198 protein-coding genes and 5 pseudogenes are annotated in these 193,983 nt (G+C 42.1%); 30 read left to right on the top strand and 173 right to left on the bottom strand.

The window, feature by feature from the left end; genetic code table 11:
- Positions 1-242: 242 nt before the first annotated feature.
- The 3 genes from IEW82_RS08580 (at position 243) to IEW82_RS08570 (ending at position 2,473) form a co-directional block, all read left to right on the top strand.
- On the top strand, positions 243-680 hold the full coding sequence (locus tag IEW82_RS08580; RefSeq protein ID WP_188692311.1) for a hypothetical protein: 438 nt from the start codon (positions 243-245) through the stop codon (positions 678-680).
- A 294-nt stretch (positions 681-974) separates the two neighbouring features.
- Positions 975-1,286, top strand: coding sequence for a hydrolase (locus IEW82_RS08575; protein ID WP_188692308.1), 312 nt, complete (start codon positions 975-977; stop codon positions 1,284-1,286).
- A gap of 197 nt (positions 1,287-1,483) precedes the next feature.
- Entirely contained in the window at positions 1,484-2,473 is a 990-nt protein-coding gene (locus IEW82_RS08570) for a CgeB family protein (RefSeq protein ID WP_188692304.1), read from the top strand.
- Here IEW82_RS08570 and IEW82_RS08565 read toward each other — a convergent pair.
- The 11 genes from IEW82_RS08565 to IEW82_RS08515 all read right to left on the bottom strand — a co-directional run bounded on the left by IEW82_RS08565 (position 2,461) and on the right by IEW82_RS08515 (position 15,880).
- Positions 2,461-3,735 carry a glycosyltransferase family 2 protein gene (locus IEW82_RS08565; protein ID WP_188692301.1) on the bottom strand — a complete coding sequence of 425 codons (1,275 nt, stop codon included), beginning with the start codon at positions 3,733-3,735 and terminating at the stop codon, positions 2,461-2,463. The two genes, IEW82_RS08570 and IEW82_RS08565, sit on opposite strands and share 13 nt — an antisense overlap.
- Positions 3,736-3,795: 60 nt before the next feature.
- Entirely contained in the window at positions 3,796-5,157 is a 1,362-nt protein-coding gene (locus IEW82_RS08560; protein ID WP_229672448.1) for a glycosyltransferase family 2 protein, read from the bottom strand.
- Positions 5,158-5,814: 657 nt separating this feature from the next.
- Positions 5,815-6,270 (bottom strand): dTDP-4-dehydrorhamnose 3,5-epimerase family protein, encoded by a 456-nt coding sequence (locus IEW82_RS08555; protein ID WP_188692294.1) that lies wholly within the window; start codon positions 6,268-6,270, stop codon positions 5,815-5,817.
- On the bottom strand, positions 6,267-9,731 hold the full coding sequence (locus tag IEW82_RS08550) for a methyltransferase domain-containing protein (protein WP_188692289.1): 3,465 nt from the start codon (positions 9,729-9,731) through the stop codon (positions 6,267-6,269). Before IEW82_RS08550 ends, IEW82_RS08555 begins: the two co-directional genes overlap by 4 nt.
- 15 nt (positions 9,732-9,746) lie before the next feature.
- Positions 9,747-10,511 carry a sugar phosphate nucleotidyltransferase gene (locus IEW82_RS08545; protein ID WP_188692284.1) on the bottom strand — a complete coding sequence of 255 codons (765 nt, stop codon included), beginning with the start codon at positions 10,509-10,511 and terminating at the stop codon, positions 9,747-9,749.
- 202 nt (positions 10,512-10,713) lie between these two features.
- Positions 10,714-11,667, bottom strand: a complete 954-nt coding sequence (locus tag IEW82_RS08540) for an LCP family protein (RefSeq protein WP_188692280.1) — start codon at positions 11,665-11,667, stop codon at positions 10,714-10,716.
- A gap of 27 nt (positions 11,668-11,694) precedes the next feature.
- Complete coding sequence (locus IEW82_RS08535) at positions 11,695-12,339, bottom strand: DUF1232 domain-containing protein (protein WP_188692276.1); 645 nt, start codon at positions 12,337-12,339, stop codon at positions 11,695-11,697.
- A gap of 1,256 nt (positions 12,340-13,595) precedes the next feature.
- A complete protein-coding gene (locus IEW82_RS08530) occupies positions 13,596-13,889 on the bottom strand; it encodes a ribosome small subunit-dependent GTPase A (RefSeq protein WP_188692273.1) in 294 nt (97 codons plus the stop codon).
- Between the two features lie 113 nt (positions 13,890-14,002).
- The gene (locus IEW82_RS08525; protein WP_188692270.1) at positions 14,003-14,170 is read right to left on the bottom strand and encodes a hypothetical protein; all 168 of its coding nucleotides are present in this window, start codon (positions 14,168-14,170) and stop codon (positions 14,003-14,005) included.
- A 173-nt stretch (positions 14,171-14,343) separates the two neighbouring features.
- Entirely contained in the window at positions 14,344-14,961 is a 618-nt protein-coding gene (gene wrbA / locus IEW82_RS08520; RefSeq protein ID WP_188692267.1) for an NAD(P)H:quinone oxidoreductase, read from the bottom strand.
- A 475-nt stretch (positions 14,962-15,436) separates the two neighbouring features.
- The gene (locus IEW82_RS08515; protein ID WP_188692263.1) at positions 15,437-15,880 is read right to left on the bottom strand and encodes a MarR family winged helix-turn-helix transcriptional regulator; all 444 of its coding nucleotides are present in this window, start codon (positions 15,878-15,880) and stop codon (positions 15,437-15,439) included.
- A gap of 129 nt (positions 15,881-16,009) precedes the next feature.
- On the opposite strand from IEW82_RS08515, the gene IEW82_RS08510 reads away from it, so the two are divergent.
- The 7 genes from IEW82_RS08510 (at position 16,010) to IEW82_RS08480 (ending at position 18,328) form a co-directional block, all read left to right on the top strand.
- Positions 16,010-16,264, top strand: a complete 255-nt coding sequence (locus IEW82_RS08510) for a DNA alkylation repair protein (protein ID WP_188692260.1) — start codon at positions 16,010-16,012, stop codon at positions 16,262-16,264.
- Between the two features lie 91 nt (positions 16,265-16,355).
- Entirely contained in the window at positions 16,356-16,577 is a 222-nt protein-coding gene (locus IEW82_RS08505) for a spore germination protein (RefSeq protein ID WP_188692257.1), read from the top strand.
- A 71-nt stretch (positions 16,578-16,648) separates the two neighbouring features.
- Positions 16,649-17,293 (top strand): spore germination protein GerPC, encoded by a 645-nt coding sequence (gene gerPC, locus IEW82_RS08500; protein WP_188692254.1) that lies wholly within the window; start codon positions 16,649-16,651, stop codon positions 17,291-17,293.
- A complete protein-coding gene (locus tag IEW82_RS08495) occupies positions 17,290-17,478 on the top strand; it encodes a spore germination protein GerPD (protein ID WP_188692251.1) in 189 nt (62 codons plus the stop codon). The genes gerPC and IEW82_RS08495 overlap by 4 nt, the downstream gene beginning before the upstream one ends.
- Complete coding sequence (locus tag IEW82_RS08490; protein ID WP_188692249.1) at positions 17,478-17,855, top strand: spore germination protein GerPE; 378 nt, start codon at positions 17,478-17,480, stop codon at positions 17,853-17,855. The genes IEW82_RS08495 and IEW82_RS08490 overlap by 1 nt, the downstream gene beginning before the upstream one ends.
- Positions 17,856-17,884: 29 nt before the next feature.
- Positions 17,885-18,106: a spore germination protein gene (locus IEW82_RS08485; protein ID WP_188692246.1), complete on the top strand. Its 222-nt coding sequence runs from the start codon at positions 17,885-17,887 to the stop codon at positions 18,104-18,106.
- 15 nt (positions 18,107-18,121) lie between these two features.
- Entirely contained in the window at positions 18,122-18,328 is a 207-nt protein-coding gene (locus tag IEW82_RS08480) for a spore germination protein GerPB (protein WP_188692244.1), read from the top strand.
- Positions 18,329-18,338: 10 nt separating this feature from the next.
- On the opposite strand, the gene IEW82_RS08475 is transcribed toward IEW82_RS08480, so the two are convergent.
- Together IEW82_RS08475 and IEW82_RS08470 are read right to left on the bottom strand one after the other, a co-directional pair.
- Positions 18,339-18,542: a hypothetical protein gene (locus IEW82_RS08475; protein ID WP_188692242.1), complete on the bottom strand. Its 204-nt coding sequence runs from the start codon at positions 18,540-18,542 to the stop codon at positions 18,339-18,341.
- A 111-nt stretch (positions 18,543-18,653) separates the two neighbouring features.
- Complete coding sequence (locus IEW82_RS08470; protein ID WP_188692240.1) at positions 18,654-19,514, bottom strand: DUF421 domain-containing protein; 861 nt, start codon at positions 19,512-19,514, stop codon at positions 18,654-18,656.
- 97 nt (positions 19,515-19,611) lie between these two features.
- Here IEW82_RS08470 and IEW82_RS08465 point away from each other — a divergent pair, with 97 nt between their 5' ends.
- Complete coding sequence (locus tag IEW82_RS08465; protein ID WP_188692238.1) at positions 19,612-19,971, top strand: DUF4363 family protein; 360 nt, start codon at positions 19,612-19,614, stop codon at positions 19,969-19,971.
- A 65-nt stretch (positions 19,972-20,036) separates the two neighbouring features.
- Here the strand turns inward: IEW82_RS08465 and IEW82_RS08460 are convergent, their stop codons facing one another.
- The 4 genes from IEW82_RS08460 to IEW82_RS08445 all read right to left on the bottom strand — a co-directional run bounded on the left by IEW82_RS08460 (position 20,037) and on the right by IEW82_RS08445 (position 22,520).
- A complete protein-coding gene (locus IEW82_RS08460; protein WP_188692236.1) occupies positions 20,037-20,267 on the bottom strand; it encodes a DUF1657 domain-containing protein in 231 nt (76 codons plus the stop codon).
- Positions 20,268-20,324: 57 nt separating this feature from the next.
- Positions 20,325-20,699, bottom strand: a complete 375-nt coding sequence (locus tag IEW82_RS08455; RefSeq protein ID WP_188692234.1) for a YppE family protein — start codon at positions 20,697-20,699, stop codon at positions 20,325-20,327.
- 355 nt (positions 20,700-21,054) lie between these two features.
- Positions 21,055-21,390, bottom strand: coding sequence for a hypothetical protein (locus IEW82_RS08450; RefSeq protein ID WP_188692231.1), 336 nt, complete (start codon positions 21,388-21,390; stop codon positions 21,055-21,057).
- Positions 21,391-21,503: 113 nt separating this feature from the next.
- Positions 21,504-22,520: a DUF2515 family protein gene (locus IEW82_RS08445; RefSeq protein WP_188692228.1), complete on the bottom strand. Its 1,017-nt coding sequence runs from the start codon at positions 22,518-22,520 to the stop codon at positions 21,504-21,506.
- Between the two features lie 131 nt (positions 22,521-22,651).
- Here IEW82_RS08445 and recU point away from each other — a divergent pair, with 131 nt between their 5' ends.
- Positions 22,652-23,257 (top strand): Holliday junction resolvase RecU, encoded by a 606-nt coding sequence (gene recU, locus IEW82_RS08440; RefSeq protein ID WP_188692226.1) that lies wholly within the window; start codon positions 22,652-22,654, stop codon positions 23,255-23,257.
- A 210-nt stretch (positions 23,258-23,467) separates the two neighbouring features.
- Positions 23,468-26,194 carry a penicillin-binding protein 1A gene (locus IEW82_RS08435; protein WP_188692223.1) on the top strand — a complete coding sequence of 909 codons (2,727 nt, stop codon included), beginning with the start codon at positions 23,468-23,470 and terminating at the stop codon, positions 26,192-26,194.
- A 123-nt stretch (positions 26,195-26,317) separates the two neighbouring features.
- Here IEW82_RS08435 and IEW82_RS08430 read toward each other — a convergent pair whose 3' ends face one another.
- The 15 genes and pseudogenes from IEW82_RS08430 to IEW82_RS08360 all read right to left on the bottom strand — a co-directional run bounded on the left by IEW82_RS08430 (position 26,318) and on the right by IEW82_RS08360 (position 41,413).
- Entirely contained in the window at positions 26,318-27,130 is an 813-nt protein-coding gene (locus tag IEW82_RS08430) for a DODA-type extradiol aromatic ring-opening family dioxygenase (RefSeq protein WP_188692219.1), read from the bottom strand.
- A gap of 285 nt (positions 27,131-27,415) precedes the next feature.
- Positions 27,416-28,687, bottom strand: a complete 1,272-nt coding sequence (locus IEW82_RS08425) for a glycoside hydrolase family 18 protein (protein ID WP_188692216.1) — start codon at positions 28,685-28,687, stop codon at positions 27,416-27,418.
- Between the two features lie 75 nt (positions 28,688-28,762).
- Complete coding sequence (nth, locus tag IEW82_RS08420) at positions 28,763-29,416, bottom strand: endonuclease III (RefSeq protein ID WP_188692213.1); 654 nt, start codon at positions 29,414-29,416, stop codon at positions 28,763-28,765.
- A gap of 204 nt (positions 29,417-29,620) precedes the next feature.
- The gene (locus IEW82_RS08415) at positions 29,621-30,322 is read right to left on the bottom strand and encodes a DnaD domain-containing protein (RefSeq protein WP_188692211.1); all 702 of its coding nucleotides are present in this window, start codon (positions 30,320-30,322) and stop codon (positions 29,621-29,623) included.
- A gap of 504 nt (positions 30,323-30,826) precedes the next feature.
- Entirely contained in the window at positions 30,827-32,122 is a 1,296-nt protein-coding gene (gene asnS, locus IEW82_RS08410) for an asparagine--tRNA ligase (protein ID WP_188692209.1), read from the bottom strand.
- 189 nt (positions 32,123-32,311) lie between these two features.
- Positions 32,312-33,496, bottom strand: a complete 1,185-nt coding sequence (locus IEW82_RS08405) for a pyridoxal phosphate-dependent aminotransferase (RefSeq protein ID WP_188692205.1) — start codon at positions 33,494-33,496, stop codon at positions 32,312-32,314.
- Between the two features lie 34 nt (positions 33,497-33,530).
- A complete protein-coding gene (locus IEW82_RS08400) occupies positions 33,531-34,016 on the bottom strand; it encodes a cell wall elongation regulator TseB-like domain-containing protein (protein ID WP_188692203.1) in 486 nt (161 codons plus the stop codon).
- A gap of 427 nt (positions 34,017-34,443) precedes the next feature.
- Positions 34,444-35,274 carry a ComEC/Rec2 family competence protein gene (locus IEW82_RS08395; protein WP_188692201.1) on the bottom strand — a complete coding sequence of 277 codons (831 nt, stop codon included), beginning with the start codon at positions 35,272-35,274 and terminating at the stop codon, positions 34,444-34,446.
- A 504-nt stretch (positions 35,275-35,778) separates the two neighbouring features.
- Positions 35,779-36,756 (bottom strand): biotin--[acetyl-CoA-carboxylase] ligase, encoded by a 978-nt coding sequence (locus IEW82_RS08390; protein ID WP_229672446.1) that lies wholly within the window; start codon positions 36,754-36,756, stop codon positions 35,779-35,781.
- A complete protein-coding gene (locus tag IEW82_RS08385) occupies positions 36,729-37,937 on the bottom strand; it encodes a CCA tRNA nucleotidyltransferase (protein ID WP_188692196.1) in 1,209 nt (402 codons plus the stop codon). The genes IEW82_RS08390 and IEW82_RS08385 overlap by 28 nt, the downstream gene beginning before the upstream one ends.
- A gap of 30 nt (positions 37,938-37,967) precedes the next feature.
- Entirely contained in the window at positions 37,968-39,098 is a 1,131-nt protein-coding gene (gene bshA, locus IEW82_RS08380; RefSeq protein WP_188692193.1) for an N-acetyl-alpha-D-glucosaminyl L-malate synthase BshA, read from the bottom strand.
- A gap of 21 nt (positions 39,099-39,119) precedes the next feature.
- Positions 39,120-39,826 (bottom strand): annotated as a pseudogene (bshB1, locus tag IEW82_RS08375) (bacillithiol biosynthesis deacetylase BshB1).
- Positions 39,823-40,251, bottom strand: coding sequence for a methylglyoxal synthase (mgsA, locus tag IEW82_RS08370; RefSeq protein ID WP_188692191.1), 429 nt, complete (start codon positions 40,249-40,251; stop codon positions 39,823-39,825). Before mgsA ends, bshB1 begins: the two are co-directional and overlap by 4 nt.
- 15 nt (positions 40,252-40,266) lie before the next feature.
- Complete coding sequence (dapB, locus tag IEW82_RS08365; protein ID WP_188692188.1) at positions 40,267-41,076, bottom strand: 4-hydroxy-tetrahydrodipicolinate reductase; 810 nt, start codon at positions 41,074-41,076, stop codon at positions 40,267-40,269.
- Complete coding sequence (locus IEW82_RS08360) at positions 41,069-41,413, bottom strand: nucleotide pyrophosphohydrolase (RefSeq protein WP_188692185.1); 345 nt, start codon at positions 41,411-41,413, stop codon at positions 41,069-41,071. Before IEW82_RS08360 ends, dapB begins: the two co-directional genes overlap by 8 nt.
- Positions 41,414-41,627: 214 nt before the next feature.
- On the opposite strand from IEW82_RS08360, the gene IEW82_RS08355 reads away from it, so the two are divergent.
- A complete protein-coding gene (locus IEW82_RS08355; protein WP_188692182.1) occupies positions 41,628-42,503 on the top strand; it encodes a YitT family protein in 876 nt (291 codons plus the stop codon).
- A 565-nt stretch (positions 42,504-43,068) separates the two neighbouring features.
- Here the strand turns inward: IEW82_RS08355 and IEW82_RS08350 are convergent.
- The 48 genes from IEW82_RS08350 to IEW82_RS08115 form a co-directional block, all read right to left on the bottom strand.
- On the bottom strand, positions 43,069-43,758 hold the full coding sequence (locus tag IEW82_RS08350; protein ID WP_188692179.1) for a zinc metallopeptidase: 690 nt from the start codon (positions 43,756-43,758) through the stop codon (positions 43,069-43,071).
- Between the two features lie 163 nt (positions 43,759-43,921).
- The gene (locus IEW82_RS08345) at positions 43,922-44,713 is read right to left on the bottom strand and encodes a sporulation protein YpjB (RefSeq protein ID WP_188692176.1); all 792 of its coding nucleotides are present in this window, start codon (positions 44,711-44,713) and stop codon (positions 43,922-43,924) included.
- A gap of 76 nt (positions 44,714-44,789) precedes the next feature.
- Positions 44,790-45,383, bottom strand: a complete 594-nt coding sequence (gene lhaT / locus IEW82_RS08340) for a lipoprotein heptaprenylglyceryl N-acetyltransferase LhaT (RefSeq protein WP_188692173.1) — start codon at positions 45,381-45,383, stop codon at positions 44,790-44,792.
- 148 nt (positions 45,384-45,531) lie between these two features.
- Positions 45,532-46,299 (bottom strand): menaquinol-cytochrome c reductase cytochrome b/c subunit, encoded by a 768-nt coding sequence (locus IEW82_RS08335; RefSeq protein ID WP_188692170.1) that lies wholly within the window; start codon positions 46,297-46,299, stop codon positions 45,532-45,534.
- A 143-nt stretch (positions 46,300-46,442) separates the two neighbouring features.
- Positions 46,443-47,114 carry a menaquinol-cytochrome c reductase cytochrome b subunit gene (gene qcrB, locus IEW82_RS08330; protein WP_188692167.1) on the bottom strand — a complete coding sequence of 224 codons (672 nt, stop codon included), beginning with the start codon at positions 47,112-47,114 and terminating at the stop codon, positions 46,443-46,445.
- 3 nt (positions 47,115-47,117) lie between these two features.
- Positions 47,118-47,627: a QcrA and Rieske domain-containing protein gene (locus IEW82_RS08325; protein WP_188692164.1), complete on the bottom strand. Its 510-nt coding sequence runs from the start codon at positions 47,625-47,627 to the stop codon at positions 47,118-47,120.
- Positions 47,628-47,748: 121 nt separating this feature from the next.
- Positions 47,749-48,204, bottom strand: coding sequence for a YpiF family protein (locus tag IEW82_RS08320; protein WP_188692162.1), 456 nt, complete (start codon positions 48,202-48,204; stop codon positions 47,749-47,751).
- Between the two features lie 215 nt (positions 48,205-48,419).
- Positions 48,420-48,962, bottom strand: coding sequence for a ReoY family proteolytic degradation factor (locus IEW82_RS08315; RefSeq protein WP_188692159.1), 543 nt, complete (start codon positions 48,960-48,962; stop codon positions 48,420-48,422).
- A gap of 117 nt (positions 48,963-49,079) precedes the next feature.
- Positions 49,080-50,321, bottom strand: a complete 1,242-nt coding sequence (locus IEW82_RS08310; RefSeq protein WP_188692156.1) for a tetratricopeptide repeat protein — start codon at positions 50,319-50,321, stop codon at positions 49,080-49,082.
- Positions 50,322-50,665: 344 nt separating this feature from the next.
- A complete protein-coding gene (locus IEW82_RS08305; RefSeq protein WP_188692154.1) occupies positions 50,666-51,772 on the bottom strand; it encodes a prephenate dehydrogenase in 1,107 nt (368 codons plus the stop codon).
- Positions 51,759-52,850 (bottom strand): histidinol-phosphate transaminase, encoded by a 1,092-nt coding sequence (gene hisC, locus IEW82_RS08300; protein ID WP_188692373.1) that lies wholly within the window; start codon positions 52,848-52,850, stop codon positions 51,759-51,761. The genes IEW82_RS08305 and hisC overlap by 14 nt, the downstream gene beginning before the upstream one ends.
- On the bottom strand, positions 52,819-53,664 hold the full coding sequence (gene trpA / locus IEW82_RS08295; protein WP_188692151.1) for a tryptophan synthase subunit alpha: 846 nt from the start codon (positions 53,662-53,664) through the stop codon (positions 52,819-52,821). Before trpA ends, hisC begins: the two co-directional genes overlap by 32 nt.
- The gene (gene trpB / locus IEW82_RS08290; RefSeq protein ID WP_188692148.1) at positions 53,657-54,856 is read right to left on the bottom strand and encodes a tryptophan synthase subunit beta; all 1,200 of its coding nucleotides are present in this window, start codon (positions 54,854-54,856) and stop codon (positions 53,657-53,659) included. The genes trpA and trpB overlap by 8 nt, the downstream gene beginning before the upstream one ends.
- Positions 54,853-55,500, bottom strand: coding sequence for a phosphoribosylanthranilate isomerase (locus IEW82_RS08285; protein ID WP_188692145.1), 648 nt, complete (start codon positions 55,498-55,500; stop codon positions 54,853-54,855). The genes trpB and IEW82_RS08285 overlap by 4 nt, the downstream gene beginning before the upstream one ends.
- Complete coding sequence (gene trpC, locus IEW82_RS08280; protein ID WP_188692141.1) at positions 55,497-56,261, bottom strand: indole-3-glycerol phosphate synthase TrpC; 765 nt, start codon at positions 56,259-56,261, stop codon at positions 55,497-55,499. The genes IEW82_RS08285 and trpC overlap by 4 nt, the downstream gene beginning before the upstream one ends.
- Positions 56,254-57,303: an anthranilate phosphoribosyltransferase gene (trpD, locus tag IEW82_RS08275; protein ID WP_229672444.1), complete on the bottom strand. Its 1,050-nt coding sequence runs from the start codon at positions 57,301-57,303 to the stop codon at positions 56,254-56,256. Before trpD ends, trpC begins: the two co-directional genes overlap by 8 nt.
- 267 nt (positions 57,304-57,570) lie before the next feature.
- Positions 57,571-58,644 carry a 3-dehydroquinate synthase gene (aroB, locus tag IEW82_RS08270; protein WP_188692135.1) on the bottom strand — a complete coding sequence of 358 codons (1,074 nt, stop codon included), beginning with the start codon at positions 58,642-58,644 and terminating at the stop codon, positions 57,571-57,573.
- Positions 58,644-59,810: a chorismate synthase gene (gene aroC / locus IEW82_RS08265; RefSeq protein ID WP_188692132.1), complete on the bottom strand. Its 1,167-nt coding sequence runs from the start codon at positions 59,808-59,810 to the stop codon at positions 58,644-58,646. Before aroC ends, aroB begins: the two co-directional genes overlap by 1 nt.
- Before the next feature lie 11 nt (positions 59,811-59,821).
- Positions 59,822-60,604 carry a CheR family methyltransferase gene (locus IEW82_RS08260; RefSeq protein WP_188692129.1) on the bottom strand — a complete coding sequence of 261 codons (783 nt, stop codon included), beginning with the start codon at positions 60,602-60,604 and terminating at the stop codon, positions 59,822-59,824.
- Positions 60,605-61,203: 599 nt separating this feature from the next.
- Positions 61,204-61,650, bottom strand: coding sequence for a nucleoside-diphosphate kinase (gene ndk / locus IEW82_RS08255; RefSeq protein WP_188692125.1), 447 nt, complete (start codon positions 61,648-61,650; stop codon positions 61,204-61,206).
- Between the two features lie 106 nt (positions 61,651-61,756).
- A complete protein-coding gene (locus IEW82_RS08250) occupies positions 61,757-62,725 on the bottom strand; it encodes a polyprenyl synthetase family protein (RefSeq protein WP_188692122.1) in 969 nt (322 codons plus the stop codon).
- Positions 62,726-62,766: 41 nt separating this feature from the next.
- Positions 62,767-63,489, bottom strand: coding sequence for a demethylmenaquinone methyltransferase (locus IEW82_RS08245; protein ID WP_188692117.1), 723 nt, complete (start codon positions 63,487-63,489; stop codon positions 62,767-62,769).
- Positions 63,486-64,253 carry a heptaprenyl diphosphate synthase component 1 gene (locus IEW82_RS08240; RefSeq protein ID WP_188692114.1) on the bottom strand — a complete coding sequence of 256 codons (768 nt, stop codon included), beginning with the start codon at positions 64,251-64,253 and terminating at the stop codon, positions 63,486-63,488. The genes IEW82_RS08245 and IEW82_RS08240 overlap by 4 nt, the downstream gene beginning before the upstream one ends.
- A 332-nt stretch (positions 64,254-64,585) precedes the next feature.
- On the bottom strand, positions 64,586-64,813 hold the full coding sequence (gene mtrB, locus IEW82_RS08235; protein ID WP_188692110.1) for a trp RNA-binding attenuation protein MtrB: 228 nt from the start codon (positions 64,811-64,813) through the stop codon (positions 64,586-64,588).
- An 11-nt stretch (positions 64,814-64,824) separates the two neighbouring features.
- Positions 64,825-65,388, bottom strand: coding sequence for a GTP cyclohydrolase I FolE (gene folE / locus IEW82_RS08230; RefSeq protein ID WP_268237346.1), 564 nt, complete (start codon positions 65,386-65,388; stop codon positions 64,825-64,827).
- Positions 65,389-65,930: 542 nt separating this feature from the next.
- Entirely contained in the window at positions 65,931-66,203 is a 273-nt protein-coding gene (hbs, locus tag IEW82_RS08225; protein WP_188496617.1) for a non-specific DNA-binding protein Hbs, read from the bottom strand.
- Positions 66,204-66,710: 507 nt separating this feature from the next.
- A complete protein-coding gene (gene spoIVA, locus IEW82_RS08220) occupies positions 66,711-68,189 on the bottom strand; it encodes a stage IV sporulation protein A (RefSeq protein ID WP_188692106.1) in 1,479 nt (492 codons plus the stop codon).
- 218 nt (positions 68,190-68,407) lie between these two features.
- Positions 68,408-69,139, bottom strand: a complete 732-nt coding sequence (locus IEW82_RS08215) for a YphF family lipoprotein (RefSeq protein WP_188692102.1) — start codon at positions 69,137-69,139, stop codon at positions 68,408-68,410.
- A gap of 36 nt (positions 69,140-69,175) precedes the next feature.
- The gene (locus IEW82_RS08210; protein WP_188692098.1) at positions 69,176-69,370 is read right to left on the bottom strand and encodes a DUF2768 domain-containing protein; all 195 of its coding nucleotides are present in this window, start codon (positions 69,368-69,370) and stop codon (positions 69,176-69,178) included.
- Positions 69,371-70,383: 1,013 nt separating this feature from the next.
- On the bottom strand, positions 70,384-70,644 hold the full coding sequence (locus IEW82_RS08205) for a stage VI sporulation protein F (RefSeq protein ID WP_188692095.1): 261 nt from the start codon (positions 70,642-70,644) through the stop codon (positions 70,384-70,386).
- Between the two features lie 97 nt (positions 70,645-70,741).
- Complete coding sequence (locus IEW82_RS08200) at positions 70,742-71,788, bottom strand: NAD(P)H-dependent glycerol-3-phosphate dehydrogenase (protein WP_188692092.1); 1,047 nt, start codon at positions 71,786-71,788, stop codon at positions 70,742-70,744.
- 11 nt (positions 71,789-71,799) lie between these two features.
- Entirely contained in the window at positions 71,800-72,405 is a 606-nt protein-coding gene (gene plsY / locus IEW82_RS08195) for a glycerol-3-phosphate 1-O-acyltransferase PlsY (RefSeq protein WP_229672442.1), read from the bottom strand.
- A 10-nt stretch (positions 72,406-72,415) separates the two neighbouring features.
- Positions 72,416-73,729 carry a ribosome biogenesis GTPase Der gene (gene der, locus IEW82_RS08190; protein WP_188692087.1) on the bottom strand — a complete coding sequence of 438 codons (1,314 nt, stop codon included), beginning with the start codon at positions 73,727-73,729 and terminating at the stop codon, positions 72,416-72,418.
- Between the two features lie 271 nt (positions 73,730-74,000).
- Positions 74,001-74,702 carry a YphA family membrane protein gene (locus IEW82_RS08185; RefSeq protein WP_188692084.1) on the bottom strand — a complete coding sequence of 234 codons (702 nt, stop codon included), beginning with the start codon at positions 74,700-74,702 and terminating at the stop codon, positions 74,001-74,003.
- 49 nt (positions 74,703-74,751) lie between these two features.
- The gene (gene rpsA, locus IEW82_RS08180; RefSeq protein WP_188692081.1) at positions 74,752-75,900 is read right to left on the bottom strand and encodes a 30S ribosomal protein S1; all 1,149 of its coding nucleotides are present in this window, start codon (positions 75,898-75,900) and stop codon (positions 74,752-74,754) included.
- A gap of 102 nt (positions 75,901-76,002) precedes the next feature.
- Positions 76,003-76,617, bottom strand: coding sequence for a lysophospholipid acyltransferase family protein (locus IEW82_RS08175; protein WP_308422141.1), 615 nt, complete (start codon positions 76,615-76,617; stop codon positions 76,003-76,005).
- Positions 76,604-77,269 (bottom strand): (d)CMP kinase, encoded by a 666-nt coding sequence (gene cmk / locus IEW82_RS08170; protein WP_188692078.1) that lies wholly within the window; start codon positions 77,267-77,269, stop codon positions 76,604-76,606. The genes IEW82_RS08175 and cmk overlap by 14 nt, the downstream gene beginning before the upstream one ends.
- Positions 77,270-77,289: 20 nt before the next feature.
- Positions 77,290-77,523, bottom strand: coding sequence for a DUF5359 family protein (locus tag IEW82_RS08165; RefSeq protein ID WP_188692075.1), 234 nt, complete (start codon positions 77,521-77,523; stop codon positions 77,290-77,292).
- A complete protein-coding gene (locus tag IEW82_RS08160) occupies positions 77,520-78,188 on the bottom strand; it encodes a flagellar brake protein (protein ID WP_188692072.1) in 669 nt (222 codons plus the stop codon). The genes IEW82_RS08165 and IEW82_RS08160 overlap by 4 nt, the downstream gene beginning before the upstream one ends.
- A gap of 806 nt (positions 78,189-78,994) precedes the next feature.
- On the bottom strand, positions 78,995-80,314 hold the full coding sequence (gene ypeB / locus IEW82_RS08155) for a germination protein YpeB (protein ID WP_188692069.1): 1,320 nt from the start codon (positions 80,312-80,314) through the stop codon (positions 78,995-78,997).
- A gap of 15 nt (positions 80,315-80,329) precedes the next feature.
- Complete coding sequence (gene sleB / locus IEW82_RS08150) at positions 80,330-81,154, bottom strand: spore cortex-lytic enzyme (protein ID WP_188692066.1); 825 nt, start codon at positions 81,152-81,154, stop codon at positions 80,330-80,332.
- 302 nt (positions 81,155-81,456) lie between these two features.
- The gene (prsW, locus tag IEW82_RS08145; protein WP_188692063.1) at positions 81,457-82,146 is read right to left on the bottom strand and encodes a glutamic-type intramembrane protease PrsW; all 690 of its coding nucleotides are present in this window, start codon (positions 82,144-82,146) and stop codon (positions 81,457-81,459) included.
- A 137-nt stretch (positions 82,147-82,283) separates the two neighbouring features.
- On the bottom strand, positions 82,284-83,273 hold the full coding sequence (locus IEW82_RS08140; RefSeq protein WP_188692060.1) for a YpdA family putative bacillithiol disulfide reductase: 990 nt from the start codon (positions 83,271-83,273) through the stop codon (positions 82,284-82,286).
- Between the two features lie 117 nt (positions 83,274-83,390).
- Complete coding sequence (locus IEW82_RS08135; protein ID WP_188692057.1) at positions 83,391-84,671, bottom strand: Glu/Leu/Phe/Val family dehydrogenase; 1,281 nt, start codon at positions 84,669-84,671, stop codon at positions 83,391-83,393.
- Between the two features lie 733 nt (positions 84,672-85,404).
- A complete protein-coding gene (locus IEW82_RS08130) occupies positions 85,405-85,986 on the bottom strand; it encodes a genetic competence negative regulator (protein WP_188692053.1) in 582 nt (193 codons plus the stop codon).
- Positions 85,987-86,125: 139 nt separating this feature from the next.
- Positions 86,126-86,890 (bottom strand): metallophosphoesterase, encoded by a 765-nt coding sequence (locus tag IEW82_RS08125; protein ID WP_229672453.1) that lies wholly within the window; start codon positions 86,888-86,890, stop codon positions 86,126-86,128.
- Between the two features lie 21 nt (positions 86,891-86,911).
- A complete protein-coding gene (locus tag IEW82_RS08120; protein WP_188692047.1) occupies positions 86,912-87,289 on the bottom strand; it encodes a hypothetical protein in 378 nt (125 codons plus the stop codon).
- A gap of 51 nt (positions 87,290-87,340) precedes the next feature.
- Positions 87,341-87,976 (bottom strand): CBS domain-containing protein, encoded by a 636-nt coding sequence (locus IEW82_RS08115; protein WP_188692044.1) that lies wholly within the window; start codon positions 87,974-87,976, stop codon positions 87,341-87,343.
- 367 nt (positions 87,977-88,343) lie between these two features.
- On the opposite strand from IEW82_RS08115, the gene IEW82_RS08110 reads away from it, so the two are divergent.
- The 3 genes from IEW82_RS08110 to IEW82_RS08100 are packed head-to-tail and all read left to right on the top strand — an operon-like array spanning position 88,344 to position 89,441.
- Positions 88,344-88,559 carry a spore coat associated protein CotJA gene (locus IEW82_RS08110; RefSeq protein ID WP_229672451.1) on the top strand — a complete coding sequence of 72 codons (216 nt, stop codon included), beginning with the start codon at positions 88,344-88,346 and terminating at the stop codon, positions 88,557-88,559.
- 15 nt (positions 88,560-88,574) lie between these two features.
- A complete protein-coding gene (locus IEW82_RS08105; protein ID WP_188692037.1) occupies positions 88,575-88,841 on the top strand; it encodes a spore coat protein CotJB in 267 nt (88 codons plus the stop codon).
- Between the two features lie 30 nt (positions 88,842-88,871).
- The gene (locus IEW82_RS08100; RefSeq protein WP_188692034.1) at positions 88,872-89,441 is read left to right on the top strand and encodes a manganese catalase family protein; all 570 of its coding nucleotides are present in this window, start codon (positions 88,872-88,874) and stop codon (positions 89,439-89,441) included.
- A 128-nt stretch (positions 89,442-89,569) separates the two neighbouring features.
- On the opposite strand, the gene IEW82_RS08095 is transcribed toward IEW82_RS08100, so the two are convergent.
- The 14 genes from IEW82_RS08095 to IEW82_RS08030 all read right to left on the bottom strand — a co-directional run bounded on the left by IEW82_RS08095 (position 89,570) and on the right by IEW82_RS08030 (position 103,122).
- On the bottom strand, positions 89,570-90,022 hold the full coding sequence (locus IEW82_RS08095) for a DUF2663 family protein (protein WP_188692030.1): 453 nt from the start codon (positions 90,020-90,022) through the stop codon (positions 89,570-89,572).
- A gap of 55 nt (positions 90,023-90,077) precedes the next feature.
- Positions 90,078-90,407: a hypothetical protein gene (locus IEW82_RS08090; RefSeq protein ID WP_188692027.1), complete on the bottom strand. Its 330-nt coding sequence runs from the start codon at positions 90,405-90,407 to the stop codon at positions 90,078-90,080.
- Entirely contained in the window at positions 90,400-91,008 is a 609-nt protein-coding gene (locus IEW82_RS08085; protein ID WP_188692024.1) for a CPBP family intramembrane glutamic endopeptidase, read from the bottom strand. The genes IEW82_RS08090 and IEW82_RS08085 overlap by 8 nt, the downstream gene beginning before the upstream one ends.
- A complete protein-coding gene (locus IEW82_RS08080; RefSeq protein WP_188692022.1) occupies positions 90,992-92,488 on the bottom strand; it encodes a RecQ family ATP-dependent DNA helicase in 1,497 nt (498 codons plus the stop codon). The genes IEW82_RS08085 and IEW82_RS08080 overlap by 17 nt, the downstream gene beginning before the upstream one ends.
- Positions 92,489-93,535 carry a YpbB family protein gene (locus IEW82_RS08075; protein WP_188692019.1) on the bottom strand — a complete coding sequence of 349 codons (1,047 nt, stop codon included), beginning with the start codon at positions 93,533-93,535 and terminating at the stop codon, positions 92,489-92,491.
- A gap of 155 nt (positions 93,536-93,690) precedes the next feature.
- Positions 93,691-95,448 carry an ATP-binding protein gene (locus IEW82_RS08070; protein ID WP_373285707.1) on the bottom strand — a complete coding sequence of 586 codons (1,758 nt, stop codon included), beginning with the start codon at positions 95,446-95,448 and terminating at the stop codon, positions 93,691-93,693.
- Between the two features lie 50 nt (positions 95,449-95,498).
- The gene (locus IEW82_RS08065; protein ID WP_188692011.1) at positions 95,499-96,218 is read right to left on the bottom strand and encodes a response regulator transcription factor; all 720 of its coding nucleotides are present in this window, start codon (positions 96,216-96,218) and stop codon (positions 95,499-95,501) included.
- 150 nt (positions 96,219-96,368) lie between these two features.
- Positions 96,369-97,568 (bottom strand): c-type cytochrome biogenesis protein CcsB, encoded by a 1,200-nt coding sequence (gene ccsB / locus IEW82_RS08060; RefSeq protein WP_188692358.1) that lies wholly within the window; start codon positions 97,566-97,568, stop codon positions 96,369-96,371.
- Positions 97,569-97,570: 2 nt separating this feature from the next.
- On the bottom strand, positions 97,571-99,211 hold the full coding sequence (locus IEW82_RS08055; protein ID WP_188692008.1) for a cytochrome c biogenesis ResB family protein: 1,641 nt from the start codon (positions 99,209-99,211) through the stop codon (positions 97,571-97,573).
- Between the two features lie 18 nt (positions 99,212-99,229).
- Positions 99,230-99,760 (bottom strand): thiol-disulfide oxidoreductase ResA, encoded by a 531-nt coding sequence (resA, locus tag IEW82_RS08050; RefSeq protein ID WP_188692005.1) that lies wholly within the window; start codon positions 99,758-99,760, stop codon positions 99,230-99,232.
- A 77-nt stretch (positions 99,761-99,837) separates the two neighbouring features.
- The gene (locus tag IEW82_RS08045) at positions 99,838-100,557 is read right to left on the bottom strand and encodes a pseudouridine synthase (protein ID WP_188692002.1); all 720 of its coding nucleotides are present in this window, start codon (positions 100,555-100,557) and stop codon (positions 99,838-99,840) included.
- Positions 100,558-100,829: 272 nt separating this feature from the next.
- Complete coding sequence (locus IEW82_RS08040) at positions 100,830-101,360, bottom strand: spore maturation protein (RefSeq protein ID WP_188691999.1); 531 nt, start codon at positions 101,358-101,360, stop codon at positions 100,830-100,832.
- 18 nt (positions 101,361-101,378) lie between these two features.
- Complete coding sequence (locus IEW82_RS08035; RefSeq protein WP_188691996.1) at positions 101,379-101,975, bottom strand: nucleoside recognition domain-containing protein; 597 nt, start codon at positions 101,973-101,975, stop codon at positions 101,379-101,381.
- Positions 101,968-103,122 carry a D-alanyl-D-alanine carboxypeptidase family protein gene (locus IEW82_RS08030; RefSeq protein ID WP_229672440.1) on the bottom strand — a complete coding sequence of 385 codons (1,155 nt, stop codon included), beginning with the start codon at positions 103,120-103,122 and terminating at the stop codon, positions 101,968-101,970. The genes IEW82_RS08035 and IEW82_RS08030 overlap by 8 nt, the downstream gene beginning before the upstream one ends.
- Positions 103,123-104,612: 1,490 nt before the next feature.
- Here IEW82_RS08030 and IEW82_RS19990 point away from each other — a divergent pair.
- Positions 104,613-105,023 (top strand): annotated as a pseudogene (locus IEW82_RS19990) (transposase).
- Between the two features lie 551 nt (positions 105,024-105,574).
- On the opposite strand, the gene scpB reads toward IEW82_RS19990, so the two are convergent.
- From scpB to IEW82_RS07945, 16 genes are all read right to left on the bottom strand, one after another.
- Positions 105,575-106,153: an SMC-Scp complex subunit ScpB gene (gene scpB, locus IEW82_RS08020; protein WP_188691992.1), complete on the bottom strand. Its 579-nt coding sequence runs from the start codon at positions 106,151-106,153 to the stop codon at positions 105,575-105,577.
- Entirely contained in the window at positions 106,128-106,910 is a 783-nt protein-coding gene (locus IEW82_RS08015; RefSeq protein WP_188691989.1) for a segregation/condensation protein A, read from the bottom strand. The genes scpB and IEW82_RS08015 overlap by 26 nt, the downstream gene beginning before the upstream one ends.
- 119 nt (positions 106,911-107,029) lie before the next feature.
- Positions 107,030-107,284: a hypothetical protein gene (locus IEW82_RS08010; protein WP_188691985.1), complete on the bottom strand. Its 255-nt coding sequence runs from the start codon at positions 107,282-107,284 to the stop codon at positions 107,030-107,032.
- Positions 107,285-107,524: 240 nt separating this feature from the next.
- A complete protein-coding gene (locus IEW82_RS08005; RefSeq protein ID WP_188691982.1) occupies positions 107,525-107,887 on the bottom strand; it encodes a GNAT family N-acetyltransferase in 363 nt (120 codons plus the stop codon).
- Between the two features lie 249 nt (positions 107,888-108,136).
- Positions 108,137-109,447 (bottom strand): diaminopimelate decarboxylase, encoded by a 1,311-nt coding sequence (gene lysA, locus IEW82_RS08000; protein WP_188691979.1) that lies wholly within the window; start codon positions 109,445-109,447, stop codon positions 108,137-108,139.
- 218 nt (positions 109,448-109,665) lie between these two features.
- Positions 109,666-111,156: a spore germination protein gene (locus IEW82_RS07995; protein WP_308422140.1), complete on the bottom strand. Its 1,491-nt coding sequence runs from the start codon at positions 111,154-111,156 to the stop codon at positions 109,666-109,668.
- Entirely contained in the window at positions 111,128-111,721 is a 594-nt protein-coding gene (gene spoVAEA, locus IEW82_RS07990) for a stage V sporulation protein SpoVABEA (RefSeq protein WP_373285706.1), read from the bottom strand. Before spoVAEA ends, IEW82_RS07995 begins: the two co-directional genes overlap by 29 nt.
- Positions 111,718-112,068 carry a stage V sporulation protein AE gene (spoVAE, locus tag IEW82_RS07985; RefSeq protein WP_188691970.1) on the bottom strand — a complete coding sequence of 117 codons (351 nt, stop codon included), beginning with the start codon at positions 112,066-112,068 and terminating at the stop codon, positions 111,718-111,720. Before spoVAE ends, spoVAEA begins: the two co-directional genes overlap by 4 nt.
- Position 112,069: 1 nt before the next feature.
- Positions 112,070-113,080 (bottom strand): stage V sporulation protein AD, encoded by a 1,011-nt coding sequence (gene spoVAD, locus IEW82_RS07980; RefSeq protein WP_188691967.1) that lies wholly within the window; start codon positions 113,078-113,080, stop codon positions 112,070-112,072.
- A 13-nt stretch (positions 113,081-113,093) separates the two neighbouring features.
- Entirely contained in the window at positions 113,094-113,552 is a 459-nt protein-coding gene (gene spoVAC / locus IEW82_RS07975; RefSeq protein ID WP_188691963.1) for a stage V sporulation protein AC, read from the bottom strand.
- Positions 113,553-113,582: 30 nt separating this feature from the next.
- A complete protein-coding gene (locus IEW82_RS07970) occupies positions 113,583-114,005 on the bottom strand; it encodes a stage V sporulation protein AB (protein ID WP_188691960.1) in 423 nt (140 codons plus the stop codon).
- On the bottom strand, positions 113,992-114,624 hold the full coding sequence (locus IEW82_RS07965; protein WP_188691956.1) for a stage V sporulation protein AA: 633 nt from the start codon (positions 114,622-114,624) through the stop codon (positions 113,992-113,994). Before IEW82_RS07965 ends, IEW82_RS07970 begins: the two co-directional genes overlap by 14 nt.
- A 975-nt stretch (positions 114,625-115,599) precedes the next feature.
- Positions 115,600-116,358: an RNA polymerase sporulation sigma factor SigF gene (sigF, locus tag IEW82_RS07960; protein ID WP_188691953.1), complete on the bottom strand. Its 759-nt coding sequence runs from the start codon at positions 116,356-116,358 to the stop codon at positions 115,600-115,602.
- Between the two features lie 16 nt (positions 116,359-116,374).
- Complete coding sequence (gene spoIIAB / locus IEW82_RS07955; RefSeq protein ID WP_188691950.1) at positions 116,375-116,815, bottom strand: anti-sigma F factor; 441 nt, start codon at positions 116,813-116,815, stop codon at positions 116,375-116,377.
- Between the two features lies 1 nt (position 116,816).
- Positions 116,817-117,167 (bottom strand): anti-sigma F factor antagonist, encoded by a 351-nt coding sequence (spoIIAA, locus tag IEW82_RS07950; RefSeq protein WP_188691947.1) that lies wholly within the window; start codon positions 117,165-117,167, stop codon positions 116,817-116,819.
- A 158-nt stretch (positions 117,168-117,325) separates the two neighbouring features.
- Positions 117,326-118,504: a D-alanyl-D-alanine carboxypeptidase family protein gene (locus IEW82_RS07945; protein ID WP_229672438.1), complete on the bottom strand. Its 1,179-nt coding sequence runs from the start codon at positions 118,502-118,504 to the stop codon at positions 117,326-117,328.
- A gap of 279 nt (positions 118,505-118,783) precedes the next feature.
- Between IEW82_RS07945 and IEW82_RS07940 the strand changes: the two genes are divergently transcribed.
- Positions 118,784-119,755, top strand: coding sequence for a S8 family peptidase (locus IEW82_RS07940; RefSeq protein WP_373285705.1), 972 nt, complete (start codon positions 118,784-118,786; stop codon positions 119,753-119,755).
- A 107-nt stretch (positions 119,756-119,862) separates the two neighbouring features.
- On the opposite strand, the gene IEW82_RS07935 is transcribed toward IEW82_RS07940, so the two are convergent.
- The 15 genes from IEW82_RS07935 to proG all read right to left on the bottom strand — a co-directional run bounded on the left by IEW82_RS07935 (position 119,863) and on the right by proG (position 133,916).
- Positions 119,863-120,168, bottom strand: a complete 306-nt coding sequence (locus tag IEW82_RS07935) for a VOC family protein (RefSeq protein WP_308422139.1) — start codon at positions 120,166-120,168, stop codon at positions 119,863-119,865.
- Positions 120,169-120,646: 478 nt separating this feature from the next.
- The gene (locus IEW82_RS07930; RefSeq protein WP_188691941.1) at positions 120,647-120,835 is read right to left on the bottom strand and encodes an alpha/beta-type small acid-soluble spore protein; all 189 of its coding nucleotides are present in this window, start codon (positions 120,833-120,835) and stop codon (positions 120,647-120,649) included.
- A gap of 103 nt (positions 120,836-120,938) precedes the next feature.
- Complete coding sequence (gene yidC / locus IEW82_RS07925) at positions 120,939-121,706, bottom strand: membrane protein insertase YidC (RefSeq protein WP_188691938.1); 768 nt, start codon at positions 121,704-121,706, stop codon at positions 120,939-120,941.
- 30 nt (positions 121,707-121,736) lie between these two features.
- The gene (locus tag IEW82_RS07920) at positions 121,737-122,021 is read right to left on the bottom strand and encodes a hypothetical protein (protein WP_188691934.1); all 285 of its coding nucleotides are present in this window, start codon (positions 122,019-122,021) and stop codon (positions 121,737-121,739) included.
- 346 nt (positions 122,022-122,367) lie between these two features.
- A complete protein-coding gene (locus tag IEW82_RS07915) occupies positions 122,368-123,444 on the bottom strand; it encodes a Gfo/Idh/MocA family protein (protein ID WP_188691931.1) in 1,077 nt (358 codons plus the stop codon).
- Positions 123,445-123,465: 21 nt separating this feature from the next.
- Positions 123,466-124,557: a GNAT family N-acetyltransferase gene (locus IEW82_RS07910; protein WP_188691926.1), complete on the bottom strand. Its 1,092-nt coding sequence runs from the start codon at positions 124,555-124,557 to the stop codon at positions 123,466-123,468.
- 141 nt (positions 124,558-124,698) lie between these two features.
- Positions 124,699-125,577 (bottom strand): sugar phosphate isomerase/epimerase family protein, encoded by an 879-nt coding sequence (locus tag IEW82_RS07905; RefSeq protein ID WP_188691924.1) that lies wholly within the window; start codon positions 125,575-125,577, stop codon positions 124,699-124,701.
- A gap of 150 nt (positions 125,578-125,727) precedes the next feature.
- The gene (locus IEW82_RS07900; RefSeq protein ID WP_188691920.1) at positions 125,728-126,714 is read right to left on the bottom strand and encodes a Gfo/Idh/MocA family protein; all 987 of its coding nucleotides are present in this window, start codon (positions 126,712-126,714) and stop codon (positions 125,728-125,730) included.
- A gap of 19 nt (positions 126,715-126,733) precedes the next feature.
- Entirely contained in the window at positions 126,734-127,561 is an 828-nt protein-coding gene (locus IEW82_RS07895) for a sugar phosphate isomerase/epimerase family protein (protein ID WP_188691918.1), read from the bottom strand.
- Between the two features lie 50 nt (positions 127,562-127,611).
- Complete coding sequence (locus IEW82_RS07890; protein ID WP_188692344.1) at positions 127,612-128,985, bottom strand: ABC transporter substrate-binding protein; 1,374 nt, start codon at positions 128,983-128,985, stop codon at positions 127,612-127,614.
- An 81-nt stretch (positions 128,986-129,066) separates the two neighbouring features.
- Positions 129,067-129,930: a carbohydrate ABC transporter permease gene (locus IEW82_RS07885; protein ID WP_188692339.1), complete on the bottom strand. Its 864-nt coding sequence runs from the start codon at positions 129,928-129,930 to the stop codon at positions 129,067-129,069.
- A gap of 45 nt (positions 129,931-129,975) precedes the next feature.
- A complete protein-coding gene (locus IEW82_RS07880) occupies positions 129,976-130,923 on the bottom strand; it encodes a carbohydrate ABC transporter permease (RefSeq protein WP_188691913.1) in 948 nt (315 codons plus the stop codon).
- 75 nt (positions 130,924-130,998) lie between these two features.
- Positions 130,999-132,207, bottom strand: a complete 1,209-nt coding sequence (locus tag IEW82_RS07875) for an ROK family transcriptional regulator (RefSeq protein WP_188691911.1) — start codon at positions 132,205-132,207, stop codon at positions 130,999-131,001.
- A 348-nt stretch (positions 132,208-132,555) separates the two neighbouring features.
- A complete protein-coding gene (locus IEW82_RS07870; RefSeq protein WP_188691908.1) occupies positions 132,556-132,882 on the bottom strand; it encodes a hypothetical protein in 327 nt (108 codons plus the stop codon).
- A 215-nt stretch (positions 132,883-133,097) separates the two neighbouring features.
- On the bottom strand, positions 133,098-133,916 hold the full coding sequence (gene proG / locus IEW82_RS07865; protein WP_188691905.1) for a pyrroline-5-carboxylate reductase ProG: 819 nt from the start codon (positions 133,914-133,916) through the stop codon (positions 133,098-133,100).
- A 79-nt stretch (positions 133,917-133,995) separates the two neighbouring features.
- Here proG and IEW82_RS07860 point away from each other — a divergent pair.
- Positions 133,996-134,326, top strand: a pseudogene (locus IEW82_RS07860) (transposase); the annotation flags it as partial.
- A 1,018-nt stretch (positions 134,327-135,344) separates the two neighbouring features.
- Here the strand turns inward: IEW82_RS07860 and IEW82_RS07855 are convergent.
- Both IEW82_RS07855 and IEW82_RS07850 read right to left on the bottom strand, forming a co-directional pair.
- Positions 135,345-135,959 carry a YdcF family protein gene (locus IEW82_RS07855; RefSeq protein WP_188691900.1) on the bottom strand — a complete coding sequence of 205 codons (615 nt, stop codon included), beginning with the start codon at positions 135,957-135,959 and terminating at the stop codon, positions 135,345-135,347.
- A 214-nt stretch (positions 135,960-136,173) separates the two neighbouring features.
- Positions 136,174-137,139, bottom strand: a complete 966-nt coding sequence (locus tag IEW82_RS07850) for a quinone oxidoreductase family protein (protein WP_188692336.1) — start codon at positions 137,137-137,139, stop codon at positions 136,174-136,176.
- Positions 137,140-137,347: 208 nt separating this feature from the next.
- Here IEW82_RS07850 and IEW82_RS07845 point away from each other — a divergent pair, with 208 nt between their 5' ends.
- Positions 137,348-137,857: a GNAT family N-acetyltransferase gene (locus IEW82_RS07845; RefSeq protein WP_188691898.1), complete on the top strand. Its 510-nt coding sequence runs from the start codon at positions 137,348-137,350 to the stop codon at positions 137,855-137,857.
- Positions 137,858-139,057: 1,200 nt separating this feature from the next.
- Here the strand turns inward: IEW82_RS07845 and IEW82_RS07835 are convergent.
- From IEW82_RS07835 to IEW82_RS07790, 10 genes and pseudogenes are all read right to left on the bottom strand, one after another.
- The gene (locus tag IEW82_RS07835; protein WP_188691895.1) at positions 139,058-139,882 is read right to left on the bottom strand and encodes a purine-nucleoside phosphorylase; all 825 of its coding nucleotides are present in this window, start codon (positions 139,880-139,882) and stop codon (positions 139,058-139,060) included.
- Positions 139,883-139,889: 7 nt separating this feature from the next.
- Entirely contained in the window at positions 139,890-141,080 is a 1,191-nt protein-coding gene (deoB, locus tag IEW82_RS07830; RefSeq protein WP_188691892.1) for a phosphopentomutase, read from the bottom strand.
- 55 nt (positions 141,081-141,135) lie between these two features.
- On the bottom strand, positions 141,136-142,026 hold the full coding sequence (xerD, locus tag IEW82_RS07825) for a site-specific tyrosine recombinase XerD (RefSeq protein WP_188691888.1): 891 nt from the start codon (positions 142,024-142,026) through the stop codon (positions 141,136-141,138).
- Between the two features lies 1 nt (position 142,027).
- Complete coding sequence (locus IEW82_RS07820) at positions 142,028-142,267, bottom strand: DUF4227 family protein (protein ID WP_229672437.1); 240 nt, start codon at positions 142,265-142,267, stop codon at positions 142,028-142,030.
- Between the two features lie 239 nt (positions 142,268-142,506).
- Positions 142,507-142,950 (bottom strand): ferric iron uptake transcriptional regulator, encoded by a 444-nt coding sequence (fur, locus tag IEW82_RS07815; RefSeq protein WP_188692329.1) that lies wholly within the window; start codon positions 142,948-142,950, stop codon positions 142,507-142,509.
- Positions 142,951-143,059: 109 nt separating this feature from the next.
- Positions 143,060-143,698, bottom strand: coding sequence for a stage II sporulation protein M (spoIIM, locus tag IEW82_RS07810; RefSeq protein WP_308422138.1), 639 nt, complete (start codon positions 143,696-143,698; stop codon positions 143,060-143,062).
- A gap of 108 nt (positions 143,699-143,806) precedes the next feature.
- Positions 143,807-144,981, bottom strand: a pseudogene (locus IEW82_RS07805) (endonuclease Q family protein).
- A 40-nt stretch (positions 144,982-145,021) separates the two neighbouring features.
- Positions 145,022-145,564 (bottom strand): NUDIX domain-containing protein, encoded by a 543-nt coding sequence (locus tag IEW82_RS07800; protein WP_188691884.1) that lies wholly within the window; start codon positions 145,562-145,564, stop codon positions 145,022-145,024.
- Positions 145,565-145,682: 118 nt separating this feature from the next.
- On the bottom strand, positions 145,683-146,306 hold the full coding sequence (locus IEW82_RS07795; RefSeq protein WP_188691883.1) for a cysteine hydrolase family protein: 624 nt from the start codon (positions 146,304-146,306) through the stop codon (positions 145,683-145,685).
- Between the two features lie 194 nt (positions 146,307-146,500).
- Positions 146,501-147,046 (bottom strand): cysteine hydrolase family protein, encoded by a 546-nt coding sequence (locus IEW82_RS07790; protein ID WP_188692321.1) that lies wholly within the window; start codon positions 147,044-147,046, stop codon positions 146,501-146,503.
- Between the two features lie 131 nt (positions 147,047-147,177).
- Here IEW82_RS07790 and IEW82_RS07785 point away from each other — a divergent pair, with 131 nt between their 5' ends.
- Positions 147,178-148,092, top strand: coding sequence for an aldo/keto reductase (locus tag IEW82_RS07785; RefSeq protein ID WP_188691880.1), 915 nt, complete (start codon positions 147,178-147,180; stop codon positions 148,090-148,092).
- A gap of 224 nt (positions 148,093-148,316) precedes the next feature.
- On the opposite strand, the gene IEW82_RS07780 is transcribed toward IEW82_RS07785, so the two are convergent.
- Both IEW82_RS07780 and aroA read right to left on the bottom strand, forming a co-directional pair.
- Complete coding sequence (locus IEW82_RS07780) at positions 148,317-148,679, bottom strand: nuclear transport factor 2 family protein (RefSeq protein WP_188691877.1); 363 nt, start codon at positions 148,677-148,679, stop codon at positions 148,317-148,319.
- A 28-nt stretch (positions 148,680-148,707) separates the two neighbouring features.
- Complete coding sequence (aroA, locus tag IEW82_RS07775; RefSeq protein ID WP_188691874.1) at positions 148,708-150,060, bottom strand: 3-phosphoshikimate 1-carboxyvinyltransferase; 1,353 nt, start codon at positions 150,058-150,060, stop codon at positions 148,708-148,710.
- A gap of 181 nt (positions 150,061-150,241) precedes the next feature.
- Between aroA and IEW82_RS07770 the strand changes: the two genes are divergently transcribed.
- Positions 150,242-151,135, top strand: a complete 894-nt coding sequence (locus tag IEW82_RS07770) for a hydroxymethylglutaryl-CoA lyase (RefSeq protein ID WP_188691871.1) — start codon at positions 150,242-150,244, stop codon at positions 151,133-151,135.
- Between the two features lie 17 nt (positions 151,136-151,152).
- Here the strand turns inward: IEW82_RS07770 and IEW82_RS07765 are convergent, their stop codons facing one another.
- Entirely contained in the window at positions 151,153-151,425 is a 273-nt protein-coding gene (locus tag IEW82_RS07765) for an MFS transporter (protein WP_188691867.1), read from the bottom strand.
- Between the two features lie 88 nt (positions 151,426-151,513).
- Complete coding sequence (locus tag IEW82_RS07760) at positions 151,514-151,699, bottom strand: hypothetical protein (RefSeq protein WP_188691865.1); 186 nt, start codon at positions 151,697-151,699, stop codon at positions 151,514-151,516.
- 345 nt (positions 151,700-152,044) lie between these two features.
- Between IEW82_RS07760 and IEW82_RS07755 the strand changes: the two genes are divergently transcribed.
- The gene (locus IEW82_RS07755) at positions 152,045-152,368 is read left to right on the top strand and encodes a thioredoxin family protein (RefSeq protein ID WP_188691833.1); all 324 of its coding nucleotides are present in this window, start codon (positions 152,045-152,047) and stop codon (positions 152,366-152,368) included.
- Between the two features lie 142 nt (positions 152,369-152,510).
- Here the strand turns inward: IEW82_RS07755 and IEW82_RS20195 are convergent, their stop codons facing one another.
- From IEW82_RS20195 to IEW82_RS07725, 7 genes are all read right to left on the bottom strand, one after another.
- Positions 152,511-152,636, bottom strand: coding sequence for a hypothetical protein (locus tag IEW82_RS20195; RefSeq protein ID WP_268237345.1), 126 nt, complete (start codon positions 152,634-152,636; stop codon positions 152,511-152,513).
- Between the two features lie 137 nt (positions 152,637-152,773).
- Positions 152,774-153,334 (bottom strand): hypothetical protein, encoded by a 561-nt coding sequence (locus tag IEW82_RS07750; RefSeq protein WP_188691830.1) that lies wholly within the window; start codon positions 153,332-153,334, stop codon positions 152,774-152,776.
- A gap of 1,073 nt (positions 153,335-154,407) precedes the next feature.
- Entirely contained in the window at positions 154,408-155,412 is a 1,005-nt protein-coding gene (locus IEW82_RS07745; RefSeq protein ID WP_188691827.1) for a hypothetical protein, read from the bottom strand.
- Positions 155,405-155,962 carry a sigma-70 family RNA polymerase sigma factor gene (locus IEW82_RS07740; RefSeq protein ID WP_188691824.1) on the bottom strand — a complete coding sequence of 186 codons (558 nt, stop codon included), beginning with the start codon at positions 155,960-155,962 and terminating at the stop codon, positions 155,405-155,407. The genes IEW82_RS07745 and IEW82_RS07740 overlap by 8 nt, the downstream gene beginning before the upstream one ends.
- Positions 155,963-156,112: 150 nt before the next feature.
- Positions 156,113-156,913, bottom strand: coding sequence for an SDR family NAD(P)-dependent oxidoreductase (locus tag IEW82_RS07735; RefSeq protein ID WP_188691821.1), 801 nt, complete (start codon positions 156,911-156,913; stop codon positions 156,113-156,115).
- A gap of 13 nt (positions 156,914-156,926) precedes the next feature.
- Entirely contained in the window at positions 156,927-157,898 is a 972-nt protein-coding gene (locus tag IEW82_RS07730; protein ID WP_188691817.1) for an MBL fold metallo-hydrolase, read from the bottom strand.
- A 343-nt stretch (positions 157,899-158,241) separates the two neighbouring features.
- Positions 158,242-158,436: a hypothetical protein gene (locus tag IEW82_RS07725; RefSeq protein ID WP_188691814.1), complete on the bottom strand. Its 195-nt coding sequence runs from the start codon at positions 158,434-158,436 to the stop codon at positions 158,242-158,244.
- Between the two features lie 369 nt (positions 158,437-158,805).
- On the opposite strand from IEW82_RS07725, the gene IEW82_RS07720 reads away from it, so the two are divergent.
- The gene (locus IEW82_RS07720) at positions 158,806-159,540 is read left to right on the top strand and encodes a glycerophosphodiester phosphodiesterase (RefSeq protein ID WP_188691811.1); all 735 of its coding nucleotides are present in this window, start codon (positions 158,806-158,808) and stop codon (positions 159,538-159,540) included.
- Positions 159,541-159,797: 257 nt separating this feature from the next.
- Entirely contained in the window at positions 159,798-160,820 is a 1,023-nt protein-coding gene (gene namA, locus IEW82_RS07715; RefSeq protein WP_188691809.1) for an NADPH dehydrogenase NamA, read from the top strand.
- 214 nt (positions 160,821-161,034) lie between these two features.
- Here the strand turns inward: namA and rnz are convergent, their stop codons facing one another.
- Positions 161,035-161,952 (bottom strand): ribonuclease Z, encoded by a 918-nt coding sequence (gene rnz / locus IEW82_RS07710; protein WP_188691806.1) that lies wholly within the window; start codon positions 161,950-161,952, stop codon positions 161,035-161,037.
- A gap of 325 nt (positions 161,953-162,277) precedes the next feature.
- Here rnz and pssA point away from each other — a divergent pair, with 325 nt between their 5' ends.
- The gene (pssA, locus tag IEW82_RS07705; RefSeq protein ID WP_188691803.1) at positions 162,278-162,817 is read left to right on the top strand and encodes a CDP-diacylglycerol--serine O-phosphatidyltransferase; all 540 of its coding nucleotides are present in this window, start codon (positions 162,278-162,280) and stop codon (positions 162,815-162,817) included.
- Between the two features lie 99 nt (positions 162,818-162,916).
- On the opposite strand, the pseudogene IEW82_RS07700 reads toward pssA, so the two are convergent.
- From IEW82_RS07700 to IEW82_RS07675, 6 genes and pseudogenes are all read right to left on the bottom strand, one after another.
- Positions 162,917-163,926, bottom strand: a pseudogene (locus tag IEW82_RS07700) (IS3 family transposase).
- Between the two features lie 197 nt (positions 163,927-164,123).
- A complete protein-coding gene (locus IEW82_RS07695; RefSeq protein ID WP_188691800.1) occupies positions 164,124-165,365 on the bottom strand; it encodes a hypothetical protein in 1,242 nt (413 codons plus the stop codon).
- Positions 165,337-166,533: a DUF58 domain-containing protein gene (locus IEW82_RS07690; RefSeq protein WP_188691797.1), complete on the bottom strand. Its 1,197-nt coding sequence runs from the start codon at positions 166,531-166,533 to the stop codon at positions 165,337-165,339. Before IEW82_RS07690 ends, IEW82_RS07695 begins: the two co-directional genes overlap by 29 nt.
- Complete coding sequence (locus tag IEW82_RS07685; RefSeq protein WP_188691794.1) at positions 166,533-167,474, bottom strand: AAA family ATPase; 942 nt, start codon at positions 167,472-167,474, stop codon at positions 166,533-166,535. The genes IEW82_RS07690 and IEW82_RS07685 overlap by 1 nt, the downstream gene beginning before the upstream one ends.
- Positions 167,475-167,596: 122 nt before the next feature.
- Positions 167,597-168,790: a DNA polymerase IV gene (locus IEW82_RS07680; protein ID WP_188692318.1), complete on the bottom strand. Its 1,194-nt coding sequence runs from the start codon at positions 168,788-168,790 to the stop codon at positions 167,597-167,599.
- A 473-nt stretch (positions 168,791-169,263) separates the two neighbouring features.
- Positions 169,264-170,382 (bottom strand): M20/M25/M40 family metallo-hydrolase, encoded by a 1,119-nt coding sequence (locus IEW82_RS07675; RefSeq protein ID WP_188691791.1) that lies wholly within the window; start codon positions 170,380-170,382, stop codon positions 169,264-169,266.
- A gap of 280 nt (positions 170,383-170,662) precedes the next feature.
- On the opposite strand from IEW82_RS07675, the gene prli42 reads away from it, so the two are divergent.
- Positions 170,663-170,761, top strand: coding sequence for a stressosome-associated protein Prli42 (gene prli42 / locus IEW82_RS07670; protein ID WP_188691789.1), 99 nt, complete (start codon positions 170,663-170,665; stop codon positions 170,759-170,761).
- 1 nt (position 170,762) lies between these two features.
- Here the strand turns inward: prli42 and IEW82_RS07665 are convergent, their stop codons facing one another.
- The 8 genes from IEW82_RS07665 to IEW82_RS07630 form a co-directional block, all read right to left on the bottom strand.
- Entirely contained in the window at positions 170,763-171,284 is a 522-nt protein-coding gene (locus tag IEW82_RS07665; protein ID WP_188691776.1) for a L,D-transpeptidase, read from the bottom strand.
- Positions 171,285-171,635: 351 nt separating this feature from the next.
- Complete coding sequence (locus tag IEW82_RS07660; protein ID WP_188691773.1) at positions 171,636-172,076, bottom strand: BrxA/BrxB family bacilliredoxin; 441 nt, start codon at positions 172,074-172,076, stop codon at positions 171,636-171,638.
- 163 nt (positions 172,077-172,239) lie between these two features.
- Positions 172,240-173,505, bottom strand: coding sequence for a dihydrolipoamide acetyltransferase family protein (locus IEW82_RS07655; protein WP_188691770.1), 1,266 nt, complete (start codon positions 173,503-173,505; stop codon positions 172,240-172,242).
- Between the two features lie 18 nt (positions 173,506-173,523).
- Positions 173,524-174,507 carry an alpha-ketoacid dehydrogenase subunit beta gene (locus IEW82_RS07650; RefSeq protein WP_188691767.1) on the bottom strand — a complete coding sequence of 328 codons (984 nt, stop codon included), beginning with the start codon at positions 174,505-174,507 and terminating at the stop codon, positions 173,524-173,526.
- Between the two features lie 12 nt (positions 174,508-174,519).
- Complete coding sequence (locus IEW82_RS07645) at positions 174,520-175,512, bottom strand: thiamine pyrophosphate-dependent dehydrogenase E1 component subunit alpha (protein ID WP_188691764.1); 993 nt, start codon at positions 175,510-175,512, stop codon at positions 174,520-174,522.
- A 23-nt stretch (positions 175,513-175,535) separates the two neighbouring features.
- Positions 175,536-176,957, bottom strand: a complete 1,422-nt coding sequence (gene lpdA / locus IEW82_RS07640; RefSeq protein WP_188691761.1) for a dihydrolipoyl dehydrogenase — start codon at positions 176,955-176,957, stop codon at positions 175,536-175,538.
- A gap of 180 nt (positions 176,958-177,137) precedes the next feature.
- Entirely contained in the window at positions 177,138-178,232 is a 1,095-nt protein-coding gene (locus IEW82_RS07635; RefSeq protein ID WP_188691758.1) for a Leu/Phe/Val dehydrogenase, read from the bottom strand.
- A 196-nt stretch (positions 178,233-178,428) separates the two neighbouring features.
- The gene (locus IEW82_RS07630) at positions 178,429-180,498 is read right to left on the bottom strand and encodes a sigma-54 interaction domain-containing protein (RefSeq protein WP_229672435.1); all 2,070 of its coding nucleotides are present in this window, start codon (positions 180,496-180,498) and stop codon (positions 178,429-178,431) included.
- A 250-nt stretch (positions 180,499-180,748) separates the two neighbouring features.
- Here IEW82_RS07630 and IEW82_RS07625 point away from each other — a divergent pair, with 250 nt between their 5' ends.
- Positions 180,749-181,003 (top strand): DUF2627 domain-containing protein, encoded by a 255-nt coding sequence (locus IEW82_RS07625; protein WP_188691752.1) that lies wholly within the window; start codon positions 180,749-180,751, stop codon positions 181,001-181,003.
- A gap of 24 nt (positions 181,004-181,027) precedes the next feature.
- Positions 181,028-182,125 (top strand): mechanosensitive ion channel family protein, encoded by a 1,098-nt coding sequence (locus tag IEW82_RS07620; protein WP_188691749.1) that lies wholly within the window; start codon positions 181,028-181,030, stop codon positions 182,123-182,125.
- 527 nt (positions 182,126-182,652) lie between these two features.
- On the opposite strand, the gene IEW82_RS07615 is transcribed toward IEW82_RS07620, so the two are convergent.
- The 10 genes from IEW82_RS07615 to IEW82_RS07570 form a co-directional block, all read right to left on the bottom strand.
- A complete protein-coding gene (locus IEW82_RS07615) occupies positions 182,653-183,855 on the bottom strand; it encodes an MFS transporter (protein WP_188691746.1) in 1,203 nt (400 codons plus the stop codon).
- 22 nt (positions 183,856-183,877) lie between these two features.
- On the bottom strand, positions 183,878-184,327 hold the full coding sequence (locus IEW82_RS07610) for a MarR family winged helix-turn-helix transcriptional regulator (protein WP_188691742.1): 450 nt from the start codon (positions 184,325-184,327) through the stop codon (positions 183,878-183,880).
- 135 nt (positions 184,328-184,462) lie between these two features.
- Positions 184,463-184,714 carry a hypothetical protein gene (locus IEW82_RS07605; RefSeq protein ID WP_188691739.1) on the bottom strand — a complete coding sequence of 84 codons (252 nt, stop codon included), beginning with the start codon at positions 184,712-184,714 and terminating at the stop codon, positions 184,463-184,465.
- Between the two features lie 599 nt (positions 184,715-185,313).
- A complete protein-coding gene (spo0A, locus tag IEW82_RS07600; RefSeq protein WP_229672429.1) occupies positions 185,314-186,108 on the bottom strand; it encodes a sporulation transcription factor Spo0A in 795 nt (264 codons plus the stop codon).
- A 579-nt stretch (positions 186,109-186,687) separates the two neighbouring features.
- Positions 186,688-187,977: a SpoIVB peptidase gene (gene spoIVB / locus IEW82_RS07595; RefSeq protein WP_188692314.1), complete on the bottom strand. Its 1,290-nt coding sequence runs from the start codon at positions 187,975-187,977 to the stop codon at positions 186,688-186,690.
- A 124-nt stretch (positions 187,978-188,101) separates the two neighbouring features.
- Entirely contained in the window at positions 188,102-189,802 is a 1,701-nt protein-coding gene (recN, locus tag IEW82_RS07590; RefSeq protein ID WP_188691732.1) for a DNA repair protein RecN, read from the bottom strand.
- Positions 189,803-189,848: 46 nt separating this feature from the next.
- A complete protein-coding gene (locus IEW82_RS07585; protein WP_188691730.1) occupies positions 189,849-190,673 on the bottom strand; it encodes a TlyA family RNA methyltransferase in 825 nt (274 codons plus the stop codon).
- Positions 190,673-192,574, bottom strand: a complete 1,902-nt coding sequence (dxs, locus tag IEW82_RS07580) for a 1-deoxy-D-xylulose-5-phosphate synthase (RefSeq protein WP_188691727.1) — start codon at positions 192,572-192,574, stop codon at positions 190,673-190,675. Before dxs ends, IEW82_RS07585 begins: the two co-directional genes overlap by 1 nt.
- A 10-nt stretch (positions 192,575-192,584) precedes the next feature.
- Positions 192,585-193,202 (bottom strand): hypothetical protein, encoded by a 618-nt coding sequence (locus IEW82_RS07575; RefSeq protein ID WP_188691724.1) that lies wholly within the window; start codon positions 193,200-193,202, stop codon positions 192,585-192,587.
- 359 nt (positions 193,203-193,561) lie between these two features.
- Positions 193,562-193,813, bottom strand: coding sequence for a hypothetical protein (locus tag IEW82_RS07570; RefSeq protein ID WP_188692376.1), 252 nt, complete (start codon positions 193,811-193,813; stop codon positions 193,562-193,564).
- Positions 193,814-193,983: the final 170 nt, after the last annotated feature.

Raw genomic sequence — 193,983 nt, 5'->3', positions numbered from 1 at the left:
CTACGATGTATTTGCTCTGGTAGGCATACATTTATGATAGAGTGCCTCTTCTTTTTTGGCTAGGATTTTGTAGAAATACCACCGAGAACTATTTTACACATACATTTATTTCTAAAAATATCCATAATGATTGTATGGTGATCATAGGAACAACCTGTTTTTCACACTCTGTTACTATTCTTTCAAGAATAAAGTATGACACACGTCATTTTTCGTCTATAATCATAAATGGAGGTGTTGTCATGCCTACTTTAATCGACACGATCACTCACCATTGGCTATTATGTATCATCGCTATCATACTTATTATTCTGATTGCGCGGGCTGTATTTCGTACAGCAATAAAATTGGCTTTAATTCTTCTTATTATTGGGATATTATGCCTACTTTTTGTTGGACATTCGCCAACAGATCTCTTAAAAAAAGGAACGTCACCTATGACTGATCCAACGCATTTCTATGAACATACACTGCAGCCGCTTCTTGAAGACCAGCTCAATCACGCGCATTACAAGAAGGAAGCCAACGGGGATTATGTCATATCAGCTAATCATCTCAAAATTACAGGACAGCCTAAAGCCAAAACCATTGTTATTCATTATAAAGGGAAAGCCTACACCATTGATACAAAAGAAATCAGTAATGATATTAAGAGCAAAATTGCAGCATTAACCAATTGATACATTTAGGCCTTTTACAGGTACATACCTACCCGTACATTCCTCTATTTTTTATCCTTTTGAACACATTTAATCTCTTACATGAATACTATAAGATACACCTACTCAGGGTTGCACATCTCTTTGATGGCAACCTTCCTCATTGTTCATTTTTTTCGGCCTTCCTATCGATTATTCCTATGACAAATATCTATTTTACTCTCTTATAGGTATCAATCTATACATTCAAACGTCCAAAGTAATATAGTATAGTACCCTAACTTTTCAGGGATTTCAACGAAGGAGGAGTTATTCATGGGACTATTTGACGATAAATCGTGCGGATGTGACCACTTCGAACATGACCCTAAATTTGATCATAAGCATAAGAAACATCACTGTAAAGGCTGCGCATGTGAACAATTAAGAGCACTCGATCCAGGTCGACTCGTATTTGTCATGTTATTAGGTAGTGATGTTCGATTAGGACCTTTAACCTTCGCATGCTTTGATGATCACAATTGCTGCGCTACCTTTATCGACAACTCTGGTGTCACACCTACGGGTAGTGTCATCATCATTAATTGCCAAGAAATCGCAGCAATTACCCTAGCCCCTCTCGGTTAATAAGCAAAGGTCAGATTGACTATCAATCTGACCTATTCTTTTTACAAGAACACCCTTCATTCAAACGCCTAAAGAAAAGTATAGACCTAAAACACTATTAAACTACTTTACGAAAATGATCGCGAGCATGCCATCAACGACTACAACACTCAATGTGTGAGTCAAGCAACCCTCATCTATTCTAAAAAAGGAGTGTCATGATGAATATTCTTCTCATTTCTTCTGGGTTTGGAGGTATTTATGATTACTTCGAACGTTCAATTAAGGAAGCAATCGAGCAACAAGGTTATTCCTGTTGTCTCTTTACTATCTATAAAGGGACAGAGGCACTTAAGGGAACAATTGAAGAGAATAAACCAGACATCATGCTGACATTAACCGGCTTTGTCCTACAGGAGGAAATGCAGCAGGTTTTGCGCGAACATGCAATCCCACAAGTGGTTTGGTTTACGGAAGACCCCTTTTATATGGATCAGACCCTTCCGTTAAGCCAGCGCTACGATCACATTTTTACCATTGAACAAAATGCCTTAAGCCGCTATACCGAAGCCGGTCATCCGCACGTTACCTATCTGCCTCTCGCCACCAATCCGAGTATATTTTTTGAGAGAGAGATCGATAGACAGAAGCGTTTCGATATCAATATGGTAGGTTTCCCCTATCCTGAGAGGCTAGCCCTGATCGCTTATTTCTTAGAGCATTGCCCCTATTCTATTGTCGTTGTCGGAAAAAAATGGGCTGAACTTCTGACAGATTGGTCTGAGGATCCAAGACTAACGATCATCGATCATTGGATAACCCCTACAGAAGCCGCCGCTCTCTATAATGAAAGTAAAATTTCTCTTAATCCTCATCGCCCCTATGATCTGAAGGAAAATAAAAATAGGATGCGCGTCATCAATAAAAGTTTAAATAATCGCACATGGGATATCGCCGCTTGTGGTGCTTTTCAGCTAACTTCCAATATGGAGGAAGTCTCTCGCTTCTTTGAAAAAGACAAAGAGATCGTGACCTATAACTCCATGAAAGAATGCGTTCAATTCGTAGAAAAATATTGTCATGAAGAGGATGAAAGACGGACCATCGCAGCTCATGCCAAGCAAAAAGTCTTGCAGGCGCATACCTTTTCACATCGCATGAGCGACATGCTAGAGTCCATCGCTTCTCTAAAGAGTCACATCAATTGAGAGACTGGAAGCTTCCATTCATAACCTTTGCCTTGTTTAAATAAATGAAATTCTCTATCGGTCAGTGACACCGCTTGAGCCAGAGATAATTTTAATTTTAAAACGACTTCAATTTGCATCTCATGTAGCAGATGATCATGATAGAGAAAATAGCGGTCATCATAAACATATAAAAGCTCTGGGGCATCTTCTATCGTTTTAATGCATGCGCGAATCATCGAGCCGTCTGGTAAATCGATCACTTGCTTTTCCGATAACTGGATAGCAGGCATATCTTGAAAGTGGTATCTGCTAAAAGCGGCTTCATTTTCAATGAGACACTTGCATCCCTGCTGCAAATAGTAATAATGGATGTTATCCGCTGTCACCAAGCGTTTATTAGGTAATGGAGAATCTTCAGCAATCTTTATTCCTTCTGAATATCTAAAGAGGAAGGGATCAGGAATCATCACGATTTTAGAGCTTTCGTATTGTAACGCACGAAACATCTGTTCTGAAATGGGTCTCCGCTTTTGATTCTCAATTAAAAAGAGTTCATCCTTCAATCCTTTAACAAGTGTACCATCAGGAATATCCTCAGGGAGATTGGCATAAAGATATTGGAAGCAATTGGTGGCCTTCAGTGTATACTCTAATGGTTCTGGAAGTGGATAAAAGCAAGCAAAATCATTTAATCGTGACCAAAATACAGCATCTGCACAATGCCAATACTTCGGATCATCGTCCCAATACTCACCGTACTTTTGACGTACTTTTTGTGCGAGGGTTCTGGTGTGCATAACAGAGCAATGATCCACCTTAAACGCAGCTTTCTCTAATATCGTCTCAGCCTTGATTTCACTTTCGTAAAAAACGTGATACGCTGGATCAGTATGCTTAACGCACTGACTGGAATAGACAACATCGACCTGTGGGTGATCCTGTAAAAAAGTGACCATTTTGCTCAGCTTGTCAGGATAATAGAATGTATCATCGGTCAGATAACAAATGTAGTCCCCCTCTGACAAACGGATGGCTTCATTTATCAGTGTTGCATAGCGTGTCGTTTTATACCTGTCTTTATCTTCAATTTTACTGTTATAAAAATGCACACGCGGATCACTTATAAATGGCGCAATCGCCTGAACCGTTTCTTCTTGTGAATGATCGTCCATGATCCATAGCTCCCACTCCTCATACGTTTGATCAATCACTGATTGTATGACTGAACCAATTAAGCGTGGGCGGTTATAGCTCGTCAAAATAATCGATACTTTTGGCATACAAGCACTCCTCTCTTCATGCGGGTTAAGACTAGAAATAGCAGAAAAACAGCAACAGGATCACAGGGGAATAAACACCGCTCTCCCTTCTAACTTTTTTAACCAAGAGTCTATTGTGTCGCTATCCTCGATAGGATACCTTAATAAAGCCTCGCGCTTCATCATCACACCATCATAATCATGGGGAACCGTATTAGAAATCACTTCAGGATAAAAGGAATAGTCAGGATGATACACTTTGCAGTATACTGAATGAATCGCCGGGCGCAGACAATAACCAGCGAGATCCTTTAGCCAGTCAGATCGAGGCATTTTAAAGGGCCGTTTAATAAAAAAACAGCACGTGCCCATACTCCCCCTATCCAAACGTCGCTGTAAATCCTTTAAAGAAAAATCAGAGGGCAAGTGAACAGCTTGGCACCGAGGATGCTTATTCACCCGTTGAACACTATCAGCCTTTACATCATTTGAGGTGAAGAGCATTAAGAAGGAAACATTTTTATAATCGGTATGGTCTAGGAGCTGATCGACCCAGTCTACCCAATCATAACGCGATACATTGACTTGCAAAATAATGGAGATGCTCTGATCTGTCGGACAAGGATATCTCACCCGATATTGTCCTGGATAATAATAACTGCTTTCAACCCATCCTCCTTCACCACGACGCTGTAGCGCCTCCTGAAGCGCTCGTTTCCCAGCAGCAAATGCATATGTCTTGGCATTAACATTAACCGCTGTGGATTTCTCATGCATACGCCAATGATATAAGATTTTAGGAATATGGATGACTCTGTCAGTTATCTCTGTGAATCTTAGAACAAAGTCATAATCCTGAGCTCCCTCAAACCCTTTTCTAAATCCACCAATCTTTCGAGCAATGGTCGTGCGATAAACACCCAGATGACAGGTGTACATATGGGATAAAAAAGTCTCTGGTGACCAATCCGGCTTCAAAAATGGATAACATCTCTTCCCCTCATGATCGAGCTTATCTTCATCACTATAGAGCATATCAGCATTTGGAAAGCGATTAAGCGCGTTAGCTACATCATAAAGGGCATCTTCTGATAATTCATCATCATGATCAAGCAAGAGAATAAATTCCCCCGTCGCCAGCCTTAACGCTGTGTTCGAGGCTTCTGAGATATGGCCATTGATCTGACGATAATGCACCTTAATCCGTTCATCCATTGCTTCATAATCTCGCAGGATACGCTGAACATGTGGATGATCCGAAGCATCATCAGCAATGCATAGCTCCCAATAAGGATACTGTTGTTGTCGAACGGATTGAATACACCTCGTTAGCCATTCCGCCTTCGTATTATAGACAGGCAACAGAATCGATAATAACGGCTTTCTCTGAAAGGCGTCTATTAATTGATCCACTCTCGGCATGTTTTGATCACTTGCCGCCATTTCACCTTCCTCCCCTCTCATTTGAAAATAACGTTATATGTATATTCGGATAGCGGATTTGATGTCACCCTGAATTTTTGCTTGCCATTTCGTAGCTGTATTTTGTTAAAACGGCACCTTCCTTTGCTATGGTCACAACAGCATCAAGAACTCTTAGAAAACTTGGCTTGCACCACTTCGCTGGTACTCCTGACGTGATTTATGCAAATCACACACTTAGGGTGCCCGCAAGCCTCAGGTGGAGAAAATCAAAGCCCGCCTTATACTCTCTTCCTTTATGCGCGTCAGCGAAGTTATACATTCTGATAGTATAAGAAAAACCGGACGAAAAGCATGCCCGGTCCTTGTCCTTAGTATAGAGCATCAGCCAATATGAAAGAGGCTTCATTGCCTGATCAAATGGATGGGAGCGCAAGGCGCGAGATTCGTAACACTCTAAAATCATGTAGTCCACGGGCGACGTTAACTCATGATGCGATACTAGAGTCCAGCGGGAAGTGGGAGATCGGTAAGACCTCAGCAGCACGAGGAGGCTTACCACTCCCCGGCGGAAAGCGAGTGGCCTGGAACGGAATCGCGTACCGTCCTTCATGATCAGAAATTTTATACTTTCTGATCTTTTAAAAAAGAAAGTGCAGGCTTTCCCACACTTTCCTGTTAGCGATATACCGTTTTCCAACTAAAGCCAATCTGTTCACTATCATACGGCAGACGTTTTTCATCTGGAGCCTCTGGATCATAAGATTCCGTTGTGAAATAAAGAATAGTTGCCGGCTTTTCACCTAAAACGCGATAGCCATGTGCCACGCCTTTGGGAATGAGTAACAAAATGGGATTTTCCTCTCCCATATAATAAACATCCGTTTGCCCTGTTGTTGGTGATGACGGTCTTAGATCATGGAGAACAACCTGGGCATTTCCTGATGGAAAAAACCATAAGTCATCCTGTTTTTCATGATAATGAAAGGCTTTAATCACACCTGGATAACTCATCGATAACGAAGCCTGACCGAATTGGGCAAGTAAATTCTCATCGTTTCTAACGAGCTCCGCAAAGTAGCCTCTGTCGTCACAATGCTTTGTGAGACGTTTTATTCGTACCTGGTCAATCATTGCTTGTCATCTCCTTTCTCTTCATCTGCCTTCTCATCATTTTCGAACGCTGGCAAGGATTGTAGCTGTAGACGTTTCTTTTCATCTAAATCTTGAAACTTGGGAAGCTTCTCCAAAATGACGATAAATTCTAGTGTGTAAGGTTCGGGCTTATAAAACTTCGCCACTCTAAAATTCAGTAAATTCAATTGGAACAATTGCCTTAATAAGCGACAAAAAGACTCTGCTGTAAAAACGGAGCAGTGGACATCAACATATGCCCCTTCCTCCATCCCTTTTTTACAATAATCCCAAGCGATTTCATCTGAGCCAAACTTCTCACATTGTTCAAGATTCACCTGGCTCTCCCATGCCTCTTTAACATCAATGTGGACAGCATGTGCGTAAAAATCAAAGATTTGTCGTGGACTTGGGCGTCTAATCTGATGCAAATAGGCATCAATCCATTCAGCCGCCGTTGTCAGTCTTCGAGCATAATCAAAGGTATATCGCTTATCTGGGATCGCTAGACAGACCTTCCCCCCTACCTTTAAGATGTCATCCATTTCATTTAACCAGCCGATCACATCAGGGACATGCTCAATGACATGCGAGGCAATCACATAATCAAATTGATAGTGAGAAGGAATAGCTTCACGGAGTGTTTTTTCTCCCCAGACAAAATCTACTGTCTCAATCATAGATACATCGACATTCGGATCATCCGCATACTTTTTCATCAACTCATCTGTTGTCGTATGATCCACGTAAAACACTCGGCCCTCTTCTTTCGTCACAATCGGGCGCATCAAAGGGCCGATTTCTACACCCATTGCTTGCGAGACATCCACTTTACTTAACAATTTCTTTTTGCGATCCATCACATTATTTTTTAATACATCGCTATTCCAATCCCAAACTGCTGGATGATAATAGGGGTCAGCTCCTTGCAGTTCCCTAGTCACAGTCTTGAGAGGTGGGAGAGGAGGTGCCTCAACTAAGATAAAAGGATCATAAACCATACTCGTCTCATAGGCTTGACAGATGAAATGCTGTAACCCTAGAAGGCTTTCTCTATTAAATGCTTGAATGGACCAATTGAATAATGCTTGCTGAACATGCTCACGGTTAACCATAAAACAGCATTCAGAAACCGCCAGATATTGCCGATACCAGTTGGCGCTTCCATATGTTGTCCCTGAGCCTGGAAGCAATTTTTTATAGGGTTCAATGAGCTCTTTTTGTGGCGTCATCACGTAGCCGGCGTTTTGAATCAACCCGTTATGATCAAGTATTTTACCCGAAGCGCCACTATATCCTGCTTCCTCTAGCCAGGCGATAAAATCATGACTGACTTTACGATCATCAAAAACAACGCCTGCTTTAAGGATGAAAAGATAGTTAACGTTGGAATCACTAAGAATCTCTAGATTCGTTAGCGCAATCTTTTCAGCGGCAGGGCTTACCCAACTTATATTTAAATGGTCGTATTTATCTCGTAAAGCTTGCGGCATAGCCTCCGCCTTTGAAGAGAGGATGACCACCTGTGAGGGTTTGCAATATTGACGCGTTAAAGCATCTAGTGTTTCCCCAACACGTGCGACATCATCTCCATCATCCATATAAATTATGGCGTGGTATCGCCGTCTAGCCTTTAACTGCCACTGTACTTGAATCTCTCCATCCTTGTTCCGCTTTATGGTGCAGTTGAGACCACGTCTACTCTTATAGGCATTTAAAATGGCAAGCTGTCTGTCTAAAACGTAGGGCTTAGCTTCAATACCTGAAGCTGCAGAGCTGGGCACCTTCCGCCAATGATATAAAACCTTTGGCACATGAATAATATTCGCGGTTGCCTCTGACACTCTTAAAAATAGGTCTAGATCTTGAGCGCCATCGTACTTGGAACGAAGCTCACCAATCGTTTCAAAGAGCTTGCGCTTAATAACACTAAAATGAATGGCATAGTTACCAGAAAGCATTGTGACCCATGACCAAGCGTGTTTAAATAGAGGGGCTTCTCGTTCTTTTGAATCCTGATCAATGATATCGCGGTCAGAATAAATAAAATCGACCTCAGGATAGCGATTCATTACTTTAACCATTTCAAAAAGCGCATTTTGGGTGATGAGATCGTCATGGTCAAGAAACGCGATAAAATCCCCTTCTGCCATCTTTAGACACGCATTTGTATTGTCAGAAATGCCTTGATTCGTGTGAAGTCTTTGACATTTAAATCGCGGATCCCGTTTGCCAAGCTCTTCGAGAAAATGAATATTTTCTTCTGTCTCATCAGCGGTATAAGTCACACACATTTCCCAGCGATCATAGGATTGCCCTTGAACACTTTCAATCGTTTCTTTTAAAATTCTATGGTCGATTTTGTATACGGGTGTGAGAATACTGATGAGGGGCCGATAGCTGAATTGTTGGCTCTCCTGCTTTTGCACCATAAAGGCAACAGGATCATGATCCTCGGTTTCACTTAACCAATGATTCTTTCCTTCTTCCCAAAGATATTGCGCCGTATCCATCATCCGTCGACACTCTATAAGCTTGCTATTCACGGCATTTAGAATATGATGAAGATGATCAATCTCTTTTAATAGCTGATCATCCCGCTTTTGCAAATTTTGTTTGAGCGGAGTATAGACATCCTGCTCTGAATGCTCCGTCTCCGCCTTCCATGTTTCAAGAAGAGCAGATTGCTTTTTATAAAAGTCACGTTCTTTATTGAGTTGTTCTTTTTTCTTTAATAAACTGATCAACTCTTGAGTCAGCTGCATGTTCACTACAGGTATTTGCTTTTCTTGCCCTTTAATGGGATAGATATCCTGAAGGCGTCTAAGCGCTCCCTCTAAATCAATCGTCGCTTTGCGCTCGTCTTCCATCTGATCAGCGCGTTCATACAATACGGTATGGCCTGCTACCGCCTCACTGGGCCAGGAAGAAAAGGAACGTAAAAAGCCCTGCGTCGCAAAAAGGCGATCCCAATAGTTTGGCGGGTGTACATTAATGTGTGTGGCCTCCTCAAAATCATCAGGAGACGAAGAAAAAAGGATCCGCGCGCTATGCCGGCACATTAATTCAATCGCACGTTTTGCCATGTCTGCAGTCACATGCTCTAAAACCTCAATACAAATAATGAGGTCGTAGGTTCCGTGATATTGGTCAGGATCGTCTGCTGATCCCACTTTACAAAAAGGCTCGATATCCTCCCTAACTTCTGAAATGGCATACTCTGAGATGTCAAAACCGTTTGCCTCGATCCCTCTATCACGCAAGCTTTCCACTAAAAAGCCCTTTGCACAGCCAACTTCAAGAGTGCGCTTGACCTCCAGTTCTTTTATAATGCGATCAGCGACATTCGAAAAAAAATGGAGCCAATGGCCTTCCCCAGCCTTTCGATCGTAGGGGATAGGCCCTAAGCCTGTTTCGTAATACGACGCATTAAACGATGCTTGATTATAATTTTTGTTCATGCCATCACCATCCTTTCAATTCCCTTCAATGTGTTCATTCATCTTCTCGCAAGACGCTTTCACTTTCTCCTCATATACGAGACAATTTGCTCGAAATAAGGCATCATGCGTCCCCGCATCAATCCACCACTCATGTAAAAGCTGATAAGTCAACTCATTTTTAGCAATATACAGATTATTCACATCCGTTATCTCCAGTTCACCTCTCGATGAAGGGATCACCTCTTCAATTAAATCAAAGACCTGATGATCATAAAGGTATGCCCCGGTCACACAATAACGAGATAAGGGACGCTGTGGTTTTTCCACGATTTTCTTAATCCTACGCTGTGCTTCATCTACTTCAGCCACACCATACCTCCGAGGATCACTGACCTCTTTTAAAAGGACCATGGCACCTGCCTCTTGTTGTTTAAACGTTTTGATCATTTGGGTGAGCGGCTCTTTAAAAATATTGTCCCCTAGTAAAACAACACACCGCTCTTGATTGACAAAATCCTTGCCCAAATAAACGGCCTCTGCAATGCCGCCTGCCTCTCTTTGGAAGGCATAGGTGATATGCACACCTAACGCGTCACCTTTACCTAATATCTGATAAAAGTCATCATAATCCTTGCGATTGGTCACTATTAATAGCTCCGTCATACCCGCTTCCCTCAGTTTTTGGATTGACCAAAAAATCATCGGCTGAGGACCAACTGGCAGGAGATGTTTATTAATAATTTTTGTAAAGGGTGCAAGGCGTGTTCCCTTACCTCCGGCTAAAATAATGCCCTTCAAACACGACACTCCTTTAATTACTTGAATCACCATGCACTCTTATCCTATGCATAGGGCTTTTGTATGGCATAGGCAGCTGTTTAAACTAAAGTGTCACTTCAAAGTCAATCATCCAAATTGCAAAAATAAACCAAGAATGGCCGACTCAAACCGTAGTATTTCATCGGTTGAATCGGCCACTAGCCAAAGGGCAGATATCAGATTATTTTTGACTCCTACCCTCTTCTTCACTTGAATTTAAAAAGTCATTTAGGGCTTGCTTATTTTTTTCCAAATCAATATTCAAGACATCTCCAACATTAACCCTTTCATTCTCATAAGAATTTTGAACAGGGATGCGAAGGGTATCAATCTTTTTGCTCTTCTCAGTGATCAGCCCTTTACCAATAGACAGCAATGTTGGAGTGTCTATATTCGTTTCTATATATGGAGTCGCTGTGCCAAGAAGCTTAGGCAATTTGACAATATTTTGTACCCGAACAGCTTGATCCTTAATTTTTTGTAAAACCTCCTGCTGCCGCTCCACACGACCAAAATCAGATAAACGATCATGACGAAAACGCACATAACCCAATAATTTATCACCGTGCAAAACTTGTTTTCCTGGTTCAAGCGTCATGCCAATGCCATAGGACATTTTGTAAGGAATATTGACTGCGATTCCTTTTGGTGCAATAATATCCACCAATTTTGAAAAACCTTCAAAATCAACAATGGCATAATAATTAATGTCAACACCAAAGTTTTCCTTAAGCGTCTGTCGGACGAGCTCAGGTCCCCCAAAGGCAAACGCAGCATTAATTTTTTGTTTTCCATGCCCCGGAACATCCACATATGTATCTCTCATAATAGAAGCCAGCTTTAATTGATGCGATTTTTGATCGTAATGTGCGATCATTAGTGTATCCGAACGGGCGTGCGCTTCTCCTCTAGAATCACTCCCCAGTAAGAGAACATTTAGCTCTCCATAGTGTGGTTCACTCCCTTTAAAATCTCCGAAAACCTTTTGGTTGATTTGTCCACTACTTGCTTCAGATACACCATTTTTATATTGATAAATACAAAAGACAGCGATGAGTATAAAAAATGTGAATAGACTTAATAAGGATAGTCTAAGCCATCGCCGCTTCTTCTTTGCCCTTACTCTGCTTCCCATCTGTTATCCCCTAACCTCACTCTTTTTTTACAGCTTTGTTTCTAATACATTTAAGACAAGCTTGACCGCTATGGCATCATCTAAATAACCAATCGGAAAAATATAATCAGGAACGACATCAACTGGGAAAATAAAGTAGAGAAGCGCTCCCCCAATGACAGACAGTTCAATAGAGGTTCCCCTTTTTAACCGAAAACGCTGAAACATGTTCTTTAATTGGTTGATAAATGGTCCGATACTGCCGACCTTTTTGAGCTTTGCCTCAAACCCATTAAGTATTGTCTCCTGCCCTTCATCAGTATTGGCATATTGCTGATACTTCTCCAGCTCGCGCTCAACATGCTGAATCGTAAATGGCTTATCATATGTACCGGAAGATTCTAAGACACTTTGAATCATGTTAATAGAAGATAACATTTCAGAATCCTGCTGTTGTGATTTTGAGTCAATAGCATAACCTGCAGCCGCGAATAACTCTGTTATCGCTATACCGAGACGATCTGCAAAAGTCTGCAAATGCATTGGCGTAGCCTTTCTTTTCCCATTAATAATGCGTGAAATCGTTGCCACATCAATATTTGTTAATTCACTAAACTTTCTCAGTGATAAAGACCGTTCGTTTAACGCGGCCTTTAAAAGCATACCCAGTGAATTTTCTTGTTCCTTATTCATATCTTCTTTTTCCCCTTAAATTAAATATGTATGGTCAAAGTGATAAAAGGTCCTAGTAAACTATAACAAGTGTATTGACATTTTGTCAACACACTTGTTATCAAGCATAGCCAATATATAAAAAAGTAAAGATTAATTATTGTCATTTCGTCAACGTTTTAAGAAAAACTGAGCAACACCTGATCCTTTTGGAATAGGGGATTTGTATCCTTTCCGGTCTTTTAACGAGAAAACAAAAAAGTCGTCCGAAGACGACTTTTTTAATCTATTGAGTTGACAGCTGTCTCCGCTTAGGAGCTACAGCCGTCCCGCAGCAACGTTATATACCACACATTGCTCTTCTTCTAAGGTTATAAAATTCGTCACTTTTAATAGCACTTTATGACCAAAGACACCATTACCCTCTTTAATTTTGATAAACCGAATTTCCTTCGGTATCCAACCATTTGACAATACCTATTTGCAGCTAAGCAAAATCTCACGAAAAACCAATATGTTGCACTATTTACCGGGTAAATAACTTTCACATATTATGAAGAGTATCCACAGCTGGCGTCGATAAGCTTAATAAGATGTGAATCGACCATCCATACTCCTTTCAATTGTAATGCCAAAAGGCGATATTAATTTTGACTGACCAACACAACGAAAGCCCTACCTCTCTTTCGTCTTTACGGCTCCGATGACCGTGCCAAACGAATTGTCCAACAAAACTTTACTGTTCAAAATGTCTCATCTTCATTTCAATTGACTTAATCTAGGATAGAAATAAGTGTCGAAAGGAAAATCTATTTTGAGGGGAGAGATGACCTTAGAAGATAGTATTGAGTATTAATCAACCCCCATTATATACCATGATAGCTGCCACGTCAAATCAGCTCCTGTCCGAGTACAAGGCCTATCAACCTCCATTTGAAATCTTGAGAAAAAGCACATGATCAAAGGATTAAACAGGTTCTGATGCTCTAGGAACACCCACACTAGCTTCTGGCTTCTTCCCTTCACTCCCACAACGTCTGATAGCTGTCACCATTCGCATTGACCTGATCCATTGTAATCGGCTTCAATGAAATAGCGCACCCCTCTTGCCTGACATGCTTTAGTACTTGATTTAAGACAATTTGTGTGGTGTGCTTTAGAGGCCGTGCCCACAGAAAGCGAGCCGTTTGCAGCTGAAGCAGGCACTTTTTACTCCATTTGCACCCAAAATTTTATACTTTTTATCCTTTAAAAAAGGCTCTCTTCATCAGAGAACCTCATCCATGCTTTTTTCTTTGATTACTGGTGATTTTTTTAAAGCGCCTCTTCTCTTCAAGCCTTACTTTTTGATTCGTCTTTCTTTCCATATAAGCGATTTCCTTACGAAGCTTAATATAATTCGCATAACGTCCTTCATCTAAAGTCCCATCAGCGAGCGCCTTTTGAACGGCACAATCTGGTTCGGTTTGATGCTGACAGTCTCTGAACTTGCATTGTGCGGCAAGAACTGCAATCTCTGTAAATTCCTGATCCGCAATCACCGACAGCTGGTCGAGAATGTCCGCTTTCAATAGCCGCCATCATCTTCCCAGATAGCATGCCAAGCAGCTCCCCATGAAGGGTATATAAGCGGTACATCCCTTTATAAGCAAAATCCTTTTTGTAAACCCTTACCTCACACCATTTAGTGCTCACTCTCTTCCATTTCATCTTCATCTCTTGGCTCAGTGACCTCTGTCACCAAACTCTCAGGATGATGCTCTGGGAAACTCTCGACATAAAAATAATTTCCAAAGTTCACAAGCTTGAGCGCATCATTATCACTATCGTGCGTTTTATCACGCGATGTCATCTTTTGGACCTCCAGTTAAATAAATTTCAATGGCTTGCCTTTATTATGGAAGGTAACATCGGTAATTATTCACTTGAGTCATTTTGAGCAAATTGAAGTCCGTTGAATCATCTCTTTAAAACGTTAAAAGGAGAGGCTATTCGCCTCTCCTTTTAGTATAACTAAAGTATTATTTAGCCTTCTAATCCAGCTTTTACCCAACTTGCCACTTGAACTGTGCGTTTAGCTTGATGTTTAACAGCTGCTTCAACATCCTCTTGGAATTGGCCTTCACCATTGATCGTCACGCTTGTACCGTATGGATTACCGCCAGCTGCGAAGATGGAGTTATCTGTGTATCCTGGAGCTGCAATGATCGCTCCCCAGTGGAACATCGTTGTGTAAATGGCTTGGATCGTTTTTTCTTGACCGCCATGAGCGTTTTGAGCAGAAGACATTGCACTAACCACTTTATTAGCAAGCTTACCTTGTGCCCACAAACCGCCGGCCATATCTACAAATTGTTTGAATTGTGCAGGAACATTACCAAAACGTGTTGGAACACTGAAAATGTAAGCATCTGCCCACTCTAAATCCTCTAAAGTTGCATCTGGAACAGTGTTTTTTGTTTCATCATAGTGCTTTTTCCAAGCGGGATTTGAAGCAATAGCTGCTTCTGGAGCAAGTTCAGGTACTTTGACAACTTTGACATCCGCACCTGCCTCCTTAGCGGCTTCCGCTGCAAAATTAGCAAGTTTGTAGTTGCCACCAGTTGAGCTATAATAAATTACTGCAAGTTTGACTTGTGCCATGAATGAATGCACTCCTTTTAAAAATTTTTTATATAAACTATTTTGGAAAGAATAGTTATACACCCAATAGAATTGCCCTGAATGATCTTTTTTTTACTAATAAAAAGTAAAAACTTTTACGAAAAGGGAATCGTATGCTGCAGACAAAGCCCTTTTCATCCCAGATATCCAGATATTATTATCTTCAGTTCAGTTAGTATGAATTCGAGATATATAAGTTAAAGAAGTTTGGCTTTCGCCCGTACCGCTCGCCGGCACTCCATCACACACTACTGCAGAGGCACGCAAGCTTCAAATAGGGAAGGTCAAAGTCTGAACTCTAAGGTCTTCCACAAAGTAACAAATTCTAATGTCTAATTAGAAAACTCAACTTATCGCCTTATCGCCAAGCCTTAATGAGAAAGTCAAAGTTACACTTATACTCTCTTCCTCCATGAGCGTCAGCGAAGTTATACATTCTGATAGTATAAAAAACTCATTCGAGTTTTTGCGCATAGAAGCTCATCTTTTTCAGCAGTTCCATGCATGTCCTTTTCTCATCTTCATCTAAACCAGCCAAAAGTTTTGCAAGTGCTTCTTGATGGGAAGGAAAAATAGTATCCATCAATGCGGTTCCTTTTTCCGTTAAAACAGCGTAGATCACGCGCCGATCCTTGGGGCAAGGCTGACGACGGATCAACTCCTTCTTCTCAAGCTTATCGATGACATACGTCATGCTTCCACTTGCAAGCAAAACTCTGCCACCAATTTGTTGAATGGGCTGTTCACCTTTATGATACAGCAACTCGATGACACCAAATTCAGTTGGATTTAATCCATGACTCCGGATATCTTTGGCCACCCGATCAGCTATTGTGCGATATGTCCGTGACAATATAACAAATAATTTCAGTGAAAGAGCTTCGTTTTCCAGGGTCATGTGATTCAGTCCTTTATTTATCTTGAATTCAAGATAATCTTAGCAGATTTTAGTCGTGATGTCAACACTTAGTCTTACAAACATATTTCACGAAATCAAGGGAAAAATAATGAAGAGGAGGTGACGACAATGGCCAGTCCATATTTATGTCCAAGCTGTAAAACCAACAAAACACGATTTAATATTATTGAGCAAAAGCCGAAAAGCGTAAAGCTTGATCCGCAATCAGGTGAGATCATGGAGGAATTTGCCGCCGACCAAGCAGGCCCCCTTCATCTGCCCTATCGGGGTCCCGATAAAAAAATCCAATGCGGTGTATGTGGACTCATTGAAAATGAGGAAGCCTTCGTTAAACGTGCACAATATATGAACAAACAAAGTTAATTTAACTTGCCAAGTGGCAAGTTTTTTTCCCGTTTTAGGCTTTACCAACATACCTTAATACATAGATTCCAAACCCAAAGGATGTTTTCTTATGCCCGCAATTGTTGGTGCTGTTCAAGTCGTCAATATTTCAAGCAGTGGCACCTTTAATATTGGCGATGTCTATCGCATTGAACCTTATTCAGCAACGAAAACCTATGCCGGTGCAGGTTCATTCAACACAGGAGATTTTATTCGAACAACCACTACAAACAACCAAACGCAGGTCCTTGATAGTGATGTAGCGGATATGAACCAATTGTTAAATGTTTAAGAGTGATAATTGGAAGGTTATAGGTAAACACCTATATGCGCTGCTGCATATAATATGATTGAGGTGAGCTTATGGTATACCAACAGCCTGGTAATTTTAATGACTTTATGCATTATACCGATGGACTGCTGCGTCATTATCACGAGCGCTTGCATGCTTTGGAAGAAACAGTTGATCAGCTAGCGAACAAAATCGATGCTCTTAATACAAGAGAACCCATTCAGATTCACTATTCATTTGATCAGTTAAAGATTGAAAAACTTGATGGCACGTTAAATATTGGAATTAAACCTGGAGAAGGAGAAAACGAGCTTAATGAGTTTTTGGTGAGCCATAACGCTGTGTCTGCACCAGGAGATGTTGCCTATACATCACCGCATCAAATGACTGAACAAAAACAAAAAGGCATGGATATTGCCGAAGATATTCAACACTATTTCGATGATTATTTCAGAGAAGACGTTTTTCAGGACCTCTTACAACTCGAAGAAAAACATCGCTACCCACTTGACCAGCCCTATCGCCAGTTTATTGTTCAAGATGTAAGACGCCAACTTCTCCCCCGCATCGACTATTATATAAAAAATGCACCACTTGAACGCATGCCGAAAGAAGCGGTAATCACAGAAGTCATCCAGCGGGTCAGGGCGGATGTTTTAAAGGCATTTGATAACTTTATTTCACATATTCCAAAAGGAAAGGGAGATTCATCTTGAATTTTACCGTCGTCAACAAAGAGCTTAATGTCGAACAAATTCGCATTATTGGTGTCGCCTCCGCTTCAGTAGTGCTTATAGGTGATGCCGAGACCGTCGGTACGTCCTCTGTCTTCGATACACCTCCTGAAGCCGCTGTAACTACCCAACCATTGGTTCCCCTATCACCAGAAGGAAGTCACTAGTGGAACCAAGAACAAGTAAGGTGGATCGCTTGTTCATCAGAAATATTTCACTCTCTTCCTGCTGTGAGATTGGTGACACCCATACCCTGGCACCGGAAAACGATGCCTACGCCATCCAGCGGCAGCTCCCAATTTTTTTAGGAAGTGAAGGAAAGTTTTCTGATTATGATACATTTTATACACCGCTTCTCGTTACTAACGTATATGAACCTATTCAAACAGCTTTCGTTAATGATGAACCTATTATCAATGTCTCAACAGTAAAAATTACCTCGGTTTCCGCCGCCTCTATTATACAAGTCGGTTCAACCGCGACAATTGATGCACAGTTTCGCGGGATAAATATCCGCAACTATCTTCGAACACCTAATGAATAAGAGAGATTGATGTACAGAGGATGTTGATTATGCCTGGAATTACCGGACCCATTAAAATAGATGCTATCGCCAGTGGTGGAGTATTTAATGTTGGGGACACATTAAATGTCGCTCCAAAAACCACGAACAAAAACTATTCAGGAGCAGGTGCTGCAAATACAGGTGATTTTATCCAAACCAATAATATTGTCAGCAATACAAATTCTTTGGACAACGATATCCTGGATAGCAGCAATGCTGCGAATAATTAAAAAGGATGACGGCTTATGAATTTCTTCATTCAACAAGACATTCATATCCAGACGTTAAACATAGAAGGAATTACGAACTCGTCAGTTCTACAAATTGGGAGCGCCGGTATGATTAAACCCATTTCCACCCTTTATAACACAGGGCACTATACGGGTCCTGTTTCAGAGCTGCCAGCCGAATTAACAGAAGTCAGCCAAGTGCCTCTTCCCGCACCGTCGTAAGCTTTTAATTTTAATTCATTGTCAAAAATTTTATAAGGATATAAATAAAGTAAGGGACAGCAAAAAAGAGCACACCCTTAAATAACAATGAAGAAAGGTGATCAACAAGTTTTTCTGGGTCCCATTCTTCTGTAGATTGCTTGACATGTTCAAGCTTAGCAAGCACTTTTTTATACGATGAGGCGGGTTTGGCTGCTAATTTATTTTCAATCATTGGTTCGTCCTCCTATAAATCAGATCTAATAGAGTCTATGCTTGTCCTAAGCTTCCTATGAGTAAAAGATCTATTAAATCTGACTTTAGGCCTAATAGAAGACTATCCAAGCTATTTTAAATAAGGGGCAAGCGCCTCATTAAGTGATTGAACTTTCTCAGCTTGCTGCATGAATAATTGGGTGGCTTCTTGATTTTCAGTATCCAAGGCGTACATGTCTAAATCTGCTTTCACTTTTTTTATTTGAGCTGCTACTACCTGTCTTGCATTTGAGGCGGGTTCAAGCTTCTTGTCATTTTTTAAATCCACATACAAGTTCCCTTTAGAATCCATTTGTGCCACATAAACATCCTTAAAATTACTTGCCCCCTGCTTTTGAATTTCACCGTACAGCCACTCTTTACTATAACCTGCTGATTCTAAGCTTTGCTCTTGAACCACACCATCGCGAATAAAGATATAAGGTCGTTTTTCTTGTTCAACAGCCATTCCAAGCAGCTTCGGAGTAATGGGCTCATTATCAGATTTTTTCATGACACTCACCTGTCCATTTGTCTCAAAGACCGCAAGCTCAACATCCGCTAATTTAAAAGCATTCTTTTCTCTTAGATTGAGCATGAGCTGTTCTACAGATAGCTTAGCCTTTTGCAAATTTTTCTCCTGTATTTTTCCATTTTCAATGATTACTGTCGGTTTTCCACCAACCAGTATTTCAAAAATACGCGATTTCAGGGCTAACAATGCAATAAGCAATGAGACACCACCCCAGATGCCTAAAGAGATAACACCATTAAGAATCTTGACATTTTGATCTACCGACAAGGTTGCCGCAATCGATCCAATAGTAATGCCAACAACATAGTCAAAAAATGTAAGCTGCGAGACTTGTTGCTTACCAAGAATCCGACATATGATGAGTAAAAAGACGAAAGAAAATAGTGAGCGCATGAGTATAAGCAGATATTCTGGCATGTCTGTTCCTCCATCAAAAGTTTGTTTATTATTATTCCTTATTATTTGGATAATATAAGAAAAAGATACTTCAATAAATGACATCAGGAGGTTGCTTATGTATCGCCAAAAACTTTATGTATGCTTTAGTCTGCTTCTCTTCCTTTGTGTAGCATTCACGCCTATCCATGGAGCTTCTGCTAAATCACAAAAACCTATTTATCAAATCATAACCGAACTTCAAGATAATCTTACGACGAAAAATTGGGATGCAGCTGATCAATACGCCCAAAAATTAAAGCGATATTATCATAAACACCTGTGGAAATATCAATTGATGGGTGATGAAGCCGAATACGAAAGTGTCGCAAACGCTATTTCTCAAGTGCAAGCTGCTATCGCAGTCAAGGATAACAAGCAAGCATTGCTCATCCTCACCGATCTTAAAGCAACTTTAAAACAGATTTATTCTCTTTAACCCCATTGTCAGTCAAATTAAAAAATCCCGTCACCTTTAACCGTGATCGGGATTTTTTTCAAGGATTATGAGGACTGTCCCTGAGAGGAGGGAGAACTGACGAATTGAGGCTCCTCTTTTTGCACTTGTAATAAACGCGTCTCAAGGGATGCAATCACCTCATCAGATTCTTGGCTCGCTTGTTTGAACAAGCTTTGCGTATTTTTATCCTTTGTTTCATACGAAAAAAGCTCTAAGCTTGCTTGAACACTCTTTAATGTCGCTATGGTTTGTTTCAACTGTTGCGAGACCGTCATGTCAACACATCCTTTCTCATCTTTAATATGTGTCAAACATGACGAATTTAAAACCCATTAATTGTAAGAAAATTGTTGTTGAATAGCATTAAGAACATAATCAATGGATTTAATTGTTTCTAAAAATCGCCTGCGACGTGTGTCCTTTTGAAAACAAGTCACTGAGACAATCGTCAAATTATCATAAGTATCGTTGATCTGCTTGGCATAAATATACTTGGGATGATCACTTTTAATCCACTCATCCACCAATGGACGCCACTCATCGACAAGTGCCAAAACCTTATCGGCAAAGGGCTTCACTTCACCATAAAAATCCATCTCATACCCTTCAGAGCGGGTTTTTTGAACAAATTGCTGATGAGCGCGTTGATTGACTTGAATTAATTGCTCATTCAGTTGCAGCAACTGGCGTTTTTGGTCATGATCCACGACCGTCACCTCCACTCTTATCCTACCAAAAGTGAAGAGAAACAGCCACTCCCTGAGATTTAAGGAAAATCAGTGGAAAAGCATGCTTTAGTCCTTGTCTTGACCTAGAGCAACATATGGAAGATGCTTCGTTGCCAGGTCAAGGGGAGTGGAGCACAAGGTGCGAGATTCGAAATACTCTAAAATCGTGTGTTCCCGAATCTCCACTGACTCATGATGCGGATACTAGAGTTCAACAGAAAGTGGAAGATCCGTAAGACCCCGTAGGGCACAGTGCGAGGAGGCTCACCACTCTCCCGGAGGCAGGTGCCTGCCATTGCAATTAGCATCAGACCCTCCTTCTACATGATAAAATTTAAGAAAAAAGCGGACTCATAGATTTTGACCCTTTTATTTCTTTCCGATTCTTGCGACTTAAGGGCAGCGTCTCCTGATGTTCGCTAATCTGCTGCTTCCTTTCTTCAAAAAGCCTGAGCTGGGCCTCAATGGACTCAATATGGACATCAATATCCTGAATGATGCGATAGATCTCTTCCAATTCTCGGCGATGCTCTAATATTTGTACGGTGACAATTTCATCCGCTTTATTAGCGACCTTCCGTTCAATTTGATCCACCTTTACCTCCAGCATATCAAGTTTATGGGTAAAGGTCTCAACAGAAATTCCAGAGGACTTTTTTGATTTTGCCATGATTATCTCCCTCTCCTTTTGCATTTAAACACTATATTCGTGACATCTTATGAAGTCCCTTCATGCCTGACAAAAGAAGTGCCCATTCTGCAAAGAAAGTGCTTATTCCATCTTTATTTCATTGTCTTTTCACGTTTTTCTACAATCTTTACAACCGCATCGAGCAAGCGCCTTTTTCTTCTAAAGGCGACAAGCTGGTAGTCCTTTTTTTGCGGATCAGCTAACCAACGCCCATAGATTGCCCCTTGAAACCAATCCTTTCGATTCAGCTTCTTATGCCGGATAACTTGGATCACATCCCTTAATGAATGATTAGGTGAAGTCGAAAGGGACATGCTTGATGACAATCGCTCATAATCCTGGCGATTTCCTGTATGTAGCACCTTTAAAGCAAAGGCTTGAATTTTTGAAGAATCAGCAGTATAAAAAAGCAATTCATGAAGGCTTTTCCCCATTTCAATGCGCTTATCAACATGCTGGAACTGGCGGACGGGTAAACCTAGTAGCCTTCCTTCCATCGTTGGAAAGATGACGGCATTCAGCTGAAAGCATTCTTGTAAACTGAAGGTGAAGCTATCAAACACCTTGGCCTGAAAATACATCTGGCGGATGACGGGTTCTTCAATAACATGCTGTTCATTAATAATTTGACATTTATACAATCGTTGGGTATCGCGCTCTTTCCAAAAGCGCTCCCATTCTGCTTCCATAAAGACAGAAACATCAAAAGCCTTCAAAAGGTAAAAAAGCGGTTTATTGTACTTCAATGAGTAAGCATAGATAAGGAGCTGTGGAAAAGCATCGTCAAATATCAGCCAATTAGGCCTTTCATAAGCATGAAATAACACCTGTCGAAAGTGCTTTGATAACAAGCGTAAAAAGGGTTCAGTCCACAAATCGTTCATATTCCACCCCGCGTTTCTAGACACCATGCTCGCCAGCAAGGCCCAAGAAATTTCCGAATGGCGCTGATAAAAGGACAGATAAGCCTGTGTCCGTGAAAGATTATCACAATTATATACATGGGTCAGTCGCCTAATCGCTCGTATCATCAGCTGGTCACTTGTCGAAAAGGCTGTCGCCCTCCTCCTATCTGAACATCTAGAAGCCGTCAACGTGTGCTGTATCATCACTATCCCCCTATTTGTTAATATGTGATTTTCACAATAAATGAAACCTTATTCAAATAAAATGCGTTATAATAAGAGAATACCGTTTAGGTGCTTGTCCGTTCATCATGTCTAAAGAAGGGGATTAATACATGATCAACTATCCTAATGGAAAATCGTTTCATGCTTCAAACCCACCCAACCTCCACTCCTCACACCCAACCCGTAGAGTGGACTATGGGAACCGTGGAATGACATTGGAGGATGATTTGAATACAACCAATCGCTATTATCGTGAACAACATATTGCGTTGATTCATAAAAAACCGACACCGTTACAAATTGTGAATGTTGATTATCCAAAACGAAGCGCAGCAAGAATCACTGAAGCCTATTTCAAAAAGCCTTCAACAACAGATTACAATGGTGTCTATAAAGGGAAGTATATTGACTTTGAGGCAAAAGAAACGCAAAATAAAACTGCATTACCCTTGCAAAATTTTCATGAGCATCAGATTCAGCACATGCAACAGGTAAAAGAACATGGAGGGATTGCTTTTATTATTGTCAAATTTTCGAGCAATAATGAGGTTTATTTGCTGGATGCCCAATTTCTCTTCAAGTTTTGGCAAGAGCAGCAGGATGGCGGAAGAAAATCCATTCCGAAACATACTTTCGTTTCCAATGGCTTTCTCATTCCCCAAAGTTATCGGCCAAGAATTGATTACTTAAAGGCCATTGACCAATACTATTTATAAAGCAAGTGACAATTAAGTGTCTTTTTCTGAGGTAACGGACAAAAACAGATATAAAACACGAAGATTATCACTTGATCAGTTTAGTAAAAACGACTTTAATATAGAGATCAGGAATTTTTCTAGAAGGACCTGATAGGTTCCCTTTTTCACAGCAGGTATATTCTTAATTGAAAATGGTTTGTGACCTATCGGAAAGGTTGGAGAAACGTAATGGCAGACTATACTTCAAGACAAGAACGCAGAAAAGCAATGCAGAACAACAAAGGAAAAAACAAAAAGAATAATAAAAAGAAAAAAAGTCTTTTTAAACGCATTTTATTAACACTTGTGCTCGTCGTCCTGTTTATGGCGCTAGCAGGATCGATTGCCGTTGCAATCATCATCCATAACGCCCCGACACTTGATGAATCGAAACTAAAAATCGCTTCAACGAACGAGATTTATGGTGTTAACGAAAATGGAAAGAATGTGGTTCTAGCAACCACGGGGTCACAAAATCGCATCTATGCCCCGATCGATAAGATTCCTCAGGTAGTCAAGGATGCTGTCGTTTCAGTAGAAGATGCGCGATTTTATCACCATTTTGGTATTGATCCCGTCCGCATTGGGGGGTCGGTTGTGGCCAACGTTAAAAACGGTTTTGGTTCGCAAGGGGCCAGCACAATTGACCAACAGCTTATTAAGCTCAGTTATCTCACACCGAAGAAAACCTTAACGCGGAAAATTCAAGAGGCCTATCTTGCGGTAAAGTTAGACCGGGAGTACACCAAGGATCAAATTCTAGAAATGTATCTCAATAAGATCAATTATAACGAAGGTGCATACGGTGTGGCGACGGCTGCTAAAACCTATTTTGGTTTATCATTAAATCAGCTTAATGATATCAGCTTGGCACAAGCCGCTATGCTAGCTGGGATTCCGAACCTCCCTGCTTATTATGATCCGATCACTCATCCGGATAATGCTAAAAAACGCCGTGATCTTGTCCTTGATATGATGGTGAAAAACCACAAAATCACACAGGCACAAGCTGACAAAGCGAAAAAAGTGACGATCAAAGAAATGCTTAAAAATCGTCCAAAGGGCAATGAAAAAACGAATCAAAAGCAAGACTATGAAGTCATTGACTATATTAAAGATAAATATGTTGGTAAAGGTAAAGAAATCAGTGACAAAACCTGGGCACAAGGCGGGCTTAAAATTTATACCACCTTCAGTGAACTCGCCCAAAATAAAGTCACCGAGCTGCTCAATGACGATAGTAATTTCGCTAATACTAAAAAAAATATGCAAGCAGGTATCGCCATTGTCGATACCAAAACAGGGGGTATTCTAGCCCTTGGTGGCCGGCGCCACTATAATCCAACAGATTATAGCTTTGCCACACACGGTGGCAACCAAATTGGTTCTACCGCAAAACCGATTTTTGCATACGGTCCAGCGATTGAATATATGAAATGGCCGACCACTCAGATGACGGATGATTCTCCACTCAAATATTCAAGCGGCCAAGACATCCATGACTGGGATGGCAGGTACTTAGGCAAAATGACCATTGAACGCGCGTTGTACATGTCCAGGAACGTCCCTGCCGTACGCACACTGCAAGAGGTAAGCGATCAGGAAGGCGATAAAAAGATTATTGACTTTGCTAACAAACTAGGCATGGGCATCAAGTCACTGAATGAATCCTATGCTATCGGCTCTTATAGTGGTGTTAGCCCATTACAAATGGCAACAGCTTACGCCGCCTTTGGCAATGGAGGAATTTATAACGAGGCCCACGCACTCAAATCCATTGTTTATCCAGATGGACGCAAAGTCAGCTTTGACCATGACCAGCATCCGGCCATGAAGGACTATACTGCTTTTATGATTACGCAAATGCTAAAGCAAGTCATCAGTAATCCAGAAGGGACCTATGGCGGTCCAAGTTTAGCAGGCTACACAGTCGCTGGTAAATCGGGATCTTCAAACGCTGGTCCTGAACTCCAAAAGCAATACAATATCTCTGATTCTGATCTTAACTCAGGCTACCTTGATTCTTGGTTTGATGCTTATACGCCGGATATTTCCTTATCGGTTTGGAATGGGTATGATTTAGGAGGAGTCGACCCGAATAGTAGCAGTGATATGCAAAAGGATGGTGTCCTGTTACTCACTCCAGCTGAAAAGCATATTTCCAACGTACTAGCTGGAAAGCTCATCTTAGCGTTGGCTTCAAGAAGTACACCTGACTGGAAGCAGCCGAGTTCTGTTGCGAAGGTTTCTGTTGAAAAAGACACCGGCCTTGTCGCCAGCTCTAATACACCAAGCAGCGATATTATAACAGGCTATTATGTCAAAGGCACAGAACCAACCAAACAGTCGACAAAATATCAAAAAATTGATGCGCCGACAAGCCTTAAAGCCACATATAATGAGGACGATCAATCGGTCACCTTAACTTGGAAATACGGAAAAACAAGCAATATCAGCTTTGAGGTATCACAAAAGTTTAATGGTGATTATCAAACCTTGGATAATACCGATGATAAAAGCATTACAGTGCACCATCTAGAACCTGGACAGACGTATGATTTTTCTGTCAAAGCGATCTATACGGACAGCGATGAGGCGAATACCAAGGAAAGTGATGCGGCAACGGTAACGATCAAAATTCCGAGTGACGACGATCTAGACGCTAATAAAGAAGATTCGGATACGCATTCATCAGATTCACAAAACGACAACAACAACCAACAGCAAAATAATAATGATAATTCCGATCAAAACTCTGGCGATCAGCAGAATAACAATGACAAAGATCAAGGGAATAACCAAGGCGATAATGATTCTGATCAATCACAACCTGATCAAAATTCCTCCTCATCGGATGATAACAGTAACGCGCCAGCGAATGGCCATTCGCAACAGCAAAATTCAGACGACCATTAATGGACTGCACACAAAGCCCCCTCTTAAGCTTACGAAGCCTTTGAGGGGACTTTTTATACTTTAAGAAGCTTAAATGGTCCCAAAGTGATAATATCAAGATATAAAAACTAAGATTTGCAGGGATTAATTCCGACTCACTTCTGCGCATATTAAACCAAAATATGTAGGGACTTCATAAGAGAGCCATTCAATAGATCGATCATTTTGCGGAACTGCGCCAGCCAATATCAGAGTTTGCCAAATCCCATCTGGTTTGGCGCTTTCAATATCCTCTTGAGAAATGTTTCCGCACTCCTCCAAAGCTCCACTTTTAATAATGGATACAATCCGTTCATCCACAATTTTAGCAGATGGATGATAGCCGTACGGACCTGCTTCATCATGTGTATGGCACCAATCGCAACTCGCAATAATACCCACGCTTTTGTCAGATTGTTCAATGCTCTTTCTTAAGATTTCCCCAAAAAGAAGCATTTCCTGATTGCTATTTAACCGTGAAGGCGTAATGATAACGACAGGTAAGTCCGGCATAAAAGCTAAAGGAACAACCGCTCCCCAATCCAGGGGTAACACGGATAAAGGACCTTCAGTGGTCCCAAAATTAAGCAAGCTTACAGGCAAACCTGATTCCTGCGCTTCTTTAGCAATGGATTGCGCTAAAGGACGCTCTACTTCCCGTCTCATAGTATATGTGCGATTATTTTCTTGCTCACTGCCCACTACTGATTCACTATTGATAATCGAAAATTGGCCATCACTACGAATGCCATGTGGTGTAATAACAACCAGTGCATCTGGCCGTTGTTCTCTCATCCTCTTTCCAAGTGTTTCCATGCTTCTTCTTGTTGTTTGCATTCGTTCAACATGCTGTCCAGCTAATTCAAGTATAATTTCGCCACCATGAGGTGTAATGCACGAATAAACAATTTGTCCCATTCCAATCCCCTTCCATTCGACACTATTTTAATAATAATCTGCAAAGACAGAAAGTACAAGAAGTAAAAATATAGAGGTCCTTTATAGAGAGATGTGAAATCACTTAAAAAGCTTTAGCAGCATTTTTCCTCTTTTTATCATGCACTAGATAGGTTCAGGTGCTGATTGCAATCGAAGACACTCGCTTTTTTCGCAGGAGTGTACCGATCTCCCACTTCCCGCAGGCGTCTCGCATATTTTAAAAAACAACCGCAGTTTTTTTACTGTGGTTGCTGTAAAAATATATTAAGAGTGTTTTGTAATGTTGAATTTATCTTCAAGCAAAGGCCAAACCTGGGGAAAGCTAAAGGCAAGATTCCAGAAGCTAATCCCCAGCAGATTGTCATCATCTGCTATCTGAAACATTGCAGCCATTGATCTTAAATCTTGAAAATAGACGATATGCTGCTTATTGTCTGCAGCTGTATATCTAAAATAAGCCGCTTCTTGGGTTTGATCATATTGAATATTTGTGTTGTGCTGACGAGCTAAATTAATGGCCTGTTGGTACGTAATCGCACGGGCAAATTCCCCGCCTGGTTCATAAGGCAGCGTCCAATCATAGCCATATAACGGAACGCTCATCACAATTTTGTTGGCTGGCATTTCACTTAAAGCATAATCAACAACCCGTCTGACCTGAGTTATTGGTGATACAGGCATCGGTGGCCCACCACTCCAGCCCCATTCGTACGTCATCAGTATGACAAAATCAACGGTTCGACCATGAAACGCATAATCATGGGCCTCATACCAGGCACCCACTTGCTCTGCACTCGTCTTAGGAGCCAACGCGGTACTGACAATATAACCATTTTGATGCATACGCGTTGTTAGCTTCTCGATGAATTGATTATAATCAGAGCGCATATTGCTCCCCAGATATTCAAAATCTACATTAACACCACGAAAGCCCTTACTGCTTAAGACATTGAGGATATTTGTAAAGAGTTTCTCTTGGATCGCGTTGCTAGCAAAGATCGCTGCAGCAACATCACGATTAAAGGCCCCCTCTACTAAATTGGTAATACTCATTATCGGTGCCACATCTGTATTTTTCACTGCTTGCAAAACCTCTGCATCATCCGGAGCAGTAAGCTCTCCACTGGCATTCACTTGATAACTAAATACGGACAAGTATGTCAACGCTGATGCTGCAGCAGTGAACCGATTAGCATTGCCCGTATGCGGCTCCAAATACCCATTGACAACGAGTGAAGGTTTATGGCGTGTTGGGAGTCTTAATGACTGACCAGGATAAAGAGATTCAGGCCTAACCCCTGGATTTATCTGCTGAAGCTCCTGCAGGCTAACATTCAACCTGCGTGAAATGCTCCAAAGTGTATCGCCTGGCTGAACGACATAACGATTGGTCACAGGAATAAGTAAGGTTTCACCCACAACCAGCGTTGTCGAAGCATCCAGTCCATTAATATCAATAATCGATTGGGGACTCACTCCAAAGGTTTCGGCCAAATCATTAATGGTATCCCCTTGGCTTACAACATGAATTTGCATGATTTTCCTCCTCAAAAGAATGCTCATGCTCTATCCTATGCCTAGTAAACACTTTGGGTGCAGTTCCCACTTATTCTAATTCGCCACCTTCACTCTTTTTTGCCCTTCTCGACAAATATCAAGCAAGGGACATTCCGAACATTTGGGATTTCGTGCCGTGCAATGGTAACGGCCGAAAAAAATGAGCCGATGATGGGTAATGGTCCATTCATCTTTAGGGATTAAATGCTGCAAGCTTTTTTCAACTTCTAACACGCTATCCTTCCATCGTGCGATGCCGAGCCGCTTAGACACCCGTTCTACATGAGTATCTACCGCTATCGCCGGCACTCCAAACGCATTGGAGACCACCACATTCGCTGTCTTCCGACCCACACCAGCTAATTCAACTAACTGTTCATGTGTCCGTGGCACTTCACCACCATAATTTTCAATCAGTGACTCACATAGTTTACGAATGTTTTTAGCTTTATTTCGGTAGAGCCCAATCCTTTTAATATCGTGCTCCAATTCTTCAAGGGGGACATTGAGATAATCCCAAGGGCTCTTATATTTTTTAAAGAGATCCTTAGTCACTTCATTGACCTTTTTATCGGTACACTGCGCGCTTAATAAAACGGCAATGGTCAGCTCAAAAGCATTGGAGTGCGTCAGTTCACACTGCGCATCTGGAAACATTTCCTGTAATGTATCTAATATATAGCGCATGCGTTTTTTTGTAATCGCCATGATATCCCCCCTACTGGCAAAGTGCTCACTGCAATCCATTTTCTTTCCAAATATAATAGCGAGTGCCGCTCCACCATTTAAAAAATATCCCCAAAAATCCTGTTCTTGTTTTTTGGATGCATTCAAGGGCGCATCTATTTCCCTACTCTCAAACGGATAAGTCCATATAAAATCAGGGCTTCAACAAAAGAAGCCCTCACCCTTTTAATTATCTAACCAGTTATACATTGGGAACGGCGCGGTCTTACGCTGCTGTTCATTGCCTTGACGTGCAGGCGTCTTCACATTAAACCGACCTCTTACCTTTTCTCCATGTGATTTGGCTTGATCTAAGGTTTGAATCCCGTTCTTCTTCCAATCAAAAAGAATACGATCGATATACCGAAAATTAAGCTTTCCAGATATAACCGCCTCTCGTAGTGCCGCCTTTATGATCTCTGGGGGATGTCCATCATCATCCATCCACATCGTTAAGGATTCACATTCCATTGGTGAAAGCGGTCTGCCAAATTCCTTTTCGAAAATGGTATAAAGCGCATCCTCCTGCTCGATCTTCTGATGCTGCGTGCGAGAAAGCATATGCACACTCATCAACCGATTCCATAAAGGTTCCAATGAATAGCTTTCTGAATAGACACTGCCATCCTTCTCTTGAACAATGTCCAAAAATCCTCTCTGAACGAGTTCCCGCAGATGATTGGAGCACTGAGAAGCATCACAGCTCATCTTACCTGCTAACTCATTTGGTGTCGGAAAGGCGTTACCTTCTTTAATATATTTAAAAATCTGTAAGATCATCATGCATTGGGCTTCATCTAACCCGATTTCAGCATAGGAATCCAACAGTAGCTTCGGTATAGCAAGCGCTCCATCAGTCATCATTTCAATCATTATTGCTTTCTCCATATTTCGACACCTCTTAGCTTCATTATACCATAAATCACCGATACGCTTAAACCAACACGGACTAGACAGAGAGTGATTGAAGCCTGTTTGACTTTACTTTTCCGCATTAGACTGATAAGAAAAATCGGGCTTAAAAGCTTTCCCTGTCCTTGTCTAGCTATAAGAGCATCATCAGATATGGAAGAGGCTTCGTTGCCTGGTCAAGTGGAATGGAGCGCCGCTGACTCATGATGTGGAGACTAGACTCCTGCGGGAAGTGGGAGATCGGTAAAACCTCAGCAGTGCGCAGCACGAGGAGGCTTACCACTCTCTGCGAAAGTGAAGGCCTTCCACACCTGCACCTTCTTGTCCATGATAAAAATAAGATAAGGGAACTTGTTTCAGTGGATACAACAAGAGCGAGCATGACTTCCCGAATAGGCAGCCGAGTTGTTCCAAGCAAGTTGACAACGAGGCCTGTCTGGTAAAAAAGCATCCCTGAATCAACAGAGATGCTTGACCTAATCATGGGTATAAGCGATTTAATAAGCGTGGGAAAGGAATCGTTTCACGCACATGTTCAATTCCAGTAATCCATGCGACGGTGCGTTCGAGTCCAAGACCAAATCCAGAATGAGGCACGCTGCCATACTTCCGAAGCTGCAGATACCATTCATAGGCAGGATCAGTAAGCTGATGCTCTTGATAGCGTTGTTCTAATAAGGCTAAATCATCAATTCTTTGACTTCCACCAATGATTTCCCCATAGCCCTCTGGAGCGATTAAGTCCGCGCAAAGAACGACATCTTCACGCTCAGGATCAGGCTTCATATAAAACGCTTTGATTTGCGTTGGATAATGTGTGATAAAAACTGGTTTATCAAAGCTTTCAGCGATTGCTGTTTCATGCGGTGCACCAAAATCTTCTCCCCACTCAATATCATCAAAGCCCTTGTTCTTCAGTAATTGAATGGCTTCATCATATGTGATTCTTGGGAAGGGCGCTGTCACCTTCTCTAGCTTAGATAGATCCCGATCTAAAGCCTTCAGCTCTGGCTGACAACGTTCAAGAACGGATTGAACGATAAAGCTCACATACTGTTCCTGAATTTCCAAGCTTTCTTCGTGTTCAATAAAAGCCATTTCAGGCTCGATCATCCAAAACTCAATAAGATGGCGGCGGGTTTTTGACTTTTCAGCACGAAAGGTTGGTCCAAAAGAAAATACTTTACCAAAGGCTAAAGCCGCAGCTTCCATGTAGAGCTGACCGCTTTGTGATAGATAGGCATCACGATCAAAATACTCTGTATGGAAAAGATCTGTCGTTCCCTCTGCGGAGCTCCCTGTTAAAATCGGTGGGTCAATCTTAATAAACCCTTGATCGTTAAAAAAGGCATAAGTCGCACGAATAATTTCATTTCGAATGCGCAAAATCGCATGTTGGCGACTCGATCTCAACCAAAGATGGCGATGATCCATTAAAAATTCGGTACCATGTTCCTTTGGGGTGATCGGATAATCCTGAGCGATCTGAAGGATAGAGACATCTTGAATCGTTAGCTCATAGCCAGACGGTGCACGACTATCCTCTCTCACTGTGCCGATAATGTATAGTGAGCTTTCTTGCGTTAATGTACTCGCTGCTTCCCAGATCGCTTCTGACACTTCATTCTTGACAAGGACACCTTGAATAAAACCGGTGCCATCACGAAGCTGTAAAAATTGGATTTTTCCGCTCGAGCGTTTATTCGCGATCCATGCACCAATTTTAACTTCTTGTCCAACAAAATGGGACACATTTGAAATGGTTGTTTTTTTCATGTTGTTATTAAGTCATTCCTTTCATTAGAGAAAACCTTGACATCACTTATAGTCGCTTTCACGTACTCTATTTGGTCAAGCTCTATTGACGAAAAGTAAAAGCAAAGCAATCAAGGGATTACGTACACGATCTGCCTAAACGGCGGCAAAAGGCTTAGGCTTACTTATCATACTAAAAGCGATTTGGAGCTACTTAATATGATTTTCCATAAAAGTGTTCAAGCGCTCTAACGCTTTGTTTAAATTGTCAAGAGAGGTAGCATAGGATAACCGGACATTGTCAGGAGAACCAAACCCTTCTCCCGGCACCATTGCAATTTTGGCTTCCTCGACCAAAGCTGCCACAAATGCTGTCACAGAAGTAAAACCGGTCATCTCCGCTGCCCATTTAGCATTTGGAAATAAATAAAAGGCCCCTTGTGGTTTAATACACTTAAAGCCAGGGATGGAGACCAGCTTTTCATACGTTTGATTCAAGCGATCTTCAAAGGCTTGTCGCATCGTTTCTACTGGCTCTTGTGACCCGTTAAAGGCTGCTAAAGCTGCGTACTGGGCAACCGAGGTAGGATTGGATGTACTGTGACTGGCAACATTGGTCATCGCTTTAATAAAGCTAGCCTCCGCAACAGCATAACCAATCCGCCACCCTGTCATTGCATAGGACTTAGAAACCCCATTAATAATGACTGACTGATTTTTAAGGTCAGGCACTACTGAAACAATAGACTCAGCTTTCGCCCCATCATAAACGAGTTTTTCGTAAATTTCATCGGAAACGACGACAATATCATTTTTGAGACAATACTGACCGATTTCTCTGAGTTCATCTGCCGTGTAAATCATCCCTGTTGGATTGCTTGGTGAATTCAGAATAAGCGCCTTCGTCTTTGCCGTAGTCGCTTCCTTAATACGCTCAACAGTCACCTTAAAATCATTTTCTTCTAATCCTTCAACAATGACAGGAACACCATCAGCCAATTTGACCTGTTCGGTATAGCTCACCCAATAAGGAGAGGGGATGATCACCTCATCTCCAGGATTTAACAAGGCTTGAAAGGTTAGATATAGCGCATGTTTAGCTCCCGTTGTAATAATGATTTCTTCAGGACTAATGGTCAAATGTGAATCCCTCGCCATTTTTTGAACAATTGCCGCTTTGAGCTCTGAAATTCCTGATGTAGCGGTATACTTTGTTTGTCCTTCCTTTGCTGCTTTAAAAGCTGCTTCAATAATTGGCTCCGGTGTATTAAAATCAGGCTCCCCTGCAGCAAGACCGATCACATCAATGCCGCTCGCTTTAAGTTCTTTTGCTTTAGCAGTAATTGCTAAGGTGCTTGAAGGGGAAATATTTTTTACTCTTTGCGACAATTCCATCACTCACGTCTCCCTTACTTCCCATTTCTTGTTTTTATTCAATGGCAATTGGATCAGATAAGCTATCACCATTATTAAAATTATAATAACTGAAAACAAAGTGATTTTCATCATCTTTATAAACAATTTCCCAAGCTGGTGTATTACTGACCATCCCAAGGCTGGCTGAAATAATTTGCTTATATCTTACATGCGTTCTAAACGCCTTTAAAATCTCATCCTTTGTATAGCCATCCTCTACAGGTACGAGGGTCACATTGTTTTTTTTCTTATCATCAGGAATAAAAATATAAACAGGTTTCTTCTTACTGTTTAAATAAGCTTTGACAACGTGATAGGATGTTTTTCCATGAAAATCACTGACGGAAACGATTCGCTTCACGTTGTAATGCTCCCGCGCATATTGCTTGGCATGATCAGCATCCGCACGTTTAGGGGACATCGCTGCATGATAAAGGAAGCCCAATCCACAGCCAAGGAAAATAATAACGGCCACAACGACCCACAACCACTTATACATTTGACATTCACTCGCTTATGTACGATATATTTTAAACACCATTTTGTGTTCATTCCTCTAAAGCTTTAGCTATCAAAACATGAAGGCCTCTTTTTTCATCCATCGCCTTTGTAAATTCCCCGCCTTAGAAATCAGCGGACCTCGAAAACAATACAGATAGCTTTATATCCTTGCTTAAGGCAAGTATGCTTTTTGAAAACAAAGGATTGAAGGTGTTTTGTGCAAAAACTGCTAGTCATAGTTCAATCGCTCAAGGTCAAACTATTACTACCCTTACAAAAGCAAATGCTTTAGATCTCTTAAAGGGAAAAAACTCACCTAACCCACACCTCATACCTCACACTTTAAAAAACGAAACCTTCCTGGTTTCGTTTTTTCTTCATGTTCTATCCTAATCATTTTTGGTTGGAAATGCAACAATTGTCGATCAATAATACGTTTTAATATCATAGCTATCTGGCTTTAATAAAAGCGTGATTGTTCCTAATGCCTCCAGAGGATATACCTTGACCCAATCATGTTCCAATTGATTGATTAAGGCTCTATTCGGTTTCACCATCGGATGATGGAACAAAATGGCCATATCTAAGTCCATATGGGTGAGAAAATCCTCATCAAATCGCTCACTTGCCCCGTAATGACTTATTTTCAGTATCCTTGCTTCAAAAGGATGCTGCTTATGAAGCTCCATTTGATTTTCTCGATTAAAAAAGCCCATGTAGTATAAGGTAGTGTCTTTGAATTGAAATAAAATATTCAGCTCCCCTTGCTTTGATGCGGCCATAACCTCTGCTTTAAGATGCGGTAAGGGGGAATACTTCCTTTTGCGCCACGTATTGAATAAAAAACAATAAGAAAGGTCCTTTTCCTGACAAAAGTGCGCTTTTATGGTCCGAGATGTATAAATCTTATTCACATCAAATGCTCTGACAACAGATGTCAAATTGCCAAGGTAAGAAGCCCCAGGGTTAGTAAGAATCAGCTTATCAATATGCTCTACATTAAAAACCTTAAGCGTATTAAACAGCTCGTGACGCGCGGATTTGCTTCCGGTATTAATAAGCATATTATCGTGATGCGTCTGCACCAATGTGGCTTCACCAGATGACAGCCTAAAAAAAGTAACTGCTATCTCACCAGCTTCCAAGTGCAATTTAATTTTTTTAATAGCACCAAATTCAACCGCCCTTGCCTGATGAATAAGGCCGAGACTCCACATCAAAATAAAAGCTGTTAAACCAGTAACCACTCTCTGCATAAAACCCCTCCCATTCCACTAGTGTGCTGTGGATGAAGAGGGATTATCCATATAATAAGAAAAACTGGGCGAAAAGCGTGCGCGGTCCTTGTCTAGCTATAAGAGTATCCTCATATACGGAAGAGGCTTCATGGCTGGGAGCGCAAGGCGCGAGATTCGGAACACTCTAAAATCGTATGTTCCTCGAGCGCCGCTGACTCATGATGCGGAGACTCGAGTCCTGCGGGAAGTGGGAGATCGGTAAGACCTTAGCAGTGCGAAGGTGCGAGAGGCTTACCACTCCCCCCGCGGAAAAAACGAACTGCCTGGAGCGGAAATCCGCACCGTCCTCATGACCAGAAATTTTATACTTTCTTTTTAGAAAACTTGGCTTGCACCACTTCGCTGTTGCAAATCACACACTTAGATTGCCCGCAAGCCTCAAGTGGCGAAAGTCAAAGTGACACTTATACTCTCCTCCCTTGAGAGCGTCAGCGAAATTATAAATTTTGATAGTACAAAAAATCATAAATTTATATCAGCAGAATAGATATGATGCGTTTCGCCCTGATCGTCCTGAAGCAACAGCACGCCTTTGTCATTAATGCCCTGTGCAATGCCGTGTATGACATCACCGTTTGCAAGGCGGGCATGAATGTGCTGACCAATGTTCAAGGCATGCGCTTCCCACATCTGTTTGATGATCGAGAAGCCCTCTTCTAAATACATATGATACAGCCCTTCAAACTCGGACATAATCGCTGCGATCAATTGCTCTCTAGATTGCCTCACACCAGAAATCATTTTCAATGATGTCGCAATAGGCTTGAGAGCTTCAGGAATCGCGTCTGCATCAACGTTAACATTAATGCCCATGCCAATAATCACAGCTCTTACGCTTTCAATTTCAGCTTGAAGCTCCGTTAAAATTCCAACAAGCTTCTTTCCATTAAAAAGAATATCATTCGGCCATTTGATCCCACATTGTACCCCTGAGATTTTCTTAATCGCTCTAACAATTGAAACGGCAGCAATTAATGTTAATTGTGGGATACGTTCTAAACTCAATGTTGGTCGCAAAATACAGCTCATCCAAATGCCTGTCCCTTTTGGAGAATGCCACGCCCTTCCTAGGCGGCCTCTCCCATCTGTTTGTTCATCTGCAACCACCAAAGTCCCCTCTGCTGCGCCATCCTCAGCCAGATGGTGGGCTAGCTTTTGTGTTGAAGGTACTTCTTCATAGTAAATAAGATGCCTGCCAAAGGTGTCCGTCGTCAAATGCAGATCAATTTCTTCTTTAATCAGCTTATTAGGCTTGGCCAGGAGCTTGTACCCCTTTTTTTGGACAGAATCAATCGTATAGCCTTCTTTTCTTAACTCATTGATTTGCTTCCATATAGCTGTTCGTGAACAGCCTAATTGCTCGCATAAGGCCTGCCCAGAAATATAGTGCTGTTGATGTCGCAAAAGTATTTTTAAGGTTTCTTCTTTTGTTCGTGACACGCCTTTACCCACCTCTTTATCGCAGCTCTTTCGTTTGGCAGCTGCTTCTCAACCACTGCCTGTTCAATATTGGCTAACGTCCCCTTAATCCATGGTCCCGGTGGCTGGTCAAGCCATGCCTGCAGATCATGTCCATCTATAACCAAATCCGCTCTCGTCTGAATCGGTAAGGCTTGAGCCATTGCCTGTAAATGCTCCATCACGCTTTCAACGGCTTCATGTCTAGCGGCTCGGAGACGTTGAATGGCCAATGCTTGGTGCAGCCCTACTCTATAAAGATTCCATGCTGTCCACTCAGCTTCCTTGTAGCAATGGTAATTTTGCATCAACAAGAGGATTTGATTTTTCAACGCGTTCGAAAAACGCCATTTTTTTAAAAAAGCAGCGGGTGCAGCTCGTTCAAGAGCAAGTAAAAAGGTCGCCCAGCGCTCTGCTAGAGACGCACACCGATTGAAATCAACAGATAAGAGATGCTGCCTTTCTTGTGGCGTAACATTGGAAAGCATTGGCAGCTCAAATAGCACATTGGTAGCCATCAAAAGCTCTAAACCATAAAGAACCCAGTGTCCCTGTAAAAGCTTCGACATTTCTTGAAGCACTCTTTCAATAGAGAGCCGCTGAATATAACACTTTTGTTTTTGCATGGCTTCGATCACTTCTGAATCGGCCTTCACATTCAATTGTGACACAAAGCGTGCAGCTCTAAGCATCCGTAAGGGGTCCTCTAGGAATCGCGCTTCTGCCTGACCAACTGTTCTTAGCAGGCGCTTCTTAAGATGTTGTCTCCCGTGAAAGGGGTCAATGATCACCCCGGATATATCCCTAGCCATCGCATTCATCGTAAAATCACGGCGAGCAAGATCCTCTTCTAAGGACCCAATAAAGGTGACATGCTGCGGATGCCTAAAGTCAGAATAAGTCCCTTCTGTTCGAAACGTGGTAACTTCATAATCGACATGGTCATGGCGTACGAGGACTGTTCCATGCTCAATACCGACAGGAAAGGTGCTAGGAAACAGAGCAATAACCTCTTCAGGCTTGGCAGAGGTTGCAATATCAATATCATGAATAGAGAGGCCAAGGAGCCAATTGCGCACAGCACCACCAACAATATAGGCTTCATACCCGTGATCAATGAATCGTTTTAATACACGTTCTGCCAGCTCAAAGGGCGCCTTCATAATATGTGCCTCTCCTTCAACTATTTTTTGTTACCTTCGCTCTAATACTTGATAATAGACCTTTTCATATTGTGAAACGATTTCACCGGAATGGAAGGCTTGAGTAGCAGTTTCCATGGCAGCCTGCCCCATTCGCTTTTGACGCTCAGGATGTTGCAGGATATCAAGAGCTCTCGCCACAAATTGGTCGATGGCACCAACAGGACATAAATAGCCTGTTTCACCATCACGAATCACTTCCGGTATTCCTCCAATATTGGTCCCAATCGATGGTACACCACAGGCCGCAGCTTCCAGTAAAATAAGTCCAAAGCTTTCTTTGGACGATGGCAAAAGTGCCAGATCACTGATCGATAACAGCTCAGCGACATTTTCTTGTTTTCCTAAAAACAGCACCCGATCCTTCAGTCCATAATCATTGACCATCCGCGTAACAACAGGAAGATCAGGCCCCTCACCAATAAGCAACAGCTTGGATGCCACTTTTTCCTGCACACGCGCAAACGTTCTAATCACATCTGGAACCCTTTTAACATCCCGAAAATTAGAAATATGAATCAATACTTTTTCATTTGGCTGTATCCCGTAAGCCAATTTTAAGTGTTCTGAATCATGACGATAATAAATCGTTTCATCCACAAAATTATAGATGGGGGTGATCGGCGTCTCTGTTTCTAGGAGTTCGCGGGTCTCTTTGATTAAGTCCTTGGATACCGCCGTAACATGATCTGAATGCTCTATCCCGAATTGAATCAACTGCCGAAGCGAAGGATCGTATCCCAATACAGTAATGTCTGTTCCATGCAAGGTCGTGACAATCTTCAAATGCTCACCAACCATCTGTTTAGCCAAAATCGCACAAACAGCATGAGGAACAGCATAATGCACGTGTAAAAGGTCTAATTGTTCGCGTTGCGCAACCTCAGCCATCTTGCTGGCTAGCGTCAGATCATATGGCGGGTAGCGAAATACTGAATACTGATTAACTTCAACTTCATGGTAAAAGATGTTACATGAAAATTGATCTAGCCTGAAAGGAATACTTGAGGTGATAAAATGAACTTCATGTCCTCTTTCAGCAAGCTTCTTTCCTAATTCAGTGGCCACTACACCTGAACCGCCAATGGTCGGATAACATGTGATTCCAATCTTTAATGACATAGGCTTTCTCCTTATTCTTCTCTATCTTACTACCGATTTAACCCGTAACGGTCTTTTTGATTTGAATCCCTCTGCAAAGCGCACTCCAACTTCTTTACCAAATAGTCGATCTCGACTCTCAACCGTTTCTAAGTAGTCAGATGTCAGCGGTGTTGCCACTGTCTTCTCCGTCATGGCAAATTGACTTTTATAAGCACTTAACGCGCACATCTTTTGTTCATGAACAGCGGTCACATCGACGCAAAAGTCTGGTGTATGAAACCCATTTATAAAGTAAAAATAAAGTTCTTCAGCCTTATGGCTCGGTAAAGCTTGCTGTCCTTGAAATTTATGAATTCCTGCTGAAAAAACGGCTTCTTCAACCAGCTTACTGCAGTGTCCGTGATCCGGATGTCGATCTATAAAATAAGGTGCAAAAACGACCCTAGGTTGATAAGTTCGAATAACATCAACAAGTGTAGCTATTGTCTCTGGGCTAATCGTCAATCCCCGATCAGGAAGCTTGACATTCAACCGTTCAGTCACATTTAAAAGCTCAGAAGCTAAAGCCGCCTCTCGCTGTCTTAGCGCAACAGTGCCATTTGAAGATAGTTCAGCCATGGTCAAATCACAAATACCTACCTTGTAGCCTTGGGAAGCATGCAAGGCAAGCGTCCCCCCATTCCGATTTCAACATCATCAGGATGAGCTCCAAAAGCTAGAATATCCAGAGTTCGCTGAGCGGTCATAGCGAAGGGCCTTTGTCAAGATTACGACGTTCACGAATCACACTGCGCCATTCTAATTCATTGCGTTCCAGAGCATGAATGATGAGCTCAGCCGTTGCCATGTTGGTCGCGAGAGGAATCTCATAAACATCGCTTAAACGAATGAGCGCCGAAATATCTGGTTCATGAGGCTGAGCGGTAAGCGGATCGCGGAAAAAGATCACCACATCCATATCATCATTGGCAATCATGGCCCCAATCTGTTGGTCACCGCCAAGCGGGCCTGATTGGAAGCGATGGACATCAAGACCTGTCGCCTCCATAATCCGTTTTCCAGTTGTTCCGGTTGCAAACAATTGATGATCTTGAAGAATCGGCTTATAGGCTAATGTGAATTGCACCAAATCTTGTTTCTTTTTATCATGGGCGATTAAAGCGATTTTCATCAGTGGTCTCCCCTTCTACTCCAGAATATTTTCTAATCCATAAACCAATGTCTTTAAATCCATGACCGTTTCGACAGCAACTCGAACGCCATGCATAAAAGATTCACGATTCATTGAATCATGACGAAGAGTCAACAGCTCTCCTTCTCCGCCGAAAAGCACTTGCTGATGAGCAATGAGTCCGGGTAGCCGCACACTATGTATTCTGAATCCATCAAAGTCTGCACCACGTGCGCCCTTGATTAATTCTTTTTCTTCAGGATGTCCTTGTTTTTTCTCTTTTCGCGTTTGCTGGATCATTTCCGCTGTTTTAACCGCTGTTCCTGAAGGGGCATCACGCTTTTGATCGTGATGGAGTTCAATGATTTCCACATCAGGAAAATGACGGGCAGCCATCTGACTAAATTTCATCATCAGTACAGCACCAATTGCAAAGTTTGGGGCAATGATGGTACCCACACCTTTCTCCTCTGCTAAAGAGCTCAAATGTTCAACATCAGCTTCACTAAAGCCTGAAGTACCGACGACAGGACGAACACCATAGGCGATCGCCTTCTCCACATGATATTTTCCTGCTTCAGGGTGTGTAAAATCAATCAGGACATCGACAGGATGTTCCGAAAAGCACTGATCAATATCCGTATAAATCGGGGTGTCCAAATCTGGAAAGCCCTCTAGCTCTTTGATCCGTTTTCCCTCATTTTTTCTATCAATAGCCGCCACGCACCGAAAGTGCCCTGTTTTGGCTATCATTTGCAGGGCTTCCTTCCCCATTTTCCCTCTAGGTCCTGCCACCGCTATGTTGATTGTTTCCTGATTACTCATGACTCGCTGCCTCCTCTTCATCTTTGCGTGTCCAACGGTCTTTATCACGCGTATTAAATTTATGCATCACTTGATCAAATGCATCTTCTAAATCAATATGTAATGAATTGGCCAAACAAATCACCACAAAAAGCAAGTCACCCAGTTCCTCATCAACCGTCTTCGGTTTTTCTGTTGCCTTTTTTGGCTTTTCACCATAATAATGATTGACTTCCCTTGCCAATTCACCGAGCTCCTCAGTCAGACGAGCGATCAATGCCAATGGAGAGAAATAGCCTTCTTTAAATTGACTAATATAATGATCTACTTCTTGCTGAAGTTCTGCCATTGTTTTCATCGGTAGTCTCTCCTCTTTGTTTTTCTGTTTCTAAATTACTCTAAACATTTAGCTATGTCTATATTAGCGAAAAATGAACGATATTGCCAAATTATAACCTTTGATTATTGAACAAGACCTGTGGTTTGTCTATACTAGCTAAGGGAGCATGTAAACAGGTATAGGGACGCCGTTTGAATCCTATACTACTTGGAATGGCTAAGGAGGTTCGCCTATGATTTTTTCACTCAAAGCTAAAAATATATTTTTCATGCTATTAGGAGCAGCGATCTTCGCATTTGGACTGGTTAATTTTAATATCAAAAATCATTTAGCCGAAGGTGGCGTGACAGGGATAACCTTAATACTCTACAATCTTTTTCACATCGACCCCGGCATAAGTAACCTTGTCATTAATATTCCGTTATTTATCATTGGCTGGCGGTTGCTCGGTCGCAGTGTTTTTATATACAGCGTCATTGGTACAGTATCGTTATCGCTTTTTTTATGGGTTTTTCAATATCTCATTACTTTCCACTTTACATTAGAGAATGACATGACCTTAGCTGCCCTGTTTGCTGGTGTGACAATTGGAACTGGGCTTGGAATCATCTTTCGGTATGGTGGGACGACAGGTGGAACTGATATTATCGCGCGTTTAACCTTTAGATACTGGGGATGGCCAATAGGAAGGACGATGTTTGCCATTGACGCCGTCGTCATTACCCTCTCTTTGATTTATCTCGATTATCGGCAGGCCATGTACACTTTAGTCGCTGTATTTGTAGCTTCTCGAGTGATTGACTTCATACAAAAAGGGGCATATGCTGCCAACGCCGCTATGATTATGTCTAAGCATAATGATAAGATTGCTAAAGAAATCATCGAAAAGCTTGATCGGACCGTTACATTACTTTCGGGTAAGGGAGGCTATACCGGTGCAGAGATTGATGCTTTATACTGTGTCGTTAGTCGAAGCGAAATCTTTCGCTTAAAAAGCATTATCAAAAGCGTCGATCCACATGCATTTGTTGCAGTCAATGATATTCATGATGTTCTAGGTGAAGGCTTTACCTTGGATGAAAACAAAAAACCACTTTTTGAAGAATAGCAAATGTAAAGAGACTTCCTCTTTCTAGTGCTCACACCTAAAATTGCCATGAGCTTTTAGAAAATGGTGGGCCTTTTGTTAATTTGCACTTCTCTTTTTTTGTTGTTTTCATGCCGTGATTTGAACACTTCACCCCTTCCTAGGTCAAATGGATTGGAGTGAAAGACAAGGTGCGAGAAATTCGGAACGTTATTAAAATCATGTGTTTCCAAGTGACACGCTAGCTCACGATGTGATACTAGAGTCCTACGGGAAGTGAGCAGCCTAGAGCGAAAATCAACAGTGCCCATACAATAATTTTATCTTTTCTTACTAAGAAAAACCGGGAGAAATGCATGCCCGGTCCTTGTCCTTCGTATAGGGCATCATCCAATATGAAAGAGGCTCCATTGCCTGGTCAAGTGGAATGGAGCGCAAGGCGCCAGGAGGCTTACCACTCCCCCTCGGAAAGCGAGCGGCCTGGGGCGAAATCCACACCGTCCTCATGAACAGAAATTTTATACTTTTGTATCCTTTCAAAAAAACCGGTCCCCATCGGGACCGATCCTTCACGCCATTTATTTTATTAATCATCATCATTATTCATACCGACAAACATGAGTACAAAACGCAACAATTCCAAGACCGCAACTAAAGCGGCAGCAACATATGTCAAGGCGGCTGCACTTAAAACCTTTCGGGCATTGCGCTTTTCTCCACTATGAATCAGTCCTAAGGTTTCCAGTTGTACCAACGCTCGTCTTGAAGCATTAAATTCAACGGGCAAGGTGACGACTTGGAACAAAACAGCTGCAGCGAAGAAAATAACGCCTATTAACAATAAATTTAAGCTGTGCAAGAACATTCCAGCCAAAATAAATAACCATGAAGCCCCTGATCCAAAATTAGCTACCGGAACAAGGGAATGACGAAATCGAAGTGGCACGTAGTTTTCTTTATCCTGTATCGCATGGCCAACTTCATGCGCAGCAACGGCTGTACCAGCAACTGAATTCCCGTGATAAATGGACGAAGAAAGACGCAAAACCTTTTTCCTTGGATCATAATGGTCTGTTAATTGTCCCCCAACTTCTTCAATATCGACATTATACAAACCGTGTTCATCCAAGATACGGCGTGCGACTTGTGCCCCTGTCAGCCCCGTTTCATTAGGCACACGCACATATTTGTTAAATGTATTCCTGACCTTACTTTGCGCCCAAATCGGGATTATCATGATGATGACAAAATAAATTAAGTAAGCACCTATACCCATGATGCAACCCTCCGATGTTTTATTAAGGTCAATTTTAGTCAAACTCATGAAGGTTGTCAACAAGAAGCCACTATATATAAATATTTATTTATATAAGTTTTCATAAAAACGTCAAATTTTCTGTATTTATTACATATTCTTCTTAAATTTAGCCATTCACTTGTTAACTCTCTCGAATCGTATGATCATTCTTCCAGCCTGTGCCATTATATTTTCTCCAAAAAACGTAAATTAATGTGAGCAAAACAACGCCACCCATAATAAGGATCAAACTTCTAACAGATTGGGACGGATGTGTTGTCAACAGATTTTTTTGAAAGACGTGATCCAAGCTCGTTTTTAACTGTTTAATATGAGATAAGCTTTCATTATTTTCGTTTTGAATAAATGTTGCTCTATCATTAGTCAAATGACTGACTTGTTGATCGATAGGTTCAAGCTCGTGAGGTGATACACTAATGACTAGAGCAGGATAAATTATTTGATAAATATCCATAAATTGATTTAAATCATATTGGAAAGTTTGATCATTCTTCTGCTTCACGTCTGCTTGAACTTTATTAAAAGCAGTAAATAACGGATCTTTCAGACTCTTCCATAGTGGCGAATGATCGTCATCCAGCGCATCCACAACGAGGCGAAATTGAACAGCCGCTTCTCTCAAAGCTTTCTGATCGGCCTTCGCCTTAATTAACTGCTTAAGATGATCCTCACTCGCCATCAGCGTGCGTTGATTAAGATCGTCAAGTCCTAAAGGGTGCTTCTTTAATTCCTGATCGAATCGGTCTAAATACTGACGCGCGACATCAGGCTTGCTATCATCGATAAATTCATAAGCCTTGTTCGAATACGAGACTAACGTCTGAATGGGTTTCGTTTTTTCTTGTGCATGTCCCAGTGCGGGGAGTCCCAATATTAACGCACTGACAATGAGGCTGACAATGTACCTTTTCATCCCTCATCCCCCTCTCACTTACCACTAGTTTATGATGTGGTGGACAAGAGTAGACCTCTGCAGCCCCACTTACACATTAATTTTTGAGCGATATGCTTTGACGTTTGATACAGAGAAAATAAACCAGAAAAATGGTAAGCACACTTAGCCAGAAGGTTAAATAGCCGATGACATGCTGATAATTTGCCAATGGATCGTATCTTGGCATCATCCCAAAAACGTAATCAATAATATCATTATGCAGCAGGATCACACCGGCAACGACCAAATGCCACATTTTAATTCTATAAAATGGGATATAAAGCAGCCCTTCGATCGCCATACATGCATGTGAAACAATTAACATGTAATTCGGAAAAGTGAGCTCAAAGCCTGTAAAACCTGAAGCAATATTCATCCCGACAGCCCATATCCCATATTTAAATAACGAAGTGACGGCTAGTGCTTCTATTAAAGGCGCGCGTTTTTTTATTAAAAAGGCAAAAAGAACGACACAGAAAAAGAGACTAGCGGTTGGACTATCCGGAACAAATGGTAAAAAAATCGGCGGTGTTTCTGCGAGCTGCACGCCATACCAATAATATCCATAAATAGTTCCGACGGTATTAATGATCAATAATACGAGCATGACATTTCTCTGCTGAAGAAAATAATACCAAACGGCTGACATGAATAGCCTCCTATTTCGAACGTATGATTGAGCCTGTCCACATAGTTAAGATACGCTCTCTAAACATTTCCATTTTATCATAGTTATCCTAAACCTTTATGCAAGTTAACCTGTAAATCCCACGAAAAAAATAAGCTGGAATCCCAGCTTATTTTTTACTCACATCTGAAACAAATTTTGCTAACGCATCTAAATCCTTGTCTGAACCTTTGAAGATCCCTGAAGGCATCTGACCTCCACCCTTTGTTGCCATGGTTTTTACTGTAGCTGGATCAAGCCCCTTACCGACAAGCGCGGGGGCCAATGAAGACCCTTCGAGGTTATCCCCATGACATTTTGCGCAATTTTGGCTAAATATTTTATATCCAGGGTCCGATTTATCAAAGTCCACTGTCTGAACGATCTTTCCTTGTTGTTCCGCCTGCTCCCAGTTGTGCGAAACCGTCGATTCCCATGTAAGGTAAACCATTGCCACAAAGGTGAGCAACATGATTAACGTAGCAATCGGGCGTTTTATGGGCCGGCGTTCAAATCCACGGTCAAGCCACGGAGCCAGCAACAAGGCAAGCGCTGCAATGGCAGGTATGAGCACCGTACCAATCACCTTATATTCTCCAGAAGCGTATGGATACTTTAACAATTGATACAAGAATAAGAAATACCAGTCAGGAAGCGGAATGTAGCCTGAACTCGTTGGATCGGCTTCTTTTTCCAAGGGCGAAGGATCTGAGATGGTTAAAATGAGGAAGCCAACAAGGAATACAGCTCCTACCATCCACTCCTTTAAAAGGAAGTTTGGTAAGAAAGCTTCTGTTTTCCCAGGATATTCGGAATAATCCTTAGGCGGAATAAACTTCGCTTGTTTCGCCGGAACCCTCGAGTCCCCAACGAATTTCATCCCTTTTCCACGATGCATGTTTTTCCCTCCTTCTAAATGAAAGTGAGGCATAAAAAATTGTAACTCTTTTCAGGGGAGATGCTCTCCACTTCGCTTTTTACAACTAAGCCGAGAAACACTTCCCACTATAACTGCTTCGAAACCATGTCCACTCTATCACCTTATAGCGGACCAGAAATCCCTTGTCTTCGAATCATTAAGAAGTGGGCAGCTAATAATCCCATTAAAGCAGCTGGTAGGAAAAAGACATGAATAGCAAAGAACCGCGCTAGCGTCTGAGCACCAACAATGTCACTTCCTTGCAGCAGCAGTTTGATCCAGTCCCCAATAAACGGGAAGGAGGCTGCAATCTGCAAACCAACTTTTGTCGCGAATAACGCTTTCATATCCCAGGGTAATAAATAACCGGTAAATCCAAGACCTAGAATAACGAAAAAGAGCAGCACACCGACAATCCAATTCAATTCACGTGGTTTTTTATAGGCGCCTGTAAAGAAAACCCTTAAAGTATGTAAAAATACCATAACAATTGTCACACTGGCACCCCAATGGTGCATGCCTCTTACAATCACACCATAAGCGACTTGGTTCTGTAAATAATAAACGGAATCCCAAGCGTTGTTAATATCTGGAACATAATACATCGTGAGAAACATTCCAGAAAGAATTTGAATGACAATTGTGAAAAATGTAAGTCCACCAAAGCAATAAACAAAGGCCGAAAAATGGTAAGCAGGGTTAACATGTTCAGGGACTTCATGATCCGCAACATCGCGCCAAAGCGGCGTGATATCCAGGCGTTCATCCACCCAATCGTATATCCTCTGTAGCATTGTTTAGGACCCCCCTCGTGATATAACTTCCCCAAGGTATAACTTACCATCTTTAACTTGTGTCTTATAAACACCTAGAGGTGCTGGCGGGGGTGTACCAGGAATATTAATTCCTGTTTTCGTGTAACGTCCACCATGACACGGACAATGGAATTGATTGGGATGGGAAGGATCGTCATTCCAAGCCACTGTACAGCCAAGATGAGTACAGATTGGAGATAATGCTAAAATATCGCCATTTTTCTTTTTGAAAATATAGGCGATTTGCTGTTCGTCAAACTTATGCCATCCGTCAACCTTTTTCACTGTAAACTTCTTATTTTGCGGCTCATTTGTGATGTCTTTAACATCCATCACAGGCACCATTTTCGCGCCTTCTTTTCCCTTTAGGAGTGGGTCAACGGCGAAACGGACTAATGGTGACATTATACCAGCTGCCATGAAGCCACCTACACCCATAAGCGTGTAGTTTAGGAACTGACGTCTGCTGACATCATGCTCTTTCTTGCTCATAATTCCCCCCCTATTCTACTTGGAAGTTCCGAACAATGATAGCACACAATATTACTAAGACATACCAATGATAGCGCAACCACTCTTATACTGTCAATAAACAGTGACAACTTTGGCACAATTATAATTTCCACTGAGAAGTTATTATTTTCATAATAGAGCCAACATTCTCTTCAATAAAATCCCCACGGTGACGGTCATTCATATGCTCTAATGGCACAGCAGGCATCCAGATCAACTGCTCAATACGATCTTCAATCGTCTTCCACTGAACATCAGATGTCACAAAATAGACAAATTTAAATCCATTATTTATCAATTGTTGTTTCCACTTTTCAAGTCTTTTGCAATGTTCTTCCAACGGTTCCGCTTTTAAGTAAGTAAAAGCAGGGTGCAAAATCACTCTTCCTGTGAGTTGTCTTTCCGCTTCTGCCGACACGATTTGAATAAATTCCCCTTCTCTAACAGTGTGAAGCATTGCCTCTTCCCATTGAATCGGAATTAAAGGGAGTAATACAGTATCGATGAAACTCTTTTCAGTTAGATAACGTTCTATATCCTTTGCTCGCCACTTCATTATCAGACTCTCCTTTTTAAGCGCTGCATCTTAGAAGCCTGTCTCCTATATAATCTATGAAACCATTGGACGAATGATGAAGTCACAGTCGCTATCTCGTATCTGTGCCTGTCACACTATAAAGAATAACCCTTATAAATCACAAGGGTTATTCCTACAAACTATTCACTTAAACCCTTCACGGCTATTTTAAGGTCATCAGTAACCGACTTTGGTCAGCGTCCTTCTCTGATTTGTTTTAGCTGAGCAGCAAGCTCAACAAAGCGCTTTTTGTCATGGGTTACCAATGCCTTATCAATTTCACTTTCCAAAAAGGCTACCATGAATTGACTCTCCGCTTGTTCAATAAGTCGGCTAACCTCATCACCATAACGCGCATTGATAAAATGCCGATCATGAGGATTTTCCTCCAAAATAGATACGTATTCTGAAGACAGCGAAGAAGATGGAAAAACGAGATGAACGTAAATAATCTCGTCCTGGTCCATTCTTATATCATGAAAAGCTTTTTCAGGCTCATTGGTTTCCACATCATGCTTGCGATAAACAAAAGCTGTGTGCGAAGCATTTTTTTCAGAAATAATCATAGCTCTTGGACAGCCACTCGTATTATCAACAAACTTGAGCAAACTAATTAAATGTTCATCGCTTAAAACATAGTTTAACAGCCAAATGCATTCGCGACTTTTCAACTGATACCGCCGGAGGAACCACTTTAAAAATGAACGCTTCTCTTCAATGGATATCAATTGCTCCATCGGTATTCTCTCCCTTCATTCCACCCCTATTACATGGGCCCCCTGTTCGTATCACTAGCTCCTCACAAGCTTAAAATTCTCCTAAATATATATTCTTCATTTTCTAAAAAACTCCTGCTATATTCTTTCGAGAAATGCGCGCAGATCATCATTTTCCGGATCCAAACGCAACGATTGTTCGAAAAGTGCAGCTGCCTCATCTGGGGCACCAAGCTGCCATTGTACTTCTCCATACTCCTTAAGAAAGACAGCATTTTCATTGAAATGTGAGACAATCTGTTGATAAATATCACGCGCCTTTTCCAAGGCGTCATCTTCAACATAAGCACTGGCTAAATACCACAGAAGTTCAGGGTCAGTGGTTTGTTCATCATTAAGCAAGGAAATGATTTCGTCAAAAGCTTCTTGTTCACGCTTAATTTCAACAAGCTTTTTTAGAGCGTCGGTATTTTCAGGGTCAATATTTAACAGCTCTTTCAAATAGTGCTCAGCCTTAGGGCTATCCTTGACCTTCATCGACAAATCAGCTGCTTCCAATAAAAGCTGCTCATTAAATTCATCCACCTTAATACCCGATTCAATGGTCTCTAAGGCCTCATCTATTGCTCCTTCTTCTTCATAAGCAGAAGCCAATAATGGATAGAGGGTGCTGTATTGGGGGTCGATGTCTTTCAGCTCCTCTAGAGCCTGAATAGCTGTTCGGTGTTGACCCACACGCATTGCTGTGACGGCATAACCAAAAAGGCTATCAATAGATGTTGTCTCTTCAAGTCCTTTTTTATAATAAATAAGTGCCTCTTCGAATTTCCCACTATAACTCAACGCTTCAGCAAGCTTTAACTCGATATTCTCATGCTCTAAAGCCGGTTCATGAATGAGAGTCTTATACAGTTCAACAGCATGAGCCGCTTGTCCTGTCGTCGCATAAAATTCGGCCAGAGCGAAAGTAAGCACGGGTTCATGCGGAGCAAGTTTATGCGCATCCGTTAAACGCCTTTCTGCCGCCTCTTCTAATCCCTGAGCCTGATACAAGTCTGCTAGCAAAACTTGCGCACTTAAGTAGTTTTCATCCAATTGATGAATATTTAAAAGCCAATCGATGGCTTGATCCTCTTTATCAAGATCAATTTCAATTTCTGCGAGTGCCATAAGAATGTGAGAATCGTTGGGATGACGCTTCTGCAAGCGGACTAAGATTTTGTGTGCCTCTTGGGCCATTCCCCATTCCTGATAGAGCGTAGCAATCTCAAAAGCGGTTTCTTCATCCGCATCCTGTAATAATCGCTTGATGTGTTCGAGCCCTTGTTCATACTGCCCATTTTCTACTAAATCTATCGCCCATTTTAACTGCTCATTCATCGTCATTAACACTCCTATTTCAATGTCAACACACAGAGACCTTTCCACCTCATTGAACTGGTGATAGGCTTAACTTAATCTACGTTGACACAAACTCACAGGTTCCAGCCTATAAATTTTTTTGAAAGACTTTTATTAGGCAAGAAACATCTTATTCCATCATAACCTGAGAGACGTAATGGATTCAAGCCATTCGGATTCGGTGGATAATTGTCAAGCCTCTTACTAGAAGCCAACTTTCTATAATGGCTATTCCAGCAATGAAAAAACTGCCTCGAATTTGGAGTTAAGCTCCTCTTCAAAAGCAGTCAAAAAACACTATTAACTCTACTGACTCAGAGCGCTCATTCATCCACATATGTGTTGTAATGATGCGCTTTAAGCAGGGCCATAGCCTCATCACGACTTTTATCCGATTGAAAGAATATCCGCAGCACACCTGAAACATTCTCTCTTAATTCGATAACATTAATATTAATGATGGTGATGCCGGCTTGGCCAATAATTCCCGTCACTCTTGAGATTTCATTAGGACGGTCGGTAATGTCTAAGTAAAGATCGTATGAAGGCGGCAAAACGCCCCTTTTCTTAATTGGAAATTGATCGCGTGCCATCTTCGCTTTTTGAAAGAATTGAAAGATCGCCTCGACATCCTGTGCCAATAAGCTGTCCTTCACATGGGTCATGACCTTATCCCAATCCTCAAATAGCTTAATTAAGACAGCTTTATTGTTCATGATAATATCTTGCCACAGCGTGGGATCTGATGAGGCAATCCGCGTGATATCTCTAAAACCACCTGCCGCAAGCCGAGGTAAATCAAGTGCTTGATTCATCGGATTCAAGTGTAGCTGATGGACAAGGCCAGCAGCCACAATATGTGGGAAGTGACTGATCACCCCTACCACCTCATCATGCGACTCAGGGTCAATTGCCATCACTTTGGCCCGTGTTGGCACGAGCCATCCCTTTAAACGCTCAACTTGTTCAGAAGGTGTGTTCTTTTCCGGTGTAATAAAGTAAAAGGCATTTTCAAACAGATCCGCCTTCGCCGCCATCACTCCACTTTTATGGGAGCCTGCCATCGGATGACCACCGATATAACATACCTCGGGACCAAGCACGTGTCGAGCTTGATCCCGAATCCCCTTTTTGGTGCTTCCTGTATCCGTTACAATAACATCAGGCTTGAGTGTTATTGCAGCAAGCTCATCAAGGAGTTTAATTATGCCTGATACTGGCGCTGCTAAAAGAATGAGGTCAGCCTCTGCCGCTCCCTCGCCGACGCTCCGTTCAATGGTATCAACAACTCCGAGCTCCAATGCCTTCTTGCAGGTGGCCTGATCTGGATCAAAGCCTGTGATCGTCGTATTGCTATGCTCGTGAAATGCCTTTGCCAAAGAACCACCAATCAATCCTAATCCAACGACAAATATTTTATTTTTTCTCATTTAAAATACCCTTCAAGCATTCGATAATGGCTGCATTCTGTTCTTTGGAACCGATAGTGATCCGAACCGTATTTGGCATCCCAGGCGCAACACCCACACGAACAATAAATCCTTTAGGCAGCAAGGCATTAAAAATCTCTTCTCCAGGCCGATCAAACTCAATCAAAATGAAATTAGCATAGGATTTAAAATACTTTAGTCCGTATGCCTCGCAAAAAGCATAATACTGCTCCAAGCCCTGATGCGTTTGCTCAATAGAATAATTGATAAATTCGTGATCATCCAAGGCTTTAATGGCCGCCTTTTGCGCAATGCGAGAAGCGTTAAAAGGCTGTCTGACCGGTTCCAAATCACGTATAAGCTGGGCATTCGCAATGCCATAGCCGATGCGTAAGCCAGCTAAGCCATATACCTTAGAAAACGTCCGCATCACGATGAGATTAGGATAACGCTCAACATAATCAACAGTACGCGGATACTCAGGGTGATCGGCATATTCGTGATACGCTTCATCAGCAACAACTAGGACATGCTCAGGTACTTTTTCTAAAAAGTCCTCTAACTCATGCTTCTTAATGATTTCCCCTGTAGGATTATTCGGATTACATAACCAGACAATTCCGGTATGTTCATCCATTCGGTCAAGCATTCCCGGCAAGTCATGACGGCCATCCACTAATGGGACCTCGCGAAGCTCGGCTCCTTCTATTAGTGCACTGATTTTATAGCTTGAAAATGTAATATCCGCTAATACTGTATTCATTCCAGGCTCCAAAATACTATGACTAAGCATGTGCACGAGCTCATCAAGCCCATTGCTAAAGACAAATTGCTCCTCTGAAACATGATGCTTTTGGGCGAGTGCCTGACGCAGCGCCGTCGCATGGCCGTCGGGGTAGACGGCCATATCATGAATCGCTTCCTTCATCGCTTCAATGGCTTTCGGTGAGCTGCCAAAAGGATTTTCATTCGAGGCAAGCTTAATCACTTCATTTAGGCCATATTCTGCCTTTACTTCTTCAATCGGTTTACCTGGTTGGTAAGGATTAATTGTTTTGAGCTGCTTCTTCAACGTTATCGGCTCCTTCAATATTTAAAAGCAACTTTTGAGATAACGTTTCTTTAATGTCTGCGATTGCCTTTTCACGATTAGAAGCCAAGGTCACTTCTCTTTTCTCTATTTCCCTGACAATGGCGCTACCAACAACAAAACCATCGCAATAAGGGGCGATTTCTTGTACTTGTTCATGTGAGGAAATACCAAATCCTACAGCCACAGGCAGTGTTGTGGACGCTCTAACACGCTCAAGAAACGCCAGTACATTGGGATGAAAGGTTTTCCTAACGCCTGTTACACCAAGAGATGAAACGCAATACAAGAACCCATCTGACTCGCGTCCAATCACTTCTAAACGCTGAGGTGACGTTGTTGGTGCAACAAGAGAAATCAGGGCAAGCTCATTCGCCCGACAAGCGGCTCGCAAAGCTTCACTTTCCTCAAAAGGCAAATCGGGAACTAAAAGACCATCAATCTCGTATTCTTTTGCTTTTTCCATAAACTGATTTTGTCCTAATTGTAGCAGAAGATTGTAATAAGTAAAGATGATAACAGGAATTTTTAATCCTCTCTTGCGCATTTCTGGCACGATTTCCATCGCTTTTGCTAACGTCATGCCTCCCTTTAATGCTCGTAGCGAAGCGCGCTGAATAACCGGTCCATCGGCGAGAGGATCAGAAAAGGGAATTCCCAGCTCTAGCACACTGGCACCAAGCTCTTGTAACAGTAACGCTAGATCAATGGTAACCTCAGGATTGGGGTCGCCAGCAGTGACAAAAGGGACAAAATGCATGGTCCCTTTATCCTTCGTCATATAGTCCGTTAATCTACTCATCCTTTTCACCTACTTTTAAAGCATTTTGTATGGTGTGAACATCCTTATCCCCTCGTCCTGATAAGCAAATTAAGATAGAGTGTTCCTTCGGCATCGTCTTTGCCTCCTTTAAGGCTAAGGCAAGAGCGTGGGCGCTTTCTAAGGCAGGTAATATCCCTTCGTATTGACATAATAGCTCTAGAGCTGCTAATGCTTCACGATCCGTAATGCTCTCGTAATGGACACGCCCAACAGAAGAAAGGTAGGCGTGCTCCGGTCCTATCCCTGGGTAATCAAGACCTGCAGAGATTGAATAAGGTTCAATGATCTGCCCATTTTCATCTTGAATAAGATAGGTTAATGAGCCATGAATGACACCTTTTCTTCCTTTAGCTAAAGTGGCGGCATGATAAGCTGTCTCTTCCCCTTGGCCCCCCGCTTCTGCTGCGTATAAGGCCACATCGTCATCTAAGAAAGGGTAAAACATGCCAATCGAATTGCTGCCGCCGCCAACGCAGGCCGTAATCGCATTTGGAAGCTTCCCTTTCAGATCAAGAAATTGCTGGCGAGATTCGTCTCCAATAACACGCTGGAAATCTCTGACCATTTTTGGATAGGGATGAGGACCAACAACTGAACCAATTAAGTAAAACGTGTCCTCCACATGCTCCACCCAATAACGTAACGCTTCATTTGTAGCGTCCTTCAGTGTTTGGCTGCCGCTCTCTACTGGAATGACCTCCGCCCCTAATAATTGCATGCGGAAGACATTAAGACTTTGTCGCTCCACATCTTTTTTCCCCATAAATACCTTACAGGATAAACCGAGATAAGCCGCAATGGTCGCTGTCGCCACCCCATGCTGACCAGCACCTGTTTCGGCAACCAGCTTCTCTTTGCCCATTCGTTTGGCTAGCAATCCTTGTCCAATTGCATTATTGATTTTATGGGCACCAGTATGATTTAAATCCTCACGTTTTAAATAGATAGATGCGCCGCCCACTTTTTCGGATAGCCGTCTAGCGTGCGTGATCGGTGTCGGCCGTCCAGAATAATCCTGTAAAGTTGCCTGATATAAAGCCATAAATTCAGGGTCAGCCATTGCTTGGGTTAACGCTTCCTCTAATTCTTCTAGTGCATACATTAATGTCTCAGGGACAAACTTTCCGCCAAATTCACCAAAACGCCCACGCGCATCTGGGAGATTAATCATGACATTTGCACAACCTTTCCTTCTAATTCCGTGATTAAATCCTTTGATTTTCTACCATTGGCCTCAATACCAGAAGCGAGATCAATGCCTTGTGGCTGATAGCCGAGAAGCTCTTCAACATTACTAGGAGTAATGCCACCGGCAATCAAACAAGGAACGCTTTGCTTGATTGCTTCCTTTGTATAACGGGGGATCGCCCGCCAATCAAAGGATTGACCTGTCCCCCCCCACGCCTCTTTCGTTTTTACGTCAACGATAAAGCCATCCACCTCTCCATGAAAGAGCTGCATGATTTGCAAAGCCTCTTGTTCATGATGGATAGCCTTCCAAACTGGGCATTGCGTACTTAACTTGACCCTCTGCACAAAAGGCAACGACTCTGTTCCATGCAACTGCACGACATCAAGAGGCACATGATTGAGTGTATTCTCTATGGTTTCTAATGTAGGATTGACGAAGACCCCGACGAGCTGTTGCTGTTTTTTCTTAGGCGTTTTATCAACCCACGAAGCGACGGTCTCAGGCGCGACATAACGGGGGCTCCCCTCATAAAAGATAAACCCAATAAACTGTGCATGTGATGAAACAGCCAGCTTGTAATCTTCATAAAAGTGATTTCCACAATATTTTAATAGCAAGGTCACTGCATCTCGACCTCAAACAAGCCTTGAATCCCTTTCTCTGGTGTCTCAGCCTTCATCAAGGCTTCACCAACTAATGCACCATGAATGCCATTTTTGGATAGCCGCTCGATATCCTGAGCAGTTAAAATACCCGATTCACTCACGACGACACTATCCTTTGGCACATAGGGAAGCACAGCTTCTGTAGTATCTAATGTCGTATTGAAGGTTTTGAGGTCACGATTATTAATGCCAATAATTTCAGGCTGAAAGACGGAAAGCACCCCAGCCAATTCTTCCTTGTTATGAACCTCTACCAAGCATTCCAGGCCGTTCTCATAAGCCCTTTGATAAAATTCATAAAGTTTTTTTGGAGAAAGGGCCGCAGCGATTAATAACATCGCATCCGCCCCCATTGAAAGCGTCTCAGCAATTTGCCGTTCATCAATGATAAAATCCTTTCTTAATACAGGAAGAGTAACCGTCGCCTTGACCTGTTTTAGATACATGGGCGATCCCTTAAAAAATTTCTTATCCGTAAGTACTGAGATGGCATCTGCTCCAGCGTCTTCATAGCTCTTAGCAATGGCAATGGGATCAAAGGAATGGGTAAAGGTTCCCTTAGACGGAGAAGCCTGTTTGACCTCAGCGATGAGCCCCACCTCATGATGGGGGGTTAACAAGGCCGCTTTAAGTGATACGCGCTCACCGGTAAATGGGGTTTGGTCAAACACATAGTTTTCTAGTTCTTCTTTTTTGTGTTGAATAATCTCTTTAAGCATGACGTTCCACCTTCTCTACTGTTTTTAATCGCTCTAACTGTCTCAGGGCCTTTCCTGAATCGATGGCTTCCTGGGCAAGGGCTATCCCCTCTTTAATAGTGGCGACTCTGTCGGCAACGAAAAGGGCTGCTCCAGCATTTAACAGGACAATATGAGCCGGTGTAGACCGATTCTTACCGTCAAAAATCGCTTGAATCAGCTCAGCGCTTTCTCGAGCCGTCTTCACTTGAATCTCTTCCAGTCTACCAAGCGGCAATCCAAAGTCCTCAGGAGAAAGGGTGAGCTCTTGAATCGTGTCCTTTTCCACAAGCAAAGCCCAGGAAGGTCCTGTAATAGCGAGCTCATCTAGACCACGATCACCAGTCACGACTAAAGCACGTTGCGTGCCCAAGGCTCTCAAGGACTCAGCCATCTTTTTCGCATGATCAAGATCAAAAACGCCTAATAGCTGTCTCTGACTCTGCGCGGGGTTGACCAACGGTCCAAGAACATTGAATATGGTTCGAAAGCCTAATTCCTTCCTTGGCGCCGAAGCAAAACGCATCGAGGCATGATACAGAGGGGCAAACAAAAAGCACATATGCTTGGTTTTTAAGGAGGCCACTGCTTCATCTGCTGTGGATTGAACGGGAATACCTAGAATTTCCAGAACATCCGCGCTTCCACTTTTGGAAGAGACAGCGCGATTGCCATGCTTTGCCACCTTTACTCCTAGAGAAGAGATAAGGATAGCAACGGCTGTAGAAATGTTAAAGGTGGAAAGGCCATCTCCTCCTGTACCACACGTATCCAACACGTCTTCGTCATGTTCAAGTCTTAAAGCATGCGCGCGCATCGATTCTACAAAGCCCGTTAGCTCCTCTGCGGTTTCGCCACGGAAGCGTAAGATCGATAAAAAGGCTGAAATCTGACTGGAGGTTGCGGCACCACTCATAATGGCATCCATCATGCCTTTAGCCTCTTGCCTATTGAAGTGTTCACCATTAATTAATCGGGATAATCCATCTTTGAAATTACTTTTGACATGCAAGTCAGTGGTCAAAATACTCTCTCCTCCTTTTGAATGGAAGAGAATGAGCATGAGGTATTAGGGGGATAAAAAATACGATGATAAACTAAAAAACCCATAGGCGAACAGCCTATGGGGGAATGATCACATTACGACTACCCTAAGCTCTCCTCAGCTAAACTCATTCTCTAACTCTACTCATCTCATCTAAAATTCTTCTAGATAAACTTTCTCAATTCATTACTCACTATTCTATAATTCAGAGTAACGAATTTTTATCAGGGTGTCAATCTTTTTCTTTTACCCATTAATAAATTCCGCTAATAAGTTGGAGATAACCGCATCTTCTACGGGGGTCACTTCTGGCTCACCAATCGCTTTGAGTAAAACGAAAACAATATGGCCATCGGCACGCTTTTTATCATACTTCATCCGCTCCAAAAGCTGCTGGCTTGTTAGGCCTTTAGGAATGGCGATGGGCAGACTTAAGCGTTTAAACCACGCAATGATTTCAGCTACTGGCAAAGCAATGTGATAGATCCGCTCGCTTAACCGAAGCGCAAAAATCATTCCGATAGCAACAGCCTCTCCATGACTAAGCACACCATAGCCTGACTCTTTCTCGATGGCATGTCCCAAGGTATGACCAAAATTGAGAAACTTGCGCATGCCAGCTTCCAGTTCATCATTGGCCACCACATTAGCCTTTACTGCCATAGCCGCCTTTAGTAGCGGTGCAAACGTGTGTAAGTCAATGGCATCAAAGGTGGGAATCTCCTGCCGCATTCTATGATAAAGCTCTGGAGAATCAATGATGGCATGCTTCACCACTTCAGCAAGTCCGGAGCGCCATTCACTAGCAGGTAATGTTTTTAGACACTCTGTATCATATAAAACAGCCTCTGGGTGGTAAAATGCACCGATCAAATTTTTACCATGTTCATGATTGATGCCCACCTTTCCTCCAATGCTACTATCATGTGAGAGAAGTGTCGTTGGCATTTGAATAAAGGCAACGCCTCTTAAAAAAGTGGCTGCGACAAATCCAGCTAAGTCACCAATAACGCCACCACCAAGTGCAATCACACAGCTCTTCCGATCAAGATTAAGGGCGACAATATCATCGATTAAGCGCTTATAGGTGGCGAAGCTTTTGGCCGTTTCACCAGCCGGTACAACAAAATCAAATACATTAGTGCTAAAGCTCAATGCTGTCTTAACGTCTTCTAAGTATAATGGTGCTACGTGATCATCGGTGATGATCACGTAAGCAGAATATGATTTTGATAGAAACTCGGTGAGCTTAAAACGCAGGCCATCCCCAATAATCACAGGATAATTTTTATGTGGAGTCTGGATATCTAATCGCTCCATTAAAAAGCCACCGATCGTTTGTGGTGCGCCTCAACCGCTTGGATGACATCCTCCATACGATCGCCACCAAATTTTTCTTTGACCGCCACAGCAAGCTCCCAAGCCACCATATGCTCACACACGACACTCGCTGCCGGTACGGCGCAATTATCTGTGCGCTCAATACTAGCTGCGAAGGGCTCTTTGGTTTTGATATCGACACTTTGCAATGGCTTATAAAGTGTTGGAATAGGCTTCATGACCCCGCGAACTACAACAGGCATTCCTGTGGTCATCCCACCTTCAAAGCCTCCGAGACGATTGGTTTTACGAGTATACCCCGTTTCCTTAGACCATTGGATTTCATCATGCACTTGGCTCCCGGGAAGACTGGCCATGGCAAACCCTTCTCCAAACTCTACACCTTTAAAGGCGTTAATGCTCATCACAGCCATTGCGATTTTCGCATCAAGCTTTGTATCATAATGAACATGACTGCCAAGACCTACAGGAAGCCCTGTCGCAATCGTTTCAACCACACCGCCAACAGAGTCCCCATTTTCCTTCGCTTCATCAATTACTTTTTTCATCGCCTCTTCTGCCTCTTTGTCTAGACATCTTACTTCAGAGGCTTCAGTGATCGTGCGGATCGCATCGATGCTTTCTGGTCGCTCAGATTCATCTCGCGCGCCACCAATTTCCACAACACGACCAGCAATTTCAATGCCTAAGGCCTTCAAATACAGCTTAGCAATGGTCCCTACAGCGACGCGGGCTGCTGTTTCGCGGGCTGATGAGCGCTCTAGGACATTACGCATATCTGTATGTCCATATTTTATAGCCCCATTCAAATCGGCATGTCCTGGACGTGGACGCGTCACTTGCTTTTTGACGGATTCTGGATCATCAATAGGTTCTGGCCCCATGATTTCCGTCCAGTTTTTCCAGTCCTTATTTTCAATCACAAGAGCGATCGGCGCTCCTGTTGTATAGCCATGTCTGATTCCACCAACTATTTTAACCTGATCTTTTTCGATCACCATGCGGCGACCACGACCGTAGCCCCCCTGACGACGGCGCAATTCCTCATTTATGTCAGCAGCATTTACAGCCAACCCAGCTGGAAAGCCTTCAATAATTAGTGTAAGTTGTGGTCCATGAGATTCTCCTGCAGTTAAAAATCGCATAATAACGCTCCTTAATATGGTATTTTTTTATAAAAAAAGGTCTCAATTGGTTCGAGACCATATTGCTTAGGATTAAAAATTTGCTCTGTACTGCCTACAAACAAAACGCCACCCTCATTTAAGGCATTGGCGAGTTTGCCATAAAGTTCATGCTTAGCCGCATCTGTAAAATAAATCACGACATTACGGCATAATATAAGATCAAAATTTCTCTCAAAACGATCGGCGAGTAAATTTAAAGAGCGAAAGCGCACAGACTGTTTCACTCGATCGTTAACTGCCCAGCTTCCTGCCCTCTCAATAAAAAAAGCCTTTCGTTCTGCGTCTGATACCTCTTTTAAAGCGCGATCAGGGTACACACCACGCTTCGCAAGGTCTAATACCTTTTGATCTATATCTGTCGCTAGAATATCATAGTCTACATCGCTGAGATGCTTGGATAGCAGAATAGATAATGAATAAGGTTCTTCACCCGTTGAGCAGGCAGAACTCCAAACCTTAAACTTGTCCTTTTTGCCCGAAATCAGGCTTGGTAAAATCGTCTGTTCAAGAACATCCCACCGCTGTTTATTACGAAAAAATTCAGTGACGTTGATCGTTATTTTATCAAGGCATTCTTCCAGTAATTTTGGTGAGTGCTTTAATTGCTCATGATATTCTACAAATGACGCTGCACCATGCTTGCTTTTCAAGCTTGATAACCGCCGCCTCATCTGATCTTCTTTATACAGGGCGAGATTAATCCCTGTCATCTTAAAGATTTCACTTTGAAACCAGTGATAATCATCTTGCATTCATGCTGGCCCCCCCAACACCCTCAATTCGTAAAATCCTGCTAGATTCTCAATGAACGTTTCACTACCAGAAGGCCAACAGCTTTAGACTTTTTGCCTTTTATCATCGTGCAGTGACGCCATCATAACTCATTTTATATATACTAGCATATTCTTGCGTTTTATGTAGAATTTTTTAAAAGTCCCCTTTAACACTATCTAAAATAAAAAGGAACCAAGAATCTCTCAGCATCATAATAACTCGTGGCAGTTTTTCTTAAATCATTTTATAGAAACATGCATAAATGCGCAAGTCCTTAATCATCAGATATTACGCTTTCACTCGAGATTCTGTGTGCTATTCTTACTTCCAATCACCGCACCTAGTATATCTTCAGGCACTAGAAAAGTGCTGCTCCTAGTCTCCTATTCCTTTTTTATATATAAAATCTAATCATTCCCCCATGTGTTATAAGGAAACTTGGCTACTTGGCTTGTCGCCAACCCTGAAGATGGCGACAAGCCAAGCTGTACTTTAGTCTCATCCTTGGAGAGCATCAGCGAAGTTATATATTCTGATTGTAAAACAAAAGAACCAGCCACTTGCTGGTTCTTTCAAACTAATAAACCCATTGATTAACAGCCTTATCATAAGTAAGCGCTTCATCTTCAGAGAAGAAAAGAGCAATCTCCCTCTTAGCGCTTTCAGGGGAATCTGAGCCATGAATAATATTGCGACTCATTTCAACGCCATAATCACCACGAATGGTTCCAGGAGCCGCCTCAGCAGGATTCGTTGTCCCCATCATCTTTCTAGCGGTAGCGATCACATCTTCCCCTTCCCAAACCATTGCAAAAACAGGGCTGGATGTGATGAAGCTAACAAGCTCTCCAAAAAATGGTCGTTCCTTATGCTCCGCATAATGCTGTTCTGCCAGTTCCCGAGAAACATGCATCAGCTTAGCACCTACCAACTGGAAGCCTTTCCTTTCAAAGCGAGAAACAATCTCACCTACCAGGTTGCGTTGCACGCCATCAGGCTTGACCATTAAAAAGGTTCTTTCCATAGTATGTATCCTCCACTCTCTGCTATTTCATTAAAGGAAATACACCTATCACTTCCTTTAAATAGGTGACGATTATAGTCTATCAAAACAGAGAAGCCTTGACAAATCAATATTTTCTTTTACTCATGTAATCAGCAATCCGTTCCATTTGCTTTGTCACCTTTGCATGAGGCATCCGTTCAAGTATCCGATAAGCCTTATTAATAAAACGCGTACTGATGGCTTCTGCTTCAGCAATACTGCCTGACTCCTTAATCAGCTGAATGACCTTGCTCCAATCCTCAGGTGTTTTTTCTGGAATTTCCAGCAGTCTAATTAATTGCTCAGCAACCCGATGATTTTGAAAAGCCATCAATGTTGGCAGTGTGACGTTTCCCTGGCGAATATCACTCGCTACCGGCTTACCTAACTCTTCTTCGGTGCTCACAAAATCTAAAACATCATCAATGATCTGGTAGGACATGCCCATGTAATATCCAAAATAGTAGAGGTCGCGACAGATCGCAACGCTGGCCCCTGCGGCCAGTGCCCCTAATTGACAGCTCACCGCGAGTAACAACGCCGTTTTTCTTTTGATTCTCAATAAGTAGTTGCGAATATTTTGATTCCAATTATATTGGTCCTCAATTTGTTTGATTTCACCTAAGCTGATCTCCTTCATCGTATACGAGAGAATCTGATGGATTTGTGGATGCTCGATTTCCGCAGCTACTTTCAAGGCCTTGGAAAACATAAAATCACCTGTGTACATGGCAATGCGATTATTCCAACGGGCTTTAACGGTCTGCTCGCCACGCCGAATATCGGAATCATCAATGACATCATCATGAACAAGCGACGCCATATGTATCAGTTCAAGTGTTACGGCGGTCTTTTGCACATCCTCATGATAGCGATCGCCATATCTCGAAGCGAGCAAGACTAGGATCGGACGCATGCGCTTACCTCCAGCATTCAACAGCTGCGAGGATGCCTCAGTCAAAATGGGTTGGTCCGCTGTAATCACCTGTCCGAGTCTATTTTCGATTCCCTTAATATCTGATCTAATCTCTCTATAAATTGTTGCTAAGCTCATCGACTTTTCACCTTTATATTATATTTAAAATCTCGTCGTTACTACACGCTTTGAGTCTTTTGCCCTTGATGAATGGCAGCGATGCCTCCGGTTAGTGAAGTGATGTGAACAGAGCGGAAACCCGCCTCTTCAAATAAATCGGCGAGCTCTGCCTTGCCAGGAAAATTTCTTGTTGATTCCTGTAGCCATGCGTATTCATCATAGCTGTTGGCAAAAATCTTCCCTAGCGCAGGCATAACAAAACGAAAATAAAAGAAATATAATTGTGTATATACAGGTAATTTTGGTTGAGAGGTTTCAAGACAAGTGATCGTCCCCCCCGGCTTTAGGACACGATACATTTCCTTTAGAACTGTTAAATAATCAGGTACATTCCGCAGTCCAAAACCGATCGTCACATAATCGAATGTGTCATCGGCGTAGGGAAGCTGCATGGCGTCACCATGATCTAATTGCACGTTATCGAGATGAGCCTCCTCAAGCTTATGACGAGCAACGGATAGCATGTTTTGACTAAAATCTAATCCATTCACCTGTCCTTCTGGACCAACGGCTTTGCTAAGGGCTATTGTCCAATCCCCTGTGCCGCAACAGACATCAAGCGCATGTGTTCCAGCTTGAATATCCATAAGCCGCATCGCTTTTTTCCGCCATACTTTGTGCTGATTAAAGCTAATTAATGAATTCATGAAATCATATTTCTTATAAATACTCTCAAAAACGTGATGAACCTTTTCTCTTTTTACTTCTTTTACCTCGTTCATGATAAACCTTCTTCCGCCACTCTATTCGTTGGGGTATTCCAGTGTGCCGTCATAAGACTAAGTTGTGACAAAAATGGCGGACCCTCTTGTAAATCCTTTTCAACTTTTACTACTAATTTTTCTATAAAAGACTCAGCAGCCTGAAGAAATTGTTTTTTCTTTTCCGGTCTTTTTTGAAAGATTGGCTGCAGTACTTGGGTTGGTGACCCTTGACGGCATTGCTTGGCTTCATGCAGGATGCGTTTCAAGGTGAAATAACGGGTAATCATCGGCATCCACTGGCGGAGGTCAAGAATATTAGCCACCTTAGACAAAATTGTCGATTCAATATCTCGAAAAAAATCAAAAACTCGCTGCCAATGAAACTCCCCACTGATTCCCTCGGTTTTATACTCGTTCAGCTCTCTTATCGCATCTGATAAATGTCCGATCATTTGAAAATCCTCAAGTTCAGCTAACAAGCGATAGTACTGAGCACTATAATAGTCCCCTGCAAGTACCATAAGTTGTCTTGCTTTAATATCGCTTGGATTCTGCAATACATCTAGCGTGATAGAATCATGAATTTCAAGAGCCATTTGGACAATCATGATGGAGGCAATATATTTTTCAGTATGATCAAAGGAAGAAGTGGTACTGAACATCCTAGTGAGAACCAAGAGCTTATCATCGTCAATTTCTGGTCGTTGTATGTATTGATCAAGAACTGGATGTTGAGTGGATTGTTGTATCAATTTTTTTATGCTTTTTAGCTCATTATTCACGATATCACACGTCCCTCATTTACTGGGAAATCAATGTTTTTATGTACAGCAATGGTTGACATAAGCTGCGCACCGCCCTCAGGTTAAACCTACTTGACCATTATAGCATAAGACTAAACCAGGCATAAAGGGAAGTGTCAAAGCTTGGGCGAAAAGAAAACTTGCCATTTGGCAAGCTCTTGAAGTGCAAGCAGAAGCATGTGTAGCCTTCTTAACTCTATCTGACAAAGACAGCCGTCAACCTGCATTCTCTCTTTCTATGCCCACATTTCACATTTCTCAAACATTTCTTATCAGTATTTTTAACCAAAAGTTTTAAGATATGTATGTTCTTATTCCATTCCAGAGCTCATTTCTCCATGTTGGGTTTGAATCAATGCTCTTCCTCTTACTTTAACAGCAGAAGTATGCTCTGTAAACTGGGCAATCATGACCTCGCCCTTATCAAGTTTTTCAGAATGGTGGAAGCGTGTATCCGCTCCACGGGTCAAACCAATGACATTCACTCCATCTTCCAATGCCTTTATAACAAAAAAATCTTCGGATTGCTTAGTCGCCAAGACAATCCCTCCTATCCTTTGATAAGCATCATCGCTTCTGAACGGGCAGAAGCATTATGCTCAAACACCCCTCTAACAGCTGATGTGACGGTTTTTGAGCCTGGCTTTTTGACGCCACGCATGGTCATGCATAAATGCTCTGCCTCTACGACAACAATGACACCATGTGGATCAAGTGTTTCAACAATAGAATTTGCGATCGTCGAGGTGATCCGCTCTTGCAATTGTGGGCGTTTGGCAACGGCTTCGACTGCTCTTGCCAACTTGCTTAAACCCGTTACCTTACCACCTCTGGGAATATAGCCAACATGGGCCATTCCATAAAACGGTACAAGATGATGTTCACACATCGAATAAAAAGGAATATCCTTAACCAAAACAAGTTCCTCGTGATCTTCTCCAAAAACTGTCGCAAAATAGTCTTTAGGATCTTGGTTTAATCCTTGAAACACTTCTTCATACATACGGGCAACGCGCTTCGGCGTCTCTAATAACCCTTCACGATTAGGATCTTCTCCTATTGCTTCCAAAATCATTGTGACTGCTTTTTCTATTTTATCGTGATCAACACTCACGGTGATCCTCCATTCACTGGGTACAGTATTATATTTCTTCAAATTCTATCATATTGCTTGTTATAAATAAAGTCGGGTGAAAGTGATGATCATACATGCATGATTTATAAAAACAGAGACATACTAATGTTACCTTTGCTTCATTTGCGAAAAGCAGATAATTTTTCATGAAAGTCTCTGCATTGTCTACATAACCCCGTTTAAAATGCATATTCTTCTTGGAATACGTCATTTTACTAGTATACGTGCGCAGCACATCCATACATCCGAATCGAGTAGAGGGAAAAGGTAAATAGCTAATCCGCCCCTCTCACACCACCGTACGTACGGTTTCGTATACGACGGTTCAATTTATAGCACAGTGTGTACTTTTAGATAGTAATCTAAGACAAGGCTCTATGAACACCCCTACCTCGCCATAAGTACCTTACAATTCTCTAGTGGCTAGTTGATAGTGGACTTTCATCACCTAGATCATCGCCATGCCTGGCACATGAAAAAAGAGCCACCGAAGTGACTCTTTCATGCCCTATGTATAAAACTTACTTCACAGCATCCTTAAGGGCTTTTCCTGGTTTAAATGCTGGTACCTTGCTAGCAGCGATTTCGATTTCTTCACCCGTTTGAGGATTGCGTCCTTTACGAGCGGAACGTTCGCGTACTTCGAAATTACCAAAACCGATAAGTTGAACTTTAGAGCCTTCTTTCAAGGCATCAGTGATCGTATTAAATACAGCATCAACAGCTTGAGTTGCATCTTTTTTGGAAAGCTGAGTTGATTCAACAACAGCATTTACGAGTTCCGTCTTATTCAATGCCTTCACCTCCTCTCAAGGCTTCAGCTTTGTCTTTCTGACAAAAAACTGTTTTCAACGCTATATTAAAGGAACTCAAACAATAATTCAACAACTTTTTAAGATTATCACCGAATTTCATTAAAAAAAAACACAAAATATGACTTTTTATTCATGAAAACAAAAAAATAAGCCCCAAAATGGGCCAATGTGCGTAATTTCTTAATTTTAAGTCAAATAAAACAAAGTGTCGCGTCTAAAAAAATATAATGGTCCATACCTTTTTTTATTAAAAATTACGAAAAGACTGACGGGATAAGACCACTGGAAAATTACTGAAAGCTAAACTTGCAGATCGTCATCTAGCAGAATGGAATGAAACTATTCACTCCACTGGCACCCAACTTATCATTAAGAAAAACAGGGCGGAAAGCGAGCTGCCTGAGAGCAGAATCGCGCATCGTCCTCGTGACCAGAAATTTTATACTTTCTTTTAAAAAAAGACCCCTTTCACAAGGAGTCTTAATGCTATAAAATGATGGCAATTAATCCACCGGATCCTTCATTAATGATACGCTCTAACGTTTCTTTTAGCTTATAGCGAGCGTTTTCAGGCATAAGAGATAATTTTGCTGAGATCCCTTCACGAACAATAGAGTTCAACGAGCGACCAAAGATATCGGAATTCCAAATGGACAATGGGTCATCTTCAAAATCCTGCATGAGATAACGCACAAGCTCTTCACTCTGCTTTTCAGTGCCTATGATCGGCGCAAATTCTGATTCCACATCGACTTTAATCATATGGATAGAAGGCGCAACCGCACGTAGTCTGACACCAAAACGCGAGCCCTGGCGAATGATTTCTGGTTCGTCTAAGCTCATATCAGAGAGGGCTGGTGAGGCAATTCCATAGCCCGTTTGTTTGACCATTTTCAAGCCTTCAGCGACCTGATCATACTCTCTTTTAGCGTCTGCAAATTCCTGCATCAATTGGAGTAGATGGTCTTTACCTCGGATTTCGACGCCTACGACTTCCTTAAGGACTTGATCATAGAGATCATCTGGTGCATATAAATCAATTTCAGCAACCCCACGTCCCATCTCCATCCCAGCAAGCTGAGCGTCTTCAATGAACTCAAATTCATTAAAATGACCAACCACGCGATCTACATCGCGCAAACGTTTGATATCCTTAACCGTTTCTTTGACCGCTTCTTCATAGCTTTGTCTCAACCAATGATCTTCACGGAGAACCATCACCCAGCTCGGAAGATTGACATTGACCTCTAGAACTGGAAATTCATATAATGCTTCCCGAAGGATATTATTGATATCATGCTCAGTCATATTTTCAACACTTTGCGCCAATACTGGAATATCATACTTTTCAATCAATTCATTGCGCAATGCCAGTGTCTCAGCATGCTGCGGATGCGCTGAGTTAACAATCATGATAAAGGGTTTACCAACCTCTTTCAGTTCTTCAACAACGCGTTCTTCAGCTTCTAGATAGTCGTGACGTCCCAAATCCCCTATGCTGCCATCCGTTGTCACAACGACCCCAAGTGTCGAATGCTCCTGTATGACTTTTCTTGTACCAATTTCTGCTGCTTCCTGAAAGGGAATCGGTTCATCATACCAGGGTGTATGCACCATCCTTGGACCATTTTCATCTTCAAATCCTTTGGCACCTTGGACGGCATAGCCTACACAATCGACTACACGAATGTTGACCTCTAACCCATCATCAACTTGAACCGCCACAGCATTATTTGGAATAAATTTAGGCTCAGTCGTCATGATTTGGCGGCCCGCTCCACTTTGTGGCAGCTCATCCTGAGCCCTCGCCCTTTCAGCATCATCCTCAATATTGGGGAGAACAACTAGCTCCATAAATTTTTTAATAAAAGTGGATTTTCCGGTACGAACAGCCCCCACGACACCTAAATAGATGTCTCCTCCTGTTCTCTCGGCGATATCCTTAAAAATATCGACTCTTTCCAATTTAAACCCTCCCGATCAACTTAATCATCAAAAGCCATATGCGCGTATTATATACCTATGACTTTGTCCATCAAATATGCTAATTCGTTTGGCAAATCACAAAATATAAGTTCAAAAAATACAAAAATAACCCTCTCCCAATATAGAATATTGTTAAAGAGGGTAAATCATGCCTATTTATTTTATTTCATTTGAAACTTGTACTAAAAAAACATTGTTTATTTTTTCTTGTCCTCAATTAAAAATTCAACCTGTCCTTTTTTCATGGTATAAGGAACAGAATAGATAGGGACATATGGGTATTTGTCAACCAAAAGCGCCCGCAAATCCACCCCTTCCTTATAGGTCTTCCCGGACTTTTTCACCACATCCTCAATATCAGGCAAATAATCAATTTCAACTTTTGCATGTTCATCAAGAAAAAAGCTCAAGTGCCTACCGCTATAAGGACTGATCACCGTCGGCGCGTTCTTATAGCCCAATGCTTTAAAATCAATGCTGTAACGTCCATCAGCTAGTATGTCCTTAAGTGGAGCAAATTTGTGATGCGCATAATAAATTTGAATTTGCTGATTCAAGTCTTGAACTTCGCTGACCAATTCCATGTCGATAACTTTGACTGTTGGATGCGTCTCAGGATCAACTAACACATATTCAAAGTCTCCACCTTCTTCATAGGCATCGGAGGGTGGATTTGGTAAATAAGCCTTGAGCTTATTAAAATCGATGCGATATTTTCTATAAATGGGTGTGCTTTCAGTACTATTCTTTATCGGAAGGACACCTGTTTTCTTTTTATAAGAATCAATAGCGTCCTGAACGGCCGCGATTTGCGCCTTATAAGCGACACGCCTTGCCCCTTCATCCGTGCTGTGGTTTGCACAACCTGTAAAGAGCAGTGAGAGCCCACCAAGAATTATGTATAAATAAAAGCGTTTGACATATGGCATGGCATAACACATCCTATCATTCTTACACACAAGGATTTACTCAGGCCATGTCATGACAACAAGCATCATGAGCAAGGCACCAAACACTAACAGAATGTAAGCAATTACAGAAATGAATCCTCTAATAATCCCTTTTAATCTTGTTCTAGATAAAAGAATCAGCAGAGCTGCGACAATCATCATGCCCATCGCTACGAAGGAAAGCCACATTCCAGCCATTCCTGCCGACATACAACCCCCTCCTTGGTTTGTCTAAGCTATTTTAACATAAAAATGTGAGCGACTTCACTATTTTTATAGATTAGCAGCATACCATGGTTCGGAGCGGTTTTGCACGGCTAAAGACCTCCCAAAGCACATGTCACACCTTCAAGCCACATAACAGGCTAATAAGAACGTTCCTTTCGCTTTCTATGTCAAGCTACCGTATTCCAATCAGCACTCATCAAGAGTGCGACTCAATATTATGCAATAAGGGCGAAATCCAGCAAAATAACCACATAAAGTCCCTTTGGAATCCAATAAATTACATTTAAATTATAATAAAATGTAATAAAAGGAAATACAAGGAGCGAAATGACCTTTTATTTGGTGCGAATCTCCCTAGTATTTTATGTGCGCTTCACTTTCGCACCACTTTCCTAAAGCTAGTATAGCATGCCAAGCTTTATGGCAAGCAAGAAAGCAAGTATTCATTTCTTTCTAGTGTTTTGAGTTGGATGCTTTATTATTTTACACAGAGCTTTTGTCAAAAACAGACATCCCTTTTGTTCTTTTTAAATCTCATTTTGTTAAGTTGTTCACACCACATTTGTTACACTTGTCCTTGATTGGGAAACTGACAGACATCCCTGATTTGCTCTCTATTTGTTCACTTCGGCTTTTATTTGTTATTTTGCGAGGCACTTTTTTTAAAATGACCTGGTCACTGGTTAATGTGAAGGGAACTTTTGTTCACTTACTCACGCCACTTGTTGCGCTTGGCCCTGGATTCGGAAGCTTGTCTCTCCTCTATAAGTCATATCTGAGGAAAGCGAGCGAAGCTGGATTGCTGGCCCACACATCCACTGCAAATAAGTGATGCTGTCTCAAAATAAAATTAAAAACCGAAAGAAAGCAATTGCCCTCTTTCGGTCAGTGACTAAAACCTTCCGTAAAATAACAGCCCTTCATTAGGATATTTTTGCGTATACACTATACCGTATGCCATAAGACATCTTCTTGTAGATGACGATGGCCTAGTTTTACTTTTGATTAAACATGTTTGCTAAGGAAGAAATATTTAGAGGCATGTTATTGCTTGTTACTGCTTTGACAATCTTGTCTTCTTTTTCTTTAGAGACGTCGACATTAGCCAATCTTGCGACACGTTTCACGATATCTCGGACTGTTTTTTCGTCTCGAAAGTCAGCGTTAGCCACAGACTGGGCCAAAGCAAAAATATCTTCTTTTTTGACATTGGTTTTCTTTTCTATTTGATCAAATAATGGATGTTTGGGATCCATGAAAGCCCTCCTTTTCCCACGCTTTCAAGACATTATATGGTCTGAGGACTTTCATTGTGAATGTCGCGCGCCCAAAACTTTAAGAAAAAAGGCGACTCTATTCTTTATGGATCTTTGAAGAATACATTTCGTGAATATCACGATATTCATGGCGCTTATCTCTGTTCATTAATTCATCAACGGCTACTTTCGGGTTTTTATGATTAAACAGCACATCATAGATCGATTCAGAAATCGGCATTTCAATGCCTTCTTTTTCTGATAAATAGTGAACCGCCTCTGCCGTTCGCACCCCTTCTACAGCCATGCCCATTTGCTCTAACGTTTCATCCAGAGTATGCCCTTTACCAAGAAGATTGCCGGCTCGCCAATTACGGCTATGTACACTTGTGCAGGTCACGATCAGATCACCCATTCCGGCAAGTCCTGTAAAAGTCAATGGATGGGCACCAAGCGATACCCCTAATCGAGTGATTTCCGCTAATCCCCGCGTAATTAAAGCCGCCTTCGCATTATCTCCATAACCCAAGCCGTCCGAAATACCCGCACCTAATGCGATAATATTCTTTAGTGCTCCAGCAATTTCCACACCGACGAGATCATCATTAGTATACACCCTGAAGTATTGATTGATAAACAGATCCTGCACACACGCTGCTGCCTCGCTGTCTTTTGAAGAGACGGTAACCGTTGTTGGCTGTCTTAAAGAGACCTCTTCAGCATGGCTCGGTCCTGATAACACAACCACAGCCTCACGAAGCGATTCTGGGATTTCCTCTTCAATAATTTCTGAAATCCGCTTGGATGTCCGCGGCTCAATCCCCTTTGAAGCGTGAACAATGGTAACCGGTTCTGTTAAATGAACTCTTAATTGTGATAAGACGTCACGCATGCTTTTAGTCGGCGTGACTAAGAGTATCGTCTTTACACCGTTGATCGCTTCAGCCAACTGATTCACAGCATGGATGTGTTCCGAAAGCTTGACATCCGGGAGATAACGACGATTGACATGGGTCGCATTGATCTCATCGACCTGCTCCTTTCTCCGCCCCCACAATCGCACCGAATGGCCATTATCAGTGAGAACAATCGAAAGCGCCGTCCCCCAACTTCCTGAACCAAGAACCGCTATCGTTGATTTCATGTAAAACCCTCCTAAAGCTCTTTCGCTTTTGAACCGAATTTGTTTTCATTTCCTTGAACAAGGCGCTTAATATTACTTCGATGCTTCCAAATGATTAATAGGGCTATAACTGCAGAAACGATGATATGACTCATCGGATAGCCTCCCAAAAATAAGGCAATAATCGGGGTGAGGATAAAAGCTAGTGACCCTAAAGAAATGTAGCGCGTCAAAGCGATCAAAAGAAGGGCAATAATGGCAGCAATAAGTGTTGGCAACCACATGAGCATTAGAAATACAGCGATGGTGGTCGCCACTCCTTTTCCACCTTTAAATCCAAAATAGATCGGCCACACATGACCTAAAATGGCACATAATCCTGATAGAGCGACTCCCCAATCTGATAAATGAAAAGCTAAGGCAATCAAGACTGCTACTATACCTTTTAAAATATCTAAAATTAATACAAATATCGCTGGACCCGTACCTAATACACGCGCTGTGTTTGTCGCTCCAGCATTTCCACTCCCATACTGGCGGATATCCACTTTCTTAATCAGCCTTGTCAGGATATAACTAAAGCTTACTGACCCCAATAAATAAGCGATCACACATGACACAATGCTCAGCACCACCACTCATCTCCCCCTATTCTCTCTTATTTCTTGGACTGATTTTTATCGGTGTTCCAACAAAACCAAAGGTTTCACGGATTTTATTTTCTAAGTAGCGCTCATAGCTAAAATGAAGTAATTCGGTATCATTGACAAAAAAGACAAAATTTGGTGGTTTCACAGCCACTTGTGTCCCGTAATAAATCTTTAAACGACGCCCCTTGTCACTCGGTGGCGGCGTTAAAGCGATCGCATCCATGAGCACATCATTTAACATGCTTGTCTGCACGCGAAAGCTATGATTTTCAGCTACCTGATTAATCATCGGCAGCAATTGGTGCAGCTTTTGCTTCGTTTTCGCAGAAACAAAAACGATCGGCGCATAGCTTAAGAAGCGAAATTGCTCCCTTATATTGCGTCTAAAGGCCTCCATGGTTTTATCATCTTTTTTTACAGCATCCCATTTGTTCACTACAATAACAATGGCTCGTCCTGCTTGATGGGCGTAACCAGCGATTTTCTTATCCTGTTCTATGATCCCTTCCTCACCATCGAGAACAACAAGGACCACATCTGAGCGTTCAATGGCACGCTGTGCTCTTAGAACACTATATTTTTCGGTTTTTTCATAGACTTTTCCTCTCTTGCGCATCCCCGCCGTATCAATAATGACGTATTCCTGATCGTCCTTTGCAAAAGACGTATCAATCGCATCTCTTGTAGTCCCAGGAATGTTGCTGACAATCACCCGTTCACGTCCTAAGATCGCATTCACCAAGGACGATTTTCCAACATTTGGTCGTCCAATTAAAGAGAATTTTATGGTGGATTCATCATATTCCTCTTCCTCTTCATCCGGGAAATGAGCAACGCAGGCATCTAATAAATCACCAATTCCTATGCCGTGAGCACCGGAAATTCCAATAGGCTCTCCCAATCCTAAAGAATAAAATTCGTAAAGACTCTGGGAACGCTCTGGGTTGTCAAGCTTATTCACCCCAAGAATCACTGGTTTTTTTGAGCGGTAGAGGAGCTGAGCCACTTCTTCATCTGCTCCTGTGAGACCATCGGTACCATCGACGATAAATAAAATGACATCAGCTTCCTCAATCGCTAAGTGCGCCTGTTCTCGCATCTGTTCAAGAAGTGGCTCGTCGCCGATATCTATGCCTCCTGTATCGATCACGTGAAAGCGGCGGCCAAGCCAATCCCCTTCTCCGTATATCCGATCACGCGTAACGCCTGGTGTATCTTCAACAATCGCCATCCTTTCCCCAACAATCCGATTAAAAATGGTCGATTTTCCCACATTTGGGCGACCAACGATTGCAACTACTGCTTGAGCCATAACGGACATCCTTTCTATAACGGTACATCTCTTTCTATACAATCAATCAAGATATAGCCTGCTTTATTGCCATTATTGTTTTTTTATTTTAGGAATTATGTATCTATACCCCTGATCAGTTGACTTCAAGGCGTTTTAATCTTATCAAAAAACCTTATAAGAAACAATTTAATTTCGAGGAGATCGATAAATTCATTAAACCTTTTTGGCCATTATTTTCCCATTGCGACTACGCAAAACACTCTTCTAACACAGAATAAAACGCATTTCGTTATTTGGAAATACGTTTCTGTGCCTGCAGTGTATATTGTGCTTTTAAGCGAAATAGAGCGTGCTGTAAGGAGTGATACACGGCGATTAACGCCACTGTCAACGCGAAGTGATCTAGAAACTCCGGTCCACCAATACGGTGTTCCAAAGGCTCCAAAGCAAGTGCATAGAGTAATTCGCCTAAGCACATCCCAATGATAGCAGCGGATACTCTTTGTCTGAACCCCTTTGCAAGAAACTGGCAGATAAAGAAAAGCGGAATGCACAACATCCAAGGAGAAATCAGGAGTAAAATAGCCGGGTCAATTAATAAATACAGATTTTCAAGAAAATAGGCCATGCCAATAATCATAAAACACATCATCTGATAGAGTAACACCATCACGGTAAGTCTTTTTAAAAAAAAGAAAGCTAGAAGCAGCACATATAAAAAAGCAATGTTGATTTGCTCATGAAAGATAGTGATATGCTGTTGTGACAAGCTGATGACCATTAGTAGATTGATCGCTAAAAACGTTCGCTCGCGTCCCTTTTTCATTAAGAAAAATACCGTGACCCACCCACACCAGCTCAACCAATAAAATAGAATTCCATCCAACCGTCTCACCTCTGTAACAGTATGGAAAGAATTCTTAAAAAATAAACACCCTAGGATCGCTTTCTTCGTCTTAGAAGAATGAAAGAGGGCACCCTCTAAAGTCATTGAGGGCACCCTCTTTATTAGATTGCATGTCGGATTTTAAATTATCAACTTATTGTCTGTAATTCTTCAATTGGTCGCCGATGACATCGCCAAGTGAAAAACCTGTTGATTCTTCTTGTTCAATAGGTCCACTTTCCTTGGTGGGCTGTTCAGGCTGCTCCTCTAAAGCGCGAATGCTCAGGGATACCCGTTTTTGCTCAAGGTTGACATCAAGTACCTTGACCTTCACTTGATCCCCTTCAGCCAACACTTCATTTGGTGTCCCAATATGCTGATGAGAAATTTCAGAAATGTGAACAAGACCTTCTACACCTGGAAACAGCTCTACAAATGCACCAAAGGGAACCAGTCGTTTAACAGTCCCTTCCAACACGTCATTCACTTTAAGCTTTTCAGTGGCTTCTTCCCAAGGTCCTGGCTGTGTATCTTTAATTGACAGTGAGATGCGTTCATTGTCTCGATCGATAGAAAGAATACGGACTTTAACCTTATCCCCTTCATTGACCACATCGGACGGGGTTTCCACACGATAATGGGCCAATTGTGAAATATGGACAAGACCATCCACACCACCTATATCAACAAACGCACCAAAATCCGTTAAACGTTGAACGGTTCCCTCGACAACATCCCCTGCTGACAAGTGATTCAAGGTCTGTTGTTTTAATTCATCCGCTTGTTCATCAAGCACCGCGCGATGTGACAGAATCACTTTACGTTTGCTACGATCGAGCTCAACAATTTTGACCTCTAGTTCTTTTCCCTTATAATCATCGAAGCTTTCAACAAAATGCCGTTCGACTAAAGAAGCAGGCATAAATCCACGCACACCGAGATCGATGACAAGTCCACCTTTGACGACATCTGCAATCTCGACGGTAAATGTCTCCTTGTTATTAAATTTTCTTTCGAGATCGTCCCAGGCTTGATCGGCATCGACTTCTTTTTTTGATAAGACGAGTTCTTCTTCATTGATTTTAGTAACCTTCAGCGTTAACTCATCACCAACGGAGATGGCATCACTTACTTTTTCAATATGTAAACTGGACAATTCGCTGATAGGTAATATCCCATCGATTTTATAGTTTACATCAACAAGCGCATGCTTTTCTTCAACTTTTGTAACTGTGCCAGTCACCACATCTCCGACTTCTATTGGATCAAAAGTTGTCATTTCATTATTCATTTCATCAACCATAGACAGTGACCTCCTTAAAAATTAACAAAAAAGACAGGATAAATAAAAAACCTTTATTTTAACTTCTTACAAACGCGACCTTTTGTCAAGTAGAACCCCTTATCATGCCCTCATATGGGAAGTTTTCTTACTCTCTTGATCAATTAATTGCTGGATGTGTCCCATGACAACCTCTGTCATTTCTACTGCCTTTAAACGTTGCTCGCGCTCTCGAGACAGATCCACCGGCTTGCCAAAAACGACTTTTGTTTTCCGAAAAAGCCTATACCTTCCAATGACGGCAACCGGAACGATAACAGCCTCAGACTTCAAGGCCAGAAAGCCTACCCCTGGCTGACCTTTGCCTAATTTTCCATTCTTCATGCGGTGCCCTTCTGGAAACATCATTAAAGTTCCGCCTTCATTAATGATGCGAATCGCTAGCTTCAAGGCTTGACGATCCCCTGCACCTCTATTTATTGGGAAAGCGTTTAAAGCTGTAATCAGTTGCTTTAAACCAGGGACCTTAAATAGCTCCGCCTTCGCCATAAAGCTCAGCTTACGAGGACAAGCCGCACCAACAGCCGGCGGATCAAAATTACTGACATGATTACTGCAAAGTAAAACACCTTTATCAGGATCAATGCTTGCAACATTCTCTATCCCGATATACTCCAACCGAAAACATAGTTTAAAAAACAGTTTTACCGGTCCTTTCGCTACATCATAAAGACTCACTTTGATAAGCCCTCTCCTTAATAATCTTCATGATCGCTTCTACAACGCCTTCAATTGAAAGATTTGTAGTATCGATTTCTACAGCATCCGCAGCTTTGCCAAGCTGTCGGCTATCTCTCTCATCGCGTAATGCAATCTCTTTTTTTAATGCTTCCAAAGGGGTTTCAATTCCCTTTTTTATTTGCTCTTTATAGCGACGGGCCGCTCTTTCATCAACAGATGCTCTTAAAAAGATTTTAACATGTGCTTTAGGGAGCACCTTAGTGCCTATATCTCGGCCATCCATCACGACGCTTTTTTGAGATGCCATCTCTTGCTGGCGAGCGACCATTTCCTCACGCACTTTAGGATGCTTAGAGACAAAAGAGACATGATTCGTCACTTCTGGCAAGCGAATCGCCTCAGTAATATCTTGACCTTCTAACAGCACTGCTTGCCCATCGCCATCAGGAACTAATTCGATGTGGGTATGTTGCAGCATATTGGCTAAAGCTGCACCATCTTCAACATCCACATGTTCTTTCAGTGCTTTATAAGTGGCCGCACGATACATGGCTCCAGTATCTATGTAAATGTAATTCATCCTATCTGCGATCATTTTCGCAACAGTACTCTTTCCGGCCGCTGCCGGTCCATCAATAGCAATCTGCAACGTGAAAAATCCTCCTCTAGCTATTCCTCCTGTTTGTCCTTCTCATCATACCACATGTATGGCGTTTGTTGAATGGTGTCCGTTGCCTTTGATTGCTTGGTTTTATAGACTCCCTCGTAGCGCACCGCCTTGTTCAAATAGGGGGAGACGGTTAGGTGACTCATCATCACCTGTGCAATAATTAAGGCGAGCAATTGAACGAAGACGAGCCGTAAAATCCACTTTTCAACGGATTTCGCTGTTGTTTCCTTCATTGCGTTATCCCTTCTTTTTTTAATAATTTTCTTAAATAAAGATCTCTTTGCAAGGTAAAGCGAACAATATGCTGGCGATCACCATCTTTAATGTTATAAAACTTAAAGATCGCACGTGAATAGTGCCCAACCTCGTATTGACGTACAAAAAGACCCTTTACCTTAACATAAACGTATTGATTCCCTGATAGGGGCAGGACAATCCACAATCCCACTTCCTGATTTGTAGTGAAACTATAGCCTTTAGGAAGGTGAACCGAAACACCACCTCCGCTAATGTCGATCGTAACGGTTGTAAACCTTCTAAATTCATTATGTAATGGAGAAATGGCAGCATCTAAAGCCGCTTGCACACGCAGATGCTTTCGATTTTGAATCGTTCTGAGATGCTCATTACCTGGAAAAGAGACCACAAGCAGTGGGATGTTCCTTTCATAAAATCGCTGTCTCAATTCAGTCTCAAAGTGATACACCTTTTCTTCCATAATGAAATGCGCTTGGAAAAGGGTGCCTAAATCAAAATAGCCAAATTGTTTGGACTCAACATGAATGGGCAATTCGATCGTAAGCTCTCGTTCGCCAATAGAAGCAATTTTCGTTTTATATTTTTCAAGTTTCCCCTCAGTCATTTGCTCTAAATATAAGGTTGTCCCGATTTTCAACAATTCATCCATCTCCCCTGTGATTTAACAGATTTTATTGGCATTTTTGTATAACAAAGAGACATTGCTTTTTACGGTTCATTTGGTACCCTGATGTTTTTATATAACGTTCATCCATTAAGAGTGTCCTAGTAAAAGCATTTTCTTTAAAACCATTTGATAATGATATAAAAGTATATTCGAAAAATTCCATATATAAAAATCACAAGACACGCTTGATCTCTTTCTATTATCCCACGCATTAATCATTGTTAGCAACTTGCAATAAAGAAAACTTGGCTTTTATCACTTTGCTCGGCACTTCTGATGGGATTCTACTCATATACTAAAGGAGGAGCTTTGGTGACAGCAAAAGACACGAGGCTCCTTCGGAAAGTGGAAGATTGTAAGCCCTCGCAGGCAAAGATTAACACTATTAGCTCTATACTTAAATAAAAAAACCAGGGGAAAAGCATGCCTAATCCTTTTCTAAGTATAAATGGAAGAAGCTTCATTCAAGATCAAGCGGATGGGAGCGCAAAGCGCGAGATTCGGAACACTCTAAAATCGTGTGTTCCACGGGCGCCGCTGACTCATGATGCAGAGACTAGAGTCCTGCGGGAATTGGGAGATCGGTAAGACCTCAGTTCAGCAGCGCGCAGCGCGAGGAGGCTTACCACTCCCCCGCGGAAAGCGAGCAGCCTGGAGCGGAATCACACACCGTCCTCATGACCAAAAATTTTAAAAAAGAGTGGTGCCCACCCTTTATTGGCGAGTACCACTCTTTTCAATGACCGGGTTTGGTCCCAGCCCCTAAGCTAAAAGCAATTTTACGCTGTCAGTAATTCCACTTTTTCTTGTTGGCCTGTGTTCGCATTGATGAAAATGCGGTAGGTATCTTGATTTCTTGTTCCTAAGAATGAGTAGCATAACACATTTTTTCCTAATTCATTTTCATAAACCGCAAGTTCGGTTTCCTGAATACTAAGATCTTTACTTAATCCTTGCTTGGCTTGTTCAGCCGTTAAACTAGGGGTATAGTGTTTTAATGCAATGTTTTTGTGAATTAAATATTCACTATCATCAAAACCAAGGACTTCACCATTATCTAACGCTACCTTCATGCGAATCGTCGAAGGATATAAGCGAATCTTCCCTGATGTTTGTGCAAAGGTCATTACGCCTTCATGATTATATTGATCTGTTTTCACCACTTCTAAGTGATCGAAGCCGTGCTTTTTCAAAAATTGAGAGGCCTTGCTCACTGCTTTATTGAGACTTATCTTTGTCATATTAATTTTCCTATGCTTGATAATGGAAACAATGTGGCCACCTTTTTTACTCACTGAAGCAACGACAACATTATTGGTCTTTGGTTCAGTGATCGTTACTGTATAAGCTGAGTACCCAGCGCCTTTTCCCAATTGCTGAACGTCAAATGACCCCTTCTTGATATTCAAAAAGTTTTTTACTGCTTGAACAGCTTGCTTCTTAGATATTGTTGGACCTGACAAATGGTTTAGCTGATCCAATTCATCAAGATTAGAACGCGTTACAGCTGGCCCCCATTCATTTTGAAAACCTTCCACTTTCTTATTGACGGTTTTAAGTCCATCAATGACCTGATTATCATTCGGTTGTTTATTAGAAGCTAAGGCGACCTCTACATCCATCCATTTCAAATGATTGTCCATAATGACCTTTTGAACCTGCCTTAAATCGCCTTCTACTTTCCCAGATTGCTTATAAAGGCTGCTCAATTGCTGGTACTGTTCGTCAGTCAATTGGCCATTATCATTTTTTATAGCCGCTTGAAAACTAAACTTACCAAGATTAGATAGAAAATCATTCGTATTATTAAAAGGCAGCAAAGTGACTGGCAGCTGACCGATTTCGCCGCGCGCCAGTGAGGCTAAACGCCAAACCTCTGTTAATTCAGGCGCTGCTAGCTTCGTTGAACGCGTGCCAAGCGTAGTGCCAAGATGGTCATGAATGGTATCAACATAATAGGTTAAATTGTGATAAGCCTGTTGATAATTATTCTCTGCATTGGTTGAGATAACATTTTTATCTTTATGTTCAAGATAGCCCCAATAACCAATGCCAACAATGCCGACAACTAGAATACCGATAATAATATTTTTGACCATGCGCTCACCTCCAAACTATTTACAAAAAATATGCTTACCAATTTTCAAAATTTGTGGGCGTCCCCATATCCAGCTCGATGTTGCTGTCGCTGGATTAAAATAATAAAGCGCGCCATGAGAGGGGTCCCAGCCATTAATGGCATCCATCACAGCCTGCTCAGCAGTTTTATTTGGCGTCAGCCAAATTTGCCCATCGGCCACGGCAGTAAACGCGCCAGGTTGAAAAATGACACCTGATACATTATCTGGAAATAACGAGCTATCAATGCGATTGAGAATAACAGCCGCAACGGCCACTTGGCCGGTGTAGGGTTCACCACGACTTTCCCCATATACCGCATTCGCTAGTAGCTTAATATCATTAGCGCTATACCCTTCAGGCAAATGGTCTGGGGCTTGTTGTTTACCCACCGTGCTTTTGGCGCTGCTTCCAGATTTAGCTGATCCGGACTGTTGACTCAGCGGGACACCTCCATAATATGTAAAGCTCTTCCCTTGCTGTATATTCTGTTTCACATAGGATTCATTATACTGAGAAGCCGAAGCAAGCTTTAGCTTTGTCCCCCAACCGGCCAGACCATCAACTTTTAGTCCATACGCTTGTTGAAAGTTGCGGAGCGCCCAGTAAGTCCCCCAGCCAAAAACTCCGTCAATTTTTCCCTTATAGTAGCCAATATATTGAAGACGTGCTTGCAATTCTATAACGTCATCCCCTGTCGCCCCGCGCTGTATCACTTGTGATGTAAAGGCATTAGCGGATTGAGGCGGCGCGATGATTATTGTAAGAGCAAAACTTAGGCTTACCATTAAAGATACATATAAATGACGCTTCCTCTTCATTTATCCATCCTCCTTGTAGTTCCACATTCTATGAGCATATCTTTTGTTAAGTCTGTGATTTTATGCAAAACAAGGAAGCATCAAAGGAAAAAGGTGTTAGAAAACTTAGCTTATACTTTACCGATTTGCTAAACCTAGCCAGATGTTCATGCTTTCATACACACTAAAAGGCTCCGTTTTGGCACTCCTAATATGATTTTTCCAAATCACATTCCAAGGTTGCCTCAGATGGCGAAAGCCAAAGCCCAAACTTATAAAAGCTTCCGCAAGGCTATAAATTTTGACGTAAAAAAAAGACCATCCTAAAGATGATCTGCAATCTTATTCTTAGCCTGATATTTTTGGAGCCAAGCCTCTTGATATTTATAGGTTTGTTTGACCTTCCTTAAAGCATACCACCATAAGAAGGCCATGAAAGGAACAACACCGTAAAGCCAGCGACTGCCACTATCCATTAAAAGATCATACGTTCCGTGCAAAACGATGGCTAAAATTAGCCCTGTCAATAGCCATTTCACCTTTTTATTAGAAAACTTTGCCTTACCAATGTAGTAACCCATGATAATTCCAAATAGCCCATGACTGGCAACGGGAAGCAACGCACGCCACAGTGCTACATCAATCCCATAAGCATAAAGATAAAAAAGATTTTCAGCTGTCGCAAAGCCTAAGGAAACCGCCGCAGTATACACAATCCCATCATAACGCTCAGAAAAAGCAACGTGGTGATAAGCTGTATAGATCACGATAAACCATTTTAAGAATTCTTCTAAAAGCCCACTTAAAAGATAGGCTTGAGCAAGATTGCCTTGTAAAAGATGTTCACTATTAAATGCATATTGAATCACCATGACAGGAAACACCATCAATGCACCAATGATAAATGTTTTGATTACAACGCCAATCGGTTCCGTTTCATATTTATCTTTAAGGTAAATATAGGACAAAAAAGCTATGCCGGGGGCAATTCCAGCAGATATAATCGCCAGCAAAGTCGCTCCTCATTTCTTTTTTAGCTTAAAGTTTTTTATACTAACCATTATTTTTGTAAACACATGCACAGTTCTATCGTACCATGGATAAACAGGTTAGAAAACAATTCAATTAAAAAACTTTGCTGACGTCTATTCTACCGCTTTTCTCTTTTTAAAAGAGCCTGTGTAATGGCATCGCCATGGAAACGACCATTTTCAATAAAAATTTCATTGGCATTATTCCCTGCAGCGATCACACCAGCAACAAAGATGCCTTCAACATTTGTTTCCATCGTTTCAGCTGTAAAAAGCGGACGCCCAGTTTCCGGGTCAACCCCCACCCCCATAGAGCGTAGCAATGAATGATCAGGATGATAACCAGTCATTGCAAAAACAAAGTCATTTTTTATCCTATGTGTTTCTCCATTATGGGAATAAACCACATGATGAGGCTCTATTTCCACCATTTGCCCCTCAAAGATCATGTTGACATAGCCATGATTAACGAGAGACTGGAATTCTGGCAAAATCCAAGGCTTAACACTCGAAGAATAATCAGAGCCACGATAGATGGCCGTCACTCGCGCACCTGCATGATGGAGCTCCATGGCAGCGTCCACCGCAGAATTTTTCCCACCGATGACGAGAACATCACAATCGAAAAAGGGGTGGGCTTCTTTAAAGTAATGAAACACCTTTGGCAAGTCTTCTCCTTTTATACCCATATAATTAGGGTGATCATAATAGCCCGTCGCTACCACGACATACTTAGCCTGATAAAGTCTCTCTTCTTCATCATTATAAACCGTGCGGATGTCAAAGCCTTCTTCTGTTTTCGCTACAGTCTTCACTTCCTCAAATGCATGGATACGAAGCTGTTTTCTCCTTACAACATCTCGATAATAAGCTAAGGCTTGATTTCTTTTTGGCTTACGATCCTCGATGACAAATGGCATATCCCCAATCTCTAGCTTGTTACTTGTACTGAAAAATTGTTGATGAGTGGGGTAATTGTAAAGGGCTTGGACCACATTTCCTTTTTCTATAACAAGCGGACGAAACCCAGCTTCCTGCAATCGGATTGCAGCTGAAAGTCCACACGGGCCAGCACCTATAATAACGATTTCCTCGACAGTTTTTTCCAAGTTGCTCCACTCCTATTATTTACACGATTTAATATATAGAAAAAAACTTCTCCAAAAAAAATCATAGGAGAAGTTCGTTGCATTTGCAACTCATTGGATTGCTCGCTTCCTACAGTCTTAAATCCAACCACGGAACCGTGAAGCTTCAGCCATCTTACGGACACCCACCATATAAGCGGCTAAACGCATATCCACCTTGCGATTTTGCGATGTATTATAGACATTATTGAAAGAATTCACCAAGACTTCCTCAAGACGATCTTCAACTTCTTTTTCCGTCCAATAAAACCCTTGGTTGTTCTGAACCCATTCGAAATATGAGACCGTTACGCCGCCAGAGCTCGCCAAAACATCTGGAACCAACAAAATGCCTCTTTCCGTTAAAATCTTTGTTGCGCGCAAGGTTGTTGGACCATTAGCCGCCTCAACGACAATGCTTGCTTTGATATTATGAGCATTGGATTCAGTAATTTGATTTTCAATAGCTGCTGGAACGAGAATATCACAATCAAGCTCAAGCAACTCTTTATTTGTTATCGTATTTTTGAAAAGCTTTGTCACCGTTCCAAAACTGTCACGGCGATCGAGAAGATAATCAATATCAAGCCCTTCTGGGTCATGGAGTGCCCCATAAGCATCGGAAATACCAATGATTTTCGCGCCTGCATCATGCATGAATTTCGCTAAAAAGCTACCAGCATTTCCAAAGCCTTGTACGACGACACGAGCGCCTTCAAGAGGAATTCCTTTTTTCTTAGCAGCCTCACGAATGCAGATGGTTACGCCTTTGGCAGTCGCTGATTCACGACCATGCGATCCCCCGAGTACCAGCGGTTTCCCAGTAATAAATCCAGGAGAATCAAATTCACGAATTCGACTATATTCATCCATCATCCACGCCATAATCTGTGAATTAGTAAAAACATCAGGTGCAGGAATATCCTTTGTAGGACCAACAATTTGGCTGATAGCTCGTACATATCCGCGACTCAATCTTTCCAGTTCGCGGAAGGACATATTGCGTGGATCACAAACAATACCGCCTTTTCCACCACCATATGGCAAGTCAACAATACCAGCCTTCAAGCTCATCCAGATTGATAACGCTTTCACCTCTGTATCAGTAACCTCGGGATGAAAACGCACCCCACCTTTAGTCGGGCCGACAGAATCGTTATGCTGAGCACGATAACCTGTAAAAATCTTGGTTGAGCCATCATCCATACGAATCGGGATGCGCACAGTCATCATCCTCATCGGTTCCTTCAATAACTCGTAGACGTCATTCGGATACCCCAGCTTATCAAGCGCTTCTTTAATCACTGTTTGAGTGGACTCAAGTACGTCTAGTTTTTCAGCTTCTACATTTTGATTTCCACTTTCATTGTGGGCTTCCATGATATACCTCCCATAACATTCACATCAAACCATACAGTCTTTTACATGTTATGATTATTTTATTAATAAATAGTTCCAAAGACAAGTGTTTTTAATCCCTAATTAACTATAGAGAATTCCCCGCTATTTTTCAATGATTTCAGCAATATTTTTCATAAAGAAAACTCAGGCTTATCGCTAAACCTTAGGTGGAGAAAGTCAAAGCCCGAACTTATAAGGTCTTCTGCAAAGTTATAAATTTCGACGTCATTAGAAAAACCGGGCGAAAAGCATGCCCGGTCCTTGTCCTTAGTATAGGGCATCATCCAATATGAAAGAAGCTTCGTTGCCTGGTCAAGCGGATGGCGAGGAGGCTTACCACTCCCCCGCGAAAAAGCGAGCGGCCTGGAGTGGAATCGCGCACCGTCCTCATGACCAGAAATTTTATACTTTCTGATCTTTTTTAGAAAACTTAGCTTATACCACTTCGCTGGTACTCCTGATGTGATTTGTGCAAATCACACACTTAGGGTGCCCGCAAGCCTTAGAAGGTGAAAGCCAAAGTGACACTTATACTCTCTTCCTTTGAGAGCGTCAGCGAAGTTATACATTCTGATAGTATAAAAAAGCTTTAGCAGCTTCTTTTTTTATTGTATCCATGCCCCCCAACAAAGTGCACATATTTCCTTATGAAAATAATATAAATAATAAAGAAGAACCTCACCCAATATAATAAAGTGAGGTCATCATGTATTTAAAAAAATCGATTGATCTCTTCAATGGCATTCGTTTCAACAATCACTTTGCCGTATTCTAGCAAACGGTATTGAGTGACCGTTGATGAGGAACCAAATTCAGCCAAGATTGCAATAAAAGCATCGAGTTCCATATCGATTTGATTTTCATCAAAAAACAAGTAATACGCATGATCGAAGTGCACCAAAGTCCCTTCATGAACCCCTTGACTTCCCAACTGTTTAGACAAGGCAATAATATCCTCGAAATCATCGAACTTATAAATGATCTCATTGGTCTCATCCAATGTCACTTGCATCTCGATAAAATCGTCCTCATCCTCATCAATGAGGTCTGCATCCAACCGCTTTGATACGATAACAACCATACCTTGAGCTGGTAAGGAAAAGACTTCAACCTCAATCGGTCCGTCTGCTTGAAAACCGAGCTCATCATCTGCCTCCATGATCATATCACGAAATAAATTTTGCACTTTCGGCAGGTTGGTCCACATCTCATCTTTCGTAATCCCGCGTTCTTTAAGATCATCAAAGGTTAAAAAAATCTTTATTTTATCACTGTTCAAGCGTTCCAACCGCATATAAAGTCCTCCTTACCACGACAGAATCTTTTTATACTATATGCTGCTTTGATAATTTCTGTTCATTAGTGTTACTTGTTCGTAGTATACAATTGCCACAGCTAAAGGACAAGCTTTTTAATCTAAAAATAAAAATCTTTTACGTTTCCTCTCTTCGATAAAGAGTCAGATACAGCGTATCGGGTTTTGCTCCAAGTCGTAGCGGGTAAGAGGTTGTTCCATAACCATTACTGATGATGAGGGTGCCAAACGCTCTTTCTTTAACGCCACCTTTTTCCCTTGGACCCCAGCCCAAGAGTCGAATTTGTCCGCCATGTGTATGCCCGCTAATCAGCAAAGGAATCTGATCGCGCTTCCGAAGCTTTCGCTGTACATTGGGATTGTGGCTCAATAAAATGCGAACACCAGGCAGCGTCTTTTCCAATGCCGCTTCAAGACAATCTAAGTCATTGGTGGAATCCCCCAAACCGACGAGATTTAAAAATTCACCTTGCCGCTTTACAACATAAGTATCATTTTCTAATAGTATAACCTGATGCTGTTTGAATATAGCGAGCAACGACTCCCGTTCGACAAAAATATCGTGATTCCCCCAAATAAAAAGGAGTGGAGCACCGAGTGTTGAGAGCTTCTGTACATTGCGTGCCACTCTTGAAAAAGGAACACCGGCCTCTGTCAGATCACCACCAATAACAACAATATCTGGAGTGTCTATAGAGTTTAACATATTTTGTGAGATCACACGGCGATGAATGTCTGAAATAAAATAAATGGAGTAGCCCTCAAAAGCTTCTGATAACCCATTTACCTCAATATCTAATGACACCACTCGACTTTGATGCGCTTCAATGAACATATAAAGAATCAAAGCCATGGCCAAGCAAACGATGACAGTGCAAACCATGAATAGCAAATGCGGCACCCCTTATTGAGTTTCTGACAACCCCTTTTGTATTTTATCATAGGATAATCCAAAATGTATGGAGGTTAGAACAGCAATCGCCAATGTCATCCAGAGCGATTGAATAAAAAGAAACCCCCACCCTAAAAGTAATGCCACAAGATTCATGATGAGCGAAGCCCGTCTTTCATGCTTAGGTTTGCGAAGGTGTAGAATTAAGCCTTTTCGCATGACAAAAGAAAGAATGATGAAGCTTGCGACTAAAAAAACAGCGCCGCTCAAAAAGGAGCCAGGCTCAAGAATCAACTCACCTAAAGATGATAAATCATCAATACCCGCAAACAGTGTTATAACTTCATACCCACACAAGATACCGATAATATACCATGTCAGTAGCCTCAAAAAAAACCCCTCCCATACACCTAATGTATGACAGGGATTTTAAAGTGACACCTATTCTGTCATCTGAATATCTAGGACTTTAAAGCCGTTGCGCTCAAGCTTCTTTACATATTTATCGGTATCATTATCATAGGCAACCTTCATGACAATTCGGCGCACAAGCTTATCTGAATCATCAAATGTCATCAAGGATATGATGTTCTGATGAAATTGCTTCGTGATTTCCGAGAGTCTTAATATTCGCCCTTCGGTTTCAACGGATGTGAAAACGATCCTTAATCCCTTTTTATTCATGCCAAACGCACTTTGAAATTGCTCAAGTACCTCAAAACGCGTTACAATGCCTAAAAATTGTTGCTGTTCATCAGTAACGGCAACAAGAGGCACAGCTTTTGTTTTAATGACTGTTTCTTCAAATACCGTTTGTTCACTCACTATATTATCTTGAGCGATAGCAATGCTACCTACTGTGGTTGTTTCCATAAAAGCTTCCTTGGCTTTATCAGAAAGAAACGCTGCCTCGAATATTACATTTTTGGTAATCAAACCAATATATTTATCATTTTTAATCACTGGCATGCCATCAATTTCATGCCTAGTCAACAATTCCAAAGCCTCCTTTACAGGCGCTTGGTCTTGAACATACACAGTTTTGTGCTTAGGAATCATGACGCTTTTAACAAACATGCTCTAGTCCCCCTTTTTCCTTTTTTATTGATTCTACATTTTTCGCGATTATTCCTTCAATTAAAAAAATTAGGTATCAGTTAAAACCTGCCCTATGCTCTCTTCTTTAAATAATGTCGCAAATAATCTACTATTTTCTATGAGTATCAAACAGATTTTACCTGCCATGATGATCATACCATATCTTCCCCTGTTTGAATGTAAGAAACATCACGAACTAAAAGGACGCTTCCCTAAAGCAGATTGTTCCTTTTTTAATCAGCATGTGACAAGCTACGCGTACATATAACCAATAATGGGTTAAGGAAAAGAGGTGAAATGGTTGGAAAATTTCATGATCAACAATACAATGAATAATGCTAATGTGATGCAGCAGTCCACGCGAAAAAGCTATGAGCCCTTTGTTGGGCGCTATGACCCTTGCAAACCCATAACTGTTAAATATTACGAAACCCCACCACAGCTCTACTTAGGATTTCAGCCACCAGGACTTGAACAATTCCCACCCCCAGAAGCCTTAAAGCGCGGCACGCTTTGGCCGGCTCTATATGCTCCATATTCCAATCCTTATGAAACACCCTGAGAGGAGGGAGGTTAAGTGGCGAATAAAACCCTGCCAGATGACTATTATCAGCTGTTAGAAGAGATTCAAATCTTGGACTTTACTCTCGTAGAATTAAACCTCTATCTGGATACTCACCCGGACGATCTTGAGGCCATCAAACAGTTCAATACTTATACTAGAAAAGCCAAAGAATTGAGGCAGCAATTTGAAGAGCGCTTCGGACCGTTAATGCATTTTGGTCACAGCTATAGCACCCATCCATGGGCATGGAACGAACCACCGTGGCCATGGCAGGTCTAAGCGTCCATCATTTAAAAAGGGGGGAGCGGTTTGTGGATTTATGAGAAGAAACTGCAATATCCTGTCAGAGTAAGCACCTGTAACCCTATGCTCGCAAGATTTTTAATTGAGCAATACGGAGGCGCAGACGGGGAATTATCAGCTGCACTACGCTATCTCAACCAACGGTATTCCATACCAGATAAAGTCATTGGATTGCTAACTGATATTGGTACGGAAGAATTCGCGCATCTGGAAATGATTGCCACGATGGTGTATAAATTGACAAAGGATGCGACACCAGAACAAATGAAAGAGGCCGGGTTGGGCGACCATTATGCCAACCATGATAACGCCTTATTCTACCATGATGCGGCAGGAAATCCTTGGACAGCATCCTATATTCAAGCGAAAGGAGATCCAATAGCCGATCTTTATGAAGATATTGCAGCGGAGGAAAAAGCACGGGCAACCTATCAATGGATTATTAACATGTCAGACGATCCCTTCCTTAATGAAGGATTAAGCTTCTTAAGGGAAAGAGAAATCGTCCATTCTCAACGCTTTAGAGAAGCAGTAGAGCTGATTAAAGATGCCAACTCACAGAAAAAAATCTTTTAGATGCCTGAAACAGGCATCTTTTTCAGTATAATCCCCCAAAAAAACTGGAAATGAATATTTCAAACACCAATGGTAACGTTTTGATGAAAGGGTCCATTAATTGAATAAGAAGGCTTGATATGGGCCAATTATTTGTAAAAAAGATTGATATCATAGATCTCTTTCAGTTGTTCGTAGACCTCTCCTTGTATATCACGTTCAATATGATGCTTCCATAAGTCATTAGCTCGATCAATCAATTGAAGTCTTAATTTTTCATAATCCTTGTCCTTCTCATTATATTGACGACTGAGAAATCTCCAAATCACAAACAGGATGAGATCAGGAAAGAGAAAATGTTTTATCGCTGTATTTTGCAGCAGCATTTGAAGAGATAGAGCATCTTCCGTTTGATAAATAGGCTCATTAAATAAATAATAGAGCAAAAGCCCCATGACCATTAATAAAGCAATCGAAACAATATATAATGCCAATTTATAGCGATCCTTCATTTGCTTTCGCTCAATTAATTTAGCCATTAATTTGAAGGCAATGTTCGACAATCTTTCCTCTTCATATAATTTCAGTAGCTTAGCATCCACTAGCATCACCCCTTCTTATTTTATGAACGCAGGGGTAAATATAGGACAGGATTCTTCACATCGTCATGACATAAAAAAGAATACCAGCCACCATGATTAAAAAGAGCCATAGAACAATGTTGGCAAAAATAAGGCTACCATTGAACCTTTTTTTCACATCAGATGCTGCGGCCTCCTCATGCTCTTCCTCTTGAATAGCTCCGCTTTCTTCCTCTTCGCTCGTAATTTCAGCAGTTGAGGTCATCTCTTGTTCAGCAGCCAAGCGTTCTTCTTCAATACGCCTCTCTTTTGAACGGCGTTGTCGTTTCGTTTTTTTGCGCCGATGCGTTACTCTTCTTGGGGGAAGGGAACCGCCCGATGATGAATATTGCTCTTCTTCATTCATGTTGATCTCTCCCCTCCTTTTGCTTTGCTTCCTTAATTATCGACATTTTCAATACTATGCCTAAGAGGACATCAATAACATAATGGCAGATCACAGGCGGCCAAAGGCTTCCTGATACTTTAAAAATATAGCCTAATAAAAATCCTAATAATAGGACAATGACAAGCATGACAGGTTTATGCAAATATCTAAAATGGATAACACCAAAAATCACACTCGCAACAATCCAGCCAAAATAAGTCTGAATGACTCCTCTAAATAACCATTCTTCTATAAAAGCGACCAGAAGCATGGCTAAGCTGATCTGTTTGAATGACATGGCAGCAAACAGACGGCGATTCACACCTCCATCATCCATCCAATGGTCTGGAAATACGCGATCCAATAGATATTCAGCCCCCGCAACCAAGGTACCGACAAGTACTCCCCAAAGGAGGACAGCCTTTATATCCCAAGTAAATAACGGAGGAAGTGGATGAATGAAGAAATGAAACATCGTCAACAAAATCATAGACACGAATAAAAGAAAACCTTGTGAAATGTAAAAACCCTTCACCATTTGTCTATCAGAAATAGTATGCAGATCAATCCTTTTTGCCATAAGATCCTTCCTTCTGGTCCAGCAATAATCGCAAGCGTCGTTCCCAAGGCATCACCACTTCTGAGACAGGAATGGTTTTTTGCCGCGAGAAGTCTGCCAATTGGAGGCCACAATGATCACAGCAGCATTTTGGTGAAGTCTCTAACCTCTCATCATATAAAGTAAGCAGCCTTGCGCGCCGACAGCTATCCTTCTTTAACCATTGTTGAAGCTCCCATAGCGCTTTTGTCTTGAGCGCTATGCGCTCTTGAATGCGTTGCAGAAGTCTCTGTTTTAATGCCTGGCTGTCCATCTCTGGGGCCCACCAACTAATGTGTTCCTGAAGAAAACGGGCAGCCGTTTCAGAACACCCGACATCCAGGGCAATCGTCGCCACCAATTCCTTATCCTGTCCCTTAATATATTGAGCAATGACTTGCTCCAATTGCTTCTCAGTTGGATACTCTTTTTGTAAAATATAAAGTGGCAGCTCATGGTCTGATTCTGTATACAAGACGACAGCCAAGCTCGGTCGACCATCTCTCCCTGCTCTGCCAATCTCTTGTAAGTAAGCATTCATATGTTTAGGGTAATGAAAATGAATGACATAGCGAACATTCGGCTTATCCACCCCCATGCCAAAGGCATTGGTACAGCACACCACATCGATTTCATCATTTAAAAATTGATTTTGAATCAGCCGGCGTTCCTCATTGGCCATACCACCATGATAAGCGGCAACTCTTAGATCCGTATACTGATGGATAAGCGCTGCGCCCTCTTCAGTCCATTCCCTTGTTGAAAAGTAAATGATGCCAGGACCTTGAAGCATCGATACGAGTTCGATTAGACGGTCCTGCTTTTCTAATGTTCCTTGAACAGCTTCAACTTTAAGTGCGATATTTTTGCGATCGACACTGTAAATATGCTGGTGACAATCCGACATCTTTAATTTATCAATAATATCCTCACGCACCCTCTGATCAGCCGTCGCTGTTAAAGCGAGACAAGGAGGAGCACCAAGTTGTCTGCGGACATCAGCAAGTTTAAGATAATCAGGGCGGAATTCATATCCCCACTGTGACACGCAATGGGCTTCATCAACGGTAAACAGCACAACATTTACTTCCTGCAATCTCTCTAACAGCTGGCGGGATTGCAGCATTTCTGGGGATACAAAAAGAAACCGCAGGGCTTTTAACTGCTGAAGAACAGACTGGCGTTCTTCATAAGGTAAAAAGCTGTTGAGCGCTGCCACCCGCTTTTCACCATATAGCCTTATATGCTGCACCTGATCTTCCATCAACGAAAGCAGAGGAGAAACGATGACGACCAGTCCTTGCAATTGATAACCAGCCAAAAGATAGCATAGCGATTTCCCACTGCCAGTAGGTAGCATTGCAAAGACATCATGGCGGGCTACCACATCCGTAATGACCTCACGCTGGCCAGGACGAAAGGTGGTGAAGCCAAAATAACGTCGCAATTGGTCCTCAAGCATTTAGTCCCCACCCTTCTCACGTGTCAAAACCAAGCGAATATGGAAATAATCAATAGCATCGGGAAGCTGTCGCTTAATGTCCGCTAAACGCCTTGTTTTAACGTGCTTTAATGCCTCACAAATCGCTTCATAAGTCGTTTTTGGTACATATTGAGTCACTGGAAATGCTGGATCAAAAAAAGCAATCTCAACAATATGATCTTGAATCGTTGAACATTTCAACCGTCTTTCTTTAGCAATATCGGGGATTGTTTTTCCCTGCTTCAATAGCAACAAGGTTTGGTATGTACTTGCAGTCAAGGCCTTCTTGTCAGCTGCTACTATCAATTGCTTTAGGATGGGAAAAAGCTCACCCTGTTCTCGTAACTCATTCACGATATGATGCAAGGTCGCTTGAAAGTTAATCTGCATCTCAGCCTCATCATGTGCTAAAGCCTCCGCAAGTTGTAAAAACGTCAATCCTGACAGATGCTTTCCAGACATTTTATGCACCAATAGGAGTGCTTCCCGTTCATCAAGCCTCTGACACAGCTGTTCAAGCTCACTCAAGAGAGCCTTTGCCAAGTGTTCTCTCCGATAATGATGAAGGAAAGATTTCAGCCATGTATGGACAGCAGGAGCATTGATGACCGGAATAAATCGATTGTCATGGTACATGAGATGCGAAACAGATTGAACGAGGAGGGAGAGGCGCTGCCAAAAAAGCTGAGCAATTTCGTCAGAATACCAGCCACTCAGATGCGGAGAGAGCCAAAATCGATCACGATGTTCTCTAAGAGCCCGCTGGCCTCGTGCAGTTACCTCTACCCTATCTTTTTCATTTTGTATCACATAACCCTGCTGGAGAAGAGCGGCATAAATTGCCTCAATTCGGCTTCGTGATAATGATTTCAAAACGCCAAAGAAAGGATGAACCGCAAATAAAAAGCCATCTTGGATCGTCTGTGAAGAGCGTTTGCCATTAAGAAGATGCAGGACGGCATAAACCGATCTTTGCCCCTTAAAGTGTTCGATTAATGTTAAGACCAAATAAGTCATAAACGTCATAGCATCCACCATCTTTTTATCTTAGCCATTATTCTAGCAAACTTTTAATACCGATGCTTACACTCTCTTACAAATATAAATGCAATAGGACTTAGGCACATCATTGACAAAAAGCATCCCAAAGAAGGAATGCTCCCTTGCCATTATAAGTTTAATCATGACTGAGTGACCGCCTTCGGCAAACTGAATGTAAAGGTGGTCCCTTTTCCAAGCTTGCTTTGCACAATGATTTGTCCTTTGTGGGCCTCAACAATATTTTTGGCAATTGCAAGTCCTAGACCTGTGCCAGCCTTTCCTCGTGTCCTTGCTTTATCTGCTTTATAGAAGCGCTCAAAAACAAAAGGCAAATCCTCCTCAGCAATCCCCGCACCTGTATCCTTGACACTCACCAATAACTGTTGGTCATTCTCATCCACACGTACGGTGACTTCTCCGCCATCATGAGTATGACGAATCGCGTTATCAATGAGGTTGGTTAACACTTGTTCAATGCGATCAGGATCCATTAAAATAACTGTTTCAGGATGAAGCGGACCCTCTAAAGTCAATGTAATGTCCTGCTCTCTTGCCAAAGCTTGAAACTTACGAGTAATCCGCTCAAAAAAGTCACCGATTTCGACCCATGTTTGGTTCATTTGAAAATGTCCAGCCTCTAAGCGGGCAAGGTCAAGAAGTTCATTGACTAATCGCCCCATACGCTTTGATTCATCATAAATAATCCGACCAACCTCACGTTTTTCCTCTTCAGAGCCGACAACATCATCAACAATTGCTTCGCTGTAGCCTTGTAATAAAGCGATTGGCGTCCGCAATTCATGACTGACATTAGCAATAAATCCTTGACGCAGTTCATCTAACCGCCGTTCCTCTGTCATATCCCGAAGCACTGCTACCGCTCCCCTGACGACCTTTTGATCGTCATAAAGAGCCGTCATAAGAATGACCCATGACCGTCCCTGGAGGGTGACTTCGGCCGTTTGCTCCCGTTCTTCTTTCACCACTTGGTAGAAGAGCTCCTTTATAGACGGGGGAACATCTCGCAGATACTCTGTTGTATTAGGAATGGTGGCATCAGGATGCATTTCATACCACCATGTATGTAATAGTCGCTTAGCCGGCGGATTGGAAATCAACAGATTGCCTTCACGATCAAAAGTCATGACGCCATCGGCCATACTGCTAAGAATCCCAGATAATTGTTCTTTTTCTTGATTCAAAGCGGTCACATTCATTTTCAGCTGGCTTGCCATTGTATTAAAAGCCGTACCCAGCTCACCGATTTCATCATTGGTAAGCACGGGGACCTTCATATCAAATTTTCCCTCCGCGACCTCTTGAGCGGCCTTACGCATATCACGTAAGGGGGCCGCAATTCTAGTCGATAAGAAAAAGGCAAAAATCGTCGTTAAAATGATCGCCATCCCTGCGCTGATATAAATAAGCTTCTTCGCCTCATCAGTGCTTTGATTGACAATTTGCAACGATTCATAGACAAAAACCGCCCCATACTTGCCATCGGATAAATGCATGGGCACACCAACAATCACCAATTTCTCATGCCCATTTTCTCGATCTCGAAGCATATTTGTTTCTTTACTTACCTTTTCATGCGCTTGAAAGACCCGATTGAGGTCCGGGTCCCTTTTGATATCAGCAATTTTTAATTCAGGAAGATGATTATGCGAGGGAGACGTCCATTGAGACTGATCTTCCTTTATGACGATTCCTCTAGCCGCATACACGTCAATGATTTGCGCAGCCGTCTCATAAGGTCCCTTTGCCTGTGGATTATGGGCTACAATATCCGCAACCTTATCCGCAATATCTGTCATCTGGTCTTCAACTTGTTCCACATGAAAATTTTCAAAAAACTGTAAAAGCAAAACCGTTAAGAGAAAGAGTACGATACACATAAGGAGCAAGATCGTTCCCCAAAGTTTACCGACGACGCTCCGCCACGGTTTCAATCGTTCCCCACCTCAAACTTATAACCGATCCCCCATACCGTCACAATCATATTTGCAGCTTGATCAGAAACGCGATTAAGCTTTTCGCGAAGCCGCTTTACATGTGTATCCACTGTCCGCAAGTCACCAAAGAATTCATAGTTCCAAACATCTTTCAAAAGCTCTTCCCTAGAAAACACTTTATCTGGTGCTTGCGCTAAATAGTAGAGCAATTCATACTCTTTCGGTGTTAAGTTGACCTCTTTATTATTCACCGTTACCCGATGGGCATCGTGATCGATTGCCAGATGTGGAAAAACGAGTATATTTTTAGCCGTTGTGTCTGTTTCCAAAAATTTGGTAGTAGAAGCTCTTCTTAGCAATGCCTTCACGCGCAGGATAACTTCTCTAGGACTGAAAGGCTTGACAATATAGTCATCTGTCCCCACTTCAAAGCCTTGGACCCGATTCGCCTCTTCCCCTTTTGCTGTCAGCATAATGACAGGTGTCGCCTTTTGTTCACGAAGACGTTCACACACTTCCACCCCATCAATCCCTGGAAGCATGAGATCCAATAAAATCAGATCATAATCATTATCAAGAGTGAGCTGCAAAGCGTCCTCACCATTTTCTGCCTCTTCAATTACATAGCCTTCTCTTTCTAAATACATGCGCAATAATCTACGAATTCTATCCTCATCATCTACGACGAGTATTGTTGCATTCTCCTCTGTCATGGAGATCCTCCTTAAATCTTCACTTAACTAGCAAGCGGATTCTTTCCGTTTAAGTGATTAAAAAAATCTATTAGCGAGCTATATCCCCTAAAAGTATAACAGGAATTCTATAAAAATACACCTTCAATGAATGAAGGTGCATGTCAGCATTTAAGCATAGGAATGGAGGCCTGCAATGACAAGATTGACAAAAATCAAGTTGAACATGATGATCACAAACCCTATGACCGAAAGCCAAGCGGATTTCTCTCCCTCCCATCCTCTTGAAAGCCGAAAATGAAGATAAGCAGCATAAAAGAAGAAGGTGATCAATGCCCAAACCTCTTTCGGATCCCATCCCCAGAAACGCGACCATGCTTGCTGCGCCCAAATGGCTGCAAAGACGATGCCGCCTAGAGTAAAAACAGGAAAGCCAATCGCAACTGCTCGGTAGCTGATTTCATCCATTAAAGGAGGGTTGACGTTCATGACGATTCGATTTAATACTGCACCGATGCGTCGCCCCCTCAGTACAAGACGAATGATGCCATATATCACTAAGCCGCCGATGACCGACCAAATGACCGTATTGAATTTTTTAGGGGCATTCACGCCATTCATCCAAGATGGGGCTTGGAAAACAGGACCAAAACCATCGGTTAACTTTTTCCCATCATGCGGTCCAGCTATTGCTGGTACATTGTATTCCAAGGTTGCTGTGTTTCCTTTTTCATTCACCCATTGAAATTTTTCGCTGTAGCCTAGGGCTTGGAAAATTCCTGACACAAGAGCGAAGCCGACCGCACAGATTAGAAACAATAGCACAAACTCGAGCCAAAAGGTGCGTGCACTGCGCTTGGATTGATCTATGACGCGCAATAAATAAACGAGTCCCGCTACAAAGCTAAGCGTCAGTATTCCCTCACCTAATGAAACCGTTGTGACATGGATCATCAACCAATTGCTTTGCAGAGCCGGAATAAGCGGCTCAACCTCTCTTGGAAAGACACTCGCATAAGCGATAACGATGACAGCGATAGGCAATGCCACCATACCAATGCTATTATTTCTATAGATAAGATAAATGATAATAAAGCCTAGGATCATCATGACACTTAAGAATGTCGTATACTCAAAAAGGTTGCTGATCGGAAAGTGGCCGTCCGCTTTCCAGCGTGTAAAGATATAACCTACTTGAGAAAAGAAACCGATGACGGTAATCACAAATCCTGCTATTCCAAGTCCTTTACCATCGGTCTGTTCACCGTTCTTTTTGAACTTTTTTCCCGCCACGCTAATCGTAAAGACAATCGTTCCAAAAATATACAAGATAAAGGCAATAAGTAATAACATACTGCTTATTTCCACCATGCTCATGAATGTTTCCTCCTCTCTTCTGTCACTACCTTTTGTTCAAGCTGATCAACAGGTTCAGGAATGCCTAAGCTATCTGTCAGATAGGCAATATCCTTTTTAATGCCATGCCAATTCTTATTGGTATGAGCGGATAACCACAATTCTCCATTTATCTTTCGAAGCCAAATGCGACGGTGCTGCCAGTACATGCCCTGAACCACGCCAAGAAGAAAGATCATTGCACCGACAAAGAAGATCCATACCGTAAAATCACGTTTAACAATCAACCCTGACACATTGCGTGTATCGAGCCCAGCAAACGTCAATTTATACTGATTATCCTTAGAGATCGCTTGATTGGTTTTAATGGCAACAAAGCTTGTTTCCCCCTTCGGCTTATCGGGGGTGGTAACATCAAAAATAAAAGCGGGGTTATTAGGCGTATCTGATTTTGTTGCAGGATCGCCATTATCATCAAAGTAAAAGTCCGGGAAATAATAGGTTAATTTTACTTTATAGCCATGCCCTAAATCATAGTTCTCTTTTGGATTATATAAGTTAACACTTAATTTTCCGAAAGTTTTCTTTTCGCTCTGATCCGTCAAAGTAAAATTCATCTTATATAATTCATTTAACCGATAGTCCGCTTGAAAGACTTGATAGCCAGCAAATTCTAGCGGGCTGTTCACCTTGATTTGATCATCTCGTAGTTTTTTTAGCTTAGGTGTTGCCCCTAATACCGATTGCCCCTCTGGCTTGAAAAGCGTCACATCCGATTGATAGCTTTTGACGATGGAACCATTTTCTTTTATTGCTTGTTTATACTGGGGGTCTTGCTTGTTATAGGTTGTGAGGATAAACTTATGATTGGTAATATAATATTCATTGTGTGTCCCCGGAAGCGCCTTTGTTTCCCCTTCGCGAATCCACATAGTTTCATTAACATACATTCCCGGAATAAAACGGAGCACTGCTGCAATGAGGACCACCATGAGCCCAATATGATTCACATAAGGTCCCCAACGGGAAAAACGCCCTTTTTCAGCTAACAAAGCGCCTTTTTCTCTAGAAACTTTATATTTCTTTTCTTTTAATGCCTGCTCAGCCTTTTGGAGCTGCTCCTCACCCTTTGTCGTTGGGGTTGTCCCAAAGAGACGCTGTTTCTTCATAAAGCGTTCATGTCGGGTGACTTTTTGATTTTTTAAAGCTCTATGTAGAGGAAAAAAGCGATCAAGACTAGCGACAACAATTGAAGCCCCTAGTAAGCCTATTAAAATAATAAACCACCAAGATTTATAGAGATTATCAAAGCCGAGAGTTTTATAGATTTGCCCTAATACGCCATATTGATCCTTATAAAAGGTATCCGGATCGGCACCCGCAGGTATGTAAATATTCTGTGGAAAGATCGTTCCAATCGCAATAGCGATGAGGACGAGAATAATCAGGGTAACGCCCACCTTCACAGATGACAAGTAATTCCATATTTTATCAATTGCGGTGCGATTATACGTTTGAGAGCGCCGAGCACTTCCCTCATAACGCATATTAAGCAATTGCTTAGGATTGTCTTCTTGGAGGGGTTTTCCGCAGGCTTCGCATAGGATTGTTCCTTCGGGATTTTTATGTCCGCACTCACATATGATTTCCTGACTCATGCTTAACACCTCTTTTATTTACGGACGAATCTCTTTCAGCTTTTTCATCACTGTAGACTTGCCATCCATGTATCCTTGAACGATATCAACAACTTTGCCCTTTGAATCAATGAGATATGTTGTTGGGATGCCCCGAATCCCATAAAGATCCTGACCGACTTTTTTGTGATCAAGCCAAACGGGGAAATCCAAATGATACGTATCCTTAAAATGCTTCACAATGCTTTTGGATTCATCCACGTTCACGGATAAAATCACTACATTATCGTTGGATTGAAGGGTGTGATAAGCCTTATTAATAAAAGGCATCTCCTCCTTGCAAGGGTCGCAATCCGATTGCCAAAAGTTAAGCATAACCCCTTTCCCCTCTAATGAACTCAGTGTCATTTCTCTGCCATTTAAATTTTGCACCGTGAAATCAGGCGCCGTATCTCCTACATGCACGACACTTGTTTTAAAAAACATACGGTAGCCCGTGTACCCGAGCGCTATTAGAATAATCAGAATGATAAAAGCATTAATAAAAAAGCGCTTTCTCTTTTGTGACATATAAGACACCCCAAAGAAAAAAGTCTCACTTCTACTATAGCGTGAAAAAAACCGCACGGCAGGCGGTTTTGTGACGGTTATGTGACAGTGGCATCTCTGAGTCGTTTCACCTCATGAGGTTTGAGCTGTCTGTAGTCACCAGGCTGCATCGCACGCACGGTTAAAAAAGCGTAGCGCTCCCGTTTAAGCTTTAGGACTTTATGGCCCACAGCCTCGAGCATCCGTCTGACCTGACGATTCCTTCCTTCATGTATCGTAAGGGAAATAATCGCCGTATTTTTTTGCCGATCAGAAGAAATAAGGGTTGCAACAGCAGGTGCTGTTTTACCATCTTCTAATCTAACCCCTCTTTCCAAGGCCCGCAGTGTTTGCTTCGTTGGGATGCCCGCTACTTTAACAATGTATTCCTTATCTACATTATACCGCGGATGCATCAGCATATTAGCAAACTCCCCATCATTTGTTAACAGTAAGACACCAGATGTATCATAGTCCAGACGACCTATGGGAAAAATACGTTCATTCACATTATGAAAAAAATCGGTCACAACTTTACGACCCTTGTCATCACTTACCGCCGAAATGACTCCTGTTGGCTTATAAAACAAAAAATAAACGGGTTCTTCCCGTTCGATGGGAATATTATTCACTTCAATTTTATCATGGGGCGAGACCTTTGTCCCTAGCTCAGTGACTACGCTCCCATTCACTTTAACCTTACCTTCTTGAATCAAAGCTTCAGCTTTCCTGCGAGAAGTCACTCCCGCTTGAGCAATTATCTTTTGGAGCCTTTCCATACTTTCACCTCATTTCTCATCATACCCTTACTCATCATTTTTAACAAGTAAAGGCGTGAGAAAATGGCTGTTGGGGGGACTTGCTAGCGAAGAGACTTATTGAAGAAAAGAAAAGCGGAACAAGTCGTTTTAGAAAATTTGGCTTATCGCAAGCCTTAGAAGGCGAAGCCAAAGTGACACTTATACTATCTTCCTCTGAGAGCGTCAGCGAAATTATAAATTCTAGTAGTATAAAAAACGTGGGAATCACCCTTTTCATTTCTTACCCACTATTAGCCATACATTAACGTCACAATAACAATCGCTGCTACAATACCGACAAAGTCGGCTAAAAAACCCACCTTTAACGAGTCCCCAACATTTTTAATACCAATTGCACCGAAATAAACTGTCACGATGTAGAGAGTTGTATCTGTTGCTCCTTGAAGTGTTGAGGAGAGCATGCCAATAAATGAATCAGGCCCTTCATTTTTTAAAATATCACTCATCATCCCTAAAGCACCGTTCCCAGATAAGGGACGAATTAAGGCTTGAGGAACAATTTCCGCTGGAACACCGACCAATGAGAGCAAAGGACGCAGCATGTCAATAAGCGCATCCAATGCACCAGAGGCCCGAAACACACCGATCGAAACGAGCATGCCAACCAAATAAGGGATGATGGATATCGCGATATGAAAGCCTTCCTTTCCCCCCTCGACAAAGGTTTCATAGGTGGGGACGCGTTTCCATGTTCCGTAAACTAAAACGATGCCAATGATAATTGGAATAAACCAAATGGATAGAGTTGAGATGACTTCCACGGTTCTCCCCCCCAACAGTTATTTATACTTGTTCTTCTTTTGACGACGATGATAAAAATAGCGATCGATGAGAAGTGCAGCCACTGTTGTCGCTGTCGTAGCGATTAACGTTGTGCCAACAATATCGGTTGGATGAGCGGAGCCATACTTCATACGGATCGCTATGACGGTCGTTGGAATGAGCGTTAAGCTTGACGTATTCAAAGCCAATAGCGTGATCATCGAACGACTCGCTTCTGGGCGATTGTGATTAAGCTTTTTTAACTGCTCCATCGCTTTAATCCCCATGGGCGTCGCCGCATTGCCTAGCCCAAACAGATTGGCTATGGTATTGGAAAGGATGTAGCCCATCGCTGGATGATTTTCTGGCACCTCTGGAAAGAGTTTTTTTAAAAGCGGTTTAAAGCCCATGGCCAATTTATTGAGCAAACCAGCAACCTCGGCAATTTTCATGATCCCTAACCAAAAGACTAAAATGAAAATCAAACCAAAACAAAGGGTGACCCCCTCCTTGGCATATTTAAAAATAGCTTCATTCACTTCCTCCATATGTCCGGTGATTGCCGCATAGACAAGTCCGATGACGAACATCCCCACCCAAATATAATTAATCATGATCTGGCTCCAGCATATGACCGATGATCACTTGGACAAGGGACCAAAAGCCCTTTTTCTCTTTCTCCGCCTGCTTATAAAACACTGGAACATCTGCAAGGGTTTCACCTTCGACGCTTACTTTTAATCGGCCAGCAATCTTTGGAGGCTTCTGAAATTCCTGGCCTTGCTTTGGCTTGTAAAGCATCAGTTGTGTTGTCAGATGCTTTTTTTCTTCAGTAGTCAAAGGCAGGACGATATCACGATGGAGAAAAACTGCTCCCTTATAGTAGGTCTTTTTGACACCATTTAACTTGCCTTCATGCATGACCTTGACCATATTAAAATGATTAAATCCCCAATTAAAGAGGGTGCGATGATCGTTCCAATCATCACCATCATTAAGCGTTACGACAATAAAATCCTTATCATCCTTTGTTGCGGTAGATATAAGTGTTCTCCCTGTCTTTTTGGTATAGCCTGTCTTCCCGCCTGTTGAATAGTCGTAGTTAAATAATAGCTTGTTTTTATTTTTCCAATGCCGATCCCACTTTTCTCCTTCCTGAGGAGTATTATAAAACTTCGTCTTAAACATTTTTTGAAACGTTTTATTCTGCATCGCATATTTTGTTAATAGCGCCATGTCATAAGCTGTGGAACGATGCCGCTCGTCGTCTAAACCATGTGGATTGGCAAAAGTTGTATCTAACATACCAAGCTCTTTGGCCTTCTTATTCATTTGATAAACGAATCCCCCAGTGCTACCGCTTACTGCCTCAGCAATCGCAATCGCCGCATCATTGCCCGAACGCATCAATAATCCATAAACCAAATCCTTCAGCTTGACTTTTTCCCCCCTTTTCAGATAAAGTGAGGACCCCTCTGTACCATAGGCATTATCGCTAATGGTTACTGTTTTATTCAGCTTACCCGATTCAATCGCAAGTATCGCCGTCATCACTTTTGTTATGCTGGCAATCCTCATTTTTTTATGTATGTCTTTTCCAAAAAGCACCCGTCCTGTCGCCTCATCCATTAGAACAGCTGACTGAGCCGAAACGTGTACCCGATTTGCAATCATGGGCTTTGCTTCTACTTTATTAAAATTACACGTTAAAAAGATTAATAGTAAAATTGTGGCTACCAACGTGAATCTTCTTGTGATCACCAAGGTGTCATCCCATCCCTTAATCTATTTTTGTACAAGTTTATGCGAGAAAAAGGTGAATATGATTTTATTGTGCTAAAGGAAAAATCAACACTTAGCCGTACAGATAGACGCTCATGCGCTTGTATAGTTAAGGTGGTTTTTCAAATCACACATTAAGATAGCCACCAAAACTCGAGAAAAAGCCAAAACCCAAACTTGTAAGAGCTTCCACAAAGTTATTAATCTGACATTATGAGAAAAAATGGGCAAAAGCATGAACATGCCCGGTCCTTGTCTAGCTATAAAGGCATCATCAGATATGGAAGAGGCTTCATGGAAAGGTCAAGCGGATTGGAGCGGAAGGCGCGAGATTCGGAATACTCTAAAATCGTGTGTTTCTCGAGCGCTGCTGACTCATGATGCAATACGAGAGTCCAACGGGAAGTGGGAGATCGGTAAGCCTCCTCAGGCGCGAGGTGGCTTACCACTCCCCCGCGAAAACCGAGCGGCCTGGAGCGGAATCGCGCACCGGTCTCGTGACCAGAAATTTTATACTTTCTGATCTTTGAACAAAAACCGTAGGCATTTTAACAAATACGTGGCACAACGCAACAAAAGCCATAGGCATTTAACAAATGCCTCAGCAAAAATAACAAATAAAACGCGAAGTGAACAAATAGCGAGCAAATCCGGGGTTCAAGTTTCCGAATCCAGAGCTGAGCGTAACAAAAAGCATTACAACTTAACGAAAGACCAGCCCCTTTTAACGAAAGTCTCGACTAGATTAACAAATAATGCTTGAAGTTTCCGAATAGAGAACGAATCCCCGGTGTAAGTTTCCGAATCAGAGTCTGCGTGCAACAAAAGGCTGAGGCAAGTTAACAAAAGCCAGTTTCAAAGGAACAAAAGTCCTGCCCTGTTAACAAAAGCCTCGGGCGAAATAACAAATAAAACATGAAGTTTCCGAAAAGAGAACAAAACCGCGGGACAGGCTTCCGAATCCAGGGGTGGGCGTAACAAAAAGCTGAGGTAAAATAACAAATTCTCCCTCAATGAAACAGAAGATGTAGACCTTTTAACACATGCCATTAGCTTATCCCTAAAAGGTAGCAACGAAAAGTTATACCTAGACTATTCATAGAAGTTCCCAAAACACAGTAAAAAGGCTTATCTATCAAGTGATTTATTCTGAATTTCAACGCATCAACTAAATGAAAAAATCCGTTTCTGATAAGGTTAAATCACCACAAAATAACCACCGGAAAGGATTCTTATAATGGCTCCTTTACCGCAAATAACGCTTGATTTCAATCGTAGAATTAAATTGTCAAATGATAGAGGTTCACTCTCCTCTGATACCGGCGAGTTCTTATTTCGAGAATTTGACGAAAAAATTGGTTTTTCACAAACTCTGATTCAGCATCTGAAGTTAAATTCGGTGTTTTACGTCATTCGATTGAAGTCCAACGCCATTTTATAAGGTCTCGCAAAAGAGCTACCCTAACTCAATGCCATCCGATGTATCAAAGACGGAAATGCATTATGAAGAGATGGACTATCAAGCGTGGGCTAAACCGCGAAAGGTGATTGTCCAATCCGTTCGGCCGGCTGGAGGAGAATTGTTTTTCACCCATTCTTTCTTTCTGACAAACTTGTTTGATGCTTTTTCACCAAAGGCTATCGTCCGCGCTTATCAGAAAAGAGGAAAGATGGAAAATTACATCAAGGAAGCAAGAATGGTTTTAACTTTGATAGAATGTGCAGCCATTCCTTCCAAGGTAATGAGGTAAGAATGATGCTTAAGCCTGCTGGCATACAACTTGACGAACTGGCTTCGTACACTTTGCTTTCCAGAGGGACAAAAGAATATGCCAATCCAAACAATACGTACAAAGATCATTAAAGTGGCCAGCAAATGAGTAAAGTCAGGGCGATCTTTGTACTTCAAATGTTCTTCCAGTTTCTTGTATCAAACATTTTTTTGGGACATACTACAGCGCATTTAAAGGCTAAAAATCGAGTGATTGGAGCGTATGGCACGAGACTCCTACGGGAACAGCACGCGTCCGAAGACCCCGCAGGAAGTGTCTTTCTTCCGAGGAGGCTGAGGCCGTGCCCGTGGAAAGCGAGTGCCAGGAGCGGAAATCACCTGCCAATACCATGCCTAAACTTCAGAAGGCTAATAACCTACAAATCTTTAGAAGACCTTTTTAAAATTATTTTAGGCCCCAAAGGAGCAGTATGCCCAAAAACAGGTCATTTTGTGGAGAGTGACCGTTTTAATTCCTCAATCGGAGACAATTCCAACATAATTTCCATAAAAGTGGCATGGGAAATTTAGCTTTGATCCCAGATCTCGTTTTCTCCCGAAGTATGAATAAATCAGGTTATATTTTCTTATTTTAAAAAAAGAGGTCATCCACAGAACAAGTGTCTGAGGTGACCTCTCTATCATATTGGCATTGCAAGACTAAATATCCATAACGGTTTGTTGAAAACGTGAATAGAACAAATCAGCCTCACTGTCTTGAAGGGCTTCTGGATCTTCTGGCATTGGTGGCAATTCCTCGATTGATTTCAAACCAAAGTGTGATAAAAACGAAGCCGTCACACCATATAAGATCGCCCGTCCTGTCCCCTCAGCACGCCCCACTTCTTTAATCAATCCCTTTGCAACAAGATTATGTATGGCCTTTTCGGACTTAACGCCACGTACTTCTTCCACCTCAGCACGGGATACGGGTTGCTTATAGGCGATAACAGCAAGGGTCTCCAAGGCCGCTTGAGTTAAAGAAGCTGGTTTAGGAGCGTCTACCAATCTTTCTATGTATGGAGATAATTCAGGCTTTGTAATCAGTTGATACCCACCAGCGATTTCCGCAAGCGTCAATCCTCTGCCCGAATCCAATAGCTCTCTTTTATAGCGTTCTATGACCTCAAGCGCTTCATCTGTTGTGCAGTCAAGCACTTGAGTGATCTGCTCTAAGGTGAGGCCTTCTTCTCCTGTAACATACAATAAGGCTTCAAGTATGGGGAGCTTCTTCTTCATATTCAAGGGACTCCGCTCCTTCCAATAAAGTGATCAAAATGCTTGAGAAATTTTCATCTTGATGACATAAAACAGCTTTATTTTTCATTAATTCAAGAAGTGCCAAAAACGTCACAACAATATGTGTTGGATTTGGATAGGAGAACAGAGAATCAAAGGTCTGGACTTTCCCAAGCTTTTTGAGCTCGCTAACGATCTCTTGCATGCGTGCGCCAATTGGCAAGGTTTGCCGTTCAATTTTTGTATTTAAAGGCTCATTAATACGGTGCCGCACCAATAAATGCTTAAACGCCGAGAGCATATCATAGAGTGATACATTAGCAATCTGAACTTCTTCCACCGTCTCACTTTTATAGGCTGATAGATCATGGGGGGGCTTCGCATACACTTGACTTTGCTGTTGTTCTCTATCTTTTAAGAAATCAGCGGCCTGCTTGTATTGGCGATATTCAATAAGACGTCTGACAAGTTCCTCTCTAGGATCTTCTTCCTCCTCAAAATCAGCTAAATCTTCGTCTAAGATTTCCTGTTTCGGAAGGAGCATCCGACTTTTCATTTCTATAAGGGTTGCAGCCATAACTAAATATTCACTTGCCACATCGAGCTCGAGAACCTGCATGGTGTGGATAAAATCCAAGTATTGTTCCGTAATGGCTGCCACTGGAATATCATAAATGTCAATTTCTAATGTCTTAATGAGATGCAATAAAAGATCTAATGGTCCTTCAAATGCATCAATTTTTATTTTATACTCCAATCGTTTCGCCCACCTTAAAAGAAAACATCGCTATGCGTCAGCCCTAGAACCCTTGGCATCATTTACGTTCTAATTCCACCATAACCTATTATATCATAAGCCTAAAAAACTCATTCATTTCACCAATAGATTGAAATAAACTCTAATCCAACAATTGCTGCAAGTGGAACAACCTCTACCTTGCTTGTATGCGATAGCGTTAGGTTTGTCACAGTTTTTTCATGCCCTTCTTCATTTTCTATCGGACATAAATACAGATAATTATAGTCTGTTTTAATGACAATTCCTTGATAAATGGCACCATCTGCCGTTTCAAGTTTGACCGTATCACCAATTGATTTTGTCAATATGGTATAGCAGTATTCACGGGACATGCTCCCACTCTCCCCCTCACATAGTCCTTCTATATCAGCCTATGCAGCGGAAGGGGCTGAGGCATAGACAGCTGTCCCATATCCATTGCAAAAAAATATGAGATAAACTTAGCTCATCGTTAAATCCTAATGTATAGCGCCCTCTATATTTTCTTAAGGTCTAATGACATAGGGGCAATCCCCAATGTCTGCCCGACGACATATTTTAACTCTTTGATCACAGAGAATGAAAAAGCCGATTCACTCTTCATCAGCGATCGGCTTAAGACATTTTTCATAAAATTGTTTCGTCTGTTCTGAAGGCACAATCTGGTACTTTGAACCTATCATCTCTTGTAGCGCTTTAACCATTCTGCGCCCTACTCCTTGGTTTCTGTGGGAAGGATTGACGCTGAGATGGCGTAACTCTGCTTTATCACCGACAATTTCTATTCCAATGATACCGATAATGTCTTCTTCTTTCCAAAGGAAAAGCTGCCAATTCTCCTCTTCTTCATAAAGCCTGATGGTATTCAATAAAGATTTTAGCTCTTTTTCCGAAGGGACAAATGATAGAAGACCCATGGCAATTTTTTCGTAAGATCGTTTATAACGAATTAACATTATTAAACTCCTTAATCATCTGGCTTGTTACTTCTTAGTTTTTCTAATTTTACCCGCCTTTATACCTACATAAAGAACAAGAAGCAAGGAAATCTTCCATAAACCAGTAAAACTTCAAGATTATTAAAACATCTTATCTCTCTATTACCATTATTATACCCTTTTTTTCTCAAGCTGTGCACAACACTATTCAAAATACCGCATCAAAAGAAAAGAGTCAAATGTAAATATAAGGAATCGCCTATACTCTTACTTTACCGTCGTCTGAAAAGCAAGATCATACTGTAACAAATCCTCATAAGTTTCTCGTTTGATCACGAGCTGTTCTTGCCCTTCCTCAACAAAAACAACAGCAGGCCTTGGCAAACGATTATAATTATTTGCCATCGAATACCCATAGGCTCCTGTACAAAAAACCGCAAGAATATCTCCTGCTTGGGCTGTCGGCAACGCGATGTCTTGGATTAAGATATCCCCTGATTCACAGCACTTACCAGCGATCGCTACCTGCTCTTCGGAAGCATCAGAAGCACGATTAGCTAAAAGCGCCTCATACTCCGCTTGATATAATGCCGGACGCAAATTATCGCTCATCCCACCATCTACAGAAATATACTTACGAATATTTGGAATGCTCTTGTGTGTACCTACACTGTATAACGTTGTCCCTGCTTCTCCCACAATAGAGCGCCCTGGTTCAATCCATATCTCTGGTACCTCAAGTTGGTTAGCTGAACATTCCGCCATAATGGTTTCAACAATAGAACCGATAAAGGCAGAAATGGAAATGGGCTGATCTTTTTTCGTATAAGAAATTCCAAACCCACCTCCAATATTTAAAATTTCCGGTTCAAAACCGAGTTCGTCCTTCCAAGCAGCCATGTGCTCAACAATCCTCTTTACAGCATGTGTAAAGCCCTCAGCTTCAAAGATTTGCGAACCGATATGACTATGGACACCTGTAAGCTTAAGTGATGGCGCATTTAACGCATACTTAATCGCTTCTTTTACTTCACCATTCATTAAATCAAACCCGAATTTCGAATCTTCTTGGCCTGTCATAATATACTCGTGTGTATGCGCTTCAACCCCTGGAGTCATGCGCAACATGATACAGACCGTTTGATTGCGTGCCTCTGCCAATGTCTTTACCATTTGTAATTCTATAAAATTGTCAACAATAATGGCTCCGATCTTTTTATCAATAGCAAGCAATAATTCATCTTCAGATTTGTTATTCCCATGAAAATGAATATTTTTGGGATCATAGCCCGCAACAAGCGCCGTGTATAACTCTCCTCCAGATACGACATCTAAAGCAAGACCAAGCTCTTCCGCTAATTGTACCATAGCTACGGATGAAAAGGCTTTACTTGCATAAGCGACTTTAAACGCCACTGGATAGGGGCGGAATGCTTCTTTAAAGGCAAGACTTCGCTTCCGAATATCCGCAACATCATAAACATATAAAGGGGTTCCATATTTTTTTGCGAGTTCCGTTGTATCTACCCCGCCAATGACGAGATGATTGTTTTCATTAATTGTCTGTGTTCCACGCATGGCTTCTCTCTACTCCTAACCCTTAAAGTCGGACTTCATTAAACCCTGGCGTTCGTCATGTGGCAAACGCCCCTAAACTTTTATACCAAGTAAGATGAAAAAGGCTTATAACCTCAGAGGACATAAGCCTTTCTACTTCCTTTTTTCTCAAGAAATAAAATTATGATTTATTGTACCAATGAAATAAAGAGTTGTAAACTATTTTAAAAGCAGTTCGTTTATTTAGGATTCGGTTGTCTCGTGCGGTTCATTGGCTTAACAATGCTTGGACGTACCGTCGAGAAGGGGATGGATGTGCGTATTAGGACATTAAACATGCCCTTGGGATTGAATGGAATAAAAGGCCAGAGAAATGGGGTGTTTAAATTTTTCACTCGTGCCAAATACACAATCAAGAGCGTCATGCCAACCATGAACCCAGGCACGCCAAATATGCCAACCAATATAATTAAAACAATTCGAATAATCTTATTGGCTTCACTCAGCTCATAGCTGGGTGTCGCAAAGGCACCGATGGCAGAAATAGAGGTATATAGGATGACCTCTGGGATGAACACACCAACTTGTACAGCAATTTGGCCAATTAACACTGCCGCAATCAAGCCGAGCGCTGTCGATAAAGAAGTGGGCGTATGCACAGCCGCCATGCGTATAATTTCAATCCCTACTTCCGCCATCAGAATCTGCATAATAATAGGTAAATGGTACTTATTATTGTGTGGTCCGAGAAATTCTAACCAATTGGGAAGAATGTCTGTATTCATAACTAAAACTAACCATAAGGGAACTAAAAATATCGAGAGTAAAATAGCAATGAAACGGCTCCAGCGTAAAAACCCGCCCACTACAGGTGTTTGCCGATATTCTTCGGCATGTTGGACATGATGAAAGAACGTCGTTGGGAAAATAACAATACTGGGAGAGGTATCACAAACCATTAGTACATGTCCTTCAAGGATATGTGCTGCTGCAACATCTGGTCGTTCCGTATAGCGGACAAGTGGATAAGGATTAAATCCTTGTTTAACAATGAATTCCTCCAGGCTTTTATCTGCCATCGGAATGCCATCCACTTCAATTTTATTAATTTCCTTTTTCAATGCTTTGATTAAACCAGGGTTCGCGGTGTCTTTTAAATAGACTAAAGAAACATCTGTTTTGGAACGCTCTCCTACTCTTAACATCTCCGAACGAAAACGCTCATCACGAATTCTCCGGCGAATCAATCCGACATTTTCGATAATATTTTCGGTAAAGCCATCCTTTGACCCTCTAACCACGCGCTCAATATCAGGTTCTTCCGGCTGCCGCCCAGGATAATGGCGCGTGTCGATAACAAGACCAATCGGCTGTCCATCAATAAAGATGACAATCAATCCCGAAAGCATGTTATCAACCGCTTCATCTAACGTCTTAATTTCTTTTACTTGTTCATGCGCGAGATGATTTTTAATCGCCTCTTTAATATCGATTCCTGATTTATGAAGGTTAACAAGACGCAATAATTCTCGGAGGAGCTCAATGACACTTAATGTATCGACCAAGGAATTACAATAAGCGACACCGATTTCTTGTCCGAGAATCTTCATCTCACGAATGCCGACATCAAAGCTCGTGCCAATGCCAATGCGTTCCTCTAAGTAGCTTTTATTATCCTTTAATCTCTTTTTGATCTGTTCATCATTCTTCTGATCCGTTTTTTGGACCACTAAAACCACTCCTTTCCAAAATCAGCTGGATGGCTGCTTTGGTGATTGGTGAGCCTTGGCTCGCTGCATCAACGCCATACATTTTACCGATATCTCCAACGCCAACGATCAGGGGAAGGTGTAAACGATCTAATATATAGACCGTATCACCTGCAATGCGTCCGATTTCTAAATCTGGTACGCCATTTTTATCTACCCCGTAAGGCGTTAGCTCCCCATTTTGATCAACACTCACATCTACTCTCGTCCACTCTTGATAGCTACTATGAGAAGCCACAGCGACAGCACCTAACGGGATAATGTCAGGATGATGTGTAACATATTCCATCGCCTGCTCTCCTGGCCCCTTTCCATTGAAGCCACAATCATCGAACATTACCACCACTGGATCATGAGGGGTTTGCTTGATTAAGGTCACAAGCTCTTCTCCAGTTAATGGAGTGGGATTGCCAGCCGAGCGTGAAATGCAGCGATAGCCCAAATCTTTAGCTGCTTGTTCAACAGCCTCGCATGCATATTTATCGCCATCGGTGACGAGAATGACATGACGAACCACTGGGATCATCCTTTCGGTTTAAAAATTAACGCGACGATAAAACCAAATAAAATAGCAGAGGTGATCCCCGCAGAAGTTAATGTAAAAGTTCCCATCGCGAGACCAATATAGCCATGTTGGTTAGCCTCTGCCATTGCTCCGTGTAATAAAGAATGTCCAAAGCTGGTAATGGGGACAGTGGCTCCCGCACCAGCAAATTTGATCAATTTATCATAAAGGCCAAAGGAATCTAAGAAAGCACCTATGACAACAAGTGAAACGATGACATGAGCGGGGGTTAATTTAAACAGATCCAACATGAGTTGGCCAATGACACATATGAGCCCGCCAATAACAAATGCCCATAGAAATTCCATTTCATTCGCCTCCTATCGATTCTAGGACTACAGCATGAGCGATACAAGGAATCGATTCTTTTTGTTGGATGATAATCGGGTTATGTAAACAACCTGTCGCGACAACCAACACGCGTTTAAGCTTTCCTCGTTTTAATTGATTTGCAACGTAACTGTACGTTACAACGGCAGAGCACGCTGCACCGCTTCCTCCCGCAAACACGGGTTGGTTCGGGCTATATATCATCAAACCACAGTCTTGATGCACACCGTTAATATCAATGCCTCTGTCCCACATGATCTCACGTAAAATCGGACTGCCGACGCTGGATAGATCTCCTGTCAAAATCATGTCATAATCACTTGGTTCTCTTCCTGTGTCTTCAAGGTGATGGGTAATGGTGTCAGCCGCAGCTGGAGCCATTGCTGAACCCATATCATTTACATCCTTAATCCCCCAATCTATCACGCGCCCCACCGTTGCTTCTGTAATCCGAATCGGACTCTCCTTCTTACTGACTAAAGAGGCTCCCGCACCCGTAACAGTAAAAGTAGCTGTTTTCGGCCTGGGGCCACCATATTCTGTAGGGTAACGAAATTGCCGTTCTGCTGTCGCATTATGGCTGCTCACCGCAGTTAATACAGAGTCGGCAAAGCCACTATCAACAAATTGTGCTGCTAACGCTAAGGTTTGCATGGATGTTGAACAGGCGCCAAACATTCCTAAATGAGGGATTTGATGTTCCTTTGCAATGCTATTTGCCGTAACGACTTGATTCAATAAATCACCTGCCATAAAAAAATCCACATCCTCAGGTTTTTTATTGACATTTTTTAAGCAAATATCAACAGCTTCTCTCATCAGCGTCCGTTCGGCAGCTTCCCAGTTTTTTTCACCACAATGTAATTTATCGTAAGTTTTATCGATCTCCGTGCCGATAGGCCCTTGTTTTTCAAGAGGACCTGCTGTTGTACCTGTTGATGCTAAATAAACAGCATTGGAAAATCGCCATGACTGCTTGCCTAATTTCATGCTTTGCACCCTCCTACCCAAGCAAGTTATTAATCGTCAATCTAATGATGCCAAAGACCGCTGCAGATACGACGCCAAAAACAATAACTGCACCAGCAAGCTTAAATAAATTTGTAGCAATACCGAGGACTACGCCTTCACTCTTGTGTTCCAAGGCAGCGCTGGTGATAGAATTGGCAAATCCTGTAACTGGAACGAGGGTGCCTGCCCCTGCAAACTGCCCGAACTTATCATAAACACCAAAGCCCGTGAGAAGCGATGAGATGAGAATCAGCGTTGCTACAGTCGGATTGCCAACAGTGTTTTGATTAAAATCGGTAAACGCAAGATAAAACTTTTCAATGCATTCTCCAATCAAACAAATAAATCCACCGACTATAAAAGCCTTTAAACAACTTACAAAGTAATTCGTTTTAGGATGAAAAGCTTTAATATTTTTTTTATATTGTTTTGGATCATTGATTGACCCCATATCAAGCACCTCATTTCTTCACTTTACTTTTTAATTATCGATAAACAATGACCAATGAAAAAGGGAACCAAACACCTTGCCCAGTACAATGGCCATCAGTAGCAATAAGATTTGCTCATGAATGCCAATTCTTTTTGCTAAAATTGGCAGGACATTGAGCACCTCTGTTAAAGCTGCCGCTAAAAGCCCAACAAAAAGTCCTGCTCCAACACCGATCGGAATCAGCAAAAAATGGGATAAGTCAAAATGGATGTTGCGTAAGCCAACCCATGTTCCAAATACAACACTGAATACGACGCTCCATTCATATTCTCTGATAAATTGGTGCGTTTTAGTCAATTGCGACAGCCTTGGAATAATACCAAGTACTGAAAGAAAGGCAACAAAGCCACATCCGACAGACAAGCCTCCAGAAAGCCCGATGATAATCAAAAGAATATTACTCATTACCATGTTCTTTTGACTCACTCTTCTGTTTTTCATGGAAAAGGATATAGCGATCCAAATCCTGCTCATAATTAAACATTTCCACTTCTAAGGGACTCGGCTCCTCATTAAATCGCTTTTTGAAAATGTGATTAAAAAACAGGATCATGCCAATACCAATGCCAATGGAATAGGGAATCTGCAGGATCAAAGGCTTATCATTCACCTTGCCAGTTACCATTGTGTAAATTTTACGGTGTACCTCAGGCATAGCAACATCCTCATGAAAATTCATGATTGTTAAACCCGATCCAATAAACAAAAGAATCCAAACGAGCAAAAATAATACCCTTTTAAATTTTTGTTTTTTCATCGTTACGACAATAATGGTTTGTGAAGGACCAATTGTCTGGATATCCGATGTCGGATAAAGCTGATTGATTTCTCTAATAAGATCCATGGCGTCGATGACTACAAATGTATTGTCCTCAGGTTTAATGCGATGGACACAAGTCGTTTCGATTCTCTCCTTCATCTCGCTTGGAGCAATCACTTGTGCGAGCTCCTTAACATTAATCGCTTGACCAACTGTTCCAGATATCTTGTGGCGAAGTCGAATATAAATCGTATGTGTTTGTGATGCCATCACCATCTCCCCCTTACTGAATAGTATGGATTGCAAAGAATAACACCATTCTTTACCGATGTGATATCCATAACTTACCTACATTCCCAGGTGCCAATAAAGAAAGTGCTTTGCTTGGTGCTCATGTCGTGATCATAAAGCCATCACACATGAAGGAGACATCACAAGCCATAACTGACAATAATTTAAAGCCAACACTCACACTTTCTTCCTTAGAAAGCGCAGCGAAAAGCTATAAGTGCTAATAACAGAAAAAACCGGAAAAGCGCATAGAAAATTTTTGTAAGGAAAGCAAGCGTTCTAGAGCGGAATCGCGCACCGTCCTCATGACCAAAATTTTATACTTTCTTTTCTGTGAACAAATCTGCGAGGCAGGCTTCCGAATTCAGGGTGTGGGCGTGGCAAAAGACAGACGTAAGAGAACAAATACCAGTTTCAGCGCAACAAAAGCCCTAGGCATCTTAACAAATGCCTCAGCCCAAATAACAAATAATGCGCGAAATGAACAAATAGAGAGCAAAACCACGGGGCACGTTTCCGAATCCAGGGGTGAGCGTAACAAAAGCGCATTTCAACTTAACAAAAGGCCAGTTCCTTTTAACAAAAACCTCGACCAAATTAACAAATAAAGCTTGAAGTTTCCGAATAGAGAACAAATCCACGGGGCATGTTTCCGAATCCAAGGGTGAGCGTAACAAAAGCGCATTTCAACTTAACAAAAGGCTAGTTCCTTTTAACAAAAACCTCGACCAAATTAACAAATAAAGCTTGAAGTTTCCGAATAGAGAGCAAAACCACGAGGCATGTTTCCGAATCCAAGGATAAGCGTAACAAAAGGCTGAGTTAAAATAACAAATTCTATCTCAAAGAAACAAAAGATGTAGGCTTCGGTGAACAAATTCCGTTAGCTTATCCTTAAGAATTAACACCCAAAATTTTATACTTCCTTATTATTCAAAAAAAAGGGTCAGATGGCTAATCCGCCATCTGACTCTTAATATCCGTCAATATTTTCTTTTCTAGTCGTGACACCTGCACTTGTGATATCCCCAATCTTTCAGCTACTTCTGATTGGGTTTGATCCTTAAAATATCGGAGATAAACGATGAGGCGCTCGCGTTCCTGTAAATGTTTAACCGCCTCTCGAAGGGCAATCTTATCAAACCATTTCCCTTCATCATTATCGGAGATCTGATCCAATAATGTAATAGGATCACCATCATTTTCATAGACTGTTTCGTGAATCGATGACGGCGAGCGAATGGCTTCTTGAGACATGATCACTTCTTCTGTAGATATCCCAAGTGAGTCAGCCAGCTCATTAACAGTGGGATTACGCCCCATTTTTTTGGAAAGCGCATCGCGTTTTTTACGCACTTTGTTTCCCATTTCCTTCAATGAACGACTGACCTTAATCGTCCCATCATCGCGAATAAAGCGTTGAATTTCGCCAATGATCATCGGAACTGCGTAAGTGGAAAATTTCACATCATAAGATAGATCAAATTTATCCACCGACTTCAAAAGACCTATACAACCAATTTGGAATAAATCATCTGCCTCATAGCCACGATTCATAAAGCGTTGGACAACAGACCATACCAAACGCATATTTTTTTGAACAATGAGGTCACGTGACTCCTTGTCACCTTCCTGACTTTTCTTAATCAATTCCTTTACTTCGGCATCGTCTAAGAGAGGTTCTTTTGCGTCCTGCTTAACTTTGACATCCATGGGCATGTCTCCCTAGTTAATTGCACAAGGCCTTGTTTTTAGATAGCTGTTTAGATAAATAGATTGTCGTCCCTTGATTAGGAACTGATGTAATCTCAATATGATCCATAAAATTTTCCATAATCGTAAAGCCCATACCTGATCGTTCTAATTCTGGTTTTGTTGTAAATAAAGGCTGTCTTGCTTCCTCAAGATTCATAATGCCTACACCTTCATCCTTAATGGTTAAGCTGATGACATCATCCTCAATCCAAGCTTTAATATAGACAGTACCTACCCCTTTGTTTTCATAACCATGAATAATTGCATTCGTCACTGCTTCAGACACAACCGTTTTGATTTCAGTTAATTCATCCATTGTTGGATCGAGCTGTGCGACAAATGCCGCAACTGTAACACGAGCAAACGATTCATTTTCACTGATCGCTGTGAATTCAAGTGCCATTTCATTTCTCACCCTAGGCCACCCCCAATGTGTGAAGCGCTGTGGCTTCATTATCTTCAAATCGAATGATTTTAAACATACCAGACATTTCAAAGAGTCGTTTAACAGGGGCGGAAATGGAACAGACAACCATTTGGCCGCCGATACTTGTGATCTCCTTATAACGCCCTAAAATAACACCTAGTCCTGAACTATCCATAAATTCTAGCTCACCTAAATTTAGCAAAATATGCTTGATTAGATGCTTGTCCAAGATGTCAGTGACTTGAGAACGTAGTTTATCAGCAGAATGATGGTCCAATTCTCCAACAAGTCGAATACAAAGGACTTGATCCTTCACTTCCAAATCAATATGCAGTCCCACCAGGTTTCTCCTCCTTTTTTAAAGCTGATGATCCAAGCGTCAGTAGGAAAAATTCATCACTCATTCATCTTAACCAGACGCTTCACCTGCCTTTATTCCTGATTTCGTTATCGCTATCGATAATTCCTTCTACCTGACAAAACTAGTGGTTCTTCGACTTACCACGATCCATTTGTCATTTTTCCGATACTTCTTTTAAAGAGATGCCACCATCCCGCTTTGTGCACATCTTCTTTTAACACAAGAGGCGTCTTACTCAAAATTTGTCGATCGGAAGTAACAACATAATAGCCGACAATCGTTCCCGCCTTCATTGGTGCCTTTAAATGGCCATGGACAATGATTTCTTTATGATAATTGTTTTTACCCTTGCCTTTCTGCTTTAATAGCACGACAGGTTCTTTTGTCATGATCGGCACAGTTCCTTCTTTACTTTTATTAATTTGCACCTGTTCAATGACTTTCCCTGCTTTTTCTAACTGCTCCGTTTCAAAGTTGGCAAACGCATAATTTAACATTTGTGCAATTTGCTTATTGCGTTCCTTCGGCGTAGGTGCTCCCATGACAACAGCAATAACACGCATACCATTGCGCTTAGCTGTCGCTGTTAAACAATATTTTGCTTTTTGGGTAAAGCCTGTTTTCAGACCGTCAACGCCTTGATATGATTTCAACATCTTATTTGTATTGACAAGCCAAAATTTTTTATCGGAATTTTCCCTCAAATAATCTTCATATGTAGATGTGTATTTAAGAACCTCTTGATAATGGAGTAATGCCCTAGCCATCACAGCCATATCATGCGATGTAGAATAATGATTATCTGCCGGCAATCCCGTTGGATTTTTAAAATGAGTATGCTTTAGGCCTAATGCCTTTGCTTCCGTATTCATTTTTTTGACAAAGGCCCCTTCAGATCCCGCAATGTGCTCCGCTAAGGCCATAGAAGCATCATTTGCTGACCCGATTGCAATGGCTTTCAACAAGTCATTAACCGTCATTTCTTCTCCTGGTTCTAAAAAGATCTGTGAACCTCCCATGGATGCCGCATGCTCACTCACTTTGACTTTTTCGTCTAAAGCCAGATTATGGTTATCAATCGCTTTAAAAATTAAAAGCAAAGTCATGATCTTTGTCATGCTTGCTGGTGGTAATTCTTTATCGCCATTTTTGGAATAGAGAATCTTTCCCGTTCCTTGTTCCATTAAAATAGCCGACTTTACATTTTGTACAAGCGACGTCTTATCTTGAGATTGTTCTTTTGCAAATACCGAAGCCTGGGGTAGCCCGGTAAAAGCGACCATCGCGCTCAATATGAATGCGACGAATGTCTTCAAATTGATCACTCCTATCCATGGTCTTTACTAGTTTTCGCAATAATCTCCATTAGTATACCTAGACATTCTTTCTTTATACGCCTTTTTCAGAGAATTTTTCCCCAGATCAACTAGTCATTTTAGTAGATAAACCTTTACCTACCTTGTCCAAACTTTTTTACTAGTAGTGCCTTTTTTTGCTAGGTCATAAGCTTCATTTTCCTTTAAAACAGTTTACAGTGCCTAGTTTTGTTGGTATAACCAAATAGACAAATATTTCTGAAAAGGGTGTGAATGAAGATGGAAGAAATGAGACTTATTCCTTATCACGTTGAAAGCACCGTCGAGCAAACTTCAGAGGTGCCTAAAGGCATTGAACTGATTCAAGCTCCAGAAATTTGGGATGAAAGTAAGAAAGGCAAAGGTGTCGTTGTTGCAGTTATTGACACAGGCGTCCAGACTGATCACCCTGATCTTGCAGACAGAATTATTGGTGGATATAACTTTACGTCGGATTACGATAATGATCCAAATAATTTTTATGATAATAATGGGCATGGCACGCATGTGTCTGGCACCATTGCAGCCTCGGAAAATGATCAAGGGGTTGTTGGTGTAGCACCTGAAGCCAGCATTTTAGCTTTAAAAGTCTTAACAAGTGAAGGCAGTGGCCAATATGATTGGATCATTAAAGGCATACAATATGCTACCAATTGGAAAGGGGCAGGTGGCGAACGCGTTGGCGTCATCTCTATGTCCCTCGGAGGCCCTGAGGATGTTCCAGAAATGCATCAGGCAATTATCGAAGCCGTCAACAGCGGCATTCCGGTTGTCGTTGCTGCTGGTAATGAAGGGGATAATCGTGAAGATACCTTCGAATATTCTTATCCAGGAAGCTATAACGAAGTCATTGAGGTCGGAGCAGTTGATCTAGATTTGAAGCTTGCCTCTTTCTCCGATACCAATACAGAAGTTGATGTCGTTGCCCCTGGGGTGCAAATTTTATCCACTTATCCGCAAAATAAATACGCGGTATTATCAGGGACGTCGATGGCTACACCACATGTTTCAGGTGCGATCGCTTTATTAAAAAATCTGACCAGTACCTATTTTGATCGAGAGCTTACCGAAGCAGAGCTTTATGCGCAATTGATCAGGCGCACTTTACCACTCGGCTATCGTGGCAGCTCAGAAGGGAATGGCATCGTCTCATTAGACCTTCTCAGTCAAATTCAAAAAGTGATCAAGCCTGCAACAGAACAAAAAAGCTAACCCTATAAGTCAAACTGGCCCCTCATTGTTATGGGCTTTAACAATGGGGAGCCAGTTTTTCTATGAGTAAAAATGTCTTTCTCCTATCAGCTCTACATGTTCTCCCTTTAAGACTTCCAATTTAAACATTCGATTCGATTCCCAAACGGATCATTAACGTAAAAGCGCGTTGCACCAGGCAAGCGATCATCCTCAGTGATGGCTATCCCATTTTGAATTAAATGCGCTCGCAGCTCATCTAAATTTTTGATGTAAAAGGCGGGATGGGCTTTTGTTGCAGGTTTAAACGGCTCTTGAATCCCCACATGTAACTGCTGCTCGCCACACTGAAACCAGACACCTCCATTTTTAGCCAATGTTTCTGGCTTGGCAATCTCAGTCATTCCTAGCATTTCAGAAAAAAAGTGTCTCACCTGCTCTTCACTGCCTTTGGCGCAGTAAGCTGAACATGGTCTATGCCTTCATAACTCACTCTCATTAGCCACAACCCTTCCTTTATTAATAGTACCTTTAGTATAAGACACTCATATGATAAGAATATTTAATTATTTTTATCAATATTAATAATTATTTATTATGTAAAGAAGACAAAAAAACATGCCGGAGTGTGAGGAATTATTTTGTTTAAGCAAGCGAACTCTTTCCCTAGATTTAGTAAAACCGGGCGAAAAGCATACCCGGTCCTTGTCTAGCTATAAGAGCATCATCAGATATGGTAGAGGCTTTATGGTCAAGTGGAGTGGAGCACAAGGCGCGGGGAGGCTTACCACTCCCCCCGCAGAAAGCGAGCGGCCTGGAGTGGAAATCCCCATCGCCCTCATGACCAGAAATTTTATACTTTCTGATCTTTTAAAAAAAGGAGCTCAGCTAAAACTGAACTCCTTTTCTCTCCTATTTATTTTGGAGACTTTGTTCGGCGATTTTGATCATACGTTTGACCATTTCGCCGCCCACAGATCCATTGGCACGTGCAGTGGTGTCTGCGCCCAGTTCTACGCCAAACTCACTAGCGATTTCTTCCTTCATCTGATCCAATGCTCGATCTGCACCTGGCACTAACAACTTATTGTTATTTGCCATAACAGAATCACTCCCTGTGGGTTTTGAACAGGTACCCGTTCATTAGTAAGGTTTGAAGAAACCAGCGTTTTTAAACTGGGAATTGCCGGGATTTCTTCAACCATTAGGAGCGAGGCAAAGCTTCTGATTCCGCCTGTTTTCGCTGCATCAAACGATTAGCCACCCAGGATTGTATAATGAGAAAGCTTCCTCCAACAGTCCAATACAAAGGGAAAACGGCTGGTGTTTGAAATGAAAAGACCATGATCATGATCGGCGAAATCAAACCAACCCACTTCATTGAGCCCTGTTGGGGATTTGGCATAAAGGATTGCGACACCTTAAATTGCAGAAAATAGACAGCACCCGCGATTAACGTCAAAAAAACGTCAGGACTACCTAAGCTAAACCACAAAAAATGATGGCTGGCGATTTCGCTTGAACTGCGAATCGCATAATAAAAAGCCATTAAGATCGGCATTTGAATCACTAAAGGCAAACAGCCCATCGATAATGGATTCACACCATGCTTGCTATAGAGCCCCATCATTTCCTGTTGTAATTCTCTTTGTTTTTGCTGATCTTTTGTCTCTTTAATCTGTTTTTGGATCGCATCAAGCTCCGGCTTCAGGGCAGCCATTTTTTCCTTCATTTTATTCTGGTTAACATATTGTCTGATCATTAATGGTGATAAGGCCAAGCGGATAACGAGTGTGATCACAATGATAGCCAGTCCATAATCGCCAGCAAAAAGAGAAGCCGTCCACTGAATGAGTGCTGCAAACGGCTCAACAAAGGTGTGATGGAAAAACCCTGTCGATCCTTGCTGCTGCTGACACCCACTTAACATCAATAAGCCTAAAGCACTTAAAATCCAAACATATTTTTTCATTATTTGCCTCCTAAATGTTAAAAGTATGCTTTAACAAATAGAAAGGCAATGTGCCTCATTATCATCTGGCGGACTGTCTTTGCGCTTGATGAACACCGTCAGCCAATGTACCCTTTCGCAAACGGTTTGCCTTAAGCGAAAGGACGATTCATCATTTAATGCCTGCACCGCCACCGTTTGACTGTGACAAGAGACATAGCGTTCATTTTTATGTAAAAGATACAGAATAACCGAACCATAGGATAACCCTAATAGCACAATCAAGGTCATAAAATAAAGTTCATGGTCATTCGTAAATAAAAATAACGTCTCCATGTTGCGACTCCTTAAATCGTAATACTTTATTTACGAACAAAATGAATAAAAGGTTTCATTTTTTAATTTGAATTCCCCAAACAGGTTCCCAATGGCGTAGTATTAATAATTTCAATCCACGCACTCATGAAGAGTGCGACGCGAAATCCTGCAAATCACAACCTATAAAGTACCATTAAATACAATAAATAGAAGGAAGCGAGCAGCCGGCAAGCAAGCAGAGGAGAATGGGAATCCACACTGTCCTGATGTTCAAAATTTTATATTCTCTTATCCTAAAAAAAGAGCTGATCCAAATCGTCATGTGCTGTGACATTTCGGATCACCCCTTGCTTTCCCTCTTCGTTTATCCTACTGTAGAATTTGATGTGGTCAGGCTTACTTCCTTTTTCTGTTCTGCAGATTGTTTGATGCCCTCCAACATGCGGACAACGTAGGCACCATCTGTAACAGGACTTATCGGCTGCTTATGTTGCCTGACTGATGAAACGAAATGAGCAATTTCAGTTTCATAAGGATCATTGCGGTCAACTGCGATGTTAGCCTCCGTAAAGAGGTTTGCTTTTTCCGAATAGAATGTCAGTGGTTCTAAAGAGACGCCCCCTTTTGAACCAAAAATATCAATCTTGATCGCATCGTCTTGAGCACCGTTGGTTGCCCAGCTTGCTTCAAGGCTCACCACTAAATGATTTTGAAAGCGAATAAAAGCACTGGCGAAATCCTCTACATCAAAAACCCGATTATCCTGATTGTAAGGTACAGCTGATTTCCAGCGCGATTGCATAGCCGTGTCATAACGGCCGATACCGGTTACCATATGCCCAGAAACAGTCTCTGCCACAGGTTTGCCAAGCAGCCACCAAGCCAAATCTAATGCATGGACACCGATATCCATTAAAGGGCCTCCGCCTGATTTTGCAAAATCCGTAAACCAGCCTGTTGGCGTGCCACGGCGTCTTAAAATCTGAGCCTTCGCATAATAAATGTCGCCAAGATCTCCTGTTTCAATGATCGCCTTCAACGCTTTTGCTTCATTGCGATATCGATGGGTCATTCCCACCATGGCAATCTTTTCATGTTGCTCAACAGCAACTAGCAGCTTTTGACATTCTGCATATGAGATCCCGAGCGGTTTTTCAACGAGCACATCCGCCCCATGCTTCACCGCAGCCAACGCCGGCAAAATATGAGCGCCATTTGGCGTACAGACACTTACTGCATCCAATGCTTCTTTTGTCAGCATGTCTTCATAATCACTGTATACATGAGGGACATCAAATTTTTTTGCCATGACCTCTGCCCGTTCTTGATCCAAATCTGCTAAAGCGACCAGTTCTACTGCATCATGTGTGTGATAGTAGGGCAAATGACCAAGCTCCGCAATAGACCCTGCTCCAATTACTCCCACTCTAATTTTACTCATCACACTACCTCCCCTTAATTTTTAAATATAATTTAACCCCGCTGTATAAGGCAGCGGAATGGTTATACTAGGAAGACCTTCTTGTCTAGCCTTGGGATCAAACAAATAAGAAACCAGCGCTTCACTTGTCATCTCAACATCTATGCCTTGCCTGCGAATAATGATCCTCTTTTCCCCTTTATCTAATTGCCAATCCTGTACCTGTGCAGACGGAAAAGCTTCTGAAAAATATGGGCCAAGCTGCTTGAAAAAACGCTCAATATCGACGAGATGAATAGTCCCTTGATTAGCCTGGTAATGATGTGAAAAATCAGAAAGCCTCTCGATGAGTTCTTTTTCTTGCCACGGTACATTGATCTTTAATGATTTTAATGCATAATGCACCTTGGCTGCTTGTAAAAGGGAACGGATGGCTTGTGGATCACCCCCCCACTCTACTGCAACAGCTTCAGACTGACTATGACGATAAGGGACACCAACAATTAGGAAGGCTTGGGTGCTGCCTTGTTGTTCAGCAAGTAATACACGATGCTGCTGCTTAATACAGCTAGCATAAGCTTCTGCATGAATATATACACTCATATCATATGGCGTCAACGCATAGCCCACAGGTCTGTTATTGGCCAATTCTGTTACCCGATGCACATCTCGAGGGCTGTACTCACGAATGGCAAACGTATGATCCATCGAACCAGCCACTTCTATTTCAAATTGCAGCACCTCACCAAATGGATAACAATCAGCTCGTCGATAGAGTGGACGATCTCCAGAGACGAGCAAGAGCGCAGCCTCTGTCTGCTTGATATCACGCAACAGCTTATCAAGAATTTGACTCGCATACCCTTTGCCGCGAGACGCAGGGTCTGTGCATACTGAACCTAGCGAATAACTATGAACGTGGGCTTTACCTACTCGAATCACGGATGGCACCAGCCCCATAAAGGCGACCAAGCGCTCTCCTTCAAAAGCGCCATAGGACTGCTCAATCATTTCGGACGAAAAGATGGTTGGAAACGCCTCTCCCATTGATTTTTGCTCAGTATCTCGAAACACCGCATCAGAAAGCTTAATCGCCTGTGTTGCCTCTTCTGAGCGTAATTGCCTGATCTCCATAACATTCTCCTTTGTAAAAGAGATTTAGAAATTGAAAAGCGTCGACACTAAAAAATAAGTAGAAATAAAAAATGCTTAGAATAAGATCTGTCTTAATAGCAATCGGCGATACGCCACCTTTTCAACTCAAACAGCCTATCCTCAGTCCGCCGTCGTTTCAAGTTCATCCCAAAATCGCCGTAAGTTATCAAGGCCAATCTTTGAGCCTGTTAAACAATCCTCCATTCCTTCAAACTCTAAGGAAATATAACTGTCATAACCCGCTTCTTTAATCACCTTCAAAATACTCCGGATATCAATATCACCGTGTCCGACAATAGCCCCTCTTAAATAATGTCCAGCAGCCGAACGAAACCACCCCTCTCCAGGATCTAAATGAGCGGGTCTGCGATAAAAATCTTTAAAATGCACCATTGAAGCGATTCCGATATTCTTTTGGACAGCAGCTAATGGATCTTCATCCGCACAAAGAAAGTTGCCAACATCCATTGTCGTTCGATAATTCGGACGATTAACTGCGGCCACTAACCGCCGCACACGATCCGCAGCCTGAACATGAAACCCATGGTTTTCCACACTTGTTGTGATATCATAACCAGCAGCATAATCCGCAATCTCCCGACAGGCCTCCACAAGCTTAGGTAAATCCGCTTCAAACTGAGCGATGGAATTTTCCCCAGGTGGACGCCAAGCAACATCATGGCGCATGAGTTGGCATCCCAGGCGATGGGCGATATCAACTTCACTTTTAACACGTTCTATTTCCTGTGCTAATGCCTCAGAGGTCTTGTCAACAAAATTAGCACCGATCGCGTAATTTGACAGATCAATCCCGACCTTAAGTGCCTTTTCTCTCACCTGGTCCACGAGCTCATCATGCTCTACAAAGCTAAATCCGATTGGTACAATTTCTACATGCTCGGCTCCCTGCTCCTTGCTCCACTCTATGACATCTAAAATAGTCATATTCCCTTTTTTTAGTGCACCATTTAAGCTATATGAGCTTAGCCCGAATTTCACTTTCTTCCCTCCATCCTCTTTTATAAAGCGCTTTTATTTTGACCTTTTTCTCTATTAAGTAAATTATATATCTGTTTCTCAAGAATTAAAGGATGAGTTTCATTAGATGGCTTTCACTTCCTTGTCTTAAAAAGATATTTCCTCTATTGATCATTTGGCTACATAAAAATCGGATAGCATGAGGCTTTCCCCTGTTTTGGCCGATGCGTTCGCCGCCAAGGTCACTGCCAGTGTTTTTAATCCCTCAGAATAGGGCGCGCGAATAAAGGAAGGATCATTTTGTTTTACCGCTTGAATAAAAGCGTCATCCTGCGCACCATAAAAGTCCTGCGTTGTCGTCCATTCAGTCCGCTTGCCCTTTTCAATGATGACTACAGATGAAAAGGTGATTTCTACTCGAAAATCCTTACCAAGCACTTCAAGTCCTGCTCTAAAATCAGGTTGAGTTAATGTGGCGTCTAAATGGCCTATTGCTCCTGAAGTAAACCGACAATTAACGGAGGTCACATCAGCAATGGTCATTTGATCAATAACGTTTAAGACACGGCAGGCCATATTTGCCGAAACTCGTTCGATGTCACCAGCAATATAACGCATCAAATCAAGGACATGAGTTGCCTGCTCGACAAGCTGCCCTCCTGATTTGTCCTGCTGCCGAAACCACGGGGTTGGAACAAATCCACCTAAATAATACCCACGAATCATGGCGATGGGTTTGTCCTGTAAGTATGTCTTTGCGTGATCTAACACATCGATATAGCGGAGACAATAACCCGTCGCATGGAGAATTCCTGCCCTTTCAATTGCATCCGCCTTAGCGTAAGCTTTATCCAAATCAAGTTCTATTGGCTTTTCCACAAGGAGATGAATCCCTCGCTCTGCTGCTTTCTCTTCTATGTCGCCATGCGCAAAGGGAGGAACGCAGATAAATAACGCATCAAGACGTTCATTCATCAATAGATCATCGACATCCGTATAAAAGGTAGAACTCCCCATCGCTAGCGCCTTTTCTTCTACCGCTTGTGCATTGACATCACAAAGAGCAACGCTATCGACATCTGGATGCTGTGATAAATGCTTCAAATGCACCGATCCGATACCTCCTACACCAATCAAGCCAACTTTAACCTTATCCATTTTCTCAACCTCCACCAGTCTATCCTTCTATTTTTTCACTGCACCGTAGAATGGCATCCATTTGCTTCGATGTGTCATAAGCCAGTTGCTCCGGGAGCGATTGATAAGGCGATAGTTCTGCTGTCACTGTATCCGTATAGCCGATCGCTTCTAAAGCATGCGTGACTGCCTGCCAATTCACTGCCCCTGCTAATAATGGAACAAAACCATTGGCTTCACGATAATCCTTGACATGGACCTTCATGATGCGCTTACCCAAACTGTGCATCCATTGCTCAGGATAACCGTAACGGACAACATTGCCTACATCAAAATAAGCCCCTAACCATGGTGAATGAAAGGCATCGATATACTGAACCATCTCCATCGGAGAAAGCAAGAACTTATTCCAAACATTTTCTATGCCTATCTTTACTTGATGACGTTCAGCGATAGGCAGGAGCTCCTCTAATTGTGCTTGGCTGCGCGCCCAGCATTGTTCATAAGAGGTCGTTTCCGTAACAACACCAGGCACAACTAAAACGGTATCCACGCCCATTGCCGATGCGAGCTCAAGCTGTTTCTCAATGACACGCCTTCCTTTTTCTTGACACTCCGTATCAGGTGAAGATAATGGCCATTTCCATAACAAGGAGGTGGAGAGACTCCTAAGCTTGAGCCCAAAGGCTTCAGCACGCCTAGCGATCGCTTCTGCTTCGTTAATGGTTGTAGATAGCGTCAATCCGATGTCATGTTCTGGATTGACATTTAACTCAATAGCATCAAACGCCGCTTGTTGCGCATAAAGAAAGACCTTATCCAAAGGTGTTCCTTCCGGAAAGCACCATTGATTAATTCCTTTTAACATACTTATCCTCCTTCAAAGCAAAGGGCGGTATCGAGCCGCCCTTTATTCTGTTATTGATCGGCCGACCACTTTTCAGCTCTTTTCTGAACATCATCAAGAAATGATTGTATGTCTGGCGCCTTCCCATTGGCTGCTTTACTAATAAATCCATTGATTTCTGGAATAATATCACTACTAAAATAAGGATTGGCTTCATCTAGCAAAGTTGGCTTTGTTATTTTTGCAATCGCCAATTCCTTTTGTAAAAAGGCATCCTTCTTATTCACAAAATCAGCTTTAGCCAATGTCGGGGACTGGTTAAAATTGTCATACATATATTTTTGTGTATCATAATTGGTTAGAAATTTCATAACTTCCCACGATGCGTCAACATTCTTTGCATTCTTCGCCATAACGAACGGGTCAACCGCTACCCAGCCCCGTCCATCGGGCCCCATATTCATTGTGGGTTGAAAACGATCAAGAAGGCTCTCGTCCTTACTTTGTAGATAATTAGACATGAGCGTCCCCCCTGTACAATCGAGGTAAATCGCAATATCATTATCCTTAGTCGCCCACTTTTCGTTCCCTTTCCCATTGACAAACGCTTTTGGAGCATATTGGGAGGCTTCTTTTAGCCATTCCATCACCTTAACCATTTCTGGTGCATTTAACTCCCACTTCAGATCACCGAGCTTATCTAAGCGTCCTTCTGCCCCCTTAGCACCAAAGGCATAGCTCAGGGCGACAGCTGTAGAATCGTTCAACCCATTGCCTTCCCACCATAGGCCATAATTTTGTTTCCCTGTTTTCGGATTCTTGCCTGTCATCTGCTTCGCTTTTGATAAGATTTCCTCTGGTGTCGGGTTATCCGATAAGGGCTCTACACCCCACTCCTTAAATAATTTCTTATCATAACCTATCGCGCGTCTGCCTAGCGCAACAGGAATGCCAAATTGAGTTTTTCGATCTGGGGCTCGGGTGCTATAGGCGTTTTCCCAAAGACCTTTTAAGTAGATATCAGGATCAAAGGCTTTGTCTTTATCAATTAAAGGATTTAAGTCCTTCAGAAGCCCTTGCTGATACCAACTAAAAGCGAAGGCCCCACCTGAATAGAGGACATCAGCATCGCCTGATTTAAGCATGGCGGTTTGCTTGGCCTTAGCATTTTCCCAAGGCACTTGGGTAAGCTTGACTTTGATATTGGGATATCTCGGGGAGAACTCTTTCTTTAAATATTCTTTTAGACCTTCCGTCTTTTTCCCCGTTAAGGCATCGATGCCGTTATCTAACTGCCAACCCGCCAGTGCGACACGCACCGTTCCCTTCATTTTGGAGACGACCTTAATGTGACTATTCCCAGAAGAGCTTTTACTATCAGAAGAGCAAGCGGCTAAAGAAAATACCAGGATTAAGAGCACGGTGCTCATGAGCCATTTTTTCATTTTCATCTACCATCCTCTTTTCGTTATTTGATGAATCACAGACTAATAAAGAGGCAAAAGTATTGTACTAATGGCAAACCTTTATTGTTTAATGCCTGATAATGCAATGCTTTCTACGATAAAACGTTGTAAAAAGAGATAAAGAATAATCACAGGAATTAAGCTTGCTGTTGTCGCTGCCATGATAACAGATGGAAGCGGCGTGCCTTGATTATAAGTAAACATCGCCAGCCCGAGCTGAATCGTATATTTTGCTGGAGATTGCAAGGCTAATAATGGCCACAGCAAATCATTCCACACAGCCAAAAACTGCAGGATGGTCATAGTCGCTAAGATGGGGATGCATAAGGGGAGATAGACCCTTAAAAACACCTTGAGCTCACTCGCCCCATCAATAATGGCTGCCTCACGTAATGTTCCAGGGAGCTGATCAATAAACGCCTTGGCTAAAAAAGTCCCAAAAGCATAGTTGAGGGCAGGCAAATAAAACGCCCAGTAGGAATCTAAAAGATGCATTTTATCGAACAATAAATATTGAGGGATCATCGTCACTTCGAAGGGGATCATCATCGTGCTAAGGGCAGCCACTAATACAATGCCAGAGCCTTTAAACTTGAGCTTGGAAATCGCATATCCAGAAAATAGCGCTGAAAATAGACTGACAAGGATGACACCAACCGCTACGATTAACGAATTCACCATATACTTGATCATCGGGATGTTAGTAAACGCCGTTTGATACGTCATAGTGGAAAATTCCTTAGGCCAAAATCGCGGAGGGAATGGGATGGTGAGACGTGCTCCCCAATCAAAGCTTGTCATCGCCATCCAAATGAAAGGAATAACCATCACGATCGATCCAAGCAAAAGAATGAGTGTGAGTATCCAATTGCCAATGCGCTTTGAGCGTTTTTGCGATTTCACTTTTTTCTGAAGCTTCGGCATGACTTTTTTTTCGGTAAATGTAGTTGTCAACTCCTGTCCCTCCTTCTAATCAAAATTGCTTTTTCTATTAAAGCGCATCATGAGAATGGTTAAGATTAAAATGATGATAAAAAGAATATAGGACGCAGCAGTGGCAATTCCCATTTGATTGGCAAGAAAGCCATTTCGATAGATATAAAGGACTCCCGTCATTAATGTTCCAGCAGGGTTCCCCGCCGTACCGCCAATCAACCAGACATCTGTAAAGCGCTTCATGCCATTAATCGTCCCTATGATTACCATGAACATAATGATCGAACGAAGATAGGGAATCGTGATATACCACCATTTATGAAACCAAGAGGCACCATCCACCTCAGCCGCTTCATATAAATCTCTAGGCACACTTGTTAAGGCTGCAAGAAAAATAATGGTATTATAACCCAGCATTCCCCATAATGTCATAAGCACGATGCTCACTCTAGAAAAGCTTGGATCAGAAAACCAGCCCAAAGGTTTAACACCAAACCAGCCTAAAACATAATTGAGCAATCCTTCATGACTGGGATAAAATAAAAAGGTAAATAAAATGCTCGTCGCTACAAGCGAAACAACGTTCGGTAAAAAGTAAATCCCTTTGAAAAAATTTCTCCACCTAGGTCTCGCATTATAGATGAGACTAGCCAAAATAAAAGACAGAATCACACCCAATATGACCGATAAGATCCCCATATAAAAAGTATTATAGATCGCTTGCCAGAAGGCCTTATCTGTCAAGACATAGGAATAATTCTGAAAGCCTACCCACGCTTTTCCAAGAAGCCCACCTGATTTTTTGAAGCTCATGATTAATGCCGCAATCATTGGATATAAAGCAAATCCTACAATGCCGACAATAAGGGGCGCTGAAAATAAATAACCGGCCATATCCTTTTTAGTAAGCTTTTTCTTTTGTTTAGGGAGCTTCAGCTTTGTTGGCTCAACCGATAGACTAGATTGGGATCGCCTTGCCATACCATCACCCTTCCTCTACAGGACATTCATGTATGGGAATTAATTTTTTCCCAACCCACCTCATCCGTTTGTCTGTCATTTTGCGATCAATGAGAATTCAAAGAAATCCTGCAGTAATACGGCAGCGGCTCCTGTCATTTCCAAATGGTCACCAAAGGTGGTCTGCCTGATTTCTAAGTCCTCAACCAATATTTTCAAGGCCTGTCGTTTTACATTTTCCTCAATTTTCTCAAGTAAATATGGGTTATGATTGGTTACTTCCCCCCCTAAAATCAAGGTATTCGGATTAAATAAATGAAGAAGATTAACAATACCTGCTGATAAATAACTGGCGGTCTCGTTCATTAGCTCAACAGCAAAAGGATCTTTGAGATTCACAGCTTCAACTAAAATTCTTGGAGAAATGGATCTAATATCTTCATTCGCTAGCGAGTAAATCAGTGTTTGTCTTCCTTTTTTAATAAAGGTAAGGATTCTGGAATAAAGTGCTGGCCAGCTCACATAGTTTTCCAGACACCCGACATTGCCACAATCACAAGGGATGCCCCCACGATCAATCGTGGTATGCCCAAACTCACCAGCCCCACCACTTGCCCCTCTATACATCTGACCATTGACCACAATACCTGCGCCAACCCCATCACCGATAGTGATATAGATCGCATGATCATGCACAGGGCGGATGCCCAAATGCTTTTCAGCAAGAATATGTGCATTCGTATCATTGTCCAACCATACTGGAAGTTTAAAGCGCTCTTCTAAATACTTTTTCAACGGTACATCAATCAGCTTAAGCTTTGGATTATAGTGAATCATTCCTTTAGCTGTATTAACAATGCCTTGCGTAATAAAGGAGATCCCTATACAATTTTCTTTATCGTTTTGAATCTCTTCTAAAAATCTCTCAATTTGCTCCAAAATTGTCGCAATCACCTGCTCCTGTTGTATTACAGGAATGATTTTCTGCTGCTTCACTACTGCATTCAAATTCATTTCTGCAATGGTTATCCGTGAATTTCTTAATGAAACACCTATTAAATAACGGCTATCCGGACAAAACTTAATGAGCCTTGGCTTTCTGCCACCACTTGATTCTCCGATACCCGCTTCAGTTACATACCCCTCCTCCATTAAATTTTTAACCAATGAAGTGACTGTTGTCAGGCTTAAATTATGCTTCTTAGCAATGGCACTTCGTGATATGGGTCCTGATTCACGGATCGCATCGAGTACAATAAACTGATTTAATTCTTGAATAAGTTTTAAATCTCCTGTCCTACGCATCCTGTTTGTACCACATCCATTTTCATCATGATTCATTGATAAGCTTGTCAACTTTCTAAGGTAACTTCATTAAGTAATGGGAGCGATTTTAATCATTTCGCATTTTACATGGTGAGAATTTCTTACATTGTAGGTCCATAGCGGTAATTTGTAGGTAGTGGGGTGAAATAGTGGATAGATAGATTGTGTAACAAGTGATGAGTAATGAGATAAAAAGCCACTTACTTTCTCCAGTGAGTGTATTAACTTGAGATAAGTGTACACTATTTATCTGTATATTTGCAATATTTTTTCATCGGGTGTTTTCTACAGCTTTCGCGCTGCGTTTGTCATATGATTTCATTAAATCTATCCAGACAGGCTCAGTTGTTGGCATGTTTTCATAATCGCTTGAAACTCCTGAAACTGATGAAGAGGATATAAATCAGTAGCTTCTTGCAATTGCTGCGGCTGCCACCAGCAGCCCTTATCTAATGCGGACTTTAAAACAGTAAGTGCCTGAGAATAGTGGCCTAATGTCGACAAAACAGATGCCTTCCAAAAATATAATTGATTCCAATGATTAGGATAGTCCTGTTCCACATTGTCTATTAAAGTAAGAATCCCCTCAAAGTCACCTGCAAAGGTCAGATCGATCATTTGTTTTTGAATTTGAATAAAAGAGTGTTCAGTCATTGCTTCCTTCCTCCAAACCCTTTGAAAACGCTTAAAATTTTTATTAGCATACTACACGATTAAACCTATTTAGCAAAATATTTTATCACAACATCAGAATTTTGGGAATTTAATTGCTTCATAAAACCTTATGCTGTTCTTTCATAGGTATTCTTTAAAACGAGCATTCCCTTAAGTCAAAGCTTCACTTAAGGGAATGGATGTAGCTATTACCTTTATTGCATGTCGACTTGCTTCTGGAAGGCCGTGTATTTATCTAATGTCCTTGTGACGAGTTCATCAAAGGCTGGCGGAAGATGCGCTTGTAGAATGTTTACGCCTTCTTCAGTAATGCCACCTTTTGTCGCTACTCTATCGATCGTTTCAGCAAAGGTCATTTGCTTTTGTTTTAATAATTGTGCAGTCCCAAGCAAGGCTTCTAACACCATCTCATAAGCATCCGTTGCCCTTAGCTGGCTCTTACTCAGGGTCGCCTCGACAAAGGTCTCACAAATGGCCGAAAAATAAGCGGGTGAGGAACCCGTTAAATTGGTTGCGGCATCTAAATCTTGTTCATGAATCACCTTCACTAACGAAAATGCCTCTAACATCTGGGTGAGGGCCTCTTTCTGCTGTTCAGTCACCTGTTCATGGTGAACAACTAAGGAAACCCCCGCATCAACCTCAGAGGTAACCGATGGCATCAGCTTGCTAACAGGAGCTGAGATTAACCGAGCAAGTTGCTCAGTGGTTACTCCTGCAGCAATGGAAATGACGTGTTTTACCGATGTAAGCCGAGGTGCGATCCCTTTGACAACCTCTTTTACATCAAAAGGCTTCACACAAATAAATACCACATCACAGTTGGCCGCCAATTCATCTGCAGTAGAGGTTAAGGTCACCGCCGGATGACAGTTTTTAAAGCGACTGACCCCCTCATGCTGAGAGCGAGAATAGATATAAATCTGTTCCTCCTTAAGTGTTTGATGCTGTAACATTTTAGAAACAAGCATGGATGACATACTCCCATACCCAATGAAGCCTATTTTTTTCAACGTTTATTCCTCCGATGATCGTATTTTTAAAGGGTGAATTATATGTGTCCTAGATTATTCATAGAAAATCTGACAGAATCAGAAAAGAGGAAAGATGGAAAATTACATCAAGGAAGCAAAGAATAGTTTTAACTTCGATAGAATATGCAGCCATTCCTTCCAAGTTAATGAGGTAAGAATGATGCTTAAGCCTGCTGGCGTACAACCTAACGAACTGGCTTCGTACACTTTGCTTTCCAGAGGGGCAAAAGAATATGCCAATCCAAACAATACGGACAAAGCACATTAAAGTGGCCAGCAAATGAGTAAAGTCAGGTCGATCATTGTACTTCAAGTTATCTTCCAGCTTTGTTTATCACACATTTTTTTGGGAAATACTACAGCACATTCAAAGGCTAAAACTAGAGTGATTGGAGCGTATGGCGGGAGACTCCTGCGGGAACAGCACGCGTCCGAAGCCCACGCACTGAGCGTCTTTTGCGAGGGAGGAGGCTAAGGCCGTGCCCACGGAAAACGAGCGCCAGAAGCGCAAATCACCCGCCAATACCATACCTAACTTCAACATTTATTTTGGCATCAAGGGAGAAGTCTGCCCAAAAACAAGTAGTTTTTTACTGTGCGATTATTATAAATGCTTCGTCGCAGTGACTCTCTCAATATTATTTTCAAAAAAAGCTTGGCCTTGGCTACAAATCCTATTTTTTTGGAGTATGAATAAATCAGGTGTGTATATATTTTTTTCCAACCTTTGATTAACACATTCATCATAACAAAGAATAGGCGCCATTTCGAATCGCTCATCCTCATAGGAGGTCAATTGTAGGATGTTCAAATCCCGTTGACTCATTTTAGCTTATAACTACAGCTCTCATCACTCCCAAAATGTTATACTCTCTTAAAGCATGCCCGATCGCTGCCTAGATATAAGAGCATCAACCAATATGAAAGAGGCTTCATTGCCTGATTAAGCGGGTTGGAGCGCAAGGCGCGAGATTCGGAGCACTCTAAAATCGTGTGTTCCTCGGGCGCCGCTGACGCATGATGCGGAGACTAGAGTTCTGCGGGAAGTGGGAGATCGGTAAGACCTTAGCAGTGCGAAGGCGCGAGGAGACTTACCTACTCCCCCGCGGAAAGCGAGCTGCATGAAACGGAAATCCGCACCGTCTCTCATGACCAGAAATTTTATACTTTCTTTTCATTTTAGAAAATTTGGCTTGCACCCCTTCACTGGTACTCCTGATGTGATTTTTGCACATCACACACTTAGGTTGCCCGCAAGCCTCAGGTGGCGAAAGTCAAAGCCCGCCTTATACTCTCTTCCTTTATGAGCATCAGCGAAGTTATACATTCAGATAGTATAAAAAATACCGAACCTCAATCCACATAGAGTTAATACATACGGATTGAATCGTTCGGCTTTTCGTTAATCTAAAATGGTTTTATAGGAAGATCAGCATCACAAATAACGCCTTGCTGAACGTAACGAATGAGCTTCTTGGCTTCTGTTTCCACCCGTTTTCGTCCATATTTATTTAAAAACCAATTGTTCTTTCGTGTATAGCGATCATTAACAGGACAAAGCGAGTAATCGATCCATTCAGGCATATAGGTTTTCGCTGTAAGGAAAGCACGCCTCATATGGTATCCAGCCGTAACCATCAACACTCTTTTAATTTGATGTAGAGAAAAGGCTCTGTCCAACACCAACAGAGAAGCAAGTACATTTTCCTTTGTATGCTTCGACTGGGTCTCGACTAAAATGTCCCTTTCCGGGATGCCCAGTTCTATAGCGCGTTGCTTTAATTGAATGGCTTCCGGCTCTTGATGCCCTTCCCAAGTGACGCCGCCAGAAAATAATAGTTTTCCAGTTCTTTTAGCTTCATAAAGTTTAATCGCCATTGGCAAGCGATAGTCTACCGCTTTACTACTACCGAAAAGAAAGACACAATCGCCATTTTGCTTATCATCTGCTATACCTTTATAAAGCAAGGCGGTAATCTGGTCATCAGTCAAATGATCGGGATCTAATTCTGATATCTTCATGGCCCACACGCTTTCTATATCTTAAGTAAGAAGTACTTCTACAAGCACTATATGCCTTAAGCTTGACTCATTTTCTTATCTTAATACTTCAACACTTACTGCAATGCCATAACCTATCAATTATTCCGATAATTATGTCAACTCATGACGAATTTTGCGCTTGCCAGGGAAATAATCACCGAGCAATTTTTTTATTTCCTTGATTTCCCCCGCATCATTCTAAGGTCAGAATGACTTTTCCTGTACTTTGCCGACTTTCCACCCATTTATGAGCTTCTGCTGCTTCTTGAAGAGGAAAGTGCTTCCCAATCTTTATATCAATCTTCCCATTCACAATTAGTTCAAGGACATTCGGTGCCACCTCTTGAACCCACTCGGGGCGTTTTTGCCTTGTAGTCCCAAAGCTAAAGCCCAGTACAGAACGACAGCTCGAGTGCAATTGATTAGTCTTTATATGGCCGATTGCAGAACTTGAATTACCAAAATGAACAAGCCGGCCGTAAAAAGCGAGACAAGCTAAGCTCTGTTCAGTTACCTCACCAGCAATTGAATCGAGAATGACATCTGCACCTTGCCCGTCAGTAATGGCGTTAACTTCATTTGCAAAGGTTTTATAATCCAAAACGTAATCAGCACCCGAATCATAAGCCCGCTCCTGCTTATCAGGATGACCGACCGTTCCGATCACTTTGCCCGCACCTAACTGTTTAGCCATTTGCAGAGCTGTCGTGCCGATTCCGCCTGCAGCGGCATGAATAAGTACAGTTTCTCCTGGTGCAAGCCTTGCCACCTTTGCTAATAAAAAGTAACTTGTGAACGAAACGACGGGGAAAGCCGCTGCGGTCATGAGGTCGATAGATTCTGGCAGCGCAAAAGTCAGATTCTCATCAGCAACAACATATTCTGCATATGATCCCATCTTTGGAAAGCAAATCACACGTTGACCAGGATGAAATTGCTCTACCGCTTCACCCACCTCTTGTATTCTACCTGTTGCATCTAAACCGGGGATAAAAGGAAGAGCTCCTTTCTTACCGTACCGAGCTTTAATATCAGCAAAATTGACACTGGTGGCTTCGACTTTGATAAGCACCTGATTTGGCCCCACCTCTGGTCTTGGGACATCCCCCCATTGCATATGCTCTGGACCCCCATATTCGGTCACTAAAATAGCTTTCATTGTCTCTGCTTTTCCCACTATTGCCACCCCCAATGATTAATAATTTAAATATACTACATTTTAATGAATCTTTCTTTTAAGAATACGTAAGGCTACCCGATTTAACACGGGTTGCCCATAAAAAAAATTAGTGAAAAAATATGTAGAAACAGGTACTATAAAAATAATTAAAGAATGCATCAGACGTGCCCTGAGAGGAAGAAAACACATGGAAATAAGAAAGGCTGTTAAAGAAGATCTACCGGAGCTATTAACCATCTACAATGAAGCCATTCGCACCTTAACCGCAACATTTGACTTAAAGGAACAATCCCTTGAAGAAAGACAAGCTTGGTTTGACCAGCATGGCGAAAACTATCCTTTAATTATTGCTGAAATCGATAACCAAATTGCTGGCTATTGCTCTCTGAGTCCCTATCGCCCCAAAGCGGCTTATGCATATACAGCCGAACTATCGATCTATCTTTCCTCTAAATTCCGTGGGAGAGGCATCGGCAAACAGCTTATTAAGGAAATTCTGGAGAAGGCTAAACAACTCCATTTTCACACCATCATTGCCATTATTACTGGAGGCAACGCAAGCAGCGTGAAATTACACGAGCGCTTTGGTTTTAAATATGTCGGCTGTATTAAAGAAGCTGGCTTAAAATTTGGAGAATGGCAGGATGTCTGTTTCTATCAATTCATGGTTGAAGCAAGCGATCCTCTGGATGCCTAGGTATAGCTTCGTTCACATTTATATTTTAGTGTTAGGCTGGGAATCCTTTGTTAAAAGGAGTCTCTTCTTTTGTTCGCTCAAGTACCGATTCGAAAGCTTACACCTTTATTTTGTTCTCTCTTTGTTCATTTGGCCAGTGCTGTGTTAAAATACTTGCTTTTTTGGCTGAGGAGGTCTTTGTTCACTTGCCCCAGTCTACTGTGACGTTCACACTGTCATTTGCAAGCCCCGACCTGCCCTGCACTACCGCTGGTCAAGTAAACTAAGAGCAGAAACAGGTACTATCCACTCCATTAACACCCAAATGTTAACTTTCTTATACTATAAAAGAGGCTAGGACATAACTAGCTAAAAATAACGACAAGAAGGTTCCGATTATCATTTTGTTGATGATCAGAACCTTTTTTTCATAGATATTTATCTATACCTAATATGAGATTAGGTATTCATGGCAGTGAACTTTCTTAAGTTCACTGCCATGAGTACAAAACCTAACTTATTTTTTACTTTCTCTTTGCTTCTCACTGACATACGAGTGAAACGCAAATTCGCCTTCAGAAATCCAGAAACTGGTTCTACGTTACTTTTAATTATACGTGATAAGGGGGCTTCTTCATCGATGCGCTTTTCTTGTATCAGTTGGCAACGGAATTGTACAAAGCACTGATATAATAACCCTTTGACCTCTGGAAGAACACGAAAACGATTGATGGTGCGATAACAGGGTTTCTTACCAAAAAAGGTTTTTAATACCAAAAGCATCGTCGGTTTTCAAGTGGATTGGAGCGAAAGACGCTCTGACGCCTTCAGGAACGGGGCCAGCGTGACTTCACGAATAAACGTCGAGTTGTTCCGAGAAAGCTGACTTCGAAGCCACATACGCGTAGACGCAGGAACAGGGGACTTTTAATCACAAACAAATACTTGGGAAAACAGATCGTCCATTCTCAAGTGAGCTGAAGCCACTCAGGACGATCGGCTAAAAACGTCACGTCCTGTGACAACGCCGACCCTACCTACATCGTGTGGGCATGAGGAAAGCGAGCATTCTGTAGCGGAAATCAACCTTGCCAATTCCGATGACAAACAGAATTTTATACTTTTTAATTCAAAAGAGTGGCACCCACCAATTTTTGGTAGGTACCACTAATTTACTGGGTTTTGTCCCAGCCCCTTTTCCATTCAATTAGATATTATTTTTTAAGCTCCAATTTTAGCAACAATTGCTTTAATGAGCTGTGTAAATGTCTCTTTTACTCTTTCACTTGTCTCAATGACTTCTTGATGAGAAAGGGGCTGATCTAGGATCCCACTTGCTAGATTGGTAATGCAAGAAATACCAAGAACCTTCATACCACCATGCCTTGCGATAATCGCTTCGGGTACGGTCGACATCCCGACGGCATCGCCACCTAAGGTCCGTATCATCCGCACCTCAGCAGGGGTTTCATAAGAAGGGCCTGTCACAGCACAGTACACCCCTTCATTAAGAGGAATACCGGTCGCGCTGGCAGTCGATTTTGCCAGCTCTCTCAACTTGCGGTCATACACCTCAGACATATCTGGAAAACGAGCACCCAGCGTATTATCATTTGGTCCAATGAGCGGATTGCGTCCCATGAAATTAATATGGTCGCTGATCAGCATGAGATCACCTGCATGAAAGCTTTCATTCACTCCACCAGCCGCGTTGGTAACAATCAGTGTTTTTACGCCAAGTGCCTGCATCACACGTACAGGGAAGGTGACCTGCTCTAGAGCATAGCCTTCATAAAAATGATAGCGCCCTTGCATTGCCAATACATGAACCCCATGAAGCGTTCCGCAAACAAACTGGCCAGCATGTCCTTCAACCGTGGGTTCAGGAAAATAAGGAAGATCCGTATATGTAATTGTCACGGCGTCCTCAAGTTCATCGGCTAGAGGACCTAGCCCCGATCCAAGAATCAGAGCAGTCTCTGGGATTGGACTAAGCTTGGCTTTTAAAACATTGGCCGCTTCATGAATGTTTTCTGTCAATGCCATGGAAGCCTCACTCCTTCTTAATTGTATTTAAAAAGCTCGTGCCATGTTCAGGCAATTCAACCTGAAAATTGTCGCTGATTGTCGCACCTAAATCAGAAAAGGTTTGTCGAGTTGGGATCTCAGCGCCTTGTTCAATCCCCTTGTGATAAGCTAATAGCGGGACAAATTCACGGGTATGATCTGTTCCTTTGTACGTTGGATCGTTCCCATGGTCCGCAGTGATCAGTAATAAATCATTTGCACGCAGCTTGTCCAAAATTTGTGGCAACCGCTGATCAAAGGCTTCTAAGGCTTCGCCATAACCGATTGGATCTCTACGATGCCCGTACTTCGAATCAAAATCCACAAGGTTAAGGAAGGCGAGTCCATGGAAATCCTGGTCCTCCACTTTCAACAATTGATCCACACCGTCCATGTTATCCTTGGTGCGAATCGCCGCAGTCACACCTTCACCATCATAAATATCATTGATTTTGCCTAAAGCGATGACATCCAAGCCATGTTCTTCTAATGTGTTCATCACCGTTTTTCCAAACGGCTTCAAGGCATAATCATGACGATTGGAGGTACGCTCAAACTGACCGATCTCACCAACAAAAGGACGTGCAATCACCCGACCAACCATATACTTTGGATCTTTTGTCAGCTCACGGGCCATTTCACAAATCTTATAGAGTTCATCCAGTGGGACGACATCCTCATGCGCTGCGATTTGCAGCACAGAATCGGCTGATGTATAGACAATCAATGCCCCTGTTTTGACATGCTCTTCTCCAAGCTCCTTTATGATTTCCGTTCCAGATGCCGGTTTATTACCAATGATTTTCCGTCCTGAACGCTGTTCTAATTCGTGAATCAATTCTCTCGGAAACCCATCTGGGAATGTAATGAAGGGTTGATCAATATAAAGGCCCATGATCTCCCAATGACCTGTCATCGTATCCTTCCCATTTGATGCTTCCTGCATTAACCCATAATAAGCTTTTGGCTGCGCAGCAGGTGTAATCCCTTTAATAGTCGACCGGATATTCCCCAATCCTAATGCACTAAGATGAGGTAAACGCAGTCCGTCCATCTTTTCAGCAATATGCCCTAACGTATCTGCACCTACATCTCCAAATTGCTCCGCATCAGGAGCCTCACCAATGCCTACTGAATCTAAAACAATTAAAAATACACGGTCAAATGCTTTTGTCATTTCTCGCGACATCCTTTCTTAGAAGAACTTCAAGGTCATCCTCTTTGCATGCCCCTCATGCACGTGGATGGTATGTGGCATATACATCCTTTAAACGGTGCTTGGTCACATGGGTATAAATTTCAGTTGTAGAAATATCAGCATGTCCCAGCATTTCTTGAACAGCTCTTAAATCCGCACCATTTTCTAAAAGATGCGTAGCAAAAGAATGCCTCAGCGTATGTGGTGTAATGGGCTTATGAATCCCCGTTTCAAGAGCTAATCGTTTTAATATTTTCCAAAAGCCCTGACGTGTCAAGCGCTGTCCACGATGGTTGACAAAAAGGGCCTCATTATCTTTCTTTTTCACCAGACGCGGTTTGGCCTCCGCTAGATATACTTCAACTGCCCGTACCGCATGTCCGCCCAAAGGCACAATGCGCTCTTTATTTCCCTTACCTAAACAACGTAAAAAACCCATGGTTAAATGCATGTCCTCATTATTTAAATGAACAAGCTCAGACACACGTATGCCTGTCGCATAGAGCACCTCCAGTATTGCCTTATCACGCAACCCAGTAGGGGTCTCTTGATCTGGGCCTTCAAGCAATCGTTCCACTTCCTGAGTGGACAAAATCTTAGGCAGACGCCTTTCGGCTTTGGGCGTCCCAATCTGATCACTAGGATCATGAGAGACAATGCCCTCCCTGATAAGAAAGCGATGAAAAGCTCTTACACTTGCCATGTGCCGGGCCAACGTCGCCGGCTTTCGTCCCTTATCCTTTAGTGTATACAAATAACGCGTAATCATCTCGCGTGTGACTTTTTCCCATGACGCAATGCGCTCTACTTTTTCTATGTACTCTTGGTAATCCTTTAAGTCTCTTTGATAGGATTGAATCGTATTATCTGCAAGTCCACGTTCAACTATTAAATAATGCAAAAAGTCACGAATAGGATCTTCCATATCATTCCCCATCTCTTATAAATTGAAAAAAGCGTGCGGACATGGAATCAGACGGAGGGACATGCTGCGCATCATTTGTTTTGAAAACCCTCACTGCACCACCATTCGGTTGGTCGTATTTATGATAGCCTTCATAGTTTTCATCTAGCCACTTTAATCCAAAGTAAAATAACACGGTGCATACGACAAAAACCAGGAACACCTTTATTGTATCAAAAATTGCTCGCCATGCAGCCTTCAATTTGTCAGCCCCTTTAAAATGACTTTATATTAAAGAGGTATGCCAAAAAGGACAGCCTTTATACATGATATTTTAGTGCTTCCTTGTTTTTATCATCCTATCTCTGAACCTACTTACGACACTATCCAAAATCCCACTATTCACTTAGCCCACCCAAGCAATATAAAACCTTTCCCCTTGGGAAAGGTCAAGTCCTTCTTCTATTACTCTTTCTTAGCACTCCCGCGCAAGAGAAAATCTTAATCTTTATCTTGACAGCGATGACATATCCCGTGGAACGTCAAGCGATGATCCTTAATTAAAAACTGCCATCTTTTTTCTACAATTTTTTCAACATCACCGAGTAAATCCTCTTGAATTTCATCCACAGCTCCGCATTCAATACACACCAAGTGATGGTGAAAATGCGTTGCGCCTTCTTGACGCAAATCATACCGTGACACACCATCACCAAAATTAATTTTGTCAACAACCTTCAACTCTGTCAACAATTCAAGCGTCCGATAAACCGTTGCCAGACCGATTTCTGGTGCTTTATCTTTAACGAGGAGGTAAACATCTTCAGCACTTAAATGGTCCTTTTCATTTTCTAACAAGACTCGGACAGTAGCCTCTCTTTGTGGTGTGAGTTTATATTTTTGTGAATGAAGCTGTGACTTAATTCGTTCAATTCGTGTTTCCACCATTTGGCCTCCCTCGCCATTCTCTAAAAATATTATAATCTAACGGCAAAAGAGGTGTCAAATTAAAATGATTATAATTAGTTATTTATAATAGTTATAATTAAATTAACTAACTGAGAATACTGCGCATTAAAACCGGAGACACGTAAGCTTCAAATAAAGCGACGACCACGAGGATGGAGGCCACCCCCATCAAAAGCATCATATAATAAGAAAACTGTGGAAGTAAAGGCTGCTTTCTTGTTCTCATCAGCAGCTGACGAATCATTTTTAGAGAGAAAGCGATGGATGTTGTACTTACAATGATAAATAAGGGAATGATGACGAGATTCTGTGGAAATACACTCGCTAAAGCGAGCCAAAAACCGTGAAACCCCATTTGGTTTACAAGAAATCCCACTGTAAAACCAACCACAATGCCCTTTAAAAATAAAAGAATAAAAATGACAGGTAGTCCAATAATAGATAAACCTAAAATCCAGATGAAGCCAATGTACTGAATGTAATGGGTATAGCTTTCGCTGAACATCGCTGTTGGCACAATACCGTTTTTTCCTGCCATTTCTCCAAAAAAGCGTTGCAGGTAATTAAAAAGATTTTGTTTGGCCTCTCCAGGTAAACTATTGACAACGATCGATCCAAAAATAATCCCCATTAAAAACAGCACAATTGTGAACGTATAGATAGACATATTGTCTTGGATGTGCTGATTGATTCTATCTTTAATATTAATCTGTCTTTGCATCATGATTCCTCCTCGTCAACGCCTTATATTTCAAGTCTATGAGTTTGAAGAGAATCTATGACGACTTTTAGTAGAGCACTTTCTGCTTTTCTCTTGATTTACAGCTCTATTTTATTTATCAACCCGCACACGTCCAAATTGTCCAGCGCCGCCCATTTCTACTTGTAGTCGTCCCGAACGAGCCGCTATAATAAGCTGCGCAATCTTTTCACCCACACAATGTGCTAAAGCTTCAGGTGTCGCTTGATGCATCACGGCCATTTCACTTCCAAAGTGAGCAATGAGCTTGTCGATCGTCCGTGGTCCAACTGTCGGGATAAATTCAAGTGGCACTTGATGAATATAAGGTGGACGCTTCTCCTGTCGACTTGAGCTATCCGCTAACTCCTGCAGTCGATCCTTCACTCCCTTAACCACTCGTTTATAGCCACAATACATGCAACGCTGTCCTTTCTCATAGCTTTCAATGATGGACAGGCAGGTGGCACAACGTGTTCGATGGTATTTCCCAAGTCGTGGATTTAACCCATAATTGGCGGTCACCTTGCGTCCCTTCAAAGCTTTCAGCCCCAGCTTTAATTCATTAAATGACGGCGCCTTTAAAGCAAGGGTTTGATATTCACGACCAATTTTTTTTAGAGAATGCGCATCGGAATTCGAGACAAATGTAAACTGATGCAATTCCTCAAGCTGGTCAGCCATCTCTGTATCCGAGCTCAATCCTAATTCAACCGCATCGATCTGCTTTGGATCAAGAATCTCTGAGATCGATTGCTTAACCCCCACTCCATAGACACTTTTAAACGGCGTAAAAACGTGGGCTGGAATAAACAATCCACCCAAATCATGAACTCTGTTCTGGATCTCTGTACCATACCCAAAAAAACGCTGGGTACTCAACGTGTTATTGGTTACGTGCTCACCTAACCAATGGCTAAATTGCCTCATGGTCTTTAATGTAGGAAGGTAAGCCAAAATATGAATGGGACCTTGACACCTCGTATCCTTGACCTCAATTTCAGAGCCCAACAGCAATGTCACCTGACCAAAGCGTAGTCCACCATCATCAAGCTCAACTACACGTTCGTCAGCAACCATGCTTTCTAGTTCATCAAGTACTTCAGGGACATGACAATCAATGACACCAACAATATCTATGCCTTTGCGTTGACCAGCTTCTTCAAAATACGGTCAATGGTTAATGTTTTGCCACCTGATATTTTGACAGGTCTGCCTGTCCAGGTTCTCCCGATATGGATATGTAAATCTGCATAATAGGTATTCATAGTCCTACCGCCTTATTTCGTATCGACCGTTCTCTCAGCCTTACTTCATCAATTCTTGCAGCTGCAAATATTGAACAGCATAGACCGTTTTCGCATCATAAATCTTTTGTTCTTGAAGTAAGGTTAACGCTTCTTTTAAATCCACTTCCACATTTTCTAAAAATTCATCTTCATCTAAATGCTGGGTACCACGGATCAATGAGTTTGTAAAGTAAAGATGAATAAGCTCATCAGCAAAGCCAGGCGCTGTATAAAAAGAAACGAGATGCTTGATCTCTTGACAGCGATAGCCCGTCTCTTCTTCTAATTCACGTCTTGCGCACACTTCTGGACTTTCACCGGGATCTAATTTGCCTGCGGGAATTTCATAAAGAATGCCATTTAACGGTTTGCGAAATTGCCGAACTAGGACGAGCTTCTGCTCCCCTGTCAACGCAATGACTGCTACCGCCCCTGGATGCTTGACAATTTCCCGCGTACTCGTTTCACCATTTGGTAATTCCACCTCTTCAACAATCAGATCAATCACCTTGCCATTAAAGATCGTCTTCGAATGCAACGTCTTCTCTGCTAGCTCGTTCATATCATTGGATCCCTCACTTTTAACTATTCTTCCTCAGTGTACCACATCAAGAGCGAGTCACCCCTTTAAAAAGCACAGAGACTTCTTGAAGCATTTGAAAAATTAGCGCCTACACTTTTTATCCTTCATAGAGGGCCCGTTTCATGCGCTGAGATGCTTTTTCGATAAGCGCATCAATATCAAGGGTATGGGCAGGATTAATCGTTGCACCAAGAATATTTTTCATTAATCGAAGCGCATAATCATTATCTTCCTTTGTATTAGATGCACAGCAATCCTCTGGCACAACGACATCATAATCTCGCATGTAGGCATCGTTCGCCGTAAATAACACACAGATATTTCCTGCCACACCTGTTAAAATTAAGGTCGTCACGCCTAAATGATTCAGCAGGGTGGCCAAAGGCGTTGAAAAGAACCCCGAATGTTTAGGTTTAACGACAAAATAATCGTCTTCCTGTGGATGGAGCGCCTCAACTAGCCATGAGCCAGGCCCTTGTTCAGCTTGTTTTATGATATGATTTAAATCCGATTGCCAGGCGCCATAATTATCATTGACATAAATCACTGGCACTCCTTTTTCCTTCACACGCTCTTTTAATTCTACTAAGGGCTGAATCATCCTTTCAGCTTCTTTTAATAATAAGTCCTTTTCTTTAAATGCCATGGTATTGATCACATCAATGATTAATAAAGCCACTGAATGTTTATCAGCCAGCTCGCGATGGAACGAATGCTTCATCCTTCTGACCCCCTCCATTGACTGTCACTTATTCACTTAGTTTCCCGTCCCAAGCATTTTTTAAGCACAATCAATCCAACATTTTTTTAGGCCGCCTAATGGAAAAAATTCCCTACTCCCTCTTTAAGAAGTGCCATTGGCTAGAGGGCGGACGTTTCAGAATAAGGACCTTTCATTCATCCTATTTCTTAATATCAAACAATGACGGTCTTAAAAATCGCCTTCATATGATTTAAAAATAATTCATGCTGCTCTGTAAAAGTGGCAGTGCCTTGGCGATGAACCACGGTTTTATATCCTCTGGAATAGGCACCATAAGCGGTTAAAAAGTCACAGATATCCGTACACACGCCTGTTAAATGGACGCAATCTACTGCCATTTGTTTTAAGATATCCTCTAAATCTGTCTGAAAAAAGGCATCATACTCAGGCTTAGGCAGGTAGATGACATTCTCATCTGTTTTATGCGCTTCATACCAGCTGCCTAGTTCTCCATAAATCGCTTGCCCCCAAGTCCCTTTTATATTATGAGGAGGCCATAGCTCAAAATGACTATCCTTTTCATCATGGGCATCCATGCAAAAGATCACCGGGTGCTTTTTTTCCAAAAAGCGTTTGGCCGTTGCCATAATATATGGAACAATGGTCTGGGCTGCTTTCCCTGCCGATAAACTGCCTTGATCCGCTACAAAATCATTACTCATGTCAATAATCAATAAAGCTTCCTTATCCACCCTCATCACTCCTGACATTTATGTTACCTTTACTATAAATGGCTGGATTTTTCGTGACAAGTTCTTCTTATTATTTGCTGCCCTGATTCACTCACGATTATAATAAAAGCTAACCAAATGTTTAGGAGGTCAGTACCGTGAATTATCACACATTAGGACACTCAGATTTATCCGTAAGCGACATTGGCTTTGGTACCATGTCTTTACCAAAAAACGATAAAGAAGCAATTTATACATTGCAAAAAGCGATGGATTCAGGAATCAACTTTTTTGATACAGCAGATCTCTATGAACAAGGCCGAATCGAAACGGTTCTCGGTCAAGCCATTAAAGGGCGAAGAGAAGATATTATCATCGCTACAAAAGGGGGAAACCATTGGGAAGAAGGGCAGCAAGGATGGTACTGGGACCCGTCAAAGGCCTACATAAAAGAAGCATTAAAAGCGAGTTTAAAACGACTTCATCTGGACTATGTTGATCTTTATCAATTACATGGTGGAACCATTGATGATCCAATTGATGAAACCATCGAAGCCTTTGAAGAACTCAAACAAGAGGGGCTTATCCGCTGGTATGGCATTAGCTCGATTCGCCATAATGTGATTCGCGAATATGTCAAGCGCTCCTCCATCGTCAGTGTCATGATGCAGTACAGTATTCTTGATCGCCGTCCCGAAGAGGAAATGCTTGATTTTCTAGCTGAAAATCAGGTGAGCGTCATTGCCCGAGGTCCCATAGCAAAAGGCATCTTATCAGATAATGGAGAAAGTAAAATTCCTGAGAAAGGTTATCTTGACTACAGTGCCGCTGATCTGAAGAAGTTATTTTTCGCACTAAAAGCGCAAACCAACCCAACCCGCAAGCTGGAGCAAACGGCAATAAAATATGTTTTAAATCATCCTGCTGTTGCCACAGCCATCCCAGGAGCCAGCCGTTTATCACAGCTTGAAGACAATATTCAAACAGCACATACTGAGCCCCTTTCTCAAAGTGAAATTGAAGCCATTCGTTCGCTTGCAAAAGCGAGCCGCTATACCGAGCATAGAGAATAAGAGGGAAGCAAGATTTTAATTCAGCTATCATAGATAAAGCACATTAGAACAAAAGCCAGCTTCAACGCAACAAAAGGTCAGCTATGAGCGTCAGCGAAATTATACATTCTGATAGTAAAATAACAAACAGGGATCTAGGCACCTAGTGTAAATACACTTCGGCGTCCTATAGATCCCTGTCTTTTATACATTCTTATCTGCTAACCCTTGCGCTATGAGTTGTTCTATTCATTAGGAATAATCGTTCCTTGATGAAAGACCATTTGCCATGTTCCCTCTACACCTTTCCAAAGCGAACTGCGAAGGGTTCGTCTATTTCTTGTCTCATCGATAATCTTGTAGGTGGCGAGGACGACATCTGCTGCCAGCTCCTGAATTGCAAAATCAGAGGCTTTCATTTTATAAATGGCTATCCCCTCTTCTTGCATAAAGTCGCGCTTATGAAATACTTTCCCCGAACTCCCAAATTCAAAAAACGCCTCAGCAAGCAATTGATTTAGTCCTTCTGGAGTGCTTCTTGTTTCGGAATCTAGCAGACGCTCCTCTAATTCTAATAAATGTTTTCTTAATGCCTCCTGATTTTGCATCCTCTTACCTCCCAGCTATCAAGTTTCTTTACTTCCTTGTTACGGTTAAACCTATTTCTTCAAGTTTTTCAAAGAAGTTAGGGAAGGTTTTTGAGACACAGCCAGGGTCATGAATAGAAATGTCATCAACCACTGCACCTAAAAGTGAAAAGGCCATAGCGACACGATGATCATCATAGGAACGGATTAAGGTCCCAACTGGCTTTCCAGGAAAAATTTTTAAACCATCATTGTATTCTTCTACCTTAATCTGTAAGCTTGTCAGAATTTCTGTCGCTGCTTGAATGCGATCGGACTCATGATGACGAATATGCTCAACCTCACGAATCGTGATGGGTCCATCGGCAAACGGAGCGATAGCAGCTAGAGTGAGCGCTTGATCGGACATGGCTCGCATGCTAAATGTTTTATTGCCCTTTAATGTTTTCGGTCCTGTGACCTCAACATAATCGGGTCCGATCACAACGTGGCATCCCATTTCTTTCAATACATCGACAAAGCGAATATCAGGCTGATAAGAGTGCTCATAACTGATATTGTTTACGCGAATCGTGCTTTGCGTGAGCGCTGCGAGAGCGAAAAAGTAACACGCTCCAGAGGCATCTGGCTCCATGTGCACGTGATTGCCCTGATAAGTATTCGGTGAGATGTCAAACCTAGACAACTCTTGATCATGAGACACCTCTATACCAAACTGCTTCATCAACTCAATGGTAATCAGAACATAAGAGGCTTGAACGATCGGTTCGGTAATACGCACTGTAACAGGGGCTTCAGCATGAGCGCTGGCCATGAGTAAGCCGCTTATAAATTGGCTGGAAGTATTTCCAGAAATATCGACATGTCCACCCTTTAAGCCTTCTCCAGTAATGCCAAGCGGATAAAACCCTTCTTTACCTTCATAATTGATAGTGGCTCCGATCTGCCTCAGAGCATCAATTAACGGCTTGACAGGGCGTTCAGACATGCGTTTACTGGCCTTGATTGTCCAGCTTTCACCTGTACGGGCAGCAGCGACAAGACCGGGCAAAAATCGAGCTACCGTTCCACCAGCCCCGATATAGAGGGCTTCTTTACTCCTCCGCCATTCACCACCTACACCTTTAATCTGGGCAATATCACCATCAACCTGAATCTCTGCCCCTAACCTTTTTAAAGCTTCTATACACCAATATGAATCATCGCTTTTTAAAATGCCTTCTACACTTGAGTTCCCCTTGGCCGCTGCCGCAAGAATCAACGCTCTATTGGTTAAGCTTTTGCTCCCAGGAATCGCTATATCCTTTTTTAATGTACGATTCGAACGTTTCACTGTCACCTGACTCACATTATGTAAAGCCGCCCATGGCGATCTTGCTTCTAAATCTGGTGTTGAAGTCATTGGAACTCCTCCTCATTTGATTTCTATATAGTTACTATCATACTACAAATCCACTGACTTTGAATTTAAAAAGATATTTTTAATGATCATCTTCTAAACCATACCTTTTAATTGTTATTTACAGACAGACGTCATACAATAAAATAAGTATTGTAACCGTTTACAAAAAAGGAGGACCCCCATGGTATACCCGAAGCAAGCTACCCTTATCGAAGTGAGCGCCTGTGATGGATTACAGAACGAAATGGAAATCATACCAACAGAGATTAAGATTCAATTCATTCAAGCTTTAAAAGCCGCCCACATAGAAGAAATGGAGCTCGTCTCCTTTATCTCCTCAAAAAAGATACCTCAATTGGGAGAGGCTGATACCATACTTCAGACCTTTAGTGATGCGTACCGAAATATTGTGTTGGCCGAAAACGGAAAGGGCATCGCCCGCTTCCTAGATTCACAAGCTGAGCACATCGCTCTTTCTATCGGAGTCAGCTCCACCTTTAATCAAAAATGTTTTTTACAGACGACTGAAGAGAGAATCAAAGCACTCACCCCGCTTATTTCTCTTCTTAAAGAGAAAAATAAAGCAGTCAGATTGAATATATCAACCGCCTTTTACTGTCCTTATGAAGGAAAAATCCATCCTACTGAAGCCTTAGAGCTTTGTGAATATTTTGCAAAGCTTGGTGTAAACGAACTGAGCCTTTCAGATACAATTGGCTTAGCCAATCCTAAGGACGTTAAGCATTTAGTTACTCAGCTCAAAAATAATCTGCCTCCTTCTTTGTTACTGACAGGACATTTTCACAATACACGGGGCGCAGCGTTAGCCAACATTTATGCTTGCCTCGAAATCGGGATGAATCGCTTCGATACGTCTGCAGGCGGATTAGGCACCTGCCCATTTTCAGCGGGTGCAAGTGGTAATATCGCCACAGAAGATGTTGCGTTTATGCTCAATGAAATGGACATTGATACAGGGATTGATATCGATAGGGTAATTGCCGCTGTTGACATAGTTAGTCCCTATCTTTCTCGACCTCTTGATAGTAAAATCTATGCATTGAGAGGAGCTTAATACGTCCTCCCCTTCTATCAATTAAATTGACGAATCGAACGAAAAGATAAAGCGCCAATAATAATGATTAACATGACGATGGCTAAAAGAAGAGCTTTCTGAACACCACCCATCCAATCCGCCAGCCAACCGGTCATTAGATAACCAAGAGGCATCAGCGCAATGGAACCGAGCATATCTAGGCTGGTGACCCGCCCAAATGCCGCTTTTGGAACGCGCTCTTGTAAGCTAATTTCCCAAATTAGTCCAAAGAAGAAGGAGCCAATCCCACCGATAGCAATGATCATCATTAAACCAGGTATCCAATTCACTTTGGGTGATGAATAATAAACAAAAGGCCTCAATAGCTACACCAGCATAAGCAATCAGTCCCCTTCGTTACCACTTTTTTCTCAGACCAAAGAGCAAACCACCTAGGAACGAGCCAAAGCCTGAGGCCGAAACGACAACTCCATAAATAGATAGACCGAAGTAATAGTGCACATTAATAAGCCAAGGTAGGATAACACCCATAATCCCAGAGGTACAGACATTAATTACTGCAAAAACAATGCCGTCACCCATAACCAAGCATGCTTCTTCAGCTCTCGCAATCCGCCAAACAATTCATAGAAAAAGCCTTGTATCCCTTGCTTCTCCGATCGATCTTTAGGAAAGCTGTTATGCTCTTATGTTAAGCCTTAAAAAAAGCAAGGAGAAAACAAAAGTTAGTGCATCAAGAGCGAAGACAATGCCTGTGGACTGATAAAAAGAGAACGCTTTCGAGATCATCTGTCTTTTTTCCGAAGGCTGAGCAGTCCGCTTCATTGTTCTAGAATTTTTTGTTATGATAAAGAAAATTCTATAGGTACAAAGCCTATCAAGTGTTTCCATATTTTAAAACGCTTAGGGAAGAAAGGGAGAAAAAACATGCAGACCATTGAAAGTCTAGAAGCCTTTGAACAAGCAATAAATGACGAACAACAAGCATTGATTAAATTTGAAGCAGACTGGTGCCCAGATTGTAAGCGACTTGATATGTTTATTGCTGACATCATTGATGAACATCAAGAATACAAATGGTATCAAATCGATCGCGATCAATTCCCAGAGCTTGCGGAAAAATATGAAGTCATGGGTATCCCAAGCCTTCTTATCTTTGACAAAGGCGAGAAAATTGCCCATTTGCACAGTGCTAACGCTAAAACCCCGGATCAAGTCCGTGACTTCTTAAACTCTGTAAAAGTTAAATAATAAAGCATATAAGGAGAAAAACGTGAGAAAAGCATGCCTAATCCATATGCTATAAGGGCTTCCGCAACGTTATAAATGCTGACAGTACAAAAAAAGAGCGGCTCATAATAGTCGCTCTTTTTCAATCCCTTAAGGACACCTATTAAGTTGAAGGACGATCTGGCCCCTCTATTTTCTTATTGCCATATCCTGGTGCGGTTTCCTCTTGCTGTGACTTCGCCATAACGTCATTGCGTTTTTTTTCATCACGTTGTTTATTTTTTGGCAAAGCAATCACCTCCACCCTTAGGATTTTACAACAGACCTCATTTCATACGTTTGACATGAGATGAAGACGCTTGGTCTCCCTTATGCGTCGACAAAGTCATGAAGCCAAAAGCCTAAGCATGAACATGTATGCTTTTGTCACCAAATCTCGAAAAGCTTAACGATCCCCGCACCACCCATAGTCGCTAAAAAAGCTGCAACCAGTGTCCCAATGCTGACACTGGACATGATAAGTAAAGGGCGGAATCTCAAAGCAACACCAACGGCAATGCTTACAAAAACTCCAACAATTGGTGAAAGAATAACGAGCACCCATACCCCATACTTTCCATACCTTTCACTCAGTTTTTCAGCTTTTGCCAGCTTCGAGCTCAGCCAGCTCCACTTTCTTACAATCGTATCAAAACCAGTGATAAGTGTTGGAGCTAATGCGAGATGAGCAATGGAGGCGATCAAAGCCCCGGATATTGGGTCAAAGCCCGCAGTGACTGAAGCCGTCGCTCCAATAACAACCTCCAACGGGACAGAAAAAAGCACAACATAAATCGTTGAAGCAATACCGTGCATGCCAAAGCCCAAACAAAAAACAATGACAAACAGAATGACCGATGTACTTATCCCCCAACCTACGCCATAGGACTTTCGCTGCTTTCCATCTTTATTTTTAACCTTTTGATTCGCTCTGGTGTAGTTTTCCACGCGTAGGCCACCTTTCTCTATATCTATATTTTACATTATTGAACCTTAGGATGTAATCATAGAAGCACCCTTTTTTGTGAAAATCAAGTAAATTTTTTTCCTCCTTTAATTTTCCTGATATAAAGCATGGGAATCCTACAAAATAATCAAAACCCGTACTATGATTAAAAACCATCTATTTGAAACCCACTTCACAATAGAAATGGTGAAGCTTAAATCCAAATCGTATTGTGTGGATTTCCACTACAGGTGGACGCTTTCCGCGGGCATGGCCTCCGATGCACAAGATGTGCTAGCTTCGATGTTGTCATATGGATGTGATGTACTTAGCCGAAGTGCCTTGAAAATGTAACACACTTAGACTAAGAGCCCCTGTTCCTGCCCCTGCTAGACTTGCTTTGTCGTCAACTTCCTCGTAACACCTTGGGCGTTTAATCATAAGGTATCACTCTCACCTTGCACTTTAATCCCCTTTGCTTATGGCCAACGCTTCCTTTCAGTAGGGCATGCATGATCGCTCTTTTACTTCAATAAGTCATTATGAAATGAATTCATTTAGTATCATTTTATGATATTATTCCGCAATCATCACTGGATAAAAAACCGAAAGGTCATGCAAAGCTGCTAGGAACGTTACAATTAGAAAACTGGGCTTGCACCACTTCGCTGGTACTCCTGATGTGATTTTTTGCAAATCACACACTTAGGGTGCCCGCAAGCTTTAACGGCGAAAGTCAAAGCTACACTTATACTCTCTTCCTTTATGAGCGTCAACGAAGTTATACATTCTAATAGTGCAAAAAACCTCTTGATGAGCTTCTGACTAGTCAGTCACTTTTTTATTTAAATTTCCTCACAGCTTGCCTCTATTTTATATAATAAAGTATTTTTAATAAAAGAAAAGCAATCCGCCTTATAAATCAAGAAAACTTGGCAATCTCCTACAATACGGTGAAAACCAAAGCCTGGACTCATGAGGCCTTCCACAAAGTTATAAATTCTGACGATTAAAAAAACTGCCCTCCAATTGTTATAGATGTCTAATAATTGGAAGACAGTTCAAATGCGAACTTTTATTGTTTATAGGGAACAAATTGCTTCACAAAGGTTTTAAGTTGAGGCAGACTTTTCTCATCATTTGCAGTTACTTCATAATAATAGTTCTCTTTTTCACCACGAAGCAGGATGGGTGTTCGGGAGCCAATATATTCCGTCCATCTTATACCATTTGCCACAAAGGTAGCTTTAGGATGAGGCGCATATGAGCTCTTCACGTTCCCTTTATTCAGCGCATCTTGATTGAAGGACGTGCTTGCCACCGGAGCCTTCTTCTTCTCATATTCTTTTACAATGATGGTTTGTTCAGGTTCCTTGACCTCACTATACGTGAGCATAAGTCCAGGCCCCCAGTCCGTCTTTAAGTCAACTTGTTTTAATTGAATTGCTTTATTTTTAAATAGATAAAGCGCCATCTCCTTACTGCTCAAAGTCAAAAGCTCGTTAGTGTTGCGATGATATAACCAATACATTGGTTGCCCCTCATCATCATCATAACGAACAGCAATAGCACTTGCCACTTCCTGCCCAACGATACTGTAGATCGTCGCTTTACCTAAAGTATTCAGTTTTTTATTAATTTGCGACCCCCTAACTGTCGCATTGCTTTTGACATAATTCCCTTGATTAAAAGTAAAATGCCCAGGGATGTCAGTGGACTGTGCGTTTGAAGCATAATCATACGCTGTCACATTTTCTACCTGTTCGGTGGAAGCATCACCGGCAGCCTCTTGATGTTTTTCCGTCTTTTGACTCGCTTTTGTTGATACGGCCGTTTTGCTTTTCGACTCTGAACTGGCAGAGGGATGCTCCTGCTGATCACTCATAAAATAAAAAGATAGCACCACTAAAAGTCCTAGACAAACGGCGCCTGAAAATAAAGCTTTTAGAACCTTTTGTGGCCTTATGGTCTTGTGCTGCACACGAGAGAGGACGTTTTGCTTTTCCCTATGAGTAAACGTGCCTTCCTTTAAAACGGTTTGATCCATTGCTTTTTTGAGACGGTTAAGCTCATCATCCATTATCCACCCCTCCTTTTTCTTCATAAATGCTTCTGAGTAATCCTTTTGCTCGGCGTAGCCGCGTCTTAATCGTCGATAACTTGAGCTTTGTATAGTCTTGAATCTCCTCAAGCTTTAAATTTTCATAATAGTATAAAATGATTACTTCGCGATATTTCACAGGCAAAGCCATAACACATTCGCTGAGCATGCCATCTTCATTTTTGATGATCACATGGTCTTCAGCCGATGGAGCCTCCTGCCCCGAAAATGTTTTTAGCTTTTGCAATAATTTTTCCGGGCGAAAAAAACGAGATTTTAATGCATCCTTACTTTTATTAATCGTAATTTTATATATCCAGGTTTTATAGGAGGCCTCTCCTCGAAAGCGGTGGAGGTTTTTATAAACAGATAAAAACACTTCTTGAGCTACATCTTCAGCGATCGACCAATGGCGCACATATGTATAAGCTAATTTTTTGACTTGAGTTCCATATTCATCCATCAACTCTTCCAAAAGAAGCTCATAATCCACACACGCCTTTTCTTCATCATTCTTAATATTTTCCATGCCTACCCCCTTCCTCCCCATAAAATTGACGTCGAAACGAGTAAAAAAGTTTCACTTTTACCCTACAAGATTTACAAGAAAATGAAAACAGAAAAAAGGACATTGCTCCGTCTCTCTGCAATGTCCTTGTGATACTTCAACACTGTCCTGTTATTTTTTGTTGATTATTCGACCAGCAAACGTATCTACTGCACCTGGAAATAACTGATAGAGCTTAGCGCCAGCATTCATTGAGAACGGCAGATTAATTTCGCGTTTTTTCCTCCCAATCACCGCTATCACTTTTTCGGCAACAGCTTCAGGCTCTAGCATCCATCGTTCCACGCTTTTTACATAATTTCCTTCAGGGTCTGCTGTTTTAAAAAAATTGGTTTTAACGGGCCCTAGATTAACTGCTGTCACGCGAATCCCTTGCTTCCGAACCTCTGAACGCAAGCCATTCGTAAAACTGAGTACAGCAGCCTTCGAAGCCGAATAGACGATAGATTTTGGCGTGGCAACCTTCCCCGCCATCGAAGCAACATTAATGACATGACCGTCTCCCTGCTGTCTCATCTTTGGCAAGATCATGCGCGTCGCTGTCATCATCCCTAGAACATTGACGGCAAACATATGCTCGATATCTTCAAAACGCATTTCCTCAAACTGAGTAAATACACCAAAACCGGCATTATTGATCAGGACATCAATTTTTGGATACTGCCATTTAATCGTTTCAAAGGTTTGACGCAAGGCGTTCCTATCCCCCATATCAAGTGTAAAACTGTCAACCGCGACATCATACTGCATTAAAATCTCTGATCTTAATCGTTCAAGCTTATCTGTAGAACGCGCAATTATGATGGTATGGGCACCGAGCCTAGCGCATTCTCGAACCATATGGCGGCCAATTCCCATTGAAGCGCCCGTGACGATAACCGTTTTTCCTTCCAATGACCGATTTCGCACCATGACTTCCTCTCCCTTAAAGACTTCGGTATTTTAATCTCCCATCAACCTCAACACACACAGCACTTTTCTCTGCAACGAGCCAATCGAGATAGCCTTGAACCTCAGAAAGGACAAGATCCACCTGATTTTCAAAGACGCGTCGAAACATTTCCTGACCAATATCAAAGGTGGTTCGAGGGGTATCCTGAATCATCCTTGCAATGATGTCTCGGCGTTTCCGCTGATTTTGCAGGCGATTCTGAATAAAGGCATCACTGTAGTTGAACATTTGACCATGTCCAGGCAGAATCGTTTGCATACCCAATGTTAGACACTTCTGCAAAGCATCGCGATATTGAAGGAGAGTGCGAGGCGCTTTCTCCCCATCATTGTATGGGGGCTCAAGAATGGCGTTAGATGATATATGCTCTAATAAAAGATCCCCCCCTATAAACACTCCGTCGGTTTTTCTATATAAACTGATGTGACTTTGAGCATGCCCTGGTGTATAAAGGATTTGCCATTCTTCAAAATTTGGAATCGTGTTCGTTTCATCAACGGTTGCAGTAAGCTCTCGCCTCCCGCCATACTCTATGTAACCATCCATTGTTGGCAAGCGATCAACATATTTCTGCGGAACCCCCATTTTTTCCCCTAAGCGTTGAAAATAATCATTATAGCGTTGGATAAAGGCTGACGATTGTTGCAGCCAGGGTTCTATCCGCCAATGCCCATAAATAGGAATCGCTGATGGCAAAAAATTGATAAGACCCGTATGATCAATATGATGATGCGTCAGAACGACGCAATCAATAGCTTTCAAATCAATAGAGAGCTTGGAAAGAGCCGTTTTAAAGTTTATCCATGTCTCATGCGTCGATAAGCCGGCATCGACTACCATAACTTTGTCCTTTTTCTTCACAAGAAAAATATTAACGGGACCGACTGCAAAGGGCGTTTCAAGTTCCACTTGCCAAATATCTGGCGCTGTTTGGTACACATTCATAACTAAAATCTCCTTAACTCTTCAATACCATTCTAATTTCTATTTTAATAGTTTATCGATGGATGGCACAAGTAGCTTTCTTAACAAGCTAAAAGAATAATCGACATTGAGCCGTTCTATCCACCGATGCCCGTCTCTCCCTATAGGCCCCAAGTTAAAAACAGGTAGATTCAGGCGTCTCAACTCCTCGAAAGGCAGGTGTTAGCGCGTACCATACAAAGGCAGGTTCTCTTGTAAGGCCGTGATCTCTTCATTCTCCATCTGTAGCGATGTACAGCTTAAATCAGAAAGCCCAGGAAAAAACGACTGATGTTTAAAAGAAATCTGTTCCTTCTCAGTCAGGTCAGACACATGCTGAATGACCTGTTGAATGTTTATGACTTAATAAAACAATGGTCTTCTTCACTGAACCATTTTTTGCAAGAGCAGTAACAGCCTTGCGTCCATCTTGCGTCACATGAAGCTGCAAGTGTTCACGATGAGTTTGGAAATAATGAAGAGCTTGCAGGCGTTGATAAATGTATTTCGCTATGGCCACTTTTAGCATCAGATCCTGTAATGCTCGGTATTTCCACCAATTGACAGAGCAGTGCTTTTAATGCTTCTTTTGTTTGCCACATGCGTACGGTCACTCCTTCCGTTACATGCCTGAATCAGTTCATAATAGTTTAAACTATAGAATGGACAGCCAGACTTCACCTGTCCCTTTTTCACTCTTCTTATAGAAAATTTTTCATGGTGTTTCATCAGAATGTTGTTATACTCAAAGAATGGTCCATATAATTAATAAGGACCGCTTAGAACACCATGACATATACTATAGGGATTCGCGATGATCCCTTTCTTTTCCTTTGTTTAATCGCACTTCTTATAAAATGGCTAAATACTGAAGACTGGAGTGGTTTCGGTGAGAACTAAAATATTCGCTCATCGGGGGGCAAGTGGAAAGGCTCCTGAGAATACAATGACGGCCTTTAAAAAAGCTGCTGAAGAAGGCGCAGATGGCATCGAACTAGACGTCCATCTCACCCGTGACCGTATTCCCATTGTCATTCATGATGAAACAGTCGACCGTACCACAGATGGGTATGGGTTTGTGAAGGATTATTCTTTAGAAGGTTTAAAGAAATTAAGTGCCGGCCATTGGAAAGGCTGGAAATTTCGCCATGAACAAATTCCAACGCTAGAAGAAGTATTAAAATGGCTGAGCAAAACGGAGCTTACTCTCATTGTAGAATTTAAAAATAATATTTTGCCATATAAAGGACTTGAACAAAAAACCATTCACCTTTTAGAAAAATATCATATGCTGGAGCGGACGATTTTTTCATCCTTTAACCATAATAGCCTTTTTAAAGTAAAAGAGCTCTATAAACAAGCTGAAACAGCCGCACTTTACGGAAAGCCTATTGCATCACCCGCACAATATGCTAAAACCATACGTGTTGATGGACTCCATCCTTCTTTTCGTCTAATCAATCAACCCTTAATTCAAAATCTCCATGCTAACGGAATAAAAGTCCGTCCCTATACTGTTAACTCACAGCGCATTATGGAGACGCTATTCAGCTGGAAGATTGACGGGTTGATTACCGACTATCCAGCCAGAGCTCGCGACAGCCTTCATCGCATCCGCTTATAAGGATGACTTGACTCCCATTCATGACTTAGCTAGAAAAACTAGGCTCATCCATGATTCTCTATTCCTGCCGTGAAGGCGAGAGCCATAGTTTTTCTCAAGCTTTTTCTTCCATCATTTAAACATAGTGCTCCCTTGAATTGTCCACTTGTCAATATGAGAGTTGAATGCTTTCCAAGCAAATTTTATTTGCATCAGAAAAGGATATGCTATAATAGCGGGCAAAAGCAATCACTACATAGCTAGGATGTGAATGAACTATGTCAACAAAAGCCCTTTTTTCACCTTATACTGTAAGAAACGTGACGTTAAAAAATCGCATTGTCATGTCGCCTATGTGTATGTATTCCTGTCACAAAGAGGATGGAAAAGTCAATTCTTGGCATTTAACGCACTATACAAGCCGAGCAGTCGGTCAAGTGGGACTGGTCATCGTCGAAGCCACAGCCGTAACTGCACAAGGAAGAATATCACCTCACGACCTCGGTATTTGGGATGATAGCCATATTGAAGGATTAAAACAACTCGTGGATTTAAATCATGAACACGGGAGTAAAATGGGTATTCAGCTGGCTCATGCTGGTCGGAAGGCCCAATTAGAAGAGACGATCATCGCCCCTTCATCCATAAGCTTTGATAACATGAAAACACCTGAAGCCATGACAACAACACAAATCGCCGAGACCATCGAGGCTTTCAAGCAAGGGGCCCGTCGAGCAAAAGAAGCTGGATTTGATGTCATCGAACTTCATGCAGCACATGGCTATCTGATCCATCAATTCCTTTCACCTATTGCGAATCAGCGCAATGATGAATACGGTGGTTCCAAAGAGAATCGCTATCGCATTCTCGGAGAAGTCATTGACGCCGTGAGATCCGTTTGGGCGGGACCGCTTTTTGTACGTGTATCTGCTAACGATTATCTCGAAAACGGGTTAACCCCTGATGACCATGTCTATTTCGCAGAAAGAATGAAAGCACAAGGCGTTGATCTCATCGACACAAGCTCTGGTGCCATTGCACCAGCAGCCATCGATGCCTTCCCTGGCTATCAAGTGCCCTACGCAGAAAAAATCAGACATGAAGCAGAAATCGCTACCGGAGCTGTTGGCTTAATCTTAAATGCTGTTCAAGCTGAAGAGATATTAAAGAATGGGCGCGCTGACCTGATCCTTCTCGCTCGTGAGCTCTTGCGTGACCCTTATTGGCCATATCATGCTGCAAAAGAGCTTAATGTAGAAATTGAAGGACCTAAACAATACACACGCGGTTGGGGCATGTAATTTATTTCATATCCGTCTTTACCTTCGACTGTATTGACCAGAAGTGTTTGACCTATAAAAAATAGAAGCCGTCAACCTATTTAACGGCTTCATTTTTTATAATATCAATATTTTAAGCCTTGACGATACCAAATTTTCTATTCACGAGCAAACAGCAAGGTCCCATCAAAATACGTTGTCCCTCTAACACTTCGTATAAAGAGCCTAATCCTCGCTAATCGATGTCATAGCTCCACAGATCATGCGCAAGATAGCACGGTTGAAAAAGCTCGCGCGCTTCACTCAAAAGAGCATCAGCACTCTCTTGATACCTGGAGCTTATGTGAGTGAGTAAAAGCGTTTTGACATAGGCATTTTTTGCTGTGAGCGCCGCCTGTTCGGCTGTGGAGTGTCCAAAAGCATTGGCTCCCTCGGCTTTATCTTTTAAAAACGTGCTTTCATGTACAAGAACATCCGCCTGCTCGGCCAATCGAATCGCTCCGATACAGGGTCTTGTATCCCCTAACACCGTGATGATTCTTCCTCTTTTTGTTGGGCCAAGGTAATCAGCTGTACGGACTTCCCGGCCATCTTGAAGATGTAACCATTCATGCTCTTTAAATTTTTTATAAATGGGTCCTGGAGTCAGGTTAAGTTGCTCTTTAATTTTATCGACTAATAATTCTCCCGGCTTGTCCTTTTCCTCAATGCGGTAGCCGAGACTCGGAATCACATGCTCTAATCTTCCACAAACCACACGAAAAGTATCGTCCTCATAAATGATTCCTTCATCAATCTCTTGTATTTTTATGGGATAAGTTAAATGTGTTTCAGAGATCGCCAAATTACGTTCAATAAACTCAGCAATGCCTTTTGGGCCATAAACCTCTAATGGGCCAATCCCACCTTGGAAAGAACGACTGCCTAATAATCCCGGTAACCCAAAAATATGATCGCCATGTAAATGTGTAATAAAGATCTTTTGAACTCTGGACAGCTTGACTTTAGTATGTAAGATTTGATGTTGGGTAGCCTCTCCACAATCAAATAACCAGATGTCTCCCTTATACTCAGGCATGATCAAAGCAATAGAAGAAACATTTCGCTGCTTTGCAGGTACTCCCGCACCCGTGCCTAAAAATACAAATTCCAAGGTTCTTCCTCCTTTGTTTCCCATCGAAAGCGGCTTAGGAATGCCCTCGCTAATCCACACCCTGCCCCCTTCTTAAAAATACATACGGCTATATGGCTTTCTGTACTGCTATTAGTATTGGCTAATCCTTTCTTAACATGCCAACATTGCCCTATTTGCAAATTGCAAATCGCGCCCATTCCGGGGTCTCTTTATACATTCAAACCCTTTCACACTCTATTCCTAGGCCCACCTGATTTTCCAGGAAAAATTTCAACCACTCAGCCTAGTCACTATGTTATAATGAAGGTGTTGTCTAAATATATCATACTTTGGAGGTATTCGTATGATGATACCTGACCGAATCGATCATACTAAAAAGCTTGCAAAAGCTCAATCTGCTAATCTACTAACATTGTTTAATTTAAGCCTAGGCATCATTGCTCTAGTGCTTATTATGTCTAAACATCTTCATATGAGTTTATTGATGATTTTTTTAGCTGCACTTTGTGATCGCTTTGACGGTGGACTTGCACGCAAGCTGGATATTCAGTCTCATTTTGGAAAGGAATTAGATTCATTATGTGATCTTGTCTCATTTGGTATAGCGCCAGCCTTTTTAATTTTTGAGGGCATCATGCACCACGCTCGTATTCTCGGTTTAGTGATGACCATTTTCTATATTTTATGCAGTGCCATTCGACTCGCGCGTTTTAACGTCACTGAATTCGACGGAAAATTTCAAGGCCTGCCAATTACTGCTGCCGGCTGTATTTTAACCTTAAGTTATGTAGGCATTCATCACCTTCCTCTATCCGTATTTTTACTGCTCACCTTTGTCTTATCACTATTAATGGTAAGCACATTTCGCGTTAGCAAAGTATGAACACTTCATTAAAGGGGCTGGGACAACAGAAGTCTCTTCAGCTCATAGAGAATCCGAACGATTTGAAGTGACCCCAAAAAGTTAGACACGGTTATTTAATTAGGCAGCCTGTTGGGCAAGAATACGATATTGTATCGGACTCTTGCCTTTTAATTTGGCCTTAATCCGTTTGTTATTATAATAATCCATATATTTCTCCAGCTCTTGCTTAAAGTGATCAATGCTTTCAAATTCTTTGAGATAAAGGAATTCAGATTTCATAATGCCAAAGAAATTCTCAATCACGGCGTTGTCATAACAGTTCCCTTTACGTGACATACTTTGGGTTATCCCGCGTTCTTTTAAGGCATGGCGGTACTGCTTCATCTAGTAATGCCATCCCTGATCGGAGAGAATAAGCAATGTGTCCTCCTCTGTTAAGCGTTCAAACGACTTCTCCAACATCTCTGAGACAAGTGAGTAAGTAGGTCTGGAGCCGATTGTGTACGTGATGATTTCACTATTATATAAATCAAGAATCGGAGATAAATAGAGTTTTTCTCCAAATAATTTAAACTCTGTAATGTCGGTTACCCATTTCTCATTTGGCTTCTCAGCCTTAAGTTTCGATCTATAGACTACTTTCGCTTTGTCTTTTTTGGTGACTTTTCCTTGCTTTGAACTAAGGCATTCAACTTTTTTAAATAGGCATTCTCCATGCGTAAATGTTCAACTTCGTCTATTAGTGCTTCTTGTGAGCCTTCAACTGGCTTGTTTTTCTTATTGCCTTTCTTCATGGATGGACGCTCCTTTTTATTAAGCTTAAGGGCATCTAATCCTCCATTTTCTAATTTCCTTTGACACCGATATACTGTAGATGGTGCTGGAATGTTAAAAATAGCAGCTGTTTCACGGGTAGACGTCCCTTTTTCGCTCATATAACTGAGTACGTCCAGTTTAAACTGCAAAGTATAATTTGTATAGCCTTTTTGAAAAGCTTTATCTCCTTGATATTGATATTGTTGAATCCACGTTCTAAGAAGAGACTCATCAACTCCAATAGAATCTGCGAAGGCCAATTGACTTTCGTTACTGGTCAAATATCGTTTAACAGCATTTAACTTATCCATAGCTGTAAATTTAGCCACAAGAAAAGCACCTCCAATTGTTAGATGGTGTCTAATAATTGGGGTGCAGTTCAATTCGCCCCGCTCCCGTAGGCGTCACCGTATTTTGACTACGCTTCCCGTTTCCCTGGCTACTTATCGTTCGGTAATAGAGTAATTTTCTTTTCGTTTTGTCTCACCCTCTTTTACATTTTCCTTCACTACGGTTTTTTCTTATGCTGCAGTTGGCGATAGATAGCTGCGATTGCTTGTTTATAATCAGAAAGCTCTTGAGCGTTAATAGACCTTTCACCATAACGCACTTTTTCATAGACGGATTGCACAATCTGTTTTGATTGAGAATGAATAGGGAGACGCGCCAGCCATTCATTAAGCGTTTCTGGAGCTCTTCGCTGATGATCACCTTTAGATAATTTTTTTTGGAGTTGATAAAGAGAAAGACGAATAGCGTTTTTTGGGGGGCGTACAGGCTTAACCAGCGTTGCTTCCGTCGCCATACTAAATAGCTTATCCTTTTCATCTCGTCTCATTATAATGGGCTTCGTTTCATTTTTTCGTATCAATGAAAAGCGCCGATGTCTAATGAGGAGTACTACCACAACTCCAATGATGACTAAAAAAATAAGACTGAGGATATCGATAATTAAATGTCCATGCGGATCTCCTACTAGCCGCGCGACATCCTTATAGTCACTCTGCAACAAAGGATTATCGGGAGGGGGGCTAGGCTTGGCGCCCTCGGCACCATGCTTAGTCGGTAAAAGAAAAAGAATCCCCTTCATCACCACATCGACAATAAAATAGGCAACCAAAAAGAGGCCTAGTAAAATTTTGACTAGAAGCCAGCCAAGATAGGGCCCAATTAAAACAAGCAAGCCCCCTGCTGCTAAAGCCCCTGCTAAAACAATACCATAAGATGCTGTTAAAACGTGATTGCCACCCCTTACTTCCTTTGTCAATAAATAAGAAGCTACTATCAAGAAGACTTGAATAAGTGGCAGCAATACGAATAAAGAACGCTCTGGAAAATGAGGGACAAAGATCTTTAAAAGAAAATCATAAGCAATACCAAAACCAAAGGTAGCAGAGAAAATTTTCCAAAACATTTCCTTTGTAGTTCCTTCCAGCCATTCGCTCAGACGCCAGAAAAGCAGGAACGCCGTCCCTACTGCAGCAAAGATGGTCATCCCCCACCAATACCCTAGCCCAATACATGCTAACGTAATGACGAAATAGAGCAGCATGGGATAACGCTTCACCTTGCGAGCTAGACCGCCAAACAGCGCACTCATAAGGATGAGAATACCAGCTAAAGGCCAACCAAGAAGCCACGGGTTATGTCCATGCTGATAATTAAAAGGGACCATTATAGTGTATACCAAAAGATACTCTACCATTAAAATCAATAGGGTCTCAATACCCCTCATTCGCTTGCTGAGCATCCCATCTCCCTCCTCTTCCCATCGGCGTAAGATCCCCTTGAGGTGTCAGCTTTAAAACGGTCATTCCTTGTTTTAGCCACTTAGAAACAAAATGCATTTTACTCGGATCGTCTGTATGATCAATGAGTATGATAATGCGCTTTTGTGAACGTTCACGGTCAATTTCTCCAAACAGGACAGCCGGCTTGATTTTCATCTGGTTTGTATGGATATGAGCCAGAAAATCCATCGCCTTCAGCAATTGCATGCGCCCTTGACCAAGCGGTAGCCTCATCAATTGTCCTTGCCCAATCGTTCGGGTATTCACAAGGATTTCAAAATCGACGCCCTGCTTCTCAGCCAAATAACAGAGTCTAGCGACCCGCGCCAGCTCTTCTTCTAAGTTTTCTCTATCGCCTTTTTGCACATAAAGATCCAGCACCGTCACAATGGTCCATGTCATCCCCAATGTCTTGTCAAAGAGCTTCGTTTGTAATTGGCCTGTTCGTGCTGATGCTTTCCAGTGCACATTTCTTATGGAATCAGACGGGACATAATCTCTCGTTCCTACGGGTGCAGCCCTATCTTCAAATAACGCGCTCTGACGCGGATATCTACCTTCGATCGGAAGCTGAAGGTGCTGTGTCCCCCCTATCACTTTTGCTTGCGGATAAATGATGATTTCTTTTTTTACAAAATCCGACGACAATGTGATGGAAGCGAGGCGAAGGGGATCATGGATGATCAGCTTTAAATTGCGCATTCTGACCACACCCCTTGCTTTCGCTAAGCATTCAATCGGATAGCGCACGACTTGCTTAGCCGGAATGAAAAGTGGTGTCTGATAAGGGGATTCTCCTTCAATATTCGTTACTTCGACATCTTGACTAAGCAAAAATTCAATCTTTCCATTCACTACAGGTATCCAGCTTTTATTGCCAAAGACAAGCTGCAATTGACCAGTTTCACCCACCGACAGCCTGATTTTTTCCTTTTCACTAAAAAATCCGAGATGACGAACCATATGCTTTAAATAGAGGCGAGGATAAACACCTAATACAAGAAAAAAAGCGCCCGCAAAAAATAAAAGCGTCTGAGTAAAAATGAGACTGGCTAGGAGAACAGCGGCACCAATGATCGTAAAGGTCTCAATGATAGCCGATTGAATAGGAGTGGCTCTCCATACCATTAGTGTGCCGCCCCCGATTCAACAGGGGCCTCAAGCTTCTCTAGAATTCTAGAGATGACCTGTTGCTTCGATGTCCGCATCTCTCCATCCATCGTCAGTACAAGACGATGGGCAAGCATATGGACCGCCAGCTGCTTAACATCATCTGGAAGAACATATTCCCTTTCATGAAGATAAGCTCGTGCTTGTGCTGCACGCATGAGGGCTAAGGTTCCACGCGGACTGACCCCCGTTTCAACAAGTTCATGCTCCCGCGTCGCATGGATCAATTTCAGTAAATAATCTTCCACATCTGCGGATAGCTTGACTTGTTTGACAGCCTCTTGTAGCTTAAGAATGTCTTCACGATGAAAGATGGGCTCAATAGCGACTAAGGGTTCATCCTGCTTATACATGTGCAACATCTGTTTTTCTTCACTTAAAGTCGGATAGCCAACCTGTATTTGCATAAAAAAGCGATCCATTTGTGCTTCAGGCAACGGAAATGTGCCTTGCTGCTCAATGGGATTTTGGGTAGCAATCACAATAAATGGCGCTTCAATGGGTAGGGTCTCACCCTCAATGGTCACTTGATGTTCCTCCATGACTTCTAAGAGCGCGGCTTGAGTACGGGGTGTCGCCCGATTGATTTCATCTGTTAGTAAAATGTTCGTTAGCACTGGACCTGGTCTTAATTCAAAATTTTGACTTTTAGGATTAAAAAATTGGATCCCTGTAATATCACTAGGCAAAACATCTGGCGTGAGCTGGATTCTCTTAAATGTGCCATTGATGGAGCGGGCAAGTGATTTTGCTAACATTGTTTTTCCGGTTCCCGGAACATCTTCTAAGAGAACATGACCCTTGCCGATGAGCGCAACCATTAATAACTCGATGATGGACGCTTTTCCCACAAGCACTTTGCCAATATTGTCTTGAAGCTTATGTAATTGCTCTTCCATGATAAACCCCCTTACTCTTTTCATTTTATTATATCACATATCATTATCCATTAATGGAAAAGTCTATCAAAAATCATTATTTTTATAATTCTTATAATTTGTTCGAAACGTAGGAAGGGGCCCTATTTGCCCTTCTCTTGTTTGTCATCAATTCCCAAACGCACGACACTACTCCCATATTTGTCCTCTAAGTCTTGTAAAACATTAAAAAGCGGTTCCTTTGATGCATCTTGTTCATAGGTGAATAAATCCAGCTGCTTGCTGGCTTTTGTCACAGGTTCCAACGCTTGGACAGTGATACCCAATAAACGAATCGGTTCGCCATTCCAATGCGTGGAGAAAATTTGAAAGGCAAGCTGTGCAATATCCTCGGTCGTCTGAAGCGGCTGTTGGACCGTCTTTGCCCGTGAGATATTCTTCCAATCACTATAGCGGATTGCGATGGACAACTGATAAGCAAGCGATCTTTTTTCCTTTAGCTTTCTTGATAAGCGGTAGGCAAGTCGATGGAGAACGAGGCGCGCTTCTTCTTCATCTTGAATATCCCGTGGTAGAGTGGTGGACTGACTAATACTTTTAAATTCACTTTCCGCCTCAGGATCGACCTCTCTCGGATCATAGCCATTTGCACGCTCATGTAGTCTTTCACCATATTTCCCAAATTGCTCAACAAATGCCGCCTTCGGATAATGGGCAATATCTCCAATGGTCTTAATGCCAATATTCACAAGCTTTTCCGCTGTCTTCTTTCCCACACCATGCATCTCACTGACAGGAAGAGGCCACAGCGTTTTGTGCATTTCCCGCTTTCTTAGAATTGTTATTCCCATGGGTTTTTTCATATCAGAAGCCATCTTGGCCATAAACTTATTAGGGGCAATACCGATGCTACATGGAAGCGCAAGCTGATCTTTTATTTGCTGTTGAATGGCTTGTGCTAATTGGACAGGGTGCCGATCCTCAGTCAAAGAGGTCACGTCCATATACCCTTCATCAATCGACACACGTTCAACTTGATCTGTATAAGAACGCAATAAAGCAAATAGCTTTCGCGAAACGCTTCTATACAGATCGAAATGAGGGGGTTTAACGATAAGGCCTGGACATTTTCTCTTTGCCTCCCATACCTGCATCGTTGTTTTCACTCCATGAGCCCGCGCCTCATAGCTGCTTGTCACGACGATGCCCCGTCGATCCTCCACCTTACCGGCAATAGCAAGAGGTTTGCCACGAAGCTCAGGATGCTCAGCCATTTCTACGGATGCATAAAAGCTATTCATATCAACATGAAAGATTATTTTGCCTTTCCTCATCAGAGTCCCCCCTCTCGAGTCGGTTATTCTCTTTATTATACCGCAAAAGACGCTAAATAGGAATATTTGTTCTTGTCTAATTCAACGACTGTCTTCTGCATTGAAACGTTTAAGTGGTAGGCTTTACCTAAGCATGGTTCCAGTCATAAATTAAAAAGGGAAAAAGAGCTTCTCAAAAGTGAAGAAACGGAGGAATGAGCTTATGAAGTCGAACATTTTGAGCTTGATTATTAAAATCGATAATTGCGAGGGGGAGCCTTATTACGGCTTCTTTTAAAAGCTCCTTACCTCATTCCCCGTACAGTCCATAAAAAAGTCATTGCCCCTGCCCTTCAGCCCGATATTAAAATTAAAATCTGTTTCTGAAAACTGGTCAATGCTCCAGGCCCAGTCCTCTTTCATACGAGAAACAATAATAGAGAAAAAGAGAGCATTCACAAAAGCTCAGCCTTTGGAATCCCCTCTGATCTCATGACTTAATTTTTAGCAACTTCTTTGACAATGGCAATGACCATTTCTGCAGTTTTTGTTAATTCTGCCACAGGCATTTTCTCGTTCGTGGTATGAATGTCCTCATAACCTACTGCGAGATTGACTGTTGGAATGCCTAGACCAGCAATCACATTCCCATCTGAGCCCCCACCACTTTGAAGAATGCGTGACGGTCTACCGATCGCTGTCGCTGCAGCCTGAGCCACTTTAACGAGATGATCCTCTTCACTAAACTTGAAATTCGGATACATGATGTCAACTTTAACCTCAGCGCTTCCCCCCATCGCCTTTGCCGTTTCTTCAAAAGCTGCTTTCATAGTGTTCACTTGTGTTTCCATCTTCTCTTTAACAAGCGAACGGGCTTCTGCTAAAATTTCAACTCGGTCACAGACGATGTTGGTTTTTTGTCCCCCCGCAAATCGTCCGATATTCGCAGTGGTTTCCTCATCAATGCGTCCCAAAGGCATTTTAGAAATCGCTTTTGCAGCAATGGTAATAGCAGAGACACCTTTTTCTGGAGCAACACCTGCATGTGCGGTCTTGCCTAATATAGTCGCAGTGATTCGTGCTTGCGTAGGAGCCGCCGTAATGATATCGCCAACAGGACCATCACTATCAAGTGCATAACCAAACTTGGCACTAATTTTTTCTTTTTCTAACGCCTTGGCGCCAACAAGTCCAGATTCCTCACCTACAGTGATAATAAATTGAATCGTCCCATGTGGAATATTTTCTTCCTTCAAGACTCGGATAGCCTCGAACATCGCTGATAAGCCTGCTTTATCATCAGCTCCTAAAATCGTTGTGCCATCAGAGACAATCTTACCGTCTTGAAGGGTGGGCGTGATGCCTTTACCAGGAACAACAGTATCCATGTGTGATGTGAAATAAATCGGATCACAAGCCACTGTACCTTCTAAAGTACAAATTAAATTATTGGCTCCGTGACCGGTCACTGCTCTAGCATTATCTTCTTCAACCGTTAACCCAAGCGCTGAAAATTTTTCTTTGAGAACCTGAGCAATCTTCTCTTCTTCTCCGGTTTCAGAATCGATTTGTACGAGCTCCATGAATTCATCAACGATCCGCTTTTCATTGATCATTTTCTAATCACCTTCCTATGTATAAGACACTTCTAATTATAGCGCTGAAAAGGAGCTTGAGCAAAATTAACACTGCCTCCTTCACTTCATTGTCATTTCTGTTATAATCGGATTAGAAAAATGTTTTTAGGGCTGAAAGTCAGCAATGTTGGACAAGCCAATCTATTCTTCTCGGCATGTATTAACTTGTACAATGGATAAAAAGCCAAAGGAATCGATTTGACCGCTGCCGACACGATTGATTTCAGACCTATTTTTATGGATAGAAGGAGGGACTCCTTTGCGACCAAAAACCTTACGACTTGTTGTGATTATCATGATGTTCTGCCTCATTTTAACGACACTTCTTTCAGGTATCGGTGTCTTATTCAATCGTTAAGTCAATTATTTCCTATAGCACCATAAGCTTTGGCAAGCGCTTGAGGCGATTGCTTCTTATTCGTAATGAGTATTTTTGTGCCGATGGGAACATCCTCATATAGGCGTTCCAGATTGTCTCGATCCATACGAATACAGCCAGCGGATACATTTTGACCGATTGAATCGGGCTGATTGGTACCATGAATACCAAATAACCGGCCATCCGTCTCTTTAGCATCAAAGCCAATCCAGCGGGAGCCCAGTGGATTGTTGGGCGCGCCTCCGGGAATATTCTTTCTTCGATAATAAGGCTGGACCGCCTTAACCGTAACGGTAAAAAGCCCTTCGGGGGTTAAGGCCGCCGTTTTGCCGGTGGCCACTGGAGCTTGAAAAACCACATGATTTTGGTTGACGAACGTCAATTGATGCCGTGATTTTTGTACAATGATAAAAGGATCACCCACAGAGGGGTTGTCTCCTAAAGGCCACATCGGAGAATAGGCAATCATCATAGCGCACAAGACTAAACCTAACAGCTTCATTGCAAGTGGCTCCTTTACACATTATCTTGAAGCTTAGGTTTTTCTTTTTTAGAGGATTTCATGCTTCTAAACAACGAATCATTAAATGGATCATAAATCCCCCTTCATTTTGGAAAAGGCAGTATTAATACGCACAGGTTGTTATACTATAGGGAGCTTTTGTTATAGAGCACCCTTTTTGTGTTGCATGGGCTTTTTTGCTCATTTCCCAAGTCTATTTGTTCCACGCGCACCTTCTGATTCGGAAACTTTAGAACTTCTGTTAGAACCTTCACCCTAGAGGGTGTATCCCTGCTGGGCGCACAATAAAAACGGCCAGCCACTTGGGCCAGCCGTTTTTAAAACCTGCTTTTAGTTTTCTTTTCCACAATACTCATCAAGTAATTGTTCAAGTCGTGTTGCCACTACATGCGGCTCAAAGCCTTCAATATCTGAACGCTCAAGCATTGAAATGATTTCACCGTCTTTTAGTAAAGCAAAAGAAGGTGAAGAAGGTGCATAGCCTGTAAAGTATTCACGCGCACGGGAGGTTGCTTCCTTATCTTGCCCCGCAAATACCGTCACTAATTGATCTGGCTTACTTACGCAATTTGCCGCATACGCCGCTGCTGGTCTTGCAATCCCACCAGCACAACCACATGTTGAATTCACCATGACAAGGGTTGTTCCTTTTTTGTTTAATACCTCATCCACTTCCTCAGGGGTATGTAATTCTTGGTACCCCGCTTCAGAAATCTCTCTTCTCGCTGTATTGATGACATCATTCATAAAAATATTAAAATCCATGCTCATCGCACGTCACCTCTCATCTATAGCATTTAGAGGACTGCCTACCTCTGTTAAGATCATTTTACCGCGTTTGCCTATGAAATTCAAAAAGGAGCGCTTCTAATACAATTCATTCAAACGTTGATGGGTTTCTGGTAGCCTAGCGTCTTTCACTTAAAGTTACTTCTCAATAAATCGATGTTGTTTTTGCTGACATATGTTCTAACTTTTCTTTCACGCGCGCGAGGAAGCGTCCAGCGATTAAACCGTCTAAAATCCGATGGTCCAAGGATAAACAGAGATTGACTATATCTCGTGCCGCAATCATACCACCCTCCATGATCACAGGACGCTTAACGATGGATTCAACGGATAAAATAGCTGCCTGTGGATGATTAATGATAGGTTGAGAAAGCACCGAACCGAAAGAGCCGGTATTATTTACAGTAAAGGTTCCACCTTGCATGTCATCTGTAGATAATTGGTTACTGCGCACCTTCTGCGCCAAGTGATTAACACTCCGACCAATGCCTTTGATGCTTAACTCATCTGCATGCTTAATGACCGGAACATATAACGCCTCATCCGTTGCGACTGCAATGGAGATGTTGATATCTTTTTTCTCAATGATTTTATCGCCTGCCCACATGCTATTCATACGAGGAAACTCACGAAGGGCTTCGACGGTTGCCTTAATAAAGAAAGGGAGAAACGTTAAGTTAAAGCCTTCTTTGGCTTTAAAATCCCCTTTGATTTTATTTCTAAAGCTCACCAAATCAGTCACATCAACCTCGACCATCGTCCAAGCATGGGGAGCCTCCTGTACACTTTTCAGCATATTAGTAGCAATGGCTCTCCTGACTCCTGTAATAGGGACTTCAACATCGCCTTGACTTGAAGGCATTGCAAAGGCTGGTTCAGAAGGCGCTGCACTTTGGGCTTGAGGTCCAGTTGGCTCAGGTACCGCTGCTTTCACTTGAGGAGACTGAGCGCCTTCAGCGATCAGCTTTTGCATATCTTTTCTTGTAATTCGACCACCCTTGCCTGTGCCTTCCACGTGTTCTAAGTCGATATCATTTTCTTGGGCTAAGCGCAAAACAGCCGGTGAATAGCGTTTTTTCATCGATTGATTTGCTGACTGCGTATTGTTAGGGACTTGCTGCTTCTCAGCGACCACTGGCTTAGGGGCATCGCCATCCGCTTGTTCTGAACCCTCTACTTCAATGGTACAAATCACCGCACCCACTTCCAAGGTGTCCCCTTCATCGGCAATAAGTGCTGTAATCTGTCCCGCATAAGAAGTAGGAACCTCTGAATTAACTTTATCTGTTGTCACTTCAGCGATCGGATCATATTTTTTTACTGTATCACCTACTGAAACGAGCCAGCGACTTATCGTTCCTTCTGTAACACTTTCACCAAGCTTGGGCATGAGAATATTTTCTTCTGTCACCGTTATCCCTCCTATCTCTTAAAATTCTGCAAGTTCTCTCATCGCATGCTCAACCTTCTCCGGATTGATCATAAAGAATTTTTCTAACGGTGGTGCATAAGGCATCGCAGGGATATCAGGGCCCGCTAATCTTTGAATAGGGGCATCAAGATCAAAGAAACAGTGCTCCGCTATGATTGCAGCAACCTCGCCAATGATACCGCCTTCCTTATTATCCTCTGTGACCAGCAACACTTTACCGGTTTTGGCTGCCGCTTCAATAATGGCCTCTTTATCTAAAGGATAGACAGTGCGTAAGTCAAGAATGTGTGCGGAAATCCCCTCTTCGGCCAACTTTTCAGCCGCTTGCAGCGCAAAATGAACAGCTAGCCCATAGGTCATCACCGTCACATCTTCCCCTTCACGCTTCACTTCTGCCTTACCAATTGGAACGGTATAATCCTCATCAGGCACTTCCCCTTTGATTAGGCGATAAGCCCGTTTATGCTCAAAGAACAGGACAGGATCATCGGAACGAATTGCTGCTTTCAAAAGCCCTTTGACATCATAAGGAGTAGAAGGCATGACAATTTTTAATCCGGGTTGACTGGCAAAAATCGCTTCGATCGATTGCGAGTGGTATAGCGCCCCATGAACACCTCCACCATAGGGAGCACGGATGGTAATTGGCACAGTCCAATCATTATTTGACCGATAACGAATCTTAGCTGCCTCTGAAACAATTTGATTGACTGCTGGTAGGATAAAATCAGCAAACTGCATTTCAGCAACTGGGCGCATCCCGTACATCGCCGCACCAATACCAACACCAGCAATCGCCGATTCAGTTAACGGAGTATCGATCACCCGCGCTTCACCAAATTTCTCATACAATCCCGTTGTTGCTCGGAAGACACCTCCGCGTACACCGACATCCTCTCCAAGGATAAAGATTTTGTCATCACGCTGCATCTCTTCGTGTAAGGCAAGAGTAACAGCTTCTATATAAGAACGCACTGGCATAAACGTTCCCTCCTATTCCTCATACACATAATGAAGCGCGCTCTCAGGCTCAGCATAAGGTGCGGCCTCAGCATACTCCGTTGCTTCATCTACGCATTTTTCACAGCGTTCCACAATCTCACTGCTCTTTCCTTCTGTCAGCACACCCACAGATTCTAAATAGCTGGCAAAGGTGAATACACCATCGCGTTTTTTTGCTTCTTCGACCTCATCTGCAGCACGGTAGGAACGATCGTCATCGTCACTCGAATGTGGGGTCAAACGGTATGAAATGGTTTCAATTAGAGAAGGACCTTCGCCACGAATCGCCCGTTCCCTTGCCTTTTTAATCGCAGCATAGACGGCCAGCGGATCATTACCATCCACCGTTTCACCAAACATACCATAGCCAATCGCACGATCTGATACGCGTTCACAAGCGAGTTGCTTTTGTACTGGCACTGAAATGGCATATTGATTATTTTCACACATAAAAATGACTGGCAGCTTGTGAACTCCTGCAAAGTTCGCTGATTCATGAAAGTCTCCTTGGTTGGAGGAGCCCTCACCAAAAGTTGTGAAGGTTACCATTTCCTCGCCCTTTAAACGTCCAGCAAGTGCTGCCCCTACGGCATGGGCAACTTGTGTCGTGACAGGCGATGATTGTGTGAGGATTCTCAAGGCTTTGGAACCAAAGTGACCAGGCATTTGCCGTCCACCTGAATTCGGATCCTCTGCTTTTGCAAAGCCACTCAGCATGAGATCCTGAGCAGTCATTCCAAAGGTTAAAACAACGCCTATATCGCGGTAATAGGGAGCTACCACATCCTTTTCACGATTTAACGCATAGGCTGCTCCGACTTGTGCGGCCTCTTGTCCTTGACAAGAAATAACAAAAGGAATTTTTCCCGCCCGATTAAGCTTCCACATGCGCTCATCAACTTTTCTTGCTAGAAGCATGGTCTCGTACATATTCAGTACGTCTTCATCGGTTAATCCTAACGCTTGATGACGATTTTCAGACATCCTCTTGCCTCCTCAAATAAAAATTAAAAATGTATCGATCGATTGTCTACAGCCAATGCTGCCTCACCAATAATTTCTGATAATGTCGGGTGTGGATGTACAGTCTCTGCGACCTCCCATGGCGTAGCATCTAAAACACGCGCTAAAGCAGCCTCAGATATCATGTCCGTGACGTGTGGGCCAATCATATGGACACCAAGTACATCATCCGTTGCTTGATCAGCGACGATTTTTACAAATCCATCTGTTTCACCATAAACCAAGGCCTTGCCAATCGCTTGAAAAGGTATCTTGCCTATTTTCACCTCATAGCCTTCTGCACGTGCTGCTTGTTCTGTCAGACCAATGGATGCGGCTTCAGGAGAGGTATAGATGCATTTGGCGATATTTAAAGCATTCAACGGTTCAGGAGCAAGTCCAGCGATATGCTCAACCGCTTTTATTCCCTCATGTGAGGCGACATGGGCCAATTGCAGTCCACCAATGACATCTCCGATCGCATATATATGCGACTCTTCTGTTTGATAATGTTGATTCACTTGGATGCAATTATTGCCCAGTTTAATACTCGTATTTTGTAACCCAATGTCTTCAGTATTCGGAGAGCGACCAACAGAGATCAGCAGCTTATCCGCAGTCAAATGCTTCGTTTCACCATTCTGCTCTGCAGAAATTGTCACCTGCTCCCCTTTATCAATCGACTCTGGAAGAATCCGGGCATTTGTTAAGATGGCGACACCCTTTTTCTCAAGCTGCCGGCGCATTTCCTTGGCAATCTCTTCATCCTCTGTAGGAATGAGGCGATCCGCATACTCGATGATTGAGACGTCAACCCCGAAATCGGTAAACATCGATGCCCATTCAACACCGATAACACCACCACCGACGATGATCAAAGACCGCGGCAGTTCAGTTAACTGAAGCGCCTCATCAGAAGTCAACACGTGAACACCATCTGCCTCTAAGCCAGGCAAAGTGCGTGGACGAGAGCCGGTGGCAATGATGACATGTTGTGGAACGAGAATATCATTTTCCTTTTCCTCTGTATATTCCACAGAGATGGCTCCAGATAACGGAGAAAAAATCGATGGTCCTAAGATGCGTCCATAGCCAGCAAATAAATCAATCTTACCTTTTTTGATTAAATGTTGAACCCCCTGATGCAGAGTATCAACAATCTTTTGCTTTCTTTGCTGCACGCCGTTAAAATCCAAAACAGCTTGAGAGACATTAATGCCATAAGTTCCCGCTGCTTGAATCGTAGCATAGACCTCCGCACTTCTGAGCAATGCCTTACTTGGTATGCACCCTCTATGTAGACAAGTCCCACCCAAGTTATCTTTTTCAACAATCGCTGTTTTTAAGCCGAGTTGAGCCGCACGTATGGCCGCGACATAGCCGCCTGTTCCTCCGCCTAGTATAACAACATCATAGGTATTGGCCATTCAGACTGCCTCCTTTCAATACTGCATTGTCATAGCACGTACAGATATAGATCTTCATTCAATGCTTGATTATGTATAGTGGAAAAGCGAAACACACAAGGATTATGATGATGCATTAGGAAGTGAGAATATAAAAGGTAGACTAGCGGGAAGAGGATGACTCCCGCCAGCCATGAACATTTATCGAGATGAGAGCAAATGCTTACTGTTTTGTAAGAAGGTGCTTCTGGATTGATGAATGGTCGCGATTCTTTCTTCTGCAAGTCGATCCGCTGCTCTATACGTTGCAATGTTATCACGCATTGCAATATCAAAGATCTTAATCAAGCTATCATAAAGTCCTTCTACCTTTTTCATGGCACGATCGCGATGATAACCTAATAATTCATCAGCAACATTAATGACACCGCCAGCATTAATGACATAATCCGGTGCATAAACAATGCCTTTCTCATGAATGATATCCCCATGACGTTCTTCTTTTAATTGGTTATTGGCACTTCCAGCAATCACTTTTGCTTTTAATTGTGGAATGGTGTCATCATTGACAATCGCTCCTAATGCGCAAGGGGCAAAGATATCGCATTCAACACCATAGATATCATCTGGATCTACCGCCTTAGCATCAAAAGCCTCAACTGCTTTTTGCACAGCCTCTTTATTGATATCAGTGACTATAAGCTTGGCGCCCTCTTTATGGAGCCATTCACATAGGATAAAAGCGACATGACCAACACCTTGTACAGCTATGGTTTTTCCCTCAAGTGAATCACTGCCGAAAGCAACCTTTGCAGCAGCCTTCATCCCTTTATAGACACCGTAAGCAGTGACAGGAGATGGATTACCAGAGGAGCCAAACGCTGGAGAAATCCCTGTAACGTAATTGGTTTCTTGGTGAATAATATCCATATCTTCTACAGTTGTCCCAACATCTTCAGCCGTGATATACCGACCGTTTAATCCTTGAATAAAGCGACCTAATGCACGAAACATCGCTTCATTTTTATCCTTTCGCGGGTCACCCATAATCACGGTTTTTCCACCGCCAAGATTTAAACCCGCTGCAGCATTTTTATAGGTCATGCCACGCGCTAAGCGCAGCGCATCTTCAATCGCAGCATCTTCAGATTGATAGGTCCACATTCTTAACCCCCCAAGAGCCGGTCCCAATGTCGTATCGTGGATGGCAATAAAGGCTTTAAGTCCAGACGCCTTATCTTGGCATACAACAAGCTGTTCATAATCATATTTCTCCATATATTTCATTATTTCCATTTAACATATCCTCCTTAGATGTCACCCCAGTTAAAGTGTCCTGAGTGGGGCTGCACTCTTCAGCGACGAGGTTATCTATTAGTATCACTAGTTACTCATCCATTTATGAACATGCAAAAACCATACCAATATTTATTTCTTAAAAATAAAGACATGTAGCACTCACAACCATGCAAATTTCTTCATAATAAGAAAATTATTGCAGGTTACTTTTGTCAATCTGTAATTTCTCCATTTTATAATATAGGTTGCGAACAGAAATGCCTAAGGCCTGAGCGGTTTTTGTCTTGTTGTATCCCATCTCTTCATAGGTTTGCTTAATAATCTCTTGCTCGACCGCTTGTAATTGGTCAGTTAACGGAAGTGATGACGTTCTGACTTCTTTAGGAAAGGCAATCTCATCCTTTTCAGGCACCTTCAGTGCTAAAGGGGGTAAATGCATTAGCCCAATCTCCGTTTCATTCACATTCATATGAATAACAGCGCGCCCTAAAATATTTTCCAATTCACGAACATTTCCTGGCCAATCATAATCTTTTAACTTTTCAATTGCCTCTTCAGAGATGGTCTCCACATTTCGCCCAAAGTCTTGATTGATTTTTTTAATCAAATGCTGAGCTAATAAAAGGATATCCTCCTTGCGATGCCTAAGTGGAGGGATGAAAATGGGCATGCGATTCAAGCGATAGTAAAGATCTTCTCTAAAGCGTTTCTCGGCAATCCGGCTCTCCAAATCAACATTTGTCGCAGTGATGATTCTGACATCAATAGGAATGGGCTTGGTTCCTCCGACCCGGACAATTTCATTTTCCTGTAAAACGCGTAAAAGCTTGGCCTGCATTTGGGGAGAAAGCTCAGCAATTTCATCAAGAAAAATACTGCCCCCGTTTGCTTCTTCAAAATACCCTCGTTTTCCACCCTTCTTGGCACCAGAAAACGCTCCTTCTTCATAGCCAAACATCTCACTTTCTAGGAGCGATTCAGAGATCGCAGCGCAATTGACGCGAATAAATTTTTGGAGTCGCCGCCTGCTCGCATTATGAATCGCATGAGCAAATAATTCCTTCCCTGTTCCCGATTCCCCTCTCAACAAAATATTGATAGGGACGTTTGCAGCAAGCCGCGCCTGTTCAATCATCACTTTGATTGGCTCAGACTCCCCAATGATATCAGCAAAAGTATATTTCGCCTCTAATGTCCGAATGATTTCTTTTGCTCGATCTAGCTCCTTATTAAGCTGACTCATTTCTGATACATCCTGAATCACACCTACGCTCCCTTTCAGTTCATCATTAACGATAATAGGAGCTACATTGACGATGACATCGCGCTTGGCTTGGCCAACCTTCATGCGCGCGCCTCTAACAGGCTGACGTGTTTTTAAAACATGCATGTGCATGCTTTCTCCCTCAGAAATATCAATACTTGCTGGTTTACCGATCACATCAGCTTCCCTTAAACCTGTTAATCTTGTATAGGCGGGATTGATTAACAAGCCGTTCCCTTTTTCATCAACTACAGTAATAGCTTCTTCAGATGACTGAATAATCGCATGGAGCATGGTCTGAATACTCTTCAGATTTGTCACTTCTTCGGCCATTTCTTGAATGTCTGTAATATCCTTGAATACAGCAAAGGCGCCAAGTAGACTCCCATCATCGGCTAGCATCGGCAGGCGCGTGGTTATGATTTTATCACCGTTCTCCAAGGTCTGTTCCTGATTAAATTCAGGCTCTTTCGTCTGTAAGACCCGTGGAAGCTGAGTGGATGATATGACATCCTCCACTTTCTGCCCAATGACTGTCTCACTTTTGAGACGCATCATTTTTTCAGCGCGCGGATTCAAAATCGTAATCCTGCCTTCCTTATTAATCGCCAGCATCCCATCATGCGTTTGTGATAAAATCAAACGCTGCTGTTTACTTTGTTCCTTGATCTTTTGAATAAGGACCTCTTTTTCCTCCATTAACTCTGTCATAATCCTGACAACACTAAATGGAATAACAACAGTTTTATAGGAGACATATTTCTGTAAGACTCTATACAACCGATCGCTATGGGCATTGATGATGGTATCAATCGTGTCTGTGATAAAACTTTGCCAACGTGGACCGGTTGAAATGCCATGTTCTCTCGCTAATTGTAATGCCGGGGATTGTGCATCCTTGTCCACAACACCGACAATTTTTAACCCCTCAATGTTTAAGAGGGTTTGCAATATGTATAAGCTATGCTTACCGCCACCAATGAGGACGATGGATTTCACCGCTTCATTCACCACCATCTGCAAAAGTTTTCATATTTCATTGTACCTAATAACTGATCAGTGCACAAATGGACACACACCGCTTGATTCGTTAAAATATTTAAAGAGGGTGTTTTCTGAAAGGCTTTTAGCGCTATCACAATCACCTTCTAATGTAGCGATCTGTTGTCCATCTACCGAGCAATGGCCCATCATTCGATGACAGCTGGATCTATAGGATTTATCATTAAAATATCAAAAGGGGAAAATTATGACACGATTCATCGCCTTGATTATTATATTGCTACCTATTGCTGCTGCGGTCATTGGAGTCAAGTTAATGCGAGATACTTTTTTTGATATCGTCCATGCCCCCTTCTCGCATCTATGGTCACAATTTATTGGAGGACTGTTACTCTTTATCCTCGGTATTGCTTTTGTTGGGGGCTGGATCTTTTACAGAGATAGAAAAAGAAATTATGTGGCTGACCGCTTTCATCCCTCTAAAAGAAAAAAGCTGAAATAACATCCCAAGAAATGGAGGACCACGATGACTCAAGACATTCTCGATTGGGCGGGACACCTCACTTGGAAGGATGGTCTCATCTCTTTCATTATTTTGATGATCTTTCTTTTTTTAGGTAAACCGTTGACATCACTCATCATAAAAATTTTGACGCATTTTACAAAAAGAACGCGCAATACTTTTGATGATGATCTGATCAAGGCCATCAATAGACCGCTTTATTTTTTAATTGCCTTGTCTGGCCTTTATCTATCCTTTAAATATCTCGCTTTTCCAGCCTCTGCTGCTCACGTTATTGGCCATCTCTACCGCACGGCCATTGTGATTTGCATTGGCGTTGCCCTTTTTCAGTTAACGAATTCTACAGAAAAACTGTTTGGGCACTTTAGTCATAAACTCAATCTTCAATTCGATCGGATCGTCATTCCCTTTATAACAAAAATTTTAAAATTTATTGTATTCGCGTTGATGCTCACGATGATTCTTTCGGAATGGGGCTATAGCATCAATGGATTCGTAGCTGGTTTAGGTCTTGCTGGCTTGGCCATTTCATTGGCGGCTAAAGATACCGTCAGCAATTTATTCGGGGGGTTTATCATTATTACCGAAACTCCCTTTACGATCGGAGATTGGGTGCAGACCCCAAGCGTTGAAGGGACGATCGAAGACATTTCTTTCCGATCGACCAAAGTCCGAACCTTTGCAGATGCGCTCGTTACCATTCCCAATTCAACTCTGGCAAACGAAGCGATCATCAATTGGTCACGAATGGAAAAGCGGCAATTGACCTTTAATATTGAACTCGATATCCGCACGCCTCGTCAGCAAATCGAGCGCTGTTTAACAGACATCCGAGCGTATCTTAAACAAAACGAAGCGGTCCATCAAGAGGCTATTTACGTTTATTTACAAGAGATGAATACGACAGGCTTTAATATCCTGCTCTATTTCTTTACTACGACAACCGTTTGGAAGGAATGGCTAAACATTCGCGAACAGATCAACTTAAACATCCTGAAAATACTAGAAGCACATCATGTTCAACTTGCCGTCCCCGGACGCACGGTCTTTTATCACGAAGAAAATCCCAATCAAGAACACTTCGAGCGTTCACCTCAATAAGAAGAGTAAGAAAACCGGGCGAAAAGCGTGCCCAGTCCTTGTCCTTAGTATAGAGCATCATCCAATATGAAAGAGGCTTCATTGCCTGATCAAGTGGATGGGAGCGCAAGGCGCGCGATTCGGAACACTCTAAAATCGTATGTTCCGCGGACGCCGCTGACTCTTGATGCGGAGACTAGAGTCCTGCAGAAGTGGGAGATCGGTAAGACCTTAGCAGTGCGAAGCGCGAGGAGGCTTACCACTTTCCCGCGGAAAGCGAGCGGCCTGGAGCGGAATCGCGCACCGCCCTCATAAACAGAAATTTTAAACTTTATTATCTTTTTAGAAAACTTAGCTTGCACCCCTTCGCTGGTACTCCTGATGTGATTTTTGCAAATCACACACTTAGGGTGCCCGCAAGCCTCAGGTGGTGAAGTCAAAGCCCGACTTATACGATCTTCCTTTGAGAGCGTCAGCAAAATTATAAATTCTTATAGTACAAAAAAGATGTGCCCTATTCGGACAGCATCTTTTACTTTCTACTATTTTTAAACCGCTTCCTCCTGAGCCTGCATGTGCGCCTTACGCGCCCGACCAAAGGTGTAAATCGCATATATAACAATGAGGAGAACAATTAGTACCGATGAGGCGCCGAACATTTTATGGAAATTCATTTTATCAGCAACAGTGCCTAAAGAAGCAGCACCAATCGCCATGCCTAAATCCATACAGCTTAAGGTCATCGCATTCGCTGTTCCCTTTTTATCTGCTGATACCCGACTCACCGCCCAAGCCTGCAGCGTGGGTTGAATCACACCATAAGCAAGACCATAAAAACCAGCAGCAACCACTAACAGCAGTGTTGATTCTGTGATGGACAGCAAGAACAAACCGATCAACCCAAACACAGCGGCTGGAAGAATCAAGAATTTATGTCCGAGACGATCAAAAATCCTACCCGAAAAAGGTCGGATGACAATCATAGCAATGGCAGTCACTAAGAAAAAGGAAGAAATATGATCCTCAATATGTGCCTCATGTCCTAGACCATCGATAAAGTTCACGATGCCACCAAAGGTGATATAAAAGAGCATCACAAGAAAGGTTGGTAAAAAAGCTTTCTTATCAAACATATAAGAAACGAGCGAGCCCTTTATTTGATGAGAATCAATGGCAGTCATCGCATGGGTATCTCTAACGAAGAAGCTACCGATGAAACAGATGATGGCAAAGCCAATGGTTACTAGCAAGAGTCCATTAAATGATGTAGCATGAATAAGCGTTAACGCCAGCATCGGAGCTAAGCTCGTCCCTAGACTTGTCGCCATTCCAAAGTAACCGATCCCTTCACCAAAGCGTTTCTGTGGCAAAATTTGTGTCGCCACAGTGGCTAAAAGGGTCGTGATGATCCCAAATGATACTCCTTGAAAAATACGAATAATAACGAGCAAAGTAAAAGATTCACGGCCAATGCTCAAGAAAAGCGTAACAATAACAAAGGTAAGCGTGAATAACATCGTGACTTTAATATCAATTTTGTGGACAAGGACACCGATAAACGGTCGGGTAAGAATGGCCCCTAACATAAAAAAGGTGGTCATGAATCCACCCTTTGACGAACTTCCTGTCAATGCTGTTTCAAAAACTGGAAAACCAGCAGTAAGTGACATCAAACATAAAAAGAAAATAAAGGTGGTTAAAACAATAGTCACAAACTGTCCGGTCCATAATTTTACTTTTTGTTCCTTCATGATGACTTCCTTTCCATACTCACTAGATCAATGATTTCATATTACGATGAAGCTTGCTTAAAACCTGTCGGTAAGTGTCAATATCCTTCTCAGAGATGCCGTTAACAATCTTTTGAAAGACACTGTCCACTTCACAATAAAGCTGTTCAGTCAAGGCTTCTCCTTTTTTTGTTAAGCCAATTACAAAAGAGCGCCGATCCTCCGGATTCCTCTTTCTTTCTAGGAATTCCCCCGCCTCAAGCAGGTCCAAAATTTTTGTGACAGTGGCTTGATCCTTATCCGAGGCTTCAGACAGATGTTTTTGACTCATATTTCCCCTCTGATGCAAGCGTTTAAGAACTGTCCATTGTTCAGCAGTCAATCCATAGGACTTTAAGTGTTGATTTAAGAGACGCGTAATGTATTTACTAGTTCTCACAGTATTAAAACCAATCTCTTCATCCAAAAAACTCATATCTTTGCTCTGATCCATCAGCCTACCCCTTTTATCTGCGTTCTTATTTAACCCTTTTATAGTGTATCACCAAATTTAATTTGTGTAAATATAGTTTGTATACAAATTATTAGTGTAAAAAATTACTCCTCTAGTGGGAGTAATTCAAGCCATTCACTTCTGATTGTCTGCTTCACGTACTTTAGTAAAAGGCTCAATTTCACTATGCTGTACATTTAATTTGACTGTTTTTCCATTTGAAAGTGTGATCTCTTGATGAGCGGCTAAATATGTAAGAAGTTCATCTAATGCTGCTTGAGCTTCAAGACTCGCCTGAGTTTTACTTTCGCTAGTGATCTCAAATGAAACAACTGCTTTCACATCCATTTGTACAACATGGCTTTTCACTGTCGTATTGGTAGCCATTCTTCCATCTCCCATTTGAATAAATTAATTTTTCATATGAACAATCTTACATGAAGATCGGGAGCAAATCTTCATGTAAATGTTTCCTGTCACCTATCGCAACTGATCACTTCTCCAGCAATCTCGCGTCTTATCAAGCTTAAGCCAATACTTAAAACCCCTATCTGCTCAACCTACAAATATTTACCAATTTTTGAGACCTTCTTAATCGAGGCACTCTTCTGTTCAGCGAGCTGCCTTTTCCCAGCTTAAATGTGCAATGTATTTATCCATGTCAGACTCCAGTTCTTCTAATTCCTATTCGGATAATTCTTTAGCAACATTGAATTGACTCTTGATGTTGCCACCCACTATGAAGCAATACATCCCTTAAAAGCTGCAGGCGTTATCAAGTCATCAGCTTCCCCCTATCTTTTATGGATCATTTCACCATCTAATAATATTAAAAGCTTTGCTCAACCCCAAGCCTCAGGTAGTGAAAGCAAAAAAAACTTCTGGTGGTATAAAAAACACCTGCAAATGGGATCAACCCCATCTGCAGGCGTTTGATTGCTTTTAAAATAGTTACAAACATCTTAAATTCTTATGTAGTCCCCGATTTATCCTGCCTTATGTTCAATCCGAAGCTTATCAGCCACCATGGCAATGAACTCTGAGTTGGTTGGCTTGGCTTTGGACATGGAAACGGTATAGCCAAACAGGTCGGAGATGGAATCGATATTGCCGCGGCTCCAAGCTACTTCAATAGCGTGACGAATCGCTCGTTCTACACGGCTCGAGGTGGTTTTATATTTTTTGGCGATGTCTGGATAAAGGACTTTAGTGATGGAGCCAAGGAGCTCGATATCGTTATACACCATAGAAATTGCTTCTCGTAAATACATATAACCCTTAATATGAGCAGGGACACCAATTTCATGAATAATGCTAGTAATATTAGCATCTAAGTTTTGTGACTTTTTAGGTGCAGAGGTACTCTTAGTCATTTGAGATCGTGCAGGTGTGAATGTCGGCATCTTTTTCCCATAGACCTGACGAATATTATTGATGAGGTTCTCAATGTCAAAGGGCTTAAGAATAAAATAGGCGGCACCTAGTTCCACAGCCTTTTTGGTGACGTCCTCTTGCCCAAAAGCCGTGAGCATAATAACGCTCGGCTGAGGTGAAGAAGCATCCGAACGCATCGCTTCAAGCACACCTAATCCATCAAGATGTGGCATGATAATATCCAATACTAAGATGTCTGGATTTGTTTCTTTAACAACTGCTAAGCAATCCTGACCGTTGTTTGCTGTACCAACCACTTCTATGTCATCAGTAGTCGTGCAATACTCCTGTATTAGATGAATAAGTTCTTGATTATCATCAGTCAAACATACTCGGATCTTTTCCAATGTCATGTTCCTCCCCAATAACTTTTTTGCTCTGTAAACAACTTCGACAATTCTTTGTAATTCCCTTTTTCTTTTACGCTTTTTATAAAAGCAAAGACGGTCATCCTTTCTTCGACAAAATACGCTAAGAACCAATAGAAATAAGCAAATTCCCCAAATTTAATTTCCTCTATTTAACAAAAATGACACGTGGTAATCGACTTTATTTGCCATATTTCGATATTTAAATGACCATGCAACAAAATAAAATACGGATTTTGTCGAAAAAAATTTTAAAGAAAAAGGGAGGATAAATAAGACTTCAAGTCAAAAGTCAATGATTTACTACAATAATATATTTATCCCGACGGCGGCTTATACCTTTTTGACGGCATTTATGTGACATCTCGTCTTAACCCCCTGCGTTTCTTATTGGTACTCCTGATAGGAGTTTTAAAATCACATATTCAGATGGTCCCAGGAGTTTTGTCCTTTTACAGCTTTTGTTTCGGAAAAGTGGATTGCTACACGCTCCACTCATCAACATCAAAAATTCATATACTCTTATCAGTAGACAAAAAAAGAAAACGAGCTTTTTACTTAGCTCGCTTCTTTCTTTTTTGCCTGATCTTTATAAATGTCGATGCCAGCTTCCTTTAACATCCATTCGATATGACAGCCATAACCGGATGTTGGATCATTCACAAAGACATGAGTCACAGCACCGATAATTTTGCCATTTTGAATGATAGGACTGCCACTCATCCCTTGAACAATTCCACCTGTCTTATTCAGCAGCTCAGGATCAGTGACTTTAATGACTAATCCCTTTGTTGCTGGAATATCCTGCTTTACCGAATTCAAAACAGTGACATCAAAGGCTTGGACTTTTTTGCCATCAACAACCGTTAAAATTTTTGCAGGTCCTTCCTTCACTTCATCCTCTAAAGCGATAGGCAGTCCCTTTTTCATAATACCGTTGGAGAGTCCATGATTGAGCTTCCCAAAAATTCCAAAAGGGGTATTTTTATTGACATTCCCTATCGGCTTTTCATTGGCAGGAAATGAAGCAATTTTTTCCCCAGGATGTCCATCTTTTCCTTTATCAATAGCACTCACCGTTGATCTTACGATTTCGCCATTATAGACATGAATTGGTTCCTTGGTATCAATATCTGAAATAACATGGCCTAAGGCCCCGTACTTTCCTGACTTTGGTTCATAAAAGGTCATTGTCCCAATACCAGCCGCTGAATCCCGAATATATAATCCAATGCGGTAATGCTGGTCATTTTTATCCTTAAGGGGTTGTAAAGTCAGTTTCTTTTTTACATTGTCATCACGTAAAACCACCAGTTTTAGCGGCTTATCTCCCGCATCAGTAATTGCATTTTTCACATCAGCCATTTTTTCGATATTTTTATCATTGATTTTGGTAATAATATCACCGACTTTAACACCGGCTGTCTCTCCTGGAGATTTTTCTCCTTGTTCTGTGTCGACAAGATGATAGCCCACAACCAAAACACCTACAGAATTCAACTTAATTCCAATTGATTCTCCTCCAGGAACTAATCGAATATCTGGCAGCACACGAACGTCCACCTTTTTTATAGGAATATGACCAGAAGAAACGGTCATTGCGGTTGTTCCAGTATGTTGAGCGGAAACTGTGTGTCCAGCACTCCCACTAACAGAGACGACTTTCGGATCTTTTATCGATAGATGTGTGTGACTGGGTAACGATGAAAGCGCTGATGCTTGGTGACTGAAGATTGTCATATGATGTGGAATGACAAGATAATTGTGTACAGGTTTAAAAAATCCTAGGCTTATTAAGAAGCCAAGGAGAACCAAACCAATCGTGCGTCTAACTACCTCCGACTTCAACATGATTCACTCTCCCTGCCCCTAACCTACACCTTTACTTGCATTTATAAGTTTGCCTTTAATGGGCAGAATTATAACTAGCTCAAAGAAAAAATGCTATCCAATTGTGGATAGCAGGTGGAAGTTATCTTTTAATATCCTTAGCCAGTTCTAATAATTCGTGAGCATGCTGTTTCGTCAGATCGGTCATTTCCACACCAGAAATCATGCGTGCGATTTCAGAGACCTTATCAGCCTCCGTTAGTGTGGTGACACGTGTCATCGTCCGATCACCCTTAACCGTTTTTGCAATATAGAGGTGCTGATCAGCCATCGCAGCGACTTGAGGTAAATGAGTGATGCAAAAAATCTGCGAGGAAAGCGAGAGCTGGAAAATTTTCTCGGCCATTGCTTGAGCCACACGTCCACTCACACCTGTATCGACCTCATCAAAAATAATCGATGTCACACCTTGGAACGATTTAAAATGTGATTTTAAAGCAAGCATAATCCGAGACATTTCTCCGCCTGAGGCGATACGGGCAAGTGGCTTGAGGGGTTCTCCAGGATTGGTGGCAATATAAAATTCAACTTGATCAATACCCAATTTATGATAAGCGTGCATGCTTTCTGGATCTTTTATCTTGTGATTGATCGATACATCGAAACGGGCCTTTTCCATATAAAGATCCTTTAGCTCTCTATTAATCGCCTTTGTGAGCTCAACAGCTACCTGTTGACGCCTAGTTGAAAGCTTTGTTGCCTTCTCTTTCAAGTGACGAAGGAGTTGCTTAAGCTGTTGATCAAGATCCTCAATGGTTTGATCGCGATCAATCAACGCTTCGTATTCCTGTTTGATGTCTTGATAATACTGCAAAACATCCGCAATCGTTTTCCCATATTTTCTTTTGAGATGGTTGATTTCATTCAGTCTTGACTCAACAATATCCAAGCGTTCGGGATCATAAGCCATCTGATCTAAATAATCACGTAAGCGGTAAACCTGATCCTCTAATGTATAAAAGCTGTTGGACACGGCATCAGCAATTTTTCCTATTTCGTCCTCAAGCTCTTGCACGTTTTCTAAAGCATTTACCGAGGCTCTAATCCAATCCAAGCCTTTTTGCTCTCCACTTAACGCGTCATAGCTAACGGCAACTGCATCATATATTCTTTCGAAATTATTGAGCTTACGTCTTTCATCAAGCAACGTCTCTTCTTCCTCAACCTCGAGGTTAGCGGCTTCAATTTCTTGAATTTGATAACGTAGAAGATCGATTCTTTGAGCGATATGCCGTTCGCTATCGCTAAATTGCTGAATTTTGCTTGCGATCTCTCGCGCATCATTAAAAGAGCATTCATAATCACTTTTCAATTTTTCAAGCGTATGACCACCAAATTTATCAAGGAGTTGGATATGGCTTTCAGGATGGATCAGCTCCTGATGCTCATGCTGACCATGAATGTCAATTAAATGCTGACCCACCTCACGAAGATGGGACAAGGTCACCATCTTCCCATTAATTCGGCAAACACTTTTTCCATTACTATAGATCTGTCTGCGCAGGATAATATGCTCATCCCCATCATCGACGCCAATACTCTCAAGAATATGCTGACACGGATGCTCAGGTGATACCTCAAAAAGTGCCTCGATTTCTGCTTTGGATTCACCGTGCCTGACATATTCCGCTGATCCTCTTCCACCAACCAATAAAGTAATGGCATCGATAAGCATCGATTTTCCAGCACCTGTTTCACCGGTAATCACCGTCAAGCCTTTTTCAAAAGAGACATTTAACTTTTCAATAATCGCAAAATTTTCAACGCGAAGTTCTATAAGCATGTCCCTCAAATTCCCCTTTCCACGTTCTTCTCCCATGACATTTCAACTATTCTTTCGCCAAAAGAGCCGAATGCGCCTCGCTCACCACTTCAGTGATGCGTTCTGGAGGCAACAACGCCTGTCCCTTTTCAACAGCGCCTGTCCATTCAAGATAAGCCAAAAATTCAATATTGCCTTCTCCACCTGTTACTGGTGAGTAATCTAGTCCTTTGACAGCATAGCCTTCAGCAATACAAAAGGTAACCATATCCTCTAAAACGCGCTGATGAACCTTCTGATCACGTACAATGCCCTTTTTCCCAACTTCTTCTTTACCCGCCTCAAATTGGGGTTTAACGAGAACCATCACCTCTCCACCAGGAGTCAAAATTTCCTTTAAAGGAGGTAAAATTTTCTTTAAGGAAATAAAAGAGACATCAGCAGTTGCGATCTGCGGGCGGCCCTCAGTAAAATCCTTAAGCTCTGCGTAGCGAAAGTTAACGCGCTCCATTACTACGACACGCTCATCATTTCTTAGCTTCCAAGCAAGCTGATTAAACCCAACATCCAGTGCATAGACACGCAAAGCACCATTTTGCAGTGCACAATCCGTAAAACCACCAGTTGATGCTCCAATATCAAGCATGATTTTCCCCGCTACTGAAAAAGGAAAAACACGGAGTGCCTTTTCTAGCTTCAGCCCACCTCTGCCGACATAAGGAATGGGATCCCCCTTTACACGCAAAGATGTTGTGACATCGATTTTGGTCCCTGGTTTATCTATCCGTTCATTTTCACGAAAAACAAGGCCGGCCATTATTGCCCGCCGCGCCTTTTCTCGTGATTCATAAAACCCCTGCTGTACAAGCAGCACATCAATCCGTTCTTTCATTATTTCAAAGCCCTTTCTTGCGTGGTTTTGGGCAATAATTTTTTGGCTCTCAAAATGATTTCGTCGGTGGTGAGCCCCACTTCTTTAAGCAACTCTTTCACCGCACCATGTTCTATAAAACGGTCAGGAATACCCATGCAGTCAACATTCATGTGATGATGCCCCGCACCATGGAAATATTCCAGTACTCCACTGCCGAAGCCACCTTTCAGTACACCTTCTTCAATAGTGATGACAGGAATACTCTCATGGGCTAGCTCTTCAAGCATCGCTTCATCCATTGGTTTGATAAAGCGAGCATTGATCACTCGTGCAGATATGCCAACGGTCTGCAGCTGTTTAGCAGCCTCAAGGGCATTTTGTAAGAGTGGTCCAAAGGAAAGAATGGCCATATCCTGTCCACGGCGAAGCACTTCCCACGTTCCAAATGGAATGCTTTCAGGAGCCTCATCCATAGATACACCTAAGCCATTCCCTCTAGGTAAGCGAATAGACACAGGACCACGCGGCTTGTCTAATGCTGTTACGACCATGTCACGGAGTTCTTTCTCGTCTTTTCCCATCATGATCGACATGTTAGGAATGCTGCGTAAAAAGGCAATATCAAAAACGCCTTGATGCGTCTCTCCATCAGCCCCAACAAGCCCTGATCGATCAACAGTAAAGAGTACATCGAGATTTTGTCTGCAAACATCATGAACAATCTGATCGTAAGCCCTTTGCATAAAGGTTGAATAAATCGAAACAACAGGTTTCATGTCTTGAGTTGCCAATCCGGCAGCAAGGGTTGTTGCGTGCTGCTCGGCAATCCCGACATCAAAGAGTCGATCAGGGAATGCTTTTTGGAAGCCTTGTAACTTGGAACCAACGACCATTGCTGGTGAGACCACGACAATTTTCTCATCCTTTTTGGCCAGTTCAGTAAGCGTATCCCCAACGACCTGGCTGTATGAAGGTGCAGATTGCACCGGCTTGATAAACGCACCGGATTCGATTTTATAGGGTCCAGCACCATGCCAGCTTCCGACAGCATCGGCTTCTGCTGGTTTATAGCCTTTTCCTTTCTGCGTCAAAACGTGAACGAGGACAGGCCCTTTTGATTTCTTAGCGTAGCGCAAATGGCTGGCTAAATCCTCAAAATTATGACCATCGACAGGGCCTAAATAGGTAATGCCCAATTCCTCAAAAAAGACGCCCGAAACCAAAAGGTATTTGACGGTATCTTTGATGCGCTCGGCAGCCGCGGCCAATCGTCCTCCAAAAGCCGGAATTTTTTTCATGAGGTATTCCAAATCCTCTTTCACCTTATGATACTTTCCTGCTGTCCGCAAACGCCCGAGCATATTATTCAATGCTCCAACGTTAGGCGCAATGGACATTTTATTGTCGTTCAGAATAATGATCATATTTTTCTGTTCATGACCAATATGATCAAGGGCCTCAAGGGCCATTCCTCCAGTTAACGCCCCGTCACCAATGATCGGAATGATGTGTTCATCTGTGCCTTTCAAATCACGGGCAATCGCCATTCCCATCGCTGCAGATAATGAAGTAGAGCTATGCCCTGCCTCCCACACATCATGCTCGCTTTCACTTCTTTTTGGGAAACCACATAGTCCTTTGTATTGACGCAGGGTGTCGAATTGATCTGCGCGTCCAGTTAAAATTTTATGCACATAGGCTTGATGCCCAACATCCCATAAGAATTTGTCTTTAGGACTGTTAAAAAGCTTATGAAGCGTTAATGTCAATTCAACCACACCTAAATTAGATGCAATATGTCCCCCTCGAATGGACAGCTTCTCAATTAAAAACTGGCGAATATCGAACGCCAAGGCTTCAAGCTCTTCATTTGTATATTTTTTTAGAAATTGCGGATTCTGTATTGATTCTAAATCCATTAGTGATCACTCACTTTACTTTTTGCTTCTTTTTTAAATGCTTTTTCTTTGTCTTAGTATCTTTCAAAATCTTTATATGAAACCTATGCTCAAGGAAATAAAAAAATCGCCCAACCTGAAAGATGATTGGAGTAGCGTGCTTGATGGCCAATGTCTTCCCTAGCGCCTTTCCTCCTACAGTAACAGCTGCCGTTAAACTTGTAAAAATAACGGAGATGACGTATTGAGAAGGAGAATCGTTGCCTTGACCAATGCTAATCGCTAATTCAAGCACAACGACCGCTGAAGCCGTTCCACTGACAACCCCTGAAATATCACCGATCACATCGTTACAAAAATTGGACACCCGGTCAGCATTGCGGGCAATTGCAATGGCGTTTTTGGCGCCCTTTACTTTATCTGAAGCCATCGCATGGAATGGTTTTTCGTCTGTTGCGGTGGCGGCTACCCCTATGATATCAAAGATGACACCAATCAGCACAATGATAAAAACGATCATAATGCCAACTGCCCAATTGGCGCCCTCAAGTATCGCATTGGATATCACTGAAAAAATAGCCGCTAACACCAGCGTGATAACGGCAATTGTAACACTCCATTTGAGCGACTTTTGTATATCAATTTTCATCGGTTTTAATGAACCCCTAATAGACCAACTTATGTAACTAGGTGGTCATTTAAAGAGTAAACGCTGCGGCTTAGGTCCAGTAGGTTTTCCCGTAAAGCTACCAGAGCGTCGCCACTTTGGCAGTTTCCATTTAAAGCTTTACCGATGCCGTCACCGAACATCGAACTAGATCGCCACTTAGTCCGCACTATAATCCCCTTTAAATGTCACACGAACAGTCTAGGAGTTTTCCTCAAGCAGTCCGCTGCCATTTCCTAGCCTCTTTTGCAGGCTTGATTTCATAGGATATGAACCACCGTTGTTGGCCGACAAGCGCTGTTTCATAAACCCTAATCCCCTCAAAACCCACTCAAGGCAGGCTACGCTGCCCGATCCCCTAACGGACCATAAAAGGCAGGTTTTCCAATGCTTGCTCGCTCCTGCGGCAAGCAAAGTCTCCGCGAATGCAGGGTCATCGCCCACATGCCGTTGTGGATCGCCCTACATTCTTTACTCCCAGAATTGACCCAAGGCTGGGCGCCCCAAGCCAATACCAAGAACTTCATCGATGTGCCCTTTGGCGGATTTTTAGGCCCGCCCTCAGAAATGGTGGACTGACTAGAATACTGCACCACCTATACATCCTATATAAAGATTATAGCATAGAATAGTCATTCTCTCAATGATTGTTATAAATTGGTTTGTGTCAAACTTTTCTCGGTACCCTATTCATCCCAGTATTTCTGGCACTCTAAATTTGTACGCTTTTCCAGCTACCGCGCGAATGTCTTCGCTTGGTTCC

Source organism: Pullulanibacillus camelliae (genome assembly GCF_014642655.1).
Classification (GTDB): Bacteria; Bacillota; Bacilli; order Bacillales; family Sporolactobacillaceae; genus Pullulanibacillus; species Pullulanibacillus camelliae.
The sequence above is the reverse complement of the archived record's forward strand: the minus strand, read 5'-3'. Positions and strand labels throughout refer to the sequence as shown.

Bases quoted from the DNA above. Each gene is read 5' to 3' on its own strand.
- IEW82_RS08335 (WP_188692170.1), bottom strand. From the start codon at position 46,299: ATGCATCGTGGAAAAGGGATGAAATTCGTTGGGGACTCGAGGGTTCCG.
- IEW82_RS07730 (WP_188691817.1), bottom strand. From the start codon at position 157,898: ATGAATGTGTACCAAACAGCGCCAGATATTTGGCAAGTGGAACTTGAA.
- IEW82_RS07970 (WP_188691960.1), bottom strand. From the start codon at position 114,005: ATGGTAATGAGTAATATTCTTTTGATTATCATCGGGCTTTCTGGAGGC.
- lhaT (WP_188692173.1), bottom strand. From the start codon at position 45,383: ATGTCAGCCGTTTGGTATTATTTTCTTCAGCAGAGAAATGTCATGCTC.
- IEW82_RS07625 (WP_188691752.1), top strand. From the start codon at position 180,749: ATGACACGATTCATCGCCTTGATTATTATATTGCTACCTATTGCTGCT.
- IEW82_RS07620 (WP_188691749.1), top strand. From the start codon at position 181,028: ATGACTCAAGACATTCTCGATTGGGCGGGACACCTCACTTGGAAGGAT.
- namA (WP_188691809.1), top strand. From the start codon at position 159,798: ATGTCAACAAAAGCCCTTTTTTCACCTTATACTGTAAGAAACGTGACG.
- rpsA (WP_188692081.1), bottom strand. From the start codon at position 75,900: ATGGTTGATGAAATGAATAATGAAATGACAACTTTTGATCCAATAGAA.
- IEW82_RS08460 (WP_188692236.1), bottom strand. From the start codon at position 20,267: ATGACGGTCTCGCAACAGTTGAAACAAACCATAGCGACATTAAAGAGT.
- IEW82_RS08005 (WP_188691982.1), bottom strand. From the start codon at position 107,887: ATGTTAATTCGTTATAAACGATCTTACGAAAAAATTGCCATGGGTCTT.
- pssA (WP_188691803.1), top strand. From the start codon at position 162,278: ATGATGATACCTGACCGAATCGATCATACTAAAAAGCTTGCAAAAGCT.
- IEW82_RS07795 (WP_188691883.1), bottom strand. From the start codon at position 146,306: ATGAAGCATTCGTTCCATCGCGAGCTGGCTGATAAACATTCAGTGGCT.
- sigF (WP_188691953.1), bottom strand. From the start codon at position 116,358: ATGGATGTCAAAGTTAAGCAGGACGCAAAAGAACCTCTCTTAGACGAT.
- IEW82_RS08250 (WP_188692122.1), bottom strand. From the start codon at position 62,725: ATGAGCTTAGCAACAATTTATAGAGAGATTAGATCAGATATTAAGGGA.
- spoIIM (WP_308422138.1), bottom strand. From the start codon at position 143,698: ATGATGCAAAGACAGATTAATATTAAAGATAGAATCAATCAGCACATC.
- IEW82_RS07675 (WP_188691791.1), bottom strand. From the start codon at position 170,382: ATGATCAATGAAAAGCGGATCGTTGATGAATTCATGGAGCTCGTACAA.
- IEW82_RS07855 (WP_188691900.1), bottom strand. From the start codon at position 135,959: ATGAAGATATCAGAATTAGATCCCGATCATTTGACTGATGACCAGATT.
- IEW82_RS08415 (WP_188692211.1), bottom strand. From the start codon at position 30,322: ATGGAGAAAGCAATAATGATTGAAATGATGACTGATGGAGCGCTTGCT.
- IEW82_RS08185 (WP_188692084.1), bottom strand. From the start codon at position 74,702: ATGACTTTAGAGGGTGCCCTCTTTCATTCTTCTAAGACGAAGAAAGCG.
- IEW82_RS08475 (WP_188692242.1), bottom strand. From the start codon at position 18,542: ATGATTGAAAATAAATTAGCAGCCAAACCCGCCTCATCGTATAAAAAA.
- IEW82_RS08205 (WP_188692095.1), bottom strand. From the start codon at position 70,644: ATGGATCCCAAACATCCATTATTTGATCAAATAGAAAAGAAAACCAAT.
- IEW82_RS08200 (WP_188692092.1), bottom strand. From the start codon at position 71,788: ATGAAATCAACGATAGCGGTTCTTGGTTCAGGAAGTTGGGGGACGGCG.
- ccsB (WP_188692358.1), bottom strand. From the start codon at position 97,568: ATGGTGGAAATAAGCAGTATGTTATTACTTATTGCCTTTATCTTGTAT.
- ndk (WP_188692125.1), bottom strand. From the start codon at position 61,650: ATGGAAAGAACCTTTTTAATGGTCAAGCCTGATGGCGTGCAACGCAAC.
- IEW82_RS08565 (WP_188692301.1), bottom strand. From the start codon at position 3,735: ATGCCAAAAGTATCGATTATTTTGACGAGCTATAACCGCCCACGCTTA.
- IEW82_RS07690 (WP_188691797.1), bottom strand. From the start codon at position 166,533: ATGGTATGGAGAGCCACTCCTATTCAATCGGCTATCATTGAGACCTTT.
- IEW82_RS08435 (WP_188692223.1), top strand. From the start codon at position 23,468: ATGGCAGACTATACTTCAAGACAAGAACGCAGAAAAGCAATGCAGAAC.
- IEW82_RS08075 (WP_188692019.1), bottom strand. From the start codon at position 93,535: ATGACGTTTATGACTTATTTGGTCTTAACATTAATCGAACACTTTAAG.
- lpdA (WP_188691761.1), bottom strand. From the start codon at position 176,957: ATGGCCAATACCTATGATGTTGTTATACTAGGCGGAGGAACAGGCGGC.
- IEW82_RS07685 (WP_188691794.1), bottom strand. From the start codon at position 167,474: ATGGAAGAGCAATTACATAAGCTTCAAGACAATATTGGCAAAGTGCTT.
- IEW82_RS08480 (WP_188692244.1), top strand. From the start codon at position 18,122: ATGAATTTCTTCATTCAACAAGACATTCATATCCAGACGTTAAACATA.
- IEW82_RS07845 (WP_188691898.1), top strand. From the start codon at position 137,348: ATGGAAATAAGAAAGGCTGTTAAAGAAGATCTACCGGAGCTATTAACC.
- IEW82_RS08515 (WP_188692263.1), bottom strand. From the start codon at position 15,880: ATGACCCTGGAAAACGAAGCTCTTTCACTGAAATTATTTGTTATATTG.
- IEW82_RS08085 (WP_188692024.1), bottom strand. From the start codon at position 91,008: ATGGCAAAAAGGATTGATCTGCATACTATTTCTGATAGACAAATGGTG.
- IEW82_RS08540 (WP_188692280.1), bottom strand. From the start codon at position 11,667: ATGGGAAGCAGAGTAAGGGCAAAGAAGAAGCGGCGATGGCTTAGACTA.
- IEW82_RS08055 (WP_188692008.1), bottom strand. From the start codon at position 99,211: ATGAGTCAGGAAATCATATGTGAGTGCGGACATAAAAATCCCGAAGGA.
- IEW82_RS08110 (WP_229672451.1), top strand. From the start codon at position 88,344: ATGCAGCAGTCCACGCGAAAAAGCTATGAGCCCTTTGTTGGGCGCTAT.
- IEW82_RS08555 (WP_188692294.1), bottom strand. From the start codon at position 6,270: ATGATTGACCAGGTACGAATAAAACGTCTCACAAAGCATTGTGACGAC.
- IEW82_RS07880 (WP_188691913.1), bottom strand. From the start codon at position 130,923: ATGGCAAGGCGATCCCAATCTAGTCTATCGGTTGAGCCAACAAAGCTG.
- trpA (WP_188692151.1), bottom strand. From the start codon at position 53,664: ATGAGTAGATTAACGGACTATATGACGAAGGATAAAGGGACCATGCAT.
- IEW82_RS08485 (WP_188692246.1), top strand. From the start codon at position 17,885: ATGCCTGGAATTACCGGACCCATTAAAATAGATGCTATCGCCAGTGGT.
- wrbA (WP_188692267.1), bottom strand. From the start codon at position 14,961: ATGGCACAAGTCAAACTTGCAGTAATTTATTATAGCTCAACTGGTGGC.
- lysA (WP_188691979.1), bottom strand. From the start codon at position 109,447: ATGCGTGGAACACAGACAATTAATGAAAACAATCATCTCGTCATTGGC.
- IEW82_RS08130 (WP_188692053.1), bottom strand. From the start codon at position 85,986: ATGCGGTTGGAACGCTTGAACAGTGATAAAATAAAGATTTTTTTAACC.
- IEW82_RS08260 (WP_188692129.1), bottom strand. From the start codon at position 60,604: ATGCAAGATGATTATCACTGGTTTCAAAGTGAAATCTTTAAGATGACA.
- IEW82_RS08305 (WP_188692154.1), bottom strand. From the start codon at position 51,772: ATGAGAAAAAATAAAATATTTGTCGTTGGATTAGGATTGATTGGTGGT.
- IEW82_RS08080 (WP_188692022.1), bottom strand. From the start codon at position 92,488: ATGCTTGAGGACCAATTGCGACGTTATTTTGGCTTCACCACCTTTCGT.
- IEW82_RS08445 (WP_188692228.1), bottom strand. From the start codon at position 22,520: ATGATACAGCACACGTTGACGGCTTCTAGATGTTCAGATAGGAGGAGG.
- dapB (WP_188692188.1), bottom strand. From the start codon at position 41,076: ATGAGTAATCAGGAAACAATCAACATAGCGGTGGCAGGACCTAGAGGG.
- IEW82_RS07930 (WP_188691941.1), bottom strand. From the start codon at position 120,835: ATGGCAAATAACAATAAGTTGTTAGTGCCAGGTGCAGATCGAGCATTG.
- IEW82_RS08385 (WP_188692196.1), bottom strand. From the start codon at position 37,937: ATGAAGGCGCCCTTTGAGCTGGCAGAACGTGTATTAAAACGATTCATT.
- aroB (WP_188692135.1), bottom strand. From the start codon at position 58,644: ATGGAGCGATTAGATATCCAGACTCCACATAAAAATTATCCTGTGATT.
- recN (WP_188691732.1), bottom strand. From the start codon at position 189,802: ATGCTTATAGAACTTCGCGTTGAAAATTTTGCGATTATTGAAAAGTTA.
- IEW82_RS07575 (WP_188691724.1), bottom strand. From the start codon at position 193,202: ATGAAAATTGATATACAAAAGTCGCTCAAATGGAGTGTTACAATTGCC.
- IEW82_RS08560 (WP_229672448.1), bottom strand. From the start codon at position 5,157: ATGGCGGCAAGTGATCAAAACATGCCGAGAGTGGATCAATTAATAGAC.
- IEW82_RS08350 (WP_188692179.1), bottom strand. From the start codon at position 43,758: ATGGGTATAGGTGCTTACTTAATTTATTTTGTCATCATCATGATAATC.
- IEW82_RS07875 (WP_188691911.1), bottom strand. From the start codon at position 132,207: ATGCGTAGGACAGGAGATTTAAAACTTATTCAAGAATTAAATCAGTTT.
- spoVAD (WP_188691967.1), bottom strand. From the start codon at position 113,080: ATGAAATTAGGCAAGCAGTCATGGCGATTTTCCAATGCTGTTTATTTA.
- IEW82_RS07760 (WP_188691865.1), bottom strand. From the start codon at position 151,699: ATGGGTGACGGCATTGTTTTTGCAGTAATTAATGTCTGTACCTCTGGG.
- deoB (WP_188691892.1), bottom strand. From the start codon at position 141,080: ATGACAAAAGCATTTGACCGTGTATTTTTAATTGTTTTAGATTCAGTA.
- IEW82_RS08405 (WP_188692205.1), bottom strand. From the start codon at position 33,496: ATGGAATTGTCGCAAAGAGTAAAAAATATTTCCCCTTCAAGCACCTTA.
- IEW82_RS08535 (WP_188692276.1), bottom strand. From the start codon at position 12,339: ATGAATAAGGAACAAGAAAATTCACTGGGTATGCTTTTAAAGGCCGCG.
- IEW82_RS07850 (WP_188692336.1), bottom strand. From the start codon at position 137,139: ATGAAAGCTATTTTAGTGACCGAATATGGGGGTCCAGAGCATATGCAA.
- IEW82_RS07920 (WP_188691934.1), bottom strand. From the start codon at position 122,021: ATGGAGACGTTATTTTTATTTACGAATGACCATGAACTTTATTTTATG.
- IEW82_RS08400 (WP_188692203.1), bottom strand. From the start codon at position 34,016: ATGTATAAGTGGTTGTGGGTCGTTGTGGCCGTTATTATTTTCCTTGGC.
- IEW82_RS07940 (WP_373285705.1), top strand. From the start codon at position 118,784: ATGGAAGAAATGAGACTTATTCCTTATCACGTTGAAAGCACCGTCGAG.
- IEW82_RS08525 (WP_188692270.1), bottom strand. From the start codon at position 14,170: ATGACATCGCGTGATAAAACGCACGATAGTGATAATGATGCGCTCAAG.
- qcrB (WP_188692167.1), bottom strand. From the start codon at position 47,114: ATGCTACAGAGGATATACGATTGGGTGGATGAACGCCTGGATATCACG.
- IEW82_RS07790 (WP_188692321.1), bottom strand. From the start codon at position 147,046: ATGAGGGTGGATAAGGAAGCTTTATTGATTATTGACATGAGTAATGAT.
- IEW82_RS08345 (WP_188692176.1), bottom strand. From the start codon at position 44,713: ATGAAAAGGTACATTGTCAGCCTCATTGTCAGTGCGTTAATATTGGGA.
- IEW82_RS08010 (WP_188691985.1), bottom strand. From the start codon at position 107,284: ATGTCCCGTGAATACTGCTATACCATATTGACAAAATCAATTGGTGAT.
- IEW82_RS07665 (WP_188691776.1), bottom strand. From the start codon at position 171,284: ATGAAGCTGTTAGGTTTAGTCTTGTGCGCTATGATGATTGCCTATTCT.
- IEW82_RS07910 (WP_188691926.1), bottom strand. From the start codon at position 124,557: ATGGAGATCAGGCAATTACGCTCAGAAGAGGCAACACAGGCGATTAAG.
- IEW82_RS08215 (WP_188692102.1), bottom strand. From the start codon at position 69,139: ATGCCATATGTCAAACGCTTTTATTTATACATAATTCTTGGTGGGCTC.
- IEW82_RS08425 (WP_188692216.1), bottom strand. From the start codon at position 28,687: ATGCAAATTCATGTTGTAAGCCAAGGGGATACCATTAATGATTTGGCC.
- IEW82_RS08115 (WP_188692044.1), bottom strand. From the start codon at position 87,976: ATGTTTGTTAAAAGCGTCATGATTCCTAAGCACAAAACTGTGTATGTT.
- recU (WP_188692226.1), top strand. From the start codon at position 22,652: ATGATCAACTATCCTAATGGAAAATCGTTTCATGCTTCAAACCCACCC.
- IEW82_RS07695 (WP_188691800.1), bottom strand. From the start codon at position 165,365: ATGCTCAGCAAGCGAATGAGGGGTATTGAGACCCTATTGATTTTAATG.
- IEW82_RS08465 (WP_188692238.1), top strand. From the start codon at position 19,612: ATGTATCGCCAAAAACTTTATGTATGCTTTAGTCTGCTTCTCTTCCTT.
- trpC (WP_188692141.1), bottom strand. From the start codon at position 56,261: ATGCTTAAAGAGATTATTCAACACAAAAAAGAAGAACTAGAAAACTAT.
- spoVAC (WP_188691963.1), bottom strand. From the start codon at position 113,552: ATGGGGTCAATCAATGATCCAAAACAATATAAAAAAAATATTAAAGCT.
- sleB (WP_188692066.1), bottom strand. From the start codon at position 81,154: ATGAAGAGGAAGCGTCATTTATATGTATCTTTAATGGTAAGCCTAAGT.
- IEW82_RS07770 (WP_188691871.1), top strand. From the start codon at position 150,242: ATGGTATACCCGAAGCAAGCTACCCTTATCGAAGTGAGCGCCTGTGAT.
- IEW82_RS08165 (WP_188692075.1), bottom strand. From the start codon at position 77,523: ATGAAGGAAACAACAGCGAAATCCGTTGAAAAGTGGATTTTACGGCTC.
- IEW82_RS07895 (WP_188691918.1), bottom strand. From the start codon at position 127,561: ATGTTAAAAGGAATTAATCAATGGTGCTTTCCGGAAGGAACACCTTTG.
- IEW82_RS08430 (WP_188692219.1), bottom strand. From the start codon at position 27,130: ATGGGACAAATTGTTTATTCGTGCATTACACCTCATGGTGGCGAAATT.
- IEW82_RS08070 (WP_373285707.1), bottom strand. From the start codon at position 95,448: ATGTGTATCGTACTCTTTCTCTTAACGGTTTTGCTTTTACAGTTTTTT.
- nth (WP_188692213.1), bottom strand. From the start codon at position 29,416: ATGGCGATTACAAAAAAACGCATGCGCTATATATTAGATACATTACAG.
- aroC (WP_188692132.1), bottom strand. From the start codon at position 59,810: ATGCGATTTTTAACTGCAGGAGAATCTCATGGACCACAACTTACACTA.
- IEW82_RS08470 (WP_188692240.1), bottom strand. From the start codon at position 19,514: ATGCCAGAATATCTGCTTATACTCATGCGCTCACTATTTTCTTTCGTC.
- IEW82_RS08580 (WP_188692311.1), top strand. From the start codon at position 243: ATGCCTACTTTAATCGACACGATCACTCACCATTGGCTATTATGTATC.
- IEW82_RS07615 (WP_188691746.1), bottom strand. From the start codon at position 183,855: ATGAAGGAACAAAAAGTAAAATTATGGACCGGACAGTTTGTGACTATT.
- IEW82_RS07885 (WP_188692339.1), bottom strand. From the start codon at position 129,930: ATGCCGAAGCTTCAGAAAAAAGTGAAATCGCAAAAACGCTCAAAGCGC.
- IEW82_RS07650 (WP_188691767.1), bottom strand. From the start codon at position 174,507: ATGCCAGTGCGTTCTTATATAGAAGCTGTTACTCTTGCCTTACACGAA.
- IEW82_RS07660 (WP_188691773.1), bottom strand. From the start codon at position 172,076: ATGAGCATGGATTTTAATATTTTTATGAATGATGTCATCAATACAGCG.
- asnS (WP_188692209.1), bottom strand. From the start codon at position 32,122: ATGAAAAAAACAACCATTTCAAATGTGTCCCATTTTGTTGGACAAGAA.
- IEW82_RS08045 (WP_188692002.1), bottom strand. From the start codon at position 100,557: ATGGAAAGGCTCCAAAAGATAATTGCTCAAGCGGGAGTGACTTCTCGC.
- IEW82_RS08395 (WP_188692201.1), bottom strand. From the start codon at position 35,274: ATGCAGAGAGTGGTTACTGGTTTAACAGCTTTTATTTTGATGTGGAGT.
- IEW82_RS07890 (WP_188692344.1), bottom strand. From the start codon at position 128,985: ATGAAAAAATGGCTCATGAGCACCGTGCTCTTAATCCTGGTATTTTCT.
- IEW82_RS08355 (WP_188692182.1), top strand. From the start codon at position 41,628: ATGATTTTTTCACTCAAAGCTAAAAATATATTTTTCATGCTATTAGGA.
- ypeB (WP_188692069.1), bottom strand. From the start codon at position 80,314: ATGGTCAAAAATATTATTATCGGTATTCTAGTTGTCGGCATTGTTGGC.
- spoVAEA (WP_373285706.1), bottom strand. From the start codon at position 111,721: ATGATCCCAGTGGTTCGTCATGTCATTCTCGTCACCGATGGCGATAAA.
- IEW82_RS08550 (WP_188692289.1), bottom strand. From the start codon at position 9,731: ATGAACAAAAATTATAATCAAGCATCGTTTAATGCGTCGTATTACGAA.
- IEW82_RS07780 (WP_188691877.1), bottom strand. From the start codon at position 148,679: ATGCAAAATCAGGAGGCATTAAGAAAACATTTATTAGAATTAGAGGAG.
- IEW82_RS08210 (WP_188692098.1), bottom strand. From the start codon at position 69,370: ATGTCGGCAGGAATGGCTGGAATGTGGCTTTCCTTCGTAGCGATGGGC.
- IEW82_RS07900 (WP_188691920.1), bottom strand. From the start codon at position 126,714: ATGGATAAGGTTAAAGTTGGCTTGATTGGTGTAGGAGGTATCGGATCG.
- IEW82_RS07800 (WP_188691884.1), bottom strand. From the start codon at position 145,564: ATGAACGAGCTAGCAGAGAAGACGTTGCATTCGAAGACGATCTTTAAT.
- IEW82_RS08505 (WP_188692257.1), top strand. From the start codon at position 16,356: ATGCCCGCAATTGTTGGTGCTGTTCAAGTCGTCAATATTTCAAGCAGT.
- IEW82_RS08510 (WP_188692260.1), top strand. From the start codon at position 16,010: ATGGCCAGTCCATATTTATGTCCAAGCTGTAAAACCAACAAAACACGA.
- IEW82_RS08320 (WP_188692162.1), bottom strand. From the start codon at position 48,204: ATGAAGTGGCGAGCAAAGGATATAGAACGTTATCTAACTGAAAAGAGT.
- IEW82_RS08065 (WP_188692011.1), bottom strand. From the start codon at position 96,218: ATGACAGAGGAGAATGCAACAATACTCGTCGTAGATGATGAGGATAGA.
- IEW82_RS07610 (WP_188691742.1), bottom strand. From the start codon at position 184,327: ATGGATCAGAGCAAAGATATGAGTTTTTTGGATGAAGAGATTGGTTTT.
- IEW82_RS08570 (WP_188692304.1), top strand. From the start codon at position 1,484: ATGATGAATATTCTTCTCATTTCTTCTGGGTTTGGAGGTATTTATGAT.
- IEW82_RS07870 (WP_188691908.1), bottom strand. From the start codon at position 132,882: ATGACTGAACACTCTTTTATTCAAATTCAAAAACAAATGATCGATCTG.
- IEW82_RS07645 (WP_188691764.1), bottom strand. From the start codon at position 175,512: ATGTCTGAAAATCGTCATCAAGCGTTAGGATTAACCGATGAAGACGTA.
- IEW82_RS08245 (WP_188692117.1), bottom strand. From the start codon at position 63,489: ATGAACGAGGTAAAAGAAGTAAAAAGAGAAAAGGTTCATCACGTTTTT.
- xerD (WP_188691888.1), bottom strand. From the start codon at position 142,026: ATGGAAGATCCTATTCGTGACTTTTTGCATTATTTAATAGTTGAACGT.
- IEW82_RS08360 (WP_188692185.1), bottom strand. From the start codon at position 41,413: ATGAAAACAATGGCAGAACTTCAGCAAGAAGTAGATCATTATATTAGT.
- mgsA (WP_188692191.1), bottom strand. From the start codon at position 40,251: ATGAAAATCGCTTTAATCGCCCATGATAAAAAGAAACAAGATTTGGTG.
- dxs (WP_188691727.1), bottom strand. From the start codon at position 192,574: ATGGATTTAGAATCAATACAGAATCCGCAATTTCTAAAAAAATATACA.
- IEW82_RS08135 (WP_188692057.1), bottom strand. From the start codon at position 84,671: ATGGAAGCCCACAATGAAAGTGGAAATCAAAATGTAGAAGCTGAAAAA.
- IEW82_RS07755 (WP_188691833.1), top strand. From the start codon at position 152,045: ATGCAGACCATTGAAAGTCTAGAAGCCTTTGAACAAGCAATAAATGAC.
- IEW82_RS07605 (WP_188691739.1), bottom strand. From the start codon at position 184,714: ATGGCTACCAATACGACAGTGAAAAGCCATGTTGTACAAATGGATGTG.
- der (WP_188692087.1), bottom strand. From the start codon at position 73,729: ATGGCTCAAGCAGTAGTTGCAATCGTTGGTCGCCCAAATGTGGGAAAA.
- IEW82_RS07635 (WP_188691758.1), bottom strand. From the start codon at position 178,232: ATGGAAATAATGAAATATATGGAGAAATATGATTATGAACAGCTTGTT.
- scpB (WP_188691992.1), bottom strand. From the start codon at position 106,153: ATGAAGAAGAAGCTCCCCATACTTGAAGCCTTATTGTATGTTACAGGA.
- IEW82_RS08035 (WP_188691996.1), bottom strand. From the start codon at position 101,975: ATGATTAATTATATTTGGGTGGGGATGTTCGTCATCGGACTTGTCTAT.
- yidC (WP_188691938.1), bottom strand. From the start codon at position 121,706: ATGAAAAAATATGTTTGGATTTTAAGTGCTTTAGGCTTATTGATGTTA.
- IEW82_RS07965 (WP_188691956.1), bottom strand. From the start codon at position 114,624: ATGGCATCACAAACACATACGATTTATATTCGACTTCGCCACAAGATA.
- IEW82_RS08090 (WP_188692027.1), bottom strand. From the start codon at position 90,407: ATGAATGAAGAAGAGCAATATTCATCATCGGGCGGTTCCCTTCCCCCA.
- IEW82_RS07735 (WP_188691821.1), bottom strand. From the start codon at position 156,913: ATGGTGCGAAATCGGTCATTGGAAGGAAAAACGGTTATCGTCACGGGC.
- resA (WP_188692005.1), bottom strand. From the start codon at position 99,760: ATGTCACAAAAGAGAAAGCGCTTTTTTATTAATGCTTTTATCATTCTG.
- IEW82_RS08450 (WP_188692231.1), bottom strand. From the start codon at position 21,390: ATGGCAAAATCAAAAAAGTCCTCTGGAATTTCTGTTGAGACCTTTACC.
- IEW82_RS08575 (WP_188692308.1), top strand. From the start codon at position 975: ATGGGACTATTTGACGATAAATCGTGCGGATGTGACCACTTCGAACAT.
- IEW82_RS08315 (WP_188692159.1), bottom strand. From the start codon at position 48,962: ATGGAGCAATTGATATCCATTGAAGAGAAGCGTTCATTTTTAAAGTGG.
- bshA (WP_188692193.1), bottom strand. From the start codon at position 39,098: ATGTCATTAAAGATTGGAATCACATGTTATCCGACCATTGGCGGTTCA.
- IEW82_RS07765 (WP_188691867.1), bottom strand. From the start codon at position 151,425: ATGATGATCATTGCTATCGGTGGGATTGGCTCCTTCTTCTTTGGACTA.
- IEW82_RS07835 (WP_188691895.1), bottom strand. From the start codon at position 139,882: ATGGCATTGACAGAAAACATTCATGAAGCGGCCAATGTTTTAAAAGCC.
- aroA (WP_188691874.1), bottom strand. From the start codon at position 150,060: ATGACTTCAACACCAGATTTAGAAGCAAGATCGCCATGGGCGGCTTTA.
- gerPC (WP_188692254.1), top strand. From the start codon at position 16,649: ATGGTATACCAACAGCCTGGTAATTTTAATGACTTTATGCATTATACC.
- IEW82_RS07740 (WP_188691824.1), bottom strand. From the start codon at position 155,962: ATGGAAAATATTAAGAATGATGAAGAAAAGGCGTGTGTGGATTATGAG.
- IEW82_RS07745 (WP_188691827.1), bottom strand. From the start codon at position 155,412: ATGGATGATGAGCTTAACCGTCTCAAAAAAGCAATGGATCAAACCGTT.
- IEW82_RS08325 (WP_188692164.1), bottom strand. From the start codon at position 47,627: ATGAGCAAGAAAGAGCATGATGTCAGCAGACGTCAGTTCCTAAACTAC.
- IEW82_RS07585 (WP_188691730.1), bottom strand. From the start codon at position 190,673: ATGAAAGAACGGATTGATGTGCTGCTTGTACAGCAGGGGTTTTATGAA.
- IEW82_RS08310 (WP_188692156.1), bottom strand. From the start codon at position 50,321: ATGAATGAGCAGTTAAAATGGGCGATAGATTTAGTAGAAAATGGGCAG.
- IEW82_RS07915 (WP_188691931.1), bottom strand. From the start codon at position 123,444: ATGAGTAAAATTAGAGTGGGAGTAATTGGAGCAGGGTCTATTGCGGAG.
- trpB (WP_188692148.1), bottom strand. From the start codon at position 54,856: ATGATTAATCTCCCAGATGCGCGTGGGCGTTTTGGTGAATTTGGCGGA.
- spoVAE (WP_188691970.1), bottom strand. From the start codon at position 112,068: ATGGAATTTCTATGGGCATTTGTTATTGGCGGGCTCATATGTGTCATT.
- IEW82_RS08125 (WP_229672453.1), bottom strand. From the start codon at position 86,890: ATGGTTTGCACTGTCATCGTTTGCTTGGCCATGGCTTTGATTCTTTAT.